This is a genomic window from Janthinobacterium sp. SUN073 (assembly GCF_030397665.1).
GTDB lineage: Bacteria > Pseudomonadota > Gammaproteobacteria > Burkholderiales > Burkholderiaceae_D > Janthinobacterium.
Genome location: NZ_JAPUBT010000014.1, coordinates 6,744 through 175,262, shown reverse-complemented (window position 1 = coordinate 175,262; position 168,519 = coordinate 6,744). Strand labels below are relative to the sequence as shown.

Sequence of the window (168,519 nt, the reverse complement as noted above, 5' to 3'; positions counted from 1 at the left end):
GCCGGAGCAGGTGTGGGTAGCCGATATCACGTATCTCCCGACCGCCGGAAAATTCGTCTATCTGAGCTTGGTAACGGATGCGTATTCGCGCAAGATCGTGGGCTATCACGTGCACGCAAGCCTACAAACCGAAGAGGTCAGCGAGGCCTTGAAGATGGCCCTGCGAGCACGACAGCGCAAGACGCCGCTGATCCATCATTCAGACAGGGGCATCCAGTACTGCTCGACTTACTATCAGGAAATTCATCGTCGTCATGGACTGACTTGCTCCATGACAGACGGTTATGACTGCTATCAGAATGCGCTGGCTGAACGCATCAACGGCATTCTGAAAGGCGAGTTCCTGTTGAATCGGCCGGCGGACCTGAAACAGGCGAGCAAAATGGTGGCGCAATCGGTGCGGATATACAACCAGGAACGACCACATATGGCCTTGAAGTACAAAACGCCCGATGCGGTGCATCGGGCGTTTGCGCAGCAATAAATACTGTCAACCTATTTTAGGACTGGACACCGGATGCCGCGCGGTCTTTCCAACCTGCGGCACCCTCCCCTTACTTGGCCAGCGCCGCCTTCACGGCATCGACCAGGCTCGTCGTCGGACGTTTGATCAGCGCGCTCAATTGCTTGCCATTGTCTTCCAGGCCGCCCCTGGCCGCGCCCGCATCGGAATCGGCCAGCAGATCGGCAAAGCCTTCCGGCACGCCCACGCCCACCAGCGCCGCCTTGAAATCCGCCTGCGGCAAGTCTTTATACACAATCGCCTTGCCCGACTGGCGCGCCACTTCGGCCGCATATTCCGCCAGGGTAAAGCCGTGGTCGCCAGCGAGTTCATAGATGGCTTGCGGTTTGTCGGCCGTCAGGACGGCGGCGGCGGCGGCAGCGTAATCGGCGCGCGCGGCGGACGAGAAACGCCCGTTTTGCGCCGCGCCCAGCACCACGCCATGCTCAAGCACGGGCGCCAGATGTTCCGTATGGTTTTCCAGGTACCAGCCGTTGCGCAGGAACGTGTACGGCAGGCCGGAGGCGCGAATCGCCGCTTCCGTGATCACGTGCTCGGCGGCCAGGCCCAGCGGCGACGTGTCGGCGCGCAACACGCTGGTGTAGGCCAGCAGGGCCACGCTGGCCCGCTTGGCCGCATCGATGACGTTCTGGTGCTGCTGCGCGCGCTGGCCCACTTCGCTCGACGAAATCAGCAAAATCTTCGTTGCACCTTTGAATGCCGCATCGAGACTGGCGCCATCGTTGTAGTCAGCCTGGCGCACTTGCACGCCCAGTGCCGCCAGGTTGGCGGCCTTGGCCGGATTGCGCACGGCGGCGATGATGTTGGCTGCGGGTACGGATGTGAGCAGGCTGGCGATGACGTGCTGGCCCAGGTTGCCTGTGGCGCCGGTGATGACAATCATGATTTCTCCTTGGTACGTGGGTGGTAAAACCCTATAATAGGACTATTACTTACTTATTGTAAGTACGTACCTTTTGGTAAGTATGAATTCACACTCCCATCTTGAAGGCGAACTATCATGTCCACAGACACTCCCGGCGCCAGCCTGCGCGCCGCCCTCGTCCGGCAAAACCAGGGAGCGCAACTGCTGGCGGCCGCCTGCCCGTCGCGCGCCGTGCTCAGCCACCTGACCAGTCGCTGGGCCGTGCTGGTACTGGTATTGCTGCTGAGCGGCACGCGGCGCTTCAGCGAACTGCGCCGCGAAGTGGGCGGGGTCAGCGAAAAAATGCTGGCGCAAACCCTGGAAGCGCTGACGGGCGACGGCTTCGTGCTGCGCCAGGCATATCTGGTGATACCGCCCAAGGTGGAATACAGCCTCACGCCACTGGGACGCGAAGCGGCCGAACGCCTGGCCGTGCTGGTCGACTGGATCGAGGATAATTATCCGCGCATCGAACAGGCGCGCGCCGAACTCGCGCTGCCGTACGCACAAAACGCAGCGTGACACGGCGCGCAAACGCATTGCTTTTGGCCATCAAGAATTATCGTTTACTCCTCCTTGCCTTGATGTAATACTAGTCTCACAATACGCGTAAGGACGCGACACCATGAATCAGTTGATTTCTTCCATCGCCGACCGGGCCAACGTGCTACTGGTCAGCAATTCGCCGAACGATGTGCGCGAACTGCTGTATGTGCTGGACCGGCATAACCTGGGCACGGGACTGGCGGGCGATATCGACGAAGGCGTGGAACTGGCGGCCGGCGGCACGGACCTGATCCTGCTCGACGCGGCCCTGGCGGGCACGAATATCGGCGCCACCTGCATGCGCCTGCGCAATGCGGGCGGACGCCATGGCGTGCCCCTGCTGCTGATGTCGGCCACCCCCAGCGCCGAAGAACAGGGCCGCAGCGTGGGCGCCGGTGCTTCCGACTACATCAAGATGCCCTTCAATGCGCGCGACGTGGCGGAAAAAATCCTCATGGAACTGGCGCTGCACAAGGCCGAGGCGCCCGCGCCGCGTGCCTCCACGCCGCCGCGCCCCCTGCATCCGCAAACGCTGGAAGTCAATTACCACTCCATCCTGGCCGGTTCGCCCGACGCCGTGCTGTTGTTCGATATCGACAACCGCCTGCTGATCGACGCCAACCACCTGGCCGAAGAATTGTTCGGCATGCCGCTGGCCGAGCTGCTGCAGGGTGGCATGGAACCGCTGTTCCCCCAGCATCAGGACGATGGCCGCGCCTCGCCGCAATTGCTGGAAGAAAAGATCCGAGATACCTTGCAAGGCAAGATCGTCGTCTTCCGCGCCAGCTGCTGCCACCGCGACAGCCACCCGATCGCCTGCGAAATCCGTTTGATGCGCCTGTCCGTGCCTGGCCGCCAGCTGGTGCATGCGCGCATCATCGACTTGACCGAACGCAACCTCGCCGAAGCGATGCGCGCGGGCCAGAGCGCCTTGCTGGAAATGGTCGCCAAGGGCGCGCCCCTGATCCCCACCCTGAACCAGCTGCTGCTGCTGATCGAAGGCCAGTCGCGCGGCGTGCTGTGCTCCATCATGCTGCTCGACGACGACGGCATCCACATGCACAGCGCGGCCGGCCCCAGCCTGCCGCCCGAATACATGGCCCTGCTCGAAGGCATGGCTATCGGCCCCGGCGTGGGTTCCTGCGGCACGGCCATGTTCCTGCGCGAACCGGTGGTGGTCAGCGACATCATGCACGATCCGCTTTGGGCCCCCTACCGCGAACTGATCGCGCCGTTTGGCTTGCGCGCCTGCTGGTCGCGCCCCATCTTCGGCCAGGATGGCAGCGTGCTGGGCTCTTTCGCCATGTACTACCGCGAAGTGCACCAGCCCGATGCGCGCGACCTGGAACTGATCGACACGGCAAGCGACCTGGCCGGCATCGCGATTGGCCGCATGCGCCACGAACGCGAGCTGCAGCGCCACCGCACCCACCTGGAAGAGCTGGTGGCCGTACGCACGGCGGCCCTGACGCAGGCCAAGGAACATTCGGAGCAAACCAACCTGGAACTGGCCGCGGCACTGGAAAACCTGTCCATCACGCAAGAAGAACTGGTGCGCCGCGACAAGCTGGCCGCGCTGGGCGCCCTCGTGGCCGGCATCGCGCATGAACTCAATACGCCGATCGGCAACGGCCTGGTGGTGGCCACCACCATGGCCGAGCGCACGCGCGAAATCCAGGCCAGCTTCCTCGATGGCTTGCGCCGCTCCGAACTGGGCGCCTACCTGACCCAGGCCAGCGAAGCGGACGCCATCATGCTGCGCAACCTGCAGCGCGCCGCCGACCTCGTCTCCAGCTTCAAGCAGATCGCCGTCGACCGCGCCAGCTCGCAGCGGCGCCATTTCCTGCTGCGCCAGTTCGTCGCCGAACTGATGCTGCCCATGTCCACACCGCTCAAGGCCGCCGGCCTGAGCCTGACGCAGGACGTGCCGGACGGCCTGGCCATGGACAGCTACCCCGGTCCGCTGGGCCAGGTGCTGAGCAACCTGCTGGAAAACTGCCTGCGCCATGCCTTCGAGGGCCGCAGCGGCGGCACTATCGCCATCACCGCGTGCGGTAGCGACGACGGGCAGACGATCACCCTGTCCATTGCCGACACGGGCGTGGGCATCGCCGCCGACGACCTCGTGCATGTCTACGACCCCTTCTTCACGACCAAGCTCGGTTCCGGTGGCTCGGGTTTGGGCCTGCACGTGGCGCACAACATCGTCACGGGCGTGCTGGGCGGCCATATCGACGCCATCAGCAGCACCGGCGCCGGCAGCGGCACCACCTTCACCCTGCAGTTGCCCGCCGCGGCGCCGCAATCGCCCGCCCCCTGAATGACAGGCGCGCTACAATGCCCGCAGGCTTTTCTTTCGGAGCACCTATGAAATACCTGATCGCCACGGCCCTGCTGGCCGCTTGCGCCTGCGCAATGGCCGGACCGGCGCCCTGGTACCAGTGGCGCAGCAAGGTCGACGGCACCCTGTCATGCGCCCAATCGACCTTGGGATTTGGCTGGGAACTGGCCTCTGGCCCTTACAAAGATAGCCGTTGCGAAAAACCGGCGCTTGTTAAATAATGGGGGTATGACCACACGGGGCACCGGCTTGAGATCAAGCGATGGCATTGCGGCGTCGAAAGAGTATGGAACGATAAGAACGTATCTATTCAAACCGAGGAGACCACATGTTTACGAATCCCGAACAATTCGCATCGGCCACCAAGGCCCTGTTTGAATTCCAGCTGATGACCTTCAACACCCTCACCTCCAAGGCCGTGCAAGGCGTGGAACAGGTGCTGGCACTGAACATGGCCACCGCCAAGTCCGGCATCGAGGATGGCCTTGCCGCCGGCAAGGAAATCAGCCAGGCCAAGGATCCGAAGGCCGCCATGGCCGCCGCCGCTGCCCAGCTGCAACCGGGCGTGGCCGGCGCAAAAGCGTATAAACAGCAACTCGACGACATCATCAAGGAAATCCACACGGAATTCACCACGGCCGCCGAAGCCCACGTGGCCGAAGCGAAAAGCAATTTGAGCGCCCTGATCTACGACGTCACGAAAAACGTTCCACCAGGCTCGGAAAACGCCGTGGCCATCGTCAAGGCTGCCATCGACAACGCCTTCCTCGGCTACGAGCAAGTCACCAAGGCCACCAAGCAAGCCGTGAAAACCGTGGAAGATCAAATTGCCAAAGCCAGCGCGCAAGTGGCGCAGGCCACGGCAGGCGTACAAGCTGCGGCTGAAAAGGCGGCGCCTGCTGCCAAGCCGAAGGCAGCTAAAAAGTAACAAAACCCAGGAGCAGATACCGGGGTCGTACCCTGCAGGGTACGACCCCAGCTTTTTGCAGGGTTCACCTCACCGGCTTGATCCGGTACACGCACCGCCCCGCCCTCCAGCAGATATTCCCCCGCCAACACCCGCCGAAAGATAGCCAACTCCTAGCTGCAGAAATCCTCGCATGCCTTCGCGTCCACGGCACCGTCCAGCTGGCGGCGCCAGGCGACCATGCGCCACGCGGCCCAGGCGGCGGACAAGGCGCCCGCGACGAGTATCAGCCGCGTATCGATCAGGGTCAGCACGGAGCCGCTCAGGGCGACGACGATGTTGGCAATGCAAAACGTCGTGGCCAGCAAGCCCATCACGGCGCCCTGCCCGTGCGCACTGAAGCGCTCGGCGCACCAGCCCTGGATCACCGTGTTGTACAGCGCATTCGGAATGCCGAATAGCACGATGGCGGCGATGCCCACCCAGATATTGCCCAGCGCCAGGATCCCCACGGCCAGCGCCACGCCGCAGGCATACCAGCTGGCGCGCAGCAAGGGCGCATGGCGGCTGGGCCCGCCCGCCAGCAAGGAGGTGATGGTCATCGTGCCGCACAGGCCCACATTCACCCAGGCAATCTCCTGCGCATGGTAAGCGGCCGTCTCGACCAGCCACAGCGGATAGAACTCATAAAAACTGGCCACGCCGCAAGTGAACGCCAGTTGCACGATGAACAGGGTGCGCAGCTCGTCATGGCGCAGCAGGTTCAGCGAATGGCGGTCGCGCGCCACTTGCCACCACGACGTCGTCAAGAGCGAAGGCGTTTCGCGCGGCAAACCCACGGCCACCAGCACGGCGACGAGCATCAGGGCGGCGGCGGCGATCCAGAACGGCACCGTCACGCCCCAATGCAGGGTCGCGCCCGCCAGGATCGGCCCCACCAGCCAGCCCAGGTAAAACGCACCATTCAGCCACGACATGGCGCGCAGGCGCAGCGGCCCCGTCAGCTGGTCGGCCAGCATGGCGCGCGCCACGGCGCCGTTCCCTTCCAGCAAACCCGTGATGAAACGGGCGACGATGAACAGCGGGTAGGACTGGATCACCAGCGCCCAGGCCGTGATGGCGTGGCCGATGGCGGCGCCCACGGCCGTGCGCATCAGCAAGGGGCGGCGGCCATAGCGGTCGGACAAGGGGCCCAGCACGGCCGAGCCGATCAGCAAGCCCAGCGGGTTGATGGTCAGCGCCAGGCCGAACAGCAGTTTGGATGGCAAGCCGAGGAAATGATTGAAGGCATTCGGCGCCTCGGCCGCGAATAGCGGTGGCAGGATAGGGTATGGCAGCGAGGCGCCGATGGTCGACAGCAGCGCCAGCAGACAGGCGGCGGAAATCAGGATGATGTTTTTCATGCGGGCTCGATGAATAGTGTCTGGCAAGACTACGTGCCCATGCCACATTAGTAAACTAAATGTCTATTAATTACATACCGCATGACTGCCGTGCACGCCATCGCCTCGGCTATCATTGCCCCATGAATCACGTTTAACAGGGCAAACATGACACTGTCAGAAATTGAACAGCAACACGGCTTTACTTACCCTTCGCTGTACCGCCAGCTGGAGCGCGACGGCATGCTGGCCGTGGGCGAGTATGGCCCCGACTGGTACAAGCTGGTCTATCCCACATTAAAGGATAAACCCACCCTGCTGCTGCATGCGGATGATTTCGAATTGCTCAATATCAACGCCGTTGCCGAAGCAGCGGACACCTTGCGCGACGCGGACGATTACCGGCAGATCGACCCCGCTTCCCGGTTCATCCCGTTCGCGCAAACGGGCGCGGGCGACCATTACTGTTTTTTCGCTTCCAGCCAGCAGGACGGCGAGATGCCCATCGTGCTGCTGTGGCATGACCAGAATGAAGCCCAATACCTGGCGAAAAACCTGCACGACTTTCTGTTTCACATGTTGTTGAACAGCATGGCCGACCAGGATAGCTACAACGAGGTCAGCGACGAGGCATTCAGGGAGCAACTGGCAAAAACCCTGGGCACCCATGCGCGCTACCTGACGCCGGAACAGGCGCAGCTCCTGTCCGCGTTGCTGGCCAGGGATATCGTCAATTACGAGGTCGTGCTGCCCAAAGGAAGAAAAGAGGCGCATCGGGGCTTGCTGACCGATATCGAACTGGCCAGCCTGCGCGCCGAATACATTCCTTACGAAAAGTTCGACAGCTGTTTCGCCTACAGCACGGCTGGCTGAACATAATTCGCTGGGCAAGCGGCGGCGGAAGGTTTAAACTGTATATAAACACAGTAAAAGCCATCGCCTTGCCACTTGCCCTATTCCCATCCCCATGCTGAGAGTCCTGGAAAATCCCCTGTATTATCTGGACAATTTCCAGGATGTGCTGAGCTGGATAGCCGCCCGTTACGCCGATCTGCTGAGCGCTGAAGAAATGCAATTCATCGCCGCATTCGGCGCACTGCCGCAGCCGTCGCGCGCCCTGTTCGTGCGCCTCGTCATGCGCAAAGGCTGTTTGTTTCGCGCCAGCAAGCTCAATTACCCGGAAATCGGCGACACGCGCGCCGCCGCCCTGCCCTTGCTGGACACGGGCTGGGTCGAGGCCGATCCCGCCATCTCGCTCGATGAGCTGTTCGAGCAACTGCTGAAAGGGGAAATCGCCCAGGTTTTCGATCTCGCCGCGTCCCTGAAGGCGGCGCGCAAGGCCGAGCAACTGGAAGCCTTGCGCGAGCAGCATGCGGACAATAAAGCGTTTTCCGCATGGCATCCGGCCTCCGGCGACGTGCTGTACCGCATCGGCCTGCAAGCGCTGTGCGACCGCCTGCGCCTGATTTACTTTGGCAACTATCACCAGGACTGGTCGGAATTCGTGCTGTCCGACCTCGGCGTGTATCAGTATGAAAAAGTGGAATTCTCACCGCAGTCGCGCGGCTTTCGAACGCGCCAGGATATCGAGCACTATGAAGTGCTGCACCAGTGCCGCGAACGCTACAACGACAGCGCGCCGGCGGACGAGGTGCTGCAGGAGCTGGCCGCGTTGCCCTTGTCCCAGGACAATACCTGGCTGGCCAGCCGGCGCGACAAGCTGCGCTTCCAGATCGCCCAGCACCTGGAGAAATGCCAGGACTGGCCCGCCGCCTATCGCGCCTATGCCGCTTGCCGCTATCCGGGCGCGCGCGGGCGCGCCATCCGCGTGCTGGAAAAAGATGAGCAGCCGCAAGCGGCCTACGAGCGATTGACGCTCGCGCTGGCCGCGCCGGAAAGCGAGGCGGAACAGCAATTGCTGCTGCGCATGGCACCCCGTTTGCGGCGCAAGCTGGGTCATGCGAAACAGGCGGCAAACGTGGCGGCCGCCGTCGAGCGCATCGACCTGCTGCTGCCGTATCCTGAACAAGCATGCTACGTGGAAATCGTGGTGCAGCAGCACCTGATGCAGGACGACTCTCCTGTGTATTACGTGGAAAACACCCTGATCAACTCGCTGTTCGGCCTGCTGTGCTGGCCCGCCATCTTCAAAGCCATGCCGGGCGCCTTCTTCCACCCGTTTCACCGTGGCCCGGCCGATTTGCACAGCGCCGATTTTTACCAGCGCCGCAGCCTGGACTTTGCCACCTGCCTGGCGCAGCTGGACGACGGCACATATCACGCGACGATACGCGCCACGCTTGCCGCCAAGCACGGTATCGTCTCGCCCTTCGTCAGCTGGGACGTGCTCAAGGATGGCTTGCTGGACCTGGCCCTGGCCTGCATCCCGGCCAGGCACCTGAAGAAGGCGTTTGAACGCATCTTGCTCGATATCAAAAGCAACCGCAGCGGCTTCCCCGATTTAATCCAGTTCTGGCCGGCCGAGCGGCGCTACCGCATGATCGAAGTCAAGGGTCCGGGCGACCGCCTGCAAGACAACCAGCTGCGCTGGATTGCGTATTGCGCCGAGCACGCCATGCCCGTCAGCGTGTGCTACCTGCAGTGGCAGGTGGCCGCATGAGCGCCAGCAGGTACACGATCGCCGTGCGCGCCCTGTGCGAATTCACGGCCAAGGTGGGCGACCTGGACTTGCGTTTCACACCGTCCCCCACGGCGCAGGAAGGCATGGCCGGCCACGCCACCGTCACGGGCCGGCGCGATGACGATTACCAGCGCGAAATCAGCCTGTCCGGCGACTTCGGCCCCCTGCACGTGCGCGGCCGCGCCGATGGCTACGACCCGGCACGCCGCCAGCTGGAAGAAATCAAGACCTACCGCGGCGACCTCGCCTCCATGCCCGCCAACCACCGCCAGCTGCACTGGGCGCAGGCGCGCATCTATGGCCATTTGCTGTGCCAGCAACTAAACCTGCCCATGCTGCGCGTGGCGCTCGTGTACTTCGACATCGCCAGCCAGAAGGAAACCGTCATGCACGAGGAATGCACGGCCGAGGCGCTGCATCTGTTCTTCGAGCAGCATTGCGCGCTCTTCCTCGACTGGGCCGAGCAGGAAATGGCGCACCGCGCCAGCCGCGATGCGCAGCTCACATGCATGGCCTTTCCCCATGCAGATTTTCGCCCGGGACAGCGCCAGCTGGCAGAAGCCATGTACAAGGCCAGCAGCCGTGGCTGCGGCTTGCTGGCGCAGGCGCCCACGGGCATCGGCAAGACGGTGGGCAGCCTGTTTCCCATGTTGAAAGCAACGGCCGCGCATGGCCTGGATAAACTGTTTTTCCTCGCCGCCAAGGTGCCGGGCCGGCAAATGGCGCTCGACGCCTGCGCCATCCTCAAGGACAGCGCCCCGCTGCTGCCCCTGCGCGTGCTGGAACTGAGCGCCAAGGCCAGCGCCTGCGAGCATCCAGACAAAGCCTGCCATGGCGAATCGTGCCCGCTGGCCAAGGGTTTTTACGACCGCTTGCCGCTGGCGCGCGAGGTGGCGCTGGCCAGCGGCTTGATCCTGGACAAGGAAGCCGTGCGCGCCATCGCCTTGCAGCAAAGCGTGTGCCCGTACTACCTGGGCATGGAGCTGACGCGCTGGAGCGACGTCGTCATCGGCGACTACAATTATTATTTCGACCTCAGCGCCATGCTGTACGGCATGACCCTGGCCCACGACTGGAAAGTCAACGTGCTGGTCGACGAAGCGCACAATATGGTGTCGCGCGCGCGCAGCATGTATTCGGCCGAACTGGCGCAGATCAATCTGAAAATGCTGCGCAAGTTCGCGCCCGAGGCGCTGAAAAAGCCGCTGGACCGCCTCGCGCGCCAGTGGACGGCCTTGCTCAAGGAACAGGATGGCGACTATCACGTGCATCCCGCCTTGCCCGACAAATTCTTTGCCGCCCTGCAAGGCGTGGCCACGGCCATCGGCGATTACGCGGCCGAGCATGCTACTGCGCTGGATGAAGACTTGCAGCGCTTCTACTTCGACGTGCTGCTGATCAACCGCCTGGCGGAGAGCTTTGGCGCGCATTCGCTGTTCGACGTCAGCAAGACTGACACGGGTTCCACCGTCTGCATCCGCAACATCGTCCCGGCGCCGTTTCTCAAGGAACGCTTCGCGGCCAGCCACAGCACGGCCCTGTTTTCCGCCACCCTGAGCCCGTGGAATTACTACAGCGATACCCTGGGCATGCCGGCCGACACAGCCTGGGTCGACGTGGAATCGCCGTTCCAGGCGGAGCAATTGTCCGTGCGCGTGGCCGACACGATTTCCACGCGCTACCAGCACCGCGCCGCCTCGCTGCTGCCCATCGCCCAGCTGATGGCGAAGCAATACGCGGAAACGCCGGGCAATTACCTGGCCTTCTTCAGCAGCTTTGACTACATGGAAAAGACGGCCACGCTGTTCGCCCAGCACTACCCTGACGTGCCCCTCTGGCAGCAGCCGCGCCGCATGGACGATGCTGCCCGCGCGCAATTCCTGGGCCGTTTCGGCCTGGACACGCGCGGCATCGGCTTCGCCGTGCTGGGCGGCGCCTTTGGCGAAGGCATCGACCTGCCGGGCGCGCGCCTGATCGGCGCCTTCATCGCCACCCTGGGTTTGCCGCAGATCAATCCCGTCAACGAGCAGATCCGCCAGCGCATGGGCGAGCTCTTCGGTTCCGGCTACGATTACACCTATTTATATCCGGGCATGCAAAAAGTGGTGCAGGCGGCCGGCAGGGTCATCCGCACGCAGTCGGACAAGGGTGTCGTGTATCTGATCGACGACCGTTTTTCACGGCCGGAAATCCGCCAGCTCTTGCCCACGTGGTGGGATGTGCAGCTGGCTGGCGGATAGCACGCGGTTAATCTCTTCAGATGTTGCCAGCCCGCTTGCGCGGCACACCGGCCTTCCGCTTTCCTGGGGGCGTCGCAGGCGCAGCAAGTGCACTGTCATGGACATCGGCATCAACTTCTTGGCTACGCAGAAAATTCTGAAGCTCGATACGAACGCCGTTTTGCGCAACGACTGACAATTCCAATGTCATACCCAGCGATTGCAGGAAACGGCGCAAGGTCGAGACATAGGTATCGGTACGCTTTTCCAGTTGGGAAACGGCATGCTGTTGAATCCCGAGTTCCCTCGCAACCTCCGCCTGGGTCTTGCCCACAGCCTTGCGGAAATCCGTCAGCGTGGCAGCATGCGCTATCATTTCCTGCATTTTTTCCTGGGACAGAGCCGCAATTTTTGCCTGACGCTCGGCCGGCAAACTGTGGATCACGTCATTCAGATTTCTTCCCATGGCAAACTCCTGTTCCTAAAATCATCTCCTGCCTTTGCCCTGCCTTGCTTTCGCTGTGGTCAGGTTTTTGAGGTGTTGCTCGTAGCGCGTATTTGCCTTGAACAACAAATCCCTGTAAAACTTGTCCTCGTCGACACCCTGCTTGGCTGCCGCAACCAGAATGATCGCCTCTCGCCGGGTATCGAAAGCAAAGACCGCGCGCCACACCTCTGCCCCGTTATTGGCCTTGAAACGCAACTCTTTCATGTTCGGGTGTTTAGGATTCTTCAACGTCCCAACATGAGGACGCCCGGCAGCCGGACCCAGCTTCGACAGCGCATCGGCACTCGCCAGCAATTCATCCTGGACATCTATCGGCAGAGCATCGAATTCCGCATCGAAGTCATCGTGAAACGTGACCGGCCAAGTCTGCAGCGCATTCACTATCACCTCCTGATGATATCATGCGTAGATGATTATTCATCTACGCCACAGAAAATGCTAGCCCACCAGTAATCTGAGTTTCTGATACCCCGCCTTGCTCACGGGGATCCGCGTATCGTCGCGCAAGATGGCCACGTGGCTGTCTTTGGTGGCCGCCTCGATGCGGCGGATGCCGTCGATATTGAGCAAATACGACCTGTGCACGCGCAGGAACTTGGCGGGGTCGAGCTGGGTTTCCAGCTCCGATAGTCTCTGGCTCTTCAGGTAGGACTTGCCCTCGGAACAGATGCTGATGTAATCGTCCTGCGCCTCGATATAGTCGATGCGCGCGCTGGCGATCACGTGGACCTTGGCGCCATCGCGTATCAGCACGCGGTCCAGCGGTGCGGCGCGCGTGGCCGCCTCGCGCGCCACCGTCAGCACAGTTTCGGGCGTGCCGCGGTTGGCGCGCGCATGGGCCAGCGCCTGGTCGAAACGCTGCTCGCTGAATGGTTTCAACAGATAGTCCAGGGCATGGCATTCGAACGCCTTCAGGGCGTACTGGTCGTAGGCTGTGACAAAGATCAGCTTTGTCTTCGCCCCGATCAGCTCGGCCACTTCAAAGCCGTCCAGGCGCGGCATCTGGATGTCGAGAAACACCAGTTCCGGCTCCAGTTCCGCGATGGCCTTGACGGCTTCGAAGCCGTTGGCGCACTCGGCGACGATGTCGATATCGTCATGGCGCGCCAGGTATTCGCGCAACACGCCGCGCGCCAGCTGTTCGTCGTCGACGATGGCCACCCGCATTCTTGCCTGCATCATGCTTCCTCCGTGTCGCCGGTCTGCGCCGGCATGGAAATCATCACCTCGAAATGGCCGTCGCGCAGGCCCCAGTGCACGCTGGCCTCGTGGCCATACGCACCGGCCAGGCGCTGGCGCACATTCTCCAGCCCCACGCCATTGCCGCGCTCTGGCCCTTGATCCGCATCCACCGGGTTGCGCACGGCGATCTGCAGCAGGCTGCCCACGCGCCTGGCCTCGATGGCGATCAGGCCACCCTCCGTCAAGCCGCAGATACCATGCTTGACGGCATTTTCCACCAGCGGCTGTATCAGCATGGGCGGCAGCAGACATGCCAGCGCGCCGGCATCGACGCTTTCCACCACTTGCAGGCGTTCGCCGAAACGCACTTGTTCGATGGCGAGAAAGTGGCGGATCAGCACCAGTTCCTGTTCCACGGTAATGTGCTTGTGCGCTTCCAGGCTCAGGCTCTGGCGAAAGAAACTGGCCAATTGCACCGTCATCTGGCGCGCCCCCGCCGCATTGATGGACGTCAGGGCGCTGATGGAGTTCAAGCTATTGAACAGGAAATGCGGATCGATCTGCGTGCGCAGCATGCGCAATTGCGCTTCCTGCGCCATCAATTGCGCTTCCAGCCCCCGCTGTTCGGCCATCCTGGCGCGCACGAATTCCAGCAACAGATAATGCACGGCGGCGGCCAGGCAATACAGCAGCGCCCCCAGGCCGAAGAACAGGGCCAGCATCGACTGCGTCAGGTCCACGCCCAGCCAGCGCACGTCCGGCAACAGGCTGACGCTGTTCAAAAATTGCAGCAGGGTGGCCCACAGCAAGCCCGCGAACAAGGCCGCCACGCCCATCACGCTGGCGATGGCGAGCGGATGGCGGGCGTGCAAGGGGTAGGCGCGGCACAGGTAAAACGCGGAAAAGCCCGAACCGATCGCATACACGAGCGTGGCCGGCACCACCAGCAGGGTCGCATTGAGCCAGGGCGCGTGCGCCACCCTGGCCAGGACAAAGGCCAGGGCCAGGCCCAGTGCGATGCACACCAGCACCACCACCACGGCACCGCGCCGCTTCGACAAGGGTCCGGACATGCGCGCCTAGTTGCGGATTTCCAGGCCGCCCATGATGGCGTAGCCCGTCACGTACAGACGCTTGTTCTGGTTCGGCGGCACGATGGTCTTTTCTTCGAAGCCGCCGAGGATGGGCGTGCCCTGCAGCACAACGCTCCAGTCGGGCGGAATCTTGATGGTGACGCCGCCGCACAGGGCGAACACGTTGAGCACGGCTTCGCCTTCGATCGACGCCTGGCGCAAGTCGATTTCGCAGCCCGCCATGATGACATTGATATCGCCACCCTTGAAGCGCTGCGACGACACGCGCCGCACATAGCCGCCCAAGATGGCCGTCACTTCGATGATGCTGTCGTCGTCCGCCTGGCCGCTGGCGCCAGGCGCTGCAGTGGCATCGGCGGGTTCCTTGTCGAGCGATACGGCGCCATTCCTGGCTTGGCCGAAGGCGTCAGGCGCGGCGCTACCATCAGGCGGCGCGGCAAAATGCCGGCGTCGCTGCCGCTGCTGTGCGCCGGGCAGTGACTTCGACACCACGGCCACGCCGGCGGCAATGATGAGCAGCGGCCACAGCATGCTCCAATTGATATACAACAAACCCATGGCTTTCAGGGTCCAGCTCAGGCCCAGCAAGACCATCACACCGCCGAGAATGTAGCCGGAACGGGTATGGCTTTGCGATATTCTCAGCAAGCCGAAAATGATGAGGATGCTGGGCCAGAAGCGGAAGGTGTAGCGCACATTGATGAAGCCCAGGTTATCGAGCAGGAACAACAGCCCCAGGCCGATGACGATGACGCCCAGCACGATCTGCGATGGCGAGTGCAGCGGCGGTCTATTTTTCATGCTCGGACTCCCGGTAGGCAATAAAATGTTTGTTCAACAGCGGTTCCAGCACCAGGCCCACGCCCCAGGCGATCAGCAAGGCTGGCCAGCTATTGTAGAAGGTCAAATTCCACAGTTCTTCATACGATACATACCACCAGGCGGCGAAAAAGATCAGCCACAGGCCGCTCAGTACCTGCTTGGCGGACACGGGCGTGAGCAGCTTGTTGAGACCGAAGACGAGCAGTATCAGCGGCCAATAATGCCATAGTGCATAGTAATCATGGAGATAGATCACGTCGAGCCGGTCCAGCAGGATGACGGCGCCGATGGCGATCAGCAGCACGCCCCACAGGAGCTGGGTACGGCGGCAATAGGCTGGTTCAGGTTTCACGGTCGCCCCTTGAAGTTGGTTGATTGTCAAGATACGCGAATTTCGGTGATGGGAAAACAGCGTTTCGGCGAATGGCGGACAGGTGGCGGTGAATGGCGCGGCGGAGGGACGACAGGCAAAAAAAAGACCGGCTGACGCCGGCCTTGAAAGGGTTCGCAGTCCACACCGCGACCTGGAGTTGCAGTGCACAGCCGCACGGCGCAAGCGCGCCGGCGGTGGAAATCTGGTGCCGATCCTTGAGGCGACCGGCTGACCTGCTGGAAGATCGAACATGCCGCCAACTTCACGGCAGTGCGTCTCAACCAAGCAAAGCCATCATACTCCCGATCGCCAAACAGCACCGTTCGCTAGCGCACACAGATGCGGTTTTGCTGAGCTGCATCAAGCAGCGATGGCGTGCGGCGGCTTGAGCATGTCGTTCCCGATCCACTCCAGCACGGCTGGCCCCTGCGGCTGCCATCCCAGCAGGGTGCGCGCCCGTGCGCCGCGCACGCGGCTGTTGGAGCCGAGGCCGTACGACGCCATCTCATAGCCCCATTCGGCGATGGCCTCGGCCAGCGGCCAGTCCTGCGCGGGTTCCAGGTCCAGTGCCTGGGCGATGGCGGCCGTCATGTCGCGGAAGGCCGCTTCGCCCGACTCGACAAAGTAAAACGTGCCGGCCGGCGACTTTTCCAGCGCCAGCAGATACAGGCTGACGACGTCGTCGATATGCACGTTGGACCAACTATTGCGGCCCGGCCCCACGTGGCGCACGATGCCGCTCTTGCGCGCCTGTTTCAGCAAACGGGGCAATTGCACGCTGTCGCGCGGCAAGGCGCCGTGGCCGTAGATCAGGGTATTGCACAGCACGCTGGCGCGTACGCCCTGGGCTGCGCTGGCCAATACAAGGTCATCGATGGCGACCCTGGCGGCCTTGTCGGCCGTGGGCGTCGGCAGCTTGTCTTCGTAATAGATCTGTTCCGTGCCCTCGCCGCCCGAAGCGTCGCCCACGATGGACGAGCCGCTGGTGTGGAGGAAAGGCTTGTTGCTGCCGGCCAGCGCGTCGAGGATGGCTTCGACGGCGCCGCGGTGGTCGCTGCTGGCCGCATTGATGACGGCGTCCGCCGCCTGCGCCTGCTCGATGATCAGCTCGCGATCATTGAGCGTGCCGACGATGCCTTGTACGCCGATGGTGGCCAGCTCGGCCACCTGTTCCGGCTTGCGCACGAGGCCCGTGACCTGATGGCCGGCGCGCACGAGGCCCGCCGCGATGGAACTGCCGATGAAACCTGCCGCGCCTGTCAGAAATACTTTCATGCTTTACTCCCTGTCTGGTTAGATTGCTGTCAATCACACCAAGCCAGTATGCCCCGTTTGCGCTTTCGCAAAAAGAGGTCGAGCGGCAAAAGATTTATGCTTTCGGCGCAACAATCTTGTTTTTCAGCTGCAGGGCGGCGATGTAGCGGCTCCGGTAGGCCGGGTCTTGCGGCGTCAGCAAGGTCAGCCTGTCGCGTGCGCGCGTGGCGGCCACATAGAAACGGTTTTCCTCTTCCAGCGGGTCGGTCTTGCTGCGTGGGAATTCATCGACGGCCAGGTAAGGCAGGATGACATGGTTGTATTCGAGGCCCTTGATCTGGTCGATGCAGGCGATCACCAGTTTGGCCTTGCCGGTCGAGACCGTCACGGCATCTTCCATCTCGCCCAGCCAGCCGGCAAAGCCACCCAGCGCCACGCCCGCTTCGCGGCACACGGCAATGAAACCGTGCAAGGAACGGGCGACGACCCGCGCCTGGGCCGGGTCGACATAGATGCGGCGCGCCGTCTGCTCCAGCTGCATCAGGCCAAAGATGTGCTGCAGGGCGTCCCCCGCCAAAGCGTCGGGAGGCAGCGCGCGCAGGTAATCGACGGCGGCCAGGGTCAGCGCCGCCTTGTCCTGGTTGTGCGACTTGGCCAACTGGTTCGTCAAGAAACCTTCCAGCAAGTCCGGATAGTTGGCCACGTCGGCCTTGGCTTGCTGCAATTCCGCGCGCGTAAACGGGATTTCCGCGAAGGCCACCAGCGCTTCGAGGATGTCGCCACGGCGCGGGCCGCTCTTGATCGCATGTAAATCCTTGCGGGCGATGGCGACCATGCCGCGCAGCATCAGCACTTCCAGGCTCAGCAAATAGCTGTTCATGTCCACCAGGCCATACGCGATGCCGCTCTGGAACAAGGCCGTTTCCACGCGAATCGCCTGATCGCGGGCGCGCAGCAAAATGGCCGTGGTGCCCGCATGCGCGTGTTCGAGCGCGGCGATCAACTGGGCGCTGCACGCTTGCGGCTGCGCATGGTCGTACTCCAGCACGTCGATATGGGTGGCGCGCGCCAGGGCCGACACGCTGGCCTTGTTTTTCAACACGCCGACCGCCTGCGCCAGTTGCGGGCCGTAACGGTAGGATGCCGTCAGCGGCAGCCGCTGCAAGGCCGGGAACTCCTGCTCGAAACGCTGGCGCAAAAAGCGGTGATCGGCGCCCGACCACGTGTAGATCACTTGATCCTTGTCGCCGGCGCCGCAGAAAAATGCGTTGCCGCGGCGTATCAGCATGGTCAGCAGGCGGAACGACGCTTCGTTCAAGTCGTGCAATTCATCGGCCACGATGATCTGGAAGGCCGGCAATTGCTGGCGCAGCGGTTCGTCACCGTCAAGCATGCGCACCAGGTCGTAGGTGGCGTCGAACGGCGCGCGGAACTGGATATCGCCCGTGTCGGCGCCGCGCAAGGCTTCATATTCGCGCAGCCACAGATAATGCGTGCGGGACATGCCCAGCATTTCCAGGTTGTCATCGAGGGAATTGCTCTCGAAATCAGGATTTTGAAAATCCAGGCGCGCCTTGGTGCGCAATTGCAGTTTCAAAAACTCGGCGATGGCACCGTTGGTCGTATTGATTTCCAGCGGATAGCGGTGGGCGTATTTCTCGGAGACCACTTCCAGTGCTTCCCACGCCACGGGGCGCAGCTCTTCATCGCTGCGCATGAATGCCACCTGCATGTTTTCCAGCTGCAGCAGCACCTTGGCGGCAAACGCATCGAAGGTATCGACGCTCAGGCGCTTGACAACGCCAAGCGGCACGCCCACTTCCAGCAGCCGCTGGCGCAGGGCCACGCGCGCCGCCTCGGTGAACACGAGGGCCAGCATGCGTTCGGGCGCGCGGCCCCGGTGCAAGGCCTCGGCCAGGCGCAGGGCCAGGGTCGTCGTCTTGGCCGCGCCGGCATTGGCGTCGATCAAGACCACTTTCTTTTGCGCCGTCTGGATGGCCACCTGCTCCGGCGTGGGCGTGATGCGTTTGGGAATGAACTGCGGGGCGTTATCTGTACTCAAGGGTATCCTGAAATGATGTCTGTTCTCGGCGCGCTACCAGGCGCAGGTGCGCAGGCCGGCAAAGATGTCGCCCCGTTCGGGCGCGTGGAAGGCGCGCATGCGGGGCGAATGCAGGCGCGGCGGCGTGGCGAAGGCGGCGCCGCGCAGCACCTGGTGCTGCATGAAATACGGCGCCGAATATTCGCGCCAGGCATCCACCGCAAAGCCCGGATACGGCTCGAACGGCGTCGCCGTCCATTCCCACACCTGGCCCCAGTGAAAGCGCGGGTGGCCGGACAGCGCAGCATACTCCCATTCCGCCTCGGTCGCCAGGCGGCGCCCCGCCCAGGCGCAGTAGGCTTGCGCCTCATACAGATTGATGTGGCGCACGGCTTCATTCGGCGGCAAGGTCGTGCGCTGGCCGAAACGCATGGTGCGCCACTGCGTCGCTTCGCGCAGCCAGTACAGGGGCGACGAGCGCTCCTGCCGCATCAGCCAGGCGCTGCCGGCCGCGCTCCAGAACTGGCGGTTCTGGTAGCCGCCATCGGCGACAAAATCAGCAAACTGGGCGTTCGAGACGGCGCAAGCATCGATGGAAAACGGCGCCACATAGCAGGCATGGGGCGGCGATTCATTGTCGAAGGCAAACCCGGCCCCGCGCGGCGAGCCCAGTGCGATGGTACCGCCGGGAAAGGCGATCTCGCCCGCGCCTGGCGGCAAGGCCGGGCTGGACGCGAGGGATTCGGGCGCTTCCAGGCCCAGCCATTGCAAGCCGACCAGCATTTCCTCGCCACACAAGTCTTCCTGCGCCAGCGCCAGCCGGTACGGCGCCAGGGCGCTGTCGACGTTGGGTTCGCGCGAGAGTTTATCGAGCACCCGGTCGAGCACTTCGCGGCAATACGTTTTCACGGCGCCCGGACTGGGCAGTTCCAGCTTCCAGCGCGCACGCTGCTCCAGCATATTGGCGTCGAACATATCGTCGCCCCGTGTCAGCAGGGAATTGTAGATGGCGTCGGCTGGATGGCTGGAAGCGGCTTCGCGCAGGATGAACCACTCGGCGAACCAGGCGATATGCGCGAGCTGCCATAACGGTGGATTGAGGCGCGGATGGCGTGGCAGGCCCGCCACCACGTCCAGCCCGGCACTGACATAACAGTCGAACAGGGAAAGCGTGTCCTGGCGCGCAGCCTGCAGCGATTGGGCCAGTTGCTGCGCGCCGGCGTGGCGAAAAGAGGCGTTGATTAAAGTCATGGCCTGATTGTAACGACTTATGCCAACATTGCACCAGCCGCCAGGGGGAACTATCGCCCCCTGCGCACTACTTGACCAGCAATTCGCCCTGCAGCGGCGTGACGACGGACTTCGGCATGCTGACGATGAAGCTGCTGCCCTTGTCGGCCACGGACTGGATGGCCAGAGTCCCCCCGTGGCGCAGCAGCACGTGCTTGACGATGGCCAGGCCCAGGCCCGTGCCCTGGGTTTCGCGCGAACGGCTCTTGTCGACGCGGTAGAAACGCTCGGTCAGGCGCGAAATATGCTCCTGGCTGATGCCGATGCCCGTGTCTTGCGCGATGAATTGCGGTCCGGCCGGACCATCCTGCCAGCGCAAGGCGATGCTGCCGCCGGCCGGCGTATAGCGCACGGCGTTCGACGCCAGGTTGCCAAACGCGCTGTACAGCTCGTCATAGCTGCCCAGCACGTCGGGACCGTTGCATTCCATCTTGATCTCGTGCTTACCAGCCGACAAACCCTTGGCATCGCGCAAGACTTGCTGCATGAGCTTCTTGATATCCACGGGTTCGGGGCGCAGCGGATAGTCGACCGATTCCAGGCGCGACAGGGTCAGCATGTCCTCGATCAAATGCTGCATGCGGTGGCCCTGCTCCGTCATCAGCTTGAGGTGGGCGGCGCGCGTGGCGGCATCGAGGTCCAGCTCGGCGGAAGCGATTTCCAGGAAGCCGACGATGACGGTGAGCGGCGTGCGCAATTCGTGCGAGGCATTGGCGATGAAGTCGCGGCGCATCATTTCGATGCGTTCCGTCTCCGTCACATCGTGCGTGACGAGAATCTGGCGGCGGTTCTCGAACGGAATGATTTGCACGATCAGCTTGCGGTTGCGGAAAGTGATCGTCAGCGGCTGGTCGTAGCGGCCCAGGATGATGTAATCCATAAACTCGGGGCTGCGGATCAGGTTGGTGACGCGCATGCCCTTGTCGCGCTCGTGCGTCAGGCCCAGGTGTTTCTCGGCGGCCGGGTTGCACCATTCGAGGAACAGCACATCGTCCATGATGACTACGCCGTCGGGCAACAGGTGCATGGCCTGGCGGAAACGCGCCAGCCATTCCGTCAGCTCGGCCTGGTTTTTCTCGTCGTCGCGGCGCATGCGGTACAGGCGCGCGAAGATGCTGGTCCAGGCGCCCCAGCCGTCGGGCAGCCTGGCGCTTTGCGGATTGTCCAGCCAGTTACTCAGCTGGAACAGATACGAGAGCTGCACGAACACCATCATGGCCATCAGCACGAAGGCGATGCCCAGCGCATACGTGGCGCCAAACAGATACCAGACGATGGCCACGCCCAGCAGCGCCAGCACCATGCGCAAGGCGGCCGGCACCCAGAACAGCAATTTCGGATTCATAGAGACCAGCTTTACTTTTCAGACAACATGTAGCCGACGCTGCGCACCGTCTTGATCAGGCTTTCCGCCTCTTTCAAGGCTTTGCGCAAGCGCAATACGTGGACATCGACCGTGCGTTCCTCGATCACCACATGGTCGCCCCACACCTTGTCGAGCAGCTGGCTGCGCGAAAACACGCGCTCCGGATGGGCCAGCAGGAATTTCAGCAGCTTGTATTCGGCATGGCCGATATCAATCTTCTGTTCATCCATCATCACGGTGCAGCTGACGGGGTCCAGCGCCACGTTGCCGGCGCGCATGGGCGCCTGCGCGTGTTCCGGACTCTTGCGTCGCAACAGCGCTTTGGCGCGCGCCAGCAGCTCGCGCGGCGAGAACGGCTTGGTGACGTAATCGTCGGCCCCGCTGTTCAGGCCGGCCAGCTTGTCTTCTTCCATGCTCTTGGCGGTGAGCATGATGACGGGGATGGCGGCGAAATTGCGGTCGGCGCGGATGCGCGACAGCAGGCGCAAGCCCGTCTGGTCCGGCAGCATCCAGTCCAGCAGGATCAGGTGCGGCGTGCGGTGCTGGATGAATTCCCAGGCATCGGCAACGTTTTGTACGGAACAGCAATTCCAGCCGGATTCGCGCAGCGAATAGGTCACCAGTTCAACGATGGCCGGCTCATCTTCAACAATCAATACCGTGGTTTTATCAGATGCCATAAAGCTTACTCAGGGAGCTCCTCGGAAATGGCGGGAGCAGCCACCTTGGTGTGGCGGATGTCCTTGCCTTCAACCACGTAAATCACGTATTCGGCGATGTTTTTCGCATGGTCGCCGATCCGTTCGATGGCCTTGGCCACCCACAGGGTATCGAGCGCCGCCGAAATCGTGCGCGGGTCTTCCATCATAAAGGTAATCAAGTTGCGCATGATAGACCGAAACTCATGGTCGATGATGGCATCTTGTGCAATTAATTGTAAGGCCTGCTTGCCATCGTTGCGCGCGAATGCATCGAGCGCATCGTGCAGCATGTCGGTGGCCGTGTTGGCAATGCCGCGCACCATCTCGTAGTGGTTGACGACGCCATTGCCCCGCTTGTGCAAATTCTTCGCCACGCGGGCGATTTTGGTCGCCTCGTCGCCTACGCGTTCGAGGTCGGTAATCACCTTGATGGTGGCCATGATGGTGCGCAAATCGTTGGCGGCCGGCTGGCGGCGCACGATCAAATGGCTGCAGGCGTCGTCCAGCGACACTTCCAGCTGGTTGACGACGTCGTCTTCGCGCATCACGCGGTCGGCGCGTTCCGGGTTGCCGATGCGAAAGCACGTCATCGCGTCGAGAAACTGGGTTTCAACGATGCCGCCCATCAGGAGCACTTTCGAGCGGATCGCTTCGAGTTCGTTGTCGTATTGCTTGGATGAATGTTCGCCTAACATGCTGTCTCTCCGTATTCAGTTGTCTTGTATGTCGTTATTCCGGGTGGATCAGCCGAAGCGGCCCGTGATGTAATCCTGCGTTTCCTTGCGGGCCGGATTCATGAAGATCTGGTCCGTTTCGCCGAATTCCACCAGTTCGCCCAGGTACATATAGGCAGTGTAGTCGGAGCAGCGCGCCGCCTGCTGCATATTGTGCGTCACGATGGCGATCGTGTAATCCTGTTTCAGTTCGCTGATCAGCTCTTCCACTTTCGAGGTCGAGATCGGGTCCAGCGCCGAGGTCGGCTCATCGAGCAGCAGCACGTCCGGTTTCACGGCAACGCCGCGCGCGATGCACAGGCGCTGCTGCTGGCCGCCCGACAGCGACAGGCCGCTCTTGTTCAGCTTATCCTTGACCTCGCCCCACAGCGCGGCCTTTTTCAGAGCCCACTCGACGCGCTCATCCATCTCGCCTTTCGACAGGTCTTCATACAAGCGCACGCCGAAGGCGATGTTGTCGTACACGGACATGGGGAACGGCGTCGGCTTCTGGAACACCATGCCGACCTTGGCGCGCAGCATGTTAACGTCCTGGTCCGCGTCGAGCACGTTGCGGCCGCGATACAGGATGGAACCTTCCGCGCGCTGGCCCGGATACAGGTCATACATGCGGTTCAGGGTGCGCAGCAGGGTTGACTTGCCGCAACCGGACGGGCCAATGAAAGCGGTGACCTTCTTCTCGTGGATGTCCAAGTTGACGTTATGCAAGCTTTGTGTTTTGCCGTAAAAAAAGTTCAGGCCCGAAATCTCGATGGTTTTTTTCTTTGGTGCCAGGTCTTGGGCTGGATTCATTTGCGTATTCATATGGGTTCGCTTCGCTCGGTATCTGTTTAATTAGGGACTTTTTGGCTGAACACGGTGCGCGACAGGATATTCAAGGCCAGCACGCTGAAGGTGATCAGCAGTGCGCCGCCCCAGGCCAGCGAGCGCCAGTTGTCGTACGGGCTCATCGCGAACGATGCGATGACGGACGGCAAGTTGGCCATTGGCGCATTCATGTTGAAGCTTTGGAACTGGTTATTCAGGGCCGTGAACAGCAGCGGTGCCGTTTCGCCCGCGATGCGGGCCAGGGCCAGCAGGACACCGGTGATGACGCCAGCTTTCACAGCGCGCAAGCGCACCAGCGTGGCGACCTTCCAGCGCGGCGCGCCGAGGGCAAACGCGGCTTCCAGCAGGCTGTTCGGTACCAAACGCAGCATATTGTCCGTCGTGCGCACCACCACCGGCACGGCGATCAGCGACAGGGCGATGGCGCCCGCGTAACCGGAGAAGTGTTTCACATGCGCCACGTACAGCGCATACACGAACAGGCCGATGACGATGGACGGGGCCGACAGCATGATGTCCGTCACAAAGCGTGTCACTTGGGCAAACTTGTTTTCTTCGCCGTATTCGGCCAGGTAGATGCCCGCCAGGATACCGATCGGGGTGCTGACCACGGTAGCCAAGCCCACCATCAGGGCACTGCCGACGATGGCATTGATCAAGCCGCCGCCTTCGCTGCCGGGGGCCGGCGTGGTTTGCGTGAACAGGTCGACGGACAGGGCGCCGAAACCCTTGATCACCAGCGTGAACAAAATCCACACCAGCACTGCCAGGCCCAGGGCCATGGCCGCCACCGACAAGGCGATGCCGATGCGGTGCATCAGCAAACGCTTGCGGTAGACAGGATTCATGGCCGGCTTGGCCGGAACGTCGTGGGGGCTAACTTGGCTGAGTTGGCTCATTTCGTGCCTTCCTTGCGGGACATGCCTGCCAGCATCAGCTTGGCGGCGGATAAGACGATAAAAGTGATGACAAACAGGATCAGCGCCAGCGAGAACAGCGACGCCACGTGCAGTTCGGATTGCGCTTCGCCGAATTCATTCGCCAGCAGCGAGGTGATGCTGTTACCGGCGGCAAACAGCGACCACGACAGCTTGTTGGCATTGCCGATGACGAAGGTCACGGCCATGGTTTCGCCCAGTGCGCGGCCCAGGCCCAGCATGACGCCGCCGACGACGCCGGTCTTGGTATATGGCAAGACGATCTTGCGCACCACTTCCCAGCGTGTGCAGCCCAGGCCGTATGCGGATTCTTTCAGCACGGCAGGGACGATCTCGAATACGTCGCGCATCACGGAAGCGATGAAAGGGATGATCATGATGGCCAGCACCAGGCCGGCCGTCAGCAAGCCGATGCCCATCATGGGGCCGCTGAACAGCTGGCCGATGACGGGCACGTTACCGAGGGTGGCTTTCAGGATGGGCTGGACGTGGTCGGCAAACAGGGGCGCGAAGACAAACAGGCCCCATATGCCGTAGATGATCGATGGCACGCCGGCCAGCAGCTCGACAGCCGTGCCCAGCGGGCGGCGCAGCCAGGCCGGGCAGATTTCCGTGAGGAACAGGGCGATGCCGAAGCTGACGGGGAAGGCGATCAGCAGGGCGATGACGGACGTCACCAGGGTGCCGATGATGGGGATCAGGGCGCCGTACTGGTCATTGACGGGGTCCCATTCCGCCGACACGATGAAATGCAGGCCGAAGGTCTTGAAGGCCGGTATCGATTCCATGATCAGCGAAATGATGATGCCCACCAGGACGATCAGCACCGACAGGGCGAACAGCATCGTCACCTTGTGGAACAAAAAATCCTGGATGCGCTGCTTGCGCATGGTGGAAAGCATTTGCGCGTGACTGAGGGAATCGGTCATGGTGCCGCCTGGCATGGGGATCGTGGAGGAGGTAGATTGTGCGCTCATAATGTGCCATGTGGGTGGTACTGCAGGTACTGCTATTTTTATCGTGCTCTTTTAGCCGGGAACGCCTGCAAGGGCTTGCGGGCGGTCCTGGCTAACTCCCTGCCCCGCCGTGCTGCTGGCGGGGACAAGGATGGGTACTTATCTGGTCAAGCTATCTAATTAATAGATCGCTTTGCCCGATGCATCTTTCAAATTGGCTTTCCACGATTCCTGCACCAGTTTCACGACCGATGCTGGCATCGGCACGTAGTCCAGTTCAACAGCAGCGGAGCCGCCGTTCTTGTAGGCCCAGTCGAAGAATTTCAGGACTTCTTTAGCCTTGGCTGCGTCAGCCTGGACTTTGTGCATCAGGATGAACGACACGCCCGTGATAGGCCAGCTGTTCTTGCCAGCCTGGTCGGTCAGGACCACGCCGAAGCCTGGGGTTTGCGTCCAAGGTGCCGAAGCGGCTGCTGCCTTGAAGTTTTCGTCGTCAGGCTGCAGGAAGTTGCCGTCCTTGTTTTGCAGCTGGGTGTGCGACATATTGTTTTTCTTGGCGTAAGCCCACTCGACGTAGCCGATCGAACCCTTGATACGCTGCACGTTGGCGGCGACGCCTTCGTTACCCTTGCCGCCCACGCCCACAGCCCACTTCACAGCCGAGCCAGCGCCGATTTTCGATTTGAATTCCGGATTGGTTTTCGACAGGTAGTCGGTGAACAGGAAGGACGTGCCCGAACCGTCGGCGCGGTGCACCACGGTGATTTCCGTGTCCGGCAGCTTGACGCCGGTGTTCAGTGCGGCGATCTCAGGAGCGCTCCACTTGGTGATCTTGCCCAGGTAGATGTCGGCAACAACCTTGCCCGTCATCTTCAGCTGGCCTGGCTTGACGCCGTCCAGGTTGACGATGGTGACCACGCCGCCCATGATGGCTGGGAACTGCATCAGGCCTGCTTCTTCCAGCTCTTCTGCCTTCAAAGGCATGTCCGAGGCGCCGAATTCAACAGTCTTGGCCTTGATTTGCTTGATGCCAGCGCCGGAACCGACGGACTGGTAGTTCAGGCCGTTGCCGGTATTGGCTTTGTAAGTCTCGGCCCATTTAGCATAGATCGGGTACGGGAAGGTAGCACCAGCACCTGTCATATCTGCCGCCATGACGGAAGCGGAAGAAAATGCCATCGCTGCCGAAGCACCCACGACGATAAATTTGAACATTTGCTTCATTTGCATATCAAGTCCTCAGGGTTGTTAGGGCTCAAAGTCCCGGTTGAATGCTGCGCAGTCTAGCAAGCGAATATGACAGCTTTATGACATGGGTAAAAAATCCTGAAATAATTGGCTACGCCCCGAGGATTACCCTTTTCGACGTGAAAAATGACAGGGTGGGCGACGCTTTATGACAGCTTATGTCACGCTTACGTCATATTTCATGATTACACTCACAGCGCGTCATACATGATGAAATACGGCTAGAATTAACTATCTGCAAAGACAAAAGAATATGAAACCTGAACTGCACATGGAAGTGACCAAATCGGGCATCCTGCTTGACCGCGAGCTGTCGCAACTGACTTTCAACCGGCGCGTGATGGCCCAGGCGGAAGACCCGAACATTCCGCTGCTCGAGCGCCTGCGCTACCTGTGCATCGTCAGCAGCAACATGGATGAGTTCTTCGAAGTGCGCGTGGCCAGCCTGCTGGCAGCCGGCAGCATCGGCGGTACACTGGCGGGCCACCCTGCCCTGGCGGCCAACCTGGAGCGCATCGGCAAGGAATGCCATGCGCTGGTGGAACGCCAGTACGAGATATTAAATAACGACGTCTTGCCGGCCCTGCGTGAAGCGGGCGTGCATTTGCTGCGCGACAGCGACCGCAACGAGGCGCAGCGCGCGTGGGTGAAGCAGTATTTCGACCGCGAAGTGCGCCCCCTGCTGACACCGATCGGCCTGGACCCGGCCCACCCGTTCCCGCAAGTGGTGAATAAAAGCCTCAATTTCATCGTTTCGCTGAGCGGCAAGGATGCGTTCGGACGCGGCACGGCGATCGCCATCGTCAAGGCACCCCGCGTCTTGCCGCGCGTCATCAAGCTGCCGGACGAGATATCCGGCGACGGCGTGTCCTTCTGTTTATTGTCCTCCGTGATCCATGCGCACATCTCGGACCTGTTTGCCGGGCGCGAAGTGATTGCCTATTCACAATTCCGCGTCACGCGCGACAGCGACCTGTGGGTGGACGAGGACGAGGTCAAGAACCTGCGCCAGGCCCTGAAGGGCGAACTGGTGGGGCGCCAGTTCGGCACTTCCGTACGCCTGGAAGTGGCGCGCAATTGTCCACCGGAACTGTCGCAATTCCTGCTCGACCAGTTCAGCCTGGACCAAAGCCGTTTGTACAGAGTCAACGGCCCAGTGAACCTGGTGCGCCTGTCGGAAATGATCGACCACGTCAAGCAGCCCGAGCTGCGCTTCCCGCCCTTCTTCCCCGGCCTGGCGCACAAAGCCATCGGCAACGACATCTTTGCCGCGCTGAACAAGCACGACATCCTGCTGCACCATCCCTACCAGTCGTTCCAGACGGTGATCGACTTCATCCGCAGCGCCGCCTACGATCCGTCCGTCGTCGCCATCAAGCAGACGATTTACCGCACGGGCATGAACTCGGACCTGATGGAATCGTTGATCACGGCGGCGAAGATGGGCAAGGAAGTGACGGTCATCGTGGAATTGATGGCGCGTTTCGACGAAGAAGCCAATATCAACTGGGCCGACAAACTGGAACAGGCGGGCGCGCAAGTCGTGTACGGCGTGGTGGGCCTGAAAACCCATGCCAAGGTGGCGCTCGTCATCCGCCGCGAAGAAGGCGCGCTGCGCTTCTACGCGCATTTGGGCACCGGCAACTACCACCCCACCACCACCAAGCTGTACACGGATTTCGGCTTGCTGACGGCCAACCAGGACCTGGCCGTGGAAGTGAACGAAGTGTTCATCCACCTGACCAGCCTGACCAAGCCGCACAACCTGAACCATTTGTGGCTGGCGCCGTTCGGCCTGCAAAGCGAGATCATCAAGGCCATCCGCAACGAGGCGAAGATCGCCCGCTCCGGCCGGCGCGGGCGCATCATCGTGAAAGTCAATGCGCTGGTCGATGAATCCGTGATCCGCGCCCTGTATGCGGCCTCGACCGATGGCGTGAAGATCGACCTGATCGTGCGCGGCGCCTGCACCCTGAAGCCGGGCGTGCCTGGCCTGTCGGAAAACATCAAGGTGCGCTCCGTGATCGGCCGTTTCCTTGAACACAGCCGCATTTACTACTTCCGCAACGACCTGGCGCACGATGTTTACCTGGCCAGTGCCGACTGGATGAGCCGCAACCTGTTCCGCAGGGTGGAAGTGGCCTTCCCCGTGCTGGACCGGGCCCTGAAGCGGCGCGTGATCGCCGAGGGCCTCAATCCCTATTTGAAGGATAATACGAATGCATGGGAACTGGAGCCGACGGGCCACTACGCGCGCCGCAAGCCGCGCGGCAAGCAAACGCCATTCAGCGCCCAGCAATACCTGATGCACACACTGGGCACGCCGGGCGCGGAGGTCGGCGAATAGGCAATTCTACACACAGGAGCACAGCATGGATCTCATCTTGTGGCGACACGCAGAAGCCGAGCCGGGCCTGCCCGACCTCGAACGCGCCCTGACCATCAAAGGCCAGAAACAGGCGCGCCGCATGGGCGAATGGCTGGCCTCGCAACTACCGGAAAATTGCCGCATCCTCGTCAGCCCCGCCTTGCGCACCTTGCAAACGGCGGAAGCGCTGGGGCGCAAGTTCAAGCTGATGCCGGAACTGGCGCCCGGCGCCGAGGCGGAAGACATCCTCAAGGCGGCCAACTGGCCCGGCGGCAAGGAAAGCGTGCTCATCGTCGGCCACCAGCCCACCCTGGGCCAGGCGGCCGCCCTGCTGCTGACGGGAGAGGAGCAGGAGTGGGAAATGCGCAAGGCCAGCGCGTGGTGGTTCTCGCAGCGAGAATTAGGCGACCCGATCAGCGTTTATTTGAAGGCCGTGATGGCGCATGATTTGGTGGTGAAATGAGGGTGGTGAAACAGGTAAATACACAAAAAGTGCGCTGGGACAAATACTGGCAGGAATTGCAACTCGGCAGCCTTGTAAAGCGCTGCCGATCTGCTAGAGTTTAATTGCATCAACTACGTGCAAGAGCCCTGCTCCGGCACATTGAGCAACCCAGCGGACGGCCGTCCAACGGCGGCTGAAAGACCATGTTAATCACCTTCCTCGTTTTTCTCTTCATCGCCATCTTCGCCGCCATCATCGGCTTCGTCGCCTTTGAACTGATCGAAGAAATGCGCGGCAGTCACCACAAGCTGATGGACCGCTACCACGAGTAGTGTTCACCTCGGCACTATCGCATGGCGCCAGTGACGGCATATCCCTGTCCCTCGCGCCATCCTTGTTTTTACACTCCCGTCTTGAACTTCGTATAAATGCGCGTCATCAATCGGCGGATATCGGCCGTGGTCGCTTCTGGCGCCGCCATGCGTTGCTTGTCGGCATCCGACAGGAAGATGGCCTTGTTCTCACCGATATCCTTGCGTACATATTTGATGCTGGCCGGATTCGGATTCGCGTAAAACACTTTGTTGCTCAGGCTGGCATGCACTTGCGGGCGCAAAATGTAGTTGATGAACAGGTGTGCATTGTTCGGATGCGGCGCGTCGGCGGGGATGGCCATGGTATCGAACATCAGCGCGGCCGTCTTCGGCACCAGCACCTGGATCACATTGCCGTTTTTCGCATCGATGGCGCGCTGGCGCGCGATATTGATGTCGCCCGACCAGCCCAGCGCGACGCAGACGGAACCGTTGGCCATGTCGTTGATGTAGCCTGACGAACTGAACAGAGTTACGTAGGGGCGGATCGCTTGCAGCACCTTGCCCGCTTCCTGATAGTCGCCAGCCGTTTTCGAGTACGCGGGCTTGCCCAGGTATTGCAGGGCGGCCGGCAGCACTTCGGACGGCGAGTCGAGGAAGGACACGCCGCACGATTTCAGCTTGGCCGCATATTTCGGGTCAAAGATCAGGTCCCAGGCATTGTCGGGCATGGGCATGCCGCCCAGTGCGGCCTTGACCTTGTTGACGTTGATGCCCACCGTCGTGTAGCCCCACAGCCAGTCGACCAGGTAATCGTTGTTCGGGTCGATCTTCGACAGCTTGGCCTGCAGGTTCGGGTCCAGGTTGCCCAGGTTCGTCAGCTTGCTCTTGTCAAGCTTGCGCAGCAGGCCCGCATCGATCTGCAGGCGCGCCCACTGGGCCGTCGGCACCACGATATCGTAGCCGGACTTGCCCGCCACCAGTTTCGCATTGAGAATTTCGTTATTATCGAAAACATCATAGCGTACCTTGATGCCCGTTTCCTTTTCAAAATTCTTGATCGTATCGTCACCGATATAGTCCGACCAGTTATAGATGTTCAGGACCTTCTCTTCCTGAGCGTGGGCAGGCAATGCCAGCACGGCCGCCGCCAAGGTCAGTCCCACTCCAATGCGCCGCCCTGCTTGCCATGTGTGTGCCATCGTACCGCCTCCGGAATTAGTCAGAAAATAGTGACGATGATAGCAAGAAGGGCGCGATCAGGTCTAGCCTGATCGCGCCCTTGCTTATTACTGCCAAATCAACCCCCACCGCAAACACCGGGGTCGGACCCTGAGGGTCCGACCCCGGCCTTTCGCCGTTGGGGTAAAAATTACACCTTGTCCAGCCCCACTTGCGCACCCGAAAACACCAGGTTGCCGTTCTGGGCGTCGATGCGGATCTCGTCTTTCGGGCCGAACTTGCCTTCCAGGATCAGCTTCGACAGCGGATTTTCGATCTGCTGCTGGATCGCCCGCTTCAGCGGACGGGCGCCATACACCGGGTCGTAGCCCGCTTCGGCGATTTGCTGCAGTGCCGCGTCCGTCAAGCTCAGCTGCATGTCCATGCGCGCCAGGCGTTCTTCGAGAATCTTCAGCTGGATCTTCGCGATCGCGCCGATGTTTTTCTCGTCGAGGCCGTGGAACACGACGATTTCGTCGATCCGGTTGACGAATTCGGGACGGAAGTGCGAGCGCACCTCGGCCATCACGGCCAGCTTCACGACACCGGGATCATCGCTTTCCATGGCCTGGATTTTATGCGAACCCAGGTTCGAGGTCATGATGATGACGGTATTCTTGAAGTCCACCGTACGGCCCTGGCCATCCGTCATGCGTCCGTCGTCGAGCACTTGCAGCAGCACGTTGAAGACGTCGGCATGCGCCTTTTCCACTTCGTCGAGCAAAATCACGCTGTACGGCTTGCGGCGCACGGCTTCCGTCAGGTAGCCGCCCTCGTCGTAACCCACATAGCCGGGCGGCGCGCCGATCAGGCGGGCCACGGAATGCTTCTCCATGAACTCGCTCATGTCGATGCGGATCATCGATTCTTCCGTATCGAACAGGAAGGTCGCCAGCGCCTTGCTCAGCTCGGTTTTGCCGACACCCGTCGGTCCCAGGAACATGAAGGAACCATATGGACGGTTCGGGTCGGAGAGGCCGGCGCGCGAGCGGCGGATGGCGTCAGCCACGGCCGTGATGGCTTCATCCTGGCCCACGACGCGCTCATGCAGCTTCTCTTCGATATGCAGCAGCTTGTCGCGCTCGCCCTGCATCATGCGCGACACGGGGATGCCCGTCGCGCGCGACACCACTTCGGCGATTTCCTCGGCGCCCACTTCCGTGCGCAGCAGTTTCGGCTGGTCTGGATCGCGTTTCGGGATGCCGCTGTCAGCCTGCTTGAGCTGGGCTTCCAGCTGCGGCAGTTTGCCATACTGCAGCTCCGACACTTTCTGCCAGTTGCTTTCGCGCGTGGCCTGCTCCATCTGCAGCTTGACTTGCTCGATCTCTTCCTTGATGTGCGTGCTGCCTTGCACCACGGCTTTTTCCGCCTTCAGGATTTCCTCGAAGTCGTTGTATTCGCGCTGCAGCTTGACGATTTCCTCGTCGATCAAGGCCAGGCGGCGCAACGATGCTTCGTCTTTTTCCTTCTTGACGGCTTCCTTCTCGATCTTCAGCTGGATCAAGCGGCGTTCCAGCTTGTCCATCACTTCCGGCTTCGAGTCGATCTCGATCTTGATCTTCGCCGCCGCCTCATCGATCAGGTCGATCGCCTTGTCGGGCAGGAAACGGTCCGTGATGTAGCGGTGCGACAGCTCGGCGGCGGCGATGATGGCCGCGTCCGTGATTTCCACCTTGTGGTGCAGCGCGTATTTATCCTGCAAGCCGCGCAGGATGGCGATCGTCGCCTCCACGGTCGGCTCGTCGACCAGCACTTTCTGGAAGCGGCGTTCCAGCGCGGCATCTTTCTCGATGTACTTGCGGTACTCGTCGAGAGTGGTCGCGCCCACGCAGTGCAGTTCGCCGCGCGCCAGCGCCGGTTTCAGCATATTGCCGGCATCCATCGCGCCGTCGGCCTTGCCCGCGCCCACCATGGTGTGCATCTCGTCGATGAAGACGATGGTTTGCCCTTCATCCATGGCCAGTTCCTTCAGCACGGACTTCAGGCGCTCCTCGAACTCGCCGCGGAACTTGGCACCGGCAACCAGGGCGGCCATGTCCAGCGCCAGCACGCGCTTGCCTTTCAGGGACTCGGGCACTTCGCCGTTGACGATGCGTTGCGCCAGGCCTTCGACGATGGCCGTCTTGCCCACGCCCGGTTCACCGATCAGCACGGGATTGTTCTTGCTGCGGCGTTGCAGGATCTGGATGGTGCGGCGGATTTCATCGTCGCGCCCGATCACAGGGTCGAGCTTGCCCTTACGTGCCCGCTCCGTCAGGTCCAAGGTGTATTTTTTCAAGGCTTCGCGCTGGCCTTCGGCCTCTTGTGTATCGACCTTGTTACCGCCGCGCACGGCGTCGATGGCCGCTTCCAGAGCCTTGCGGGTCAGGCCGTTTTCGCGCGCCAGCTTGCCGCAGTCGGACTTGTCGTCCGTCATGGCCAGCAAAACCATTTCGCTGGACACGAACTGATCGCCCGCCTTTTGCGATTCCTTGTCGGCCAGGTTCAGCAAGGCCACGAATTCGCGGCTGACCTGCACGTCGCCGCCCGTGCCGGAGACTTTCGGCAAGCGTTCGATCGAGGCGCCCAGGGCCTTGGACAGGCCGCCCACATTGACGCCGGCCCGCTGCAACAGCGAACGGGCGCCGCCGTCGTCCTGGTTCAACAGGGCCGTCAGCAGGTGGACTGGTTCGATATAGGGGTTGTCGTTACCCACGGCCAAGCTTTGCGCATCGGCCAGGGCTTCCTGTAATTTGGTAGTGAGTTTGTCTTGTCGCATGAAAAGCGCTCCCGGTTAATTAGTTGTTAACCAAATTGGGGTGAGGCAGTACTTTTCAAGCATACACAAAACAGAAAACTGATGCATTCTTGCAAATGCTGGTGTGCGCGGCAGAAACGCCTCAAATGGCGGGTGCTTTTGCCGTCCATTTGTCCAGCGCCGTCTCGTCGCTGTCGCGCGCATCGACCCAGCGCGCGCCTTCCGGCGTGTCTTCCTTCTTCCAGAACGGCGCTTGCGTCTTCAGGTAGTCGATGATGAATTCGCAGGCGGCGAAAGCCTCGCCCCGGTGGGCGGACGAGACGGCCACCAGCACGATCTGCTCCTGCGGCAGCAAGGGACCCACGCGGTGGATCACCAGTGCGCCGGACAGGGGCCAGCGGCCCCGCGCCTGCTCGACGATGGCTACAATGGACTTTTCCGTCATGCCCGGATAGTGCTCGAGTTCCATGGTGGCCACGTCCAGCCCTTCGTTCATGTCGCGCACCGTGCCGACAAAGCCGACGACGGCGCCCACCTTGGGGTTGCCTGCACGCAATTGTGCAATTTCTTGACTCAAGTCAAAATCGGCTTGCTGGACACGGACGGAAGTGCTCATTTGGCATGGCCTCCGATACGGCGCAGCAGGGTTTCGATACGGCTGGCCGTACGCGCATCGGTGGCGGCGGCAATCGCGCACAGTTGCATCAGCTGCGACGCTTGCGTGAGCGGCTTCTGGCCCGATTTCAGCGACGATTGCAACACCTCCACCTGCATTTTCAAGCGGTCGCGGGCAAATTCGGCGCCGCTGTCGACGCCGGCGACGATTTCCAGGCGCAACACTTCATCGCGCAAGCGCTCCTGGTTGGCCTGCAATTGCTGCACGTAGGCGGCGTTGCCCTCGCCCAGTGCCGCCTGGGCGGCGGCAAAGCGCTGCTGCAGGCTGCGTTCATATTGCGTGTCCAGCGCTGGCAAGGCGCTCCAGCGCTGAAGCCAAGTGGCCGCATCGGCACTGGCGGCGCCGTCCGCCAGTGCGGCTTCCAGCGATTGCACCAGGCGCAGCTTGTCGCGCAGGGCGTTGGCCTGGGCCGCACCAGCGCGCTCGGCGATGACATCCGCTTGCGCTTGCACGCCAGCCACAGCGGCCTGGTAGCGCTGCTCGATCTTCGCTTCGCTGGCGCGCGGCACGGGGCCGGTGGCATTCCAGGCGGCACGCGTATCGCGCAGCAAGTGATTGATGAAGGCCGTGCGAGCCTTGTCGTCGCCCTCGGGCACGACGGCCGTTTCCAGGCTGGCGCACAGCGCTTCGCGCGCATGCAGGTGTTCGCGGCGCTCGTGGTCGGCCGCATGGGCCGTTTCCTTGCGCCTGGAGAAGATATCATCGCAGGCGGCGCGGAAGCGCTGCCACAGCGCCTGTTCCGCGCGGCGCTCCAGCGGCAGGGCTTTCGCCAGTTCCTGCCATTTATCCTGCAAGGCTTTCAGCATGTCGACCGTGTTGCGCTCCGATGGTTTGAGCAAGCCCACTTCGACGATCAATTGTTCGCGCCGCGCCGTCTCGATCTGGCGCTGCGTGTCCAGCGGCTTCGACAAGGCGTCCAGCGCGGCGCCGAACTCCGTATCCAGGCGTTTCTTTTCCTTGCGGTCGATGGTGCCCAGGCGCGTCCACGCCTGGCGCAAACGCTGCGATGCGGAGGCGACGTGTTTCCAGTCGGCACTCTCTTCGGCCGCCAGGGCCGCCGTTTCCGCGATCAGTTCCTGGGCCTTGGCCGCATTGCCGTGGCGCTCTTCGGCCAGTTGCTTGAAATGCTGGGCCGCCGGCGCGTACGCCACGCTGCAGGCGGCGTCGAAACGTTCCCACAGGGATTTCGGTGCCGGGCCGGACAAGGTGTCGAGCGACTTCCAGCGCTCGCGCAGGCTGCCCACTTTCTTGGCCAGCTCGGCCATTGGAAGTTCCTGTGCCGGCAATTCCTCGCCCGCCTTGACCAGCTCCTCGCGCGACACGTTGCCGCCCCAGCGCGCCCAGTCGGCCAGGCGTTTGAATTCCCCGCGCACGTGGGCCAGGCGGTCCGCTTGCGCCGGCGTCAAACGGCCGTGCTTGCTATCGCGCAAAGTCTTGTCATGCTCGGAAGCCACGTGCAGCAAGCCTTCCTGCAAGGCCGCCTCCATGGCGTCGAGCACCTTGAAGAACTGCTCCGTCGCTTCCTTCGAGACGGGCGCGAGCTCCTGGCGCGGCTTGCGCAGTACAGGTACAGGTCCAGGCTCGGCATGGGCCGCTGCGGCCTCTGGCGCTGCCGTCTGCACGGGTGCCGGCGCGCTGGCCAGCAGGGCCGCAAATTGCTGCTGCAGGCTGTCGGACAACGGCGACTCGGGCAGGCGCGGCAGGGCTTGCCACGCGCGTTTCAGGGTATCCACGTCGAGGCTGGCGGCGTCCTGCGCCTGCCATTCGGTCAGCGCGGCCTGGCGCGCGTCGAACACGGCCTGGTGCTGCTGCAGCGCTTGCAAGGCGGACTGCGCCTGTTCGCGCGCCTGGATAAAATCGCTTTCCAGGTGTTTCGGCAGCGAACCACGTTCGGGCGATTGTGCATGTTGCGCATGTTCCGCATCCAGGCGGGCCAGCGCCTGCGCCAGTTCCCCGGCGGACTGGCCACTGCTGGCCAGCGCGCGCGCGGCGACGACGGCGTCGATCACGGCGCGCTGCAACACCACTTGCGCTTCCAGGCGGGCGGCCAGCGCGGCACGCGCAGCGCTAAAGGCGCTCGCCAGTTCGGGCGTGGCCTTGATGACTTGCCATTGGCGGTCCAGCTCGGCTACCTGGTTGGGACTGAGCTTGTCATCGTTCAGCAGGCGCTGGGCCGTATCGATGCTGGCCTGGGCGCGCTGGGTTTCCGCCGCCTGGTGGCGGATCAGGTCGATGCGGCCCTGCATCAGCTTGGCGACACGGCGGTCCGTGTTGCGCATGGCCTGATGGACTTTTTCCAACAGGGGCAAGGCATGGACGTGTTCAGCGGCGATCAGGCGGGCATCGGCAAATTCGCTGGACACAATAAAATCGGCGGCGGCGGCTTCGTCGCCCGCCACGGCATGGGCACGCGCAACCTGTTCGGCGCGGCGCGATGCGCTCTGCGCCGAGGCGGCGGCCTGTTCTGCCACGACAGGGTCTGGTGCGGAAGGCTTGCTGGCAGAACGCTTGAAAAGAAATTCGAACATGACGGGTTTCGCGTGGATCAAAACCACCATCATAACAAAGCCCGGGGTATTGCATCGGACAGGTCTGTACAAGTTACCAAATGAGTAACATAAGATTTCTTTCTTGCTGGCGCCAGCGCAAAATCAGGGGCGCGCAGCCGGTGCAAACGGGCGAACGGGGTGGGCGCTCGCTACCCGTTCAAGCCTGCGCACGCAGCGGCTGCTGCATGGCAGGCACGGCCGCCAAGGTATCGTCCGCCGAGGTGCCGTCGCTTCCCGCGGTTTCAGCGGCGCCAGCAGGCGTGCCCGGCGCTGGCAAAGGTACGGGCAAAACAAAGGGCAGCACTTGCGCCTTGCCGCGGCGCGCTTCCTGCGCGCGCGCATCGTGGGCGAGGAACTGATAGGCGATGGCAAACCACGCTTCGCCCACGATGACCTTGCGCGCCAGCGCGAACAGTTCGCGCTCTTCTTTTTCCAGGCGCTGCAGCAAGGCCGCGCAAAAGGCGTCGATGGCCGCGCACAACTGCCCGGCCTGCAATTCGGAATGGTCGATGGCGGCGCCCGCGCGCTGCTGCACCACATTGATGCTTTCCAGCGCCACGTGGTTCAAGCCATTGAGTTCATTGAGCAAACCGTCGAGCAAGCCGTCGGCAGGCGGCGCGGCCTGGCGGATGGCGGGTACCAGATACATCTCCACCTTGCGCCAGTAGCCGCCCTGGTAGAGCCGGTTCAGCCAGTCGCCCGTGTACTGCAGTTGCGCCAGACTCAGCCTGCTCTGCTGGCGCAGTTGCACCTGCATGTATTTTTGAAATGCCAACAAACTCATGCGGATACTTGCCTGTTCTACCGACAGGGAAACCAATATATATGTTGCCGTAAGCATGCACTCACTCCCGAAAATGCGCTGGATGTCTGATCCTGGAAGTGAAAGTGTAAAGACTACCGACAGCGGTGGGTTTGATCCTGCACAAACCCGCACCGGCTTTTTTCAGGGCGCGCGCAGGCCGATATGCAGGTTGACCACGCCCGGCTCTTCCGATGGCGTGACTTCGCCGCCAAAACTTTTCACCAGCCGCTGCATGCCCTTGTTGCGCGCCATCGCCTCGCCCACCAGCGCTTCCGTGCCGCGGCTGCGGAAGTAGTCGACCAGTTTTTCAAACAGGATATGGCCCAGGCCCTTGGCTTTCAGGGCCGAGCGCACGGCGATGGCGAAATCGGCGTGGATATTGTCCGGGTCGGCCACAGCGCGCACCACGCCCAGGGTTTCCGGCTTGCCGTCCGGGCCCGTGTGCGTGGCGATGAAGGCCATCGCGCGGTCGTAGTCGATCTGCGTCAGGCGCGCCAGCTGCGACACGGGCAGCTCGCGCATGGAGGTAAAGAAGCGCAGGCGCACGTCGTCCGGGTCCAGCGCATTGAACAGGTCCATGTGCTGCGGCGCATCCTCGGGGCGGATGGGGCGCAGCAAAATGGATTGCCCCATCCACGTCACCTGCTCTTCCAGCTCTTGCGGATACGGGCGGATGGCCAGGCGGTCGCTCTTCTGGCCCGGTTGCAAACGGATGCGCGCGTCGAGGGCGATCACGCCGTCGGCGTCGGCCACCAGCGGGTTGATGTCGAGTTCGGCCAGCTCGCCGATATCGGCCACCAGCTCGGCCACCTGGATCAGGGTGTAGCAGATGGCGTCGATGTCGGCCGGCGGCTGGTTGCGGTAGCCTGCCAGCAGTTTCGACACGCGCGTGCGCGCCAGCATGTCGCGCGCCAGCACCATGTTCAGCGGCGGCAGGCCGATGGAATGGTCAGCCGTCACTTCCACGGCGATGCCGCCCTGCCCCACCAGGATGACGGGACCGAAGGCGGCGTCCGTGGTGACGCCAACGATCAGTTCATGCGATTGCGGCCGGCGCGCCATCTGCTGCACCGTAAAGCCGTCGATCAGCGCGTCGGGGCGCATGCGGCGCACGCGCTTGAGCATGGCGGCGGCGGCCGCGCGCAGGATGTCGGGCGTATCGAGGTCGAGCGCCACGCCGCCCACGTCGGATTTGTGGGCGATGTCGGGCGAATGGATTTTCAGCGCCACCGGGTAGCCGATGTCCACCGCCACGGCCAGCGCCTCTTCCACGTCGGCCGCCATGCGCGTAATCGCCACGGGAATGCCGTAGGCTGCCAGGATTTCCTTCGAGCGGCACTCGCCCAGCACGGTCTGGCCGGCCGCCAGCGCGGCGGCGACGATTTCGCGCACGCGCGCGCGGCGCGGCGTGGCCGACATGGGCAGCTGCGCCGGCACCTGCATCAGGGTTTCCTGGTTGCGCCGGTACTGCACGATCTGCATGAAGCCATGCACGGCCTTTTCCGGCGTATCGTAGGTGGGAATACCGGCCCGGTTGAAGACCTGGCGCGCGGGCGCCACGGTGGTGCCGCCAAGCAGGCACGACAGCACCGTGCGCGAAGTGGCCTTGATCAGCGGCGTGACGGCTTCGGCGATGTCGATCGACGAGACCATGGCCGTGGGCGCGTGCAGCAGCAGCAAGGCGTCCGCCTGCGGCTCGTCGAGCAGCGGCTTGATGGCGTCGACATAGCGCTGCACGGGCGCGTCGCCGGGCAAGCCGACGGGGTTGTCGTGCGACCAGCCCCGTGGCAGCGCCTTTTCCAGCGCGATGACGGTATCGGGCGACAGCTCGGCCAGCTTGCCGCCGCTGCCCACCAGCGCATCGGTGGCCATCACGCCCAGGCCGCCGCCGTTGCACAAAATCGCCAGGCGCTCGCCGCGCTGCGAACGGATATGCGTGAGCGTTTCCACCGCGTCGAACAACTCTTCGGCCGAGTACACGCGCAGCATGCCGGCGCGGCGGATGGCCGCGTCGTACACGGCGTCGGAACCGGCCAGCGCGCCCGTGTGCCAGGCCGCCACGGCGGCGCCTTCCGCCTCGCGTCCCGCCTTCAGGACGATGACGGGCTTGCTGCGCGCGGCGGCGCGCGCCGCCGACATGAATTTGCGCGCCGCCTGGATGTCTTCCATGTACAGCAGGATGGCGGCCGTGTCGATGTCGCCGGCCAGGTAATCGAGCAGGTCGCCGAAATCGATGTCATAGCTGCCACCGAGCGAAATGAACTTGGAAAAGCCCACGCCGTGCGCGTTGGCCCAATCGAGCACGCCCGACACCAGCGCGCCCGATTGCGACACGAAGGCGATCTTGCCGCTCGTCGCGCCCAGGTGGGCGAAGCTGGCGTTCAAGCCCAGTTTCGGCACGAGCAGCCCCATGCTGTTGGGGCCGAGGATGCGCAGCAGATGCGGCTTGGCCGCTTTCAGCATGGCCAGGCGCAGCGACTGCTCGCGCACGGGGTCGAGGCCGGACGTCATGACGATGGCCGCGCGCGTGCCCAGCGCGCCCAGGTCGCGGATCAGCGCCGTGATGGTGGCGGGCGGCGTGCAGATGATGGCCAGGTCCGGCGCCTTGGGCAACTGGGACAGCTTGCGGTAGCATTTCAGGCCCATCAGCTCGTCGTACTTGGGATTGACGGGCCAAATGTCGCCTTGATATCCCCCGCCCAGCAGATTAGAGAGGGCGATGGCGCCCAGCTTGTGTTCGCGCGCCGTGGCGCCGATCAGGGCCACCGAGGCCGGCTTGAACAACTTGTCGAGATTACGGATACTCATGTTCTGGCCTCATGGATTGCCGGAATGGCTGCGCCAGTGTATAGGATGCGCTGCCAAAAAAACTTGACCTTGTGGCGCGTTTCGCAAAAAAACCGCGCGCGCCTACCAGCGCGAGCGGTGGCTTTCCGTCACGCCCGCCAACTGCGCCACGATGCGCTTGGGAGATTGCGCGCTGGTGCGTACCCAGCCGCTGAAAGTGCCGATGGGCTGGATGTAGCGGCTGGCGGCGATCACCAGGTTTTTGTCTTCGCGCCGCGCCCCTTCCGGCTTGAAGTGCAGGTCGAGCAGATCGTCGTCCGTCCAGACGTGCCATGGCGCCAGCGGGTTGTCGGGATTGAAGTCGAAATGCGCGCGGCCCAGCGCATACAGCTGGCCATCGAGCCATAGCGCGTTTTCATGCGCGCCGAAATAGCCGGCCTGCAGATTGAAACCCAGGTCCAGGCTGTGCGCCGAGGCCCAGCGCCATTCCGTCTCGCGCGCCAGCAAGCCGTTCGAATAGTCGAAACTGGCCACGCCGTCGTCCAAGCTGTAGCCCATGGCGCCGCAGCGCACGCTGCCCCACAAGGGCAGGCCGCCCGACTTTTGCGTCGCATGCACGCTGCCGCCCTCGGCCACCGGCCCGATCGCCAGCAGGGTCGGCGCCACGGGCGGGCCGAATTCCGCATCGATGCCGAAATGGCCGCAATCGAGCCGCAAACGGTAGCGCTGCTGCGGCTGCGCCTCGATGGAGATCAGGTGCGAGAGGAAGCGGAAACGGCTGCTGGCACCCGCATGCGGCGCCACGGTAGCGCTCAAGCCCGGCACGCCATCCTGCGAAAAGCTGGCCACGATCTTGCCCTTGTGGCGGTCGAAGGCATATGCAAACGCCGTGCTGGTCCAGCCCAGGTCGACGATGGCCACGCCGCAGAACAGGGTGGGCGTGGACAGGGCCACGTAATGCCAGCGCTTGTGGTGGAACAAACGCCAGAGGGCGCCGCGCGCATGCGGCGGCGCCAGCGCGGCCCAGTCGAAGGCGTTCAATTGCCCCGTGTAGCGGCCAAAGCATGGCACGCCGTCAGCGTCAAGCAGGTGGGCAGGAGCCGGCGGCAGCATCATGCGGCCCGCCTTGCGGCAGCGCCGCCGTCGTGCAGCGCCTCGGCCAGCAGCGCACCGAAGGCTGCCGGCTGCGCCTGGGCTATCTCGACCTGCGGACACGCATGCCAGAGCGCCAGGCGCTGCACGGCGCCGGCCACGTCCTGCACCAGGCGGGCACTGAGGCGCACGCCCTCTTCCAGCGCCAGCGACTTGATCTCGAAGCGCCCCTGCGCGCGGTGCGCCTTGGCGTCCAGGCGCCCCACCAGCGCACCGCGCCGCAAGATCGGTAACGTAAAATAGCCATAGCGGCGCTTCTCGGCAGGCGTGTAGCATTCGAGCCGGTAGTCGAAGCCGAACAGTTCCAGCGCGCGGCGCCGGTCCCACACGACGGGATCGAACGGCGATAAAATCGTCGTCAGGGTGGGCGCCAGCTTGCCGGCCGCCGCCGCGTGCAGCAATTGCCCATGCTCGGCATGCACGTACACGGCATCATCCCAGCCGGCCACCGCACAGCGCAGCAGCGCGCCCTCGTCCACCAGCGCCTGCAGATCCTGCGCCAGGCTGGGGCGCGACTGTTTCGTCCGGAAATAATCGCTGATCCAGCTGACGCGTGCCAGGCCCAGCGCCTTCACGCTGGCCAGCAGCAGGTGGCGCCGCACCTGCTCTTCGGGCGGCAGCAAGCCATCGTGCCAGCCGGGCAGCACGCGCTCGGCCAGGTCGTAATAGCGCTGGAACTGATGGCGCTTGGCGATCATCAGCACGCCCGACGTAAACAGCACTTCGAGCGAGCGCTTTTCCGGCTTCCAGCTCCACCAGCCGCCCGCCTTGCCATCCGTGCGTTCGAAGTCCGCCGAGCGCGCGGCGCCGTTGGCGCGGATGTGTTCGAGCACGGACGCCACGGCCTCGCCCTGCTCGGCCATCCATTTGACCGAATACTTCCAGCCCATGGCGGCCGGGTCCAGCATGCGGTGGCGGTACAAGCCATAGTCTTCGATGGGCACGAAGCAGGCTTCATGCGCCCAGTATTCGAACAGCGCGCCCTCGGCCAGCAATTGCTCCAGCCACGGCTGCGGATAGTCGCCCAGCCGGCTCCACAGCACCAGATACGGGCTGCGCGCCACCACGTGGATGGTATCGATCTGCAGCACGCCCATCTGCCGCACGGCGGCCAGCACGTCGGCCTTCACGGCTTTCTTGCGGCGCGCTTGCAGCAAACCCTGCGCGGCCAGGTGCAAGGCGCGCGCGGCGGCCAGCGATAACGGGGGGAGGTCGGAAGGAATGGGCTGGTGTGGGCTAGGCATAGCTGAAAGATACCGCATTCCGCGAGACACTTGCAGGTTTTATCGCTATTAAGAATCTCTTAAGAACTTCTGCGCATGATCCGAAACGACATATTTTTTGGGAAGCCAGGTCCGTAATTGTTAATGATTCTTATTAATTTTATGATTCCTATTCCCCAAATAAACCAGACCAATAACTAATCCACCCTCCAGGAGTTTGCATGTCCAACCGTACCCGCCGCGCGCACCTGCCGCGTCCCACCACCCTGGCCCTGGCCATGGCCGCCCTGTCCTGCCTGCCGGCCTATGCCCAGACGGGCACGCCTGCCAGCATGCCCGAAGTGGTGGTCTCCGCCTCCGGTTTCGAGCAGGATATCAAGCAGGCGCCGGCTTCCATTACCGTGCTGACGCGTGAAGAACTGTCGAAAGAGCGCTTCGGCAACCTGACGCAGGCGCTGGAAAGCGTGGAAGGCATCGACGTGGGCGCGGCGGGCGACAAGACGGGCGGCATGAATATCAGCATCCGCGGCATGCCCAGCGACTACACGCTGGTGCTGATCGACGGACGGCGCCAGAATGCGGCCGGCAACGTCACGCCGAACGGCTTCGGCGGTACGCAAACGAGCTTCATGCCGCCGCTGGCCGCCATCGAGCGCATCGAGATCATCCGCGGCCCCATGTCGACCCTGTACGGCTCGGACGCCATGGGCGGCGTGATCAACATCATCACGCGCAAGGTGGGCAAGCAGTGGATGGGTTCCGTCTCGGCCGACTACACCGTGCAGGAAGAATCGGATTTCGGCGACGTGAAAAACGGCCGCTTCTACCTGAGCGGCCCCATCGCCACCGACCTGCTGGGCCTGTCCCTGCGCGGCAGCAAGCAGCGCCGCGATGCGGCCGACATCCGCGTCCCCAACGCGGCCGGCGCGGAAGTGCCCGCCAGCATGGGCGCCAATCCCGTGCGTGCGGACATTGAAAACTTTGGTGCGCGCCTGGCCTTTACGCCAAACCGCTACCACACCGTCACACTGGATGCCGACGCGGGCCGCCAGACCTACGACAATTCGAAGAAGCAACTGGGCACCTTGGGCTTGCAGGGCGGCTACGGTCCCGAGCAGAAATACAACCGCGACCAGTGGACCCTGTCGCACACGGGCCGCTTCGGCTTCGGCACGCTCGACAGCAGCTACATGGTGAACAAGACGGAAACCCTGGGCCGCACGATCCCGCCAGGCACGCCGGGCGCCGTGGCCGGCAGCGCGCGCACCCTGGAAGTGGAAAGCCAGGTTGTCGACACCAAATTGGTCATGCCTTTGGGTAAACACATGGCTACCGTCGGCGCGCAATGGTGGAAAGCGGAAATGACGGATGGCGTGGCGCCAAAGAAATTCGAATTCACGCAAAAAGCCCTGTTCGTGGAAGACGAATGGCAGGTGCTGGAGAATCTCGCGCTGACCTTCGGCGCCCGCTATGACGATCACAGCATCTTCGGCGGCCAGACCAGCCCCCGCGCGTATGCCGTGTGGAACGCGACGCCAAGCTGGACCGTCAAGGGCGGCGTCAGCAAAGGCTACAAGACGCCGCGCGTGGAACAACTGTCGCCAGGCATCAACGGTTTCGGCGGCCAGGGCACGATTCCCCTCGTCGGCAGCCCGAACCTGAAGCCGGAAACGAGCACGACAACAGAAATCGGCGCCTACTTCGACAACCTGGCCGGCTGGACCGCCAGCGGCTCCCTGTTCAACAACGAATTCAAGGACAAGATCACGACGGGCACGGGCCTGGTCAACTGCGATTACCGTCCCTCGCCGAACCGTCCCGGCTGCGTCAGCTTCGGCAACTGGCCCAACGTCGATGCGTTTGGCCAGTCGGTCAACGTGGATGAGGCCGTCACGCGCGGCGTCGAGCTGAACACCCGCTTCCCGCTGGGCAAGGCGCTGTCGGCCAGCGCCAACTACACCTACACGGAAAGCGAACAGAAGAGCGGCAGCAACGCCGGCAAACCGCTGAGCGACACGCCCAGGCACGCCGTCAACGCGCGCCTGTCGTGGGATATCTCGCGCGCATGGAACGGCTGGCTGCGCGCCGAGTACCGCAGCGAGCGCTTCCGCGATCCGGGCACCTCGGCTTCCACGCGCGCCGCCAAGGCCGCGCTGGGCGACTACAAGGGCTACACCATGCTGCACCTGGGCAGCAGCTATCAGCTGAACCAGCGCGTGACCCTGAACGCGGCCGTGTACAACCTGCTCAACAAGGACTTCATCGACTATCAGCCGTACCGCGCACCGACATTGACCTACGCCAACCGCTATGTCAACAGCATGGACGGTCGCCGCTTGTGGCTGTCGGCCACCGTCGATTTCTGATGATGCGATGACCTGCCAGTCATGACCATAACGGGCTGCCTCAGGGCAGCCCGTTTTTTCGTCAAGCCACCTTGGGCTTGTCGATGCAATAACCGATCGCATGCACCGTGCGTATCAAGTCCCGCCCCAGCTTCTTGCGCAGGTGGTGGATATGCACTTGCACGGCATTGCTCTCCACTTCATCACCCCAGCTGTACAGGTTTTTCTCCAGCTGCTCCCGGCTCAGCACCCGGCCACCGTGCTCCAGCAGCAATTGCAGGATGCGGAACTCCTTGACCGTCAAGGTCACGGGCAATCCCCCTTGCGTCACCTGCCGGTCGGCGATATCGAGCACCAGGTCGCCATGCACGAGGTTTTCGCGCAGGCGGCCGGCGGCGCGGCGGCAGGCGCTGCGGATGCGCGCGGCCAGCTCGTCGAGGTCGAACGGTTTCACGATGAAGTCGTCGGCGCCCGCGTCCAGGCCGGCGATGCGCTCGCCCACCGTGTCGCGCGCCGTGACGATCAGCACGGCGCCGCTGTAGCCATTGTCACGCAGCACGCCCAGCGCCTGCATGCCGTCCTGCCCCGGCAAGCCCAGGTCGAGCAGGATGCAGCCATAGTCGTGCAGGCGCACGGCCGTATGCGCATGTTCAGCGCTCGTGACCCAGTCGACGGCATGGCCGCCCTGTTCCAGGCCGATCTGCGTGGCGCGGCCCAGTTGCGGGTCGTCTTCGGTCAGCAGGATGCGCATGGGGAAAGCGGTGTGGCCCGCTCAGTCCTTTTTCTTGATCAGGCCGGCCAGCGCGGCGAACGGATTGTGCGTGGCAGGCGCCACCTCGGCCGACAGCAGGCCGGCGCCACGGTCCGCTTCCAGGTAGCGCGAGTGCTCATTGTCGTGGCAATACAGGCACAGCAGCTCCCAGTTGCTGCCGTCCGGCGGATTGTTGTCGTGGTTATGGTCGCGGTGGTGCACCGTCAGTTGCTGCACGTTGGCACGCGTGAATTCGCGCGTGCAGCGGCCGCATACCCATGGATACATCTTCAGCGAGCGCTCACGGTAGCCGCTCTCGCGCTGGTCGGCGGCGCGGCGCGCTTCGGCCACGATCTTGTCCAGTCTTGCCGCGTCGGGCTTTTTACTCTGCATGACAACTTTCGATATGGGAGGTAGAAGCGCCCATTTTAATGAGGATGGGGGCGCAATTGTACTTTTTCTGCCACGCCGCCAGCCCGTGTCGTCGCCAGCGTGCTTTTTTTAGCGTGCGCGGCACCACAGATACTTGATTTAACGCAGAATAAGCCCAGCGACAGACCGCGAACAGACGATGGGAGCGGCGGCAACAGGGTGACGCGCAAGGCAGCCGAATCGGCTATCATGCGCGCCACGCCGCCTCTCCCTTTTACCATGACTCTAGCCTGCAAGCGCCCGTGATAGCGATAACAAGACCCCTGCAACGCCTTGCCCGCCGCCTGTACCGTCTCAGCCTGGTACCCCTGTTCGCGCTCATCTTGCTGCTGGCGCTGTGGGCGGCCGTCTTTTACCAGGTGGGCCAGGAGCGCGCCAGCGCCGTGCGCGACGCCGTGGCCGTCAGTCAGTCGCTGGCGCGTACCCTGGCCGACCATACCAGTTTCACCCTGCGCCAGACGGACCACGCCACGCAATTGTTCAAGCTCAAGTACGAGGAATCGGATGGCAGCCTGCGCCTGAATGAATTCATGCGCCGCCAGGGCCTGCTCGACAGCGTGTTGCCGTCGAAGCTGGCATTGCCGATCGCCCTCATCGACGCGCAGGGCGATGTGATCGACAGCGCCAATGCCTATTTGCCGGAAAACCTGGCCAGCCAGGCATTTTTCAGGGCGCTGGCCGCCAATTCGTCCGACACGGCCCTGGTCGACACGCCCATGCTCGACGCGGGCAGCAAGCACTGGGCCATCCGCCTGGCGCGCCGCCTGAACGATGCGCACGGCCGCTTTGCCGGCGCCATCATCATCCACGTCGACCCGACCTATTTTGTCGACGATTACGACCGCCTGGACCTCGATGAACAGGGCGCGCTGATGCTGGTGGCGCGCGATAGCGGCCTGACGGTGGGACGCATCGGCGAGCAATTGATCCTCAGCGACCGCATCGACTTCCGCATGCCCGGGCCACCGCAGCATGCCGCCGAAGAACTGCTGATCGATCCGCCCGTCGACGCGACGGCGCGCATCTACAGCTACCGCGAACTGCCGCGTTACCCGCTGCTGGCCGTGGTAGGCGTCAGCCAAGCCGGCGCCATGACGCGCTTCGAACAGCGCCGCCTGGCGTATGTCGGCGCGCTGCTCGCCGCCAGCGTGCTCATTGCCGGCTTTACGGGCCTGCTGATGCGCCAGAGCGCGCGCCTGCGCCGCAGCATCCGCCAGGCCAAGGAAACGCAAGCGCTGTTGCGCGCGGCGCACCAGGGCAGCCTCGATGCCGTGCTGCTGCTGAAGGCCTGGCGCCCCGCGCCGGGAAAGCCGGTGGAAGACTTCATCTTCGCCGACGTCAACGAGCGGGCCGCCGACATGCTGGGCAAGCCACGCTCCGAACTGCTGGGCCAACGCGTGCTGCCGCAGGTGCCGCTGCTGCGCGGCGAGCGTTTTTTCAAGCGCTTCGTGCGGGTGATGGAAACGGGCCAGCCGCTGGAGGACGAATTCGAGCTGACACTGGCCTCGGGCGGCACGCGCTGGCTGCGCCACCAGGTGGTGCCCATCATCGACGGCGTGGCCGTCACCTCGCGCGACATCAGCGCGCGCAAGCACGACGAACTGGCGCTGCAGGATAACCGCAGTTTCCTGCAGTCGCTGATCGACCATTTGCCCGTGCTGGTCTACGTGAAAAGCGCACGCCCGGAGAATTTCGGCCAGATGGAGGTGTGGAACAAGGCGGCCGAGGATATCACCGGCCACCTGGCCGCCGACGTCGTCGGCAAGACCGATTGCCAGGCCTTTCCGCCCGACTTCGGCCTGCACGACGCCGAGGACGACCGCGCCATCCTGGCCGAGCGCGGCGTCATCGACCATACGGAAAAGCCCTTGCGCCTGCGTGATGGCAGCCTGCGCTACGTGCGCTCCGTCTCCGTGCCCGTGTTCGACGAGCGCCAGCAGATCGAACATATCCTGTGCATCGCCGAGGATGTCTCGCAGCGCCGCCAGCAGGAACTGGAACTGCGCCAGAAACAGGCGGAACTGGCCGCCGTCAACGACGCCTCGCCGCTCGGGCTGGTGCGCCTGGACCGCCAGCGCCGTTGCACCTACGTCAACCGCACCTTCGAATCGATCACGGGCCTGCCGCGCGCCGCCGCCCTGGGCGCCGGCTGGACCAGCGCCCTGCACCCGGACGACTATCCGCTGATGCACCTGGCACTGGAACAGCTCAGGCGCAGCCACGCGCCGTTCCAGTCCACCTTGCGCTGCCTGCAACCCGACGGCAGGCTGGTGTGGGTCTCCGTCAAAATTGCCCCCATCCTCATCGATGGCCAGATAGAAGGCTACGTGGGCAGCCTGGACGACATCACCATCTTGCGCGAATCGGAAGTGGCGCTGCTGGAAAGCGAAGCGCGCCTGCGCACCATCGCCGACACCTTGCCGGCCATGATCGCGTACATCGACGCCGACCAGGTCTACCGCTTCCTGAACATCGCCTATGAGCGCGAATTCGGCCTGACGGGCCGGCAGGCGCTGGGCCGCAGCGTACGCGAGACCGTCGGCGAGGCGCGCTACCGCACGGTGGCGCCGTATATCGAAAGAGTGCTGGCGGGCGAATCTTTGAGCTTCGAGGAAGAAGACGACAAGGAAGGCATCGAGCGCTGCCTGGAAGTGATCTACATTCCGCAGATCGGCGAAGACAAGCTGCAGGTGGCGGGTTTTCACGTGATGCGCCAGGATATCACCGTGCAAAAGCGCGAAAAACAGCGCTTGCTGCAGCTGGCCCAGGTCGATGTGCTGACCGGCTTGTCGAACCGCGCCGGCTTCCAGCAAAAACTCAGCGACGCCATGCACGCCAGTCGCCAGCAGCAGCACCTGATGGCCGTCATGTACATGGATATCGACCGCTTCAAGCCCGTCAACGACACGCATGGCCACGGCACCGGCGACGCCCTGCTGCGCGCCTTCGCCCAGCGCCTGACGCAGACCATGCGCGTCACCGACATCATCGCCCGCCTGGGCGGCGACGAATTCACCATCATCATGGAACAGATCGCCCGGCCCGACGACGCGGCCGCGCTGGCGGAAAAAATCGTCGCCGCCATGCGGCAGCCGTTCGAACTCGATGGCATCACCGTGCGCATTTCCGCCAGCATCGGCCTGGCCTTCTACCGCGACGAAGACATCCCCCCTGCCGTGCTGCTGCAACGCGCCGACGTACTGCTGTACCAGGCCAAGCAGGATGGCAGGAACACTTATCGAGCGGGTCCCGCAGTGCTTTGATCCAGCCACTGGCGTATGGCGCCATTCCTGCTATATTGGCGCCTGTCTTCCCTACCCTTGCCCCACCATGCGCCTGCTGCACACTTCCGACTGGCATCTGGGCCAGACCCTGCACAACTATGAACGGGGCTACGAACACCAGCGCTTCCTCGACTGGCTGCTCGACACGCTCGTGGCCGAACGCGTCGACGTGCTGCTGGTGGCAGGCGACGTGTTCGACAACGCCAACCCGTCGGCCGCCTCGCAAAAGCAGCTGTACGTGTTCCTGCAGCAGGCGCGCGCGCGCCTGCCCGCGCTGCAGCTGATCGTCGTCGCCGGCAACCACGATTCGGCCGGACGGCTCGAAGCGCCCGCCCCCCTGCTGGCCGCGCACGGCACGCACGTCATCGGCCATTTGCTGCGCGGCGAAGATGGCGACATCGACCTGGAACGCCTGCTGCTGCCACTGTCGGGCGCCGATGGGCAGGTGCAGGCCTGGTGCCTGGCCGTGCCCTTTTTGCGCCCCGGCGACGTGCCGAAACTGCCCGCCGGCGACACCCAGGATGCCTACCTGGGCGGCATCGCTCTGCTGTACCGCCAGCTGACTGACCTGGCGCTGGCGCGCCGCCAGCCAGGACAAGCCATCCTTGCCATGGGCCACTGCCACATGGTGGGCGGCGAAATGTCGAACGATTCGGAACGCCGCATCGTCATCGGCGGCACCGAAATGCTGCCGTCGGGGATTTTTGATACCGCCATCGCCTACGCGGCGCTGGGCCACCTGCACAAGGCGCAGGCCGTCGGCGGGCAAGAACATATCCGCTATTGCGGCAGCCCGATTCCCCTGTCGTTTGCCGAAGTGAACTACCGCCACCAGGTGCTGTGCCTGGACATCGACGGCGAAACGCTGCAGTCCGTGCGCGCCATCGAGGTACCGCGCGCCGTGCCGCTGCTGCGCGTGCCCGCCACGCCGGCGCCCATCAACGAAGTGCTGGCGCAGCTGGCGGCCCTCGACGTGCCTGACGCACCGGCCGAGGCGCAACCGTTCCTGGAAGTGCGCGTGCGCCTCGATGCGCCCGAGCCGGGCCTGCGCACGCGCATCGAAACGGCGCTCGACGGCAAGCCGGTGCGCCTGGCAAAGATCGAAACATCGAGCGCCGCGCGCAGCAGCGCACCCGAGAACATGACGCTCGACCAATTGGGCCAGCTGCAGCCCGACGACATCTTCCGCCGCCTGTATCAGCAAAAATACGCCAAGGAAGCGCCACCCGAACTCCTCTCGGCCCTGGCCGAACTGCTGCTGCCCGGCGCCTGACTGCTCCTGAAAAACCATGAAAATCCTGAAAATCAGCGGTAAGAACCTGGCCTCGCTGGCCGGCGAATTTGAAGTCGACTTCCAGCAGGAGCCGCTGGCGTCCGCCGGCCTGTTCGCCATCAGCGGCCCCACGGGCGCGGGCAAGAGCACCCTGCTCGACGCCCTGTGCCTGGCCCTGTACGACGCCACGCCGCGCCTGCTGAAAGTGCTGGGACGGGGCAGCGCCCTGCCCGACGTGGGCAAGGAAACCGTCAACGCCCAGGATACGCGCACCTTGCTGCGCCGCGGCACGCCGGACGGTTACGCGCAAGTGGACTTCGTCGGCAACGACGGCGCCAGCTACCGCGCGCGCTGGAGCGTGCGCCGCTCGCGCACCCGGGCCGAAGGGGCACTGCAGGCGACCGCCATGAGCTTGCACCAGCTGCCCGCGCTGCAGCCCATCGGCGGCACCAAGACGGAAGTCAAGGAAGAGATCGAAAAGCGCATCGGCCTGTCCTTCGACCAGTTTACGCGCGCCGTGCTGCTGGCGCAGAACGAGTTTTCCACCTTCCTCAAGACGGAAGACAATGAACGGGGAGAGTTGCTGGAAACCCTGACGGGCAGCAGCATCTATACCGACATTTCCATGCGCGCCTTCGAGCGGGCAAAGAAGGAAAAGCAGGCCCTCGAACGCCTGGGCGAAAAACTGGCCGACCAGCGGCCCTTGTCGCCGGCAGAGCGGTCCGACGCCGAGGCGCAGTGCGGCGCGGCCGATACCACCCTGCAACACATCGACTTGCGCAAGGCGGTGCTGGAACTGCAGCAGCGCTGGCACCAGGAGACGCACAAGCTGCAAACCCAGGCGACGGCCGCGCAAGAGGCGCTCGATAGCGCAGATGCCGAACGCGCCGCCGCGCAAGAACGCCGCGCGGCGCTGGCGCAGTGGGAATTGCTGCAGCCGGCACGACCCCTGATCGACGACGTGGCGCGCCTGGCCAGCGACATCGCCGGCAGCGGCGCCTCGCTGGAAGCGTCGCGCGTGCAGGCGGCGCAAGCCGTGGCCAGCGAAGCGCAACTGACGCAGGCCATGCAGCTGGCGACGGCGGCCTTGCTTGCCAGGGAAGTGGCGCAGCGCGATGCGGCGCCTGTGCTCGATCAGGCCAAGGCGCTCGACGCCGGCATTGCCGCGCAATTGCCCGCGCATGGCCAGGCATGGCAGGCCGCGCAGGCCGCCGACCTGACCAACGAAGCGGCGCGCAGCGCGCTGCAGGCACTGCAACAGCGCCAGCACGCCGCGCTGGCGGAACAGGAAGCGGGCCGCCAGTGGCTGGCATCGCACCAGCAGTGGCAGGCGCTGGCGCAATCGTGGCAGTTGTGGGATCAATTGTTTGCCCAGGCCGGGCAAGCGGCCGCGCAAGCCGATGCGGCCGACGCCAGCATGGCCGATTCGGCGCAGCAGGTGCGCCAGGCCCTTGACGCCACGCAGGCGGCGCAAGCGGCGCTGGCCAGCGCCGCTGCCGCGCTGGCCGTGCGCGATGCGCAGCGGCGCGAAGCGACAGCCGCCGTGCAAGCCATCGATGGCCAGGCGCTGCAGGAACAGCGCGGCCAACTGGAGGCGCATGCGCGCATCTTGACCAGCGCGGAAAAAACCTGGAGCGAACTGGCACGCCAGCAGCAGGCGCTGGCGCACTGGCAAGCCAGGGCGGCCCAGCTGGCGCAGGCCGCGCAAACGGAAAGTACGGCATTGGCGGCGGAAGCGGCGCAAACGGCGCTGCTGGAAGCGCGCCTGGCGCAGGCGGAAAAATCCTTGAAGGGCGCGGAAGCGGCATGCGCGGCCAGCGTCGAGCAGCTGCGGGCCAATTTGCAGGATGACCAGCCCTGCCCCGTCTGCGGCGCGCTGGAACACCCGTACAGCCACGCCGATCACGCCTTGCAGGCGATGCTGGCCAGCTTGCAGGATGAGGTACTGGCCTGCCGCACGCAGGCGCGCGGCAATCTGGAGCGGCTGGCCACGCACAAGGCGGCGCTGGCCGCGACGGCGCGCGAACAGGCGCAAACGGATGCCGAACTGGCGGCCCTGCCGCCCGCCATCGCCGCCCTGGACGCGCAGTGGCTGCCGCATGCGGACACATTACAACTGCCGCCCGCAAAGCAGCGCGCGGACTGGTTCACGCAACAGCTGGCAGCCAATGCGGCCGGTTTGCAGGCGCTGGCGCAGCAGGAGGCGGCGCTGCGCCAGGCCAGCGCACAGCGCGAGCAGGCGCAGGCGGCGCACGAACTGGCGTCAAACGAGCACGCGCGCTGCACCAGCACCGTCGCCGATGCCCAAGCGCGGCTGGCGCAGCTGCAAGCGCAGCAAGCGGGCAACGCCGACAAGGGCGAGACGGCGCGCGCCGTGCTCGATGCCTTGCTGGCGCAGCTCGATGGCGCGTTTGCCGACGCCGACGGCGCCGAGGACTGGAAAGACGGCTGGCGCGCCGGCCCGGCCGCCTTCCGCGCGGCGCGTGAAACGGAAAGCCGGCAATGGCTGAAACAGCAGGCGGACCAGGACCACCGCGGCCACGCGCTGGCCACCCTGGCCGCGCAGCTGGACGCGGCGCTGCTGGCCGCCAGCAAGGCGCAGCACACGGCAAAGGAGACCCACGCCGCCTTTGCCGCCGCCGACAAACAGCGCACGACACTGCAAGCGGAGCGCAACGCGCTATGGCAGGGCCAGAGCGTGACCGAGGTGGAAGGCGCGCTGGCTGGCGCCACCGCGGCGGCCAAAGCGCTGCTGGCGCAGCAGCAAGCGGCGGCGCAAACGGCCAGCCAACAGCGCACACGCCTGGACGAAGCGTGCGCGCAGCTGTCGCAGCGCCTGACCGCCTTGCGTGAACAGGAACACGGCGCCACCGCCGCGCTGCACGACTGGCTGCGCCAGTTCCAGCTTGCCCACCCTGGTCACGCGCCCGCCGACATGGCCGGCTTGCGCGCGCACCTGGCCATCGCGCCGGACGCCATGCGCGCCGAACGCGATGCCCTGCAAGTGATCGCCGACCGCCACACGGCGGCCGTTTCCGTGCTGGCCGAGCGCCGGCAGCAACTGGCGGTGCACGTGCAGCATCCGCCGGAAGCGCTGGAAATGGACGTGGCCGCGCTGCAGGCGGCGCTCGACGCGCTGCTGCTGGAACGCCAGGCGGCCAACCAGGAAGCGACGCGCTTACGCCTGGCCATCGCGCAAGACGACGCGCGGCGCCACAGCGCGCAAGCGATGCTGGCGCAAATCGAGGCGCAAGCCGTCATCGAGCGGCGCTGGGCCAGCCTGAATGAATTGATCGGCTCGGCCGACGGCAAGAAATTTCGCAACTATGCGCAGCAATTCACGCTGGAAGTGCTGCTCGGCTATGCCAACGCGCATTTGAACCACCTGGCGCGCCGCTATCAACTGGAGCGCATCGACAATCCGAACAATCCGTCGCTGGGCCTGATGGTGCGCGACCAGGACATGGGCGGCGAGCTGCGCTCCGTGCACTCGCTGTCGGGCGGCGAATCGTTCCTCGTCTCGCTGGCACTGGCGCTGGGCCTGGCCTCGCTGTCCTCGAACCGGGTGCGCGTGGAATCGCTGTTCATCGACGAAGGCTTCGGCAGCCTGGACACGGAAACCCTGCGCGTGGCCATGGATGCGCTCGACGGCTTGCAAGCGATGGGACGCAAGGTGGGTGTCATCTCGCACGTACAGGAAATGACGGAGCGCATCGCCACCCGCATCCTCGTGCAGCCGGGGGCCGGCGGCAAGAGCGTGGTGACGGTGCGCTAACGGGCGTCAGCGCGCCAGCGGCTCGCGTCCCAGCCTGAGCAAATCCCAGCCCAGTTCGCGGCGGATTTGTTCCGGGTCGGGCGGGGGCCGGCGCTGTTCCAGTTCCGCTTTCAGCCATTTCCTCACCAGCTCCTTGGCGGGCTGTGCAGGCTTTTCCTTGTCATGCTTGTCCATGGTGCTACCTCTTCAATGGCGGTCAGACGACCTCCTATATACGCTCAACGTCATGGCGCGGATTCAGTTGACGTGCGCGTGGCGCAGATGCAACAACGTGTAACGATGGCCGGAGTGCGTTAAAATCGCCGCCTTCGCGCAGGCACCGCCTACGCCCCGCAACAATTCAAGGAACCCCATGAAAGCCGCCCGCAGCCTCACCTTCAAGTGCGTAAAATGTCACAAATCCATGCAGGTCTACCTGCAAAAAGTCTCCGCCTGCTCGCATATCCAGCCGTATCAGGGCATTTGCGCATGTGGCGAACTCAAGCGCCACGCCACGGGCCAGGCCGATGCCGTCAAGTCCTACCTGGAATCGGCGGATGGTAGCTGGTCGCACCACCACTAATGGTTAAAGAATGGGGCGATATTGCCGTTAATTTGCCTATCTTCCCCATTTGAACCTGCCATGTCCCAGCTTCCCGCCCTCACCTCCGGCTCGCGCCAACCCGCCGCCAATACCCTGGCAGTGCAGACGCCGCAAAAAGCGGGCGCCGGCGCGTCCGGCCTGGCCGGCTCGCCCCTGATGCAGCGCACGGCGCAAGACGTGGTGGCCCTGTCAAAAAACGGCCTGGACCTGTCGGCCAAGGGACTGTCGCAACGGACCGATGCGCTGGGCAACGCGACCGTCGACGTGACGCAGGATTTTCTGAGCACCATGACGCGCCAGCTGTTCGGCGACGGCGCCACGGTCGCTTTCGATTCGGTCGACCTGCAAGCCGGTTCCAGCTTCAGCAGCGGTAGTGCCAGCGTCTCGGGCGCCGGCAGCAGCAGCCGCGCCGCCGCCTTCAGCCTCGATGAAAACGCGCATTTCATCGGCAAGGGCAAGATCACCACGGCCGATGGCCAGACCTTCGACTTCGAACTGGAAGTGCAATATCAATCGAACATCAGCGCAGGCGCATTGGTGCAAACGCAAGAGGATGCGCAGGAAGCGCCGCCATCCGACGCCGCCGCCGTGCCCGCCAAAGAATTGCCCGCCACGACCTTCGCCGGCAATCTGCACGACCTGTTCAAGCTGCTGGGCCAGCAATTGCAAAGCAATCTCTATCAGGGCGCGTCCGACGGCGCCAGCGCCAGCGGCAAGGATGGCGAGCTGGCGGGCAGCCTGAGCTTGCGTTTGCTCAAGCTGGTGCAGCCGGAGCATGCCGCCGAAGCCGCCAAGGTTGACAAGAAAGCCGTGGAAACCACGCCGGAAGACCAGGCGCGCGCCCGCGCGCTGGCACTCGCCTATGGTACGGACACTGCTGACGGCACGGCCAGCGACGTATAATGGAAGACGGCCTGCGCAGGCGACCATGCCGCGCGCCCCCTTCTATCGATTGAAACCCATGTCCGACACCTCTTCACCTACCGTTCATCCGCAGATCCACTGGAGCGAAAACGGCGCCGAGCATTCGGCCCGCTGGCGCTCGGAAAGCGGCATGCCGCCACCCAAGCGCGTCGTCATCGCCGATGACCGCACGACGGCCGACCAGGCTTACCGCCTGGCCTGCGAAGGCACGGCCATGCTGTGGCGCGGCGACTTCCAGAACGCGCGCCAGCTGCTGCAGGCGCTGGCGCGGCGCGCCGACCACAAGAACGACAAACCGAGCAAAAAAGCCAAGGCCGCCAAGCTGACGAAACCGGAACCGTCCGCCACCGAAGCCTTCCATTTGCACCGCCAGGCCCAGTCGCAACGCGCCCGCACCCTGGCCATGCTGTTGCTGCCTTTTGACGCCGACTACACGATCCCGCTGCGCCGCGCGCCGGACGTGAAACTGGCGTGCAATGAGGCGTATGGCCGTGGCGAAGAGCAGTTCGTCGCCTCGCTGCGCGAACTGCTGGGCCTGATCGGCGCGCACGAATGGCGCCGCACGGGCGTGGAACTGCCGGCCCTGGGCCAGCGCATCCACCCGCATTACGGCGTGTTCGCGCCGATCCGCGGCGAATACGTGGGCCTGGTGGCCGACGCGCCGCTGCCCGCGCGCGCCAAGCTGGCCTTCGATATCGGCACCGGCACGGGCGTGCTGGCCGCCGTGCTGGCGCAGCGCGGCATCAACCGCATCGTCGCCACCGACCAGGACCCGCGTGCCCTGTCCTGCGCGCGCGAAAACCTGGCCCGCCTTGACTTGCTCGACAAGGTTGACGTGGTGCAGGCCGACCTGTTCCCTGCGGGACGCGCGCCGCTGGTCGTGTGCAATCCGCCATGGCTGCCCGCGCGCCCAAGCTCACCGATCGAATACGCCGTCTACGATCCGGACAGCCGCATGCTGCGCGGCTTCCTTGCCGGGCTGACCGATCACCTGGAAGAAAACGGCGAAGGCTGGCTGATCCTGTCGGACCTGGCCGAGCACCTGGGCCTGCGCCCGCGCGCGCAATTGCTCGAATGGATAGAACAGGCGGGTTTGAAAGTGATCGACCGCCTGGACGTGAAACCCACGCACCCGCGCGCGCAGGATGCGACGGACAGCCTGCACGCGGCCCGCTCGCAGGAAGTCACGTCGCTGTGGCGCCTGGCGGCAGCCTAATCCAGTCAGCCATTGCGCATTGCAGCAAACCCCGCTATAATTCGGCTGCGGGGTGGAGCAGTCTGGCAGCTCGTCGGGCTCATAACCCGAAGGTCACAGGTTCAAATCCTGTCCCCGCAACCAGATACATGAAAGCCGCTGATTCTTGCAAAGGGATCAGCGGCTTTTTCATGTCTGCATCGCTTATGCGTCGCGCGGCGCGTAGTGGGCGATGCCATGGCCGAACGACCAGTTTTCAGGCGCCACCTCGACGAGGCTGATAAAAATGTCCTCGGGACGCAGGCCGGGAGTGCTGGACAGGCGCTCGGCAATCCGGGCATAGAGCGCCTTTTTCTGCGCTATCGTCCGGGTCTTGCTGACCGTGATCTGGATCATGACGAGATCGTCGCTGCGCGCGATGCCGAGATACGACTTGCCGTAGCTGAAATCGCCTTCGTCGTGCTCGCTGATCGTCATGAAGCGGTCATCGTCCGGCACGTCAAACGTTTCGCGCATGGCCAGATACAGGCCATCGAGTATGGCCTGGCGATAGGCGGCGGGCTTGCCCCGCCGCAGGGATACGCGTGTCATCGGCATGAGTGACTCCTTCCTGATGGTTGATTGAGATAGCTGACAATAGGCGCTATTGACCATAATGAAAACACATGGCACCATATTTCAATGATTCGTTTTTTAAATGATTGCCCATGAAGACGCTCGATATCGAGGCCGTGCAAGCCTTCGTTCTTGCAGCGGAACTGAAGAGCTTCACGCGCGCGGCCGAGGCGCTCGACACCACCCAGTCGGCCATCAGCCTGAAGATCAAGCGACTGGAAAAGATGCTCGGCCGGCATTTGCTGGAGCGTACGCCGCGCCTGGTGGGCTTGTCTGCGGACGGACACCAGTTCATGGTCGCAGCGCGCAAGCTGGTAGCTGCCCATCAAGGCGCCCTTGCCGCCTTCAGCATCAGCAAGCGGCGGCTGGTGATCGGCATCAGCCACCACATCGTCGGCGCGGAACTGCCACTCTTGCTGAAACAGATGCACGACGCCGAGCCGGATCTGGTGCTGGAAATACGCATCGCCTCATCGCACGAAGTGCTCGCCTGCTTTGATCGCGGCACGCTCGATGCCGCCATCGTGCTGGGGCATGACCATCTGCGCAAAGGTGGCGACGTGATACTCGAAGAACGCTTTGGCTGGATGGCCGCCCCCGGCTTCGCATACCACCCGGACGAGCCCCTGCGTCTCGCGGCGCAATCCGAGTCTTGCCGGGTAAGAAGCATTGCACTCGCCGCGCTCAAAGAGCACGGCATCGCGTGGACCGAGGTTTTCGTCGGCGGCGGCATCGCCACCATCGGCGCCGCCATTGCGGCAGGTTTCGCCATTGCGGCGCTGGGGTGCCGGGTGGCACCCGCGGGAACGATGGATGCGGGGCCAAAGTTCGGACTACCGGCCCTGCCCACGCTGGACGTGCTGCTGTATTCCAATGCCTCCGATCCACAGACGCGGGACTCGCTGCGCCGCCTGGCCGCCGCCATCCGCTCGACGGCGGCATGAATCACACGATGCTGCCTGCGCCGCAATGGCGCGGCCGTGCCGCTGCCTTGCCCCCGCCTTGCCCCCCTCCTTTCCTGCGCAATGCCCCTGGTCATTGCGCATTGCAGCAAACCCCGCTATAATTCGCCTGCGGGGTGGAGCAGTCTGGCAGCTCGTCGGGCTCATAACCCGAAGGTCACAGGTTCAAATCCTGTCCCCGCAACCAATACATAAAAACCGCTGACTCCTGCAAGGGATTCAGCGGTTTTTTCATTCCAGGCCGGGTCCGTACTGTCAATACTTTTACGCGGTGACGCTGGCCCGGATCTGCCTGGCCGCCGCGTGCAGGCTGGCCGCCACCCGTTCCAGCTTGTCGGCACCCGCCGTTTCGGCCAGGGCGGCAAAGGCGCTGATATGAAACGTGGCCACCATCGCCGGCGACACTTCGAGCTCCAGCGCCGTCTTGCTCAATTCCGTCGACGCCTCGAGGTAAGGCTCGCTGCCCGCCTCGAAAGCCTGCTTGGTTTCCAGCAATTCCTGGCCGCCTTCCGCCTTGGCCAGGCAAGCATCGACCTTTTGCTGAAAGGCCGGCAAGGTATCACGCACGGGGCCTGGCTCAGGCTCAGGCGCCGGCTCCGGCTCCGGTTCCGCTGGGGCGGCCGGCGCAGGCCTGTCCGCCTTCGGCATGTCGCGCAGGGTAAGCCAGCGTTCGACGGCGAGAAAATCGGCAAACGGCTCCTCCACCTTGGGATTCATCAACCAGACCTCGCCCGTGCGCCAGTCGATCCGGGCGCCGCGCTCATCTCTCGCCAACAAAATATCCTTGCCGCCATCAGCATTCGACACCCGGCCGATGTCGAGCCAGTTCATCAGTTCAGCCTGGCGCGACATCGCGTTGACCCGATGGAAAAAGGCCAACCATAAAAATCTGGCGACCAAAAGAACCAGGACACCGCCAACCATCCACATCATTTTGCGCTCCGCACCACATCGACAAGCCGCATTTTCTCACATGAAAGCTTGCGTCAAGGAAACTTTTACATCTGCCGTGCGCAAGCGCAAATCCGTTGCCGCACGCGGCCCGGGGGCGCAGTCGCATTTCAACAACGCCGCGTTTTCCCTGATTGCCTGGCGTGCGCCGCTGCGCTATTATGAGAACAATTCTCATTTAGATTAAGCTGTGTGCATGCTGTCCGCCCCTTCCCCGCCGTCCGATTTCCAGGCCCTGTATGCCGAGCACCACTCCTGGTTGCTGCACTGGCCGAAGCGTCGCCTGCACGACGCGGGGCTGGCGGGCGACCTGGCGCAAGATACCTTCCTCAAGATTTTCCTTGCACGCAGCAGTGCCGGGATCGTGCAGCCGCGCCCCTTCCTGGCCACCATCGCCAAGCGCCTGCTGGCCAATCACTGCCGGCGCGAAGAACTGGAACGGGCCTACCTCGACGCCCTGCGGCATCAGCCGCAAGCCTGCGCACCCTCGCCGGAAGCGATGTCCATCCTGCTCGAATCGCTGCAACGGATCGACCGCGCGCTGGACCAGCTCTCCGCCAAGGCCAGGGCCGCCTTCCTGCTGGCCCACCTGGACGGCATGAGCTACGCCGAGATCGCCGCCGAACTGGGCACCAGCACGCATTCCGTCAAAAAATACCTGAGCAAAGCCAATCTGCTGTGCTTTTTTGCCGTGCCCGATTTTGCCGCACCCTGACATGCGCACCACCACCGTCCATGCACTGGGCCAGCCCATCGACCTGGCCATCGCCATGCAGGCGGCCGAATGGCTGACCACCCTGATGAGTGGCGTCACCACGCCGGCGGAAAAGACGGCCTGGCAAGAGTGGCGCCAGGCGCACCCCGACCATGAACGGGCGTGGAAACACATTGAAAGCGCCAGCGGCGGCTTGCGCGAACTCGATGCACAAGCGTGCCGCACGGCGCTGGCACGGCGTCCTGCCTCGCCCATCTCGCGCCGCAACAGCCTGCAACTGCTGGCGTGGGTCTCGACCATCGGCCTCACGGGCTGGTTCGGCGCGCGCTCGCCCTACGCGCCCGACATGGCACGCGCCGCGCTGGCCGACATGGCCACAGGCGTGGGCGAGCGCCGCGAGCTGACCCTGCCCGACGGCAGCCGTTTGCACCTGAACAGCGGCAGCGCCGTGAACATCCGCTTCAGCGGCACGCAACGGCTGCTGCAACTGGTGCGGGGCGAAGTGTTCATCGCCACCGCCCGCGAAACGGGCGTGCCCTACCGCCCCTTCCTGGTCGAAACCGCGCATGGCCAGGCGCAGGCGCTGGGCACGCGCTACTCGGTGCGCCAGGCGGACGGCAATACCCTGGTCGCAGTCGAGGAAGGCGCCGTGCGGCTGATGCCGCGCCATGGCGACGGCAACCGCGTGATCCATGCGGGCCAGGGCGGCGGCATGACGGCGCGACAGGTCTTGCCCGCGCACGCCGTCTCGCCCGACATCTGGGCCTGGCGCCAGGGCTTGCTGCTGGCCGACGCCATGCCACTGCGCGACTTCCTGCATGAATTGAGCCGCTACCGCCACGGCTTGCTGGGCTGCGACGACGCCGTCGCCAAGCTGCGCATCTCCGGCGTCTTCCCGCTGGCCGACCTGGACGCCGTGCTGCTGTCGCTGCCCGACTCCCTGCCCGTCGATATCCGCCTGCGCACGCGCTACTGGGTGCAGGTGGAAGCGCGCCGGCAGCGCTAAGCATTTATTTTGACGCCAGCGCAAAAAAAAAGTACCCGCTTTCGCTTTTCGCGTGACCTGTGTAGGCAACGTTCTTTTTGACGACTACACCACAAGGTAACCATGTCTCCTGCCATTCATTCCACGCCGCGCATCAAGCGCATGGCGTATGCCATTGAACTCGTCTTTATCGGTTCGGCCCTGCTGCTGAACGCCCAGGCGCCAGCCCTGGCGCAGGAAAGCGCGGCTGCCGCCGCGGCCAATCTCGACTTCCAGGTGCCGGCCGGCGACCTGGCGGCGGCGCTGCGCCAGGTCGCCAGCCAGTCCAGGGTCATCCTCAGCTTCACGCCGGAACAGACGCGCGGCAAGACCTCCGCAGGCCTCACGGGCCGCCACGAGGTGCTGGCGGCCCTGAACGGCGTGCTGCGCGGCACGGGCCTGAAGGCCGAGCGCAGCGCCAATGGCAGCTACGTGCTGCGCCAGGCCGATGCCGTAGCGGGCGGCGAGGCGCTGTCGATGATGCCGGAAGTGTCGGTCAAAGCGCAGCAGGATGCCACCGAAGGCACGGGCGCATATGTCTCCGCCCTGCCGGTTTCCACGGCCACGCCGCTGGGCCTGTCGATCAGGGAAACGCCGCAATCGGTCAGCGTCATCACGCAGCAGCGCATGCAGGACCAGGGCTTGAACACCATCGCGCAAGTGATGGCGCAAACGCCGGGCATCACCCTGTTCTCGCTGGGCAGCGAGCGCTCCGGCTTCACTTCGCGCGGCTATGCGATTACCAACTACCAGCTCGATGGCGTCAGCACGCATTCGGAAAACCTGGGCCTCAATGCGATACCATCACAAAGCCTGGCCGACATGGCGCTGTACGACCGCATCGAAGTGCTGCGCGGCGCCTCGGGCCTGATGACGGGTGCGGGCGATGCCTCGGGTGCCATCAACATGGTACGCAAGAAGCCGACGGCGCAGTTCCAGGCGTCCGTCGAGGGCGAACTGGCTTCCCGCAACGAACGGCGCGCCATGGCCGACATCGCGGGTCCGCTGAACGAGGCAGGCACCGTGCGCGGCCGCCTGGTGGCGCTGTACGAAGAAGGCGACAGCATCATCGACAACTACAGCCACGATAAAAAAATCGTGTATGGCGTGGTCGAGGCCGACCTGTCCAGCGACACGAAGCTGACAGCCGGCGTCACGCACCAGCGCAAGCGCTCGAAGGGCTCGCTGTCCTACCTGGGCTTTCCCCTGTTCTACAGCAATGGCGTGATGACGAAGCTGCCACGCTCCTTCAGCCCGGCGGCCACGTCGAACCGCTTCGGCAGCAATTCGACCGACCTCTTCGTCACCCTGGAACACGCGCTGGCAAACGACTGGAAACTGAAAATCTCGGCCAACCGCGTGCAGTCTTCGCAGGAAGAGCGTTCCGTGTTCATGAACGTGAGTAGCGCCTTTCCCGACCAGGCCACGGGCGATGGCCTGCGCATGAGCGCCGACTACCGCGATTACCAGCTCCAGGTCAACAGCGTGGACGTCAACGTGCGCGGACCTTTCAGCGCATTCGGCCGCCAGCACGAACTGATGCTGGGCATGGACTACAACGAATTTCAAAGCACGACGGATGGCCGCTTCGACAAGAACATCCAGGGCCAGCCCGTCAACCTGTACCGCTGGAATCGCACGGCAACGCCCGTGTTTGGCGATACCTTCGTCACCTACGACAGCACGCGCCGCCAGGCCAGCGCCTACGCGGCCAGCCGCTTTACGCTGTCCGAGCGCCTGAAACTGATCGCCGGCGCCAAGGTGCTGCGCTACAGCGAGAATTACATCTCGGACGCACCCACCGTGCCATTTTATAGCGCATCCCCGGCATCGGACAGCAGCGTCTTCACGCCGTACGGCGGCCTGGTGTATGACATCGACGCCACGCACAGCGCCTACGCCAGCTACTCCACCATCTACCAGCCGCAAGCCTCGCAAGACCGCTACGGCAAGCTGCTGGCACCGCGCGAGGGCAAGACTTTTGAAGCGGGCATCAAGAGCGGCTGGTTCGATGGCCGCCTGAACACGGCCGCCGCGCTATATCTGATCCGCCAGAAAAACCTGGCCGAATCGGACCCTGGCCACACCCTGCCCGGCTCCAACGATCCGGCGTTCCGCACCATCAAGGGCGCCGATACCAAGGGCATCGACCTGGAAGCGACGGGCGCCCTCACGCCAAGCTGGAATGTGTCGGCCTCGTGGTCGTACAGCCAGACGAAAAACAATGCCGGCAAGGCGATTCAGACCACCTTCCCGCGCCATCTGGTGAAGCTGTGGACCACTTATCGGCTGCCTGGCGAGCTGCATCGCCTGACGGTGGGCGGCGGCATGAACTGGCAAAGCCGCGTGTATTCCGACATCGAGGCGTGGCAGATCAACAGTACCCTGCACTGGGAACAGAAGGCGTACTCGGTGGCCAGCCTGATGGCGCGCTACGACGTCAACGACAAGCTCTCTGCCACCGTCAACGTGGCCAACCTGTTCGACAAGCAGTACACGGCTTCCGTGTCGGACTGGTGGTACTCGGGCATGCATGGCCCGGCGCGCAAGGTGGCGTTGACCGCGCGGTATCAGTTCTGACCCTTGCCCAGCTTGCGGATCAGGCTGGGAGGCATGCCAGCAGCGGCCTGAAAGGCGCGCGTCATGTGGGCAAGATCGGAAAAGCCCTCGTCGGCGGCGATCATCGTCAGGCTATCCCCGGACGGTAGCCGGTGCGCCGCACGCACGAGGCGCGCGGCCTGGCGCAGCGCCTCGGCCGTCATGCCCGCTTCGCGCAATCGGCGCTCCAGCGTGCGCTGATGGCAACCCAGCCTGCCGGCAAGCTGGCTGATGGGGAGGTGGCCTTCGCTTTCAAAGACGAACGCCACTTCCGCCGCCGTGGACGATTCGATGCCCAACAACAGGGCAAGCGTACCCAGGCTGCGATGTGGTGCGCCGTCCGGCGCAGCCGCATTGGCGCGCGTGGTGGCCAGCATGGTGTCGACGATGGCAAGGGTGCCATGGCGGCAGCTATCGGGGTCGCTGGCGGCCACGCGGGAAGCGCGCGTCGCGCCGCGCGCCACATTGCCGGCACCCCGCCCGCCAAGACTGGTCTGCACGCCCAGGTTCGCAGACTGGTTGTAGGCATTGAATGCGACGAACACGTCGGCTTCGCGGCGGAATGAAGAGAGCAGCAGATAGCTGGGATTGATGTCGGTTGCCAGGAAGTCATTCACCAGGCGTTCGATAACGCCTGGTGCCGATCCCTTGGGACTCCTGGCCATGCCGGCGGCATGGTAGCGCTGATAAGGCAAATGCCCCTGGATCACGTGCGAGACGGCCGAAGCGAAGCGCGCCATGGGTGTCCAGCCGGCCCGCCCCTCCAATGCATGGACAACCACGTGATACGCAAGCGAGTTCGACATTCCTGACATCCTGTAGCATCGATGATGGGGCCGCAGGCATCGGTCTGCCTGGTCAGGCCTGCATCACGACGCCGCGCTTATTAGTTTCCATAATACAATGAAAACACGGCAAAATGGCATTTTTGAAAACATTAAAATGTTCTATAAGCCCATCGATGCCGGGCTTGGCGCCACCGGGCGCTGGCGCTGCATCTCCTGCAGCCGCGCGCGGGCCTTTTGCCACTCTTCCTTGACACACACGGCCGTAGCGAGCGGCATGCGCAGAAAGATTGCCGAAAACGGTCCCTGCGCCTCACTTTCGCGCAAGCGCCGTCCCGCCAAGGTATTTCCCGAAAATATTTTTGACGTGATTGTCAAATCAGATTGCCCCGTTCCCTGCGTATGCACCCCGTCCGGTGTTTCCAGGATCACATGTTCGAAGCCGCGATCGGTGATTTCAACTGAAGGCGTCCATTTTGTAAGGTAATGCTCCACCATATTTTCAGATGCATACATGGAAATATCTTGAGCAGGCAAGAACACGTCGAATGCGCCGCGCCGCACCTGATATCTGGCTCCCGTTCTAACGTAGAAGCGCTTGCCCCTGGACTGGATGCGCAGCTGGGCGCTGGCATAATCGAGCTCCATCGTGAAGCGCGCCGATTCCAGGACCCAGGTCCGCCCCTCTATCCCCCCCACGCTGACGACTTTGTCCCGTGCGCGCGCCGCGCTCACACGCGAGCGCCACCACCACACAAGGCCCAGGACAACGGGAATGGAATAGGGTAAAAAAATGAGCGTCAAGCCCAGGGCGGCTGGCAGGATAAAAAAGATAAACAGCAACAACTTCAAGACCAACCACATGAACGCCTCCCTGCGTGTATAGATCGTGTATCGGGGCGCGCAGACGCCCATGCGGTAACGCCGTGCGCGCGGCACGAACATGGCGAGCATCGCCATTCGGACGCCCCATCTTTTCATGCGCCGGCCAGGCACGCTTGAATCCATGCGACACGCCGTGAAATTTCACATTTGCCAAGCCACGGTGATACAATTTTCGCGCATCAGCAAACGAATGACACCCAAGGAGAATGTGTGAAGGACCTCGCCCCCGCCCTGCCAGCCGATCCGGCCGACCAACCCGCCAATCCCTCGCGCCGGCGCATTTTCCAGGCCGCTTCCGCAGTCGGCCTGGCCGCCAGCCTGCCGGCGCTGGCCGACGCCGCACCAGCCAGAAAGACCATCGCCAAGGGTTCGCTCGACGCGAAACTCAAGGCCCACGTCAAGAACGTGGTGGTGATCTACCTGGAAAACCGCAGCTTCAACAACCTGTTCGCCAACTTCCCCGGCACCAGCGCGCCCCTGTCCGCCGTCACGGCGGAACAGGCGCGGCAGCTGGACCGCGACGGCAAGCCGCTGGCCACCCTGCCAAAGATCTGGGGCGGCCTGGTGCCGAACCAGCAAAATATCGGCGGCACCGATTACCTGATCAAGGAAGACCAGATTTCCGGCCTGCCGAACGCGCCCTACAAATTGAGCGACGCGGCCGGCAAGCCCCTGCCCGAGAGCATCATCACGCGCGACCTGGTACACCGCTTCTATAACAACCAGATGCAGATCAACGGCGGCAAGAACGATGGCTTTGCCGCGTGGGCCGACAGCGGCGGCCTGGTGATGGGCCATTACGGCGAAACGTCGAAAAACCTGAACCTGTGGCAGATCGCCGAGCAGTACACGCTGTGCGACAACTTCTTCATGGCGGCCTTCGGCGGCTCCTATATGAACCACCAGTTCCTCGTCACGGGGCGCGCCAACGAATATTTCAATGCATCCGAAACGGCGGCGAAGAAAAAGATCGCCGTGCTGTCGGACGGTCCGCAAGGCGTGCGCCTGGCGATCTCTCCCGAGTGCCCCGCCTCCGCGCTCGATGGCAAGCCGAAATACGTCAACGACGGCGCCCTCACACCGGATGGCTATGCCGTCAACACCATGGCGCCGCCATATCAACCGAGTTACGTCCGCCCCGCCTTCGATGGCGACCCGCTGCATGCCGACCCGGCCGACGCGAACACCCTGCCGCCGCAAACCTATGACACCATCGGCGACCTGCTGTCGCGCAAGGGCGTCAGCTGGGCGTGGTACGGCGGCGGCTGGCAAGCGGCGCTCGACCAGAAGGGCGGCGGCAGCAAGCCGAACTTCCAGTTCCACCACCAGCCGCTAAACTACTTCAAGCAGTTCGCGCCTGGCACGGCTGCGCGCGCCGAACACCTGCGCGACGGCGGCACGGGCGACAGCCCGATCTCGAACAAATTCCTCGCCGCCGCCGTGGCGGGCAAGCTGCCGGCCGTGACCTTCTACAAGCCGCAGGGCAACCTGAACCTGCACGCGGGCTATTCGGATATCGAGTCGGGCGACCAGCACGTGGCCAACGTCATCCAGCATCTGAAGGAATCGCCGCAGTGGAAAGACATGATCGTGGTGATCACGTTTGACGAAAACGGCGGCTGGTGGGATCACGTGGCGCCGCCAAAAGGCGACCGCTGGGGCCCAGGAACGCGCATTCCCGCCATCGTCATTTCGCCGTACGCGAAAAAAGGCGCCGTCGACCACAGTTTTTATGACACGACGTCCATCCTGCGCCTGATCACGCGCCTGCACGACCTGCCACTGCTCGAGGGCCTGAAAGTGCGCAATGACGCCTTCGCGGCGCGCGGCGCGCTGCCGCCGGGTGACCTGACGGGTGCCCTCAGCTTCCGTTAAGCCCTACACGGTGCGGTGTGCCTGTGATACACTGCGTGCCGCACTTAAATCCGCAGGACAGGTATTCCTGACGGTTGTTCCAACAATGAGCCCGACTCCAGTAGCCGGGCTTTTGTTTTGTGGACGAGACGCACAGAGTATTCACACAGCGGACAGCTTTTTGCCCGCTCCCCGGCGCCATTTTTTCGCTGCCAGGGACCAGAGGTTCAGAAATGAGAGATAAAAAAGACAACGCCACCATCGACTTGCCCGGCTTCGGCCAGCTGCCAGCGCACGAGGCGCCAGAGCCGGCGCCGGAACCGCAGCGCCGCACGCGCGCGCGCAAGGTGGCTTTGAAGCAGGTGCAGCTCGAATTGCTGGAACCGACCGATGCCACGGGCCTGCCCGTGTGGACGCGCGACGCCGGCCTTGATCTCACCGGCTTGCCCATCTGGGCGCCCGATAATTAACCCCATGCCGGCGGCCGTTTGCCGCCGGCTTCCACACCACCGCACAAGGGCGTAAGCCTGTAGACTGTGCCCATCCACCCGCTTTTTACCGGCTCCGCCCCTATGAACACCACCACCACCAATTCTTTTTCCAGCCTGCCGCTGACGCCCGCCTTCCTGGCCAATCTGGACTCGCTCGGCTACCACGAGATGACCACCATCCAGGCGCAAAGCCTGCCGGCGGTGCTCGATGGCCGCGACCTGATCGCCCAGGCCAAGACGGGCAGCGGCAAGACGGCCGCCTTCGGCATCGGCATCCTGCACAAGCTCAATCCGGCCTGGTTTGCCGTGCAAGGCCTGGTGCTGTGCCCCACGCGCGAACTGGCCGACCAGGTAGCCAATGAATTGCGCCGCCTGGCCCGCGCGGCCGGCAACATCAAGATCCTGACCCTGACGGGCGGCGCGCCGATGCGCCCGCAAATCGCTTCGCTGGAACACGGCGCCCACATCGTCGTCGGCACGCCGGGCCGCATGCGCGACCACCTGGGCCGCGGCACCATCAACCTGAACCATGTGCAAACGCTGGTGCTCGATGAGGCGGACCGCATGACGGACATGGGCTTTTACGAGGAAATCGCCGGCATCGTCAGCGCCTGCCCGGCGCGCCGCCAGACCCTGCTGTTCTCGGCCACGTATCCGGAAGACATCCGCCGCGCCACGGCATCATTCCTCGTCAATCCGCTGGAAGTGACGGTCGAGGCACAGCACGACAACGACAAGATCGAGCAGCGCTTCTATGAAATCGGCTTCGACGAACGCAATGGCGCCGTCGGCAAGCTGTTGAAACACTTCAAGCCGGAATCGACGCTGGCCTTCTGCAACACCAAGGTGCATTGCCGCGAACTGGCCGACGAACTGCGCCAGCAAGGCTTTTCCGCGCTGGCCCTGTATGGCGAGCTGGAACAGCGCGAGCGCGATGAAATCCTGGTGCTGTTCGCCAACCGCAGCTGTTCCGTGCTGGTGGCCACCGACGTCGCCGCGCGCGGCCTCGATATTTCCGACCTGGGCGCCGTGATCAACGTCGACGTCTCGAAAGACACGGAAGTGCACATCCACCGCATCGGCCGCACGGGCCGCGGCAGCAAGAAGGGCCTGGCCCTGTCGCTGTGCGCGCCGAACGAGAAAAAATGGGTCAAGCTGATCGAGCAGTACCAGAACAGCGCCGCCGAATGGCACGACCTGAAGGAACTGGCGGAAGACGACGGGATCGAGGCGCTGCCGGCGCCGATGGTTACCCTGTGCATCATGGGCGGCAAGAAGGACAAGCTGCGTCCGGGCGACTTGCTTGGCGCGCTGACAGGTGACGCGGGCCTGACCAAGGAGCAAGTGGGCAAGATCAACGTATTCGAGTTCATGACCTACGTGGCGCTCGACCGCAAGGTGGCCGAAGCGGCCTTCAAGCGCCTCAACGCCGGTAACTCCCTGGGCCGCGACTTCGGCAACATCAAAGGCCGCAGCTTCAAGATGCGCTTTATCGAGGCGTAAGCGCCTGCAAGGCACGCAGGGCCGCCATGGCCCTGCATCCCGGATAGTCTTCCCATTCGGGATAGCGCCCGCGGTAGTAGCAGTTCCAGTAGCTGACGGCGCGCCGCTCCAGCGTGGCTACATAGGCGGGGTTCTCCCGCAGGTAGCGCGCCAGCGCCTCCCCATTCCAGGCCGGCAGCGCCGCGCCAATCACCTCGACAATCTGCAGCACGTATTCGCCGCACAGGTGCACGACGAACGGCACCGTCCACGCCCGCTCCTGCAGCAATAGCTGTCTTAAACACGCTTCGCGCAGATGGCCGTCATGGTGGCGCGTGCCCAGGCACAGGGCGATCACGCCGGCGTCGCCGGGCAGCCGGGTACAAGTGAGCAACTGCTCGCGGTCATAGTACGTGCGCGTCGGGATCAGCAAAGCCTCGCCATTCTGATACACGGCAAATGGCGGGTGTGCCCGGCTGCTCCCCAGCGCTGGCAACAGCTGCGTCACAGTGACGGCCAATGCCGCCGGAAAGGCATCCGCTTCAGCCATCGCTCCCCTCCTGGCAGACTTTGCGCACGCCCAATGCAGGTTTATCCATCTTTTCAAAGATCACATTCGAATACCATGCGGCAGGATCGCCTTCGGTGGGCTTGCCCAGCGAGATATAGTAGCCGCCATGCGTGAACAGGGCCGTGGTTTCCTTGCCAGGCTTGACCACCTGCAGAAAGGCGGGCCAGGCCGCCTTGTCGACTTGATTAAAACGCGCGGCCAGCAGCGCCAGCAAGCGCGCGTGCGAGGCGGGCGCATACGGGAACAGATACAGGTATTCGACCAGTTCTCCGCCATCGGTCAGGCGCGTGACGGCGGCCGTCGCGACATCGACCTCGCCGCCAAAACTGCACAAGGTGCCGCCGCTGTAGGCGAAGTCGATGATGGTCGCCGGCGCGCACGCCTGCCGTTCGCGGTCGATACCGACGGGCGGCAGCGCGCGCACTTGCTCCAGCAGCGCCTCGCCCGATGTGGCCAGCGCGGGAAAGCCGGGACACTCGCTGGCCGCCTGCGCGGCAGAAAAGGCCAGGCAACAACTCAATAACAGCAAACGACGCTTCACGGCATCTCCAGTTTCATCAGGCGGCCATTATGCAGGACATCTTCACAAAGGCCGCGCCTGTTGCCCTTGCGGCGTATCGTCGATGTCGTAGCCAGCCGCACGCGCCAGTGCGCGCAAACGGTCCGCCTCGGCCCACTGGCGCTGCGCGCGCGCGAGCGCCCTTTCTGCCATCCAGGCCTGAACCTGCTGCGGCACGTCCACCTGCGCCGGCTGCCAGCGCGGCAAGTCCAGGCCCAAGGCCTCGTCGAAGCGCAGCAAGGTCGCTTTTTTGGCGCTATCGGGTACATCGCTTTTCAGCAGCTCCCAGGCCACGGCCAGCGCACGCGGATAATTCAAGTCATCGTTGACCTGCTGCGCAAAGCGCGCCAGCCACGCGGGATCTGCCTCGCCGCCCGCATCTCCCAGGCCATGCACGGCCACGCGCAGACGCGCCAGGCCGCTGGCGGCGGCGCGCAAGGCGTCGTCCGTGAAATTGAGGCTGCTGCGGTAATGGGCGCCCAGGCACAGGTAGCGGTAGGCGAGCGGATCGACACCCTGCTCCACCAGGCTTTGCAAACGCAAAAAGTCGCCCGAGGATTTCGACATCTTCGCATCCTGCGTCTTGAGGAAAGCGCCGTGCAGCCAGAAGTTGGCCAGGCGCGTGCCGTGGCGCGCCTGCGTTTGCGCGATCTCGTTGCTGTGGTGGACGGCCACGTGGTCTTCGCCGCCGCAATGGATGTCGAAATACGTGCCCAGGTGCTTTTCCGCCATGGCCGAGCATTCGATATGCCAGCCGGGAAAACCCAGGCCCCAGGGGCTGTCCCACTCCATCTGGCGCTGGCCCGGTACGCCGCTGAACTTCCACAGCGCGAAGTCGCAGATATCGCGCTTCTCGCCCAGCTCCACCCGCTTCCCCGCCTGCAGGCCATCGCGCTTCAGGCGCGCCAGTTTTCCATAATCGTCCTGGCGCGTCGTGTCGAAATAGATGCCGTCGTCCGTGCGGTAGGTGTAACCCTTCGTTTCCAGGTCGCCGACGAACGCGATCTGCTCCGCGATGTGGTCCGTGGCGCGGCACCAGACGGTGGGCGACAGGATATTCAACTGGCGCAAATCGTCTTCAAACGCGCGCGTGAATGCGGCGGCGATGTCCCAGGCCGACTCGCCGCTGCGCCGGCTGCGCGCCTCGATCTTGTCGTCGCCGCTGTCCGCATCCGACGTCAAATGGCCCACGTCCGTGATGTTCATCACGTGGCGCACCTGCAAGCCATTGAACGCGAGCGCGCGGCGCAAGCCGTCGACAAACAGATAGGTGCGCAAGTTGCCGATGTGCGCGTAATCGTAGACGGTGGGGCCGCAGGCGTACAGGCCCGCCTGGCCCGGGGCGATGGGTTCGAACGGCCGCAGGCTGCGGCTATACGTATCGTACAAATGAAGTGTCATGCGGGACTTTCATGCGCGTTGCGGAAAAAGAAAATGGCCACAGGTTTTTCAACACTGTGGCCATCGGAATGAGGAGTAAAAAATTTAACGGCGCCGGGCCGCATCCTCACGAAGCCAGGTACACGGACACAGCGCAGCAGCGGCGCGGTATGCAAGGACTGGATGGAGGATGGAAGAGATCATGAGACAACTATCGCATGTACGCGGGCGGGCCGTCAAGCCCTCCCGCGTCACCCGCTTATTTTTTCGCCTGCTCGATATGCGGCAGCAGCACCGTCAATATGCCCAGCAGCGGCAGGTAGGAGCAGATTTTGTACACATAGGCGATGCCGGAGACGTCGGCCAGATGGCCCATGGCGGCGGCGGCGATGCCGGAGACGCCGAACATCAGGCCAAAGAAGATGCCCGCGATCATGCCCACCTTGCCCGGCACCAATTCCTGCGCGAAAACGACGATGGCGGAAAAGGCGGAGGAAATGACGAAACCGATGATCACCGTCAAGACGGCCGTCCAGAACAGGTCCACGTACGGCAGCAGCAAAGTGAACGGTGCGGCGCCCAGGATGGAAATCCAGATCACGCGCTTGCGGCCGATGCGGTCGCCGATGGGGCCGCCCATGAAGGTGCCGGCCGCCACGGCGGCAAGGAACAGGAACAGATACAGCTGCGCTGCGCCGATGGACAAATGGAATTTATCGATCAGGTAAAAGGTGTAGTAGCTCGACAGGCTGGCCATGTAGATGTACTTCGAGAACACCAGCAGGGCCAGCACGCCCAACGCTTGCAACACCTTGTTGCGCGACAAGTTAGGCCCGTGGCCGCCCGCCTTCGGCTTGAAGCTGGCCAGGTGGCCGCTGTACCAGTGGCTGACCTTGTACAGCACGCCGATGGCCAGCACGGCCAGCAGACTGAACCAGGCGATATTGCCCTGACCCCGGTTCACGATGACGGCCGCCGCCAGCAGCGGTCCCAGCGCGGAACCGACATTGCCGCCCACCTGGAACAGCGATTGCGCAAAGCCGTAGCGCCCGCCCGATGCCATGCGCGCCACGCGCGACGCTTCCGGGTGGAAGGTCGAAGAACCGACACCGATCAGGCCCGAAGCGATCAACAGGGTCGGAAAGGTCGAGACGATGGACAGCATCAGCACGCCGGCCAGGGTAAAGCACATGCCGACCGGCAACAGGAATAGCAGCGGACGGCGGTCCGTGTACAAGCCGATCCAGGGCTGCAGCAACGAGGCCGTGCACTGGAACGTCAGGGTTATGAGGCCGACCTGGGTAAAACTGAGTGAAAACTCGGCTTTCAGCATCGGGTAAATCGACGGCAATAATGCCTGGATCAGGTCATTGAGCAAATGCACGAAGGCGACGGCGCCCAGGATGTGCATGGCCAGACCGGATGGTTGTTGGGAAAGATGAAGCGAGGGGGCCGCCGGCACGGGCGTGGCCAATGCTGGGGTAGGTGTGCTTGTGTGCATGTGTCATCCGCAATAATCGGGCACGGCGGGCGGCCCGGCAAAGAAGCCAGTATAGTATGGTCGCTGAACTGATAACTTCCAATAATCGTCGCCCAAGTGACAACCAAGAGACTAGCCAACGCCCAACATGTACACCCAGCAACCTGCCCAGACCCACCCCGCTGGCGTGCCGTTCAGCCGCAGCACCAGCTCGCACGATTACCAGCATGTGCCGCGCCCCGTGACGGCCATGTCCAGGCAATATGCGGCGGGCGACTATACGGCGCCGCACAGCCATGTGCGGGCGCAACTGCTGTATGCGACGGAAGGCGTGATGCGCGTCTCCACCGGGCACGGCGTGTGGATATTGCCGCCCCGGCGCGCCCTGCTGATCCCCGTGGGCGTCGTGCATGAAGTTCACATCTTGAGCGAACTGAGCATGCGCACCGTGTACATCGATGCGCAGGTAGCGGCCCAGTATGGCGCCGATTGCAAGGTGCTGGAAGTGAGCCGGCTGCTGCGCGAGCTGATCCTGGCCTTGCTGGCCGAACCGATCGAGTATGCGCTGGCGGGGCGCGGCGACTGGCTGGCGCACCTGATCCTGTCGGAACTGGCGGCGGCCGATACGGTGCCCCTCGCCATACCCTGGCCACGCGACCGCCGCCTGGTGGCTGTCTGCTCGGCCATCATGAGCGCACCAGGCAGCCGGCGCAGCATCGAAGACTGGGCGCAGGATGCGGGCGCCAGCGCGCGCACCCTGATCCGTCTGTTTCCCAAGGAAACAGGCTTGCACTACCGCCAATGGCTGCAGCAAGTCCACCTGGCCGAGGCATTTTGCCGCCTGGACCGGGGCGAAGGCGTGGCCGCCATCGCCTATGCGCTGGGCTACGCCAGCCCCAGCGCCTTCAGCGCCATGTTCCGCCGCATCCTGGGCCGCACGCCGCAGCACTACCTGAGCGAGTGGCGCGCCGCCGATTAATCGACAAAAGCAGCCCGTGGGCTGCTTTTGTCCAGTCGTTTGCCGGCAATTGTCGGCTTACGCCCTGCGGGCCAAGCCGACCTACTCTTTTTCGCCAGCAATCAAGCGGTAAGCCAGCGCGCCCAGCAAGGCGCCGATGATGGGTGCCAGCCAGAACAGCCACAGCTGGCTGGTGGCCCAGTCGCCCACGTACAGGGCCACGCCCGTGCTGCGGGCCGGGTTGACGGAGGTATTCGTCACGGGAATGCTGATCAGGTGGATCAGGGTCAGCGCCAGGCCGATCGGCAGCGGGGCGAAGCCGGCCGGGGCGCGCTTGTCGGTGGCGCCCAGGATGACGATCAGGAAGAACATCGTCAGCACGATTTCAATCACCAGCGCCGACAGCATCGAATAGCCGCCCGGCGAATGGGCGCCATAGCCGTTCGAGGCAAAGCCCTTGCTGACATCGAAACCGGCTTGCCCGCTGGCGATCAGGTACAGCACCCCGCCGGCCACGATGGCGCCCAGCACTTGCGCGATGATGTACGGCAACAGTTGTTTGGCGGGAAAGCGGCCACCGGCCCACAGGCCGATCGAGACGGCAGGATTCAAATGGCAACCCGAGATGTGACCGATGGCGTAAGCCATGGTCAGCACCGTCAGGCCAAACGCCAGTGCCACACCGGCAAAGCCGATGCCGAGGCCGGGAAAGGCAGCCGCTAGCACGGCGCTGCCGCAACCGCCCAGCACCAGCCAGAACGTGCCGAGAAACTCGGCTCCATATTGTTTCATGATGTATTCCTTTAAAGTGACGAGAAAACGTGCCAGGGACGACCAATCGGACCGCTCACCACCTTTGCCACACCCATGGGCGACGGCAAAGCACAGCACCAGCAACGCACGCTGCAGAGCGCGCATAATGACATGATGTCATTATCAATGCAACATTATTTTGTGCAATAATGCTAATTGTTATCTTACCACCTAAAGGTTTTTTTGATAATTTTACGGCGCGGGGCGGCGCATGTATTTTTGCGGCGCCTCCAGCGGCGCAAAGCCAAAGCCAGCATACAGGCCATGCGCGTCGTCGGTTCCCAGCATCCAGGCGACATCGCGCAAGCGTGCATCGCCGAGCACGGCGGCCACCATCTGCTTGCCATATCCCCGCCCCTGGTATGGCGGCAGCACAAAGACATCGCGCAGGTAGGCGAAATCCGTGTAATCGGTGATGACCCTGGCGAACGCCACTTGCTGACCATCGACATAGCCGCCGAAACTCAGCGCGTTGGCGATGCCCTTGCGCACCGTTTCAATCGCCACGCCGCGCTTCCAGTACGACTCCTCGCTCAGGTAGCGGTGGATCATGGGCATGTCCAGTTCGTCGCGTTCGCTGGAGATACGCAGTGGCGCGTGCATCAGTTCTTGAACAGCAGGTCGGCTTCGGCGATGCTGGGCTCGCCGAAATACACGGTGCGCAGTTCCCCCTTGGCGTCGCTACCCATGTACACGCCCGTCATGCTGCGCTCGACCGGGTCGTACAGGATGGTGTAGTGGTGGCCGCAATTGTGCGGTTCGCAGACGCTGCTCAGCAGGCGCGCCTTGCCGTCGATCTCGACCGGCTTGAGCGGACTGGCCACGCCATCGGGCACCCAGCGCTGCCGCTTCAGGCCGGCTTTTTTCAAGCCCACATTGAAGGCCTTGCGAAAGGCGTAGTCCGCCTTGTAGACGTCGGGGAAATACGGGCAGGTATGGCCACCGTCGCAGCTTTGCGCTTGCTCAATGAGCGACAGCCTGGGCGTGCGCGCTTGCGCCGGCATGGCGGCCAGCGCCACGGCGGCGGCCAGGAACAGGGGGGACAACAAACGTGCGGACATGACTTCTCCTGAAAGCATAGTGTAATGGGGGGCAGCATAGCAGAATGCCATGCTTGCACACACGCATCAGGGAGAGCAGCGGATGCCGACGACCCCGTTGACCTTGCCCTCCGGCCAGCCCGTCTCGCGCCAGCGGTACACGCCGGGCGCGACGATGATCAACTGCCATTCCACCAGCTTGCCAGCGGCATTGACACGCGTTTCATTGTCATAGCGCAAAGTCAGGCTGCGCTCCGTTTCCGCCACCACGGTCGCGGCAAAGCGGTTGGTTTCACCGAGCTTGCTTTTCCAGGTACGGTCGTTGAAGATCGCCAGCCGCTGATGATCGTCAGACAGCTGCATGCGCGTAAAGTGCCGCGCTTCTTCGCAAACACTGCTCGTATTCACGCTGTCGGACCAGCTGCCAGACAGTTGCGCGGCATCAAAAGGAGTCGGGGTGGCGGCCACGGCCGCACTTAGCAGCAAGGTTGCAAACATAGTTTATCGAAAGAAAGCGAAAAGTATCATCTTGTTCAACGCAGCGCCTGCGTGATGCTGGACGGCAATGCCGGTGTGCGCCGGTGCAAGGTCGCCTGTTCATAGGCATAGGCCATCGCAATGAGCGGCATGTCGCCGTGGGCAGGTCCGATGAAAGACAAACCGACGGGCAAGCCCCCGACCACGCCGGCAGGCACCGTAATATGCGGCAAGGCGCACTGCGCCTGCGATACGCCATGGCACGTGGGCCCCACCAGCGCATCGAGCCCATGCGAGCACAGCAACGCTGCGATGCCGCCAGGCTCGGACGCGGGCGGCGGCTCGATCAATTCCGCGCCTTGTTCGCGCAGCACCAGCAGTGCCTGCTCGATCACGGCATCGGTTCCGGCGCACTGGCCGAACAGGTGGCGCGCCACGCCGATGCGGCGCCCATGCAAGCCGGCGGCGTCGAGCACCATACCATCGGCCAGGCGCTCGCCCGTCAGGGCAGCGAGCAGCCAGGCCGCCTCGCGCACGCTGGGCGCCATCGGTCCCGCCGTGGCTGGCTCACCGCCCTGCCCGGCGGCAGCGCTGCCCGTGGGCTTGATGGCGACCAGGCCGCAGTTTGAAGCAGGCGCGACAATGGAGCCGTCCGCCGCGCTGTCCACGGCCAGGATGGTCAGGCCGGCCCAGCTGGCACTGGCATGCGGCACGCTGACGGCGGCCCACTGGCGCAAATTGCTTTTGCCGATGATGACGGCGCCAGCCGCGCGCAAGCGCGCCGCGACAAAGGAATCGCAGCTGGCCTGCGTGGCCAGCGGCGCCTGCGTGCGCGTCTTCATGCGGTCGCCGGTGGCGATATTGTCGCGCAAGACGATGGGGATGCCATGCAAGGGGCCGCGCACCTTGTGCCCCTGCCGCTCGCGGTCCATTTCCAGGGCAATTTTCAGCGCATCGGGATTGATTTCAATGCCGGCATAGGCACGCGCGCCGATGCTGCACAGGGAGCGGATACGCGCCAGGTACTGCGACGTCAGCGCATGCGAACTGAGCTTGCCTGCCTGCATCATCTGCTGCTGCGGCAAGACGCCCGCATCGAGCAGGTGGGCCATGGGGCTGGCGGGCGCCGTGGCACGGGCCAATACGGGACGCGACGCGCCACCGCGTAACATCTGACTGCGCTGCATGGTATCTCCAGGAAACTTCAATGTTTCTGCCGCAATAATGTTCTAGCTATAGCATAGCAGTCCTTGCAACACAATTGTTGTCAAAGGTAATTATTTTTCAAGCAAAAAAAACGCTGCCCGAAGGCAGCGTTTCTTGATGATTTGGCACTGGGGCAAATCAGTTGCGTACGACACGCTTGTATTCGTTGGTACGGGTGTCGATTTCGATGACATCGTCCTGTGCCACGAACAGCGGCACTTGCACGATGTGGCGGTGCGCTTCGATGGCGTTTTCGATCTTGGCTTCTTTCAGGACGTTGCCCGAAGTGTTGCCCTTGACTGCAGGCTCCGAGTACACCACTTGACGGGCGATGGTCGTAGGCAGTTCAACGGAGATAGCCTTGCCGTCGTAGAAAATGGCTTCGCATTCCATGCCATCCTTCAGGTAATGCAGTGCATCGCCCAGGTTTTCTTCTTCGATTTCATACTGGTTGTACTCGGTGTCCATGAAAACAAACAACGGGTCGGCGAAGTACGAATACGTCACTGGCTTTTTATCCAGAACAACAACGTCAAACTTGTCGTCGCCGCGGAACACGTTTTCCATCGGGGTGTTCGTCAGAAGATTTTTCATCTTCCATTTGTAGGTGAAGCCCGTGCGGCTCGAACCGTTGACATCAGAACGCAACACGATCATTGGCTTGCTGTCGACCATGATGATATTGCCAACACGAATTTCTTTTGCGGGTTTCATAGGAATGTACGTAAAAAGTGGGTTGCATGAAGACCATCTGCCGCCTGTGCGCCATCAGCGCCGCAAGCTTGCGTTTGATCGGTTAAAAATACGTTAGAAATAACCGGGCATTTTACCTTAATTTTTGGCAAGCGCCTATCTCGTCGCGCCAGCGAACGCCAGCAAGTTACTTGCCAGATCGCCATTGGACTGCATCTGCTGCCGCCAAGCCTGCGCGCGTGCGCGGATACGCGGCAGGTCGGCCTGCAAGGCGGGCCACAGCTGCGTCCACGGCAAGGCGTCCGCGCTGGCGCCATTCCAGGCCAGCGCCGCCTGCGCCAGGCTGTCGATGACACCATCGGCATCGGCCGCATAGCGCTGCAGGAAGGCGCGCAATTTCACGTGATGCAAGTTTTCATCCTGCAAATAGATATGCCAGAGAAACGGCTGGCCGGCCCATTGCGCGCGCACGAAGGAATCCTCGCCGCGCACGAGATTGACGTCGCAGGCCCACAGCAAGCGGTCGTAATCGTCTTGCGGCACGAAAGGCAGCACGCGCAAGGTGAGCGCGCCACGCGTGTGCGCCGCACCAGCCGTCGCCGCTTCGTCGCCGATAAACGCCTGAACGGCATCGAACGCGACGCCTTCCGGCACCAGGCATGTCACGGGTTCGCTGCCCGCCTGCCACACGCCAAACAGCTCGGCGACGGGAGCGGACGGGTAGCAGAACAGCGATACTTTCAAAGCAGACATTTCCGCCTGACGCACGCCGAATTGCCCGAGGAAGGCCGCCATGGCGGGCGCATCGGCCTGGAATGCCAGCCTTTTTTCATCGAGCGCCGCTTCGCGCAGCAAGCCGCCCGTTTTATTGGTAAAACCGGGGAAGAAGAAATGCTTGATCATGCCGTGGCGTGGCGACGTCAGCGCATGGCAGCCCTCGACCCACTCTTCCGCCGTCAAGCCTTCCAGGTTCAGCCACACCGGCTGCGGCGCGCACTGCGCCATGGCGGCGATATAGCCGGGCGGAATGTCGCAGGCGAAAAACTCGATGACGATATCGGCGATATCGGCCGGCGCAAACACGCCATCCTGGCCGCGCCAATGACGAATCATGACTCCCGATACTTGCTGGACTTCGGCAGCCACATCGATTTCAGGACAGATGTGCTGGAAACTGGATAAATCATCGACCCACAGGGTGACGGCCACGCCGTGCTCGCCGCTCAACTGCCGCGCCAAACGCCAGCAAATGCCGATATCGCCGTAGTTGTCGACGACTTTGCAGAAGATGGCCAGGGATGGCGCGCGATCGCTAGGTAATGGCATGTGCAGGCAAGAGTGAAGGAAAAACGTTGGCATGCCGGCAAATAACAAAAAAGCCGCGCTGTTACCAGGCGGCTTTGTTGTTGGCTGATTCAGCCGGTCTGGCGTCCCCAAGGGGATTCGAACCCCTGTACTCACCGTGAAAGGGTGATGTCCTAGGCCTCTAGACGATGGGGACAGAAAATCTGTCCAAGATGCATTACTCCGCATCCCGACCTGTTACTTTACGTGCTTACTACTTGCGAATCTGGCGTCCCCAAGGGGATTCGAACCCCTGTACTCACCGTGAAAGGGTGATGTCCTAGGCCTCTAGACGATGGGGACAGAAATCTGTCCTGAATGCTCTACTTCGCATCCTGACCCGGTACTGCAGCAATGTTGCAGAAACAAAAAAAGCCTGACTTGTCAGGCCCGTTCAGCACTGCGCTATTACCTTACAACTAAATCCTGGCGTCCCCAAGGGGATTCGAACCCCTGTACTCACCGTGAAAGGGTGATGTCCTAGGCCTCTAGACGATGGGGACCTGTGCTGGCTTGACTCTCAGCGGACTCTTCGTTGAAGGCTTTGCTTGGCCCCTCAAAAAAGCGTGCGCGAAGTATAGCATGGGACCATTCACAAAATCAACCGCAGGCGCATCTTATTTTCCATGGAGGAAACCGTTCCCGGCGGCGATTGCTCAATGTGCAATCGATCGGCTGCGCGGGCGAGGTACAGATCCTCAGCAACAGCAGCCAGACAAGCAAAAGGAAAGCCTCTTGCTCCCCCCTTCGTTTGTACTGGCCCAAACCCACGTCATATAAGGGTTGGGCGGCGGGAGGAGCTGAGCAAGCTTGGCCCGCCGCCTTGGCCATCAGTTCTTGTAATGGCTGAAGCGATAACCTTGGTCGAAGTATGCTGCCAATGCGACGATCACTCCGGAGCACGTGAGCATCAAGGCCACTGCGCTCGTGTCACGAGTCGCAGACTGGGCAACCATTGATAACGCCCACAACGGGGCAATACCGCCGGCAATGGCAGTGCCGATTTCACGCCCCGAACCAACCCCCGTCGAGCGGTTTTGCACGGCAAACTGGCGACTGAGGAAAGAACCCTGTGGGGCGAACATCATCGGCGCCAGCACCCCGGTGCCGACGATCAGCGCCAGGTAAATCAGCCTGTTCTCGCCGCTGTCCAGCAACTGCATGAACGGGTACGCGAACAATGCTGACAGCAGGCCGCCGACGATCAGCAGCTTCTTGCTGCTGAACTTGTCACACAGATAGCCGAAGAGCGGGACGGTAAAGATTGCGACCAGACTGGCCAGTGTCACCGATAGCGATGTCACGCTGGCCGAAATGCCTTTGAACTGGGTCAGGTAGGCCAGCGAGAAGGTCTTGAAGACATAGCTCAGTGCGTTGTAACCGATGGCGACAAAGAAGACGACGCCCAGGCCCTTCAGATTGGTTTTCCACAATTCGCGGAACGGCCTCTTCTGGCGATGGCTTTCCTCGAAGTGGTGATACTCTGGCGTTTCCGGCAGACTCCCACGCACCCAGAGCCCGACCAGTACCAGCACGAAACTGAGGATGAAGGGAATGCGCCAACCGCCGGCAAGCAAAAACTTGTCGCCATTGACGGTCAGCAGATAAACGGTCAGCGACGATAGCAACAGGCCAAGGTTCAGCCCCAATGCAGGCCACGCACCTTGTCGCCCCTTCTTGTTGTCGGCCGCATGTTCGTAGGAAGTTACCGCCGCCCCCGCCAGTTCAGCACCGGCGCCCAGGCCCTGCACAATGCGGATCAGCACCAGGCACAGGGGCGCCCAAACGCCGATGCTGGCGTAGGAAGGGACCAGGCCAATGGCGGTCGTGCACAAGCCCATCATACAGAAAGTAACGAACAACATTTTCTTGCGCCCGTAGCGGTCGCCGAAGTAGCCGAAGAACAGCCCCCCGATCGGTCGCGCCACAAAGCCGATGGCGAAGGTGGCAAAGGCTTGCAGCGATGCATTCGCCGGGTCCGAGGTATCGAAGAAGACCTTGCTGAAGACAATCGACGCCATCGTCGCGTAAAGATAAAAGTCATACCACTCCAACATGGAGCCGACAATGGTCGCTGCCGCCACTTTGCGCAGACGACTTTTTGTCTGTGCCGGGGTTTCCTGTTCCGTTTTTTGAATGTTCAAAATGTCTCCTTCATGAATTAATTTTTTTCTTTTTCGCCTAGAGCGTTCGAGTTGGGGCTGGCTGGGGAGCGACAGACAACCGTACGTTGTCCGCTACGCCAACTCAGCGCCTCATCACTTCACGCACAATGTATTCAGCAATGGCTAGCGACGATGTCGCCCCTGGTGACGGTGCATTGCGGATGTGGGTAATGTTGCCGTGTTGGCGAATCACGAAATCGTCAACCAGCGCACCATTGGCCTCCATTGCCTGGGCACGGATCCCACGAACCGCCGGAACAATACCGACCGAGGCAAGCGTCGGCACATAGCGCGCCGCCTCGCGGACAAAGCTCGCCTCGCTGACCACAGTCTTCAGTTCCCGAAGCGTCGCCGGCAGGTTACGGGCAGCAAACTTCCAAAAGCCGGGGTAGCTGGCAAAATTGAAGATGTCGGCCAGGTTCATGCTGCGGCCGTCATAGTTCTCGCGACCGAAGGATATGAAAGCATTCGGGCCGATCGTCATCTGTCCGTCGATACGCTTTGTGAAATGCACCCCGAGGAAAGGAAAGCGCGGGTCCGGCACCGGGTAGATCAGGCCTTTGACATGCGACTTGAAAGCCTCGTCGATCACGTAATACTGGCCGAAGAACGGTACGATGCGTGGCGTGTCCTGATCGCCCGAACGCTCTGCCAGGCGATCTGACTGCAAACCCGCGCAGGCAATTGCCTGATCGAATACCGTATCGAAGACCTCTCCGTCCGCAAGTTCGACCCGTACTTCGCCGCCTTGCTCAAGCAGACGCTCAACCGGCGAATTCAGACAAATGCGCCCGCCACGCTCCCTGATTTCATCGGCGATTCGGGCCGCAATTTGACCGTAACTGACAATCGCCGTTTTCGGTGAATGCAAGGCGCCCAGGCCGATGCAGTTGGGCTCGATTTCGCGCAGCTCATTTGAGCCGATCAGCCGCACGCCAGGCACACCGTTGGCCTGCGCTTTCCGATAAATCGCCTCCAGGCGAGGCAACTCTTCCTCTTGTAGCGCGACGACAACTTTGCCGCACTCGTCGTAGGGGATGGCATTGTCGCGGCAATAGTTGCCAATCAATTCGCCCCCGCGCCTGCAAAGTCGTGCCTTGAGCCCCCCCGGCTCATAGTACAGACCGGCATGGACCACACCCGAATTGTGGCTGGACTGATGACTGGCGACACTCGCCTCCTTTTCGAACAGCACCACCGTGGCTTCGGGAAAATCCAACAATAACTGACGTGCGACTGCGAGGCCATTTATCCCCCCGCCGATAACTGCATAACGCTTCTTGTTCATTGCGCCTCTCAAAAAATAGCAAACTCGTCATTTCACTGCTACATGCATCACTTTGGCGAAGGGCGAAGGCCTGCATATACCGCCCGCCCAACGCCTGGCACCGACGCGATTTGCCCTGTCAAGCATTTTTGATCAAGCACAATTTAGATAAAAGCGAAAAATTATGTACAATTAAGTTCGAAAAAAGAGAACAAGTGATGTCCATGACTTTAAAGCAACTCGAAGCGTTCTACTGGGCCGCCACCTGCGCGACCTTTGCGATTGCCGCCGAACGCCTGCATTTGTCCGTATCGTCTCTCTCCAAGCGCATTTCAGAACTGGAGGAAGCGCTTGGCATCAATCTGTTCGACCGGAGTGGCCACCGCGCCGTACTCAGCGATGCAGGCCAGGCATTGCTGCCACGCGCGCTGGCGCTGCTCGATGACGCCGCCGCAATACGTACCGCCTTCGCACCCTCTGCCGGGCTAGTTGGCCGTTGCACCTTTGGTGTTGGCGAACTCAGCGCGCTGACCTGGCTACCGCAGTTCATTGCGCAAGTCCGGGCACTGCATCCCAAATTGACGCTCGAACCCTATGTCGACGTGGGCTCAGTTCTGGAAAGCCGTGTCACCAAGGGCGAGCTCGATTTTGCGATCATTGCCGGACGCTCATCGCACCACGGCATCCTGTCGCAACCAGTCAGCCAAGCACAATTCATCTGGCTTGCCGCGCCAACCCTGGCTGTATCTGACAGCCCGCCCGGCTTACGTGGTGCCGCCGATTTACTTGACGCTGGACAGCCCATCGTTGCCTTACCGCCATCAGCTGGCACCACGCGACTGATTGATGACTGGCTACTGGCTCACGGCATCGCTGCCGTTGAGCGTATAAGTTGCAATAATTGGGGGGCCATTGCCGGCATGCTGATTGCCTCTGTCGGGATCGGCATACTGCCCACTGGCTGGAGTCAAAAGCTGGTTGACCAGGGTCTGCTGCTCCCGCTCGCCGCCGCCGAAATGCCAGCGCCGGTAATCTATTCTTTTCAGTGGCGGCGCGGAGACAACCGTCCACTGCTCGACCAGCTACGCGGGCTTTCCACCCAATATGTCGACTTCACTGCTGATCTATCGCGACCGCTGGGCAGCATAACGGAACGCTGATAACTGCCGGCCATGCGCCGCCCGCCGGCCACCTCGACTTCCAGCAACCCATGCATGGGCATCAGCGGGAGCCAAGCGCTGACGTCTTGCATGCCATGCCAGCGCGCTAACAGCTTGGCCACGCTCGCCGAAGGGGATGGCGAAATTGGCCCGGAAATAAAAAAAGCCGCTCGAGGCGACTTTGATTATCATGTGATTTCTGCGCTGTTGGCGGAGGTAAGGCAGGAGCTAACCCTGACCTATTGCATGCCATGCAAGCGCGCTAACAGCTAGCCACACTCCCCCGAGGGGTATGGCGATTAATTCGCAGACGTAAAAAAAGCCGCTCAAGGCGACTTTGATTATCATGTGATTTCTGCGCTGTTGGCGGAGGTAAGGCAGGAGCTAACCCTGACCTATTGCATGCCATGCAAGCACGCTAACAGCTAGCCACACTCCCCCGAGGGGTATGGCGATTAATTCGCAGACGTAAAAAAAGCCGCTCAAGGCGACTTTGATTATCATGTGACTTCTGCGCTGTTGGTGGAGGTAAGCGGGATCGAACCGCTGACCTCTTGCATGCCATGCAAGCGCGCTAACAGCTTAGCCATATTCCCCCGCGGGGTATGGCGAAAGTGACCCGGAAATAAAAAAAGCCGCTCAAGGCGACTTTGATTATCATGTGACTTCTGCGCTGTTGGTGGAGGTAAGCGGGATCGAACCGCTGACCTCTTGCATGCCATGCAAGCGCTCTCCCAGCTGAGCTATACCCCCCCGGGCGCAGAAACACTGCTACTTCTTCACTACCACAACACCAGACTGAACTGGCGTCCCCAAGGGGATTCGAACCCCTGTACTCACCGTGAAAGGGTGATGTCCTAGGCCTCTAGACGATGGGGACCTTGGCACTACATTTTTACTTCTACAGTTTGCTGCCTTACTTCTGCGCTATTGGTGGAGGTAAGCGGGATCGAACCGCTGACCTCTTGCATGCCATGCAAGCGCTCTCCCAGCTGAGCTATACCCCCCGGGCGCAGAAATAATAAAAGCCGCACTTGGCGACTTTGTTCCACTACTTGCTTTCCATCCAGAACCTGTTTTTTACGGGCCTGAACTTACAACAATCAGTACAAACAACTGCCACTACTATACCACAACTACCTGGCGTCCCCAAGGGGATTCGAACCCCTGTACTCACCGTGAAAGGGTGATGTCCTAGGCCTCTAGACGATGGGGACCGCGGAACTTCCAAACAACATCTGCACCACTTCAACGACTAACAAAACCTGACTGCGATTTTGCTGCTGGTGGAGGTAAGCGGGATCGAACCGCTGACCTCTTGCATGCCATGCAAGCGCTCTCCCAGCTGAGCTATACCCCCGTTGGTGCAGAAACAAGAGTATAGCAAAGAAGTTTCACTCTGCAAATACCCTTTTTCGTCTATGAGCAACTTTTCATAGGGGCGGTTTCTGCACTGCATTTACACGCTCAATTCCGCGCGGCGATTACAGCCACTTTGCCAGGCGCGCCAGCACGGTCTCGCGGCCGAAGATCACCACCACCTGGTCGATGGCCGGCGTCTGCAGCTGGCCCGTTAAAATCAGGCGCAGAGGCATGGCCAGCAGCGGCATCTTGATGGTGTTGGCGGCCAGCACTTCCTTGATCATGGCGGCGACGGCTTCCTTGCTCCACTCTACCGTGGCGATGCGTTCGGCAAACTGCGCCAGCACGGGCTTGATGGCATCCGTGATGTGCTGCGCCACCAGTTCCGCTTCCGGCTGCGGTTCGCGGAAGAACAGCATCGAGGCGGCAGCCAGCTCATTGACGGTGTTGGCGCGCTCTTTCATCATGCCCAGCACTTGCGCCAGGTCCGGTGCGCCTTCGAAGACGGCGCCGGCGGCGACCATCTGCGCGCGGGCCAGGTCGGCCAGGCGCGTGTTGTCGGCCTGCTTGATATAGTGATTGTTCAGCCAGGCCAGTTTTTCATTGTTGAACTGGGCCGCCGATTTCGACAGGTGGTTCAGGTTGAACCACTCGCAGAACTGCTCGGTCGAGAACACTTCATCGTCGCCATGGCTCCAGCCCAGGCGCGCCAGGTAGTTCAGCATCGCTTCCGGCAAAAAGCCCTGCTCCGGGTAATCCATCACGCTGACGGCGCCGTGGCGCTTCGACAGCTTCTCGCCGTCCGCACCCAAAATCATCGGCAGGTGGCCGTACAGCGGCAGCGGAGCGCCGATGGCGCGCAGGATGTTGATCTGGCGCGGGGTGTTGTTGACATGGTCGTCGCCGCGGATCACGTGGGTGATCTGCATGTCCCAGTCATCGACGGCAACGCAGAAGTTGTAGGTTGGCGTGCCGTCCGGACGGGCGATCACCAGATCGTCCAGCTCGCGGTTCGATATCGTGATCGTGCCCTTGACCACGTCGTCCCACGTCACATCGCCATCGAGCGGATTCTTGAAGCGCACGACGGGCTTGCGGCCGGCCGGTACGGCCGGCAGGGTCTTGCCAGGCTCCGGACGCCAGGTGCCGTCGTAGCGCGGCTTTTCACCGGCGGCGCGCATGCGCTCGCGCATCGCTTCGACTTCTTCCGGCGACGAGTAGCAGTGATACGCCGTGCCCTCGGCCAGCATCTGCGCCACCACTTCGCGGTAGCGGTCCATGCGCTGCATCTGGTAGAACGGGCCTTCGTCGTGGTCCAGGCCCAGCCACTTCATGCCTTCGATGATGGCTTGCACGGCTTCCGGCGTGGAACGCTCCACGTCCGTGTCTTCGATGCGCAGCACGAAAGTGCCGCCGAAGTGACGGGCATACGCCCAGCTGTATAAAGCGGTGCGGGCGCCGCCCAGGTGCAGATAGCCGGTCGGGCTGGGAGCGAAACGGGTACGGACGGGAGTAGCGTTTGTGGTCATCGAAGTAATCAGGCTTGAATAAGTAAAACGCCATTTTACTCTGTTGACCGCCGCCGCTCCACAAGCGCCGTCACAGCTGCAGCAAGCGCCTTTTTACTTCCGCCGCCTGGGCATGCAGCGCCTGCTCGAACAGGGCGACCAGTTGCGACAAGGGCCGGTGCAAAGGTTTCACGAGATTCACCGTGAACGGCAAGGATACGGCGAAGCGGCGGATCTGCAAGCCCTGCCCCGCGTAATCCAGCGCCGTGAGCGGATTGACGATGGCCAGGCCCACGCCTTCGCGCACCATGGCGCACACGGAGGCGGCGCTGTGCGTGTCGAGCGCCATGCGCCGCTCCACGCCGGCCTGCGCGAAGATGGCGTCGATTTGCTGGCGGTAGGGGTCGACAGCGGCCAGGCTGATGAAAGGCTGGCCCGCAAAGTCCGCCGGCTGCAGCACCGCCTTGCCGGCGAGCGCATGGCCGTCGGGCAGCACGCACACCTCGTCGACGGACATCAGGGTATCGAGTGCGGTCCCCGGCGGCGCATTGCCCACTTCCGTCAGGCCGATGTCGTGGCGCTGCGCCGACAGCCACTCTTCCAGCAGCGGCGACTCCTGCGGTGTGATGCTGATGCTCACCTTGGGAAAGTCGGCCACGAAGCGCTTGCACGCCTGCGGCAGCAGCGACTGGGAAAACACGGGCAGGCAGGCGATCGACAGCTGCCCCTGGTCGAACTGGCGCAAGGCCGCCGCCGTGCTGACGATGCGCTCCAGGCCGAAATACGCGCGCTGCACTTCCTCGAACAGCTGCAGCGCCTGGGCCGTCGGGCGCAGCCGCCCCCGCTCGCGCTCGAACAAGGTCAAACCCGTCAAGTGCTCGAGACGCGCCAGCTCGCGGCTGACGGTGGGCTGCGAGGTGTGCAGCATGGCGGCGGCGGACGTCACGCTGCCCGTCGTCATGATGGCGCGAAAGACCTCGATATGGCGCAGGGAGATAGTCATGCCCATATCATAAATGAATAAGGTAGGCCTAAATGGATATTTTATGTTTACAAAGAAAACCCGCATCATGATCGGCACGTGGGTCGGACTAGCGCAAAGCGCGCAATCCGACACCACCTCCGACACCACCCATCAAACGATAAAGACAACCACCATGAAACCAGTGTCAGACGCCACCCTCGCCCAACTCGCCCAGGAACACGGCACGCCCCTGTGGGTGTATGACGCGGCCACCATCCGCGCCCGCGTGGCGCAGCTGGCACAGTTCGACACGGTGCGCTTCGCGCAAAAGGCCAACTCGAACATCCATCTTCTCACCCTGATGCGCGAAGCGGGCGTGCACGTGGACGCCGTCTCGCTGGGCGAGATCGAGCGCGCGCTGCAGGCAGGCTTTACGCCGGCGCAAACCAACGGCGCCGCCGGTCTGGTATTCACCTGCGACCTGTTCGACCGCGCCACCCTGGCGCGCGTGGCGGCAGCCAAGATCGAAGTCAATTGCGGCTCTGTCGACATGCTGCGCCAGCTGGGTCCCGTGTCGCCCGGTCACCGCATCTGGCTGCGCATCAATCCCGGCTATGGCCATGGCCACAGCAACAAGACCAATACGGGCGGCGAAAACAGCAAGCACGGTATCTGGCACGAAGAGCTGCCGGAGGCGCTGGCCGTCATCCGCGCGCATGGCCTGCACCTGGTGGGCCTGCACATGCACATCGGCTCAGGCGTCGACTACAGCCACCTGGAAACCGTCTGCGGCACCATGGTCGACCTGGTCAAGAACATGGGCCACGACATCGAAGCCATTTCCACGGGCGGCGGCCTGTCCGTCCCCTACCGCGAAGGCGAGCAGCCGGTCGACACGGACCACTACTTCCAGCTGTGGGATGCGGCGCGCAAGCAGATCGAGGCGCACCTGGGCCATCGCGTGCACCTGGAAATCGAACCGGGCCGCTTCCTCGTGGCCGACGCGGGCCTGCTGGTGGCCGAAGTGCGCGCCACCAAGCAAATGGGCGGCAACCACTTCACCTTGCTCGATACGGGCTTCAATGAACTGATGCGCCCCGCCATGTACGGCAGCTACCATGCAATGTCGGTCATCGCGCACGACGGCCGCGCACTGGACACGCAACAGGCCACCGTGGTCGGCGGTCCCCTGTGCGAATCGGGCGACGTGTTTACCCAGCGCGATGGCGGCGTGGTGGAAACCCGTTTGTTGCCGGCAGCGCAGGTGGGCGACTACGTGGTGTTCGAAGGCGCGGGTGCGTATGGCGCGTCGATGTCGTCGAACTACAACAGCCGCCCGCATGCGGCCGAATACCTGGTCGATGGGGCGCAATCCCGTTTGATCCGCCGCCGCCAGACGGTGGCCGAGCTGATCGCGCTGGAACAACTGTAAAACCTCCCCCGCGTGCGGGCATGCGCATCTGCTAACATCGGGGCAATTCGATGAAAGCCTGCCATGCCCGCCCAAGCACCCTTCCCCAGCGCCACCCGGCTGCTGCTGCCCCTGCTGCTGTCCGCCGTCCTCGCCGGCTGCGCTTCACTGCCTTCGCTGGAAGGCCGCATTCCCTCCACCGTCATCACGGATACGGCGCAGACCAAATTAGCCACGGCCATTGCGCCGCTGGTGGCGCAGCATCCCGGCGTATCCGGCATTTACCCGCTGGTCGACGGGCGCGACGCCTTTGCCGCGCGCGCGCTGCTGGCCGCCGCCGCGCAGCGCAGCCTGGACGTGCAGTACTACATCTGGCACAAGGACATCACGGGCACGCTGCTGTTCGACGCCCTGCGCCAGGCGGCCGAACGGGGTGTGCGCGTGCGCCTGCTGCTCGACGATAACAACACGGCGGGCCTGGACCAGACACTGAGCATGCTGGGCAAGCAGCAGAATCTGGAAATCCGCCTGTTCAATCCCTTCGTGCCCCGCGCGCCGCGCGCGCTCGCCTTTGCCACCGATTTTTCACGCCTCAACCGGCGCATGCACAATAAATCGTTTACGGCCGATAACCACGCCACCATCGTCGGTGGACGCAATGTGGGCGATGAATATTTTGGCGCGGCCGGCGACGTGCTGTTTGCCGACCTGGACGTGCTGGCCGTCGGCCCCGTCGTCGACGAGGTCTCGCAGGATTTCGACCGCTATTGGAACAGCGCCTCGGCCTACCCGGCCCGGCTGCTGCTGACCAGCCCAGTCGAGGGCGACGCGGCCACCATCGCCGCCGAAGCGGACCGCATCGACGACACCAGGGCCGCCGAGGAATACGTGCAGGCGCTGCGCACTTCGCCCTTCGTCAGGCAGATGATGGAACGCACCCTGCCCTTCGAATGGGCGCGCACGCGCATGGTCAGCGACGACCCGGCCAAGGTGCTGGACAAGGCCAGGCCCGGCACGGGCGTGGCGAAAAACCTGCAAAACCTGCTGGGCGTGCCGGAAAAGGAAGTCGATCTGGTGTCGCCGTATTTCGTGCCCGGCAAATCCGGCACACAGGCCTTTGCCGACCTGGCAAAAAAAGGCGTGGGCGTGCGCATCCTGACGAATGCGCTGGAAGCGACCGATGTGGCGGCCGTGCATGCGGGCTATGCGAAGTGGAGAAAGCCTCTGCTGGAAGCGGGCGTGCTGCTGTATGAATCGCGCCGCTCGTGGGAACGCGGCGATGCGCGCGCGCAGCCAGGCCACCTGGGCAGTTCCGCATCGAGCCTGCATGCGAAGACCTTTGCCGTCGATGACAGGCGCATCTTTGTCGGCTCGTTCAACTTCGACCCGCGCTCGATCGAGTTGAACACGGAAATGGGCCTCGTCATCGACAGCCCCGCGCTGGCCAGCCAGCTGGGCCTGGCCATGCGCACCACCATCCCGCAGCGCGCCTACCAGGTGCTGCTGGGCGACGACGGCGCTCTGTACTGGATCGCCCGCGACGCCAGCGGCGCCACCACGCGCTACGACACGGAACCGGGCACCAGCGTGTGGAAGCGCATGGGGGTGGCTATTCTGTCGCTGCTGCCGATAGACTGGCTGTTGTAGTGCCTTTTTAACGGCCAACCCACATGCAAACCCTGGGGTCGGACCCTCAGGGTCCGACCCCGGCATTTTCGCCGTTGGGTTCTTTTACCGCACCACCTCCGTCAACACCCGCCCTTCCGACGCCGATGGCTGGCGTATGCGCAGCAGATGGGCCAGGGTCGGCGCGATGTCGACCACTTCCGCGTACTGGCCATAGGCGCCCGGTTTGATCCAGCGCGGGCCAAAGACCATCAGCGGCACGTTGGTGTCATAGGTGTACGGCGTGCCGTGCGAGGTGCCGCCGCTGCCCTTGCCGAAGTACCAGGCCGGCTTTGTGACGACCATCAGGTCGCCCGACAGCTGGCGGTTCCAGGCGCGGCGCATCAGGGTGTCCATGCGCGTGGCGACGGCGCCCGTTTCCATTTGCGTGCGCGTGTAGACCTGCGCCAGACCGTCCTGCTGCAACAGGAAGCGGGAAGCCGCGTCTTCCAGCGCGGCGCGATGGACGCCGCTCTTTTCCGCCAGCCCGTAATCGAGGTAGATATTCGGCAGCGACGACGTCGTCACCAGTTTATCGATGCCCAGGGTCGTTGCCAGGTGCTGGTTCAAGCCATCGACCAGTTTGGCGCCGTCGATGCGCTTGGCCGAGAAGCCCCGTGTTTCAGCAAATTCCGGCACGTTGGCAAAGCCATGGTCGGCCGTCAGCACCACCAGCACGTTGTCCATGCCGACTTTTTTATCCAGGTCGGCAAAGAAGCCGGCCAGCATGCGGTCCAGGCGCTGCAGGTGGTCGTGCGACATCCTGCTTTCCGGGCCGTAGGCATGGTTCACATAGTCGTGCGCGGACAGGCTCACGCCGAGGATATCGGGCACGCCGGCCGGGTTGCGGCCCAGGTTCTCGCCATCGACGGCGGCGCGGGCGAATTCCAGGGTCAGCTCATCGAGGAAGGGACCGGACTTCAAGCGGCTGTAGTACTCGCCATCGAGCTTGCCGCTGTCGCTGTAATAGGCGAACGGGAAGGTGTTGCGCGCGCCCGGCTTGGCCGGCACGATGTCCTCGCGCGCGTCATTGGCGTAGGCGCTGTCGGCCAGCAAAGGCGTCCAGCTCTTGCCGTAGTAGCGATCCTGCGGCTTGGCTGCCTGGTAGCGCTGCACCCATTGCGGATGCTGCTGCATGTAATAAGTGCTGCTGGCGAAATTGCCCGTCTTTTCCATGTACATATAGGCCGTGCCCGTTTTCCCGGCCAGCAGGATGGCGCCGCGGTCCTTGCCCGAGACGGTGACGACCTTGGCCTTGTCACCCGTGGCATAGCGCAGCTCGTCGCCCAAGGTGCTGACGCGCAGCTTGGTCGGCGCGGTGCCGTCGTCGGGCTGTGTTGCTTCGCCGATGTAGTGGAAATTGCCATCCTCGGTGCAGTACACGGATTTCTTGGTCACGGGATCGATCCAGTTATTGCCGATCACGCCATGCTGGTACGGGTAAGCGCCCGACAGCACGGCCGAGTGGCCGATGGCGGTCACCGTGATGCCATGCGCCTGGTGCGCATCGCTGAACCACGCGCCATGCTCCAGCAGGCGGCGGAAACCGCCCTGGCCGAACTGGTCGCGGTAGCGCGTCACCTGCTCCTGCGGCAAGCCATCCACCACCAGCACCACCACCAGCTTCGGCTGCGCCGCAGTCGTGGGAACCACTTTGGCCGCATGCGCCTGGCACGCCGCCACGCCAGCTACCAGCAGCAGCGCCTGCGCCAGTTGCCGGGAAAGGGAGAAATTCTTGCTCATATGCACTCATCCAAAGTTAGGCCACCGGGCAGCATACGCAAACTGTATGACGCAATGATGACAAGAAGCACGACCATGAAAAAGGCCGGGCACCATCGCTGGAACCCGGCCTGATGCCGACATGAATCAATATGCGCGATTACTTGACCGTCACCTTGATGCTTTTACTCAACTCCGGCCCATACGACTGGTGCGCGCCGTTGGCGAACTGCATGGTGAGCGTGTACTGGCCCGGTGGCAAGGTGACGTCCGTTTCCGTCTGACCTTTGCCGAAATGCAAATGTTTGTCATCCATGGGTATCATCTCGCCCGCCTTCATCGGCCCCATATTGATGAGCAGATGATGGTGGCCCGTCTTGGCCGTCATGTCGCCGGCCGGCTTGATGTCCATGCCGCTGACGGCAAACTTGACTTTGAACGGGCTGGTCACTGTCGCGCCATCGACGGGCTCGACAAATGATACGGATTGGGCAAAGGCGCTGGCGGCCAGCAGGCTGCCAACAACCACGGCTGCGGCTTGGCGCAGGAATACAGTGTTCAGGTGCATGATGTCTCCTCTTGTTTAGTAACAACACGGACTGCATGAAACCATATTACTGACGACCATGGCGCCGGATTGTTAACCCATGAAGGGCCGGGGTCGAACCCTGAGGGTTCGACCCCGGTCTCTGCCTTGGGTTAAATCAGTCGTTTTTAATAACGATACTCGGGAACTTGCTGGTCATATCCTTCGCCTTTTCCGCCACCTTGATCGCGATGGTGCGGGCGATCTGCTTGTAGATCTCGGCAACAGGGCCATCTGGCTCGGCCACGACGGTCGGCGTGCCCGAATCCGTCTGCTGGCGGATCGCCATGGTCAGCGGCAAGGCGCCGAGGAATTCCACGCCGAAGTCGGCGCACATCTTCGCGCCGCCGCCGGCGCCGAAGATTTCTTCCGCATGGCCGCAGTTCGAGCAGATGTGCGTGCTCATGTTTTCCACCACGCCCAGGATCGGGATGCCGACCTTCTCGAACATTTTCAAGCCCTTGCGCGCGTCCAGCAGCGCGATGTCCTGCGGCGTCGTGACGATGACGGCGCCCGTGACGGGCACTTTCTGCGACAGGGTCAGCTGAATGTCGCCCGTGCCTGGCGGCATGTCGACGATCAGGTAATCGAGGTCGCGCCAGTTGGTCTGGTCCAGCAGTTGCTGCAAGGCTTGCGTGACCATCGGGCCGCGCCACACCATCGGTTCGTCCGGATCGATCATGAAGCCGATAGACGACACTTGCAGGCCGTGGTTTTCCATCGGCTCCATGCTCTTGCCGTCGAGCGTTTTCGGCTGGCCGCTGATGCCCAGCATCATCGGCTGCGACGGGCCATAGATATCGGCGTCGAGCATGCCGACGGTGGCGCCTTCGGCCGCCAGGGCCAGGGCCAGGTTGACGGCCGTGGTCGATTTGCCAACACCACCCTTGCCGGAAGCGACGGCAATGATGTTTTTCACATTGCTCATCGGCTTCAAGCCGCGCTGCACCGTGTGCGAAATGATTTTCGACGACACGCCCACGCTGACGTTGCCCACGCCCGGCAGCACGCGCAGGGCGGCCAGCACGGACTTGCGGATCAGGTCGATCTGGCTTTTGGCAGGGTAGCCCAGCTCGATGTCGAGGGAAATATCATTGCCATCGACCTTCAGATTCTTGACGGTTTTACTGGAAACGAAATCTTTATGTGTATTTGGATCAATAACCTGGGCCAGAGCGGCCTTGACGTCTTCTACTGTGATGCTCATGTAAATCTCCGTGTGTACTACATATGTGCAATACGCGCAGTCTAGCGCAAATTTGCATGGCGCGATGGCGGCAAAAGCACCACTTGCCAGCGCGGCATCTGCTCATATTGCCTTTCCGCTGTTAAAATGCCCTATTATCCATCCCAAAAGTGCATCAATCATGACTCGCAAGCTGTTCGTCACCACTGCCCTGCCTTACGCAAACGCCGCTTTTCACATTGGCCACATCATGGAATACATCCAGGCCGATATCTGGGTCCGGTTCCAGCGAATGCAACGCGATGGCGCCGCCGGCCGTGAAGTGCACTTTGTGGGCGCCGACGATACGCATGGCACGCCCATCATGATCGCCGCCGAAAAGGAAGGCATCACGCCGCAGCAATTCGTCGCCAACATCGCCGCCGGCCGCGCCCAGTACCTCGATGGCTTCCATATCGCCTTCGACAACTGGTATTCGACCGATTCGCCGGAAAACGTCGACCTGTCGCAATCGATCTACCGCAAGCTGCGCGATACGGGCCTGATCGTCACGAAAACCGTCGACCGCTTCTTCGATCCGGTCAAAGGCATGTTCCTGGCCGACCGCAACATCAAGGGCGAATGCCCGAAATGCGGCGCCAAGAACCAGTACGGCGACAATTGCGAAGTGTGCGGCGCGGCCTACCAGCCAACCGACCTGGTCAACCCGTTCTCCGTGTTTACCAACGCGACGCCCGTGATGAAGCCGTCGGAACAGTATTTCTTCAAGCTGTCCGACCCGCGCTGCTTCGAATTCCTGAAAAGCTGGCTCAATACGCCAGGCCGCTTGCAGCCTGAAATGGTCAACAAGGTCAGCGAATGGCTGGGCGAAGCGGGTGAAAAGCTGGCCGACTGGGATATTTCGCGCGACGCACCCTACTTCGGCATCCCGATTCCCGATGCGCCGGGCAAGTTCTTCTATGTGTGGATGGACGCGCCCGTCGGCTACCTGGCCAGCCTGAAAAACTATTGCGACAAGAAAGGCATCGATTTCGACGCCTTGCTGAATGACCCATCGACGGAACAGATCCACTTCATCGGCAAGGATATCGTCTCCTTCCATTTGCTGTTCTGGCCCGCCATGCTGAAGTTCGCCAATCACCCGGTGATCGACAAACTGAAAGTCAACGTCCACGGCTTCCTGACGGTCAACAATGAAAAGATGTCGAAGTCGCGCGGCACGGGCATCTCGCCGCTGCGCTACCTCGACCTGGGCATGAACCCGGAATGGCTGCGCTACTACATCGCCTTCAAGCTGAACTCGAAAGTGGAAGACCTGGACTTCAACGGCGAAGATTTTGTCGCCCGCGTGAACAGCGACCTGATCGGCAAGTACGTGAACATCGCCAGCCGCTGCGCCGGCTTCATCGCCAAGCGTTTCGACGGCAAGCTGGCATCAACGCTGTCGGAAGGCGCGCAAAGCTGGATCAACCGCGCGCTGACGGTGGACGTCAACGGCGTCATCGTCGAACGCCAGGCCAGCATCGCCGCGCACTTCGAGAACCGCGAATTCGGCAAGGCCTTGCGCGAAATCATGGAAATCGCCGACATCACCAACCAGTATGTCGATGAAAACAAGCCGTGGATTTTGGCCAAGGATGCGGAAAAAACAGCCGAGTTACACGACGTGTGCACCACGGCCCTGATCCTGTTCCGCCAGTTGACGATCCTGCTGTCGCCAGTCCTGCCGGGCGTGGCCAAGAACGTGGCCTCGTTCCTCAACGACGCCGAGTTCACTTGGGCGGATACGCAAGTATTCGGCGACGCCGTCGCAAACAGCATGCTGGGCCGCACCATCGGCGCCTACAGCCATTTGATGACGCGCATGGATGCGAAGATGATCGAAGCGCTGTTTGACGCGCCGCAAGCAGCCGCCGCCATCGCCGCACCGGCCGGCGACGCCGCCAACGACGCAGCAGCGCCTGAAGCTGCCACCGCTGCCGCCATCGAAGAACTGGCGCCCGAGATCAAGATCGACGACTTCCTCAAGGTCGACCTGCGCATCGCCAAAATCGTCAACTGCGAACTGGTGGACGGTTCCGACAAGCTGCTGCGCCTGACGCTGGACGCGGGCGAAGGCCGCTTGCGCAATGTCTTCTCGGGTATCCGCTCGGCCTACCAGCCGGAAGAACTGGTCGGCAAGCTGACCGTGCTGGTGGCCAACCTGGCGCCGCGCAAGATGAAGTTCGGCATTTCGGAAGGCATGGTCATGGCAGCGTCCGCCGCCGACGAGAAGGCCAATCCGGGCATCTACATCCTGAACCCGTGGCCGGGCGCCGAACCTGGCATGCGCATCCGCTAAGCCCCACAAGGACCGATGATGAATATCGTGGTGCGCGAAGCAACAAATGCCGATGCACAACTGATGGCCGAACTGACCCGCGCCGCGTGGGCCGGCAAGGTGGCCGCCTCGTCCAGCGGGCACCACGAGACGGCGCAGCAAGTGGAAGCGCAATTGCGCCACGGCGGCGGTTTTTTGTTGCTGATCGACGACATTCCAGCCGGTTCGCTGCGCTGGATGCCGCTCGACAGCGACCCCGCCATCTGGAAGATTTCACGCATGGGTGTGCTGCCCGCCTACCGGGGCAGCCACGTCTCGCAGCACTTGCTCGAAGCCATCATTCATCACGGCCTGTCGTGCCAGGCCGAGGAATTGCGCCTGGCCGTGCGGCGCGACCAGCGCAAACTGATCGATTTTTATGCGGCCTTCGAATTCGACCTGGCCGAAGAACTGGAATATTCGCACGCCAACCCCGCCGAGCCGGCGCCGATGGTGATGCGGCGTTTGTTGCGTTATTGATTTTTAGCAATTTCGCCCCCGGACTTGCCGATACAACAACCCGCCAGGCGGCACGGCGCGGTAGAATACGGCCGGCTGACCTTACCTATAAGACACTCAGAAGAGAATATGAAACTGCCTGCAAAACACAACAACTACGTATCCGACCACACCTTGTTCATCGCTGAACTGAAGGCCAAGAATCCTGGCATGGAAGCGGGCCAGCAAGCGGGCCGCGCCCTGCTGTGGGACAAGCCGCCCGTCAGCATCGATGAGCAGGAACGCCAGCTGGCATCGGCTGTCAAGCAACAGGCTTACGTTTACCAGAACAAGAACTAAGATCTGGAACCGGCACGATGCTGCCTGAAGAGTCGGCGGGCACGCCCGGGCAGGACGCCCAGGACGTGAACGCGGTCATCGAGTCGCCCGAACCCGCCACTGGCGGCGACGGCAGCGGCGACCCTGCAGCATCTGCAACAGCGCTCACGGACGCGGCGCCCGCCGCCGAGCCGCCAGGCATCGTACGCTTGTATGGCGAACCGATGCTGCGCATGCCGACGGATTTATACATCCCGCCGGACGCGCTGGAAATCTTCCTCGAAGCCTTCGAAGGCCCGCTTGACTTGCTGCTCTACCTGATCCGCAAGCAAAACTTCAACATTCTCGATATTCCGATGGCGCAGGTGACCCTGCAATATCTGAAATATGTCGACCAGATCCGCGTGAGCAACCTGGAACTGGCCGCCGAGTACCTGCTGATGGCGGCCATGTTGATCGAGATCAAGTCGCGCATGCTCTTGCCTTCGCGCAAGAGCGACGTCGAGGAAGACGGCGGCGATCCACGTGCCGAACTGGTGCGCCGCCTGCTCGAGTACGAGCAGATCAAGCTAGCCGCCTACGACCTGAACACCATTCCCCAGTTCGAGCGCGATTTCGTGCGCACGCAGATTTTCATCGAGCAAAGCCTGACACCCACCTGGCCCGACGTGGAACCGGTGGACTTGCAGCAGGCCTGGCTCGACGTGCTGAAACGCGCCAAATTGACCCAACACCACCGCATCAGCCGCCAGGAACTGTCCGTGCGCGAGCACATGTCGAGCATCCTGCGCCATTTGCAGTCGTCGCGCTTCGTCGAGTTCAGCGAGCTGTTCGACATTGCCGGCGGCGTGCCCGTGGTGGTGGTCAATTTCGTGGCCTTGCTGGAACTGGCCAAGGAAACCCTGATCGAAATCACGCAGGCAGAACCGTTTGCCCCCATCTACGTCCGGCTGGCGTATTCGCCCGCCTGATCCCTTCCCTTTGTCACTGACCACCGTACAACGGGGTTTTAGCGAAAGCAATCCATGAAAATTATTTCCGACATCGAAGAATTGCGCGACCAGCTCAGCGGACAGCTGCGCACGGCGTTCGTCCCCACCATGGGCAACCTGCACGAAGGCCATCTGTCGCTGATGCGCCTGGCGCGCAAGCATGGCGACCCCGTCGTCGCCTCGATCTTCGTGAACCGCCTGCAATTCGGCCCGAACGAAGACTTCGAAAAATATCCGCGCACCATGGCGGCCGACGTCGCCAAGCTGGAAAAGGAAGGCGTGTACGTGCTGTTCGCGCCGACGGAAAAGGAACTCTACCCGGAACCGCAGGAATACCGCGTGCGCCCGCCCGATGACCTGGGCAATACCCTGGAAGGGGAATTCCGTCCCGGCTTCTTCGAAGGCGTGTGCACGGTCGTCACCAAGCTGTTCTCGTGCGTGGGTCCGCGAGTGGCCGTGTTCGGCAAGAAGGATTACCAGCAACTGATGATCATCCGCAACATGGCGCGCCAGTTCGCGCTGCCAACGGAAATCATCGCCGCCGAAACGTACCGGGCCGACGATGGCCTGGCCTTATCGTCGCGCAATATGTACCTGTCGGAAAGCGAACGCGCGGAAGCGCCGGAGCTGTACAAGGGACTTAATTTCGTGGCCGAGGAAGTACGCAAGGGTAACCTGGCCGTGGGCGAACTGGAACAGGCTGCCATGCAACTGCTCGACGGCCGCGGCTGGAAATCGGACTACATCGCCGTGCGCAAGCGCGCCAACCTGCAAGCGCCAAGCGCCGCCGAACTGGCCGCCGGCGAACCGCTGGTGGTGCTGGCTGCGGCCAAGCTGGGCCAAACCAGACTCATCGACAACCTGGAAATTTAAGCATTGTCACAACGGGGCCATTCGGCCCCGTTTCTTTATCGACTACTCCATCCCTACCAACTTGAGCTCGGCAAACAGCAGTTTGTGATGGCCGCGTGCCGCTTGCAACATGTCATAGCTGGCCGCATCGAGCACGATTTCCTCGCCCGCCCACAGCTTGCGCTGGTTCGCAGGCAGCCTCAGGCTGCGCAGGATGGCCCGTGCCTGGGCCGGATCGGCTGCCAGCAGACGGATGGCGTGCGCACCGCGCTGCGCCCCTGTGAGTATCGGCAAGCCGCCCTGCGGGCCATGTTGGCTCAGGCTGACATAATCATGGCCACCCACGCGGTGCAGATAGGCATGCCGGCCATCGCTATCGGCAGGCAACTGCGCGGCCGGCTCCGGCGCCTCCGCGACGGCAGGCGCGACAGGGGCGACGCTGGTTTGCTCAAGGCTCACGCCGCAAGCTGCCAGCAAGGCCGTGCTCAGGGCAAGGAATAATACGGGTGCTCGGCGCATGTGGCGCTCCTTCTTGTCGGGGGCGGGGACAGAGGTGGAATAGTGCAGCGATCATGAGCCACTTTAGTTGACGTGTAAAGTTAACTTTGGGAAATATTTCATTCCACGTAGCAATCAGCTGCATGGCAGCTTTTGCCCGACCGCTGGCACCGTGACTTGTGCAGGATTGTTGATCTGAATTGCACACTGAAACCATCAAATCAGTCTTTATCCACGCAACAATAAAGATCACAATCGCCATACCGGCTCGCGGACACACCACGCGGACCTTCCACCCGACAGGAGAAGCAGCATGAATACCATACTCACCCCAGCCAGGGTCGCCATCGTCACGGGCGCCTCGCGCGGCATCGGCGCGGCCATCGCCCGCCGCCTGGCGCGCGACGGCATGCAGGTCGTCGTCAATTACGCCAGCGGCAAGGCGGCGGCAGACGAGCTGGTGGCAAGCATGCTTGCCGACGGCGGCGCCGCCATCGCAGTCAAGGCCAACGTGGCCGATGCGGGCGACGTGCAAGCGCTGTTCGATGCGGCCGAAGCGGCCTTCGGCGGCGTCGACGTGCTGGTCAACAACGCCGGCATCATGCCGCCCGCGCTGCCTGCCCTGGCCGACACGGACGACGCCACCTTCGACAGCCTGTTCGCCATCAATGTCAAGGGCAGCTTCAACACCATGCGCCAGGCGGCGACGCGCTTGCGCCACGGCGGCAGCGTGGTCAACTTCTCGAGCAGCGTGATTGGCCTGGCCCTGCCCGGCTACAGCATCTATGGCGCCAGCAAGGCCGCCATTGAGACGATGACGACTATCTTCGCCAAGGAATTGCGCGGCAAGAACATCACCGTCAACGCCATCGCCCCTGGCCCCACGGCCACGGACCTGTTCTTGAACGGCAAGACGGCGGAAATGATAGAACGCATGAGCAAGATGGCGCCCCTGGAGCGCCTGGGCACACCGGACGATATCGCCGCCGCCGTGGCCTTTCTGGCTGGCCCCGACGGCCGCTGGGTGAATGGCCAGACCTTGCGCGCCAACGGCGGCCTGGTGTAAGCAAGGTGCAGGCCAACGAAAAAAAACGCTGCCAGTTCGCACTGGCAGCGTTTTTTTTGAAGCGGTTCAAACCGTGATCAGGCGCCGGCTTTTTCCAGCTTCTCGAAAATCTTGTTCAGCTTTTCATCGAGGGTCGCGGCCGTGAACGGCTTGACAACATAACCGCTGGCGCCAGCTTGCGCGGCGGCGATGATGTTTTCTTTTTTCGCTTCGGCGGTCACCATCAGCACGGGCAGCTTGGCCAGTGCGGGATCGGCGCGGATATGCTGCAGCATCGTCAGGCCATCCATATTAGGCATGTTCCAGTCCGAGACGACGAAATCGTAGGATTCCGCGCGCAGCTTGGCCAGGCCCATCACGCCGTCTTCCGCCTCATCGACGTTGGCATAACCCAGTTCCTTCAACAGATTCCGGACAATGCGGCGCATCGTCGAAAAATCGTCAACGACTAAAAATTTCATCTTTGGATCAGCCATGAATAACTCCGTTGTTTCTGTAGCGGTTTGTTAATAATATCGACATGAATGCCGACATTATGGTCGACACTACGGCAGCAAGTTGTAGGATAGCATTTTCGTTGCTTTTAGGCGAACAAACTTGCCCCAGATCATACAAAACGTGGCTTACACGCGCAAAGCACGCATGCCATGCGCAGCCAGGTGTCCCAACACCATGCCGGGCAACGCCGTCAGAGCGCCGACCTCATGCGTAGCACCGATGGCGATCGCCTCGCGCGGCATGCCGAACACCACGCAACTGGCTTCATCCTGCGCAAAATTATACGCTCCTGCGGCCTTCATCTCCAACATGCCTTGTGCGCCATCCTTGCCCATGCCGGTCAGGATCACGCCGACGGCATTTTTACCCGCCGATTGCGCGGCCGAACGGAACAGCACATCGACCGAGGGACGGTGGCGGTTGACCGGTTCACCCTGGTCGATCTTGGTCATGTAGTTGGCGCCGCTGCGCGTCAGGGTCAGGTGCGAATGGCCAGGCGCGATGTAGGCGTGGCCGGGCAGCACCCTTTCGCCGCCTGCCGCTTCCTGCACCGAGATCTTGCACAGCGAATCGAGGCGGCGCGCAAACGAACGCGTAAAGCCTTCCGGCATGTGCTGCGTGATCAGGATGCCGGGGCAATCGGACGGCATCTGCATCAAAAATTCGCGGATCGCTTCCGTGCCGCCCGTCGACGCCCCCACGATGATCAGCTTTTCGCTCGACGTCAAGGGGCTGCGCAGCGCAGGCAGCGGTGCGGCGACCCTGTCGCCCGCCGACGGCAGCGTGCGCGCGCGGATGCGCGCCTTCGAGGCGGCGCGAATCTTGTCGGCGATCATGTCGGTGTACTCGCGCATGCCGCTCTGGATGGAAATCTTTGGCTTGGTGACGAAATCGACGGCGCCCAGCTCCAGCGCGCGCATGGTGATTTCCGAACCGCGCTCGGTCAGCGACGACACCATCAGCACCGGCATCGGACGCAAGCGCATCAGTTTTTCCAGGAAGTCGAGGCCATCCATCTTCGGCATCTCGACGTCGAGGGTCAGCACGTCGGGGTTGGTCTGCTTGATCATCTCGCGCGCCACCAGCGGATCGGGCGCCGCCCCCACCACTTCCATGTCGGGCTGGCTATTCACGATTTCCGTCATGACGCTGCGAATCAGCGCCGAATCATCCACGATCAATACTTTGATCTTCATAGTTATCCTTCCAGGCCTTGCGGCCCTTATTCTTAATCGGTAAAAACGCCAGACAAAACCGTAGCGAGCGGCAGTGATTTGTGGCTAAGAAGCGCAACCGTGCTGAAGCACGGTGAGCATCGCAGGCCGCAAAGCACGACGCGCAGTAGGTTTGGTCTGGTGTTACTAGAACAGCTCGATCTCGCCACCCACGGGCGCAACCTTGAGACGGCTTGCGTAATCGAGTTCGCGGCGCACCAGCGTGTCGTTGTGCGTCTGCATCAGCTTTTTCACCAGCACCTTGCCGCTGCGGGGGAAAAAATACACCTTGCGCGGGTGGATGTCATTCAAGTCCTCGGCCACCACGCGCATCTTTTCCGCCTTCAGGTAATTGATGACGAAAGCCGCATTGCGTTCACCGACGTTGATCGCCGTGAAGCCGCGCAGCACGGCGCCGCCGCCAAACACCTTCGCTTCCATGTTCTCGCGCCGCGCGCCCGCCTTCAGCAGATCGTTGATCAATATCTCCATGGCGTAAGTGCCATAGCGCATCGACGCGGAAATCGGGCTATTCGGATCGCTGCCGCCATCGGGCAGCATGAAATGGTTCATACCGCCCAGGCCCGTGACACGGTCACGGATGCAGGCCGAGACGCAGGAGCCGAGCACGGTGACGATCAGCATGTCCTTGTTGGTAAAGTAATACTCACCAGGCAAGATCTTGGCGGCGTCACAATTGAACGTCCTGTCGTAATAGACGTTAGTGGCAAATTGCTCTTTGGATTCCAGGCTCATATTTCACTCTCATGTACGATGCGACGATGCCTTGGGCGCGGCGCCCCGAGGCTGGTCGAGCTCATAGACTGTTTTACCGCGCAGCTTCAATGAATCCGACACGTACAGGAAATTCTCCGAATGGCCCGCAAACAGCAGGGCATCAGGCTTCATCAACGGCACAAAGCGCGACAGGATCTTGCGCTGCGTCGCCTTGTCAAAATAAATCATCACGTTACGGCAGAAGATGACGTCGAACTGTCCCGTCAGGGGCCAGCTGTCGGCCAGCAGGTTGAGCGGCTTGAAGGTGATCATCTGGCGCAGTTCCGGGCGTACCCGCACCTGCCCCTCGCGATCACCCTTGCCGCGCAAGAAAAAGCGCCGTGCACGGTCGGCCGGCATCTTGTCGAGCCGGTCCAGGTTGTAGACGCCATTGGCGCCCGTGGCCAGCACATTCGTGTCGATATCCGTGGCGATGATGGTGACGGGCGGCGTGAGCGTATTGAACGCCTCGCACACCGTCATGGCGATCGAGTACGGCTCCTCGCCGGTGGAACTGGCCGAACACCAGATGGTGATCGGACCGCTCAGTTTTTTCACATGCTCGGCCAGCAGCGGGAAGTGATGCGCCTCGCGGAAGAACGACGTCAGGTTGGTCGTCAGCGCATTCGTGAACGCTTCCCACTCGTCACCCATGCGGCCCGCTTCCAGGTCGTCCAGATAGCGAACGAACGAGGAAATGCCAGTCGCGCGCAGGCGCCTGGCCAGGCGGCTGTAGACCATCTCCTGCTTGCTGTCGGCCAGCGCGATGCCGGCCCGCTTGTAAATCATGGCGCGGACCCGTTCGAAGTCCTTGCCAGTGAAATCAAATTCCTTGACCGAATCCGTTTTAGTTTGCGGCATTTTGTTTTTACCTCTCTATGACTACTCTGACCAATGCCTTTGCAAGTATAACTAGCGGGACCGGGTTGGCGTCAGAACTCTTCCCAATCGTCGCCGCCGGCCGCCGCCAGCTTTTTCGCAGGCGGTGGCGCGCCGGCCTGCGCCGTCTTTGCCAACCGCCGTGTCGTTGCCGGCACACCCGGTGCCGGCCGTGCCGGCGCTTTCACCGGCGCGGGTGCTTGCACTGCCGCCTGCGCCGCGCTCTCGCCGTCCAGCTTGAAGATGCTGACGGCATCGGCCAGTTTCTGCGCCTGCTCCTGCATGCTTTCGGCCGCCGCCGCCGCTTCCTCGACCAGCGCCGCATTTTGCTGCGTCATCTGGTCCATCTGCGCGATGGCCTGGTTGACTTCCTCGATGCCATGGCTCTGTTCCTGCGTTGCCGCCGTGATCTCGCCCATGATGTCGGCCACCTGCCGGATCGACGTGACGATCAGGCCCATGGTCTGTCCCGCCTCGTCCACCAGGCGGCTGCCCGCATCGACCTTGTCGACCGAGTCGCCGATCAGGCCCTTGATCTCTTTCGCGGCGCCAGCGGAGCGTTGCGCCAGATTGCGCACTTCCGACGCCACCACCGCAAAGCCGCGTCCCTGCTCGCCTGCGCGCGCCGCTTCGACGGCCGCATTCAGCGCCAGGATATTCGTCTGGAACGCGATGCCGTCAATGACGCCGATGATGTCGACGATCTTGCGCGAGCTATCCTTGATGGAACCCATGGTATCGACCACTTGCGCCACCACCTTGCCGCCCTGCTCCGCCACCGACGATGCCGACACGGCCAGCTGGTTGGCCTGGCGCGCGTTGTCCGCGTTCTGCTTCACGGTCGACGTCAGCTCTTCCATCGACGACGCCGTCTCTTCGAGCGAACTGGCCTGCGTTTCCGTGCGCGCCGACAGGTCCGCATTGCCGCTGGCGATCTCGCGCGATGCCACGGTGATGGTGTCCGTCCCATTGCGCACGTCGCTGACCGTCTGCACCAGGCTCTCGTTCATGTCCTTGAGCGCCTGCTGCAGCGCGCTCGTTTCATCCTTGCCCTCGACCACCACGCGCGACGTCAGCTCGCCTGCAGCCACCTTCTGGGCCACCGCCAAGGCGCCCGACAGCGGCACCGTGATCGAGCGCGTGATGAAGATGGCGCACCAGGCGCCGATCGCCACCGCCGCGCCGCCCAGGATGAACAGTACCGTCATCAGGCGCGCATCGGCCGCCAGCGAATCGTCCATGAAGCTTTGCTGCGCCACATGCTGCAAGTCGAGCAGCTTGTTGATATCGGCCAGGGTCGTCTTGTTCAAGGGGTCGATGCGGGTGGCAATCACCTTCGCCGCGCCCTCGCTGTTAAACGCCAGCACCTGCCCCATCGCCTCCTTGAAGGCGGCATCGACTTCGCCGTCGACCCTGGCGATATTGGCCAGCAGCGTCTTCTCGCCATCGGACAGGCCCAGGCTGGACAGCTTGCCGCGCGCGCCGTCGTACAGCTTGCGCTGCTCGCGCACCTTGCCCTCTTCCACCTGCATCAGGCCCACATCGCCCTGCAAGCCGATATTGCGCATGGCGATACCGGTTTCCAGCATCGCGCTTTTCATCAGCGACGCCTGCGTATTTTTTTCGCTGGCCAGTGCCAGGCCCGTGAGCAACTGGGCCTTGTTACGATAATTCAGTGCATTCGCCGAAACGATCACCACCACCAGGATGGCGAGGATGCTGCCAAAACCTATCCCCAGCCGGGTGCCTATCTTGAAATCGCGCAAACTCATTACAGTCTCCAATATTTATGTGAACGGCGCCCGTTCAACCGGACGGCGCCGTGTTGTGGCCTGGTCTCTGACGGACCTTGCAGCCTGCCGGCACACCTCTTGTTGTGCCGGTACATGCATATCTGTAGTGATTCTTTGCGTGGTCAAACGGCGGCGCACCGGGCGCCGCCTTGCTGCCGCTTACGCCGCCAGCTTGTCGATCAGGCCCATCTCGCTGCTCGACATCAGCTTGTCGATATCGACCAGGATCAGCATGCGCTCGTCGATGGTGCCCAGGCCGATCATGTAGTCGGTCGAGAAGGCGGTGCCCATTTCCGGCGCCGGTTTCACCTGCTCCGGCGTCAGGGTGGTGACGTCGGAGACGCTGTCGACCACCATGCCGACGATGCGACCGCCGATGTTCAGGATGATCACCACCGTGAACTGGTCGTACACGGGCGTACCCAGGTTGAACTTGATGCGCATGTCGACCACGGGAATGATGATGCCGCGCAGGTTGATCACGCCCTTGATGAATTCAGGCGCGTTGGCGATGCGGGTGACCGCTTCGTAACCACGGATTTCCTGGACCTTCAGGATATCGATGCCGTACTCTTCGGAGCCCAGGGTGAAGGCCAGGAATTCACGTCCGGCGATGTCCTTGCCGTCGCCCGTATTGCTTCCGGATGTTTGTTGAGTATCTGACATGGTGCGTTTTCCTATCTTTTATCTATCGGTATTACGAAAAAATGGACTCGTCGGCCAGCTGGCGAGAGGAACGGATCAGGGCGGCGACATCGAGAATCAGCGACACACCGCCATCGCCCAGGATGGTGGCGCCAGAAATACCCACTACCTTGCGGTAATTCGATTCGAGGTTTTTCACCACGACCTGCTGCTGCCCCACCAGGTCGTCGACAAACAGGGCCGCCTTGCGCCCTTCCGTCTCGAGGATCACGCAGATGCCTTCCGAGGGACTGGTAAAGCGCGGCGCGATGTCGAACATCTGGTACAGCGGAATCAGCGGCAGGTATTCGCCGCGCACTTTCACCACCTGCCCCTTGCCACTGATGTCCTTGATATCCTCAACGGCTGGCTGCAGCGATTCGATGACAAAGCCCAGCGGTAAAATATACACTTCGTCGCCGACGCGGATCGACATGCCGTCCAGGATGGCCAGGGTCAGCGGCAGCGAGATCGAAATCGTCGTGCCGAAACCCTTGGCCGAACGGATGTCGACGACGCCGCCCATGGCGCTGATATTGCGCTTGACGACATCCATGCCCACGCCGCGGCCCGACACGTCGGTGACCGCCTCGGCGGTGGAAAAGCCGGGCGCGAAGATCAGCTGCCACACGTCGGCGTCGCTCATCGTCTCGGACACGTCCAGTCCCTGCTGCTGCGCCTTGGCCAGAATGCGCTCGCGGTTCAATCCTGCGCCATCATCGGATACTTCGATGATGATGTTGCCACCCTGGTGGCTGGCCGAGAGGAACAAACGGCCGGCCTCGGTCTTGCCGGCGGCCACGCGGGCGGCCGGCATTTCCACGCCGTGGTCGATACTGTTGCGCACCAGGTGCGTCAGCGGATCGACGATGCGCTCGATGAGCCCCTTGTCCAGTTCCGTGGCGGCGCCATTGGTGATGAAGTCGACCTTCTTGCCCAACTTGGTCGCCAGGTCGCGCACCATGCGCGGGAAGCGCGAAAAGACGAAATCCATCGGCATCATGCGGATCGACATCACCGCTTCCTGCAAGTCGCGCGTGTTGCGCGTCAGGTGGCTGACGCTGTCGAGCAGTTTCTCGTGCAGCATCGGGTCGAGCGCACTGGCGCGCTGCTCGATCATCGCCTGCGTGATCACCAGCTCGCCCACCAGGTTGATCAGCTGATCGACTTTTTCAATCGAGACGCGGATCGACGACGATTCGGTACCGGCCTTCTCGCCCTCTTTCTTGGCCGGTTTCTTTTCCTGCTCCACCTCGGTCGCGGCGCTCGCCACGGCCGGCACGGCGGCAGCGCTGGTGTTACCCGCCTTGGCCGCGTCGGCGCGAATCTGCTCTAGGGGCTGGAAGAAACCATAACCCTGTTCGGCGTCGCTCTGCACGCCAGCGGCGGCGCGGATGTCTTCGATCGGCTGGAAGAAGCCATAGCCGGGATCCGCCACGCCAGGCGCGCCTGGCAGCGGGTCGAAGAAGCCGTAGCCTTGGGCTTTTTCCTGCGCCGCGCGGGCCGCTTCAGCTTCGCCTGGCGCCAGTGGCGGCGCCTGCGTAATGACCATGTCGTCGGGATTGAGCACGAACGAGCAGATGGCCAGGATATCGTCCAGGCTTTCATGCGTCGTCACTTCCAGCACCTTGCGCGCGTCGGCCAGGGTGGAGACGGCGACGTCGCCCAGCAAGCCCAGTTCGGCCGCCAGCGCCTCGACTTCGCGCTCTTCCATTTTCGGCAGTTCCAGGCGGTAGCGCTGGCCACCGGCGTGGCTGACGGCTTCTTTTTCCGCCGTATGGAACGCTGGCGCGACGGGCGTAAGCGCGGCCACGGGCACGTCCTGCGAGAACGACTGCAGCATCATGCGCACATTGGCCACGGCATCCTGGTCGACGGCACTGCCCAGACGATGACCGTCAAGCTGCATCTTGAGGATGTCCTTGGCGGCCAAAAAGGCGTCGACATGTTCCGCCGTCAGGGCCATCTGGCCCTGACGGATGCGGTCGAGCAGCGACTCGAGGATGTGCGTCACCTCGCTCATGTCGGAGAGGCCGAACGTCGATGCGCCGCCCTTGATCGAATGGGCGGTGCGAAAAATGGCATTCAGGTCTTCGGCGTCGGGCGCCGCAATATCGACGGCCAGCAGCAGCCGTTCTTTTTCAGCCAGCAGTTCTTCGGCCTCATCGAAAAAGACCTGGAAAAACTGGCTAATATCGATGGTCATAGGGTGACTCCGTCATTTGCATCGTTGCGCTGCGCGGCTGGCATCAGCCGATCACCTTCTTGACCACTTCAATCAGGCGTTGCGGATCGAAGGGCTTGACCAGCCAGCCATTGGCGCCGGCGGCACGTCCTTTCGACTTCATTTCGTCCGACGACTCCGTCGTCAGCATCAAAATCGGCACCTTCTGGTAGGTCGGCAGTTCGCGCAGCAGCTTGATCAGCTCCAGGCCATCCATGCGCGGCATGTTCTGGTCCGTCAATACCAGGTCCACGGTTTGCAGCTTGGCTTTTTCCAGTCCATCCTGGCCATCGACGGCCTCCACCACCTGGTAACCGGCGGCTTTCAGGCTGAACGCCACCATCTGGCGCAATGAGCTGGAATCGTCCACTGCAAGTATCGTTTTGGCCATCTTTGCTCCCACTTATTCCGGGCATCCTGCCCGAGTATTTGATTAATCAATCCATGCAACCGCAAGCGTTCCACACTGGCATGCTAGAACAGCTCGATGTCGCCACTTTCCAAATGCTGTTGACTGACAGCCTTGCGCAGCACGCTGCGCAACTCCAGGCTTTGAATCGCCAGCGCCATGCTGACCCGCCCCAGCAAGGCGACAATTTCTTCATTGTCGCTCTCCGGCAACATCTCCGCGCCATGCGAGCCCAAGGTACCGAGGAACTCGCGCAAGCCCGTCACGCGCTTCAGGGTACGCTCGATCAGCTGGCTGGTCATGTCCTGAAACTGCATGCTGGTGATGGCGGCATTCACGTAGCCGCCCACTTCGTCCTGCAGCGCCAGCAGTTTTTCCCGCTGCTGCTCGGCCGGCACGCCGCCTGCGAGCAGCATGGCGATGGTATCTTGCTGCGCAGCGACGGCTGCGTGTATCGCCATGAAATTGAAGGATAGCTTCTCGATCGCCTCTTCCAGCAAGATGCCGGTCTGCACCAGGTCGGTTTCCACCTCCGTCAAGTGCTTGCGGCCATGGTCCGACACGCCAGACAGCAGGCGTTTTACATGCGAGCCAAGTATTTTCTTTCTTGTCATAAAGGTCTCATTGTTTCAGTACACCACGCGTTGACAGCCTTGCGTGTTATTTTTTCGCCGCTGCCGGGCCGGGAACTGGCGCCACCGCGGGCGGCGCACCGGCCACCAGCCCCGAAGCGACAGCGGCGGAAGCGGCATCGCTCACCGGCAGCTCGATCGCCGCCCCATCGCGCAACACATTTTCTTCCGTGCGTTTGTTCATGACGATGATGCTGATGCGCCGGTTGATCGGATTGAAGGGATCGAGCTTGTCCAGGTGGGCGGCCGAGCCCAGTCCCACCACGCGCAATACTTTTTCTTCCTTCATGCCGCCAATCACCAGTTCGCGCCGCGACGCATTCGCGCGGTCAGCCGACAATTCCCAGTTGCTGTAGCCGGCATCGCTCATGTAGGGCGTCGAATCCGTGTGCCCGGACAGGCCGATGCGGTTCGGCACTTCATTGAGCACGAAGCCGATGGCGTGCAGAATTTCCTTGGTATAGGGTTGCAGATTCGCATTGGCGAGCGCAAACATCGGGCGATTCTGCTCGTCGACGATCTGGATGCGCAAGCCTTCGCTGGTGATATCGAGCAGCAACTGGTTCTTGTATTTTTTCAGCAGGGGATTGGCATCGATAGTCGCCTCGATGCGCGCCTTGAGCGCCTGCAGGCGCTTGCCTTCCTCGCGTTCAAGCGCGGCCTTGGCGGAATTGAGGTCGAACGACTTGCGCTGCTGCTCTTCCTGCGCCTTGCGCACTTGTCCATCCTGGCGTGACAGATCCTGGCCGCCGCCCTGGATCACGGAATTGCTCTCGCCGCTGCCGGAACCGCCCGCCATCGCCACTTTCAGCGGTGTCTTGAAGAATTCGGAAATGCCGTTCAAGTCGCCCTTCGAGGTGGAACCCAACAGCCACATCAGCAGGAAGAAGGCCATCATGGCCGTGACAAAGTCGGCGTAGGCGATTTTCCACGCCCCGCCATGGTGGCCGCCAGCCGTCTTCTTGATACGCTTGACGATAATCGGGCGCATGCCTTCATCGGCCATGGCGTCCCCCTTCCGTGTGCTGCAAATGAATCATGGTGTCCAGGCGTCTGTTCACTGCTTACTTCGTTTTCGATTTCTTGATGTGGTCTTCCAGCTCGTTGAACGTCGGACGCTCGGTCGAGAACAGGACCTTGCGGCCGAACTCCACGGCCAGCGCCGGCGCATACCCGTTCAGGCTGGCCAGCAAGGTTACTTTCACGCACTGGAACATCTTGCTCGACTCTTCCAGCTTCTGCTCCAGCAGGCTGGCCAGCGGGCCGACGAAGCCATACGCCAGCAAGATGCCGAGGAAGGTGCCGACCAGCGCGTGCGCGATCAGCATGCCAAGCTCGGCCGGCGGTATGCCCACCGATTCCATCGTGTGCACCACACCCATCACGGCGGCGACGATACCGAACGCGGGCAAGCCGTCGCCCACCTTGGCAATCACGTGGGCCGGCACGGCGCCTTCGTGATGGTGCGTTTCGATTTCGTTGTCCATCAGGTTTTCGATCTGGAAGGCATCCATATTGCCCGATACCATCAGGCGCAGGTAATCGGTCATGAATTCGACGATGTGGTGATCAGCCAGCACGGCCGGATACTTGGAAAACAGGGGGCTCTCTTCGGGCTTGTCGATATCGCCTTCGATCGACATCAAGCCTTCCTTGCGCACCTTGCTGAGCACTTCGAACAGCAGCGACATCAGTTCCATGTACAGCTCTTTGGTATAACGCGAGCCCTTGAACAGGCTGGGCAAGGCGGCGATCGTCGCCTTGATCGCCTTGTTATTGTTACCAACAAGAAAGGCGCCCAGGGCGGCACCGCCGATCATCAGCAACTCCAGCGGCTGGAACAGCGCCGCCAGATGGCCGCCGGCCAGCGCGAAGCCGCCAAAGACCGAGGCGCAGACGATGATGTATCCGATTATGACTAACAAGTGCCCTGACTCCCAATAATGGCCGGGGCTGTGTGCCCGGCATGTTCAAACCTGTTCCTGCCTTCTGGCGGCTGCGCCGCCGACGAAAACAGCGGCAAAAAAAAGCAACCGGAAGTCAATTGAAATGTGCTGCTTTTCAATGCGATTCCGAGAAAATGCCGTGTGGAACTACAATAACGTGAGATTGCCCTACGGGCAAGCAAATAACGCAGACAATTGCTTAAAAGCACCATATGTAAAGTAAAGGGCCACCCTCTGTGGCGGCGATGGTCTTATCGGGTTCGCGTGCGGCAATCTGGAATTCGTAACTAAGAAGCATGCTACCGGGCAACATTTCCCTTTCCGCCTTGCGCCACAGGGCCGCCATCGCCGCCGGCGACAGGTAGGCAAAGACCGCATCGTAACGGCTGAAATCGAGTGCTTCGTAGTCGCCGCGCAGAAAGCGCGCGCGACTCCCCGACAGCCGTGCGCGCAGACGGCTTGCCAGCCACGGCAGCGGCGCCAGTTCGATGCCGGAAAACTGCCCATCGGGACGCCGCCGCGCCAGGTCCAGCACCAAGCCGCCCAGGCCGCTGCCGATATCGATCAGGCGCACGCCGGGACGGTCCGCGATCAGCTCGGCCACCGCCCGCCAGACCTTCGGCCCCGACGGGTAAAACGGCACTTGCGTGCGAAACGTGGACCAATACAGGCTCAACAGGAAAACAAAGGCAGCCAGGAACACGACCGGGGGCCAGTGCAGCAGGCTGGCCGCCAGCAGCGCGGGCGCGAACAGCAGGCCGATGGCGCACCACCAGCGCGCCAGACCCGCACGCCACGTGATGAGCGCCGCCAGCACACCCTGCAGCAAGGCCACGACGGACAACGACATGGCCACGCCTGCGCGCGCCAGGCCATACACCAATAGCAACATCAAGGGAAAAGCCAGCACCTGGATCAGGATGGCCTTGAGCGCGGGCGCGCGCAGGATTTGTTGCAGCATGAGGCAGTCAAAAGACAGTCAAAGGAGGAAAACGCCAGTGTAAGCGAAAGCACCATGAAAAAACCGGAGTCCGGTCTGGCGACCGACTCCGGCTTGAACGATGCGGGGGCAGTATCAGGCGGTCACACGCGGCGACGCGACCGCGGCCGCTTCATCGCGCGCCTTCTTGGTCTTGCCGGCACGCGAAGGCATATGGCACAGGCCGCAGACATAATCTGCGTTCAGGTCGAGGCAGTTGACGACAAACTTGCCGCCGCACTTGCCGCAGGGCGCCATATTCAGCATCTTGCTGCTGAAAAAGCGCACCAGGGTCCAGGCCCGCGTCAGCGACAGCAGCGGCTCTTCACCCGCTTCGGGCGGCATCTGCTCCAGATACAGTTTATACGCCTTCATCACGGCTTCGATGCCGGTGGCGCCGGCGTGGTCGACGAGGAATTTGTGGATATTGATGAACAGCGAGGAATGGATATTCGGCTGCCAGGTGAGGAACCAGTCGGTGGAAAAGGGCAGCATGCCCTTGGGCGGCGAGACGCCCTTCAATTCCTTGTACAGATTCAGCAGGCGTTCGCGCGACAGCGAGACTTCCGTCTCCAGCAGTTGCAGGCGCGCGCCCAGCTGTATCAACTCGATGGCCAGCTGGATTTCTTGCGCTTCCGATACGACACTTTTCTTGGCCATGCTGTGTACTCCGCGACTGACTGATACTGACTACCGATACTGCCTGACAAGGTTGCTGAATCAGGCGATTTCTTCGACGCCCTGTCCGGCCATGAGGATCGCCGCGTGCGACTGGGCCAGCGAGCGGTCTTTATTGTAGTTCGTCAACATGCCCAGAATGGCGCTGTCGTCGAAGCGGAAGCGGGCCAGCATCATGTTGCCGCCAGCGAGCTTCAGGATCTGCGCATTGCTCATGCCTTCGATCAATTCAGCGATTTCGGCGGCTATGCCCAAACGGAAGATGGCCGTTACCTTGTCCGCACGAATCATTTGCTGGGCCAGCATCAGGTAGCTCAGGTTAGCGTCGCGAATCTCAGCCATCATGTCGTTAGCAGTCATTTCCATCTCCTCAATCCGTTGAATTCAGCTGGCGTTGTCTGTTGCCAGTGAGATACATTCTGCAGGAGCAACATCAAACGCAACAGAGGCGAAGGACTGTATTTTTGGTCGGGAAATGGCGGGCAGGACCGTAGGTGTTTGTCTGACAAACACTACTCGATCATGGTCGCACGCCAGTAAGGGCGCGGATGCGGGAGGTGGGCGCTGAAGGGGATTTACCCGGCTTCAGGCCTGTAAAAAATATCACTTTTCTACAACAACTTGATCAAAATCAAGTCTGCTTACCTAGATAACGGCTGCCTTGACAGGAACTTTAGGGCTTTTTCGAAAAATATTTAAAAGACCCGCATTCTTTTTGGCGGCTTGACGCCGTTCATGTAATCGTTGACGGCGGCGAATCGCAGAACTTTAGGGCGATTTGAAAATATTTTTGAAAATCGTGATTTTTTTCGTTGACGCCCCGCAGGGCGGCACTTTTCGCCCCTCATCTGAGGCGGAAATGCCGCTTTTTGGCGGGGATTTGCTACACTGCCTGCTTCCGCACAATACTTTAGGCCTCAAACAATATCGTGCCATTAATGCAAGTCCCAACATGAAAGCCACCATGATTTCTCGACATGACTGCAGCGCGCGCGATCTCGACGATCCCCTGGCGCCCCTGCGCCAGCAATTCGACTTGCCGCAAGGCGTGATTTACCTCGACGGCAACTCCCTGGGTGCCCGGCCGAAAGCGGCCCTGGCCCGTGCCCAGCACGTCATCACGGCCGAATGGGGCACGGACCTGATCCGCAGCTGGAATAGCGCTGGCTGGTTCGACCTGCCCAAGCGCCTGGGCGACCGCCTGGCGCCGCTGCTCGGCGCGCAGACTGGCGAAGTGGTGATCACCGACACCACCTCCGTCAACCTGTTCAAGGCGCTGGCCGCCGCCCTGCAGATGCAGGCCAGCGACGCGACCCATGCCGCGCGCAGGATCATTGTCAGCGAACGCAGCAACTTCCCCACCGACCTGTACATGGCGCAAGGCCTGGCAGCCTGGCTCGACCGCGGCTACCAGCTGCGCCTGGTCGACAGCCCCGAGGAACTGGCGCAAGCCATCGATGCCGATTGCGCCGTCGCCATGCTCACGCACGTCAACTACCGTACCGGCTACCAGCACGACATGGCCGCCATCAGCAGCCATTGCCACGCGCAAGGCGCGCTGGCACTGTGGGACCTGGCCCATTCGGCCGGCGCCGTGCCGCTGGACCTGAACGGCGCTGGCGCAGACCTGGCCGTCGGCTGCACCTACAAATACCTGAACGGCGGCCCCGGCTCGCCCGCCTTCATCTGGGTACCGAAAAAACACCAGGCGCGCTTCCGCCAGCCGCTGTCCGGCTGGTGGGGTCACGCCACGCCGTTCGCCATGGACCCGGGCTTTGCGCCGGCCGACGGCATCGCCCGCGCCCTGTGCGGCACGCAGCCGATTGTCTCGCTGGCCCTGGTCGAATGCGGCCTGGAGATCTTCGCGCAAACGAGCATGGAAGCCATCCGCCGCAAATCGCTGGCCCTGACGGATTTGTTCATCGCGCTGGTGGAACAGCGCTGCGCCAGCCATCCGCTGGGCCTCGTCACGCCGCGCGAGCATGCGCGGCGCGGCAGCCAGGTCAGCTTCACGCATCCGCACGGCTATGCCGTGATGCAGGCGCTGATCGCGCGCGGCGTCATCGGCGACTACCGCGAGCCGGCCATCATGCGCTTCGGCTTCACGCCCCTGTACACCAGCTTTGCCGACGTCTGGGATGCCGTGGAGATCCTGCGCGACATCCTCGACACACTAGCCTACGACATCGCCGCCAAGCGCGATGCGGTCACCTGAACCACCCCATGAGCGACGACAAGACTATGAACGAGAAAAACACCAGCGGCTGCCCCATGCATGCCGGCGGCCAGGATGCGCAGTGGCATGGCGCGCAGATGGATTTCAGCGAATCGATGAGCTACGGCAACTACCTGGCGCTGGACCGCATCCTGACGGCGCAGCATCCGCTGTCGCCGAACCATAACGAAATGCTGTTCATCGTGCAGCACCAGACCAGCGAATTGTGGATGAAGCTGATGCTGCACGAAATGCACGCCGTGCGCGCCAACCTGCAAAGCGGCGACCTGGCGCCCGCGTTTAAAATGCTGGCCCGCGTGGCGCGCATCATGGACCAGCTGGTGCATGCCTGGGACGTGCTGGCCACCATGACGCCGCCCGAATACACGGCCATCCGGCCCTACCTGGGCGCCTCGTCCGGCTTCCAGTCCTTCCAGTACCGCGAGATCGAATTCATTTTGGGGAACAAGAACGCCGCCCTGCTCAACGTGCACACGACGGCTCCCGACACCTACCAGGTGCTGGACGCCGCCCTGCGCGCACCGTCCGTCTACGATGAAGCCGTCAAACTGCTGGCGCGCAGCGGCTTGACCATCGCGCCCGAGCGCCTGGACGCCGACTGGACCCTGCCGACCGCCTCCGACGCGTCGGTCAAGGCGGCCTGGCTGGAAGTCTACCGCGACCCGTCGAAGCACTGGGCCCTGTACGAGCTGGCCGAAAAGCTGGTCGACCTGGAAACGGCCTTCCGCTTCTGGCGCTTCCGCCACGTGACGACGGTCGAGCGCATCATCGGCTTCAAGACGGGCACGGGCGGCACGGCGGGCGTGAGCTATTTGCGCAAGATGCTCGACGTGGTATTGTTTCCCGAACTGTTTGCTTTACGCACAGAACTTTAAGGAGCATCGATGTCGCCTCTCGTCCTGACCCTGGCCGGCCTGTGGAATTCCGGGCCGCAGCACTGGCAAACCCATTGGGAAGCGCGCCACCCGCAATGGTCGCGCGTGCCACACCGGGAATGGCAGACGCCGGACAAGGACGAATGGGTGGCGGAGCTCGACAGCGCCATCGCCGTCTGCGAGCGCCCTCCCGTGCTGGCCGCGCACAGCCTGGCCTGCGCGCTGGTGGCCCATTGGGCGGCCAGCGGTTCGCCGCACAAGATCGCCGGCGCCTTCCTGGTCGCCCCCAGCGATGTGGAAGCGCCCTCCTACCCGTCCGGCACCACGGGTTTTTCTCCCATGCCGCTGCAAGCCTTGCCGTTTCCCAGCCTGGTGGTGGCCAGCGGCGATGATCCCTACGTCAGCTTCGCGCGGGCACGCGCGTTTGCTGGCGCCTGGGGCAGCGATTTCACCATGATCGGCGACGCCGGCCATATCAATGGCGACGCCGGCTACGGTCCCTGGCCAGACGGCGAACAGCTGCTGCTCGATTTTTGCGCCGCGCACCAGCCCTGAACAAGGGCGCGCACCGCACACGATAGAAGCGCGCACATTTGCCCGCATCAGGGAACACAGGCAGAATCGTGGCCTTTCCATAGCGGCGCCGCGGCGCCAGCCCCACGATGAAACGTCCGCTCTTGCCAATTCTTCTGCCCTTGCTGCTCTGCTCCGCCCTCGCCCACGGCGCGCCCTTCTACGAAGGCAAGAGCCTCGCCCATCCCGCCATCAGCGCCTCGCAGGATAGCGGGCTTGACGTCGCCTTTCTCAAGGAAAAAGAAGGCGTCAACGGCTATTACTGCGAGTGCAAGAGCGGCAGCTCGAAACCCATTTTGCTCGACCAGTTCGGCAACGCCGTCATCCGCTCCGTCTTCTACGCCTCGCAGGACAAGGAAACGGACGACAGCGTGCAAACCATGCTGGTGCTGTTCCGCCAGGGAGACAAAAATGGCTTGCGCGCCTACCGCTACCACCGCAGCTCCGGCAAATACCGGCGCCTGGACGGCCTCCAGCCAGCCCTGAACCGCATCGTGGCGCAAGGCGCCACCCCCAATGCGGGCCAGGTCAAGGCGGCGCTGGCAAAACTGGCGCCGATGGACTACAGCGTCGCGCGGGGCAAGAGCGGCAATGCGGACTTCGACGCCATCGACCATACGCAAGGCACCATCGTCGGTTACTACAGCGATGACGGCAAGCCCGTGGCGGCAGGCGGCAAGGACGCCATCACCTACAAGAAGACCTTCCAGAAGAAGGGCGAGCGTTTTCTCACCGCCAGCTACACCCTGTACAGCGATGCGGGCGCCGGCATCCTGCCCAATTACCGCCTGTGGCAAGTGACGTGGGAAACAGCGCCGCAGCAATTCACGGGCAGTCAGGACGGCCCGTCCGTCCTCTACAGCCTGGCCTGGGACGACGGCTCGGTCGTCGAACGGGGCCAGTACGTGAAAGGCAAGCGCCAGGGACTGTGGGTACGCGAAGGCATGCACGAAGGCAGCGAGAAAGGCCATTTCGTCAATGGCCTGCAGGAAGGCCTGTGGCACTTCGATTATCCCAAGCAGAGCGAGAGCGGCATGTACCGGGCCGGCAAGCGCGAAGGCCGCTGGACGATCGTCAACTATGCCGATGCAGAGGAAGTGACGGGTTTCGACACCTACACGGGCGGCCAGCTGAACGGCCCGCACGAGCGCAGCATGGGCGGCAAGCTGCAAACGCGCGGCAACTACGTCAACGGCACGCGCCATGGCGCATGGATCACGGAAGATGGCGACGGCAACTTCATCGATGGCTTGCGCGACGGGCCGTGGAAGCTCAAGCTCAAAGACAAGGTCACGCAAAGCGTCACTTTTGTGAAAGGCAAAAAACAGGGCGAGGCCCTCGACACGGATGCGCAAGGCGCGCTGCGTGTGCGCGACCACTACCAGGCCGGCGTGCTCGATGGCAGTCGCACGCGCTATCTGGGCCCGGCCGGCAAGGAATACGTGATCTACACGGCCACCTACCGCAACGGCCAACTGGACGGGCGCGAACAGGCGTTCGACGACAGCGGCAAAGTCCTGCGCCTCGATACGCTGTGGGACAACGGCAAGAAGCAGGGCCTCGATGCGCGCTACTACCCGAACGGCAAGCCGGAACGCCTGGCCGTCATCGACCAGGGCCGCCTGCTCACGCACCTGCGCGAGTACTATGAAGACGGCCAGCTGCTCAACGACATCCACCGCTGCACCTTCAAAGAGTACGGCAGCACGCGCGACGACGTGTGCGAGTATCACCACATGTACTACCCGGACGGCAAGCCGCAGTATTACTACGCCTTCCAGTACGGCCAGCGCCAGGAAGGCTATTCGAACTACCCGGACGGCAAACGCAAGGACGAACTGCTGGTCGACCGCGCGGCCGACACTTCCGTCGTCAACGCGTATTACGAAAGCGGTCAGCTCAAATGCACGGAGCCACGCAGCGGCCACAGCACGCGCACGGTGAATGGCGAGTCGATGATCAGTTACGGCTCGGCCGACCGCGATGGCGACAATATCTGCTACCACCCGAACGGCAAGGTGGCCAGCATTTTCACCTTCCGCAAACGCGTGCTCGTCGATTGCGGCAAGCGCTACGACGACACGGGCAAGCAGACGTTCCCGGGGCCGGAAGGCTGCCCGCCCCCCAGGAAAGTCGACTATCCGATAGGACTGTGACCATGACGCAAACAAGACAGCCGCAGTGCATCCAGAACCCCGAGCGCATCGACGCCGGGGCGATCCGCGCCGCCATCGCCAGCGGCCAACAGGTGCTGGTGCAGTTCAGTACCCTGGGTGAGCCGGAGCCGCTGCTGGCCGACCTCGACGCCCTGGCCGCCACCTGCGGCACTGCGCTGACCATCCGCATCTACGGTTACGACCCGAGGGTGTTCGATGCCCGCATCCTGCGCGCGCTGCCGCATGTGGCCAGCCTGTCCATCAATTGCCACCGGCAAGCCATCCATCTGGAAGCGTTGGGCGAGCTGCGCCACCTGAAGCGCCTGAGCCTGGGCGTGTACAAGCTGGCCGAGGCCGACATCCTGCAACTGGACAATTTGCGCGGCCTCGAATACCTGAACCTGGGCGAGTCGGCCAGGAACAATATCGACCTGGCGCCCCTGCGCCACTACGCGCACCTGGCCAGCCTGGCCATCGAGGGCCACCACCAGCACATCGACACCCTGGCCAGCCTGCCGGCGCTGCACGAGCTGTCGCTATACCGCATCAAGAACAAGGTAGCGCTGGATTTCATCTCGGAGATGGCCCGCCTGGACAGGCTGCTGTTGCAGCTGGGTGGCCGCGAATCGCTCGCGCACATCGACGCGCCGCTGTTGAAGAAACTGGAAGTGATACGCGTACGCGGCCTGGAAACGCTGGGAGATATCGGCCGCTTTCCCCTGCTGCAGGCGCTATGGGTGGAAGACCAGATCAAGCTGCGGCACATCGCGCTGGGACCCAATCCCGTGCTCGAACGCCTGAACCTGCACACCTGCAAGACGCTCGACAGCCTGCCCGGCCTGGCCACCTTGCCCGCTCTGCGCCAGCTGTCGGCATCCGAGACCATGCTCGACATCGACGCGTTGCTGGCGCATGGCTTGCCCGCATCCCTGACGCATGCGCGCCTGCGCACCGGCAGGAAAACACGCGACGACGCCATCGCCGCGCAGCTGGCGCAACTGGGCTACGAACAAGCGCGCCCTGGCTAAAATCAGCGGCTGGCCGCCAGCTTGCGCTGCCATAGCGCCACGTCGATCATCACCCCATCCGCACCCGTGTTGCGGATGTAGACGCGGTAACTGCCCTGCCCCATGTCGCCGTCGAGGTAGGCCGTGCGCTCATTGCGCTGCAGCCTGGCGCCCTTGGCCATCTGGCGGTAGCGCTCGACCACCGCATCGAAACTGGCATAGCTGCGCAACGCCACTTCCAGGTCGCGCGGCGGGCGGCCTTCGGCATGGTCCAGCACATTGTTCTGTTTCTTGCCCTTGAGCGTGAGCGGATAGGCAAACACGCCGGCGCCGGCCGACGTCAGCACCGTGGATTTATCGAGCAGCAGCGGCAAGAGCGCCGGCGGATAGGCGGGCGGCAGCTGGGCGCGGTTCCAGCCCGGCAGGGCCGGCTGCGCCAGCACATACTCGACCGTGGCGATCTTCTGCCCATCGGCGCCCGCTTCCTTGTCGCCCGCGATCAGCGCCAGCATGGGCGGCAATTGCCTGGCCCAAGCCAGCAAGGGCGCCGCTTCGCCGACCAGCATGCCCTTGCGGTGGAATACCGTCAGCACCGCATTCGGATCAGGATTGCAGACTCTCGCCAGCGGCTGGCCCTCCAGGCGGCAATGCCCGTTGACCAGGCCAAAGGCGAGGATGGCGCCACGCTTGTCGAGCAGCATGGCGCCCCGTTCACGGCCCTGCTTGCGGTCATTCATCGACGCCAGCAACTGGCGGCCATCGGCCAGCGCGGTGCGCGTGGCGTCGCGCTTTTCGCTGATCGCCTCGAGCGCCTGCGCCAGCAGCAGTTCATCGTCTTCCGTGTAGCTGCCGCGCGCGTAACCGAAGAAATCGAACAGGGCGGCGCGCACTTGCGGGTCTTCGCTCAGGCGCGGCAAAGGGCCGCCTGCCAGCAGGGAAGACAGGCTTTTCCCGGCCGGTGCCGAGGGCGCCGCCGTGGCGCGGGCGGGCTGGGAAAGGACGCAGGCCGCTGCCAGCAAGGCGCCGCCCAGGGTGCGGTAATTCGAGAAAATGATATGCATGATTCTGTCTGTCGGGGATTTGGCCGCTATCACGGCCACGCATGGCGCGCCGGCGATTCTAGCATGGTGCCAGCCCTCGTGCCCTGCGGCTGGCGGACGGCGTGTGCGCCGAGGCCGCTGTTATGATGGCCGCAATGACGATCTCTTCCCCCGCCCCAACACTGCTTGTCCTCCTGCCCGGCATGGATGGCACGGCCCGGCTATTCCAGCGTTTTGACGCCGCCTTGCGCGCGCAAACCGCCATCGAGACCCAGGCCATCGCCTATCCGGCCGCACCACTCGACTATGCGGCGCTGGAAGCGTTCGTGCGCGAGCGCTTGCCGCAGGACCGCGCTTTCGTCGTACTGGCCGAATCGTTTTCGGGACCGCTTGGGGCAGCTTTGCGCGCCGATCCGCCGCCGGGCATGCGCGCGCTGATCCTGTGCTGTTCATTCGTGCGCAATCCGCGCCCGCTGCTGGCACCGCTGCGCCACCTGCTGGACTTGATCCCCTTTGGCACCCTGCCCGGCTTCGCCCTGCGGCAGGCATTGCTGACGCCCTACGCCACGCCGCCACTGCAGGCGGAACTGGCAGCGGCGCTGGCGCAAGTGCCGCCCAGCGTGCTGCGCCAGCGCCTGCGCGCCGTGCTGGATATACCGGAAAAAGACGCCTCGCGCAGCTTCGCGCGCGGCAGCCTGCCCGTCCTGTATCTGCGCGCCCGCCACGACCGCCTGGTGCCGCCGGCAAACGCCTTGCAGATACTGCACCTGGAACCAGGCACGCAGCTGGTCGACATCGACGCGCCGCACATGCTGCTGCAGGCGGCGCCGGCAGCGGCCGCCGATGCGGTCGCCGCCTTTCTCACGGGCCTGTCAGCCGCGCAGGAATTGGATTAAGCGCGCGCTGGCCAGCACGGCCAGCCAGCTCAAGCCGCCCGACAGCACGCTGAAGTAGATGGCCCGCAGCGGATGCTGCGGCAGCAGATACGCAAGCACGGCCGCACCCAGCAAGCCGCACAGCGCTGGCTTCCACCAGCCAGGTGGCAGCAGCGCCAGCAACAGATTCGTGCCCGCATACACATAGAACACCAGCAGCAGGGCCAGGCCACCGGCCACGCCGCGCGAACCGAGGCTGCCGAACAGCTGCGTGTACAGGTAAAACCCCAGCCAGCTCAACACAATAAACAGCAGGCAGCCCAGCGCATGCGCGCCCAGGCCCGCGATCCAGCGGATTTTCATGATGGCCCCTTAAAGAAAAAGCCGGCCCTTTCACGAGGAAAGGGCCGGCCTTGATGCATTAGCCGCTGTGTCGGATTACGCTTACGCTAATCCGACCTACACGCATCTGAATTACTTCGCCGTATTGAGCAGCAATTCGTTGAGGCGCTTGACAAAACTGGCCGGGTCGGCCAGCGAGCCGCCTTCGGCCAGCATGGCCTGATCGAACAGGATGTTGGCCCAGTCGCCGAATTTGCCGCCTTGCGCATCTTCATATTTCAGGCGCGTCACCAGCGGGTGGTTCGGATTGATTTCCAGAATCGGCTTCGATTCCGGCGCGCTCTGGCCAGCAGCTTTGAGCATGCGCAACAGGTTGCCCGACAATTCATTTTCATCGGCCACCAGGCAGGCTGGCGAATCGGTCAGGCGGAACGTCACGCGCACGTCCTTGGCCTTGTCGGCCAGCACGGTCTTCATCTTGCCCACCAGATCGGCGTACGAGGTTTCCGTTTCTTCGTGCTCTTTCTTTTCCGCTTCGTCTTCCAGCGCGCCCAGGTCCAGTCCACCCTTGGCGACGGAAACCAGTTCCTTGCCTTCGAAGTCCTGGATAAACGACAGCATCCATTCGTCGACGCGGTCCGTCAGCAGCAGCACTTCGACGCCCTTCTTGCGGAAGATTTCCAGGTGCGGGCTGTTCTTGGCGGCGGCGTAGTTGTCGGCTGTGACGTAATAGATCTTGTCCTGGCCTTCCTTCATGCGCGCCACGTAGTCGGCGAACGAGGTGATTTGCCCGTCGCTGTCGTTGGCCGTCGAGGCAAAGCGCAGCAGCTTGGCCAGGCGTTCCTTGTTGGCTGCGTCTTCGCCGATGCCTTCTTTCAGCACCTGGCCGAATTCCTTCCAGAAGACGGCGTACTTGTCCTTCTTGTCCTGCTCGTCCGCATTCGCCAGCTCTTCCAGCATGCCCAGCACGCGCTTGGTCGAGCCTTCGCGGATCACCTTGACGTCGCGCGATTCCTGCAGGATTTCACGCGACACGTTCAGTGGCAGGTCGGCCGAGTCGATCACCCCGCGCACGAAGCGCAGGTAGGTCGGCATCAGCTGCTCGGCATCGTCCATGATGAAGACGCGCTTGACGTACAGCTTGATGCCGCCGCGCTTGTTGCGGTCCCACATGTCGAACGGCGCCTTGGCCGGAATGTACAGCAGCTGCGTGTATTCGCTGCGCCCTTCCACACGGTTGTGCGTATGCGTCAGCGGCGACTGGAAGTCGTGCGACACGTGCTTGTAGAATTCGTCGTACTGTTCCGGCGTGATGTCGGCCTTGTTGCGGGCCCACAGGGCGCTGGCCTGGTTGACGGTTTCGAATTCGTCTTTCAGGACGGTTTCTTTTTTCTCGTCGTCCCACTCTTCCTTCTGCATCACGATCGGCAGCGAGATATGGTCCGAGTACTTGCGGATGATGGACTTGATCTTCCAGCTCGACAGCAATTCGTCCTCGCCTTCGCGCAGGTGCAGGATGATGTCCGTGCCACGGCCCGTTTTTTCGATGGTTTCGATGCTGTAATCGCCTTCGCCCGCCGATTCCCAGCGCACGCCCTCGGAGGCGTCAGCGCCGGCGCGGCGCGTTTCGACAGTGATCTTGTCGGCGACGATAAAGCCTGAATAGAAGCCCACGCCGAACTGGCCGATCAGGGCCGCGTCCTGCTGCTGGTCGCCCGACAGCTTGCCAAAGAATTCCTTGGTGCCCGACTTGGCGATGGTGCCCAGGTGCGAGATCGCCTCGTCACGGGTCATGCCGATGCCGTTGTCGGAAATGGTGATGGTGCGCGCATCCTTGTCGAAGCTGACCTTGATCTTCAATTCGTGATCGTTGCCATACAGGGCGTCGTTATCGATCGCTTCGAAGCGCAATTTGTCGGCCGCGTCGGACGCGTTCGAGATCAGTTCGCGCAGGAAGATTTCCTTGTTCGAGTACAGGGAATGGATCATCAGGTGCAGCATTTGCTTCACTTCGGTCTGAAAACCCAGGGTTTGCTTTTCGGAGACAGCCATTTTTACCTCATAGTCTTGTGGATGGGACGGATGCTACGGAGTTGGGGATTATATAAGCGATTTCAAGGCCCCCCCGTTTCACGCGGTGCCTTATCCCAGCGCGCGGCCCAAAAAATCCCAGACGCGCTGGTCCTGCACCGTGGCCAGGTTCAGGCGCATGCGGGTCGACGGCAGCTGGCGCGGCGAAAACAGGCTGCCCGGCGCCAGCACCAGCCCCTCGGCCAGCGCCTTTTCGGCCAGCAGGTTCGTGTCGCAGAGCGCATCGGCCCACACGAACATGCCGGCCGGCGCAGGGTCGAAGCGCAGGCCGACCCGCTCGGCGCGGCGGTACGTCCCCTCGCGCACCTTGTCGAGCCGCGCGCGCAGGCGCTCCGCATGCTTGCGATACAGGCCCTGCGAGAGGATCTTATACACCACGCGCTCGCCGATGTCGCTGGTGGTCAAGGTGGCCAGCATCTTGCGGTCGGCCAGGCGCTGCGCCCGCTCCGGCGATGTGGCGATGAAGCCCACGCGCAGGTTCGCCGCCAGGCTCTTGGAAAAGCCGCCCAGGTAGATCACGCGGCGCAACTGGTCCAGCGCGGCCAGGCGCGTGGCCGGCTGCACCTCGCCGCCGGGATGCATGTCGCAATAAATGTCATCCTCGACGACGAGGAAATCGTGCTGTTCGGCCAGGCGTAGCACCTGGAACGCCTTGGCCGCCGACAGCGACGTCGAGCTGGGGTTGTGCAGCACCGAGTTGATCACGTACAGCCTGGGACGGTGCAAGGCCGCCAGCTCGGCCAGCACGGCGATATCGGGGCCGTCCCCCAGGCGCGGGATGCCGATGACGTGCATGCCCATGGCGGCAAAGGCGCCGAACATCAGCCAGTACGCAGGATCGTCGACGAAAATGGTCTCGCCGGGACGGGCAAACTCGCGCGCCACCAGGTCCAGCGCCTGCATCACGCCCACCGTGGTGACGATCTGCTCGGGTGGACAGGCGATTTCCAGCCCCGCCAGTTTCAGTTGCAACTGCTGGCGCAGCGGCAGGAATCCCTGCGGCGCGCCATAGCCCAGCAGCAAGCTGCCGGGCTGGCGGCTGACGTCGCGCAAGGCGCGCGCCACCAGGTCGCCATCGAGCCACTCGGCGGGCAGCATGCCGGAGCCGGGCGCGGGAATGACCGGCGTCTGGCGGAACATGTTACGGATCAGCCACACCACGTCCATCGGCTGCGCCGCCGTGTCCTGCGCGCCAGCGGGCGGCGCCGGCGCGTTCAGCGGCGAACGCTCGCGCACGAAAAAGCCGGCGCCGCGCCGCGATTCCAGGTAGCCGCGCGCCACCAGCTTGTCGTAGCTGGCCACCACTGTGGCGCACGACACTTCCAGGCTGGCGGCGCACTGGCGGATCGATGGCATGCGCGCGCCGCCGCGCAGCAGCTTGTCGTCGATGCGCGCCGCCAGCGAGCGCACGATCTGATCGATCAGCGTTTCGCCCGAGGCGCGCGACAGCAAGGGTAGGGACGAAGAGGCGAGTGTATTGCTCATATGACCATTACAGTATGTGAAATTATGCGTAGAAGTGTATTTGTACTGTATTGCTATTGAGCCCTAGGATAGCAGTACCGGGCGGATTGATCCACATCTGCCCGTCTTTATTCCACACCACCCGCACCAGGACAGCCATGCCATCGCCCGCCACCACCTCCCCCAGTTCCCTCCCGCGCCTCGGTGCCGACCGCAAAGGCCTGTTGCTGGGCTTGATAGCCGTCGCCCTCTTCAGCCTGACCCTGCCCTTTACGCGCCTGGCCGTGGCCGAACTCGACCCCACCTTTGTCGCCCTGGGCCGCGCCCTGGTCGCCGCCTGCCTGGCAGGCCTCTGGCTGTGGCAGCAGCGGGCGCCAATGCCGCGGCGCGAACAATGGCTGCCGCTGGCGCTCGTCTCGCTGGGCTGCGTGCTGGGTTTCCCCTGGCTGACGTCGATCGCCATGCGCACTCTGCCCGCCTCGCACGGCGCCGTGCTGGTGGGTATTTTGCCGCTGGCCACGGCCGTGTTTGCCGTGCTGCGCGGCAAGGAGCGCCCTTCCCCGGGATTCTGGCTGATGGCCCTGCTCGGCACGGCGCTGGTGGTGGCGTTCGCCCTGCGCCAGGGCGGCGGCAGCTTCCACCTGGCCGACTGGCTGATGTTCGCCGCCGTGCTGCTGGGCGCCCTCGGTTATGCGGAAGGCGGACGCCTGGCGCAAGCCATGCCGGGCCAGCATGTGATTTCCTGGGCACTGCTGCTGGCCGTGCCTTTTGTCTTGCCCGTGGTGCTGTGGAACGCGTGGCCGCAGCGCGCGCTGATGGCGCAGGCCAGCGGCGCGGCCTGGCTGGGCTTTGCCTATATCTCCGTGTTTTCCATGTTTATCGGCTTCTTTTTCTGGTACCGGGGCATGGCGCTGGGCGGCGTGGCGCGCGTGGGACAGACGCAGTTGCTGCAGCCTTTCCTCACCTTGATGGGCGCGGCCGTGCTGCTGCACGAGCCCCTGACGGGAGAAAGCCTGCTGTTTGCCGGCGCCGTGATCGCCGTGGTGGCCATCGGGCGCAAGCTGAAGTAAGGCTCCCTGACGTCCATTTGCAACGTCCTTGCGCGTGCGGATGGGCAGAGCGGCGTGCAAGCCGTACAATACCGCAGCACCATGGCGACGCCTATCCGGCGCCGCTTGCGCACGCACCGCCACAAGCGGGCCAACAAATCCAGCCGGCGCAGCTCGGCATCTTCTGTGAGACTCGTATGAAAATTGAAAATCCGAATCCGATCCAATGGCGCTTTGCCGAACGCGCGGAACAGCTGCAAAGCTCGTTCATCCGCGAAATCCTGAAGATCACGCAGCGCCCCGAGATCATCTCGTTTGCCGGCGGCCTGCCCTCGCCCGCCACCTTCCCCGTGGAAGAAATGAAGACCGCCTTCGACAAGGTCCTGTCGAACAATGGCAAGGTGGCCCTGCAATACGGTCCCACCGACGGCTACCTGCCGCTGCGCCAGTGGATCGCCGACTCGCTCTCCAGCAATGGCAGCACCATCCTGCCCGAACAAGTGTTGATGACGTCCGGCTCGCAACAGGCGCTCGACTTGCTGGGCAAGGTACTGATCGACGAAGGCAGCAAGGTATTGGTGGAGACCCCCAGCTACCTGGGCGCACTGCAGGCGTTTTCCGTCTACCGTCCCGAATTCGTTTCCGTCGACACCGATGACGAAGGCCTGGTGCCGTCGTCGATCGACCCTGTCGCCGATGGCGCGCGCCTGTTGTACGCGCTGCCGAACTTCCAGAACCCGACGGGCCGCAGCCTGTCCGTGGCGCGCCGCGTGGAACTGGTGGAGACCTGCGCCCGCCACGGCCTGCCGCTGATCGAGGATGATCCGTACGGCGCCCTGAGCTACAGCGGCGAGCCGTATCCGAAGATGATCAACATGAATCCGGACGGCGTGATCTACATGGGCTCGTTCTCGAAAGTGCTCACGCCCGGTATCCGCCTCGGCTACGTGGTGGCCCCGCCGCCGCTGGTACGCCGCCTGGAACTGGCCAAGCAGGCGGCCGACCTGCATACCTCGCAGCTGACGCAGATGGTGGTGCATGAAGTGATCAAGGACGGCTTCCTGGACCGCCATATTCCCAGCATCCGCAGCCTGTACGGCAACCAGTGCCAGGCGATGCTGTCGGCGCTGGAAGAGCACTTCCCGGCCGGCGTCACCTGGACGAAACCGGAAGGCGGCATGTTCATCTGGGTCACCTTGCCGAAGCACATCGACGCCATGAAACTGCTCGATGAAGCCATCGCCAACAAGGTCGCCTTCGTGCCGGGCGCGCCGTTCTATGCGAACACGCCGGAAACGCATACCCTGCGCCTGTCGTTCGTCACGGTGCCGCCGGAACGCATCCGCGAGGGCATCGCCATCCTGGGCAAACTGATCGCCGCAAAAATGTAATGATCCCTTTCACGCCCCGCAGCTGCGGGGCGTGTCACTGCTGCCCCAGGCGCCAAGGGGCACGCATCTTTTTCGCCCAAAAACCGCCTTCGCGACAGCAACTGCGTGTATTTTTTCTTAAAAATATCACAAAGATAATATTTTACCGTCTCGCGCAACCTCGATTTTTCCACCCAAAAAATTGGCAAGGCGGTATGATTTGACCGCTGTATCCGCTTTGAACCCGGTCAGCATCACGGAAAATGCAGCAAACGCTGGCAGCGCAGAGTACATCGAGAAGGCCGGAAGCAATGAGTCCAGGCAGTGTGGAGCATTCCCAGCGGCGCGATGCCGCCATTTTGATTGTCGACGATGCGCCGGCCAACCTTGAGCTGCTGCGCAAGCTGATGATCGAACAGGGTTATCAAACCTTTGTCGCCACGTCCGGTGAGCGGGCGCTGGCGATCGCCCAGCGTGCCCATCCCGACCTGATCCTGCTCGACGTGCTGATGCCGGACATGGATGGCATCGAAACCTGCCGCCGCCTCAAGCAGCATCCGCTGACGCAGGGCATTCCCGTCATCTTCATGAGCGCCAGGACGGAGACGGAAGACGTGGTGGCCGGTTTCGACTGCGGCGCCGTCGACTACATCAGCAAACCGCTGCGCATGGCCGAAGTGTGTGCACGCGTGCGCGCCCAGCTGCACATCCGCAGCAGCAATGAAACCCAGCAGGAGCAGGCCGAGCGCCTGCGCACCATCGTCAACAACATGGCCGAGGGCTTGCTGATCATCGAGGCGGACGGGCGCATCCAGTACACCAACCCGGCCTGCGACCAGTATTTGGGCTACCGCGAAAACGAACTGGCCGGACGCTCGATCGCTGAACTGCTCAGCCCCCTGGTGACGCAGGAATACCTCGATTACTTTGCCATGTACGCAGCCAATCCGGAGACGGCGCACAACCACGGCACGCGCGAAGTGGTGATCCGCCACCGCGCTGGCCACGCGCTGAGCATGGACCTGACCCTGACGCCCATGTATCTGCGCCAGCCCCTGTATATCGGCCTGCTGCACGACATCACGCACCACAAACGGTCGGAAGACGCGCTGCAGCGCGCCGCCTATCTCGATCCGCTGACAAAGATCGCGAACCGCCGGCATTTCGACAGCTTCCTGGAAAAAGAGTGGCAGCGCGCCGTGCGCGGCGGCGGCGCCCTGTCGCTGGTGGTGCTCGACGTCGACCATTTCAAGCTGTACAACGACAGCCTGGGCCATCCGGCTGGCGACAGCTGCCTGCAGCAGGTGGCGCAAGCGATCGCCTCGCACGCCGCACGCCCGGGCGACCTGGCAGCCCGCTACGGCGGCGAGGAATTCGTCATGCTGTGCTCCGACACGGATGCCGACGGCGCCCTGCATCTGGCCGAAACCATCCGCATGCACATCGAAGCACTGCAACTGCCGCACCCGCGCTCCGCCACCTCGCCGTGGATCACCGTCAGCATCGGCGTGGCGACCATCCACCCGCACCAGCTGGACGACCGCGAAGCGCTGTTCGTCGCCGCCGACCGCGCCCTGTACGTGGCCAAGGAAGGGGGCCGCAACCAGGTGCGCGTCACGCAGTCGGGCAGCACGGCCTGGAAAACGGTCAAGGCATTGGTTCTACGTTGACGTTGGAAGTTGGAAGTTCAACGGAACATGCAACGGACCGGGAGTAGGCCCAAGTCACAAAAAAGGCCCCCCGGGCCAAGTGTCTCAGGCCCGCCATTCTTAAAATTAATCAAAACTTACGCGACACGCTCAACTTTGCATTGCGCCCCACGCCGGTAACGGCTTCGCTCAAGTAGGGCATGTAATTGCGGTTGAAGACGTTATCGACCGTCAGGCGCACTTCCGTGCCGCGCCACACGCCCTGCTTGCCATTCCACGAGGCGAACAAAGTATGCAGCGCATAGCCTTTCGACGGCGGCAGGCGGTACACGCTGCCCACCGGTAGCACGCGCTCCTGCTTCGCCACGAAGCGACCCTGCCAGCCGATGCTGGCACCCAGGTCGGGCATGCGCCAGCCCAGGCCCGCCATCAGCTTGTCCGGCGCAATCGTCGACACGGGTTCATCCTGACCCCATGGGTCGCGCTGGGTACCGGTGCGCGTGCCGCGCTGCTTTGACAGCGAGGCGCTGGCAAACAGGCGCGGCGCGTTGTAGTAGGACTCGACCTCCACGCCCTGCGTGCGGAAACCAGCCAGGTTGCGGTAGTCGGACAGCGCCGGCGGCACCTTGCCCGATCCCGGCACATAGCCTTCGATCAGGATGCCCAGGCGCGGACCGATATTGTCGCTGACGCGATTGCGGTAGACCGTCAGGCGCAGCTGCACGTCGTCGCGCTGCATGAACACGTTCTGGCGGTGCAGCATGACGCCCGCGCGTACGGCCGTCACGCGCTCGACGGCCAGGTTACGGCTGGTGCCCGGCGTCGATGAACCGAGGCGCGGCGACACATAATATTCATTCGAATACATCTCGTCGATGGTCGGCGCGCGCCAGGTGCGGCTCAAGTCGCCGAACAGCGCCATGCTGCTCGATGCCTTCCAGAACAGACCCAGGCGGGGCGACCAGTCCGCGTGCACCTTTTCGCTGAAATCGTGGCCGGCGGCCGGCAGCGGGCTGTTGTAGCGCGACGCCTTGTTCGGCACGCCCTCGGAGACGACCCGGTCGTGGCGCAGCGCCGCCGTCAGCGTCAGGTCGCCATACGTCATCGCATCCTGCAGGTACAGGCCCGTGGTTTCCTGGCGCCCGGCCGGCATGTAGTAGGGCTGGAAGTAGCCGTAGTTGTAGCTGGGGTCCTTCAGTGCCGTCGACGACGGGTAGTACATCAGGGTATCGCGCACATTCTTGTGCCATTGCAGACCCGTTTGCAGCACGTGCGACACGGCGCCCGTCGTCAACACGCTTTCATTGCGCACCTCAAAAATGCGGTCCACATACGAAGCCCAGCTCTCGTTGCCCAGCGAACCCAGATAGGAACCCAGTGAAGCCGATGGCAGGCGCTTGTCATGCTGGTCCGTGTGCGAATAGCCGGCGCTGGCCGTCAGCTTGATCCATGGATTGTTCTGCGGCGCATACTGCCACTTCACGGAATAGGTGTCGTCGTCCTGGTCGCGGTACACGGCCTTGCGCTGCCACGCTTCTTCCAGTCCGTACTTCCTGATTTCCGCCTCGGTCGGCGTGGGCACGTCCTCGCCCATGGCGGCGAACGGTCCCCAGCCCGTGCTGCCGCTCTTCATGGCCGTCAGGGTCAGCAGCTGCTCCGGCGTCAGCCGGATATTCAGCTTGGCCAGGCTCGATGGCGCGTCGATGGCGGAGAAGCGGAATGGCTTGCCATCGGGTTTGCGCAAATCGTCGGACTTGCGCTGCGTGGTAAATGCCATCGCATCGAAGCGACCATCTGCGCTGCGGCCATACACGGCCACGGTGGCGTCGTTTTCGCCATTGTTCGAATGGCGCGAGTACTTGAGCATGGCGCCCACTTTCTCGCCGCCTTCCAGCAAGTCTTGCGCATCCTTGGTCTCGACCGTGATGACGCCACCGAAACCGCCATTGCCATACAGGCTGGTATGCGCGCCCTTGTTCACCTCGATCTGCTTGATCAGCTCCGGCTCGATGAAGATGGAACCCTGGCGGTATTTTTCAAAGCCCTTGGGCACGCCATCGAGGATGACTTTCACATCCTGCACTTTATTAAAACCCCAGATATTGAGGCTCTGGCCGCTGGGGCGGGCCGTGCCGGCCAGGTCCACGCCGGGCAGGGTGTCGAGCAAGGACGCGACATTGTCGGCCTGCTGGCGCTCGATGTCGGCGCTGTTGATGTACTAGCGTCCGGCCGTGCCGGCGCTGATGGCGTCGCCAAACACGCTGATGGAGGGCATCTGCACGGCGTCAGCCTTCTCGGCCTTGTCGGCCATCGCTGCCGCCCACGCAGGGCCGTGCGCGGCGCCCAATGCCAGCGCCAGTGCGGCGGCCAGCGGGGTCCATCCTTGTTTGCTGCTGCTCTTCGTCGCTATCCTTGCCTGGGTTTGCTTGTTACTTGATGCTATTGGAATGAAAAAGCCGGGCAGAGGATAGGCGGTGCACGATCAAGCGGCGGCGTTGACGCAAGCGTTGCGGCGGAACCCTGCCCGCGCGGACACGCCGCCGGCGCATGGCCGGCGGCGCACTGCAGTCACCGGGATAAGTTGCCTTAGTGAAATGCGGAACACATCATATATCGAATGCGAATGATTCGCAATACGATTTAATGCCTAGTTATTCCGGATAGCCGGTAATGTCGGCGATCTCGCGGTACAGGGGCTGCAGCCGCGCATACATTTTCTGGTACACACGCCGGTACAGCTGCTCGTAGATTTTCCGATGCTCGGGATGGGGCTGGAATACCTTGCCCCTGCGCGTCATCGCTTGCACGGCGGCGGGAAAATCCGCATGCCAGCCCAGGCCCACGCTAGCGGCGATGGCCGCGCCCAGGCCCGAACTTTCATACACGTGGGCACGAGCGGCGGGCAAGCCGAAGATGTCGGCCGTCAGCTGCATGGCAGAGTCGCTTTGCGAACCGCCGCCCGCGATGCGCAGCTCCGTAATGGCAATACCGCTGCGCCGCTCGATGCGCTCCTTGCCTTCGCGCAGCGCATACGCGAGTCCTTCGAGGATGGCGCGGTATATGTGCGCGCGCGTGTGCACGTCGCCGAAGCCGATCATGGCGCCCTTCGCTTCCGGGCCAGGCACTTTGATGCCCGGACTCCAGTACGGCTGCAGCATCAGGCCCATGGAGCCGGGCGGCACGGCGTCGACCAGGCGGTCGAACAGCGCTTCGGCAGACAGGCCCGTGCCATCTTCGGCCGCGGCCGCCCGTTCGCGGTCGCCGAACTGCTCCTTGAACCAGTTGACCATCCAGTAGCCGCGAAAAATCTGCACTTCCGTGCTGTAGGCGCCCGGCATGGCGGCCGGATACGGCGGAATGAAGCGCGTCACTTCCACGTACTTGCGGTTGGTCGTGTTGATGGTGGCCGTGGTGCCGTAGCTGAGGCAAGCCACATGCGGTTCGACGCAGCCCGCGCCCAGCACCTCACACGCCTTGTCGGCGGCGGCCGCCAGCAAGGGCGTGCCCTCAAGAATGCCCGTCGCTGCCGCCGCCGCGGCCGTGATGGCGCCCATGCGCGTGCCCGGCGTCACCAGCTCCGGCAGCATGGAACGCTGGATCGCCAGCGCCTGCCACTTCCAGTCGAAGCGCCCGGCCCAGGCGTGGCGCTTGTAGTCGAACGGGATGTAGGCCACCTGCGAACCGGTCGAGTCGATATACTTTCCGCAGAGGCGGTGATTCAAAAAGCCCGACAGCAGCAGGAATTTATGCGTGCGGCGCCATATGTCGGGCTGGTGCGCGCTGATCCAGTTGATCTCGGCCTCGCGGCGGAAATAGGCGATCGTGCCATCGAGGCGCGTGGCGCGGAAGGCGGCGCGCCACCACGGCGCCAGTTGCGGAATGTCGCGCGTGCTGCGCTGGTCCAGCCAGGTGATGGCGGGACGCAGGGGGACGCCATGTTCATCCACATTGACCACCGTGCCGCGCTGCGTGGTCACAGCCACGCCGGCTACCGAGGACTTGGCTATGTCCGTGCCGCGCCACAGCTGCTGGCACGCTTCGCACACGGCTTGCCAGTAGCCGTCGGCGTCATGCTCGGCCCAGCCGGGGTGCTCGGAGTAATACGCTTCGAGGAACACTTGCGCCTTGGCCGCCAGGTTGCCGTCCCGGTCGAACAGCAGCGCGCGCACGCTTTGCGTGCCATTGTCGATGGAGAGGATATACGGGCCATTGCCCGCTGCGCAGGCCATGGCTTATGCCACGCTGGCCAGCGCGGCGCGCAGCGCGGCCAGCAGCGCCTGCGGATCTTTTTCCGGTTGCGCGCTGAAGACGGGCGCTTCCCAGTCCTGCCCGCGTACGGCCACCACACGCAAGCGTCCCTGTTCGTTCCAGGCCGGATACCAGCCCACGTCGACGATGTCGCCATTCGCGCAGGTGATTTGCAGCAGGTCTTCACCCAGGTCATCGACGATAAGCTCCACGCTCTGGCGCAGGTCCAGCGACGACAGGCTGTCATAGGTGATGCGGGCGTCGCCCAGCGCCAGGGGCTGGCCAAACAGGGTGGTGTCGATGATGCTCTCCTCTTTTCTATTTTTATCGCTGTTTTTATCATTGCTTCATTCGCCTTGCGGCACGCTGTAATGACTGCGCCACAGGGCCAGGTAGCGCGCCTGCTCGTCGTCCCAGCGCGCATCGTCCCAGCCCAGTTCATGCTGGCAAATGGCGCGCAGGCGCGGCATGATAGCAAGCGCGCCGCCGGCCAGCTGCAAACCGAGGCGCGTGCGCCGCAGCAGCAGGTCGTCCAGGTGCTGCACGTCCTCGGTGCGCGCGCCCCAGCGCAGCTGGGCCCACAGGGTCTGCGTGCCGGGAACCGGCGCCAGTTCGCCATCCTGCGCCGCATCGCACAGGGCCTGCGCGGCCGCGCCATGACGGCCCAGCAGGCGTGCGCGCTGTTCGCCATCGAGCAGCAAGGCCTTGCCCGACAGGGGTGGCGTTGCGTCGAAAATCGGCAAGGGACGCAAATCCGCCTGCCAGTCCGGCAGCAGTGGCGCGGCGCGGCGCAATGCGTCGAGGGCAATCACGCGGAACGTCGTCAGCTTGCCGCCCGCCACCGTCAGCAAGCCGTTTTCCAGCCATAGCGCATGTTCGCGCGCTTCCTTCGACGGGTCAAGCTGGCCGCTGTCGATGACGGGGCGCACGCCGGCAAACGTGGCCAGCACGTCGTCTTCGCCCAACGCCAGCTGCGGGAACTGCCAGCGCAGCGCCGTCATCAGATAATCGAGTTCGCCGCGCGTGATGGCAGGCTCCAGGTCCAGGCTGGCGCCGTGGTCGACATCGGTGGTACCCACCAGGGTCACGCCCTCCCACGGATACGCAAACACGGGACGGCCATCGTGCGGATGCATCAGGCTGACGGCTTGCGCCAGCGGCAGGCGCCAGGCAGGCAGCAGCAGATGGCTGCCGCGCAGGGGCCGCAGTTTCGGCTGCTCTCCCACCTGGCCGCGCAAGCCGTCGGCCCAAGCGCCCGTGGCGCTGATCACCAGGCGCGCGCGCGCAGTCAACCTTGCGTCGCCGACGCCATCGATCAAGGTGGCACCGACGACCCGCTGCCCCTCTCGCAGCAAGGACGCCACGCCCAGGTAATTGACGGCCACGCCGCCATGGCGGCGCGCTTCCTGCAGCACGCGCAGCACCAGGCGCGCGTCGTCCGTCTTGGCGTCCTGGTACAGCATGCCGCCCTGCAGGTCTTCGCGCCGGATGTGCGGCGCCAGCATGGCAAAGTCCGCCGCGTCGACATAGCGGCGCGCACGCCGGCCCGCCATCACGTCATAGATGGCCAGGCCCAGCATGAACTGGCGCCGCCCCGGTTTCCTGCCGACGTAGTCGCCAAAGGCAAAGCCCTGCGGCTCGACCAGCCCCGCCGCATCCGTCAGCAAGGCTTGCCGCTCATGCACCGATTCGCGCGTCAGCCCGAACTGGCCCTGCTTGAGGTAGCGCAAGCCGCCGTGCACCAGCTTCGATGAACGGCTCGACGTGCCCCAGGCGAAATCGCGCTGTTCCACCAGCAGCGCCTTCAAGCCGCGCCGCGCTGCTTCCAGCAGGATGCCGGCGCCCGTGATGCCGCCGCCGACGATCAGCACATCCCAGTCGCGCGCCAGCACGCCAGGCAACTCCCCCCGGTTCACAAGCCGCCCCCGGTGTCGGGCAGCAGTTTGCCGGGGTTCATCATGCCCTGCGGGTCGAACTGGCGCAGCAGCGCGCGCATGGCGGCGATGCCCAGCTCTCCCTTTTCTGCGGCCAGCCACGGCGCGTGGTCCGTGCCCACGCCATGCTGGTGGCTGATGGTGCCGCCATTGGCCACGATGGCGGCGCAGGCCGCGTCCTTCAGGCTGCGCCAGCGCGCCATGTTGTCTTCATACGTGGGCGCCAGCCGGTACACATACGTGGTGTAGACGCTGGCGCCCTGCGCATACACGTGCGACAGATGCGTGTAGGCGTGCACCTGCTCGCCGTGCGCGGCCAGCGCATGGGTGCCCGCCTGCTCCAGCGCCGCCATCATGGCCGTGACGCGGGGCCAGTCGACGGCCGTTTCCACCGTGTCGATGACATAGCCGTGTTCCCAGGCGCCGTTACGCAGGTAGACGTTGCGAAATCTCCCCTGCTTCCACTTGTCGCCCATGTGGCGTCCCACGTGCACGCCCTTGTGCCGCCGCGCCAGCGCCAGCGCGCCGCGCAGGGCCGCGCGCGCCGGTTTTGCTTCTCCGCTGACGCCCAGCATCAGCATGCACTTGCCTTGCGCGCAGCCGCGCAGGGACAGGTAGCGCTCCAGCAGTCCCACCAGTTTCTTGTGGCCGGCCAGGGTCAGCATGGTTTGCGTCTCGAGCGCGTTCGACAGGCGCAGCATGCACAAGGGCAGGCGCGACTGGGCCAGCGCCCTCACGGCCGCCTGTGCCTGGCCCCAGTCGGCGAAAAACACGGCGTGGAACGCTTCGTAGGGCGGCAACGGCGAGATGCGCACCGTGGCCTGCGTCAGGATGCCCAGCCGCCCCTCGGAACCGAGCACCATTTCGCGCAGATCGATGCCGGCCGCCGAAGCGGGAAACGTGGGAATCGTCAGGGTGCCGGACGGCGTTTCCACCTCGCCGCCCGCGAACAGCTGCTCGATGCGGCCATAGCGCAGCGATTGCTGGCCCGACGAGCGCGTGGCGATCCAGCCGCCCAGGGTGGAGTATTCGAACGACTGCGGATAGTGGCCCAGGGTATAGCCATGCGCGCGCAGCTGCGCTTCCAGGTCGGGGCCGTAGACGCCCGCGCCAAACGTGGCCAGCTGCGCTTCGCGGTCCAGGTAGCCCAGCGCAGACAAACGCCGCAGGCTCAGCGCCAGCACGGGGCGTGACCCCGCCGCGACCGTCAGGTGCCCGGCCACGCTGGTGCCGCCACCGTGCGGTATCACGGCCACGCAGGCCTGGCGCGCGTAGTCGAGCAACTGGCGCACCTGCAGTGGGCTGTCGGGAAACGCCACGCCATCGGGCACCGCGCCGATGCGGCCGTGGCGCAATTTGAACCAGTCGGGCAGGCTTTGACCGAGCGCATGGCGCACGCGCGTGGCAGGCGTGGTGTCGATCAGCGGATGCGGCGCCAGGCGCGAGGCGGGCACCTGGGCGCAGGCTTCGTCCAATGTGGCGTCGAGCATGCCGCTGCCCGGCCCCAGGCGCTCGCCCAGGAAGGCCAGCGCCTCCTCGCTCAGCGCGTACGTGACGCTCTCATCCCCCCAGCCATTCCAGCGTTGCATTGACATCCCCTGTGTTTGGCCAGTTGCGCGCCACGGCGGCTTGCTATACTGTCCTTGCCTTCTCAACAGCATATGCCGCCACAGGCCAAGGGTATTGGTTTTTCATGACAATCGCATTGTTCCATCATGACAAGTACTGACGGCCGTGTCGCCGGCGCCTATCTGCTGCCGCTGCTGGAAGCGGCCGGCGCGCACGGCATCGCGGCAGCCACCCTGGCGCAAGCGGCCGGCGTGCCGCCGCACAGCCTGGAAGCATCAGCGGCCAGCCTGGCCGCGCGCGACTACGTGCGCCTGCTCGATGCGGCAGCAAAGCTGGCGGGCGATGCGCATTTCGGCCTGCACGTGGGCCAGCGCGTACGCATGGGCACCTATAGCGCGTATGGCTTGATTTTGCTCAGTTGCAAGAGCGTGGGCCAGGCACTGGAACAGACGGCCCGCTACGAGCGGCTGGCGCATGACCTGGGCCGCTCGACGCTGCAGCGCGACGGCGCCGTCGCGCATTACCGCTGGGCCAGCAATTACCCGGGCGCCAGCCGGCACCTGGTCGACAGCGTCTTTGCCGGTGTCAAAGTGTGCGGCGACTGGCTGGCGGGCATGCCGCTGCCGCCGGCCCGGCTGGCGTTTGCCCATGATGGCGGCGGCGAGCTGCTGCGTCACGCCACGCACCGCGACGAATACGTGCGCGTGCTGGGCAGCCTGCCCGCCTTTGGCGCGGATGCCAACACGGCCACCTTCGACGCGCAATTGCTGGACTGGCCCGTGCCAAACGCCGACGTCAGCCTGTACCCCGTGCTGTGCCAGCACGCGGAACAGTTGCTGGCACAGCGCCAGACCGAAACGGGAAGCGGCGCCGGCATCGAGGCGCAAGTGCACGCGGCCATCGTCGCGGGCTTGCGCCAGGGTTCGGCCCGGCTGGCCAGCGTTGCCGCCACACTGGCTGTGACGCCGCGCACCCTGCAGCGCAAGCTGGCCGACGCGGGCACCAGCTTCCAGGCCCTGCTGGACCAGGCCCGCTACGGGCTGGCGCGCGATTATTTGCGCGAGCCGGATCTGTCGCTGGTCGACATCGCCTTCCTGCTCGGTTACCAGGAACAAAGCGCGTTCAACCACGCGTTCCGCGTCTGGGCGGGCACCAATCCCGGCGCCTGGCGCCTGCAGCAATTACAGGAGAAGCAAGCCGGTTTGCAGGCGTGCGCGGGTCATGCCTGACGCGTTTTCTGGCTATACTGGCATAGTCTGACTTCCCACGATCACTCCAACCCGCAATGCAAAGGATTAATATGCAACTCAAAGACAAAGTCGCACTGATTACCGGCGCCGCCAGTGGTATCGGCAAGGAAATGGCCATTGAATACGCGAAACAAGGCGCCAAGGTCGTCATCGCCGACCTGGCCCTGGAAGCGGCCAGCAAGACGGCCGAGGAAATCAAGCAATCGGGTGGCCAGGCGTTTGCCGTCGCCATGGATGTCTCCAGCGAAGAACAAGTCGACAAGGGCGTGGCCGATGCCGCGGCCCATTTCGGCGGCATCGATATCCTGATCAGCAACGCGGGCATCCAGATCATCAGTCCCGTCGTCGACTACCCGTTCGAGCAGTGGAAAAAGATGCTGGCCATTCACCTGGACGGCGCCTTCCTCACCACGCGCGCCTGCATGCGCGAAATGATCAAGGCCGGCCGCGGCGGCGCCATCATCTACATGGGTTCCGTGCACTCGCACGAAGGCTCGCCATTCAAGAGCGCCTACGTGGCCGCCAAGCACGGTTTGCTGGGCCTGGCCAAGGTGGTGGCCAAGGAAGGCGCCAAGGACGGCATCCGCGCCAACGTCATCTGCCCCGGCTTCGTGCGCACGCCACTGGTCGACAAGCAAATCCCCGAACAGGCAGCCCAGCTGAACATCAGCGAAGAAGACGTGATCAAGAAGGTGATGCTGAAAGACACGATTGACGGCGAATTCACCACCACGCAAGACGTGGCGCAAACGGCCGTCTTCCTGGCAGCCTTCCCGTCGACGGCACTGAGCGGCCAGTCAATAGTAGTGAGCCACGGCTGGCACATGCAATAAGACGTAGCGTTTCCGGCAGGCGGCGGCGTCCGCCTGCATCACCGCACTCGAAAGACTTCCCAATTGCAAGACAACACCTATCGTCACCCGCGCGCGGGCTGGCCGGGGCGCCTGTTTGCCGCGCTCGCCAATTGCACGCGTTTCGCCAATGTGCGCCAGGCGGTCATGGCGCGCCTGCCTTTCCTGACCCTGCACAGCGACGTGCGCGACGTCGTCTACGTGAGCTGGCTGGTCGACGCCGCTGCCGCGCAGAAATTAGTGCCCCCAGGTGTGGCCTTGTGGCAGCGCGACGGCAAGACGCCGTTTACCGTGCTGACCTACCGCCACGGGCATTTCGGCCCTGCCCTGCCCGGTCCCTTGCGCCGGCTGCTGCCATCGCCCCTGCAAAGCAACTGGCGTTTATATCTGGACCACACGCCGCCGGGCGCGCCCGCCGTGCCCTGCGTGTATTTCCTGAAAAACATCATGGCCAGCTTGCCCCATGCGCTGGGCACGCGGCTGTTCAGCGATATCTTGCCGACGCACCTGGCCGCCGGCATGACGCTGCAAGTTAGCGCCACGCAGGCGCACTGCGGCATTGCGTCCGGCACCGGCAGCGCCCCCGCGCTGGATGTGCAGGCGGACATCACAGCGGAGCACGATCTTGATGCCGACTGGCAAACGCTGTTCGGCAACTGGCACGCTGCCGTCGCCTTCCTCGCTTGCCAGGATGCGGCCATCGCGCACGTGCCGCGCAACGGCAAGCTGGTCTTCGGCGAAATTGACTTGCCCGTTGATGTGGATCAAGTGCAAGCGCTGACGGCCGGGCGCGCCGACTGCGGCATGCTGAGGCAACTGCCGCCCGTATCCAGGCCGTTTGCCTTTCTCGTACCGCAAGTGGACTTCAAGGCGCTGTCAGAGCGCCTGCTGTAGCGCGGCGCTCCAGCTTGAACAAGGCCATCGCTTGCTCCAGCTGCAAGGCCTGGTCTTGCAGCGAAGCGGAGGCGGCCGCCGATTCCTCCACCAGCGCCGCGTTCTGTTGCGTCACTTCATCCATCTGCGTGACGGCCATGTTGACCTGGCCTATGCCATGGCTCTGTTCGCGCGAGGCCGAGGCGATCTCCGCCATGATGCCGTGCACGCCCTGCACGGCGCCCAGCATTTCGGTGCTGCTGACGCCCGCCTGCTGCGCCAGCTTCGCGCCAGCCTGCACCTGCACCAGCGAGGCCGTGATCAATTGCTTGATTTCCGTGGCGGCCGAGGCGCTGCGCTGGGCCAGGCTGCGCACCTCGCCCGCCACGACGGCAAAACCACGGCCCTGGTCGCCCGCGCGCGCCGCTTCGACGGCCGCGTTCAGGGCGAGGATGTTCGTCTGGAAGGCGATGCCTTCGATGATGCCCGTAATGTCGCCGATCTTCTTTGACGAGGCGTTAATGTCCGCCATCATCGTCACCATCTGGCCGACGATTTCGCCGCCGCGCCCCGCCAGGCCATGAACCTTGCCTGCCATATCGCTCGCTTGCACGGCGTTGCCGCTGTTTTGCTGCACCGTGGCCGCCAGTTGCTCCATGCTCGATGCCGTCTGCTCCAGGGCCGATGCCTGCGCTTCCGTGCGGCCCGACAAGTCCATATTGCCGGCGGCGATTTCCTGGCTGGCCATGCTGATACGCAAGAAATTGCCGCGCACATCGCCGACGATGGAGTGCAAGTTCACGCGCAGCTGGCGCAGCGAGCGCAGCAGCTGCCCCATCTCGTCGCGCCGCGTGGTATCGAGCTCGCCCGTCAGGTCGCCGCCCGCCATCACGTCGCAGGCCTGGCGCGCCCGCTGCAGCGGCTGCAGCACCGCCTTGTGCAGGGTATGCCAGAAATACACGGTCAGACACACGGCAGCCGCGGACAGCCCCGTCAGCCAGCCGTGGGCCGCATCGGGCAACAGGCCCGCATCCCAGGCCAGCTGCAACAGCAATAGCACCACCAGCGCACCCAGGTTCCAGGCGATGCGCTTGCCCAGCGCCAGGTCGCGCAAGCTCGCCAGCCTGGCCAGCCAGCCCGTGCGCACGGCCGCGCCCTGGCTGAGGGCGATGCCACCGGCCTGCCCCGCCTTGATGCGCGCGTACAGGGCGGAAGCCTGCGCCACCTGCTGACGCGTCGGTTTGGTGCGCACGGACATGTAGCCGACAGCCACGCCGTCTTCCACCACCGGCGTCACGTTTGCCAGCACCCAATAGTAATCACCATCCTTGCAGCGGTTTTTCACCATGCCGCTCCACGAGCGTCCCGAGCGGATGGTGGCCCAGAAATCGGCGAAGGCTTCGACCGGCATGTCCGGATGGCGCAGGATGTTTTGCGGCGCACCGATCAATTCTTCCGCACTGTAGCCGCTGACGGCGATGAAATACGGGTTCGCATACGTGATATTGCCTTGCAAGTCGGTAGTCGAGACGATGGTCTCGGTATCGCTCAGGGTGATCTCGGTATCGCTGACGGGAAGATTGATTCGCATGGTCACATCCTCAGTGGTAGCCCGTATGGTGACGGGTATGCGGACAAGGAACGGTCGCCAGGCAGGAAAACGGACGCGGCACTGGCACCATTATTTTAATATTTTATTATTAACAAAATATACTTTATTCCTGCCGCTATGCCACGGCAGCTTCGCCGACCCAGTAGCGGTCGACGTCCAGCAAGCCCCACTGGGCAGCGCTTTCAGTGGAAACAATGCGCTCCTGGCAACCCGGCGCCGCCAGGTCGATGACGCAGGGTGCGATACACGTGCCGGCGCGGATGGAAAAAAATACGCGGACCGTGGGCGAGGTCAGCGTCTTGCCCGCCGCCTGCCCCACCACCACGGCCAGGCGCTCCGATTGCAGCCGCACCAGGGTGCCCAGCGGATAAATGCCCAGGCATTTGACGAAGGCGGCAAACAGTGTCGCGTCCAGATGCCCGCCGCGCCAGGCCGCCATGCGGCGCAGCGATTCGGCCGGGCACCAGCCCTGCTTGTACGGCCGGTTCGAAGTAATCGCGTCGTACACGTCGCAGATGGCTCCCATGCGCGCATACAGGCTGATTTCCTCGCCGCACAAGCCTTTGGGATAACCGCTGCCATCGAGTTTTTCATGGTGGTGCAGACACACGTCCAGCGCCACCGGATCGATATCGTCCACCTCGATCAGCATGCGGTGGCCGGCCGCCGGATGGGCGCGCACGGAAGAAAATTCCGCGTCGCTCAGGCTGCCGGGCTTGTTCAGGATGCTGGACGGCACGGCCATCTTGCCTATGTCGTGCAGCAATCCCGCCAGGCCGGCGGAGCGCACCTGCTCCGGCGCCAGCTCCAGCTCCCTGGCCAGCGCCGTCATCAGTGCACACACGGCCACCGAGTGCATATACGTATAGTTATCGGCAGTTTTCAGGCGTGCCAGGCCCAGCAACACGCCGCCGCCGCGCAGAACCGAGGAGGCGATGTCGTCGACCAGCTCGTAGGCCTGCCCCACGGCCAAGGCCTTGCCCATGCGCGCCTCGTCAAACATCGTCTGCACGGCCTGGCGCGTGCGCTCGATCAGGCGCCGGGCATGCGCCATTTCCGCCTCGCGCGACAGGGCGGGCGCCACATTCGCAACGGAGACGGCCTGGACTTCAGCTTCGTTGCAGACGGCGTCGGCTGCGGGAACGGGCGGCGCGGCAACAGGTTCAGGCGGTGCCAGCCCGCGCGCCGTGTCGATCCACACTTCACTGAGCCGGGTCGCCCGGATACGCTCCAGGTCAGACGGCGATTCGAGCAAAAAGGAACGCTTCCAGAACGGGTTCTCAAGCCAGGAGCGGCCGAGGCGCTCGACATACATTCCCAACATGAGTTCACTACTTGTTATTTTTTTCAACACGGCGGTTCTCCACACATTCAGATCGCGGCATTTACTTGCCCATTATCAATATCATACGCCGAAAATAATGATTAAACCAAATAAATTAGTTTATATGGAAAAATCACAACAAATACAGCAATAATCACCAATTCTATCATTTTCATTGGAAATGAATAATTAATCAATAAATATATCAATTAATCCATATTGATTTTGTGGAACTGTATGCATCCTGCCGATGATGGAGGCGCATGCCTGCCGGCGGCCTCATGGGCCACCACACGGGCATGCTGTGCAGGAAGGGAAGGCGTGCACCAGCGCCAGACGTCGCGAAAAGGCGCTGGCGCCATGCAGGGAGAAGTATCAGATGATGCGCGAGCGGTGTGGCCGCTGGTGGCCTAGCGCGGCACGTAGCGCCAGTTGCCGCTGTCCAGCATGAAAGTCAATTCCGTCTTGATGCCATCCGGACGGCTCGGCACGCTCAATTCCGTGTCGCACACCAGGTAGCCCGTCTTGCGCTTGACGTCGCATTCATTGACGGCCTTGACCTGCATGGTGCTCTGCGCTTCCTGCATCTGCACGTCCTTGGCCGCGTCCGGATCGCGCGCCACTTCTTCCTTGGCCCAGGCGCGTATCATCGCTTGCGCCTCGGCCGGCGACGGTCCGGTGAACTTGGCGTTCTTGCGTTCGACGCCGACCCAGGTATCGCCCTCTTTACGCAGGGGCAATACATTAAAGCCGTCGCGCATGCCCGCGCTCATGGCCACCAGGCACACCACTTCGCCTGGCACTTCCTGCGACTCCTGGCAGCCGGCCAGGCTGGTGACCTTGACGGAAATGGGAACCGGTATCGACGATTGCATCCTGGCTTGGGTCTTGGCCACGCCCGCCTGCACGGCGGCATGGATTTGTTCGAGTGTCGGCATGGTGGCCGCCTGGGCCGCCTGGGCCGGCAAGGCGGCGAACAGGGCGGCGGTGGTCAGGGCAAGGGAAGTCAGGCGCATGGGTATCGAGAGTAGTGAGCTAAGGCCGGCAGTCTAGCACTTTGCATAAAAACAGCTGTTTCTGTAAAAAACATCTGCGCGCCCGCCCACTCGACCAACTGGCACTGCCAGCCGGCTAACCGGCGGTCAACTCCCGCAGCAGGGACGTCTTTATTGCTATGATGTCGGGCTGCCGGCGGTACAGCCGGCCACGTCAATACCATATCAATAACGTCGTCATAAGAATCGGGAGTTTGAATGAGTTTACGTCTGCTGCTCTTGGGAGCATTCAGTGCCGCCATGGCCACCACTGCCGCCGTGCCGGCAGTGGCCGCGCCGCGCGGTTTCACCGTGGAAGACATGGTCGCCATGGAACGTGTGGGCAGCCCCGTGCTGTCGCCGGACGCCACGCGCGTCGTCTACACGGTGCGCACGACTAACCTGGACAAAAACCGCGGCAATACGCAGCTGTGGATGATCGACCTGCGCGCGCCGAACGCGGCGCCACGCCAGCTCACGCGTGGCGATGCCAGTGCCAGCGATCCGCAATGGTCGCCGAACGGCGACGCCATCTACTTCCTGTCCGGCCGCTCCGGCTCCTCGCAAGTGTGGCAACTGCCCCTGACCGGCGGCGAAGCGGCCAAGGTCACCGACCTGGCACTGGACGTCGACACCTACCGCTTGTCGCCGCAGGGCGACCGCCTGGCCTTCAGCATGGGCGTCTTCCTCGATTGCGCCGATATCGCCTGCACGAAAAAACGCCTCGATGAAAAAGCGAAAAACAAGGCCAGCGGCATGGTCTACGACCAGATGTTCGTGCGCCACTGGGATACCTGGGCCGATGGCCGCCGCAACGCGCTGTACTCGGCGCCGATCGACTCGACCGGCAAGGTCAGCGCCGCACCCTTGAGCCTGAGCGGCACCCTCGATGGCGACGCGCCATCGAAACCGTTCGGCGACAACGGCGAATACCACTTCAGCCCGGACGGCAAGACGGTGGCCTTCTCGGTGCGCGTGGCTGGCCGCCAGGAATCGTGGTCGACCAACTTCGACGTCTACACGATCCCTGCCGCAGGCGGCCAGGCGCCGCGCAACCTCACCGCCGACAATCCGGCCTGGGATGCGAAAGCCACCTGGTCACCCGATGGCCGCACGCTGGCCTATGTCGCCATGACCAAGCCAGGCTTCGAGGCGGACCGTTTTCATTTGGTGCTGATGGATGTCGCCACGGGCAAGAAGCGCACCGTGGCCGATGACTGGGACCGTTCCGTGGCCGACTTCCGCTGGACGCCGGATGGCAAGGCTTTCCTCGTCGCCGCCGATGACGTGGGCCAGCACCGTCTGTTCCACATCGACGCGGCCAGCGGCAAGGTCAATGCATTGACGGGCAAGGGCGCCGTGGGCGACTTCGACGTGCGCGGCAATACCATCGTGCTGGCGCAAGCGAATCTGGCCTCGGGCGCGCAGCTGTACACGCGCAAACTCGACGCCAAGTCGGAAACAGCGCCAATGGTCCAGCTGACCAAGCAAAATGCGGCCGCGCTGGCCGACGTGCGTTTCGGCGAATATGAACAGTTCTCGTTCGCTGGCGCGGATGGCGAAACCGTGTATGGCCACGTGATGAAACCATGGAATGCCAAGGCCGGTGAAAAGTATCCGATCGCCTTTTTGGTGCACGGCGGCCCGCAAGGCAGCTTTGGCAACAGCTGGAGCTACCGCTGGAATCCGCAAGTGTATGCGGGCGCCGGCTACGCCACCGTCTTCATCGACTTCCACGGTTCCACCGGCTATGGCCAGAAGTTCACGGATTCCATCAGCGGCGACTGGGGCGGCAAACCGCTGGTCGACCTGCAAAAAGGCCTGGAAGCGGCCACCAAGAAATTTCCATGGCTGGACCGCGAGCGCAGCTGCGCACTGGGCGCATCCTACGGCGGCTACATGATGAACTGGATCGCCGGTAACTGGCCGGACGGCTTCAAATGCCTGGTCAACCACGACGGCGTGTTCGACAACCGAGGCATGGCTTACGCGACGGAAGAACTGTGGTTCACCGAGTGGGAAAACGGCGGCCCGTACTACGACGCACCGGCCAGGCACGAACAGTTCAATCCCGTCAACTTCGTGAAAAACTGGAAGACGCCGATGCTGGTGGTGCAGGGCGACCTGGACTTCCGCATCCCTACCGCGCAAGGCCTGGGCACCTTCACGGCGCTGCAGCGCCGTGGCATCCCGAGCAAGCTGCTGGTCTTCCCGGACGAGAACCACTGGGTGCTGAAGCCGGCCAATTCGCTGCTGTGGCATCACACGGTGCTCGATTGGTTGAACACTTATACAAAGAAATAACCCCCAGCGCAAAGGCTGGGGTCGGACCCTCAGGGTCCGACCCCGGTATTTCGCCTTCAAGGGTTAAAAAAGCCGCGCGGTGCATCTCTGCACCGCGCGGCTTTTTGTCGTGCAGGTCGGATTAGCGGCGCGCAGCGCCGCGTAATCCGACACGGCACATCACATCAATACGTATTGAGCGCCTTGGCGAACTTCACGATCCACAAACGGCTAGGACGTTCGCGGTCGTCGCCGCGCGCCACGCGGATGGTGTTGGCGGCATTGCAGCCGGCCGCGCTGCTGGTGACGATGGTGCCGTTGGCGTCGACCGTGCACTTCGTGACGTCGGCGCCATCGACTTCCACGCCATTCGCGTCAAAGATCTTCGTCTTCAGGCCGAAGTCATTGTCGTTGGCCAGCGCGATGGTGGAGTCGTCGATCAGGGTCAGTCCTTCCGCCTTTTCCGCCGCCCAGCCGATGGCGTTCAAGTCCAGCAGCAGGGTTTTCTTCAGCGGCGTGACTGCCGCCCAGTCGGCGCCATTGACGGCCGCACCGCCCATGCTGCTTTTTTCCAGGTCGGAGGTCGTCGCGTTGAAGGCGGCGGCCGCAATGTCCGTGGCGCCCTTCAGTTCGACCAGCATCAGCTTGTTGAAGACCTTGCCCGATGGCGCGGCGCCCTGCTCGATGACGAGGAACTTGCCGCCGCCCAGCGCCACCATGTCGCCCAGCTTGGCGTTGCCCGTGCGGCCATCCTGGTAGTCGGCCGCATTCAAGGGGTAGGCGAACATCTTGCCGCTGCTGCCCGTCGTCGGGTCGAATTCGATCCAGCGCGTGAAGCGGGCGAAGCGCTCGACCTGTTCATTCTTCTTCGTTACCGTGTAGGGTGCCGTGCCATCGGACAAGGGACTTTGCAGGAAGGCGTACAGCTTGTCATTGCTCGTGTCGAGCGTCATGCCCTCCATGCCGCGATTCGCGCGGCGCTTGGCGAACAGCGCCGGCAAGCCCTTGCCCGGTTCGTACTTGGCCTGGATGATGCCGGTGGCCGCATCGATCTTGACGATGAAGGGGCCGTATTCGTCCGAGACCCACAGCGCATTGCGCTTCGCATCGACGACGATGGCTTCCGAATCGAGGCCGCCCGCGTTGAAGACTGCCTTGCCGGCCGCGTCGAACTTCATCGCATCCATGACGGGAATCTCGGCCGAATTGCCCACCGCGCCCACGGGCACGGGCAAGCCCGAGCTGTTGACGGTGGCTGACACCTTGATCGGCGTGCTCGAACCCAGGACGGCGCCGTTCTTGCCCACCGTGATCACGCCGAACGAAGGCGTAAAGCTCGGCGACGGGAAGATCTTGCTGCCAATGGTGCCCTTGCCCGAAGGATCGGGCAGCAGCGGGCCGTCGCCATTCGGGCCACGGTCCGTCAAGCCATAGAATTCCAGGTCGCCCGCCGCATTCTTGCCCTTGTAGGCCAGACCCGAACCGTACGACGGCAAAAAGCCGTTCGGGAATTCGCCCTTGATCCTGGCATTCGCGCCTTCGTACGGCACATAGTATTTGTCCGCCGCCTGGATCTGGTAGCGCGTCACGGTGACTTTCACTTCTCCCACCGGATTGGCCTGCGTCAGCGCCTCGTTAACGGGCGCGCCCGCTTTCGAGGCGAGGGTGTCTTCGAAATGCTCGCGCACCAGCGCGCGGCGCTCGGCATCGACCGTGCGGCCGGCGAATTTCCCGCCTACCGCCGCCAGGTGCGCGGCCAGCGCCGTGTTGAAGACGGCCGGAGCACCTGCAAAGTCCAGCGTCTTGCCGGCCAGCGCCGCCTTCACTTCGGCCGTCAGCTTGATGCCGTTTGACGGATCGCTGTCCTCATCGAGCAGTTGCAGCGCCAGCAGGCGGTTGACGACCTTGTCGTCCGCCACGTTCGTGCTGGCGGCCAGCGCCAGCGGCGTGACGACGGCGCCGCATGGCGCCGAACCCAGGGCCAGGCCGCCCACGCTGAAGGCCACGGTGTCGCCCGGGTTGCAAATGAATTCGCCCTTGGCGTTGGTGCTGGCCTTGGCCGCGCTGCCGGCCACGTAATCGAGTCCTTCCACCGCGCCGTCGAGGAACACGCCCGTCTGCGCCACGGGCTTGGAAGGTTCCGCCGGCGTACTATCGCTGCCGCCGCAAGCGGCCAGGGTCAGACTGGCGGCGATGGCCAACAGGGTCAGTTTCGGGATCGACGTTACAGCAGTGTTCATGCATTCCTCGGCTAAGGTGGGATTGAAGCCGTGGAGAGTAACTGGGCAAAGTGACAAGCCCATGACAGCCTTCAGGCCCGTGGCGTATCCGCAACAGGCCCGCCGATGCCGCCAAAGCGCCCATCGGCCTGGCGCCGGAATTCCTTGGGCGTGACGCCCTTCACCTGCAGGAAGCGGCGGTTGAAATTGGCCACGTTCTGGAAACCCACGTCGTAGCAGACGTTGGACACATACTGGTCGGTATCCATCAGCAACTGGCAGGCCTTGTTGATGCGCAGACGGCTGATGAAATCCGTGAAGCTGTTGCCCGTCGCCTTGCGGAAGAAACGCGAGAATTTACTCAGCGACATGCCCACCTGCTCGGCCAGCATTTCCGCCGAAATCGGCTCGCGGTAATTATCGGTGATGTAATTGAGGACGGCATTCACCTTGACCAGGGTGGCGTCATCGTCGTAGGACCGCAGCGAAGCGCTCGACAGCAAGCGATAGTTGGCCGTGCGCGCCAGCTTGCTCATCAGTTGCACGAATTCGGCGAAGCGCTCGGCACCATGCCTGGCGCGGATACGCGCCAGGTGCTGCTCGGCCTCGTGGCCCATGTCGAAAAACTCCACGCCATAGCTGGAGCGCTCCAGCAGCGGCAGCAGCTCGCGCAGTTCGGGGATGACGCGCGCGGCGCCGGCCAGCGGCGCGTGGGCGAACTGCACGATCATGTCGCGCAAGGCCACGCCCCCTTCCGGTACCACGTTGGAAATCCAGTTGTGCGGCAGGCGCGGGCCCGTCAGCACCAGGTGGCCGGGCGAGAATTCGCCGATATAATCGCCCACGAACAGGCGTCCGCTGGTGGCGACGATCAGGTGCAGCTCATATTCCTCGTGACAGTGCCAGCGCACGCGCGAGCTGGGATAGCCGTGTTCCAGGTAATTGATGATGCCATCGTAGCTTTCCCGTTCCAGCTCGGGCGCCTTGCGCTCGCTGTCCTTCTGCCATAGGTGTTCCATGCTTGTCTCTCTCAGGCTGTCCCCGCCCGTGTCATCGAATGTACCTCAAAAAACCTCAGGCGCCAAAACGGCCCAGCGCCTGCTGGCGAAACTCCTTCGGCGTCATGCCCTTCAATTCCAGGAAGCGCCGGTTGAAATTGGCCACATTGTTAAAACCCGCCTCGTAGCAGATGTTGCTGACATAGCGCTCCGTCTCCATCAGCAGCTGGCACGCCTTGTTGATGCGCAGGCGGTTGACGAAGTCCGTGAAGCTGTTGCCCGTGGCGCTGCGAAAGAAGCGCGAAAACGTCCGCTCAGGCATGTCCACTTGCTCGGCCAGCTGTTTCAACGAAAACTGGCTGCTGTAATTGTGCACGATGAAGTTGATGGCTGAACTGATGCGCGCCAAAGCCACGTCATCGTCGCTCGACTGCATGGGCACCGTCGACAGCAATTGGTAATCGCTGGTCTGCGCCAGTTCACCCAGCAGTGTCAGAAACTCGATGAAGCGCGGCAGGCCGCTGCTGTCGCGGATGCGCCGGAAGCGCCGCAGCGACTGCTCACTGACGCCGAAAAATTCCACGCCATGCAGGGCACGCTGCAGCAGCGGGAAAATCCCTTTCAGTTCCGGGATGACGGCGGCCATTGACGCCAGCGGCGCATGCGAAAACTGGAGCACCATGTCGCGCAGGGCCACGCCTTCCGGCGGCGTGTCGAGCGAGACCCAGTTGTGCGGCACGCGCGGCCCCGTCAGCACCAAATGGCCGGGCGCAAACTGGCCGATATAATCGCCCACGAAGACCTTGCCGCTCGTCTCGACGATCAGGTGCAGCTCGTACTCGTCGTGATAATGCCAGCGCACCAGCGCATTCGGAAAGCCGTGCTCCAGGTAGCGGATGAAACCGAAACTGCCTTTCGGCTCGAAACCGGGCGTGGCGTCGCGCTGCTGTTCCAGCTCCATCTGCGGCAACGAAACATCGGCTTTGCGTGGCATGGCGCGCCCTCCCCTCAGGCCACGCTCTGTTCCAGCGCCGCGCGCGCGCCCAGCCCGTACAGGCTGGCCAGCGCATCGCTCACCGCCTGCGTGAACGGGGGCGTATCGCAGAGGTCGCCGAACAGCTCGCGCAGGGACAGCAACGGCTTGGCGTCCGCGCCGCCCTGCAGCGCCAGCGCGCGCAGGCGCGCCGCATACGGGTCGCTCAAAGGCATCTCGCGCCCCAGCTCGTCGTGGCCTTCCAGGTAGCGGAACCAGCACGCCACCGTGAAGGCCAGCAGCTTGATGGCGCCGCCCCGGGCCAGCGCTTCACGCACGGACGGCAGCACGAATTTCGGGATGCGTGCCGAACCTTCCGTGCCGATGCGCGCCAGTTGGTCGCGCACGGCCGGATTCGAAAAGCGCTCGATCAGGGTAGCCTTGTACAGCTCCAGGTCGATGCCTTCCACGGTATCGAGCAGGGGCGTGACCTCGTCATCCATCATGCGCCGCACGAGCAGGCGGATGCCAGGGTCAAGCATCGCTTCATGCGCAAACGTGTAGCCGAGCTGCATGCCGATGTAGCACAGGGCCTGGTGGCTGGCATTGAGCAAGCGCAGCTTCATCTTTTCATACGGCAGCACGTCGTGCGTCATCTGCGCGCCCACCAGCTCCCAGGCCGGGCGGCCCTGCGGGAATTCATCCTCGATGACCCACTGGCGGAACGGCTCGCACACCACGGGCCAGGCGTCGAGGATGCCAAAGCTATCGCGCAGCAGCGCCCGGTGTTCATCGGTGGTGGCCGGCGTGATGCGGTCGACCATGCTGTTGGGGAAGCTGCCATGCGTGGCCAGCCAGCGCGCCAGTTCCCCGTCGCGCAGGGCGACAAAGGCCAGCAGCATCTTGCGCGTCACGTCGCCATTGTTTTGCAGGTTATCGCAGGACATGATGGTAAACGGCGCCAGGCCCCGCTGATGGCGCAGGGCCAGCGCAGCGGCCAGGTAGCCGAACGAGCAGCGCGGCGCCTCGGGATGGGCCAGTTCATGCACGATATCGGCATGATCCGCGTCAAACTCGCCCGTGCCCTGGTTGACGTAGTAGCCGCCCTCGGTGATGGTCAGCGCGACGATGCGCGTGCCGGGGTCGGCCAGTTTTTCCAGCACGGCCTGCGGCTCGTCGGGCGCATACAGATACTCGCCGACGCTGCCGATGATGCGCGCCGAGTCGCCGGCCGCGCTGCGCTCGACCACCGCATACAAACCGTCCTGCGCCCGCATGGCGTCGCGCATGGCCGCGTCATGCGCCAGCAAGCCCACGCCGCAATAGCCCCATTGCGCGTGTTCCTGGCCGGGCAAGGCCAGCAAGTCGTCGAGGTACACGGCCTGGTGGGCGCGGAAGAAGCCACCCACGCCGATATGCACGATGCTGGCCACGAGCGTCTCGCGCGCGTACGCGGGCACGGCCACGTTGGCCAGCAACTGCGCCAGGTTCGCCTGGTTCAATGCGATGGCGTCCATTACAGCGCTCCTTTCGCGGCCGCATAGGTCTTGCCGGCGCGGTCAAAATAGTGGACGAAGCCCGGTTCGAACGTCAAATGCGTCTGCTGGCCCGGCTGCAGGCTGCTGCGTTCGGCGCCGCGCGAGACCACCTGCACATTGTTCGGCAAGCGCACATAGGTCAGCGTTTCCACGCCCAGGGACTCGACCAGGTCGACGATGACGGGCACGCTGCCCGGCTGCGCCGTGCCCAGGTGCACGTGCTCGGGGCGGATGCCGACGAAGCCGTCCGCCTGCGCCGCGCTGCCCGCCTGCGCCAGCAACTGCGGCGCGGCGTCGGCGGGCACCACGTTCATGCTGGGCGTGCCGATGAATTGCGCCACAAAACGGTTGGCGGGATGGTCATACAGTTCCAATGGCGAGCCATGCTGCTCGATCTGCCCGTCGCGCAGCACCACCACCCTGTCGGCCAGTGTCATCGCCTCGACCTGGTCATGCGTGACATAGATGGTGGTGGCGCCCAGCTCGCGGTGCAGCTTGGCGATCTCGATGCGCGTCTGCACGCGCAGGGCCGCATCGAGATTCGACAGCGGTTCGTCGAACAAGAACACTTTCGGGTCGCGCACGATGGCGCGGCCGATGGCCACCCTCTGGCGCTGGCCGCCCGACAATTCTTTGGGCGTGCGCTCCAGGTATTTCCCCAGGTCGAGGATGGCGGCCGCCTTGTCGACTTTTTCGCGGACGATGGCCGGATCGACGCCGGCCAGTTTCAGCGCAAAGGACATGTTCTGGAACACCGTCATGTGCGGATACAGCGCATATGACTGGAATACCATCGCCAGGTCGCGCTTGGACGACGGCACGTTCGTGATGTCGCGCCCGTCGAGCGACAGCTTGCCGCCGTCGATCGGTTCCAGGCCCGCGATCAGGCGCAGCAGGGTGGATTTCCCGCAACCGGACGGTCCCACGAAGACGACGAACTCGCCCTGTTGGATGTCCAGGTCGATGCCCTTGATGGCGCGGTGCTCGCCAAAGAATTTTTCGATATTGCTCAGTTGAAGGTAAGCCATGATAGTCTCATTTCTGATTTGTTTTCGATGCTACTTGACGGCGCCAAAGGTCATACCCTGGACCAGTTGTTTTTGGCAGAACCAGCCCAGCGCCATGATGGGCGCGATGGCCATCAGGGAAGCGGCCGACAATTTCGCCCAGAACAGGCCCTCCGGGCTGGAATACGAGGCGATGAGCCAGGCCAGCGTGCCCGCGTTCGATGCCCCCAGGTTCAGCGACCAGAACGATTCATTCCACGACCACACCATGCACACGAGGGCCGTGGAAGCGATGCCACCCACGGACAGGGGCAGCACGACGTGGCGGAATTCATCCCACACGGTGGCGCCATCCATGCGCGACGCCTCTAAAATTTCGCGCGGCAGCTCCTTCATGCTGGTGTACAGCAGCCAGATCATGATGGGCAGGTTCATCAGCATGAACATGATGGTCAGGCCGATGCGCGTGTCAAGCAGGCCGAAGTACTGGTAGCAGATATAGATGGGCATCAGGGCGCCCACGCCGGGCATGTAGCGCGAGCTGAGCATGAATTTCAGCAAACCGATGGTGCCTCCCGTGGGAAAGAAAGCCATCGAATAGGCGGCCGGGATGGCGATCAAGAGGCCGATGGCGGTGGACACCACGCTGGTAAACAGCGAGTTCCACGCGTAGCCGAAGTAATTGTCGCGCGCCAGCACTTCGCGGAAGCTGTCGAGGGTCGGCGTGAAGAACAGCAGGGGCGGCGTGGAAATGGCTTGCCCTTCCGTCTTGAAGGCCATCAGGCCCAGCCAGAAGATGGGAAAGAACAGCAGCAGCGCACACAGCCAGGCGGCGGCCGTGCGGCCATACAGATTGAATTTGCTATGCATCAAGGTCTCCTTATTTCGACAGATTCTTGCCGATGACGCGCATCAGGAAAAAGGCGGCGATGTTGGCGATGAGCACGGCGAACAGGGCACCGGCCGAGGCCGCTCCCACGTCATACGACAGCAGCGCCTGCTGATAGATCATGAAGGTGATGGTGGTCGTGTCGAAACCGGGACCGCCGCCCGTGGTAGTGAAGATTTCCGCGAAGATCGACAGCAGGAAGATCATCTCGATCATCAGCACCACCGAGACGGCGCGGCCCAGGTGGGGAATGTAGAGATAGCGCAACTGCTGCAAATAGGTGGCGCCATCCATGCGCGCCGCTTCCAGCTGCTCGCGGTCCATCGATTGCAGGGCCGTCATGAAGATCAGGCAGGCAAACGGCAGCCATTGCCACGAGACCATCATGATGATGGAAAACAGCGGGTGGGCCGACAGCCAGTCGACGGGCGTGGCGCCAAAGAAGATGCTGATTTGCGCGAACAGGCCGTAGATCGGATTGAGCAGCATGTTCTTCCACATCAGGGCGTTCACGGCCGGCATGACGAGGAACGGCGAGATCAAGAGCACGCGCACGATGGCGCGCCCGGGGAACGCTTCATTGATCAGCAAGCCCAGCGCCGTGCCCAGCACCACCGTGATCAGCATGACGGAAAACAGCAGGGTAAAGGTGTTCTGCAATGCGGGCAGGAACGAGGCATCGGTAAAGAAAAAATGGAAATTGGCCAGGCCATGGAAAGGATGGCCGCTCGGATCGAGCATGGAATAGCGCACGAACGCGTAAAACAGGGTGATCAGCAGCGGGATCACGGAAATGACGGAGACGGCGACCACGGCCGGCGTCAGCAAAGTCCGGGGGATAAGGCGTTTCATAGGGTTCTCTTGAGACGTAAGGTATCTTTTAAACCCGCAAGGCCAAGATACCGGGGTCGGACCCTGAGGGTCCGACCCCAGCTTTCGCCTTTCGGGTTACAACAGCATCACCTGTTTGCATACTACAAACCGCGCAGCAGGTTTGGCAGGCTATCGTCTTACTTGTAATAACCACCTTTACGCATCTCGCGTTCCGCCGTCTGCTGCGACAACTCCAGCGCCTGCTCGACCGTCACCTTGCCCAGCAGCGCCGCCGCCATCTGCTGGCCGGCCGCCACGCCGATCACCTGGAATTCTGGGATGGACGCAAATTGCACGCCCACGTACGGCGACGGCAGCATGGTGCTTTGCACGGCGCGCGTGGTGGCCAGGGCCTTGCCTTCGGCGGCGGCAAATTTCGCCACTTTCTGGAACTCGGGGCTGGCATATGTCGACTTGCGCGTGCCCGTCGGTACGTTGGCCCAGCTCGTTTCCTTGGCCACCAGTTTCACGTAATCGGGCGAGGTGGCCCAGTTGATGAAGCGTTGCGCTTCATTCGGGTGCTTCGAGCTCGATGGAATCGCCAGCGACCAGATCCACAGCCAGTTGGCGCCCCGCTCCGTCACGCCGATGGGCGACTGGGCAAACGCCACCTTGTCGGCCACCTTGCTTTGCTTGGGGTCCGTGATGAAGGAGGCGGCGATCGTCGCGTCGATCCAGATGCCGCACTTGCCCTGGTTGAACAGCGCCAGGTTTTCATTGAAACTGTTGGCGGCGGCGCCCGGAGGGCCATATTTCTTCATCAGGTCGACATACATGGTGACCGCGTCCTTCCACGGCTTGCTGGTAAATTGCGGTTTCCACTGCATGTCGAACAGCTGGCCGCCGTAGGAATTGGCCATGGTGGTGATCAGGGCCATGTTGTCGCCCCAACCCGGCTTGCCGCGCAGGCAGATGCCGTACACGCCGTTGGCCGGATCGTGCAGCTTGGCGGCCACGTCACGCAACTGGTTCCAGGTGGGACGGTCTTCGATCGTCACGCCCGCTTTTTTGACCAGGTCGCTGCGGTACATGATCATCGAGCTTTCGCCATAGAACGGTGACGCGTACAGTTTGCCGTCGCCGGAAAGGCCTTCGCGTATGGCCGGCAGCAAGTCGTCGATATCGTATCTGGCGTCCGGCTTGATGGGGATCAGCCAGTTTTTCTTGCCCCAGATGGGCGTTTCATACAGGCCGATGGTCATCACGTCGAACTGGCCGCCCTTGGTGGCGATATCGGTGGTCATGCGCTGGCGCAAGACGCCCTCTTCCAGGGTCACCCATTTGAGCTTGATATCGGGATTGGCTTGCTCGAAGAACTTGCTGAGCTTTTGCATTTCGATCATGTGGCCGTTGTTGACGGTGGCGATGACCAGGTCGGTGGCGGCAATCGCGGACGAGGCGAAGCAGAAGGCGCCGGCGCACAGCGCGGCAATGGCGGAACGTTTCATTGTGTGTCTCCAGTGTTTTTTGTCGTTGGCAATGCTCAGGTACTTAGCACCACGACCACAATGTAGCACCGGACTTTGATACTTTCTGATACTCCAAAACCGCAATTCGATACTCTTTTGCAGACCCGCTATGCACCAGAGTATCGATATTGAGTAAAAACAACACTTTGAAAGAAAGTATCGTCACTTGTACGTTTTGTATCGGCCTGGTTAAAAAAGCGCTGCTAGACTTGGTTTTCGGCATTAGACCGTATGCGCTGGCCCTCCTCTTGGGCGCCAGCGCTACCACCTACATTTTTCTGGAGACCGCATGAATCGCACTGCATTGAAAACCTTACCTGCCCTGATCCTGGCCATCGCCAGCGCTTCCGCCCTTGCCGATCCCATGTACCCAAGCGATACCGAAGGCTTCCACGGCTACCTGCGCGCCGGCGCCGGCAGCAATACTTCGGGCGGTGGCGGCTCGCAAGGCTGCTTTGGTCTGGGCGGCAATACCATGAAGTATCGTCTGGGCAATGAGTGCGACGCCTACACGGAATTCGGCTACACCAAGTCCGTCGCCAAGTCCGGCGGCGTGAACTACCTGGCCACCATCTGGGTCAACGCCTACGCGCCAAACTCGGATTTCGGCGACAACAAGGTGGGCATCGTCAAGGCGTATGTCGAAGCGCAGGGACTGGACTTCCTGAACGGCGGCACGGCCTGGATCGGTAAGCGCTTCTACTACCGTCCTGACATCCACATGCTGGATCTGCAATACATCAACATGAACGGCACGGGCGCCGGCCTGGACCGCATTCCTGCAGGACCGGGTAAATTCTCGTACGCCTTCTTCAAGGACAACGACTTCAACAAGTTCGATGACAGCCTCGGCACGATCAGCGGCAAGCCGGGTGCCTTCCTCGGCACCCGTTCGGCCGTGCGCCAGAACTTCATCTACGGCGAGATTCCCGTCAATGAAAACGGCACGCTGGACCTGGCCGCGACCTACATCATCGGCGAAGGCAAGGACAACGACATCCTCGGCAAGCGCAATAACGGCTGGCAACTGTCGGCCTTCCACCGTCAAGGTAAAGTGTTTGGCGGCGGCAATACCTTCGGCGTGCAATACGGCGTCGGTCCTGGTACGGGCAAGGGCGCGCAATTCGGCGCCTCGGGCGACACCGGTTTGGGTTCGGACGTGAAACGCACGCGCATCTTCAATGACATGGCGATCCAGCCGATGGAAAACTTTGGCATGGAATTCGTCGCCCTGTGGCAAAAAGACGAGTCGAACGCCAATGGTTCCTCGACCTGGACCTCGGTCGGCGTGCGCCCTGTGTACGCGTTCACCAACAACTTCAAGCTGGTGGGTGAACTAGGGACGGACAGAGTGACGCAAGCGGGTGGCCTGCCGGCCAAGCGCCTGACCAAGCTGACCATCGCGCCGACGATCTCGGCCGGCCCTGGCCTGTGGTCGCGTCCTGAACTGCGCGCTTTTGTCACATACGGCAAATGGAACGATGCGGCCACCGCGTCGGTCAATGCGTCGAACAACGGCGGCCCGATCTACAACAACAATACCAGCGGCACCTCGTATGGTTTCCAGGTAGAAACCTGGTTCTAAACTGGTTCAGCGTTAAACACTAAAAAGGGCGGAACCGAGGTTCCGCCCTTTCCTGTTTACCCTACCGGATGCAACTTACGGCAGCGCCACCGGCAATTCCGGGTACTCCTGCGTCAATGCGTACCTGGTGCCGCCCACGGTGACCGTGTAATTGGCCGGTCCCGAGATCGGCAGGCGGTAGTTCAGGGTCAGCGCCACGGAGCCGCCCGGCGCCAGCGATTGCCAGGCGGGAATCGCAAAGCGGGCGCGGTTGTAGTTCTTCGTGAAGCCGCCGATATTGTTCGGTCCCGTGTAGCCGGCATTGATCACCGTCAAGCCGAAGCCGGACTGGTCGCTCATGTCCGATGGCGCCGACACGGGATAATCGAACTCCACCACGGTGCCGCCCGGCAAAGTCGATGCCGTGTTGTTCTTCACCGTCATCACCGGGTTGATGGGGAAGTTGTTATCGCCCAGCTTCCAGCCGCCCAAAGTAATGCTGACGTTGGCCGCCGTGCCCGGCATGGCGATTTCGGCGCGCTTGTTGCCATACACGCCAGCCGTGCGGAAGGCCTGGTACAGCACGTCCGTCAGGGTGGTGCCCATGAAGTACTCGCCCTTGCCGCCATTGCGCGTGGCATCCCAGGCATAGTCGCCCGCCATTTCCCAGATCATCACGCCGCCGATATTGTTGTTGACGATGTACTGGGCCTTGGCCGCGATCGACTGCGTGGTTTCCGTGGAAATGAACACTTTCTTGGTCGCATTCCACAGCCACGGCGCCACCATGGTGCTGCTGTAGTACGGCACATACGTGCCTACCAGTGCCTTGTCCGTGACTTTATACGCGTCGAGGTAGCTTGGCACGATGCCGTTTTGCAAGTTCAGCGCATGCCAGATGGGGTTGCCACCACCGGGCGTGGGCTTGCCTTGCGAGTCGAGGTCGAACCACATGTTATCGATGCCGGTGGCGCCCGTGCCGCACGTCTTGGTGCCGGCGCAGGTGATGGTGGAGCTGATCAGTGGCGTCGTGCCCCACAGGCCGTTCGTGCCGCCCGTGACATCCTTCCAGCCCCGCGTGTAGAACGGCACGCCGATATTGATGCGCCCCGCCTGCATGGCGCCCCGGTAGTAGCGGTAGGCCCAGTCCGTGTTCAGGTAGCCGATGTTCTGGTACTGGTAAGCGTTGCCGGCACGCAATTCGCCATCGTTGCCATCGTCAAACAGCGCCGCGTTCGGTCCCACATACTGGTTCCACGCGCCGTGCAAGTCGTAGGTCATCAGGCTGGCGTAATCGAGATATTTCAAGCCCGACATGTTTTCTTCGCCACGCAAGACCCAGCCCGAGGCGGAGCCGGCAATGGTCAGCAGATAGTATTTATTGTCCTGCACCGCCGCTTCGTCGAGCTTCTGGCGCAGCACTTTCAGCAGCACGTTGTAGCTCGTCATCAGGCCGGCCAGGCGCGGTTTCGAGACGGCGAAGTCGTTCGGATTGCCCGCTTCATTGTTGGTGGTCGGGTGTTCGTAATCGACATCGACGCCATCGAAGAAGTTGTACTGGCGCACGAACGCCACCATGGAATCGGCCAGGGTGTTGATGCCGGCCGTGTTGATGCTGCCGTCCGCATTCGTCGTCGCCGTGTAGAAGCCGCCGCTGCCGGCCCAGCCGCCCACGGAAATCATCAGTTTGACGCCCGGGTACTTCTTCTTGTATTGCGCCAGCAAGTTGAAGTGCCCCTTGTACGGCAAGGACGGGTCCATGGCCGCCGCCGGCACGTTCGGCCAGGTCAGGCCCGTGTCGGGATTGGCCGCGCCGCTGCCGATGGCGATTTTCGAGGTGGCCGGATCGACGGAAGCGAACGCATAGTTCAGGTGGGTGATCTTATCCCACGGCAAGTTATTCACCAGGTAAGTCGGGCTGCCATCGACACCCGTGCGCCAGCTGGCGAAATAGCCGACGATGCGCCGGTTCAAGCCATTGCCCAGCACTTCGCGCCCGTTCGCGTCATATACCTTGCAATACGGCACATTCGGTACGGCCGAGATCAAGCCGTCCGGCCGGCAGGCCGTGGGGGTAGGCGTGGGTGTCGGAGTGGGGGTAGGTGTTGGCGTGGGTGTTGGCGTGGGTGTTGGCGTGGGTGTTGGCGTGGGTGTTGGTGTTGGCGTGGGGGTCGGCGTATCCGTCACGGCCCATGGTCCCCACTGGTCGGCGGCGCTGGGGACATTGCCCTGCGTCCACCACTTGGCCTTGTAGCTGACGCCCTGGTACAGCACGCACTGGCCGCCCGTGTAGGCGGTGGCGGCATCCCAGACGGCGCACGCTTCGACGGCGGCGAGCAAGGTGTTCGGGGTGGCGGTCGTGCCTTCCTGGCCGCCGCCGCAAGCGACGAGCACGCCGCTGAGCAGGGCCATCAATAATGCATTCGATTTCATGAGGTGTCTGTCTCCGTTATGGTTATACATCGAGAGCTTGTTGCAGGCCCCTATGGGGGCTCTTGTCAACTGTGATCCCTGGCCGGCTTTCCTGCGCTTGCTGTTACTGCAACTTCACATTCCAGTTGGCTTCCACGCATTTCACGTAGTTTCCGGCCAGCAAGGCGCTGTACGGCGTCTGATAGCTGACCAGCTGGCATTGGTTGTCGCCACCGGCGCTCCAATTCTTTTCCCAATAAATGTTGTAGGAAGCGGAACTGGCCGGGGTGAAGCGTTGCATGTTGGCGCACGATAATTGTTCGCCGGAATAATCCCAGCCCATGTCGGCGGCAAATTGCTTGTAGTAATCGATGCGGTTTTGCGCGGCCTGCTTTTCCGTGCCCTGTCCGCACTCGGCATTGATGATCATGATGGTGGTGGCGAAATTATTGCCCGCGCCGGCCGTCGTATCGACCGCGTTCGGCACCCAGGTGCCGTCAAGCACATGCAGCATCGACGGCTTCGGCGGTTGCGGATAGACAAAGAAGAACGTGGCCGAGGCCAGGTTCAGCCAGGTCGACGCCACCAGGTCCGGGTTTTTCAGCAGTACCGTTTGATCGCCGTCATGCATCGCTTGCGAAAACGGACCGTAGTTGTAGTTGTACGACAGCTGCTTGGCGCCGCGGCCGAAATACTTCTTGAAGCTGCCGTCGGCGTTCTTGCCGCAGGTCCAGACCTTGTTGAAGACGGGGTCGGCGCACTCGATGTTGTAGCCGCAGCCGGCGCCCGTCTCGTCGCAGCCCAGTTCGCGCAAATACTTCAAGCCCTGGCGCCATTGCGGCAAGGGGCTGCTGGCGTTATGGTCGCCCGTTTCCTGCCCGAAATGGGCGAACATGGTGGCCAGGCTGTGGCGACAGATGGCGTCCGCATTGCGCCCGTCGCTGTAGTCGTCGCACACGGCGGGGAACTTGGCCACGGCTTGCAGGAAACGTTGATAGGTATAGCTGGCGTCGCGCGCGGCAAAATAATAATCCCACTTCGCCGCCGGCAGCAGGCGTTCGACGCGCTTGACGTTGAGCGGATTGTTGGCCAGGCCAGGCTGCACGGCTTCGACGGCCGCATTGCCCAGGGTGCGGATCGAGGCCTTGACCTTGCGGAAGAAATCATTGTTCGTCAGCGCCGCCTCGTTCGCCTCGGCCTGGGCTTTGGTGGGCACGCCTGGCGTGGGAGTGGGAGTGGGAGTGGGAGTGGGAGTGGGAGTGGGCGTGGGTGTCGGGGTGGTGGTATCGAGGCTCCACGGTCCCCACTGGTCGTTGCCCGGCGCCGTGCCCTGCACCCACCATTTGGCCCGGTACACCTTGCCGTCGTACACGGCGCACTGCCCTGCCGTGTAGACAGCAGCGGCGCTCCAGGGCGCGCAACTGTCGCTGGCGATGGTCGCGGCCAGCAGGGTCGATGGGGGTTCGGTGGTGGAATTGCCGCCGCAAGCGAGCAGCGCGCTGCCCAGCAGGCCAGCCATCAAAGGCGAGGCCAGCCGGCTAATTTGCCGTGTCTTCACAATGTCTCCTGAACGTTGTACGAAAACTATCGAAGTAGCTTTTTATGTTGTACGTAAAGAAAGCACAGCGAAGCATCGGCTTTCTGCACAGAGAATGCGACGCCAAAAATTGGTAGTCAAGTGGTTTTATATAACGGGGTTTTTTACAATACCAGTGCCGTCAGGCGGTACGACCACGGTACGCCATGCGAAGAGTCAGGGAAGAGAAAATAGGAGGATTTTCGCCAGTTGCCGGCAATACCGCGCCGGCAGCGTTGCGGCAAGTGGTATCAGCACTGCCGCAGGTATTATCAGGCGGATGGCGTTGCCGCGCGCTGGTGTTGCGGATAATACAGCTCATAAAACCAGCCATACGCCTCCTCGATTTGCGCCTGGATGCGCGGCGGTATCGCATGCGGCCTGGGCGCGCTGATGGTCGCCTGCTGGCGGTGCGTGTATTTCATGCGGTAATGGCTGTCGCTCTCCTGGATGCCCACGGCCAGATCGTGCGGATCGATCTGCCATGGCGCCAGGCCCAGCCAGGCGTACAGGTGCGACATGCATTCCACCGGCCGCGCCATCAGGTCTTCAAAGCGCACGAAATACAGCTTTTGCTGCACTTCGACCGGCAGGTCCAGCACAGCGTGCAGGGAACTCAGGGGCGCGCCTATGGTGCGGTCCTTGGCAAACAGCATGTCCGCGCGCCCCATGCGGTCAAAATCGGCCAGGTGATCGATAAAATCGACAAGAATGGTGCGCTGGTGCTGCGCTTCGATGGAGCCGTATACCTGGCCCAGTTCGCGCACGCAGACAATGACTTTCGCTTCCGGCGCCAGTTGCAGCAGCATCTCCACGCAATGCAGCCAGGCGCGGTTCTTGTCCACCACACCCTGCTTGCCGCAATCCTGATACCAGCCGCGCAAGAAGCCCTGCATGGCTGTTTTCAGATGGCCATAACTGGCGTCGAAGGTGCTGTCGAGCTGCGACAGGAAAAAAGCATCGTCGCTGACCATGCGCCGCATGCCCAGCAAGGTATTGCACAGGGGGGAGCTATTGCCTTCGCAATGCAGGTCGGGATGCTGCGCCAGCAACTGGCACAGCAAGGTGGAACCTGCGCGTGGCAAGCCGGCTACGCCGATGAAATGGGATGTCATGCGATGGTACTTTCTGTTCTGCGCTGCTCGTCTGACGGAAAACAAGGATGGTGCAGCCATTATAAGAGTGTTGCGACGACGCGACGGCATAAAAAATGCCGCTTCGAAACACGAAGCGGCATCTCGGGCGACACCACGCGGTGACGCCGCGTGCTTTACTGGCTGTCCTGGCGCGTGCCGACGGAAATCTCGACTGGCAAGCGCAGGCCGCTATCGATCACGCTCAAGCGCAGGCCTGGCAGGACATTGCTGACGACGTTGCTGGCCAGTTGCACCACCGGCGCGCTGCCTGCGCCACCCTTCTCTGCCTCGCGCGGCGTATCCTGCGTGGCGGCAGGCTTGCCTGGCGCCGTTTCGCCACTGACGATCATGTCGGCCTGCACCATATTGCCCTGCGACGGCGCCACGGCAACGGCCGCGATCACGCTGGCGACAGCGCTTTGCAGCGCTTCCGTCGGCTTGACCTTCAGCACGCCTTCCACATAGTTCAAGGCGTAATTGTTCGACGCCTGACCCGATGCCGAGACCAGATAGTTGCCAGCTGCGGAAGCCGTAGTCGCCGGCGTGCTGAACACCAGGTTGCCGCTCACTTCGGCGGCCAGCGTGTCGCCACCGAGCAAGCCGCTGTAGCCGGCGCTGAAGTCGGGGTTGACGCGTCCCTGGTCTTTTTCAGTGTTATCGACTTTGACCGTCAGCGCTGCCTGCGAGATCGTGGCCGTGGTGCTGGCGCTGGTGTTGACCACGTAATTGCCCGCATCCGTGCCGCTCAGGCTTATGCCTGCCACCGTCACCGTCTTGCCCACGCCCGCATTCTTGTCGCTGAAAATGGCGCCATTGCTGGCAATACTCAGCTGGTCATTTGCGATGCGGTTGTCGCGCAAGGAAACGGCGGCAGTCGTGGTGGCGTCATACACCTTGTTGACGCCGCTGGCGCTGACCGTCAGGGCGGCTGGCGTAATCGTGGCCGTGGTACTGGCCAGGCTGCTGGCCAGCACATAGTTGCCCGCATCGGCACCGGCCAGGCCCAAACCGCTGATGACCACGGTCTTGCCCAGCGCCGCATTCTTGTCGCTGAAGGTGCCAAGAACGGGTCCGCTGCCCAGACTCAGGACGTCGCCGGCCACCATGCCATTGAAACTGGCGCCCGCCAGGTTCAGGCTGGCCGCCGTGCCACCGTCATACACCTTGTTCGCTGCCACGATACCGGAAATGGCACTGATGGACGCCGGCGTGATGCTGGCCGTCAAACCGGTCGGGTTGACCACCGTATAGTTGCTGGCCGCACCCGACCCGTCGAGCAAGGTCGTGCCGCTGACCGTCACGGTTTTGGCGTTCGCCACGTTCTTGTCGCTGAAGGCCGCCGTCTGGCCGCCGATGGCCAGGGTTTCGTCGGCCACCAGGCCGACCAGGCTGCCCCCGAGCAGTTGCGCCACCGCATTGCCATCGTAGACCTTGTTACCCGCGACTTGGCCCGCCACCGTCAGCGCCTTTTTCGTAATGCTGGCCGTCAAGCCGGTCGGATTGCTGACCGTGTAGTTGCTGGCCGAACCAGTCCCGTCCAGCAAGGTCGTGCCGCTGACCGTCACGGTTTTCGCGCTGGCCGCGTTCTTGTCGCTGAAGGCCGCCGTCTGCCCGCCGATGGCCAGGGTTTCGCCGCCCACCAGGCCGAGCAAGCTGCCACCAAGCAATTGCGCCACCGCATTGCCATCGTAGACCTTGTTGCCCGCCACCTGGCCCGCCACCGTCAGCGCTTTCGGCGTGATGCTGGCCGTCAGGCCCGTCGGGTCGCTGACCGCATAATTGCTGGCTGAACCGGAACCGTCGAGCAAGGTCGTGCCGCTGACCGTCACGGTTTTGGCGTTCGCTACGTTCTTGTCGCTGAAGACGGCTGTCTGCCCGGCGATGAGCAGGGTTTCGTCGCCCACCAGGCCGACCAGGCTGCCACCAAGCAGTTGCGCCACCGCATTGCCATCGTAGACCTTGTTGCCCGCCACCTGGCCAGTCACCGTCAGGGCCTTGGGCGTGATGCTGGCCATCACGCCGGTCGGATTGCTGACCGTGTAGTTGCTGGCCAAACCGGTGCCGCCGTCCAGCAAGGTCGTGCCGCTGACCGTCACGGTTTTGGCGTTGCCCGCGTTCTTGTCGCTGAACACCGCCGTCTGGCCGACGAAGGCCAGGGTTTCGCCGCCGACCAGGCCGCTCAGGCTGCCGCCGTTCAATTGCGCCACCGCATTGCCATCGTAGACCTTGTTGCCCGCCACCTGGCCCGTCACCGTCAGGGCTTTCGGCGTGATGCTGGCCGTCAATCCAGTCGGATTGCTGACCGTGTAGTTACTGGCCAAACCAGTGCCATCGAGCAAGGTCGTGCCGCTGACCGTCACGGTTTTGGCGTTCGCCACGTTCTTGTCGCCAAACGCCGCCGTCTGGCCGCCGATGGCCAGGGTTTCGTCGCCCACCAGGCCGACCAGGCTGCCGCCAAGCAGTTGCGCCACCGCATTGCCGTCGTAGACCTTGTTACCGGCCACCTGGCCCGTCACCGTCAGGGCTTTTGTCGTGATGCCGGCCGTCAACCCGGTCGGATTGACCACCGTGTAATTGCTGGCCGAACCAGTCCCGTCCAGCAAGGTCGTACCGCTGACCGTCACGGTTTTGGCGTTGCCCGCGTTCTTGTCGTTGAACGCCGCCGTCTGGCCGGCGAAGGAGAGGGTTTCGTCGCCCACCAGGCCGACCAGGCTGCCACCAAGCAGTTGCGCCACCGCATTGCCATCGTAGACCTTGTTGCCCGCGACCTGGCCCGTCACCGTCAGGGCTTTCGGCGTGATGCTGGCCGTCAAGCCGGTCGGGTTGCTGAGCGTGTAGTTGCTGGCCGAGCCGGAGCCGTCGAGCAAGGTCGTGCCACTGACCGTCACGGCCTTCGCATTGCCCGCGTTCTTGTCGGCAAACGCCGCCGTCTGGCCGCCGATGGCCAGGGTTTCGCCGTCCACCAGGCCGACCAGGCTGCCACCAAGCAATTGCGCCACCGCATTGCCGTCGTAGACCTTGCTGCCCGCCACCTGGCCCGCCACCGTCAGGGCTTTCGGCGTGATGCTGGCCGTCAAACCGGTCGGGTTGACCACCGTGTAGTTGCTGGCCGAGCCAGTGCCGTCCAGCAAGGTGGTGCCGCTGACCGTGACGGTTTTCGCATTGCCCGCGTTCTTGTCGGCAAACGCCGCCGTCTGCCCGCCAATGGCCAGCGTTTCGCCCTCCACCAGGCCGACCAGGCTGCCACCAAGCAACTGCGCCACTGCATTGCCGTCGTAGACCTTGCTGCCCGCCACCTGGCCCGCCACCGTCAGGGCTTTCGGCGTGATGCTGGCCGTCAAACCGGTCGGGTTGACCACCGTATAGTTGCTGGCCGCCCCCGCCCCG

Annotated in this window: 141 protein-coding genes and 10 tRNA genes; 52 read left to right on the top strand and 99 right to left on the bottom strand. The window is 62.9% G+C overall.

Annotation, left to right across the window (positions count from 1 at the left end; translation table 11 throughout):
* A partial coding sequence (locus O0882_RS26815) for an IS3 family transposase (RefSeq protein ID WP_289952932.1) occupies positions 1 to 484 on the top strand: 484 nt, incomplete at its 5' end.
* A gap of 70 nt (positions 485 to 554) precedes the next feature.
* Here the strand turns inward: O0882_RS26815 and O0882_RS26810 are convergent.
* Entirely contained in the window at positions 555 to 1,406 is an 852-nt protein-coding gene (locus tag O0882_RS26810; protein ID WP_289952928.1) for an SDR family oxidoreductase, read from the bottom strand.
* 117 nt (positions 1,407 to 1,523) lie between these two features.
* On the opposite strand from O0882_RS26810, the gene O0882_RS26805 reads away from it, so the two are divergent.
* From O0882_RS26805 to phaP, 4 genes are all read left to right on the top strand, one after another.
* Entirely contained in the window at positions 1,524 to 1,949 is a 426-nt protein-coding gene (locus O0882_RS26805) for a helix-turn-helix domain-containing protein (RefSeq protein WP_289952926.1), read from the top strand.
* 103 nt (positions 1,950 to 2,052) lie between these two features.
* Positions 2,053 to 4,293, top strand: coding sequence for an ATP-binding protein (locus O0882_RS26800; protein WP_289952923.1), 2,241 nt, complete (start codon positions 2,053 to 2,055; stop codon positions 4,291 to 4,293).
* A 47-nt stretch (positions 4,294 to 4,340) separates the two neighbouring features.
* The gene (locus tag O0882_RS26795) at positions 4,341 to 4,535 is read left to right on the top strand and encodes a hypothetical protein (protein WP_071078190.1); all 195 of its coding nucleotides are present in this window, start codon (positions 4,341 to 4,343) and stop codon (positions 4,533 to 4,535) included.
* A gap of 107 nt (positions 4,536 to 4,642) precedes the next feature.
* Entirely contained in the window at positions 4,643 to 5,242 is a 600-nt protein-coding gene (gene phaP / locus O0882_RS26790; protein ID WP_096234778.1) for a TIGR01841 family phasin, read from the top strand.
* A gap of 152 nt (positions 5,243 to 5,394) precedes the next feature.
* Here phaP and O0882_RS26785 read toward each other — a convergent pair whose 3' ends face one another.
* A complete protein-coding gene (locus O0882_RS26785; protein ID WP_289952919.1) occupies positions 5,395 to 6,624 on the bottom strand; it encodes an MFS transporter in 1,230 nt (409 codons plus the stop codon).
* Positions 6,625 to 6,771: 147 nt separating this feature from the next.
* On the opposite strand from O0882_RS26785, the gene O0882_RS26780 reads away from it, so the two are divergent.
* The 3 genes from O0882_RS26780 (at position 6,772) to O0882_RS26770 (ending at position 11,484) form a co-directional block, all read left to right on the top strand.
* Positions 6,772 to 7,476, top strand: a complete 705-nt coding sequence (locus O0882_RS26780) for an SMI1/KNR4 family protein (RefSeq protein ID WP_289952918.1) — start codon at positions 6,772 to 6,774, stop codon at positions 7,474 to 7,476.
* 94 nt (positions 7,477 to 7,570) lie between these two features.
* Positions 7,571 to 9,223 (top strand): VRR-NUC domain-containing protein, encoded by a 1,653-nt coding sequence (locus tag O0882_RS26775; RefSeq protein WP_289952916.1) that lies wholly within the window; start codon positions 7,571 to 7,573, stop codon positions 9,221 to 9,223.
* Positions 9,220 to 11,484, top strand: a complete 2,265-nt coding sequence (locus O0882_RS26770) for an ATP-dependent DNA helicase (RefSeq protein ID WP_289952915.1) — start codon at positions 9,220 to 9,222, stop codon at positions 11,482 to 11,484. The genes O0882_RS26775 and O0882_RS26770 overlap by 4 nt, the downstream gene beginning before the upstream one ends.
* 16 nt (positions 11,485 to 11,500) lie before the next feature.
* Here the strand turns inward: O0882_RS26770 and O0882_RS26765 are convergent, their stop codons facing one another.
* From O0882_RS26765 to pstS, 16 genes are all read right to left on the bottom strand, one after another.
* Positions 11,501 to 11,929, bottom strand: coding sequence for an XRE family transcriptional regulator (locus O0882_RS26765; RefSeq protein WP_289952914.1), 429 nt, complete (start codon positions 11,927 to 11,929; stop codon positions 11,501 to 11,503).
* 21 nt (positions 11,930 to 11,950) lie between these two features.
* Positions 11,951 to 12,352, bottom strand: coding sequence for a type II toxin-antitoxin system RelE/ParE family toxin (locus tag O0882_RS26760; protein ID WP_289952912.1), 402 nt, complete (start codon positions 12,350 to 12,352; stop codon positions 11,951 to 11,953).
* Positions 12,353 to 12,409: 57 nt separating this feature from the next.
* Entirely contained in the window at positions 12,410 to 13,138 is a 729-nt protein-coding gene (locus tag O0882_RS26755; protein WP_289952950.1) for a LytTR family DNA-binding domain-containing protein, read from the bottom strand.
* Between the two features lie 11 nt (positions 13,139 to 13,149).
* Positions 13,150 to 14,226 carry a histidine kinase gene (locus O0882_RS26750; RefSeq protein ID WP_289952908.1) on the bottom strand — a complete coding sequence of 359 codons (1,077 nt, stop codon included), beginning with the start codon at positions 14,224 to 14,226 and terminating at the stop codon, positions 13,150 to 13,152.
* 6 nt (positions 14,227 to 14,232) lie between these two features.
* On the bottom strand, positions 14,233 to 15,048 hold the full coding sequence (locus tag O0882_RS26745; RefSeq protein WP_289952907.1) for a DUF5668 domain-containing protein: 816 nt from the start codon (positions 15,046 to 15,048) through the stop codon (positions 14,233 to 14,235).
* On the bottom strand, positions 15,038 to 15,421 hold the full coding sequence (locus O0882_RS26740) for a DUF5668 domain-containing protein (protein WP_289952906.1): 384 nt from the start codon (positions 15,419 to 15,421) through the stop codon (positions 15,038 to 15,040). Before O0882_RS26740 ends, O0882_RS26745 begins: the two co-directional genes overlap by 11 nt.
* A 381-nt stretch (positions 15,422 to 15,802) precedes the next feature.
* Positions 15,803 to 16,717 carry an NAD-dependent epimerase/dehydratase family protein gene (locus tag O0882_RS26735; protein WP_289952904.1) on the bottom strand — a complete coding sequence of 305 codons (915 nt, stop codon included), beginning with the start codon at positions 16,715 to 16,717 and terminating at the stop codon, positions 15,803 to 15,805.
* A gap of 94 nt (positions 16,718 to 16,811) precedes the next feature.
* A complete protein-coding gene (locus O0882_RS26730; RefSeq protein WP_289952903.1) occupies positions 16,812 to 18,758 on the bottom strand; it encodes an ATP-dependent helicase in 1,947 nt (648 codons plus the stop codon).
* 33 nt (positions 18,759 to 18,791) lie between these two features.
* On the bottom strand, positions 18,792 to 19,988 hold the full coding sequence (gene senA, locus O0882_RS26725) for a selenoneine synthase SenA (RefSeq protein WP_289952901.1): 1,197 nt from the start codon (positions 19,986 to 19,988) through the stop codon (positions 18,792 to 18,794).
* Positions 19,989 to 20,055: 67 nt separating this feature from the next.
* Positions 20,056 to 21,372, bottom strand: coding sequence for a phosphate regulon sensor histidine kinase PhoR (gene phoR / locus O0882_RS26720; RefSeq protein WP_289952898.1), 1,317 nt, complete (start codon positions 21,370 to 21,372; stop codon positions 20,056 to 20,058).
* Between the two features lie 11 nt (positions 21,373 to 21,383).
* Positions 21,384 to 22,073, bottom strand: coding sequence for a response regulator (locus tag O0882_RS26715; protein WP_034755074.1), 690 nt, complete (start codon positions 22,071 to 22,073; stop codon positions 21,384 to 21,386).
* A gap of 5 nt (positions 22,074 to 22,078) precedes the next feature.
* Entirely contained in the window at positions 22,079 to 22,789 is a 711-nt protein-coding gene (gene phoU / locus O0882_RS26710) for a phosphate signaling complex protein PhoU (protein ID WP_071078202.1), read from the bottom strand.
* A gap of 48 nt (positions 22,790 to 22,837) precedes the next feature.
* Positions 22,838 to 23,632, bottom strand: coding sequence for a phosphate ABC transporter ATP-binding protein PstB (gene pstB / locus O0882_RS26705; protein ID WP_071078203.1), 795 nt, complete (start codon positions 23,630 to 23,632; stop codon positions 22,838 to 22,840).
* Positions 23,633 to 23,658: 26 nt separating this feature from the next.
* Positions 23,659 to 24,555 carry a phosphate ABC transporter permease PstA gene (pstA, locus tag O0882_RS26700; protein WP_289952893.1) on the bottom strand — a complete coding sequence of 299 codons (897 nt, stop codon included), beginning with the start codon at positions 24,553 to 24,555 and terminating at the stop codon, positions 23,659 to 23,661.
* Entirely contained in the window at positions 24,552 to 25,523 is a 972-nt protein-coding gene (pstC, locus tag O0882_RS26695) for a phosphate ABC transporter permease subunit PstC (RefSeq protein ID WP_081344807.1), read from the bottom strand. Before pstC ends, pstA begins: the two co-directional genes overlap by 4 nt.
* 207 nt (positions 25,524 to 25,730) lie before the next feature.
* Positions 25,731 to 26,780, bottom strand: a complete 1,050-nt coding sequence (pstS, locus tag O0882_RS26690) for a phosphate ABC transporter substrate-binding protein PstS (RefSeq protein WP_289952888.1) — start codon at positions 26,778 to 26,780, stop codon at positions 25,731 to 25,733.
* A gap of 271 nt (positions 26,781 to 27,051) precedes the next feature.
* Here pstS and ppk1 point away from each other — a divergent pair, with 271 nt between their 5' ends.
* The 3 genes from ppk1 (at position 27,052) to O0882_RS26675 (ending at position 29,943) form a co-directional block, all read left to right on the top strand.
* Complete coding sequence (gene ppk1, locus O0882_RS26685) at positions 27,052 to 29,145, top strand: polyphosphate kinase 1 (protein ID WP_141172536.1); 2,094 nt, start codon at positions 27,052 to 27,054, stop codon at positions 29,143 to 29,145.
* A 25-nt stretch (positions 29,146 to 29,170) separates the two neighbouring features.
* Positions 29,171 to 29,629: a phosphohistidine phosphatase SixA gene (sixA, locus tag O0882_RS26680; RefSeq protein WP_219134813.1), complete on the top strand. Its 459-nt coding sequence runs from the start codon at positions 29,171 to 29,173 to the stop codon at positions 29,627 to 29,629.
* 185 nt (positions 29,630 to 29,814) lie between these two features.
* Positions 29,815 to 29,943, top strand: a complete 129-nt coding sequence (locus O0882_RS26675; protein ID WP_257224845.1) for a hypothetical protein — start codon at positions 29,815 to 29,817, stop codon at positions 29,941 to 29,943.
* 68 nt (positions 29,944 to 30,011) lie between these two features.
* On the opposite strand, the gene O0882_RS26670 is transcribed toward O0882_RS26675, so the two are convergent.
* The 8 genes from O0882_RS26670 to O0882_RS26635 all read right to left on the bottom strand — a co-directional run bounded on the left by O0882_RS26670 (position 30,012) and on the right by O0882_RS26635 (position 43,096).
* Positions 30,012 to 31,127 carry a polyamine ABC transporter substrate-binding protein gene (locus tag O0882_RS26670; RefSeq protein ID WP_289952884.1) on the bottom strand — a complete coding sequence of 372 codons (1,116 nt, stop codon included), beginning with the start codon at positions 31,125 to 31,127 and terminating at the stop codon, positions 30,012 to 30,014.
* A 170-nt stretch (positions 31,128 to 31,297) separates the two neighbouring features.
* Positions 31,298 to 33,904: an ATP-dependent chaperone ClpB gene (gene clpB / locus O0882_RS26665; RefSeq protein WP_289952881.1), complete on the bottom strand. Its 2,607-nt coding sequence runs from the start codon at positions 33,902 to 33,904 to the stop codon at positions 31,298 to 31,300.
* Positions 33,905 to 34,025: 121 nt separating this feature from the next.
* A complete protein-coding gene (gene moaE, locus O0882_RS26660) occupies positions 34,026 to 34,499 on the bottom strand; it encodes a molybdopterin synthase catalytic subunit MoaE (RefSeq protein WP_289952879.1) in 474 nt (157 codons plus the stop codon).
* On the bottom strand, positions 34,496 to 37,087 hold the full coding sequence (locus O0882_RS26655; RefSeq protein ID WP_289952876.1) for a DUF349 domain-containing protein: 2,592 nt from the start codon (positions 37,085 to 37,087) through the stop codon (positions 34,496 to 34,498). Before O0882_RS26655 ends, moaE begins: the two co-directional genes overlap by 4 nt.
* 178 nt (positions 37,088 to 37,265) lie before the next feature.
* The gene (locus tag O0882_RS26650) at positions 37,266 to 37,892 is read right to left on the bottom strand and encodes a hypothetical protein (RefSeq protein WP_289952874.1); all 627 of its coding nucleotides are present in this window, start codon (positions 37,890 to 37,892) and stop codon (positions 37,266 to 37,268) included.
* A 162-nt stretch (positions 37,893 to 38,054) separates the two neighbouring features.
* Positions 38,055 to 40,721, bottom strand: coding sequence for a bifunctional acetate--CoA ligase family protein/GNAT family N-acetyltransferase (locus tag O0882_RS26645; protein ID WP_289952872.1), 2,667 nt, complete (start codon positions 40,719 to 40,721; stop codon positions 38,055 to 38,057).
* A 102-nt stretch (positions 40,722 to 40,823) separates the two neighbouring features.
* Positions 40,824 to 41,816, bottom strand: a complete 993-nt coding sequence (locus tag O0882_RS26640) for a DUF2804 domain-containing protein (RefSeq protein WP_289952870.1) — start codon at positions 41,814 to 41,816, stop codon at positions 40,824 to 40,826.
* On the bottom strand, positions 41,813 to 43,096 hold the full coding sequence (locus O0882_RS26635; RefSeq protein WP_289952869.1) for a crosslink repair DNA glycosylase YcaQ family protein: 1,284 nt from the start codon (positions 43,094 to 43,096) through the stop codon (positions 41,813 to 41,815). The genes O0882_RS26640 and O0882_RS26635 overlap by 4 nt, the downstream gene beginning before the upstream one ends.
* 200 nt (positions 43,097 to 43,296) lie before the next feature.
* On the opposite strand from O0882_RS26635, the gene O0882_RS26630 reads away from it, so the two are divergent.
* Entirely contained in the window at positions 43,297 to 45,441 is a 2,145-nt protein-coding gene (locus tag O0882_RS26630) for a TonB-dependent receptor (protein WP_289952867.1), read from the top strand.
* Between the two features lie 61 nt (positions 45,442 to 45,502).
* Here the strand turns inward: O0882_RS26630 and O0882_RS26625 are convergent, their stop codons facing one another.
* Positions 45,503 to 46,171 carry a winged helix-turn-helix domain-containing protein gene (locus O0882_RS26625; protein WP_289952865.1) on the bottom strand — a complete coding sequence of 223 codons (669 nt, stop codon included), beginning with the start codon at positions 46,169 to 46,171 and terminating at the stop codon, positions 45,503 to 45,505.
* A gap of 21 nt (positions 46,172 to 46,192) precedes the next feature.
* Positions 46,193 to 46,564 (bottom strand): YajD family HNH nuclease, encoded by a 372-nt coding sequence (locus tag O0882_RS26620; protein WP_010396763.1) that lies wholly within the window; start codon positions 46,562 to 46,564, stop codon positions 46,193 to 46,195.
* A gap of 281 nt (positions 46,565 to 46,845) precedes the next feature.
* Between O0882_RS26620 and O0882_RS26615 the strand changes: the two genes are divergently transcribed.
* The 3 genes from O0882_RS26615 (at position 46,846) to O0882_RS26605 (ending at position 54,935) form a co-directional block, all read left to right on the top strand.
* Complete coding sequence (locus tag O0882_RS26615; protein ID WP_289952863.1) at positions 46,846 to 49,866, top strand: PAS domain-containing protein; 3,021 nt, start codon at positions 46,846 to 46,848, stop codon at positions 49,864 to 49,866.
* A 67-nt stretch (positions 49,867 to 49,933) separates the two neighbouring features.
* The gene (locus O0882_RS26610) at positions 49,934 to 51,160 is read left to right on the top strand and encodes an exonuclease SbcCD subunit D C-terminal domain-containing protein (protein WP_289952861.1); all 1,227 of its coding nucleotides are present in this window, start codon (positions 49,934 to 49,936) and stop codon (positions 51,158 to 51,160) included.
* 16 nt (positions 51,161 to 51,176) lie between these two features.
* On the top strand, positions 51,177 to 54,935 hold the full coding sequence (locus tag O0882_RS26605) for an AAA family ATPase (protein ID WP_289952859.1): 3,759 nt from the start codon (positions 51,177 to 51,179) through the stop codon (positions 54,933 to 54,935).
* Between the two features lie 6 nt (positions 54,936 to 54,941).
* Here the strand turns inward: O0882_RS26605 and O0882_RS26600 are convergent, their stop codons facing one another.
* Entirely contained in the window at positions 54,942 to 55,109 is a 168-nt protein-coding gene (locus O0882_RS26600) for a hypothetical protein (RefSeq protein ID WP_289952858.1), read from the bottom strand.
* A gap of 178 nt (positions 55,110 to 55,287) precedes the next feature.
* On the opposite strand from O0882_RS26600, the gene O0882_RS26595 reads away from it, so the two are divergent.
* The 4 genes from O0882_RS26595 to O0882_RS26580 all read left to right on the top strand — a co-directional run bounded on the left by O0882_RS26595 (position 55,288) and on the right by O0882_RS26580 (position 57,781).
* Positions 55,288 to 55,497 carry a hypothetical protein gene (locus tag O0882_RS26595; protein ID WP_034755039.1) on the top strand — a complete coding sequence of 70 codons (210 nt, stop codon included), beginning with the start codon at positions 55,288 to 55,290 and terminating at the stop codon, positions 55,495 to 55,497.
* A 60-nt stretch (positions 55,498 to 55,557) separates the two neighbouring features.
* Positions 55,558 to 56,421 (top strand): hypothetical protein, encoded by an 864-nt coding sequence (locus O0882_RS26590; protein ID WP_289952857.1) that lies wholly within the window; start codon positions 55,558 to 55,560, stop codon positions 56,419 to 56,421.
* Between the two features lie 58 nt (positions 56,422 to 56,479).
* Complete coding sequence (locus tag O0882_RS26585) at positions 56,480 to 57,658, top strand: class I SAM-dependent methyltransferase (RefSeq protein ID WP_289952856.1); 1,179 nt, start codon at positions 56,480 to 56,482, stop codon at positions 57,656 to 57,658.
* Between the two features lie 46 nt (positions 57,659 to 57,704).
* Positions 57,705 to 57,781 (top strand) — tRNA-Met (locus O0882_RS26580).
* A 60-nt stretch (positions 57,782 to 57,841) separates the two neighbouring features.
* Here the strand turns inward: O0882_RS26580 and O0882_RS26575 are convergent.
* Positions 57,842 to 58,234, bottom strand: coding sequence for a tautomerase family protein (locus O0882_RS26575; protein ID WP_289952853.1), 393 nt, complete (start codon positions 58,232 to 58,234; stop codon positions 57,842 to 57,844).
* A 110-nt stretch (positions 58,235 to 58,344) separates the two neighbouring features.
* Between O0882_RS26575 and O0882_RS26570 the strand changes: the two genes are divergently transcribed.
* Together O0882_RS26570 and O0882_RS26565 are read left to right on the top strand one after the other, a co-directional pair.
* Complete coding sequence (locus O0882_RS26570) at positions 58,345 to 59,196, top strand: LysR family transcriptional regulator (protein ID WP_289952851.1); 852 nt, start codon at positions 58,345 to 58,347, stop codon at positions 59,194 to 59,196.
* A 128-nt stretch (positions 59,197 to 59,324) separates the two neighbouring features.
* Positions 59,325 to 59,401, top strand: a tRNA-Met gene (locus O0882_RS26565).
* 77 nt (positions 59,402 to 59,478) lie between these two features.
* Here O0882_RS26565 and O0882_RS26560 read toward each other — a convergent pair.
* Positions 59,479 to 60,045, bottom strand: a complete 567-nt coding sequence (locus tag O0882_RS26560) for a hypothetical protein (RefSeq protein ID WP_289952849.1) — start codon at positions 60,043 to 60,045, stop codon at positions 59,479 to 59,481.
* Here O0882_RS26560 and O0882_RS26555 point away from each other — a divergent pair.
* The 4 genes from O0882_RS26555 (at position 60,029) to O0882_RS26540 (ending at position 64,484) form a co-directional block, all read left to right on the top strand.
* Positions 60,029 to 60,352 (top strand): hypothetical protein, encoded by a 324-nt coding sequence (locus O0882_RS26555; protein WP_289952847.1) that lies wholly within the window; start codon positions 60,029 to 60,031, stop codon positions 60,350 to 60,352. The two genes, O0882_RS26560 and O0882_RS26555, sit on opposite strands and share 17 nt — an antisense overlap.
* A gap of 9 nt (positions 60,353 to 60,361) precedes the next feature.
* Entirely contained in the window at positions 60,362 to 60,880 is a 519-nt protein-coding gene (locus O0882_RS26550; protein ID WP_289952845.1) for a sigma-70 family RNA polymerase sigma factor, read from the top strand.
* Between the two features lies 1 nt (position 60,881).
* The gene (locus tag O0882_RS26545) at positions 60,882 to 61,886 is read left to right on the top strand and encodes a FecR domain-containing protein (RefSeq protein WP_289952843.1); all 1,005 of its coding nucleotides are present in this window, start codon (positions 60,882 to 60,884) and stop codon (positions 61,884 to 61,886) included.
* A 102-nt stretch (positions 61,887 to 61,988) separates the two neighbouring features.
* Positions 61,989 to 64,484, top strand: a complete 2,496-nt coding sequence (locus O0882_RS26540) for a TonB-dependent siderophore receptor (RefSeq protein WP_289952841.1) — start codon at positions 61,989 to 61,991, stop codon at positions 64,482 to 64,484.
* On the opposite strand, the gene O0882_RS26535 is transcribed toward O0882_RS26540, so the two are convergent.
* Together O0882_RS26535 and O0882_RS26530 are read right to left on the bottom strand one after the other, a co-directional pair.
* Complete coding sequence (locus O0882_RS26535) at positions 64,475 to 65,308, bottom strand: helix-turn-helix domain-containing protein (RefSeq protein ID WP_289952839.1); 834 nt, start codon at positions 65,306 to 65,308, stop codon at positions 64,475 to 64,477. The genes O0882_RS26540 and O0882_RS26535 overlap by 10 nt on opposite strands.
* 141 nt (positions 65,309 to 65,449) lie before the next feature.
* Entirely contained in the window at positions 65,450 to 66,247 is a 798-nt protein-coding gene (locus O0882_RS26530) for a hypothetical protein (protein WP_289952838.1), read from the bottom strand.
* A gap of 135 nt (positions 66,248 to 66,382) precedes the next feature.
* On the opposite strand from O0882_RS26530, the gene O0882_RS26525 reads away from it, so the two are divergent.
* The 3 genes from O0882_RS26525 (at position 66,383) to dbpA (ending at position 70,020) form a co-directional block, all read left to right on the top strand.
* Positions 66,383 to 68,047, top strand: coding sequence for an acid phosphatase (locus O0882_RS26525; protein ID WP_289952835.1), 1,665 nt, complete (start codon positions 66,383 to 66,385; stop codon positions 68,045 to 68,047).
* Positions 68,048 to 68,259: 212 nt separating this feature from the next.
* Positions 68,260 to 68,496, top strand: a complete 237-nt coding sequence (locus O0882_RS26520; protein ID WP_099759870.1) for a hypothetical protein — start codon at positions 68,260 to 68,262, stop codon at positions 68,494 to 68,496.
* A gap of 102 nt (positions 68,497 to 68,598) precedes the next feature.
* Positions 68,599 to 70,020, top strand: a complete 1,422-nt coding sequence (gene dbpA, locus O0882_RS26515) for an ATP-dependent RNA helicase DbpA (RefSeq protein WP_289952832.1) — start codon at positions 68,599 to 68,601, stop codon at positions 70,018 to 70,020.
* On the opposite strand, the gene O0882_RS26510 is transcribed toward dbpA, so the two are convergent.
* The 4 genes from O0882_RS26510 to O0882_RS26495 form a co-directional block, all read right to left on the bottom strand.
* The gene (locus O0882_RS26510; protein WP_289952817.1) at positions 70,007 to 70,549 is read right to left on the bottom strand and encodes a hypothetical protein; all 543 of its coding nucleotides are present in this window, start codon (positions 70,547 to 70,549) and stop codon (positions 70,007 to 70,009) included. The two genes, dbpA and O0882_RS26510, sit on opposite strands and share 14 nt — an antisense overlap.
* Positions 70,542 to 71,111 carry a hypothetical protein gene (locus tag O0882_RS26505; protein WP_289952816.1) on the bottom strand — a complete coding sequence of 190 codons (570 nt, stop codon included), beginning with the start codon at positions 71,109 to 71,111 and terminating at the stop codon, positions 70,542 to 70,544. Before O0882_RS26505 ends, O0882_RS26510 begins: the two co-directional genes overlap by 8 nt.
* A 42-nt stretch (positions 71,112 to 71,153) precedes the next feature.
* Positions 71,154 to 72,530, bottom strand: a complete 1,377-nt coding sequence (gene cysS / locus O0882_RS26500; RefSeq protein ID WP_289952814.1) for a cysteine--tRNA ligase — start codon at positions 72,528 to 72,530, stop codon at positions 71,154 to 71,156.
* 238 nt (positions 72,531 to 72,768) lie between these two features.
* The gene (locus O0882_RS26495; protein ID WP_289952948.1) at positions 72,769 to 73,920 is read right to left on the bottom strand and encodes an MFS transporter; all 1,152 of its coding nucleotides are present in this window, start codon (positions 73,918 to 73,920) and stop codon (positions 72,769 to 72,771) included.
* Positions 73,921 to 74,137: 217 nt separating this feature from the next.
* Here O0882_RS26495 and O0882_RS26490 point away from each other — a divergent pair, with 217 nt between their 5' ends.
* Positions 74,138 to 74,968 carry a helix-turn-helix transcriptional regulator gene (locus O0882_RS26490; protein ID WP_289952811.1) on the top strand — a complete coding sequence of 277 codons (831 nt, stop codon included), beginning with the start codon at positions 74,138 to 74,140 and terminating at the stop codon, positions 74,966 to 74,968.
* 81 nt (positions 74,969 to 75,049) lie between these two features.
* On the opposite strand, the gene aqpZ is transcribed toward O0882_RS26490, so the two are convergent.
* The 12 genes from aqpZ to lhgO all read right to left on the bottom strand — a co-directional run bounded on the left by aqpZ (position 75,050) and on the right by lhgO (position 83,973).
* On the bottom strand, positions 75,050 to 75,739 hold the full coding sequence (gene aqpZ, locus O0882_RS26485) for an aquaporin Z (RefSeq protein ID WP_289952809.1): 690 nt from the start codon (positions 75,737 to 75,739) through the stop codon (positions 75,050 to 75,052).
* A 213-nt stretch (positions 75,740 to 75,952) separates the two neighbouring features.
* The gene (locus O0882_RS26480; protein WP_289952807.1) at positions 75,953 to 76,363 is read right to left on the bottom strand and encodes a GNAT family N-acetyltransferase; all 411 of its coding nucleotides are present in this window, start codon (positions 76,361 to 76,363) and stop codon (positions 75,953 to 75,955) included.
* Positions 76,363 to 76,821: an Ivy family c-type lysozyme inhibitor gene (locus tag O0882_RS26475; RefSeq protein ID WP_289952805.1), complete on the bottom strand. Its 459-nt coding sequence runs from the start codon at positions 76,819 to 76,821 to the stop codon at positions 76,363 to 76,365. Before O0882_RS26475 ends, O0882_RS26480 begins: the two co-directional genes overlap by 1 nt.
* Positions 76,822 to 76,887: 66 nt before the next feature.
* The gene (locus tag O0882_RS26470) at positions 76,888 to 77,298 is read right to left on the bottom strand and encodes a hypothetical protein (RefSeq protein WP_289952802.1); all 411 of its coding nucleotides are present in this window, start codon (positions 77,296 to 77,298) and stop codon (positions 76,888 to 76,890) included.
* A gap of 35 nt (positions 77,299 to 77,333) precedes the next feature.
* Complete coding sequence (locus O0882_RS26465; RefSeq protein WP_289952800.1) at positions 77,334 to 78,464, bottom strand: amidase family protein; 1,131 nt, start codon at positions 78,462 to 78,464, stop codon at positions 77,334 to 77,336.
* 157 nt (positions 78,465 to 78,621) lie between these two features.
* Entirely contained in the window at positions 78,622 to 79,197 is a 576-nt protein-coding gene (locus tag O0882_RS26460) for an elongation factor P (RefSeq protein WP_071078242.1), read from the bottom strand.
* 135 nt (positions 79,198 to 79,332) lie between these two features.
* Complete coding sequence (gene earP / locus O0882_RS26455) at positions 79,333 to 80,502, bottom strand: elongation factor P maturation arginine rhamnosyltransferase EarP (protein WP_289952797.1); 1,170 nt, start codon at positions 80,500 to 80,502, stop codon at positions 79,333 to 79,335.
* A 99-nt stretch (positions 80,503 to 80,601) separates the two neighbouring features.
* Positions 80,602 to 80,677, bottom strand: a tRNA-Glu gene (locus O0882_RS26450).
* A 70-nt stretch (positions 80,678 to 80,747) separates the two neighbouring features.
* Positions 80,748 to 80,823, bottom strand: a tRNA-Glu gene (locus tag O0882_RS26445).
* A gap of 124 nt (positions 80,824 to 80,947) precedes the next feature.
* Positions 80,948 to 81,023, bottom strand: a tRNA-Glu gene (locus O0882_RS26440).
* A gap of 327 nt (positions 81,024 to 81,350) precedes the next feature.
* Entirely contained in the window at positions 81,351 to 82,664 is a 1,314-nt protein-coding gene (locus O0882_RS26435; protein WP_289952796.1) for an MFS transporter, read from the bottom strand.
* 103 nt (positions 82,665 to 82,767) lie between these two features.
* Positions 82,768 to 83,973: an L-2-hydroxyglutarate oxidase gene (gene lhgO, locus O0882_RS26430; RefSeq protein ID WP_099375536.1), complete on the bottom strand. Its 1,206-nt coding sequence runs from the start codon at positions 83,971 to 83,973 to the stop codon at positions 82,768 to 82,770.
* A 203-nt stretch (positions 83,974 to 84,176) separates the two neighbouring features.
* Between lhgO and O0882_RS26425 the strand changes: the two genes are divergently transcribed.
* On the top strand, positions 84,177 to 85,112 hold the full coding sequence (locus O0882_RS26425; RefSeq protein ID WP_289952946.1) for a LysR family transcriptional regulator: 936 nt from the start codon (positions 84,177 to 84,179) through the stop codon (positions 85,110 to 85,112).
* Between the two features lie 677 nt (positions 85,113 to 85,789).
* Here the strand turns inward: O0882_RS26425 and O0882_RS26420 are convergent.
* The 7 genes from O0882_RS26420 to O0882_RS26390 all read right to left on the bottom strand — a co-directional run bounded on the left by O0882_RS26420 (position 85,790) and on the right by O0882_RS26390 (position 88,985).
* Positions 85,790 to 85,865: transfer RNA gene (locus O0882_RS26420), tRNA-Ala, on the bottom strand.
* A 51-nt stretch (positions 85,866 to 85,916) separates the two neighbouring features.
* Positions 85,917 to 85,992 (bottom strand) — tRNA-Glu (locus tag O0882_RS26415).
* 51 nt (positions 85,993 to 86,043) lie between these two features.
* Positions 86,044 to 86,119 (bottom strand) — tRNA-Ala (locus O0882_RS26410).
* 134 nt (positions 86,120 to 86,253) lie between these two features.
* Positions 86,254 to 86,329: transfer RNA gene (locus O0882_RS26405), tRNA-Glu, on the bottom strand.
* A 67-nt stretch (positions 86,330 to 86,396) separates the two neighbouring features.
* Positions 86,397 to 86,472: transfer RNA gene (locus tag O0882_RS26400), tRNA-Ala, on the bottom strand.
* A gap of 124 nt (positions 86,473 to 86,596) precedes the next feature.
* A complete protein-coding gene (gene gltX / locus O0882_RS26395; protein ID WP_289952791.1) occupies positions 86,597 to 88,003 on the bottom strand; it encodes a glutamate--tRNA ligase in 1,407 nt (468 codons plus the stop codon).
* 70 nt (positions 88,004 to 88,073) lie between these two features.
* A complete protein-coding gene (locus O0882_RS26390; RefSeq protein ID WP_289952788.1) occupies positions 88,074 to 88,985 on the bottom strand; it encodes a LysR family transcriptional regulator in 912 nt (303 codons plus the stop codon).
* 154 nt (positions 88,986 to 89,139) lie between these two features.
* Between O0882_RS26390 and lysA the strand changes: the two genes are divergently transcribed.
* Together lysA and O0882_RS26380 are read left to right on the top strand one after the other, a co-directional pair.
* The gene (lysA, locus tag O0882_RS26385) at positions 89,140 to 90,378 is read left to right on the top strand and encodes a diaminopimelate decarboxylase (RefSeq protein ID WP_289952786.1); all 1,239 of its coding nucleotides are present in this window, start codon (positions 89,140 to 89,142) and stop codon (positions 90,376 to 90,378) included.
* A gap of 63 nt (positions 90,379 to 90,441) precedes the next feature.
* The gene (locus O0882_RS26380) at positions 90,442 to 92,004 is read left to right on the top strand and encodes a phospholipase D family protein (RefSeq protein WP_289952785.1); all 1,563 of its coding nucleotides are present in this window, start codon (positions 90,442 to 90,444) and stop codon (positions 92,002 to 92,004) included.
* Between the two features lie 84 nt (positions 92,005 to 92,088).
* Here O0882_RS26380 and O0882_RS26375 read toward each other — a convergent pair whose 3' ends face one another.
* The 3 genes from O0882_RS26375 to apbC all read right to left on the bottom strand — a co-directional run bounded on the left by O0882_RS26375 (position 92,089) and on the right by apbC (position 95,537).
* On the bottom strand, positions 92,089 to 93,765 hold the full coding sequence (locus tag O0882_RS26375; RefSeq protein ID WP_289952783.1) for an alkaline phosphatase family protein: 1,677 nt from the start codon (positions 93,763 to 93,765) through the stop codon (positions 92,089 to 92,091).
* 139 nt (positions 93,766 to 93,904) lie between these two features.
* Complete coding sequence (locus O0882_RS26370) at positions 93,905 to 94,312, bottom strand: DUF4399 domain-containing protein (RefSeq protein WP_289952781.1); 408 nt, start codon at positions 94,310 to 94,312, stop codon at positions 93,905 to 93,907.
* A 136-nt stretch (positions 94,313 to 94,448) separates the two neighbouring features.
* Positions 94,449 to 95,537: an iron-sulfur cluster carrier protein ApbC gene (gene apbC / locus O0882_RS26365; protein WP_289952778.1), complete on the bottom strand. Its 1,089-nt coding sequence runs from the start codon at positions 95,535 to 95,537 to the stop codon at positions 94,449 to 94,451.
* Positions 95,538 to 95,697: 160 nt separating this feature from the next.
* Between apbC and metG the strand changes: the two genes are divergently transcribed.
* The 5 genes from metG (at position 95,698) to panC (ending at position 100,517) form a co-directional block, all read left to right on the top strand.
* Positions 95,698 to 97,857, top strand: a complete 2,160-nt coding sequence (metG, locus tag O0882_RS26360; protein ID WP_289952776.1) for a methionine--tRNA ligase — start codon at positions 95,698 to 95,700, stop codon at positions 97,855 to 97,857.
* Between the two features lie 18 nt (positions 97,858 to 97,875).
* Positions 97,876 to 98,355 carry a GNAT family N-acetyltransferase gene (locus O0882_RS26355; protein WP_096238395.1) on the top strand — a complete coding sequence of 160 codons (480 nt, stop codon included), beginning with the start codon at positions 97,876 to 97,878 and terminating at the stop codon, positions 98,353 to 98,355.
* A gap of 108 nt (positions 98,356 to 98,463) precedes the next feature.
* A complete protein-coding gene (locus O0882_RS26350; RefSeq protein ID WP_289952775.1) occupies positions 98,464 to 98,673 on the top strand; it encodes a DUF3460 family protein in 210 nt (69 codons plus the stop codon).
* 17 nt (positions 98,674 to 98,690) lie between these two features.
* Complete coding sequence (locus tag O0882_RS26345; protein WP_289952773.1) at positions 98,691 to 99,623, top strand: ScpA family protein; 933 nt, start codon at positions 98,691 to 98,693, stop codon at positions 99,621 to 99,623.
* A gap of 54 nt (positions 99,624 to 99,677) precedes the next feature.
* Positions 99,678 to 100,517 (top strand): pantoate--beta-alanine ligase, encoded by an 840-nt coding sequence (panC, locus tag O0882_RS26340; protein WP_071078252.1) that lies wholly within the window; start codon positions 99,678 to 99,680, stop codon positions 100,515 to 100,517.
* 42 nt (positions 100,518 to 100,559) lie between these two features.
* Here the strand turns inward: panC and O0882_RS26335 are convergent, their stop codons facing one another.
* A complete protein-coding gene (locus O0882_RS26335) occupies positions 100,560 to 101,015 on the bottom strand; it encodes a hypothetical protein (RefSeq protein ID WP_289952770.1) in 456 nt (151 codons plus the stop codon).
* Positions 101,016 to 101,307: 292 nt separating this feature from the next.
* Between O0882_RS26335 and O0882_RS26330 the strand changes: the two genes are divergently transcribed.
* Complete coding sequence (locus O0882_RS26330; protein WP_289952768.1) at positions 101,308 to 102,060, top strand: SDR family oxidoreductase; 753 nt, start codon at positions 101,308 to 101,310, stop codon at positions 102,058 to 102,060.
* Between the two features lie 77 nt (positions 102,061 to 102,137).
* On the opposite strand, the gene cheY is transcribed toward O0882_RS26330, so the two are convergent.
* The 14 genes from cheY to flhD all read right to left on the bottom strand — a co-directional run bounded on the left by cheY (position 102,138) and on the right by flhD (position 115,133).
* Positions 102,138 to 102,536, bottom strand: a complete 399-nt coding sequence (gene cheY, locus O0882_RS26325; RefSeq protein WP_010396677.1) for a chemotaxis response regulator CheY — start codon at positions 102,534 to 102,536, stop codon at positions 102,138 to 102,140.
* 147 nt (positions 102,537 to 102,683) lie between these two features.
* The gene (locus tag O0882_RS26320; protein ID WP_071078256.1) at positions 102,684 to 103,754 is read right to left on the bottom strand and encodes a chemotaxis response regulator protein-glutamate methylesterase; all 1,071 of its coding nucleotides are present in this window, start codon (positions 103,752 to 103,754) and stop codon (positions 102,684 to 102,686) included.
* Positions 103,755 to 103,919: 165 nt separating this feature from the next.
* Positions 103,920 to 104,528: a chemoreceptor glutamine deamidase CheD gene (gene cheD / locus O0882_RS26315; RefSeq protein WP_071078257.1), complete on the bottom strand. Its 609-nt coding sequence runs from the start codon at positions 104,526 to 104,528 to the stop codon at positions 103,920 to 103,922.
* A 9-nt stretch (positions 104,529 to 104,537) separates the two neighbouring features.
* Positions 104,538 to 105,410, bottom strand: a complete 873-nt coding sequence (locus O0882_RS26310) for a CheR family methyltransferase (RefSeq protein ID WP_289952765.1) — start codon at positions 105,408 to 105,410, stop codon at positions 104,538 to 104,540.
* Between the two features lie 71 nt (positions 105,411 to 105,481).
* Positions 105,482 to 107,200, bottom strand: a complete 1,719-nt coding sequence (locus O0882_RS26305; protein ID WP_289952763.1) for a methyl-accepting chemotaxis protein — start codon at positions 107,198 to 107,200, stop codon at positions 105,482 to 105,484.
* Positions 107,201 to 107,380: 180 nt separating this feature from the next.
* On the bottom strand, positions 107,381 to 107,887 hold the full coding sequence (locus O0882_RS26300; protein WP_071078260.1) for a chemotaxis protein CheW: 507 nt from the start codon (positions 107,885 to 107,887) through the stop codon (positions 107,381 to 107,383).
* 31 nt (positions 107,888 to 107,918) lie between these two features.
* Positions 107,919 to 110,111 carry a chemotaxis protein CheA gene (gene cheA / locus O0882_RS26295; RefSeq protein WP_289952762.1) on the bottom strand — a complete coding sequence of 731 codons (2,193 nt, stop codon included), beginning with the start codon at positions 110,109 to 110,111 and terminating at the stop codon, positions 107,919 to 107,921.
* 43 nt (positions 110,112 to 110,154) lie between these two features.
* Positions 110,155 to 110,520: a response regulator gene (locus O0882_RS26290; RefSeq protein WP_034758362.1), complete on the bottom strand. Its 366-nt coding sequence runs from the start codon at positions 110,518 to 110,520 to the stop codon at positions 110,155 to 110,157.
* 83 nt (positions 110,521 to 110,603) lie between these two features.
* The gene (locus tag O0882_RS26285) at positions 110,604 to 111,152 is read right to left on the bottom strand and encodes a chemotaxis protein (protein ID WP_289952761.1); all 549 of its coding nucleotides are present in this window, start codon (positions 111,150 to 111,152) and stop codon (positions 110,604 to 110,606) included.
* 46 nt (positions 111,153 to 111,198) lie between these two features.
* Complete coding sequence (motB, locus tag O0882_RS26280; protein ID WP_289952760.1) at positions 111,199 to 112,176, bottom strand: flagellar motor protein MotB; 978 nt, start codon at positions 112,174 to 112,176, stop codon at positions 111,199 to 111,201.
* Between the two features lie 58 nt (positions 112,177 to 112,234).
* Entirely contained in the window at positions 112,235 to 113,095 is an 861-nt protein-coding gene (gene motA, locus O0882_RS26275) for a flagellar motor stator protein MotA (protein ID WP_077401985.1), read from the bottom strand.
* A 220-nt stretch (positions 113,096 to 113,315) separates the two neighbouring features.
* Entirely contained in the window at positions 113,316 to 114,077 is a 762-nt protein-coding gene (locus O0882_RS26270) for a class I SAM-dependent methyltransferase (protein WP_289952759.1), read from the bottom strand.
* 114 nt (positions 114,078 to 114,191) lie between these two features.
* Positions 114,192 to 114,755 carry a flagellar transcriptional regulator FlhC gene (flhC, locus tag O0882_RS26265; protein WP_071078265.1) on the bottom strand — a complete coding sequence of 188 codons (564 nt, stop codon included), beginning with the start codon at positions 114,753 to 114,755 and terminating at the stop codon, positions 114,192 to 114,194.
* A gap of 60 nt (positions 114,756 to 114,815) precedes the next feature.
* Entirely contained in the window at positions 114,816 to 115,133 is a 318-nt protein-coding gene (flhD, locus tag O0882_RS26260) for a flagellar transcriptional regulator FlhD (RefSeq protein WP_034758381.1), read from the bottom strand.
* Positions 115,134 to 115,737: 604 nt separating this feature from the next.
* Here flhD and kynU point away from each other — a divergent pair.
* From kynU to O0882_RS26235, 5 genes are all read left to right on the top strand, one after another.
* Positions 115,738 to 116,988, top strand: a complete 1,251-nt coding sequence (gene kynU / locus O0882_RS26255; RefSeq protein WP_289952755.1) for a kynureninase — start codon at positions 115,738 to 115,740, stop codon at positions 116,986 to 116,988.
* Positions 116,989 to 117,014: 26 nt separating this feature from the next.
* Positions 117,015 to 117,884 (top strand): tryptophan 2,3-dioxygenase, encoded by an 870-nt coding sequence (kynA, locus tag O0882_RS26250; RefSeq protein ID WP_289952941.1) that lies wholly within the window; start codon positions 117,015 to 117,017, stop codon positions 117,882 to 117,884.
* 9 nt (positions 117,885 to 117,893) lie between these two features.
* The gene (locus tag O0882_RS26245; RefSeq protein ID WP_289952753.1) at positions 117,894 to 118,439 is read left to right on the top strand and encodes an alpha/beta hydrolase; all 546 of its coding nucleotides are present in this window, start codon (positions 117,894 to 117,896) and stop codon (positions 118,437 to 118,439) included.
* A 107-nt stretch (positions 118,440 to 118,546) separates the two neighbouring features.
* Complete coding sequence (locus O0882_RS26240; RefSeq protein ID WP_289952751.1) at positions 118,547 to 120,613, top strand: hypothetical protein; 2,067 nt, start codon at positions 118,547 to 118,549, stop codon at positions 120,611 to 120,613.
* Between the two features lie 2 nt (positions 120,614 to 120,615).
* On the top strand, positions 120,616 to 121,641 hold the full coding sequence (locus tag O0882_RS26235; RefSeq protein WP_289952746.1) for a hypothetical protein: 1,026 nt from the start codon (positions 120,616 to 120,618) through the stop codon (positions 121,639 to 121,641).
* 2 nt (positions 121,642 to 121,643) lie between these two features.
* On the opposite strand, the gene O0882_RS26230 is transcribed toward O0882_RS26235, so the two are convergent.
* Positions 121,644 to 122,681 carry a hypothetical protein gene (locus O0882_RS26230; protein ID WP_289952745.1) on the bottom strand — a complete coding sequence of 346 codons (1,038 nt, stop codon included), beginning with the start codon at positions 122,679 to 122,681 and terminating at the stop codon, positions 121,644 to 121,646.
* A 134-nt stretch (positions 122,682 to 122,815) separates the two neighbouring features.
* On the opposite strand from O0882_RS26230, the gene O0882_RS26225 reads away from it, so the two are divergent.
* A complete protein-coding gene (locus O0882_RS26225; RefSeq protein WP_289952744.1) occupies positions 122,816 to 123,556 on the top strand; it encodes an alpha/beta fold hydrolase in 741 nt (246 codons plus the stop codon).
* Here O0882_RS26225 and O0882_RS26220 read toward each other — a convergent pair.
* The 3 genes from O0882_RS26220 to O0882_RS26210 all read right to left on the bottom strand — a co-directional run bounded on the left by O0882_RS26220 (position 123,533) and on the right by O0882_RS26210 (position 127,453).
* Positions 123,533 to 123,898: a hypothetical protein gene (locus O0882_RS26220; RefSeq protein ID WP_289952743.1), complete on the bottom strand. Its 366-nt coding sequence runs from the start codon at positions 123,896 to 123,898 to the stop codon at positions 123,533 to 123,535. The two genes, O0882_RS26225 and O0882_RS26220, sit on opposite strands and share 24 nt — an antisense overlap.
* Positions 123,899 to 124,009: 111 nt before the next feature.
* On the bottom strand, positions 124,010 to 125,929 hold the full coding sequence (gene htpG, locus O0882_RS26215) for a molecular chaperone HtpG (RefSeq protein ID WP_289952740.1): 1,920 nt from the start codon (positions 125,927 to 125,929) through the stop codon (positions 124,010 to 124,012).
* A 90-nt stretch (positions 125,930 to 126,019) separates the two neighbouring features.
* A complete protein-coding gene (locus O0882_RS26210) occupies positions 126,020 to 127,453 on the bottom strand; it encodes a PLP-dependent aminotransferase family protein (RefSeq protein ID WP_289952738.1) in 1,434 nt (477 codons plus the stop codon).
* Between the two features lie 137 nt (positions 127,454 to 127,590).
* Here O0882_RS26210 and O0882_RS26205 point away from each other — a divergent pair, with 137 nt between their 5' ends.
* The 3 genes from O0882_RS26205 (at position 127,591) to O0882_RS26195 (ending at position 131,521) form a co-directional block, all read left to right on the top strand.
* Positions 127,591 to 128,502: a DMT family transporter gene (locus O0882_RS26205; protein ID WP_289952737.1), complete on the top strand. Its 912-nt coding sequence runs from the start codon at positions 127,591 to 127,593 to the stop codon at positions 128,500 to 128,502.
* Between the two features lie 176 nt (positions 128,503 to 128,678).
* Positions 128,679 to 129,872, top strand: coding sequence for a PLP-dependent aminotransferase family protein (locus O0882_RS26200; RefSeq protein ID WP_289952735.1), 1,194 nt, complete (start codon positions 128,679 to 128,681; stop codon positions 129,870 to 129,872).
* Positions 129,873 to 130,162: 290 nt separating this feature from the next.
* Complete coding sequence (locus O0882_RS26195; protein ID WP_289952734.1) at positions 130,163 to 131,521, top strand: diguanylate cyclase; 1,359 nt, start codon at positions 130,163 to 130,165, stop codon at positions 131,519 to 131,521.
* Between the two features lie 109 nt (positions 131,522 to 131,630).
* Here the strand turns inward: O0882_RS26195 and O0882_RS26190 are convergent, their stop codons facing one another.
* The 6 genes from O0882_RS26190 to O0882_RS26165 all read right to left on the bottom strand — a co-directional run bounded on the left by O0882_RS26190 (position 131,631) and on the right by O0882_RS26165 (position 139,271).
* On the bottom strand, positions 131,631 to 133,715 hold the full coding sequence (locus O0882_RS26190; RefSeq protein WP_289952939.1) for a TonB-dependent hemoglobin/transferrin/lactoferrin family receptor: 2,085 nt from the start codon (positions 133,713 to 133,715) through the stop codon (positions 131,631 to 131,633).
* A 3-nt stretch (positions 133,716 to 133,718) separates the two neighbouring features.
* Positions 133,719 to 133,847, bottom strand: coding sequence for a hypothetical protein (locus O0882_RS26185; RefSeq protein WP_289952732.1), 129 nt, complete (start codon positions 133,845 to 133,847; stop codon positions 133,719 to 133,721).
* A gap of 304 nt (positions 133,848 to 134,151) precedes the next feature.
* Positions 134,152 to 135,729, bottom strand: coding sequence for an FGGY-family carbohydrate kinase (locus O0882_RS26180; protein ID WP_289952731.1), 1,578 nt, complete (start codon positions 135,727 to 135,729; stop codon positions 134,152 to 134,154).
* Positions 135,730 to 135,732: 3 nt separating this feature from the next.
* On the bottom strand, positions 135,733 to 135,960 hold the full coding sequence (locus tag O0882_RS26175; protein ID WP_289952729.1) for a hypothetical protein: 228 nt from the start codon (positions 135,958 to 135,960) through the stop codon (positions 135,733 to 135,735).
* A 135-nt stretch (positions 135,961 to 136,095) separates the two neighbouring features.
* Positions 136,096 to 137,664 carry a glycerol-3-phosphate dehydrogenase/oxidase gene (locus tag O0882_RS26170; protein WP_289952726.1) on the bottom strand — a complete coding sequence of 523 codons (1,569 nt, stop codon included), beginning with the start codon at positions 137,662 to 137,664 and terminating at the stop codon, positions 136,096 to 136,098.
* On the bottom strand, positions 137,661 to 139,271 hold the full coding sequence (locus O0882_RS26165; protein ID WP_289952724.1) for an FAD-binding oxidoreductase: 1,611 nt from the start codon (positions 139,269 to 139,271) through the stop codon (positions 137,661 to 137,663). Before O0882_RS26165 ends, O0882_RS26170 begins: the two co-directional genes overlap by 4 nt.
* Positions 139,272 to 139,397: 126 nt before the next feature.
* On the opposite strand from O0882_RS26165, the gene O0882_RS26160 reads away from it, so the two are divergent.
* The 3 genes from O0882_RS26160 to O0882_RS26150 all read left to right on the top strand — a co-directional run bounded on the left by O0882_RS26160 (position 139,398) and on the right by O0882_RS26150 (position 142,246).
* Entirely contained in the window at positions 139,398 to 140,480 is a 1,083-nt protein-coding gene (locus O0882_RS26160) for an AraC family transcriptional regulator (protein ID WP_289952723.1), read from the top strand.
* Between the two features lie 71 nt (positions 140,481 to 140,551).
* On the top strand, positions 140,552 to 141,334 hold the full coding sequence (locus tag O0882_RS26155; RefSeq protein ID WP_096234703.1) for a 3-hydroxybutyrate dehydrogenase: 783 nt from the start codon (positions 140,552 to 140,554) through the stop codon (positions 141,332 to 141,334).
* A gap of 63 nt (positions 141,335 to 141,397) precedes the next feature.
* On the top strand, positions 141,398 to 142,246 hold the full coding sequence (locus O0882_RS26150) for a DUF2071 domain-containing protein (RefSeq protein WP_289952722.1): 849 nt from the start codon (positions 141,398 to 141,400) through the stop codon (positions 142,244 to 142,246).
* On the opposite strand, the gene O0882_RS26145 is transcribed toward O0882_RS26150, so the two are convergent.
* The 3 genes from O0882_RS26145 to O0882_RS26135 form a co-directional block, all read right to left on the bottom strand.
* Positions 142,218 to 143,816 carry a methyl-accepting chemotaxis protein gene (locus O0882_RS26145; RefSeq protein WP_289952720.1) on the bottom strand — a complete coding sequence of 533 codons (1,599 nt, stop codon included), beginning with the start codon at positions 143,814 to 143,816 and terminating at the stop codon, positions 142,218 to 142,220. The two genes, O0882_RS26150 and O0882_RS26145, sit on opposite strands and share 29 nt — an antisense overlap.
* Before the next feature lie 136 nt (positions 143,817 to 143,952).
* Positions 143,953 to 145,191 (bottom strand): HD-GYP domain-containing protein, encoded by a 1,239-nt coding sequence (locus tag O0882_RS26140; protein ID WP_289952718.1) that lies wholly within the window; start codon positions 145,189 to 145,191, stop codon positions 143,953 to 143,955.
* 380 nt (positions 145,192 to 145,571) lie between these two features.
* Positions 145,572 to 146,177 (bottom strand): hypothetical protein, encoded by a 606-nt coding sequence (locus O0882_RS26135; RefSeq protein ID WP_289952716.1) that lies wholly within the window; start codon positions 146,175 to 146,177, stop codon positions 145,572 to 145,574.
* 279 nt (positions 146,178 to 146,456) lie between these two features.
* Here O0882_RS26135 and O0882_RS26130 point away from each other — a divergent pair, with 279 nt between their 5' ends.
* Complete coding sequence (locus O0882_RS26130) at positions 146,457 to 148,499, top strand: S9 family peptidase (protein WP_289952937.1); 2,043 nt, start codon at positions 146,457 to 146,459, stop codon at positions 148,497 to 148,499.
* Between the two features lie 164 nt (positions 148,500 to 148,663).
* Here O0882_RS26130 and O0882_RS26125 read toward each other — a convergent pair whose 3' ends face one another.
* The 8 genes from O0882_RS26125 to O0882_RS26090 form a co-directional block, all read right to left on the bottom strand.
* Complete coding sequence (locus O0882_RS26125; protein WP_289952715.1) at positions 148,664 to 150,718, bottom strand: esterase-like activity of phytase family protein; 2,055 nt, start codon at positions 150,716 to 150,718, stop codon at positions 148,664 to 148,666.
* Between the two features lie 71 nt (positions 150,719 to 150,789).
* Complete coding sequence (locus O0882_RS26120) at positions 150,790 to 151,716, bottom strand: AraC family transcriptional regulator (RefSeq protein WP_289952713.1); 927 nt, start codon at positions 151,714 to 151,716, stop codon at positions 150,790 to 150,792.
* Positions 151,717 to 151,771: 55 nt separating this feature from the next.
* The gene (locus O0882_RS26115) at positions 151,772 to 152,689 is read right to left on the bottom strand and encodes an AraC family transcriptional regulator (protein ID WP_289952711.1); all 918 of its coding nucleotides are present in this window, start codon (positions 152,687 to 152,689) and stop codon (positions 151,772 to 151,774) included.
* A gap of 14 nt (positions 152,690 to 152,703) precedes the next feature.
* Positions 152,704 to 154,185, bottom strand: a complete 1,482-nt coding sequence (locus tag O0882_RS26110; protein WP_289952709.1) for a mannitol dehydrogenase family protein — start codon at positions 154,183 to 154,185, stop codon at positions 152,704 to 152,706.
* Positions 154,185 to 155,234 carry an ABC transporter ATP-binding protein gene (locus tag O0882_RS26105; protein WP_289952706.1) on the bottom strand — a complete coding sequence of 350 codons (1,050 nt, stop codon included), beginning with the start codon at positions 155,232 to 155,234 and terminating at the stop codon, positions 154,185 to 154,187. The genes O0882_RS26110 and O0882_RS26105 overlap by 1 nt, the downstream gene beginning before the upstream one ends.
* Positions 155,235 to 155,264: 30 nt before the next feature.
* The gene (locus O0882_RS26100) at positions 155,265 to 156,083 is read right to left on the bottom strand and encodes a carbohydrate ABC transporter permease (protein WP_071078291.1); all 819 of its coding nucleotides are present in this window, start codon (positions 156,081 to 156,083) and stop codon (positions 155,265 to 155,267) included.
* A 10-nt stretch (positions 156,084 to 156,093) separates the two neighbouring features.
* Complete coding sequence (locus O0882_RS26095) at positions 156,094 to 156,954, bottom strand: sugar ABC transporter permease (RefSeq protein WP_289952703.1); 861 nt, start codon at positions 156,952 to 156,954, stop codon at positions 156,094 to 156,096.
* A gap of 158 nt (positions 156,955 to 157,112) precedes the next feature.
* The gene (locus tag O0882_RS26090; protein WP_289952701.1) at positions 157,113 to 158,423 is read right to left on the bottom strand and encodes a sugar ABC transporter substrate-binding protein; all 1,311 of its coding nucleotides are present in this window, start codon (positions 158,421 to 158,423) and stop codon (positions 157,113 to 157,115) included.
* A 310-nt stretch (positions 158,424 to 158,733) separates the two neighbouring features.
* On the opposite strand from O0882_RS26090, the gene O0882_RS26085 reads away from it, so the two are divergent.
* A complete protein-coding gene (locus O0882_RS26085) occupies positions 158,734 to 160,029 on the top strand; it encodes a carbohydrate porin (RefSeq protein WP_289952700.1) in 1,296 nt (431 codons plus the stop codon).
* Positions 160,030 to 160,104: 75 nt separating this feature from the next.
* Here O0882_RS26085 and O0882_RS26080 read toward each other — a convergent pair whose 3' ends face one another.
* From O0882_RS26080 to O0882_RS26065, 4 genes are all read right to left on the bottom strand, one after another.
* Positions 160,105 to 162,441 carry a glycosyl hydrolase family 18 protein gene (locus O0882_RS26080; protein ID WP_289952698.1) on the bottom strand — a complete coding sequence of 779 codons (2,337 nt, stop codon included), beginning with the start codon at positions 162,439 to 162,441 and terminating at the stop codon, positions 160,105 to 160,107.
* Between the two features lie 103 nt (positions 162,442 to 162,544).
* Positions 162,545 to 163,978 carry a glycoside hydrolase family 19 protein gene (locus O0882_RS26075; protein ID WP_289952696.1) on the bottom strand — a complete coding sequence of 478 codons (1,434 nt, stop codon included), beginning with the start codon at positions 163,976 to 163,978 and terminating at the stop codon, positions 162,545 to 162,547.
* A gap of 290 nt (positions 163,979 to 164,268) precedes the next feature.
* Entirely contained in the window at positions 164,269 to 165,111 is an 843-nt protein-coding gene (locus tag O0882_RS26070; protein WP_289952693.1) for a sulfotransferase, read from the bottom strand.
* Between the two features lie 155 nt (positions 165,112 to 165,266).
* Positions 165,267 to 168,519, bottom strand: a 3,253-nt coding sequence (locus O0882_RS26065) for a YDG domain-containing protein (RefSeq protein WP_289952691.1), incomplete at its 5' end; no start/stop codon positions are given.

Coding starts and splice junctions, on each gene's coding strand:
- O0882_RS26810 (WP_289952928.1), bottom strand. CDS start 1,406: ATGATTGTCATCACCGGCGCCACAGGCAACCTGGGCCAGCACGTCATC.
- O0882_RS26805 (WP_289952926.1), top strand. CDS start 1,524: ATGTCCACAGACACTCCCGGCGCCAGCCTGCGCGCCGCCCTCGTCCGG.
- O0882_RS26800 (WP_289952923.1), top strand. CDS start 2,053: ATGAATCAGTTGATTTCTTCCATCGCCGACCGGGCCAACGTGCTACTG.
- O0882_RS26795 (WP_071078190.1), top strand. CDS start 4,341: ATGAAATACCTGATCGCCACGGCCCTGCTGGCCGCTTGCGCCTGCGCA.
- phaP (WP_096234778.1), top strand. CDS start 4,643: ATGTTTACGAATCCCGAACAATTCGCATCGGCCACCAAGGCCCTGTTT.
- O0882_RS26785 (WP_289952919.1), bottom strand. CDS start 6,624: ATGAAAAACATCATCCTGATTTCCGCCGCCTGTCTGCTGGCGCTGCTG.
- O0882_RS26780 (WP_289952918.1), top strand. CDS start 6,772: ATGACACTGTCAGAAATTGAACAGCAACACGGCTTTACTTACCCTTCG.
- O0882_RS26775 (WP_289952916.1), top strand. CDS start 7,571: ATGCTGAGAGTCCTGGAAAATCCCCTGTATTATCTGGACAATTTCCAG.
- O0882_RS26770 (WP_289952915.1), top strand. CDS start 9,220: ATGAGCGCCAGCAGGTACACGATCGCCGTGCGCGCCCTGTGCGAATTC.
- O0882_RS26765 (WP_289952914.1), bottom strand. CDS start 11,929: ATGGGAAGAAATCTGAATGACGTGATCCACAGTTTGCCGGCCGAGCGT.
- O0882_RS26755 (WP_289952950.1), bottom strand. CDS start 13,138: ATGCGGGTGGCCATCGTCGACGACGAACAGCTGGCGCGCGGCGTGTTG.
- O0882_RS26750 (WP_289952908.1), bottom strand. CDS start 14,226: ATGTCCGGACCCTTGTCGAAGCGGCGCGGTGCCGTGGTGGTGGTGCTG.
- O0882_RS26745 (WP_289952907.1), bottom strand. CDS start 15,048: ATGAAAAATAGACCGCCGCTGCACTCGCCATCGCAGATCGTGCTGGGC.
- O0882_RS26735 (WP_289952904.1), bottom strand. CDS start 16,717: ATGAAAGTATTTCTGACAGGCGCGGCAGGTTTCATCGGCAGTTCCATC.
- senA (WP_289952901.1), bottom strand. CDS start 19,988: ATGACTTTAATCAACGCCTCTTTTCGCCACGCCGGCGCGCAGCAACTG.
- phoR (WP_289952898.1), bottom strand. CDS start 21,372: ATGAATCCGAAATTGCTGTTCTGGGTGCCGGCCGCCTTGCGCATGGTG.
- O0882_RS26715 (WP_034755074.1), bottom strand. CDS start 22,073: ATGGCATCTGATAAAACCACGGTATTGATTGTTGAAGATGAGCCGGCC.
- phoU (WP_071078202.1), bottom strand. CDS start 22,789: ATGTTAGGCGAACATTCATCCAAGCAATACGACAACGAACTCGAAGCG.
- pstB (WP_071078203.1), bottom strand. CDS start 23,632: ATGAATACGCAAATGAATCCAGCCCAAGACCTGGCACCAAAGAAAAAA.
- pstA (WP_289952893.1), bottom strand. CDS start 24,555: ATGAGCCAACTCAGCCAAGTTAGCCCCCACGACGTTCCGGCCAAGCCG.
- pstC (WP_081344807.1), bottom strand. CDS start 25,523: ATGACCGATTCCCTCAGTCACGCGCAAATGCTTTCCACCATGCGCAAG.
- pstS (WP_289952888.1), bottom strand. CDS start 26,780: ATGCAAATGAAGCAAATGTTCAAATTTATCGTCGTGGGTGCTTCGGCA.
- ppk1 (WP_141172536.1), top strand. CDS start 27,052: ATGAAACCTGAACTGCACATGGAAGTGACCAAATCGGGCATCCTGCTT.
- sixA (WP_219134813.1), top strand. CDS start 29,171: ATGGATCTCATCTTGTGGCGACACGCAGAAGCCGAGCCGGGCCTGCCC.
- O0882_RS26675 (WP_257224845.1), top strand. CDS start 29,815: ATGTTAATCACCTTCCTCGTTTTTCTCTTCATCGCCATCTTCGCCGCC.
- O0882_RS26670 (WP_289952884.1), bottom strand. CDS start 31,127: ATGGCACACACATGGCAAGCAGGGCGGCGCATTGGAGTGGGACTGACC.
- clpB (WP_289952881.1), bottom strand. CDS start 33,904: ATGCGACAAGACAAACTCACTACCAAATTACAGGAAGCCCTGGCCGAT.
- moaE (WP_289952879.1), bottom strand. CDS start 34,499: ATGAGCACTTCCGTCCGTGTCCAGCAAGCCGATTTTGACTTGAGTCAA.
- O0882_RS26655 (WP_289952876.1), bottom strand. CDS start 37,087: ATGTTCGAATTTCTTTTCAAGCGTTCTGCCAGCAAGCCTTCCGCACCA.
- O0882_RS26650 (WP_289952874.1), bottom strand. CDS start 37,892: ATGAGTTTGTTGGCATTTCAAAAATACATGCAGGTGCAACTGCGCCAG.
- O0882_RS26645 (WP_289952872.1), bottom strand. CDS start 40,721: ATGAGTATCCGTAATCTCGACAAGTTGTTCAAGCCGGCCTCGGTGGCC.
- O0882_RS26640 (WP_289952870.1), bottom strand. CDS start 41,816: ATGATGCTGCCGCCGGCTCCTGCCCACCTGCTTGACGCTGACGGCGTG.
- O0882_RS26635 (WP_289952869.1), bottom strand. CDS start 43,096: ATGCCTAGCCCACACCAGCCCATTCCTTCCGACCTCCCCCCGTTATCG.
- O0882_RS26630 (WP_289952867.1), top strand. CDS start 43,297: ATGTCCAACCGTACCCGCCGCGCGCACCTGCCGCGTCCCACCACCCTG.
- O0882_RS26625 (WP_289952865.1), bottom strand. CDS start 46,171: ATGCGCATCCTGCTGACCGAAGACGACCCGCAACTGGGCCGCGCCACG.
- O0882_RS26620 (WP_010396763.1), bottom strand. CDS start 46,564: ATGCAGAGTAAAAAGCCCGACGCGGCAAGACTGGACAAGATCGTGGCC.
- O0882_RS26610 (WP_289952861.1), top strand. CDS start 49,934: ATGCGCCTGCTGCACACTTCCGACTGGCATCTGGGCCAGACCCTGCAC.
- O0882_RS26605 (WP_289952859.1), top strand. CDS start 51,177: ATGAAAATCCTGAAAATCAGCGGTAAGAACCTGGCCTCGCTGGCCGGC.
- O0882_RS26600 (WP_289952858.1), bottom strand. CDS start 55,109: ATGGACAAGCATGACAAGGAAAAGCCTGCACAGCCCGCCAAGGAGCTG.
- O0882_RS26595 (WP_034755039.1), top strand. CDS start 55,288: ATGAAAGCCGCCCGCAGCCTCACCTTCAAGTGCGTAAAATGTCACAAA.
- O0882_RS26590 (WP_289952857.1), top strand. CDS start 55,558: ATGTCCCAGCTTCCCGCCCTCACCTCCGGCTCGCGCCAACCCGCCGCC.
- O0882_RS26585 (WP_289952856.1), top strand. CDS start 56,480: ATGTCCGACACCTCTTCACCTACCGTTCATCCGCAGATCCACTGGAGC.
- O0882_RS26575 (WP_289952853.1), bottom strand. CDS start 58,234: ATGCCGATGACACGCGTATCCCTGCGGCGGGGCAAGCCCGCCGCCTAT.
- O0882_RS26570 (WP_289952851.1), top strand. CDS start 58,345: ATGAAGACGCTCGATATCGAGGCCGTGCAAGCCTTCGTTCTTGCAGCG.
- O0882_RS26555 (WP_289952847.1), top strand. CDS start 60,029: ATGTCGAGCCAGTTCATCAGTTCAGCCTGGCGCGACATCGCGTTGACC.
- O0882_RS26560 (WP_289952849.1), bottom strand. CDS start 60,045: ATGAACTGGCTCGACATCGGCCGGGTGTCGAATGCTGATGGCGGCAAG.
- O0882_RS26550 (WP_289952845.1), top strand. CDS start 60,362: ATGCTGTCCGCCCCTTCCCCGCCGTCCGATTTCCAGGCCCTGTATGCC.
- O0882_RS26545 (WP_289952843.1), top strand. CDS start 60,882: ATGCGCACCACCACCGTCCATGCACTGGGCCAGCCCATCGACCTGGCC.
- O0882_RS26540 (WP_289952841.1), top strand. CDS start 61,989: ATGTCTCCTGCCATTCATTCCACGCCGCGCATCAAGCGCATGGCGTAT.
- O0882_RS26535 (WP_289952839.1), bottom strand. CDS start 65,308: ATGTCGAACTCGCTTGCGTATCACGTGGTTGTCCATGCATTGGAGGGG.
- O0882_RS26530 (WP_289952838.1), bottom strand. CDS start 66,247: ATGGCGATGCTCGCCATGTTCGTGCCGCGCGCACGGCGTTACCGCATG.
- O0882_RS26520 (WP_099759870.1), top strand. CDS start 68,260: ATGAGAGATAAAAAAGACAACGCCACCATCGACTTGCCCGGCTTCGGC.
- dbpA (WP_289952832.1), top strand. CDS start 68,599: ATGAACACCACCACCACCAATTCTTTTTCCAGCCTGCCGCTGACGCCC.
- O0882_RS26510 (WP_289952817.1), bottom strand. CDS start 70,549: ATGGCTGAAGCGGATGCCTTTCCGGCGGCATTGGCCGTCACTGTGACG.
- cysS (WP_289952814.1), bottom strand. CDS start 72,530: ATGACACTTCATTTGTACGATACGTATAGCCGCAGCCTGCGGCCGTTC.
- O0882_RS26495 (WP_289952948.1), bottom strand. CDS start 73,920: ATGCACATCCTGGGCGCCGTCGCCTTCGTGCATTTGCTCAATGACCTG.
- O0882_RS26490 (WP_289952811.1), top strand. CDS start 74,138: ATGTACACCCAGCAACCTGCCCAGACCCACCCCGCTGGCGTGCCGTTC.
- aqpZ (WP_289952809.1), bottom strand. CDS start 75,739: ATGAAACAATATGGAGCCGAGTTTCTCGGCACGTTCTGGCTGGTGCTG.
- O0882_RS26480 (WP_289952807.1), bottom strand. CDS start 76,363: ATGCACGCGCCACTGCGTATCTCCAGCGAACGCGACGAACTGGACATG.
- O0882_RS26475 (WP_289952805.1), bottom strand. CDS start 76,821: ATGTCCGCACGTTTGTTGTCCCCCCTGTTCCTGGCCGCCGCCGTGGCG.
- O0882_RS26470 (WP_289952802.1), bottom strand. CDS start 77,298: ATGTTTGCAACCTTGCTGCTAAGTGCGGCCGTGGCCGCCACCCCGACT.
- O0882_RS26465 (WP_289952800.1), bottom strand. CDS start 78,464: ATGCAGCGCAGTCAGATGTTACGCGGTGGCGCGTCGCGTCCCGTATTG.
- O0882_RS26460 (WP_071078242.1), bottom strand. CDS start 79,197: ATGAAACCCGCAAAAGAAATTCGTGTTGGCAATATCATCATGGTCGAC.
- earP (WP_289952797.1), bottom strand. CDS start 80,502: ATGCCATTACCTAGCGATCGCGCGCCATCCCTGGCCATCTTCTGCAAA.
- lhgO (WP_099375536.1), bottom strand. CDS start 83,973: ATGAACAAGAAGCGTTATGCAGTTATCGGCGGGGGGATAAATGGCCTC.
- O0882_RS26425 (WP_289952946.1), top strand. CDS start 84,177: ATGACTTTAAAGCAACTCGAAGCGTTCTACTGGGCCGCCACCTGCGCG.
- gltX (WP_289952791.1), bottom strand. CDS start 88,003: ATGACCACAAACGCTACTCCCGTCCGTACCCGTTTCGCTCCCAGCCCG.
- O0882_RS26390 (WP_289952788.1), bottom strand. CDS start 88,985: ATGACTATCTCCCTGCGCCATATCGAGGTCTTTCGCGCCATCATGACG.
- lysA (WP_289952786.1), top strand. CDS start 89,140: ATGAAACCAGTGTCAGACGCCACCCTCGCCCAACTCGCCCAGGAACAC.
- O0882_RS26380 (WP_289952785.1), top strand. CDS start 90,442: ATGCCCGCCCAAGCACCCTTCCCCAGCGCCACCCGGCTGCTGCTGCCC.
- O0882_RS26375 (WP_289952783.1), bottom strand. CDS start 93,765: ATGAGCAAGAATTTCTCCCTTTCCCGGCAACTGGCGCAGGCGCTGCTG.
- O0882_RS26370 (WP_289952781.1), bottom strand. CDS start 94,312: ATGCACCTGAACACTGTATTCCTGCGCCAAGCCGCAGCCGTGGTTGTT.
- apbC (WP_289952778.1), bottom strand. CDS start 95,537: ATGAGCATCACAGTAGAAGACGTCAAGGCCGCTCTGGCCCAGGTTATT.
- metG (WP_289952776.1), top strand. CDS start 95,698: ATGACTCGCAAGCTGTTCGTCACCACTGCCCTGCCTTACGCAAACGCC.
- O0882_RS26355 (WP_096238395.1), top strand. CDS start 97,876: ATGAATATCGTGGTGCGCGAAGCAACAAATGCCGATGCACAACTGATG.
- O0882_RS26350 (WP_289952775.1), top strand. CDS start 98,464: ATGAAACTGCCTGCAAAACACAACAACTACGTATCCGACCACACCTTG.
- O0882_RS26345 (WP_289952773.1), top strand. CDS start 98,691: ATGCTGCCTGAAGAGTCGGCGGGCACGCCCGGGCAGGACGCCCAGGAC.
- panC (WP_071078252.1), top strand. CDS start 99,678: ATGAAAATTATTTCCGACATCGAAGAATTGCGCGACCAGCTCAGCGGA.
- O0882_RS26335 (WP_289952770.1), bottom strand. CDS start 101,015: ATGCGCCGAGCACCCGTATTATTCCTTGCCCTGAGCACGGCCTTGCTG.
- O0882_RS26330 (WP_289952768.1), top strand. CDS start 101,308: ATGAATACCATACTCACCCCAGCCAGGGTCGCCATCGTCACGGGCGCC.
- cheY (WP_010396677.1), bottom strand. CDS start 102,536: ATGGCTGATCCAAAGATGAAATTTTTAGTCGTTGACGATTTTTCGACG.
- O0882_RS26320 (WP_071078256.1), bottom strand. CDS start 103,754: ATGAAGATCAAAGTATTGATCGTGGATGATTCGGCGCTGATTCGCAGC.
- cheD (WP_071078257.1), bottom strand. CDS start 104,528: ATGAGCCTGGAATCCAAAGAGCAATTTGCCACTAACGTCTATTACGAC.
- O0882_RS26310 (WP_289952765.1), bottom strand. CDS start 105,410: ATGCCGCAAACTAAAACGGATTCGGTCAAGGAATTTGATTTCACTGGC.
- O0882_RS26305 (WP_289952763.1), bottom strand. CDS start 107,200: ATGAGTTTGCGCGATTTCAAGATAGGCACCCGGCTGGGGATAGGTTTT.
- O0882_RS26300 (WP_071078260.1), bottom strand. CDS start 107,887: ATGTCAGATACTCAACAAACATCCGGAAGCAATACGGGCGACGGCAAG.
- cheA (WP_289952762.1), bottom strand. CDS start 110,111: ATGACCATCGATATTAGCCAGTTTTTCCAGGTCTTTTTCGATGAGGCC.
- O0882_RS26290 (WP_034758362.1), bottom strand. CDS start 110,520: ATGGCCAAAACGATACTTGCAGTGGACGATTCCAGCTCATTGCGCCAG.
- O0882_RS26285 (WP_289952761.1), bottom strand. CDS start 111,152: ATGACAAGAAAGAAAATACTTGGCTCGCATGTAAAACGCCTGCTGTCT.
- motB (WP_289952760.1), bottom strand. CDS start 112,176: ATGGCCGATGAAGGCATGCGCCCGATTATCGTCAAGCGTATCAAGAAG.
- O0882_RS26270 (WP_289952759.1), bottom strand. CDS start 114,077: ATGCTGCAACAAATCCTGCGCGCGCCCGCGCTCAAGGCCATCCTGATC.
- flhC (WP_071078265.1), bottom strand. CDS start 114,755: ATGGCCAAGAAAAGTGTCGTATCGGAAGCGCAAGAAATCCAGCTGGCC.
- flhD (WP_034758381.1), bottom strand. CDS start 115,133: ATGACTGCTAACGACATGATGGCTGAGATTCGCGACGCTAACCTGAGC.
- kynU (WP_289952755.1), top strand. CDS start 115,738: ATGATTTCTCGACATGACTGCAGCGCGCGCGATCTCGACGATCCCCTG.
- kynA (WP_289952941.1), top strand. CDS start 117,015: ATGAACGAGAAAAACACCAGCGGCTGCCCCATGCATGCCGGCGGCCAG.
- O0882_RS26245 (WP_289952753.1), top strand. CDS start 117,894: ATGTCGCCTCTCGTCCTGACCCTGGCCGGCCTGTGGAATTCCGGGCCG.
- O0882_RS26240 (WP_289952751.1), top strand. CDS start 118,547: ATGAAACGTCCGCTCTTGCCAATTCTTCTGCCCTTGCTGCTCTGCTCC.
- O0882_RS26235 (WP_289952746.1), top strand. CDS start 120,616: ATGACGCAAACAAGACAGCCGCAGTGCATCCAGAACCCCGAGCGCATC.
- O0882_RS26230 (WP_289952745.1), bottom strand. CDS start 122,681: ATGCATATCATTTTCTCGAATTACCGCACCCTGGGCGGCGCCTTGCTG.
- O0882_RS26225 (WP_289952744.1), top strand. CDS start 122,816: ATGACGATCTCTTCCCCCGCCCCAACACTGCTTGTCCTCCTGCCCGGC.
- O0882_RS26220 (WP_289952743.1), bottom strand. CDS start 123,898: ATGAAAATCCGCTGGATCGCGGGCCTGGGCGCGCATGCGCTGGGCTGC.
- htpG (WP_289952740.1), bottom strand. CDS start 125,929: ATGGCTGTCTCCGAAAAGCAAACCCTGGGTTTTCAGACCGAAGTGAAG.
- O0882_RS26210 (WP_289952738.1), bottom strand. CDS start 127,453: ATGAGCAATACACTCGCCTCTTCGTCCCTACCCTTGCTGTCGCGCGCC.
- O0882_RS26205 (WP_289952737.1), top strand. CDS start 127,591: ATGCCATCGCCCGCCACCACCTCCCCCAGTTCCCTCCCGCGCCTCGGT.
- O0882_RS26200 (WP_289952735.1), top strand. CDS start 128,679: ATGAAAATTGAAAATCCGAATCCGATCCAATGGCGCTTTGCCGAACGC.
- O0882_RS26195 (WP_289952734.1), top strand. CDS start 130,163: ATGAGTCCAGGCAGTGTGGAGCATTCCCAGCGGCGCGATGCCGCCATT.
- O0882_RS26180 (WP_289952731.1), bottom strand. CDS start 135,729: ATGGCCTGCGCAGCGGGCAATGGCCCGTATATCCTCTCCATCGACAAT.
- O0882_RS26165 (WP_289952724.1), bottom strand. CDS start 139,271: ATGCAACGCTGGAATGGCTGGGGGGATGAGAGCGTCACGTACGCGCTG.
- O0882_RS26160 (WP_289952723.1), top strand. CDS start 139,398: ATGACAAGTACTGACGGCCGTGTCGCCGGCGCCTATCTGCTGCCGCTG.
- O0882_RS26155 (WP_096234703.1), top strand. CDS start 140,552: ATGCAACTCAAAGACAAAGTCGCACTGATTACCGGCGCCGCCAGTGGT.
- O0882_RS26145 (WP_289952720.1), bottom strand. CDS start 143,816: ATGCGAATCAATCTTCCCGTCAGCGATACCGAGATCACCCTGAGCGAT.
- O0882_RS26135 (WP_289952716.1), bottom strand. CDS start 146,177: ATGCGCCTGACTTCCCTTGCCCTGACCACCGCCGCCCTGTTCGCCGCC.
- O0882_RS26130 (WP_289952937.1), top strand. CDS start 146,457: ATGGCCACCACTGCCGCCGTGCCGGCAGTGGCCGCGCCGCGCGGTTTC.
- O0882_RS26125 (WP_289952715.1), bottom strand. CDS start 150,718: ATGAACACTGCTGTAACGTCGATCCCGAAACTGACCCTGTTGGCCATC.
- O0882_RS26120 (WP_289952713.1), bottom strand. CDS start 151,716: ATGGAACACCTATGGCAGAAGGACAGCGAGCGCAAGGCGCCCGAGCTG.
- O0882_RS26115 (WP_289952711.1), bottom strand. CDS start 152,689: ATGCCACGCAAAGCCGATGTTTCGTTGCCGCAGATGGAGCTGGAACAG.
- O0882_RS26110 (WP_289952709.1), bottom strand. CDS start 154,185: ATGGACGCCATCGCATTGAACCAGGCGAACCTGGCGCAGTTGCTGGCC.
- O0882_RS26105 (WP_289952706.1), bottom strand. CDS start 155,234: ATGGCTTACCTTCAACTGAGCAATATCGAAAAATTCTTTGGCGAGCAC.
- O0882_RS26100 (WP_071078291.1), bottom strand. CDS start 156,083: ATGCATAGCAAATTCAATCTGTATGGCCGCACGGCCGCCGCCTGGCTG.
- O0882_RS26095 (WP_289952703.1), bottom strand. CDS start 156,954: ATGAAACGCCTTATCCCCCGGACTTTGCTGACGCCGGCCGTGGTCGCC.
- O0882_RS26090 (WP_289952701.1), bottom strand. CDS start 158,423: ATGAAACGTTCCGCCATTGCCGCGCTGTGCGCCGGCGCCTTCTGCTTC.
- O0882_RS26085 (WP_289952700.1), top strand. CDS start 158,734: ATGAATCGCACTGCATTGAAAACCTTACCTGCCCTGATCCTGGCCATC.
- O0882_RS26080 (WP_289952698.1), bottom strand. CDS start 162,441: ATGAAATCGAATGCATTATTGATGGCCCTGCTCAGCGGCGTGCTCGTC.
- O0882_RS26070 (WP_289952693.1), bottom strand. CDS start 165,111: ATGACATCCCATTTCATCGGCGTAGCCGGCTTGCCACGCGCAGGTTCC.